Source organism: Paenibacillus sp. O199, from assembly GCF_001636635.1.
Lineage (GTDB): Bacteria > Bacillota > Bacilli > Paenibacillales > Paenibacillaceae > Paenibacillus > Paenibacillus marchantiae.
Window position 1 is genome coordinate 149,556 of the sequence record NZ_LGRP01000001.1, and the last position, 196,359, is coordinate 345,914.

Annotated in this window: 191 protein-coding genes, 3 pseudogenes and 2 riboswitches; of the genes and pseudogenes, 37 read left to right on the forward strand and 157 right to left on the reverse strand. The window is 43.8% G+C overall.

Annotated features, from left to right (window positions below):
- Nucleotides 1-57: 57 nt before the first annotated feature.
- The 4 genes from A6049_RS00610 to A6049_RS00625 form a co-directional block, all read right to left on the reverse strand.
- A complete protein-coding gene (locus A6049_RS00610) occupies nucleotides 58-1,968 on the reverse strand; it encodes a DUF4832 domain-containing protein (RefSeq protein ID WP_063562738.1) in 1,911 nt (636 codons plus the stop codon).
- Nucleotides 1,969-2,170: 202 nt separating this feature from the next.
- The gene (locus tag A6049_RS00615; protein WP_063562739.1) at nucleotides 2,171-3,007 is read right to left on the reverse strand and encodes a carbohydrate ABC transporter permease; all 837 of its coding nucleotides are present in this window, start codon (nucleotides 3,005-3,007) and stop codon (nucleotides 2,171-2,173) included.
- A 12-nt stretch (nucleotides 3,008-3,019) separates the two neighbouring features.
- A complete protein-coding gene (locus A6049_RS00620; RefSeq protein WP_063562740.1) occupies nucleotides 3,020-3,889 on the reverse strand; it encodes a carbohydrate ABC transporter permease in 870 nt (289 codons plus the stop codon).
- Nucleotides 3,890-3,964: 75 nt separating this feature from the next.
- Nucleotides 3,965-5,257 carry an ABC transporter substrate-binding protein gene (locus tag A6049_RS00625; RefSeq protein WP_240321267.1) on the reverse strand — a complete coding sequence of 431 codons (1,293 nt, stop codon included), beginning with the start codon at nucleotides 5,255-5,257 and terminating at the stop codon, nucleotides 3,965-3,967.
- 309 nt (nucleotides 5,258-5,566) lie between these two features.
- Here A6049_RS00625 and A6049_RS00630 point away from each other — a divergent pair, with 309 nt between their 5' ends.
- The 4 genes from A6049_RS00630 to A6049_RS00645 all read left to right on the forward strand — a co-directional run bounded on the left by A6049_RS00630 (nucleotide 5,567) and on the right by A6049_RS00645 (nucleotide 12,540).
- A complete protein-coding gene (locus tag A6049_RS00630) occupies nucleotides 5,567-7,105 on the forward strand; it encodes a glycoside hydrolase family 31 protein (protein WP_063562742.1) in 1,539 nt (512 codons plus the stop codon).
- 336 nt (nucleotides 7,106-7,441) lie between these two features.
- Entirely contained in the window at nucleotides 7,442-9,079 is a 1,638-nt protein-coding gene (locus A6049_RS00635) for a response regulator (RefSeq protein WP_063562743.1), read from the forward strand.
- Between the two features lie 18 nt (nucleotides 9,080-9,097).
- Nucleotides 9,098-10,831, forward strand: coding sequence for a sensor histidine kinase (locus tag A6049_RS00640; protein WP_063562744.1), 1,734 nt, complete (start codon nucleotides 9,098-9,100; stop codon nucleotides 10,829-10,831).
- Complete coding sequence (locus A6049_RS00645; RefSeq protein WP_095205907.1) at nucleotides 10,825-12,540, forward strand: extracellular solute-binding protein; 1,716 nt, start codon at nucleotides 10,825-10,827, stop codon at nucleotides 12,538-12,540. Before A6049_RS00640 ends, A6049_RS00645 begins: the two co-directional genes overlap by 7 nt.
- 96 nt (nucleotides 12,541-12,636) lie before the next feature.
- Here A6049_RS00645 and A6049_RS00650 read toward each other — a convergent pair whose 3' ends face one another.
- The 9 genes from A6049_RS00650 to A6049_RS00690 all read right to left on the reverse strand — a co-directional run bounded on the left by A6049_RS00650 (nucleotide 12,637) and on the right by A6049_RS00690 (nucleotide 20,604).
- Nucleotides 12,637-13,392 carry an SDR family NAD(P)-dependent oxidoreductase gene (locus tag A6049_RS00650; RefSeq protein ID WP_063562745.1) on the reverse strand — a complete coding sequence of 252 codons (756 nt, stop codon included), beginning with the start codon at nucleotides 13,390-13,392 and terminating at the stop codon, nucleotides 12,637-12,639.
- A gap of 310 nt (nucleotides 13,393-13,702) precedes the next feature.
- A complete protein-coding gene (locus A6049_RS00655; protein WP_063562746.1) occupies nucleotides 13,703-14,275 on the reverse strand; it encodes a TetR/AcrR family transcriptional regulator in 573 nt (190 codons plus the stop codon).
- A 101-nt stretch (nucleotides 14,276-14,376) separates the two neighbouring features.
- Nucleotides 14,377-14,742, reverse strand: a complete 366-nt coding sequence (locus tag A6049_RS00660) for a hypothetical protein (RefSeq protein WP_063562747.1) — start codon at nucleotides 14,740-14,742, stop codon at nucleotides 14,377-14,379.
- Nucleotides 14,743-14,928: 186 nt separating this feature from the next.
- Nucleotides 14,929-15,858 carry a ribose ABC transporter substrate-binding protein RbsB gene (gene rbsB / locus A6049_RS00665; RefSeq protein ID WP_063562748.1) on the reverse strand — a complete coding sequence of 310 codons (930 nt, stop codon included), beginning with the start codon at nucleotides 15,856-15,858 and terminating at the stop codon, nucleotides 14,929-14,931.
- Nucleotides 15,859-15,872: 14 nt separating this feature from the next.
- Entirely contained in the window at nucleotides 15,873-16,844 is a 972-nt protein-coding gene (locus A6049_RS00670; RefSeq protein ID WP_063562749.1) for an ABC transporter permease subunit, read from the reverse strand.
- A 1-nt stretch (nucleotide 16,845) separates the two neighbouring features.
- The gene (locus tag A6049_RS00675) at nucleotides 16,846-18,327 is read right to left on the reverse strand and encodes a sugar ABC transporter ATP-binding protein (protein WP_063562750.1); all 1,482 of its coding nucleotides are present in this window, start codon (nucleotides 18,325-18,327) and stop codon (nucleotides 16,846-16,848) included.
- Between the two features lie 15 nt (nucleotides 18,328-18,342).
- Entirely contained in the window at nucleotides 18,343-18,744 is a 402-nt protein-coding gene (rbsD, locus tag A6049_RS00680; protein ID WP_063562751.1) for a D-ribose pyranase, read from the reverse strand.
- Nucleotides 18,741-19,622, reverse strand: a complete 882-nt coding sequence (gene rbsK, locus A6049_RS00685) for a ribokinase (RefSeq protein ID WP_063562752.1) — start codon at nucleotides 19,620-19,622, stop codon at nucleotides 18,741-18,743. The genes rbsD and rbsK overlap by 4 nt, the downstream gene beginning before the upstream one ends.
- Nucleotides 19,615-20,604 (reverse strand): LacI family DNA-binding transcriptional regulator, encoded by a 990-nt coding sequence (locus A6049_RS00690; RefSeq protein WP_063562753.1) that lies wholly within the window; start codon nucleotides 20,602-20,604, stop codon nucleotides 19,615-19,617. Before A6049_RS00690 ends, rbsK begins: the two co-directional genes overlap by 8 nt.
- Before the next feature lie 211 nt (nucleotides 20,605-20,815).
- On the opposite strand from A6049_RS00690, the gene A6049_RS00695 reads away from it, so the two are divergent.
- Complete coding sequence (locus tag A6049_RS00695) at nucleotides 20,816-21,241, forward strand: MaoC family dehydratase (protein ID WP_063562754.1); 426 nt, start codon at nucleotides 20,816-20,818, stop codon at nucleotides 21,239-21,241.
- A gap of 101 nt (nucleotides 21,242-21,342) precedes the next feature.
- On the opposite strand, the gene ppsA is transcribed toward A6049_RS00695, so the two are convergent.
- The 3 genes from ppsA to A6049_RS00710 form a co-directional block, all read right to left on the reverse strand.
- Nucleotides 21,343-23,958, reverse strand: a complete 2,616-nt coding sequence (gene ppsA / locus A6049_RS00700) for a phosphoenolpyruvate synthase (protein ID WP_063562755.1) — start codon at nucleotides 23,956-23,958, stop codon at nucleotides 21,343-21,345.
- A 357-nt stretch (nucleotides 23,959-24,315) separates the two neighbouring features.
- On the reverse strand, nucleotides 24,316-26,055 hold the full coding sequence (locus tag A6049_RS00705; protein ID WP_063562756.1) for a HAMP domain-containing sensor histidine kinase: 1,740 nt from the start codon (nucleotides 26,053-26,055) through the stop codon (nucleotides 24,316-24,318).
- A complete protein-coding gene (locus A6049_RS00710; RefSeq protein ID WP_240321268.1) occupies nucleotides 26,052-26,804 on the reverse strand; it encodes a response regulator transcription factor in 753 nt (250 codons plus the stop codon). The genes A6049_RS00705 and A6049_RS00710 overlap by 4 nt, the downstream gene beginning before the upstream one ends.
- 154 nt (nucleotides 26,805-26,958) lie before the next feature.
- On the opposite strand from A6049_RS00710, the gene A6049_RS00715 reads away from it, so the two are divergent.
- Nucleotides 26,959-27,270: a YbjQ family protein gene (locus A6049_RS00715; protein ID WP_063562757.1), complete on the forward strand. Its 312-nt coding sequence runs from the start codon at nucleotides 26,959-26,961 to the stop codon at nucleotides 27,268-27,270.
- A gap of 336 nt (nucleotides 27,271-27,606) precedes the next feature.
- Nucleotides 27,607-28,572, forward strand: coding sequence for a DMT family transporter (locus A6049_RS00720; protein ID WP_197521381.1), 966 nt, complete (start codon nucleotides 27,607-27,609; stop codon nucleotides 28,570-28,572).
- Between the two features lie 131 nt (nucleotides 28,573-28,703).
- Here the strand turns inward: A6049_RS00720 and A6049_RS00725 are convergent, their stop codons facing one another.
- Both A6049_RS00725 and paiA read right to left on the reverse strand, forming a co-directional pair.
- Nucleotides 28,704-29,837, reverse strand: a complete 1,134-nt coding sequence (locus tag A6049_RS00725) for a serine hydrolase domain-containing protein (protein ID WP_063562758.1) — start codon at nucleotides 29,835-29,837, stop codon at nucleotides 28,704-28,706.
- A gap of 166 nt (nucleotides 29,838-30,003) precedes the next feature.
- Nucleotides 30,004-30,519 (reverse strand): spermidine/spermine N(1)-acetyltransferase, encoded by a 516-nt coding sequence (gene paiA / locus A6049_RS00730; RefSeq protein WP_063562759.1) that lies wholly within the window; start codon nucleotides 30,517-30,519, stop codon nucleotides 30,004-30,006.
- Between the two features lie 398 nt (nucleotides 30,520-30,917).
- On the opposite strand from paiA, the gene A6049_RS00735 reads away from it, so the two are divergent.
- From A6049_RS00735 to A6049_RS00750, 4 genes are read left to right on the forward strand one after another with little or no spacing between them, the layout of a single operon-like run.
- Nucleotides 30,918-31,649: a dihydrofolate reductase family protein gene (locus A6049_RS00735; protein ID WP_063562760.1), complete on the forward strand. Its 732-nt coding sequence runs from the start codon at nucleotides 30,918-30,920 to the stop codon at nucleotides 31,647-31,649.
- Between the two features lie 36 nt (nucleotides 31,650-31,685).
- The gene (locus A6049_RS00740; RefSeq protein ID WP_063562761.1) at nucleotides 31,686-32,003 is read left to right on the forward strand and encodes a carboxymuconolactone decarboxylase family protein; all 318 of its coding nucleotides are present in this window, start codon (nucleotides 31,686-31,688) and stop codon (nucleotides 32,001-32,003) included.
- A 21-nt stretch (nucleotides 32,004-32,024) separates the two neighbouring features.
- Nucleotides 32,025-32,420, forward strand: a complete 396-nt coding sequence (locus A6049_RS00745; protein ID WP_063562762.1) for a cupin domain-containing protein — start codon at nucleotides 32,025-32,027, stop codon at nucleotides 32,418-32,420.
- 38 nt (nucleotides 32,421-32,458) lie between these two features.
- The gene (locus A6049_RS00750; protein WP_063562763.1) at nucleotides 32,459-33,205 is read left to right on the forward strand and encodes an SDR family oxidoreductase; all 747 of its coding nucleotides are present in this window, start codon (nucleotides 32,459-32,461) and stop codon (nucleotides 33,203-33,205) included.
- 79 nt (nucleotides 33,206-33,284) lie between these two features.
- Here A6049_RS00750 and A6049_RS00755 read toward each other — a convergent pair whose 3' ends face one another.
- Nucleotides 33,285-33,935 carry a class I SAM-dependent methyltransferase gene (locus A6049_RS00755; protein WP_256863550.1) on the reverse strand — a complete coding sequence of 217 codons (651 nt, stop codon included), beginning with the start codon at nucleotides 33,933-33,935 and terminating at the stop codon, nucleotides 33,285-33,287.
- A 219-nt stretch (nucleotides 33,936-34,154) separates the two neighbouring features.
- On the opposite strand from A6049_RS00755, the gene A6049_RS00760 reads away from it, so the two are divergent.
- The gene (locus A6049_RS00760; protein WP_063562764.1) at nucleotides 34,155-34,577 is read left to right on the forward strand and encodes a hypothetical protein; all 423 of its coding nucleotides are present in this window, start codon (nucleotides 34,155-34,157) and stop codon (nucleotides 34,575-34,577) included.
- A gap of 148 nt (nucleotides 34,578-34,725) precedes the next feature.
- Here A6049_RS00760 and A6049_RS00765 read toward each other — a convergent pair whose 3' ends face one another.
- Nucleotides 34,726-35,766 carry an NAD(P)-dependent alcohol dehydrogenase gene (locus A6049_RS00765; RefSeq protein ID WP_063562765.1) on the reverse strand — a complete coding sequence of 347 codons (1,041 nt, stop codon included), beginning with the start codon at nucleotides 35,764-35,766 and terminating at the stop codon, nucleotides 34,726-34,728.
- Nucleotides 35,767-35,948: 182 nt separating this feature from the next.
- Here A6049_RS00765 and A6049_RS00770 point away from each other — a divergent pair, with 182 nt between their 5' ends.
- Complete coding sequence (locus A6049_RS00770) at nucleotides 35,949-36,362, forward strand: MerR family transcriptional regulator (RefSeq protein WP_063562766.1); 414 nt, start codon at nucleotides 35,949-35,951, stop codon at nucleotides 36,360-36,362.
- 94 nt (nucleotides 36,363-36,456) lie between these two features.
- Here the strand turns inward: A6049_RS00770 and A6049_RS00775 are convergent, their stop codons facing one another.
- The 4 genes from A6049_RS00775 to A6049_RS00790 all read right to left on the reverse strand — a co-directional run bounded on the left by A6049_RS00775 (nucleotide 36,457) and on the right by A6049_RS00790 (nucleotide 40,291).
- Nucleotides 36,457-36,936: a DUF6530 family protein gene (locus tag A6049_RS00775; RefSeq protein ID WP_063562767.1), complete on the reverse strand. Its 480-nt coding sequence runs from the start codon at nucleotides 36,934-36,936 to the stop codon at nucleotides 36,457-36,459.
- 104 nt (nucleotides 36,937-37,040) lie between these two features.
- Complete coding sequence (locus A6049_RS00780; protein ID WP_063562768.1) at nucleotides 37,041-37,400, reverse strand: GIY-YIG nuclease family protein; 360 nt, start codon at nucleotides 37,398-37,400, stop codon at nucleotides 37,041-37,043.
- A gap of 35 nt (nucleotides 37,401-37,435) precedes the next feature.
- Entirely contained in the window at nucleotides 37,436-38,644 is a 1,209-nt protein-coding gene (locus A6049_RS00785; protein ID WP_063562769.1) for an MFS transporter, read from the reverse strand.
- Nucleotides 38,645-39,070: 426 nt separating this feature from the next.
- Nucleotides 39,071-40,291 (reverse strand): MFS transporter, encoded by a 1,221-nt coding sequence (locus A6049_RS00790; protein ID WP_063562770.1) that lies wholly within the window; start codon nucleotides 40,289-40,291, stop codon nucleotides 39,071-39,073.
- A 233-nt stretch (nucleotides 40,292-40,524) separates the two neighbouring features.
- Here A6049_RS00790 and A6049_RS00795 point away from each other — a divergent pair, with 233 nt between their 5' ends.
- The gene (locus A6049_RS00795) at nucleotides 40,525-41,388 is read left to right on the forward strand and encodes a helix-turn-helix domain-containing protein (RefSeq protein ID WP_063562771.1); all 864 of its coding nucleotides are present in this window, start codon (nucleotides 40,525-40,527) and stop codon (nucleotides 41,386-41,388) included.
- Between the two features lie 96 nt (nucleotides 41,389-41,484).
- Here A6049_RS00795 and A6049_RS00800 read toward each other — a convergent pair whose 3' ends face one another.
- Nucleotides 41,485-42,381, reverse strand: coding sequence for a cation diffusion facilitator family transporter (locus A6049_RS00800; protein WP_063562772.1), 897 nt, complete (start codon nucleotides 42,379-42,381; stop codon nucleotides 41,485-41,487).
- Nucleotides 42,382-42,700: 319 nt separating this feature from the next.
- Between A6049_RS00800 and A6049_RS00805 the strand changes: the two genes are divergently transcribed.
- Nucleotides 42,701-43,237 carry a GNAT family N-acetyltransferase gene (locus A6049_RS00805; protein ID WP_205411986.1) on the forward strand — a complete coding sequence of 179 codons (537 nt, stop codon included), beginning with the start codon at nucleotides 42,701-42,703 and terminating at the stop codon, nucleotides 43,235-43,237.
- A gap of 22 nt (nucleotides 43,238-43,259) precedes the next feature.
- Nucleotides 43,260-44,078, forward strand: a complete 819-nt coding sequence (locus A6049_RS00810) for a MerR family transcriptional regulator (RefSeq protein ID WP_063562774.1) — start codon at nucleotides 43,260-43,262, stop codon at nucleotides 44,076-44,078.
- Nucleotides 44,079-44,228: 150 nt separating this feature from the next.
- Here the strand turns inward: A6049_RS00810 and A6049_RS00815 are convergent, their stop codons facing one another.
- Together A6049_RS00815 and A6049_RS00820 are read right to left on the reverse strand one after the other, a co-directional pair.
- Nucleotides 44,229-45,101 carry a YitT family protein gene (locus A6049_RS00815; protein ID WP_063562775.1) on the reverse strand — a complete coding sequence of 291 codons (873 nt, stop codon included), beginning with the start codon at nucleotides 45,099-45,101 and terminating at the stop codon, nucleotides 44,229-44,231.
- A 123-nt stretch (nucleotides 45,102-45,224) separates the two neighbouring features.
- Complete coding sequence (locus A6049_RS00820) at nucleotides 45,225-45,581, reverse strand: MerR family transcriptional regulator (RefSeq protein ID WP_063562776.1); 357 nt, start codon at nucleotides 45,579-45,581, stop codon at nucleotides 45,225-45,227.
- A 111-nt stretch (nucleotides 45,582-45,692) separates the two neighbouring features.
- Here A6049_RS00820 and A6049_RS00825 point away from each other — a divergent pair, with 111 nt between their 5' ends.
- On the forward strand, nucleotides 45,693-46,466 hold the full coding sequence (locus tag A6049_RS00825; protein WP_063562777.1) for an SDR family NAD(P)-dependent oxidoreductase: 774 nt from the start codon (nucleotides 45,693-45,695) through the stop codon (nucleotides 46,464-46,466).
- A 93-nt stretch (nucleotides 46,467-46,559) separates the two neighbouring features.
- Here A6049_RS00825 and nspC read toward each other — a convergent pair whose 3' ends face one another.
- Nucleotides 46,560-47,687: a carboxynorspermidine decarboxylase gene (gene nspC, locus A6049_RS00830; protein WP_063562778.1), complete on the reverse strand. Its 1,128-nt coding sequence runs from the start codon at nucleotides 47,685-47,687 to the stop codon at nucleotides 46,560-46,562.
- A 1-nt stretch (nucleotide 47,688) separates the two neighbouring features.
- Entirely contained in the window at nucleotides 47,689-48,927 is a 1,239-nt protein-coding gene (locus A6049_RS00835; protein WP_063562779.1) for a saccharopine dehydrogenase family protein, read from the reverse strand.
- 896 nt (nucleotides 48,928-49,823) lie between these two features.
- Here A6049_RS00835 and A6049_RS00840 point away from each other — a divergent pair.
- The gene (locus tag A6049_RS00840) at nucleotides 49,824-50,303 is read left to right on the forward strand and encodes an immunoglobulin domain-containing protein (protein ID WP_063562780.1); all 480 of its coding nucleotides are present in this window, start codon (nucleotides 49,824-49,826) and stop codon (nucleotides 50,301-50,303) included.
- A gap of 190 nt (nucleotides 50,304-50,493) precedes the next feature.
- On the opposite strand, the gene cydC is transcribed toward A6049_RS00840, so the two are convergent.
- The 15 genes and pseudogenes from cydC to A6049_RS34525 form a co-directional block, all read right to left on the reverse strand.
- Nucleotides 50,494-52,227: a thiol reductant ABC exporter subunit CydC gene (cydC, locus tag A6049_RS00845; RefSeq protein WP_063562781.1), complete on the reverse strand. Its 1,734-nt coding sequence runs from the start codon at nucleotides 52,225-52,227 to the stop codon at nucleotides 50,494-50,496.
- On the reverse strand, nucleotides 52,224-54,062 hold the full coding sequence (gene cydD, locus A6049_RS00850; protein ID WP_063562782.1) for a thiol reductant ABC exporter subunit CydD: 1,839 nt from the start codon (nucleotides 54,060-54,062) through the stop codon (nucleotides 52,224-52,226). Before cydD ends, cydC begins: the two co-directional genes overlap by 4 nt.
- Before the next feature lie 64 nt (nucleotides 54,063-54,126).
- Nucleotides 54,127-55,140 carry a cytochrome d ubiquinol oxidase subunit II gene (locus A6049_RS00855; protein WP_063562783.1) on the reverse strand — a complete coding sequence of 338 codons (1,014 nt, stop codon included), beginning with the start codon at nucleotides 55,138-55,140 and terminating at the stop codon, nucleotides 54,127-54,129.
- Nucleotides 55,137-56,501 (reverse strand): cytochrome ubiquinol oxidase subunit I, encoded by a 1,365-nt coding sequence (locus A6049_RS00860; protein WP_063562784.1) that lies wholly within the window; start codon nucleotides 56,499-56,501, stop codon nucleotides 55,137-55,139. Before A6049_RS00860 ends, A6049_RS00855 begins: the two co-directional genes overlap by 4 nt.
- A gap of 583 nt (nucleotides 56,502-57,084) precedes the next feature.
- Nucleotides 57,085-57,651 (reverse strand): TlpA family protein disulfide reductase, encoded by a 567-nt coding sequence (locus A6049_RS00865; protein WP_240321269.1) that lies wholly within the window; start codon nucleotides 57,649-57,651, stop codon nucleotides 57,085-57,087.
- Between the two features lie 17 nt (nucleotides 57,652-57,668).
- Nucleotides 57,669-58,376: a heme ABC exporter ATP-binding protein CcmA gene (ccmA, locus tag A6049_RS00870; protein WP_063562785.1), complete on the reverse strand. Its 708-nt coding sequence runs from the start codon at nucleotides 58,374-58,376 to the stop codon at nucleotides 57,669-57,671.
- Complete coding sequence (locus A6049_RS00875) at nucleotides 58,369-59,190, reverse strand: ABC transporter permease (RefSeq protein WP_063563190.1); 822 nt, start codon at nucleotides 59,188-59,190, stop codon at nucleotides 58,369-58,371. Before A6049_RS00875 ends, ccmA begins: the two co-directional genes overlap by 8 nt.
- 25 nt (nucleotides 59,191-59,215) lie before the next feature.
- A complete protein-coding gene (locus tag A6049_RS00880; protein WP_063563191.1) occupies nucleotides 59,216-59,785 on the reverse strand; it encodes a nitrous oxide reductase accessory protein NosL in 570 nt (189 codons plus the stop codon).
- 2 nt (nucleotides 59,786-59,787) lie between these two features.
- Nucleotides 59,788-61,146: a right-handed parallel beta-helix repeat-containing protein gene (locus A6049_RS00885; protein ID WP_063562786.1), complete on the reverse strand. Its 1,359-nt coding sequence runs from the start codon at nucleotides 61,144-61,146 to the stop codon at nucleotides 59,788-59,790.
- Nucleotides 61,147-61,332: 186 nt separating this feature from the next.
- A complete protein-coding gene (locus tag A6049_RS00890) occupies nucleotides 61,333-61,986 on the reverse strand; it encodes a response regulator (protein ID WP_063562787.1) in 654 nt (217 codons plus the stop codon).
- A complete protein-coding gene (locus tag A6049_RS00895; protein ID WP_063562788.1) occupies nucleotides 61,983-62,828 on the reverse strand; it encodes a sensor histidine kinase in 846 nt (281 codons plus the stop codon). The genes A6049_RS00890 and A6049_RS00895 overlap by 4 nt, the downstream gene beginning before the upstream one ends.
- A gap of 28 nt (nucleotides 62,829-62,856) precedes the next feature.
- Nucleotides 62,857-63,585 carry a response regulator transcription factor gene (locus A6049_RS00900; RefSeq protein WP_063562789.1) on the reverse strand — a complete coding sequence of 243 codons (729 nt, stop codon included), beginning with the start codon at nucleotides 63,583-63,585 and terminating at the stop codon, nucleotides 62,857-62,859.
- A gap of 190 nt (nucleotides 63,586-63,775) precedes the next feature.
- Nucleotides 63,776-64,858 (reverse strand): ABC transporter substrate-binding protein, encoded by a 1,083-nt coding sequence (locus tag A6049_RS00905; protein ID WP_063562790.1) that lies wholly within the window; start codon nucleotides 64,856-64,858, stop codon nucleotides 63,776-63,778.
- Between the two features lie 101 nt (nucleotides 64,859-64,959).
- Nucleotides 64,960-65,727: pseudogene (locus A6049_RS34520) on the reverse strand (ABC transporter substrate-binding protein); the annotation flags it as partial.
- 84 nt (nucleotides 65,728-65,811) lie between these two features.
- Nucleotides 65,812-66,573: pseudogene (locus A6049_RS34525) on the reverse strand (helix-turn-helix transcriptional regulator); the annotation flags it as partial.
- A gap of 281 nt (nucleotides 66,574-66,854) precedes the next feature.
- On the opposite strand from A6049_RS34525, the gene nrdI reads away from it, so the two are divergent.
- The 3 genes from nrdI to nrdF are packed head-to-tail and all read left to right on the forward strand — an operon-like array spanning nucleotide 66,855 to nucleotide 70,290.
- Nucleotides 66,855-67,214 carry a class Ib ribonucleoside-diphosphate reductase assembly flavoprotein NrdI gene (gene nrdI / locus A6049_RS00915; RefSeq protein ID WP_063562791.1) on the forward strand — a complete coding sequence of 120 codons (360 nt, stop codon included), beginning with the start codon at nucleotides 66,855-66,857 and terminating at the stop codon, nucleotides 67,212-67,214.
- Nucleotides 67,201-69,285, forward strand: coding sequence for a class 1b ribonucleoside-diphosphate reductase subunit alpha (gene nrdE, locus A6049_RS00920; protein WP_063562792.1), 2,085 nt, complete (start codon nucleotides 67,201-67,203; stop codon nucleotides 69,283-69,285). The genes nrdI and nrdE overlap by 14 nt, the downstream gene beginning before the upstream one ends.
- A gap of 42 nt (nucleotides 69,286-69,327) precedes the next feature.
- Nucleotides 69,328-70,290, forward strand: a complete 963-nt coding sequence (gene nrdF, locus A6049_RS00925) for a class 1b ribonucleoside-diphosphate reductase subunit beta (protein ID WP_063562793.1) — start codon at nucleotides 69,328-69,330, stop codon at nucleotides 70,288-70,290.
- An 87-nt stretch (nucleotides 70,291-70,377) separates the two neighbouring features.
- Here the strand turns inward: nrdF and A6049_RS00930 are convergent, their stop codons facing one another.
- Genes A6049_RS00930 through A6049_RS00965 form a run of 8 tightly spaced genes read right to left on the reverse strand, consistent with a single transcriptional unit; the run spans nucleotide 70,378 to nucleotide 78,028 of the window.
- On the reverse strand, nucleotides 70,378-71,421 hold the full coding sequence (locus tag A6049_RS00930) for a hypothetical protein (protein WP_063562794.1): 1,044 nt from the start codon (nucleotides 71,419-71,421) through the stop codon (nucleotides 70,378-70,380).
- A 12-nt stretch (nucleotides 71,422-71,433) separates the two neighbouring features.
- Nucleotides 71,434-72,237 (reverse strand): ABC transporter permease, encoded by an 804-nt coding sequence (locus tag A6049_RS00935; protein ID WP_063562795.1) that lies wholly within the window; start codon nucleotides 72,235-72,237, stop codon nucleotides 71,434-71,436.
- A gap of 12 nt (nucleotides 72,238-72,249) precedes the next feature.
- Nucleotides 72,250-73,059: an ABC transporter permease gene (locus tag A6049_RS00940; RefSeq protein WP_063562796.1), complete on the reverse strand. Its 810-nt coding sequence runs from the start codon at nucleotides 73,057-73,059 to the stop codon at nucleotides 72,250-72,252.
- The gene (locus A6049_RS00945; RefSeq protein ID WP_063562797.1) at nucleotides 73,056-74,039 is read right to left on the reverse strand and encodes an ABC transporter ATP-binding protein; all 984 of its coding nucleotides are present in this window, start codon (nucleotides 74,037-74,039) and stop codon (nucleotides 73,056-73,058) included. The genes A6049_RS00940 and A6049_RS00945 overlap by 4 nt, the downstream gene beginning before the upstream one ends.
- Before the next feature lie 58 nt (nucleotides 74,040-74,097).
- Entirely contained in the window at nucleotides 74,098-75,273 is a 1,176-nt protein-coding gene (locus A6049_RS00950; protein WP_063562798.1) for a radical SAM protein, read from the reverse strand.
- Entirely contained in the window at nucleotides 75,245-76,351 is a 1,107-nt protein-coding gene (locus A6049_RS00955) for a glycosyltransferase family protein (protein ID WP_063562799.1), read from the reverse strand. Before A6049_RS00955 ends, A6049_RS00950 begins: the two co-directional genes overlap by 29 nt.
- Before the next feature lie 23 nt (nucleotides 76,352-76,374).
- The gene (locus A6049_RS00960; RefSeq protein WP_063562800.1) at nucleotides 76,375-77,766 is read right to left on the reverse strand and encodes a hypothetical protein; all 1,392 of its coding nucleotides are present in this window, start codon (nucleotides 77,764-77,766) and stop codon (nucleotides 76,375-76,377) included.
- Nucleotides 77,753-78,028, reverse strand: a complete 276-nt coding sequence (locus tag A6049_RS00965) for a phosphopantetheine-binding protein (RefSeq protein WP_063562801.1) — start codon at nucleotides 78,026-78,028, stop codon at nucleotides 77,753-77,755. Before A6049_RS00965 ends, A6049_RS00960 begins: the two co-directional genes overlap by 14 nt.
- 349 nt (nucleotides 78,029-78,377) lie before the next feature.
- On the opposite strand from A6049_RS00965, the gene A6049_RS00970 reads away from it, so the two are divergent.
- Nucleotides 78,378-79,256, forward strand: a complete 879-nt coding sequence (locus tag A6049_RS00970) for an aminoglycoside phosphotransferase family protein (protein ID WP_063562802.1) — start codon at nucleotides 78,378-78,380, stop codon at nucleotides 79,254-79,256.
- Between the two features lie 508 nt (nucleotides 79,257-79,764).
- Here the strand turns inward: A6049_RS00970 and A6049_RS00975 are convergent.
- On the reverse strand, nucleotides 79,765-80,658 hold the full coding sequence (locus A6049_RS00975; protein WP_063562803.1) for an aldo/keto reductase: 894 nt from the start codon (nucleotides 80,656-80,658) through the stop codon (nucleotides 79,765-79,767).
- 153 nt (nucleotides 80,659-80,811) lie between these two features.
- Nucleotides 80,812-81,300 (reverse strand): GNAT family N-acetyltransferase, encoded by a 489-nt coding sequence (locus A6049_RS00980; protein ID WP_063562804.1) that lies wholly within the window; start codon nucleotides 81,298-81,300, stop codon nucleotides 80,812-80,814.
- A gap of 159 nt (nucleotides 81,301-81,459) precedes the next feature.
- Here A6049_RS00980 and xerS point away from each other — a divergent pair, with 159 nt between their 5' ends.
- Nucleotides 81,460-82,566, forward strand: a complete 1,107-nt coding sequence (xerS, locus tag A6049_RS00985; RefSeq protein WP_063562805.1) for a tyrosine recombinase XerS — start codon at nucleotides 81,460-81,462, stop codon at nucleotides 82,564-82,566.
- A 194-nt stretch (nucleotides 82,567-82,760) separates the two neighbouring features.
- Here xerS and mobB read toward each other — a convergent pair whose 3' ends face one another.
- Together mobB and A6049_RS00995 are read right to left on the reverse strand one after the other, a co-directional pair.
- Entirely contained in the window at nucleotides 82,761-83,312 is a 552-nt protein-coding gene (gene mobB, locus A6049_RS00990; RefSeq protein ID WP_063562806.1) for a molybdopterin-guanine dinucleotide biosynthesis protein B, read from the reverse strand.
- Between the two features lie 7 nt (nucleotides 83,313-83,319).
- Complete coding sequence (locus tag A6049_RS00995) at nucleotides 83,320-84,588, reverse strand: molybdopterin molybdotransferase MoeA (protein WP_063563193.1); 1,269 nt, start codon at nucleotides 84,586-84,588, stop codon at nucleotides 83,320-83,322.
- Nucleotides 84,589-84,760: 172 nt separating this feature from the next.
- Between A6049_RS00995 and A6049_RS32415 the strand changes: the two genes are divergently transcribed.
- Nucleotides 84,761-85,051, forward strand: a complete 291-nt coding sequence (locus tag A6049_RS32415) for a restriction endonuclease (RefSeq protein WP_076289148.1) — start codon at nucleotides 84,761-84,763, stop codon at nucleotides 85,049-85,051.
- Nucleotides 85,052-85,164: 113 nt separating this feature from the next.
- Here the strand turns inward: A6049_RS32415 and A6049_RS01000 are convergent, their stop codons facing one another.
- From A6049_RS01000 to lpdD, 5 genes are all read right to left on the reverse strand, one after another.
- The gene (locus tag A6049_RS01000) at nucleotides 85,165-85,911 is read right to left on the reverse strand and encodes a DUF4247 domain-containing protein (RefSeq protein ID WP_063562807.1); all 747 of its coding nucleotides are present in this window, start codon (nucleotides 85,909-85,911) and stop codon (nucleotides 85,165-85,167) included.
- Between the two features lie 11 nt (nucleotides 85,912-85,922).
- The gene (locus A6049_RS01005; protein WP_063562808.1) at nucleotides 85,923-86,429 is read right to left on the reverse strand and encodes a DUF4178 domain-containing protein; all 507 of its coding nucleotides are present in this window, start codon (nucleotides 86,427-86,429) and stop codon (nucleotides 85,923-85,925) included.
- A gap of 23 nt (nucleotides 86,430-86,452) precedes the next feature.
- Entirely contained in the window at nucleotides 86,453-86,854 is a 402-nt protein-coding gene (locus A6049_RS01010; protein WP_063562809.1) for a DUF350 domain-containing protein, read from the reverse strand.
- Between the two features lie 95 nt (nucleotides 86,855-86,949).
- Nucleotides 86,950-87,621: a PspA/IM30 family protein gene (locus A6049_RS01015; protein ID WP_024634017.1), complete on the reverse strand. Its 672-nt coding sequence runs from the start codon at nucleotides 87,619-87,621 to the stop codon at nucleotides 86,950-86,952.
- Nucleotides 87,622-87,750: 129 nt separating this feature from the next.
- Nucleotides 87,751-88,095, reverse strand: coding sequence for a prenylated flavin chaperone LpdD (gene lpdD, locus A6049_RS01020; protein ID WP_063562810.1), 345 nt, complete (start codon nucleotides 88,093-88,095; stop codon nucleotides 87,751-87,753).
- A gap of 149 nt (nucleotides 88,096-88,244) precedes the next feature.
- On the opposite strand from lpdD, the gene A6049_RS01025 reads away from it, so the two are divergent.
- Nucleotides 88,245-89,033 (forward strand): polysaccharide deacetylase family protein, encoded by a 789-nt coding sequence (locus A6049_RS01025; RefSeq protein ID WP_063562811.1) that lies wholly within the window; start codon nucleotides 88,245-88,247, stop codon nucleotides 89,031-89,033.
- Nucleotides 89,034-89,165: 132 nt separating this feature from the next.
- On the opposite strand, the gene A6049_RS01030 is transcribed toward A6049_RS01025, so the two are convergent.
- The 3 genes from A6049_RS01030 to A6049_RS01040 all read right to left on the reverse strand — a co-directional run bounded on the left by A6049_RS01030 (nucleotide 89,166) and on the right by A6049_RS01040 (nucleotide 92,491).
- On the reverse strand, nucleotides 89,166-89,834 hold the full coding sequence (locus A6049_RS01030; RefSeq protein ID WP_063562812.1) for a 3D domain-containing protein: 669 nt from the start codon (nucleotides 89,832-89,834) through the stop codon (nucleotides 89,166-89,168).
- Between the two features lie 2 nt (nucleotides 89,835-89,836).
- A riboswitch (cyclic di-AMP (ydaO/yuaA leader) is annotated at nucleotides 89,837-90,033 on the reverse strand.
- A 285-nt stretch (nucleotides 90,034-90,318) separates the two neighbouring features.
- Nucleotides 90,319-91,041: an amino acid ABC transporter ATP-binding protein gene (locus tag A6049_RS01035; protein WP_063562813.1), complete on the reverse strand. Its 723-nt coding sequence runs from the start codon at nucleotides 91,039-91,041 to the stop codon at nucleotides 90,319-90,321.
- Nucleotides 91,028-92,491: an ABC transporter substrate-binding protein/permease gene (locus A6049_RS01040; protein ID WP_083584624.1), complete on the reverse strand. Its 1,464-nt coding sequence runs from the start codon at nucleotides 92,489-92,491 to the stop codon at nucleotides 91,028-91,030. Before A6049_RS01040 ends, A6049_RS01035 begins: the two co-directional genes overlap by 14 nt.
- A 181-nt stretch (nucleotides 92,492-92,672) precedes the next feature.
- Between A6049_RS01040 and A6049_RS01045 the strand changes: the two genes are divergently transcribed.
- Together A6049_RS01045 and A6049_RS01050 are read left to right on the forward strand one after the other, a co-directional pair.
- Entirely contained in the window at nucleotides 92,673-93,848 is a 1,176-nt protein-coding gene (locus A6049_RS01045) for a M20 family metallopeptidase (protein ID WP_063562814.1), read from the forward strand.
- A gap of 244 nt (nucleotides 93,849-94,092) precedes the next feature.
- A complete protein-coding gene (locus A6049_RS01050; protein WP_063562815.1) occupies nucleotides 94,093-95,844 on the forward strand; it encodes an alpha-glycosidase in 1,752 nt (583 codons plus the stop codon).
- Nucleotides 95,845-95,934: 90 nt separating this feature from the next.
- On the opposite strand, the gene A6049_RS01055 is transcribed toward A6049_RS01050, so the two are convergent.
- From A6049_RS01055 to glgB, 4 genes are all read right to left on the reverse strand, one after another.
- On the reverse strand, nucleotides 95,935-97,437 hold the full coding sequence (locus A6049_RS01055; protein ID WP_095205910.1) for a right-handed parallel beta-helix repeat-containing protein: 1,503 nt from the start codon (nucleotides 97,435-97,437) through the stop codon (nucleotides 95,935-95,937).
- Complete coding sequence (locus tag A6049_RS01060; RefSeq protein ID WP_063562817.1) at nucleotides 97,421-97,615, reverse strand: hypothetical protein; 195 nt, start codon at nucleotides 97,613-97,615, stop codon at nucleotides 97,421-97,423. Before A6049_RS01060 ends, A6049_RS01055 begins: the two co-directional genes overlap by 17 nt.
- Before the next feature lie 74 nt (nucleotides 97,616-97,689).
- Complete coding sequence (gene glgA, locus A6049_RS01065; RefSeq protein WP_063562818.1) at nucleotides 97,690-99,132, reverse strand: glycogen synthase GlgA; 1,443 nt, start codon at nucleotides 99,130-99,132, stop codon at nucleotides 97,690-97,692.
- On the reverse strand, nucleotides 99,129-101,150 hold the full coding sequence (glgB, locus tag A6049_RS01070) for a 1,4-alpha-glucan branching protein GlgB (RefSeq protein ID WP_063563195.1): 2,022 nt from the start codon (nucleotides 101,148-101,150) through the stop codon (nucleotides 99,129-99,131). The genes glgA and glgB overlap by 4 nt, the downstream gene beginning before the upstream one ends.
- A gap of 195 nt (nucleotides 101,151-101,345) precedes the next feature.
- Here glgB and A6049_RS01075 point away from each other — a divergent pair, with 195 nt between their 5' ends.
- A complete protein-coding gene (locus tag A6049_RS01075; protein WP_063562819.1) occupies nucleotides 101,346-102,572 on the forward strand; it encodes a glucose-1-phosphate adenylyltransferase in 1,227 nt (408 codons plus the stop codon).
- Nucleotides 102,573-102,638: 66 nt separating this feature from the next.
- On the opposite strand, the gene A6049_RS01080 is transcribed toward A6049_RS01075, so the two are convergent.
- The 5 genes from A6049_RS01080 to A6049_RS01100 all read right to left on the reverse strand — a co-directional run bounded on the left by A6049_RS01080 (nucleotide 102,639) and on the right by A6049_RS01100 (nucleotide 108,176).
- Nucleotides 102,639-104,138 carry a sensor histidine kinase gene (locus A6049_RS01080; RefSeq protein ID WP_063562820.1) on the reverse strand — a complete coding sequence of 500 codons (1,500 nt, stop codon included), beginning with the start codon at nucleotides 104,136-104,138 and terminating at the stop codon, nucleotides 102,639-102,641.
- Entirely contained in the window at nucleotides 104,135-104,833 is a 699-nt protein-coding gene (locus tag A6049_RS01085; protein WP_063562821.1) for a response regulator transcription factor, read from the reverse strand. Before A6049_RS01085 ends, A6049_RS01080 begins: the two co-directional genes overlap by 4 nt.
- Nucleotides 104,826-106,028 carry a hypothetical protein gene (locus A6049_RS01090; RefSeq protein ID WP_145921880.1) on the reverse strand — a complete coding sequence of 401 codons (1,203 nt, stop codon included), beginning with the start codon at nucleotides 106,026-106,028 and terminating at the stop codon, nucleotides 104,826-104,828. Before A6049_RS01090 ends, A6049_RS01085 begins: the two co-directional genes overlap by 8 nt.
- Before the next feature lie 139 nt (nucleotides 106,029-106,167).
- Nucleotides 106,168-106,893 carry a phosphonate ABC transporter ATP-binding protein gene (locus tag A6049_RS01095; protein ID WP_024634002.1) on the reverse strand — a complete coding sequence of 242 codons (726 nt, stop codon included), beginning with the start codon at nucleotides 106,891-106,893 and terminating at the stop codon, nucleotides 106,168-106,170.
- 83 nt (nucleotides 106,894-106,976) lie between these two features.
- On the reverse strand, nucleotides 106,977-108,176 hold the full coding sequence (locus A6049_RS01100; RefSeq protein WP_063562823.1) for an MFS transporter: 1,200 nt from the start codon (nucleotides 108,174-108,176) through the stop codon (nucleotides 106,977-106,979).
- A gap of 201 nt (nucleotides 108,177-108,377) precedes the next feature.
- Between A6049_RS01100 and A6049_RS01105 the strand changes: the two genes are divergently transcribed.
- Nucleotides 108,378-109,298: an ArsR/SmtB family transcription factor gene (locus A6049_RS01105; RefSeq protein ID WP_063562824.1), complete on the forward strand. Its 921-nt coding sequence runs from the start codon at nucleotides 108,378-108,380 to the stop codon at nucleotides 109,296-109,298.
- Between the two features lie 42 nt (nucleotides 109,299-109,340).
- Nucleotides 109,341-110,105: an HAD family hydrolase gene (locus tag A6049_RS01110; RefSeq protein ID WP_063562825.1), complete on the forward strand. Its 765-nt coding sequence runs from the start codon at nucleotides 109,341-109,343 to the stop codon at nucleotides 110,103-110,105.
- Nucleotides 110,106-110,192: 87 nt separating this feature from the next.
- Here A6049_RS01110 and A6049_RS01115 read toward each other — a convergent pair whose 3' ends face one another.
- The 9 genes from A6049_RS01115 to pdhA form a co-directional block, all read right to left on the reverse strand.
- Nucleotides 110,193-112,541 (reverse strand): type IA DNA topoisomerase, encoded by a 2,349-nt coding sequence (locus A6049_RS01115; protein ID WP_063562826.1) that lies wholly within the window; start codon nucleotides 112,539-112,541, stop codon nucleotides 110,193-110,195.
- Between the two features lie 125 nt (nucleotides 112,542-112,666).
- Nucleotides 112,667-113,134, reverse strand: coding sequence for a ferric iron uptake transcriptional regulator (gene fur, locus A6049_RS01120; protein WP_024633997.1), 468 nt, complete (start codon nucleotides 113,132-113,134; stop codon nucleotides 112,667-112,669).
- 303 nt (nucleotides 113,135-113,437) lie between these two features.
- Nucleotides 113,438-114,925, reverse strand: a complete 1,488-nt coding sequence (locus A6049_RS01125; protein WP_024633996.1) for a glutamate synthase subunit beta — start codon at nucleotides 114,923-114,925, stop codon at nucleotides 113,438-113,440.
- Between the two features lie 624 nt (nucleotides 114,926-115,549).
- The gene (locus A6049_RS01130; protein ID WP_072733281.1) at nucleotides 115,550-116,038 is read right to left on the reverse strand and encodes a dihydrofolate reductase; all 489 of its coding nucleotides are present in this window, start codon (nucleotides 116,036-116,038) and stop codon (nucleotides 115,550-115,552) included.
- Between the two features lie 29 nt (nucleotides 116,039-116,067).
- Complete coding sequence (gene thyA, locus A6049_RS01135) at nucleotides 116,068-116,862, reverse strand: thymidylate synthase (protein WP_063562828.1); 795 nt, start codon at nucleotides 116,860-116,862, stop codon at nucleotides 116,068-116,070.
- A 333-nt stretch (nucleotides 116,863-117,195) separates the two neighbouring features.
- Entirely contained in the window at nucleotides 117,196-118,611 is a 1,416-nt protein-coding gene (gene lpdA, locus A6049_RS01140; protein WP_063562829.1) for a dihydrolipoyl dehydrogenase, read from the reverse strand.
- A 3-nt stretch (nucleotides 118,612-118,614) separates the two neighbouring features.
- Nucleotides 118,615-119,928, reverse strand: coding sequence for a dihydrolipoamide acetyltransferase family protein (locus A6049_RS01145; protein ID WP_063562830.1), 1,314 nt, complete (start codon nucleotides 119,926-119,928; stop codon nucleotides 118,615-118,617).
- Nucleotides 119,929-120,103: 175 nt separating this feature from the next.
- Nucleotides 120,104-121,081 (reverse strand): alpha-ketoacid dehydrogenase subunit beta, encoded by a 978-nt coding sequence (locus A6049_RS01150; protein ID WP_062325380.1) that lies wholly within the window; start codon nucleotides 121,079-121,081, stop codon nucleotides 120,104-120,106.
- Between the two features lie 105 nt (nucleotides 121,082-121,186).
- Nucleotides 121,187-122,254 carry a pyruvate dehydrogenase (acetyl-transferring) E1 component subunit alpha gene (pdhA, locus tag A6049_RS01155; RefSeq protein WP_053780908.1) on the reverse strand — a complete coding sequence of 356 codons (1,068 nt, stop codon included), beginning with the start codon at nucleotides 122,252-122,254 and terminating at the stop codon, nucleotides 121,187-121,189.
- Nucleotides 122,255-122,509: 255 nt separating this feature from the next.
- Between pdhA and A6049_RS01160 the strand changes: the two genes are divergently transcribed.
- On the forward strand, nucleotides 122,510-123,244 hold the full coding sequence (locus A6049_RS01160) for an alpha/beta hydrolase (protein ID WP_063562831.1): 735 nt from the start codon (nucleotides 122,510-122,512) through the stop codon (nucleotides 123,242-123,244).
- Between the two features lie 158 nt (nucleotides 123,245-123,402).
- Here A6049_RS01160 and A6049_RS01165 read toward each other — a convergent pair whose 3' ends face one another.
- Both A6049_RS01165 and A6049_RS01170 read right to left on the reverse strand, forming a co-directional pair.
- Nucleotides 123,403-123,873, reverse strand: a complete 471-nt coding sequence (locus tag A6049_RS01165; protein ID WP_063562832.1) for a low molecular weight protein-tyrosine-phosphatase — start codon at nucleotides 123,871-123,873, stop codon at nucleotides 123,403-123,405.
- A gap of 1 nt (nucleotide 123,874) precedes the next feature.
- Nucleotides 123,875-124,543: a trimeric intracellular cation channel family protein gene (locus tag A6049_RS01170; RefSeq protein ID WP_063563197.1), complete on the reverse strand. Its 669-nt coding sequence runs from the start codon at nucleotides 124,541-124,543 to the stop codon at nucleotides 123,875-123,877.
- Between the two features lie 187 nt (nucleotides 124,544-124,730).
- On the opposite strand from A6049_RS01170, the gene A6049_RS01175 reads away from it, so the two are divergent.
- Nucleotides 124,731-125,372, forward strand: a complete 642-nt coding sequence (locus A6049_RS01175) for a thiamine diphosphokinase (RefSeq protein WP_063562833.1) — start codon at nucleotides 124,731-124,733, stop codon at nucleotides 125,370-125,372.
- A 281-nt stretch (nucleotides 125,373-125,653) separates the two neighbouring features.
- Nucleotides 125,654-126,154 (forward strand): C40 family peptidase, encoded by a 501-nt coding sequence (locus tag A6049_RS01180; RefSeq protein WP_053780904.1) that lies wholly within the window; start codon nucleotides 125,654-125,656, stop codon nucleotides 126,152-126,154.
- 135 nt (nucleotides 126,155-126,289) lie between these two features.
- Here A6049_RS01180 and A6049_RS01185 read toward each other — a convergent pair whose 3' ends face one another.
- From A6049_RS01185 to metH, 26 genes are all read right to left on the reverse strand, one after another.
- Entirely contained in the window at nucleotides 126,290-126,979 is a 690-nt protein-coding gene (locus tag A6049_RS01185; protein WP_063562834.1) for a winged helix-turn-helix domain-containing protein, read from the reverse strand.
- Between the two features lie 173 nt (nucleotides 126,980-127,152).
- The gene (locus tag A6049_RS01190) at nucleotides 127,153-128,202 is read right to left on the reverse strand and encodes a MoeB/ThiF family adenylyltransferase (protein WP_063562835.1); all 1,050 of its coding nucleotides are present in this window, start codon (nucleotides 128,200-128,202) and stop codon (nucleotides 127,153-127,155) included.
- Complete coding sequence (locus tag A6049_RS01195) at nucleotides 128,199-128,966, reverse strand: thiazole synthase (RefSeq protein ID WP_063562836.1); 768 nt, start codon at nucleotides 128,964-128,966, stop codon at nucleotides 128,199-128,201. The genes A6049_RS01190 and A6049_RS01195 overlap by 4 nt, the downstream gene beginning before the upstream one ends.
- A 3-nt stretch (nucleotides 128,967-128,969) precedes the next feature.
- Nucleotides 128,970-129,173 (reverse strand): sulfur carrier protein ThiS, encoded by a 204-nt coding sequence (gene thiS / locus A6049_RS01200; protein WP_063562837.1) that lies wholly within the window; start codon nucleotides 129,171-129,173, stop codon nucleotides 128,970-128,972.
- Entirely contained in the window at nucleotides 129,170-130,402 is a 1,233-nt protein-coding gene (gene thiO, locus A6049_RS01205; protein ID WP_161490515.1) for a glycine oxidase ThiO, read from the reverse strand. The genes thiS and thiO overlap by 4 nt, the downstream gene beginning before the upstream one ends.
- A gap of 5 nt (nucleotides 130,403-130,407) precedes the next feature.
- Complete coding sequence (locus A6049_RS01210) at nucleotides 130,408-131,001, reverse strand: thiamine phosphate synthase (RefSeq protein WP_205411978.1); 594 nt, start codon at nucleotides 130,999-131,001, stop codon at nucleotides 130,408-130,410.
- Between the two features lie 315 nt (nucleotides 131,002-131,316).
- A riboswitch (TPP riboswitch) is annotated at nucleotides 131,317-131,426 on the reverse strand.
- A 133-nt stretch (nucleotides 131,427-131,559) separates the two neighbouring features.
- A complete protein-coding gene (locus A6049_RS01215) occupies nucleotides 131,560-133,110 on the reverse strand; it encodes an ABC-F family ATP-binding cassette domain-containing protein (RefSeq protein ID WP_063562839.1) in 1,551 nt (516 codons plus the stop codon).
- Between the two features lie 132 nt (nucleotides 133,111-133,242).
- Nucleotides 133,243-134,226: a hypothetical protein gene (locus tag A6049_RS01220; RefSeq protein ID WP_063562840.1), complete on the reverse strand. Its 984-nt coding sequence runs from the start codon at nucleotides 134,224-134,226 to the stop codon at nucleotides 133,243-133,245.
- Entirely contained in the window at nucleotides 134,213-134,764 is a 552-nt protein-coding gene (locus tag A6049_RS01225) for a hypothetical protein (RefSeq protein ID WP_063562841.1), read from the reverse strand. The genes A6049_RS01220 and A6049_RS01225 overlap by 14 nt, the downstream gene beginning before the upstream one ends.
- Nucleotides 134,761-135,159 (reverse strand): hypothetical protein, encoded by a 399-nt coding sequence (locus A6049_RS01230; RefSeq protein ID WP_063562842.1) that lies wholly within the window; start codon nucleotides 135,157-135,159, stop codon nucleotides 134,761-134,763. The genes A6049_RS01225 and A6049_RS01230 overlap by 4 nt, the downstream gene beginning before the upstream one ends.
- Nucleotides 135,160-135,175: 16 nt before the next feature.
- Entirely contained in the window at nucleotides 135,176-135,661 is a 486-nt protein-coding gene (locus tag A6049_RS01235; RefSeq protein ID WP_063562843.1) for a hypothetical protein, read from the reverse strand.
- A gap of 55 nt (nucleotides 135,662-135,716) precedes the next feature.
- Nucleotides 135,717-137,783, reverse strand: coding sequence for a hypothetical protein (locus tag A6049_RS01240; RefSeq protein ID WP_063562844.1), 2,067 nt, complete (start codon nucleotides 137,781-137,783; stop codon nucleotides 135,717-135,719).
- A complete protein-coding gene (locus A6049_RS01245) occupies nucleotides 137,773-139,599 on the reverse strand; it encodes a P-loop NTPase family protein (protein WP_063562845.1) in 1,827 nt (608 codons plus the stop codon). The genes A6049_RS01240 and A6049_RS01245 overlap by 11 nt, the downstream gene beginning before the upstream one ends.
- A 7-nt stretch (nucleotides 139,600-139,606) precedes the next feature.
- Nucleotides 139,607-140,437, reverse strand: coding sequence for a CpaE/TadZ family protein (locus tag A6049_RS01250; protein ID WP_063562846.1), 831 nt, complete (start codon nucleotides 140,435-140,437; stop codon nucleotides 139,607-139,609).
- Nucleotides 140,434-141,147: a hypothetical protein gene (locus A6049_RS01255; RefSeq protein ID WP_063562847.1), complete on the reverse strand. Its 714-nt coding sequence runs from the start codon at nucleotides 141,145-141,147 to the stop codon at nucleotides 140,434-140,436. The genes A6049_RS01250 and A6049_RS01255 overlap by 4 nt, the downstream gene beginning before the upstream one ends.
- Before the next feature lie 69 nt (nucleotides 141,148-141,216).
- Entirely contained in the window at nucleotides 141,217-142,239 is a 1,023-nt protein-coding gene (locus tag A6049_RS01260) for an SAF domain-containing protein (RefSeq protein ID WP_063562848.1), read from the reverse strand.
- 26 nt (nucleotides 142,240-142,265) lie between these two features.
- Complete coding sequence (locus tag A6049_RS01265) at nucleotides 142,266-143,744, reverse strand: serine/threonine protein kinase (RefSeq protein ID WP_063562849.1); 1,479 nt, start codon at nucleotides 143,742-143,744, stop codon at nucleotides 142,266-142,268.
- 179 nt (nucleotides 143,745-143,923) lie between these two features.
- Nucleotides 143,924-144,973, reverse strand: a complete 1,050-nt coding sequence (locus tag A6049_RS01270; RefSeq protein WP_063562850.1) for an SAM-dependent methyltransferase — start codon at nucleotides 144,971-144,973, stop codon at nucleotides 143,924-143,926.
- Between the two features lie 6 nt (nucleotides 144,974-144,979).
- Nucleotides 144,980-145,759 (reverse strand): ABC transporter ATP-binding protein, encoded by a 780-nt coding sequence (locus A6049_RS01275; protein WP_063562851.1) that lies wholly within the window; start codon nucleotides 145,757-145,759, stop codon nucleotides 144,980-144,982.
- Complete coding sequence (locus A6049_RS01280) at nucleotides 145,756-146,073, reverse strand: thioredoxin family protein (protein WP_053780884.1); 318 nt, start codon at nucleotides 146,071-146,073, stop codon at nucleotides 145,756-145,758. Before A6049_RS01280 ends, A6049_RS01275 begins: the two co-directional genes overlap by 4 nt.
- Nucleotides 146,073-146,411 (reverse strand): cyclic-phosphate processing receiver domain-containing protein, encoded by a 339-nt coding sequence (locus A6049_RS01285; RefSeq protein ID WP_063562852.1) that lies wholly within the window; start codon nucleotides 146,409-146,411, stop codon nucleotides 146,073-146,075. The genes A6049_RS01280 and A6049_RS01285 overlap by 1 nt, the downstream gene beginning before the upstream one ends.
- Nucleotides 146,412-146,431: 20 nt before the next feature.
- Nucleotides 146,432-147,280 (reverse strand): deoxyribonuclease IV, encoded by an 849-nt coding sequence (locus A6049_RS01290; RefSeq protein ID WP_063562853.1) that lies wholly within the window; start codon nucleotides 147,278-147,280, stop codon nucleotides 146,432-146,434.
- Entirely contained in the window at nucleotides 147,270-148,091 is an 822-nt protein-coding gene (locus tag A6049_RS01295; RefSeq protein ID WP_063562854.1) for an Fpg/Nei family DNA glycosylase, read from the reverse strand. Before A6049_RS01295 ends, A6049_RS01290 begins: the two co-directional genes overlap by 11 nt.
- A gap of 7 nt (nucleotides 148,092-148,098) precedes the next feature.
- Nucleotides 148,099-148,908, reverse strand: coding sequence for a TIGR01457 family HAD-type hydrolase (locus A6049_RS01300; RefSeq protein WP_063562855.1), 810 nt, complete (start codon nucleotides 148,906-148,908; stop codon nucleotides 148,099-148,101).
- 354 nt (nucleotides 148,909-149,262) lie between these two features.
- On the reverse strand, nucleotides 149,263-150,201 hold the full coding sequence (gene rnz / locus A6049_RS01305; RefSeq protein WP_063563199.1) for a ribonuclease Z: 939 nt from the start codon (nucleotides 150,199-150,201) through the stop codon (nucleotides 149,263-149,265).
- 73 nt (nucleotides 150,202-150,274) lie between these two features.
- Nucleotides 150,275-153,715 carry a methionine synthase gene (gene metH / locus A6049_RS01310; protein ID WP_063562856.1) on the reverse strand — a complete coding sequence of 1,147 codons (3,441 nt, stop codon included), beginning with the start codon at nucleotides 153,713-153,715 and terminating at the stop codon, nucleotides 150,275-150,277.
- A gap of 178 nt (nucleotides 153,716-153,893) precedes the next feature.
- On the opposite strand from metH, the gene A6049_RS01315 reads away from it, so the two are divergent.
- Nucleotides 153,894-154,439, forward strand: coding sequence for a cupin domain-containing protein (locus A6049_RS01315; protein ID WP_063562857.1), 546 nt, complete (start codon nucleotides 153,894-153,896; stop codon nucleotides 154,437-154,439).
- An 89-nt stretch (nucleotides 154,440-154,528) separates the two neighbouring features.
- Here the strand turns inward: A6049_RS01315 and A6049_RS01320 are convergent, their stop codons facing one another.
- From A6049_RS01320 to A6049_RS01355, 8 genes are all read right to left on the reverse strand, one after another.
- Complete coding sequence (locus A6049_RS01320; RefSeq protein WP_063562858.1) at nucleotides 154,529-155,203, reverse strand: GntR family transcriptional regulator; 675 nt, start codon at nucleotides 155,201-155,203, stop codon at nucleotides 154,529-154,531.
- 104 nt (nucleotides 155,204-155,307) lie between these two features.
- Nucleotides 155,308-156,939, reverse strand: a complete 1,632-nt coding sequence (locus A6049_RS01325; protein ID WP_063562859.1) for an ABC transporter substrate-binding protein — start codon at nucleotides 156,937-156,939, stop codon at nucleotides 155,308-155,310.
- A gap of 69 nt (nucleotides 156,940-157,008) precedes the next feature.
- Nucleotides 157,009-157,878: a carbohydrate ABC transporter permease gene (locus A6049_RS01330; RefSeq protein WP_024630394.1), complete on the reverse strand. Its 870-nt coding sequence runs from the start codon at nucleotides 157,876-157,878 to the stop codon at nucleotides 157,009-157,011.
- 12 nt (nucleotides 157,879-157,890) lie between these two features.
- The gene (locus A6049_RS01335; RefSeq protein WP_371121626.1) at nucleotides 157,891-158,820 is read right to left on the reverse strand and encodes an ABC transporter permease; all 930 of its coding nucleotides are present in this window, start codon (nucleotides 158,818-158,820) and stop codon (nucleotides 157,891-157,893) included.
- 582 nt (nucleotides 158,821-159,402) lie between these two features.
- A complete protein-coding gene (locus A6049_RS01340; RefSeq protein WP_063562861.1) occupies nucleotides 159,403-160,209 on the reverse strand; it encodes an HAD family hydrolase in 807 nt (268 codons plus the stop codon).
- A gap of 27 nt (nucleotides 160,210-160,236) precedes the next feature.
- On the reverse strand, nucleotides 160,237-160,749 hold the full coding sequence (locus tag A6049_RS01345; RefSeq protein ID WP_063562862.1) for a hypothetical protein: 513 nt from the start codon (nucleotides 160,747-160,749) through the stop codon (nucleotides 160,237-160,239).
- 126 nt (nucleotides 160,750-160,875) lie between these two features.
- The gene (locus A6049_RS01350) at nucleotides 160,876-161,085 is read right to left on the reverse strand and encodes a DUF896 domain-containing protein (RefSeq protein WP_024630398.1); all 210 of its coding nucleotides are present in this window, start codon (nucleotides 161,083-161,085) and stop codon (nucleotides 160,876-160,878) included.
- Nucleotides 161,086-161,181: 96 nt separating this feature from the next.
- Nucleotides 161,182-161,559 carry a LysM peptidoglycan-binding domain-containing protein gene (locus A6049_RS01355; RefSeq protein ID WP_063562863.1) on the reverse strand — a complete coding sequence of 126 codons (378 nt, stop codon included), beginning with the start codon at nucleotides 161,557-161,559 and terminating at the stop codon, nucleotides 161,182-161,184.
- A 305-nt stretch (nucleotides 161,560-161,864) separates the two neighbouring features.
- Here A6049_RS01355 and lexA point away from each other — a divergent pair, with 305 nt between their 5' ends.
- Nucleotides 161,865-162,491, forward strand: a complete 627-nt coding sequence (gene lexA / locus A6049_RS01360; protein ID WP_024630400.1) for a transcriptional repressor LexA — start codon at nucleotides 161,865-161,867, stop codon at nucleotides 162,489-162,491.
- A 113-nt stretch (nucleotides 162,492-162,604) separates the two neighbouring features.
- Here lexA and A6049_RS01365 read toward each other — a convergent pair whose 3' ends face one another.
- Nucleotides 162,605-163,906: an aldehyde dehydrogenase gene (locus tag A6049_RS01365; RefSeq protein ID WP_063562864.1), complete on the reverse strand. Its 1,302-nt coding sequence runs from the start codon at nucleotides 163,904-163,906 to the stop codon at nucleotides 162,605-162,607.
- A gap of 549 nt (nucleotides 163,907-164,455) precedes the next feature.
- On the opposite strand from A6049_RS01365, the gene A6049_RS01370 reads away from it, so the two are divergent.
- Entirely contained in the window at nucleotides 164,456-165,115 is a 660-nt protein-coding gene (locus tag A6049_RS01370) for a CatB-related O-acetyltransferase (RefSeq protein WP_063562865.1), read from the forward strand.
- Between the two features lie 626 nt (nucleotides 165,116-165,741).
- On the opposite strand, the gene A6049_RS01375 is transcribed toward A6049_RS01370, so the two are convergent.
- The 4 genes from A6049_RS01375 to A6049_RS33855 all read right to left on the reverse strand — a co-directional run bounded on the left by A6049_RS01375 (nucleotide 165,742) and on the right by A6049_RS33855 (nucleotide 168,432).
- A complete protein-coding gene (locus A6049_RS01375) occupies nucleotides 165,742-166,023 on the reverse strand; it encodes a peptidase G2 autoproteolytic cleavage domain-containing protein (protein WP_063562866.1) in 282 nt (93 codons plus the stop codon).
- 168 nt (nucleotides 166,024-166,191) lie between these two features.
- Nucleotides 166,192-166,548 (reverse strand): hypothetical protein, encoded by a 357-nt coding sequence (locus A6049_RS01380; protein ID WP_145921881.1) that lies wholly within the window; start codon nucleotides 166,546-166,548, stop codon nucleotides 166,192-166,194.
- Between the two features lie 468 nt (nucleotides 166,549-167,016).
- Nucleotides 167,017-168,036, reverse strand: coding sequence for a phosphotransferase enzyme family protein (locus A6049_RS01385; RefSeq protein ID WP_063562868.1), 1,020 nt, complete (start codon nucleotides 168,034-168,036; stop codon nucleotides 167,017-167,019).
- Between the two features lie 162 nt (nucleotides 168,037-168,198).
- Nucleotides 168,199-168,432 (reverse strand): CD3324 family protein, encoded by a 234-nt coding sequence (locus A6049_RS33855; protein ID WP_090900093.1) that lies wholly within the window; start codon nucleotides 168,430-168,432, stop codon nucleotides 168,199-168,201.
- Between the two features lie 17 nt (nucleotides 168,433-168,449).
- Here A6049_RS33855 and A6049_RS01390 point away from each other — a divergent pair, with 17 nt between their 5' ends.
- On the forward strand, nucleotides 168,450-168,971 hold the full coding sequence (locus A6049_RS01390) for a tyrosine-type recombinase/integrase (protein ID WP_240321272.1): 522 nt from the start codon (nucleotides 168,450-168,452) through the stop codon (nucleotides 168,969-168,971).
- A gap of 75 nt (nucleotides 168,972-169,046) precedes the next feature.
- Here the strand turns inward: A6049_RS01390 and glnA are convergent, their stop codons facing one another.
- The 34 genes and pseudogenes from glnA to A6049_RS33860 form a co-directional block, all read right to left on the reverse strand.
- Complete coding sequence (gene glnA / locus A6049_RS01395; protein WP_063562869.1) at nucleotides 169,047-170,375, reverse strand: type I glutamate--ammonia ligase; 1,329 nt, start codon at nucleotides 170,373-170,375, stop codon at nucleotides 169,047-169,049.
- Nucleotides 170,376-170,504: 129 nt separating this feature from the next.
- The gene (locus tag A6049_RS01400; RefSeq protein ID WP_063563200.1) at nucleotides 170,505-170,918 is read right to left on the reverse strand and encodes a MerR family transcriptional regulator; all 414 of its coding nucleotides are present in this window, start codon (nucleotides 170,916-170,918) and stop codon (nucleotides 170,505-170,507) included.
- Between the two features lie 83 nt (nucleotides 170,919-171,001).
- Nucleotides 171,002-172,255 carry a methionine gamma-lyase family protein gene (locus tag A6049_RS01405; RefSeq protein WP_063562870.1) on the reverse strand — a complete coding sequence of 418 codons (1,254 nt, stop codon included), beginning with the start codon at nucleotides 172,253-172,255 and terminating at the stop codon, nucleotides 171,002-171,004.
- Nucleotides 172,256-172,339: 84 nt separating this feature from the next.
- On the reverse strand, nucleotides 172,340-173,626 hold the full coding sequence (gene hflX, locus A6049_RS01410) for a GTPase HflX (RefSeq protein WP_024630468.1): 1,287 nt from the start codon (nucleotides 173,624-173,626) through the stop codon (nucleotides 172,340-172,342).
- Nucleotides 173,627-173,745: 119 nt separating this feature from the next.
- Nucleotides 173,746-174,162: pseudogene (locus A6049_RS01415) on the reverse strand (AAA family ATPase); the annotation flags it as partial.
- A complete protein-coding gene (locus A6049_RS01420; protein ID WP_240321292.1) occupies nucleotides 174,137-175,774 on the reverse strand; it encodes a recombinase family protein in 1,638 nt (545 codons plus the stop codon). The pseudogene A6049_RS01415 and the gene A6049_RS01420, both read right to left, overlap by 26 nt.
- A 64-nt stretch (nucleotides 175,775-175,838) precedes the next feature.
- Complete coding sequence (locus tag A6049_RS33690) at nucleotides 175,839-176,000, reverse strand: hypothetical protein (RefSeq protein ID WP_205411979.1); 162 nt, start codon at nucleotides 175,998-176,000, stop codon at nucleotides 175,839-175,841.
- Nucleotides 175,997-176,566 (reverse strand): Holliday junction resolvase RecU, encoded by a 570-nt coding sequence (locus tag A6049_RS01425; RefSeq protein WP_063562872.1) that lies wholly within the window; start codon nucleotides 176,564-176,566, stop codon nucleotides 175,997-175,999. The genes A6049_RS33690 and A6049_RS01425 overlap by 4 nt, the downstream gene beginning before the upstream one ends.
- Before the next feature lie 15 nt (nucleotides 176,567-176,581).
- Nucleotides 176,582-176,710, reverse strand: a complete 129-nt coding sequence (locus tag A6049_RS34315; RefSeq protein WP_275078601.1) for a hypothetical protein — start codon at nucleotides 176,708-176,710, stop codon at nucleotides 176,582-176,584.
- A 15-nt stretch (nucleotides 176,711-176,725) separates the two neighbouring features.
- Entirely contained in the window at nucleotides 176,726-180,694 is a 3,969-nt protein-coding gene (locus A6049_RS01430) for a PHP domain-containing protein (protein ID WP_275078602.1), read from the reverse strand.
- 81 nt (nucleotides 180,695-180,775) lie between these two features.
- Nucleotides 180,776-181,756 (reverse strand): AAA family ATPase, encoded by a 981-nt coding sequence (locus A6049_RS01435; protein ID WP_063562874.1) that lies wholly within the window; start codon nucleotides 181,754-181,756, stop codon nucleotides 180,776-180,778.
- 93 nt (nucleotides 181,757-181,849) lie between these two features.
- Nucleotides 181,850-182,125: a hypothetical protein gene (locus tag A6049_RS32895; protein ID WP_145921882.1), complete on the reverse strand. Its 276-nt coding sequence runs from the start codon at nucleotides 182,123-182,125 to the stop codon at nucleotides 181,850-181,852.
- Nucleotides 182,116-183,060: a ParM/StbA family protein gene (locus tag A6049_RS01440; RefSeq protein ID WP_063562875.1), complete on the reverse strand. Its 945-nt coding sequence runs from the start codon at nucleotides 183,058-183,060 to the stop codon at nucleotides 182,116-182,118. The genes A6049_RS32895 and A6049_RS01440 overlap by 10 nt, the downstream gene beginning before the upstream one ends.
- 174 nt (nucleotides 183,061-183,234) lie before the next feature.
- Entirely contained in the window at nucleotides 183,235-183,726 is a 492-nt protein-coding gene (locus A6049_RS01445; protein ID WP_063562876.1) for a hypothetical protein, read from the reverse strand.
- A 631-nt stretch (nucleotides 183,727-184,357) separates the two neighbouring features.
- On the reverse strand, nucleotides 184,358-184,846 hold the full coding sequence (locus A6049_RS01450; protein WP_063562877.1) for a hypothetical protein: 489 nt from the start codon (nucleotides 184,844-184,846) through the stop codon (nucleotides 184,358-184,360).
- Nucleotides 184,839-185,087, reverse strand: a complete 249-nt coding sequence (locus A6049_RS01455; protein WP_063562878.1) for a hypothetical protein — start codon at nucleotides 185,085-185,087, stop codon at nucleotides 184,839-184,841. The genes A6049_RS01450 and A6049_RS01455 overlap by 8 nt, the downstream gene beginning before the upstream one ends.
- Nucleotides 185,088-185,135: 48 nt before the next feature.
- Nucleotides 185,136-185,777, reverse strand: a complete 642-nt coding sequence (locus A6049_RS01460; RefSeq protein ID WP_063562879.1) for a sigma-70 family RNA polymerase sigma factor — start codon at nucleotides 185,775-185,777, stop codon at nucleotides 185,136-185,138.
- Between the two features lie 186 nt (nucleotides 185,778-185,963).
- Nucleotides 185,964-186,710 carry a hypothetical protein gene (locus tag A6049_RS01465; RefSeq protein ID WP_063562880.1) on the reverse strand — a complete coding sequence of 249 codons (747 nt, stop codon included), beginning with the start codon at nucleotides 186,708-186,710 and terminating at the stop codon, nucleotides 185,964-185,966.
- A 40-nt stretch (nucleotides 186,711-186,750) separates the two neighbouring features.
- Nucleotides 186,751-188,580: a hypothetical protein gene (locus A6049_RS01470; RefSeq protein WP_063562881.1), complete on the reverse strand. Its 1,830-nt coding sequence runs from the start codon at nucleotides 188,578-188,580 to the stop codon at nucleotides 186,751-186,753.
- 398 nt (nucleotides 188,581-188,978) lie between these two features.
- Nucleotides 188,979-189,386: a hypothetical protein gene (locus A6049_RS01475; protein WP_063562882.1), complete on the reverse strand. Its 408-nt coding sequence runs from the start codon at nucleotides 189,384-189,386 to the stop codon at nucleotides 188,979-188,981.
- A gap of 27 nt (nucleotides 189,387-189,413) precedes the next feature.
- Complete coding sequence (locus tag A6049_RS01480; RefSeq protein WP_063562883.1) at nucleotides 189,414-189,695, reverse strand: hypothetical protein; 282 nt, start codon at nucleotides 189,693-189,695, stop codon at nucleotides 189,414-189,416.
- Nucleotides 189,696-189,707: 12 nt separating this feature from the next.
- The gene (locus A6049_RS01485) at nucleotides 189,708-190,442 is read right to left on the reverse strand and encodes a hypothetical protein (RefSeq protein ID WP_063562884.1); all 735 of its coding nucleotides are present in this window, start codon (nucleotides 190,440-190,442) and stop codon (nucleotides 189,708-189,710) included.
- Nucleotides 190,439-190,864: a hypothetical protein gene (locus tag A6049_RS01490; protein ID WP_063562885.1), complete on the reverse strand. Its 426-nt coding sequence runs from the start codon at nucleotides 190,862-190,864 to the stop codon at nucleotides 190,439-190,441. Before A6049_RS01490 ends, A6049_RS01485 begins: the two co-directional genes overlap by 4 nt.
- Before the next feature lie 28 nt (nucleotides 190,865-190,892).
- Nucleotides 190,893-191,249 (reverse strand): beta barrel domain-containing protein, encoded by a 357-nt coding sequence (locus A6049_RS01495; RefSeq protein ID WP_063562886.1) that lies wholly within the window; start codon nucleotides 191,247-191,249, stop codon nucleotides 190,893-190,895.
- A gap of 2 nt (nucleotides 191,250-191,251) precedes the next feature.
- Nucleotides 191,252-191,662, reverse strand: a complete 411-nt coding sequence (locus tag A6049_RS01500; RefSeq protein ID WP_063562887.1) for a YopX family protein — start codon at nucleotides 191,660-191,662, stop codon at nucleotides 191,252-191,254.
- Nucleotides 191,663-191,675: 13 nt separating this feature from the next.
- Nucleotides 191,676-192,062: a BC1872 family protein gene (locus A6049_RS01505; RefSeq protein ID WP_095205916.1), complete on the reverse strand. Its 387-nt coding sequence runs from the start codon at nucleotides 192,060-192,062 to the stop codon at nucleotides 191,676-191,678.
- A 13-nt stretch (nucleotides 192,063-192,075) separates the two neighbouring features.
- The gene (locus A6049_RS01510) at nucleotides 192,076-192,522 is read right to left on the reverse strand and encodes a hypothetical protein (protein ID WP_063562888.1); all 447 of its coding nucleotides are present in this window, start codon (nucleotides 192,520-192,522) and stop codon (nucleotides 192,076-192,078) included.
- Nucleotides 192,523-192,755: 233 nt separating this feature from the next.
- Nucleotides 192,756-192,950: a hypothetical protein gene (locus A6049_RS01515; protein WP_063562889.1), complete on the reverse strand. Its 195-nt coding sequence runs from the start codon at nucleotides 192,948-192,950 to the stop codon at nucleotides 192,756-192,758.
- A gap of 80 nt (nucleotides 192,951-193,030) precedes the next feature.
- Nucleotides 193,031-193,318 (reverse strand): hypothetical protein, encoded by a 288-nt coding sequence (locus A6049_RS01520; RefSeq protein ID WP_063562890.1) that lies wholly within the window; start codon nucleotides 193,316-193,318, stop codon nucleotides 193,031-193,033.
- Nucleotides 193,319-193,498: 180 nt separating this feature from the next.
- Nucleotides 193,499-194,005, reverse strand: coding sequence for a CPBP family intramembrane glutamic endopeptidase (locus A6049_RS01525; RefSeq protein ID WP_063562891.1), 507 nt, complete (start codon nucleotides 194,003-194,005; stop codon nucleotides 193,499-193,501).
- Between the two features lie 92 nt (nucleotides 194,006-194,097).
- A complete protein-coding gene (locus tag A6049_RS01530; RefSeq protein ID WP_063562892.1) occupies nucleotides 194,098-194,613 on the reverse strand; it encodes a dihydrofolate reductase in 516 nt (171 codons plus the stop codon).
- Nucleotides 194,610-195,404 carry a thymidylate synthase gene (gene thyA, locus A6049_RS01535; RefSeq protein ID WP_063562893.1) on the reverse strand — a complete coding sequence of 265 codons (795 nt, stop codon included), beginning with the start codon at nucleotides 195,402-195,404 and terminating at the stop codon, nucleotides 194,610-194,612. Before thyA (A6049_RS01535) ends, A6049_RS01530 begins: the two co-directional genes overlap by 4 nt.
- Before the next feature lie 59 nt (nucleotides 195,405-195,463).
- Nucleotides 195,464-195,994, reverse strand: a complete 531-nt coding sequence (locus A6049_RS01540) for a pyrophosphohydrolase domain-containing protein (RefSeq protein WP_063562894.1) — start codon at nucleotides 195,992-195,994, stop codon at nucleotides 195,464-195,466.
- A gap of 32 nt (nucleotides 195,995-196,026) precedes the next feature.
- On the reverse strand, nucleotides 196,027-196,359 hold a 333-nt coding region (locus tag A6049_RS33860), incomplete at its 5' end, for a ribonucleotide-diphosphate reductase subunit beta (protein WP_240321275.1).

The window sequence follows — 196,359 nt, forward strand, 5'->3', positions numbered from 1 at the left end:
CTCAACAGTAAGAGTCATTCTCTTAACTGTCTAACTGGAAGGGATGGCTGACCTTCTTTACCCTCCCGAACCGGTAGGGTTCACACTCACTAAGATGCGGTCGATATCTGGGGCATAACCCGTGGGCTGTGAGAACAGCAACGTATTGGACCCCGCCTGCAGATGTACTGTCGTCTCCTGTGAAGCCACTGTTGTCCAAGCGCCGGAACTTGGGAAGCTGAGCGATGTACCAGCCGCTCCATTTACACTTAATATGGCGGAGCGGCTCGCTTCACCATTCAAGTACTGGATCATCAATTTGTAGTTGCCTGCTGACGGCACGGTTACACTATTAAACTTCAGCGTGCCGCTACCGTTGCCTAAATAACCCACCTTTGCCCCACCTGAGCAAGTCGTGCAGTTCGCAATGACCGCTGAACCTGCTAACGTGTTTCCCGCTGCCTCTGCCTCATAGGTGCTAACACCTGAATTCGGAGGTGTGACTGGCGTCACGGGCGGGTCAGCCAGTAAAGTAGAAGTCGTAGCACTCCCAGAAACGTGGAAACCGGACAGTGTTAGCCAGCCATTTAGGTTCGCGTCCTGACGCGTGTTCGCAAAACGAATGGTCTTGCCGCCGGTGAGTGGATTGACAATCCGCATGACTAACCTGTAATCCCCTGCGGGAAGGTTGTGATTCGCACTATACGAGAAGGAATAGTCCGTGTCTCCAGGCAAGATGCTTTTCAGATTCCACGATTTTGTGCCAAGCGACTTAACCCATGTGTCGGAGGAATTCAGTACGCCGAACTCGACCTCCCAATTGTAGTAAAACGGAGCAACGCCCTTGTTCTGGAGTTTGACGTTGACTTGCAGTGAGGACGCCGATGAATCACTCAGCTGCACCGATGAATTGTACAGCGTATAACCAAGCATTTTATGAGCTCGCAGCGCATTAAGCTTAGCCGTCTCGTCAGGCAAAGAATTTTTGTACACACGATCGTACATTAGCCAAGAGGCGTGTGTCGTTTCGACTGAGGTCTGGAAGTCTTCACCGTTTTGGTTGGGCCAGTGCTGCCAAAAACTCGTATCCTGCTGGAGGGGTGGGTATAATTCGCCACCAATCGGATGAGTCTTCCAGATGTTCTGCAGGCCGTTCTGCGTAATCAAACTCCAGAATCCCCAGTCATTTGCGAACAACGTTTCGTACGAAAAAGAATCATCATGGTAGCCGAAAGCGTTTTTCAAATCTGCTGTACTCGCCGAATAAGGATACCTGGCCAGTACCTGGGTCTTCTGGAATGCGCTCTTGAATGCCGAAAGCAGTCCGTCACGGTTACTCTGGTTCATCTCCCAATTCGTTGGGTCTGTATTGTAGGGCCATGTATGCCACTCTCCCCAAAATCCGTATAATCCTGTTGTCAGGAAGCCAATCCGAGGATCGCCATCATAGCGGGCCCCAAGTGCGGTGACGAACTGTCGCAAAGCCTGATTCAGATTTGCGTCGTTCCAGTCGGGGGCCAGACTGTGAGTGGATGTATCATGATTGCCGTTCTGATCATAATCTCGGGTCATAAGCCCGCCATTAATTAGAAACTGCGGAATACCGCTTGTACGCCCCGGGTAGTCAACGTAGACACGGAAAGCCGCCTGGTTGCCCCGACTAGCGATATCATTTAGATAGGCATCCAGCGGTGCCCAGTTGTATGTGTTCCAATCCGTCATCAGGTCACGAAGTGAAACGTAGAACCATTCCATGCTGTGCGGAAAACTGTTGTTCGGATCAACACTTTCCGAGGGAAGCTTGGAGAAGGGTAAAAATCCCTTCAGTGGATTTAGCTCCAGCCCTGCTTTGTTCGGGTCATAGGTTTGGGCTTGCCACTCCCCTGACGCATAGGCATGGTTGGGCTTGAAGTTCATAAACATTATCGAGCCAAGTAGACAAAAGACGACCATCATCAATCCTAGCCTTGCGATTCTTGCATTCGACATTGCATCTTTCACTCCTGTTCGCATGAGATTAACTATTAAATATGGCAACGAACTTGCTCGCCAGTCTCACTCACCCCCTCTCCAGCTCGGAACTCCAAGCATGAACGAGAACACACCTCGTCTCTACTTGATGCAAAAAGCTTAGTAAACGTGGTGGTACGCTCAATCCATTTTCCAGATTACATCGGCGTAATTCAAAAAATCATCCCTTACTGGCACTGAAGGCGACACCCTCAATAAACCGCCGTTGGAAAATAAAAAACAGTATGAGCATCGGAATAACGGCCATGAACGCCCCAGCCATCAATACAGGATAATCCGTACCGAACATGGAGACAAGTGTGGCAAGGCCTGCCGACAGCGTTAATTTTTCCGGTGAGCTGTTGATGATAAGTGGCCACTGTAGTTCATTCCATGACCAGAGTAGTTGGATGATGACGACTGCAACCAGTGCTGACTTGACAAGCGGCAGCATGATGTAGCGAAAGATTTGGAACGGATTGCATCCGTCGAGCACTGCCGCCTCCTCCAATTCTTTGGAGATGCCGAGGAAAAACTGGCGCAGCAAAAAGGTAGCAAATGGGCTGACGAGCGAAGTGATCCAAAGTGCGGTCGTCGTATTCACCAATCCTAGTTTGCTCATCATCAAATATTGCGGGGTATAGAACACCGGGTTGGGAATCATCATGACCGAAATGATCAGAAAAAAACACAGACCTCTACCCGGAAAGCGAATGCGTGCAAATGCAAAGGCCGCCATCGCGCTGAAGACGACAGGGAATAATGTCTTCATGAACGCAGCCATCAGCGTATTCGCATAATAATGCAAGAAGGCCGACTGCCTAAGGGCGTCTACATAGCCTCGCAAGCTCGGCTCGGCAGGTAATATCGTAATCGGAATCTGGGTCGCCTCCGTCGTCGTCTTGAGCGACGTAAGAATCATCCAGAGAAATGGAAGCACCATGACGGCTGCGCCAGCGATCAGAACCAAATGAATAATAAGGTTGCTTCTATGCTTCGAAGAGACAACTCTGCTCACTTTCGTACCTCCTCAATCGTAAATCACCCATTTTTTTTGCAGCATGAACTGGATACCCGTCAAAACCAGGTTGATCACCAGCAAAATGTTGACAATCGCTGCTCCATAGTTCTGATCGTAATAGATAAATGAATTTTGGTAATAAGCGTATACAAGAGAACGCACGGCCGGTAGCGCAACGTTCGTTTTACCGATAATCAGATAGATACTGTCAAAAATTTGTGTGGCACCGATCACAAGCACGATCGACGTAAAAAATAATGTTGGTGTTAATAGCGGGAGCGTAATGGAACGAAACTTGCGAAAACCGACAGCGCCATCAATCTCAGCCGCCTCATACAGAGTACGTGGAATGCCTTGAAGCCCAGCTAGGATCAGCAACATGTTAAAGCCAATCGCTCCCCAAACACCGACCATGACAAGAGCATACATGGCGAACCGCTTGTCAGAGATCCACGCGATGTGTGTGCCGAGTACAGAGTTTAGTAGTCCGTAATCCTGAGCGAAAATAATGACCCACACCATAGCAGCCGCGGCTGCCATCGTAACCTGCGGTAGAAAATAAATGACCCGGTAGACCGCCTGGCCCTTGATCTTAGCGTTCAGCAGTACGGCGAAGAACGTCGAAAGTATAATCGTCGTAGGTACAAACAGCACAACATAAAGTATCGTATTACGTAGATTTTGCCAGAACTCTTCGTCCATAAATAATCTTTCGTAGTTGGCCCAACCGACCCAGTGGTTGATAAGGCCGAAGTTTTCGGACTTCAGGAAGCTCAGATAGATGGAATAGACTGCTGGCCAGCTCCAGAAAACGAGCGTTCCGATCAATGTCGGAGCGATCATCATATAAGCCCATATATATCTGCTTTTCGAATGCATTGCCTTCACCTCATTTGTGCCATAGGTATTCCGTTAACCGGAATACCATCGACAATTTTGCCTGACGTAGGGCGCTTACTTTGCGTCCTCAATCGTCTGATTCATCATTTCCGCCACTTTCTTGGCACCTTCTTCGATTGAAATGGCGCCGCCCCATGCCTGTGACATGATTTCTGCTTCTTTCGAGAACCAGACTGGGTACGATTTTGAACCGCTCGGGTACGGAGTCGCGTCCCCCGCCTGATCAATGAATACCTGCAGGTTCAAATCGGGATTGTTCTTCACCCATGCGTCTTGCGTATTATTGAACGCCGGAATCGCGGCACCCATCTCTGCCGTGATCTCAGCGGCCTCCTTGGAGCCGAGGAATTTCAGGAACTGCCATGCTTCATCCTTGTGCTTACCCTTAGTGGACATGACGTTGCCGATGCCATTAATGATATTGCCACGCTTGACCTTCCCCTTCGGCAGGGGTGCCCAATCGTACTTTCCTTTGATAATTTCACTACTCGCCAGATTCCCGTTATCCCAAGATCCATCGAAAATCATCGCGAGCTTGCCGGACTTGAACATTTCGACCGAATCCGTGTCGGTCATCTGCTGGTGCGTCGGCGAAGCCTTGTCAAGAATCATCTGGTAACGGGCCTTTAGTGCCTCAATCGAAGCCAACTCGTCGTAGCCGGATTTGGTCATGTCGTCATTTAAAATAAAACCACCGTTCGCTAACATGTCGTTCCAGTAGCCCGCTTGGGTGTCCAGCTTTGCGCCAAAACCGTAAATGCCCTTGTCTGGCTGACTTAGCTGTTTGGCGACTTCAGCAAGCTTGGCATAATCCCATGTATCGTCTGGATAAGGAATGTTCGCCTGATCGAACAGCTCCTTGTTGTAGGCCAGACCAATGGTATCGAAGTCCTTTGGAATACCGTAGTTTTGACCGTCCATCGTATAGATGGAGACGAGGTTGGACGCGTAGTTGTTCAGATCGATTTCATTGGCCTGCACTTTGTCCGTGATCGGCTCGAGGAACTGGCCTTCTGCGTACTTCATAAACTGACCGCCATGCATCCAGAATACATCAGGCAGCATTCCCGCTGGCGCTGCGGCGGACATCTTCGTCCAATATTCGCCCCAAGGAATAGCATCAACTTTCACCTTGATATTCGGGTGCTGCTCAGTGAACGCATCGGCGATCGCCTCCATTGCCGGCTGCTGGTTTTTGTCCCAGATCGTATAAGAGATCGTAACGTTCTTCTGGGCACCACCGTCGGTAGCCCCGCCCCCGTCGTTAGAACTATTACAGCCCGCCATCAACGAGACAAGAAGTAAGCTGGCGATCCCTGCTACCATTTTTTTTCTTATATTCATCATCAAACTCCCCTCGACTTTTCTTAAAAATGAAGTTGTACTCTTATGTCCAGCAATCATGCTCCAAAAGCTGGAGGACGGAAAAAATGCGCGTTTTTTCCGTCAGTCGATCGTCGTGAGCTCTTGACGTTCTCATCATAAATCAGGAAAAATCCGGTTTAAATGCCTAGATTTTAAGATTCAAACCACATTTTTAAGATCCCCTTCCCAACTGCGGATGATCTCTGCATAATAAAACGCGTACCTAAATTCAAACGATTGGGGCAAATCATCCACAAGATTTTGTCCGCAATTCCAAAGGAGAATTCTCCCATGAATAATATCTCAATCACCCAGTTGCCCGGTGAGTACTGGTGGGGCGGTGTGATCAACGATGGCAGCTCCATGCCGTTTGGCCAGACAACATATACGAGGGATTTGCGTGTGACGGATGACAATCAGGCCTCGCCTTTGCTGCTCTCCAATAAAGGCAGATATATTTGGAGCGAGGAACCGTTTGCTTTCCATGTGGACGGGAATGGACTCTCGGTCTTTGATAACGCAGGTGAAGTCGTCGTGGAGGAGGAACATAGCTCCCTGCAGGGAGCATACCGTCATGCTGCTGGCACACACTTCCCTCCTTCCAAGCAAATGCCCGACGCTCTCGTCTTCACAGCCCCGCAGTACTGTACCTGGGTCGAGATGTTCTATAACCCCACGCAGGACAGAATTATCCGTTATGCAGAATCAATTCTAGCGAACGGGCTACCGCCCGGCGTCCTCATTATCGACGACAATTGGATGATGGATTATGGCATGTGGGACTTTGACAAGCACAGGTTCCCGAATCCCCGGGAGATGATCGATACGCTTCATGGCATGGGTTTCAAGGTGATGCTCTGGATGTGCCCATACGTAAGTGCGGACTGCACCATGTTTAAGGAATTGCGGGCGGGTGATCTGCTTCTAATAGGCGTGGACAACGCGCCAATCATCCGACATTGGTGGAATGGGTACAGCGCAGTTGTGGATTATACGAAGGAGGAAGGTGCGGCCTGGTTCAAGCGGCAGATGGATCGTCTGATCACTGATTACGGTGTTGATGGTTTTAAGCTTGACGCCGGCGAGCCGTTCTTGCCGGGCGGAGCGGACACGACCCAGCCCGTTGCATGGACTCGTCCCCTGCGTCAGCTTGAAGACTGCGAAGCATATGCTAATCTCGGAGTTGGCTACTCGCTGGTTGAGTTGCGGATGTGTTGGAAACTCGGTGGCCAGGGACTCATCCAGCGCCAGCGGGACAAGACACATACCTGGGACGCCACTGGGCTCAGCGGACTCATACCCAACGCGATTGCTCAGGGACTGCTTGGTTACGCATTTAACTGCCCCGATATGATCGGCGGCGGTATGGACGGCGATATCAACTCCCCGGAATTTCACTTTGACAGCGAGTTGTTCGTAAGGTACACCCAGTGTGCCGCACTGTTCCCTGTGATGCAGTTTTCCATGGCACCCTGGCGCGTGCTGAAAGGTGAGGAGCTAACCTGGTGCCTTGACGCTGTACAGCTAAGATCCGAGCTTGGTCCCGAACTTCTGGCGCTTGCTCGCCAAGCCACTGCAGACGGTTTACCGATACTGCGCAGCTTGGAGTTCGAATATCCCGACTGCGGCTATGAGCTCGTAAATGACCAGTTTCTCCTCGGACAGAATCTGCTCGTTGCGCCAGTTGTCGTCAAGGGACTGACATCCAGAAACGTGGTTTTTCCTGAAGGTCAATGGCAGGACGAGGATGGAAATATCATCAACGGGCCTACCGAACTTCAAGTTGATGCGCCCCTCTCACGTTTGCCTTGGTATCGCAAAATCCAATAGGAGGTATGTATATCTCCATGAAAAAATAAAGCTGGCTCTGATTGGCGCAAACGCCCGAGGGCTGCCTAGCTATGCTCCCTATGTACTCGCCCATTCGGACGAGGCCGAATTCGTAGCAGTCGCCTCCGCTCAGGCCTCGCTTGACAGCCATCTGATGGCATTCGCTGCCGAGGTGTCAAGGCTGAGGCAGGGATTAGTCGTCGAGATGAGCGAATTCAAGGCAACGATTCTGGCGTCTTCAGCCTGCAATTGACAAAGGAACAGTTCTGCTCAGATAATAAAAAGGTTGAAGATATGTCAACCGTAACAAGCGAAAACTGACTGGGGGATTTACGCATGTATGAGCTACTAATTGTTGATGATCATGCTCATCTCGTGGACAGTCTCGAACGCACCATGCCGTGGGAAGCGCTCGGCATTGGCAAGGTTCACAAGGCTTTCTCTGGCGAAGAGGCACTCGAACATTGCAAGAGCTATCCCGTCGATATTATCATCACCGATATTCGAATGCCCGGGATCTCCGGCCTGGAGCTGATCGAGCATATAAAAAAATACGACAAACACTTCAAAAGCATCCTGCTATCCGGCTACGGCGAATGGGACTACGCACAGGAGGCGATCAGACAACAGGTGGATGGTTATCTGCTCAAGCCAGTCGACCAAAGAGAGCTGGCCGACATGCTGCGCCAACTTACGGAAGCGCTTCATCTGGAATGGGACGAACGGGGAAAACAGGTGAAGGCAATGAGCATGCTCAGCGAACATATGCCATTGTTTCGAGAAAAGCTGCTTATGGATCTGCTTCAAGGTAGGAAGCTTGCTCCCAAGCTTCTCGAAGAAAAAATGGCTTATTATCGGCTGCCGTTCTGTCCGAGCGACGAAACTGCAATATGCCTCCTACGCATTGAATCGTCTGCTGAGGAGTTGAACTGGAAGGACCAGTCCCTGCTCTCCTCGGCCGTCGCAAATATCGCTGAGGAAACCTTCTCGGAATTGTTTCATGTCTGGCACGGGCGTGATGCGTACGAGCATGAAGTCTTCGTTCTCAAGGTACGGGAAGAGTCATGGCTAGCGCGGGAGAAGGAGCCGGAGCTTAATCGGCAGCGATCCCTCGAACATTTGGCGGCCAGGCTGCAGCAGCACGTCAGACACTTTCTCAAAAGCAGCATTTCAATCGTCGTGAGCCATTGGCAGGTCATGGCTCATGGCCTGCGTGAAACTTACCAGGACGCACTGGCTATACTCACCCGCCATCTTGGCGGTGAGACGGACCTCTTAATCCGCCTGCAGGACGCCTTAGTGCCGGAAAAGCCCTACCGAGTCCATAGTCTTTACGAGTCACCCACGTTGATCCAGTTGTTCGAAATTTACCAGTGGGAGGCGATCTCTGCCAAGTGGGACGCCATTTTCCTTGAGGTGACAAACAAACGAATGGATTCACGGGAAACGCTCCTTGAGCTCTATTATCACGCGATGGGCGCCTTCAGCTTTTTTGCCCACAAAAACGGACTCAGCCTGCTTGAGATCATCCCTCCAGAGCTGGAAAAGGCCTCTGAAGCCAACCGTTTCCGCCATATGTACCAGCTTCAGGATTGGATAGTACTCACGCTCGAGCGATTGCGGGAGATGACCAAAAGCGAATGGAACAATGAGCAAGTAGCGCTCATCCGTAAGGTCCAGCAATTCATCACAGCGCATCTCGCGGACGCCACGCTGCAGACGGCAGCGGATCACGTCGGCCTGCATCCCGCGTATCTGTCCGCTCTGTTCAAAAGCAAGGCAAGCGAAAATATTAGCGAATATTTGTACAAAGTGCGCATGCAGCGCGCGCGGGAAATCCTTATCGAGCAACCAGAACTCAAGGTTAGCGACGTTGCGACGGCAATCGGCTACCATAAGCCGCAGTACTTCATCAAGTTGTTCAAAGAGCATTGTGGACTGACACCGCAAGACTTCCGTCATCAATCCTCCTGACCGAACGGGGACATTATAATGAAACTAACCATTTTCACAAAAATTGTACTTGTCATCTTTCTACTGCTCGTCTCTACCCTGCTTCTGTACTACCTGACCAATCGCTCCAGCGTGCGGCTCATCAAGCAGGAAATTCAAAGAGTGAAATTGAATGAGCTTACTTTCCTGGCCGGAGACATCGACAACAATCTGTCCAAAGTATCGTCCTTTAGCGATTTTCTCGTACTCGACAAAGATGTGCGATTGCTTGCGACTCCTTCCTTTCTGGAAGGAGATTTTGAGCTGAACAAGTTGAAACTGCGGGTATCGGACAAGTTGAACCTGTTGCATGCCCTGAACAACTGGAACGCCGAATTTATGGTGATTTACGATGAGGATAGTTCATCTTTCTCCTCCACGTCCTCTTCGTCAAAGTTAAGCGAACTGTACCTGGAGACGCACTTCCGTCCGTTCTGGCAGTATGAGCAGACGGGCGATGGCACGTATTTGACGTATTATTTGGCGCATCCGTACACCTTCCGCTTTGATCCGGAGGAAGTGTCTTATGTCGTCAGGGCCAAGATCGACACCAAAAATGTACTCGCCTACTTGGACCGCGCCAAGGGAACGAACGACAACAGCACAATCTTGTTGTCTACGGCCGGGGATGTGCTTGCAAGCGACACAGGGAAGCTTCCTTTCATCCGTGAATTGACAAGCCGACTTGAAGTTGGTAAAGAACTGAGTGGTAACCGACTTATTAAACTGAACGGTGAGCAATACCTCGTTAATTTCACTGCTCTGAGTAACTTTAAAGATTGGTACATCGCCGACTATACCCCGATCAGTGAGGTGCTCAATCCGATCTATGCCAACCAGCGTCTCTACTACTTCTCTAGCGTTTTCCTACTTCTGTTCAGTATCCTGCTCGCCCTGCTGTTATACCGGGACGTGCAGATTCCGATACGTAAACTGCTCTGGGGCGTGAGGAAAATCACATCCGGTCAATATTCCATCAAGCTCCACCAAGAGAGCAATGACGAATTCATGTATTTGTTTGAGCGCTTCAACGAAATGTCCAAAGAGATCAAAGAATTAATTGAAAGGGTTTACATGGAACAGATACGCTCCAAAGAAGCAAAGCTTCGGCAGCTCCAATCCCAGATCCAGCCGCACTTCCTGTACAACTCGCTTGCATTTATCAAGAGTATGACCGAGCTTGATGAGAAGCAGGCCGTCATTGACATGTCTATAAGCTTAAGCCGTTATTTCCGGCAAACGATCAAGTTCGAGAACACGTATACAACGGTGCGGGATGAGCTTGAGCTCGTCCGGTTATACCTGACGATCCAGAGCCTTCAGATGGACCGCTTCGTTTTCACCATTGATGTCGAAGAGCAGCTCCTCGATATACAGGTGCCGCGACTGCTTCTACAACCGCTCGCGGAAAATGCCATTCTGCACGGCATTGAGGCGCTGCGCATGGTTGGTGACATCCGAATTCGTGGCTATTCCAACGGTGAATATTGTGAGCTTATTGTGGCGGATAACGGCTGTGGTGTCGAGCCCGGTCGACTCGACACGCTTCGTAATGCAATCTACTACGGCGCGGACGCCAATACTGCCTGGGCGCTTCACAATGTATATGAGCGGATGAGAGCGATGCTCGGCTCAGAGGCCGATATGGAGCTGGCTAATGGAGAACTGGGTGGACTTCAGGTGACGTTGCGCTGGAAAGTGGTCCGTGAACAGGAGGTAACAGAGATATGTTAATCTGGAAATGGTTGAGGCAGACAGGTCTGTTTGGCCTCGCGATCATCTTGTTTCTAGTCGTTATGATTTTCTCGTTTATCTTTTGGGAAGATCCAACGGCACCCTCCCAACTACTGAAGAAAGAAAACACTTCTGTCAGGCCTGCCCCTTCGTTCATCGGTGGAAAATATGAGTCTCCCGTCGTCTTGACGACCGTTGGGCATCTGTACCCGGACATCGAGTTCAAAAACGGTGAGGATCTGCAAAACAACGTACTGAGCCGACTGTTTGAGGACAAGCTTGGCATCAAGGTCAATTACCTCTGGACGACGACTGGTGATGAGGATGTCTACATCAATAAACTGAACACCTTGATCGCGACCGGTCAGTCCCTTCCCGACATCGTCACATTCAAGGGTGGACAAAATATGTATCCGCTGCTGCGCTCCGGTGCCTTCCGCGACGTAGGAGAGTTGTTCGAGCAGTATGCCTCACCCAAGTGGAAGGCAGCCATGGCGCAGGCACCCGAGTCGTGGGAGCGGTACATGATCAACGGCAAAAAAATGGCGATACCAATCCTCGACGGCAAGATGAATTCGAACGAGGTATTGTACATTCGTCAGGATTGGCTTGATAAGCTTGGTCTGAAGGCGCCCACCACCCTCAAAGAGATGGAGTCCGTCATGGATGCGTTCGTTCATCTAGACCCGGACGGCAATGGTAAAGACGACACCTATGGACTTAGCATCAGCTTGAAAAATTCGTTTTTCACCTGGATGTCGGATGCGGGATTTGTATTTGGGGCTTATGGGGAGATGCCGGATATCTGGAGCACAGACCCGGACGGGATGCTGTCTTACGGTACGGTCCAACCAAGTGTTCGGCAAGGTCTAACGACGTTAAAACGCTGGATGGAGCGAGGCTACATACCAAAGGATGCTGAGATTCTCGATGAGGTCCAAGCGACGGAATCATGGAAGCTTGGCAAGACAGGCATGATTGTGGCGCCGCTGTGGGCGGCCGGATGGCCGCTAGGGAACGTAACTGCGAAAGTACCGGACGCCAGGTTCGAGGCATACCCGATCCCCGTCGGGCCGAGCGGCTTATCTGGTACGCGTGGCACACCACCAGAGTATGGGGCAATTGCTATCAACGCAGATATGGCGAATCCCGAGATTTTTTTCAACTATATGAACTTTGTTTATGACAACTTCATTGATCCTCCTGCTGGCTCACCGTATCGCTGGGGTATCGCTGAAGGCTACGACTACGGCTATGAGGATGGCAAGGTGACATTTCTGGAAAGCCAGGTTCCGGGCGGTTTTGCAGACCCCCAGAAGTATCTCTTAAGCCTGTCTCTCCCCTCTGTCCCTAACCTGCTCAGTGAATCGATTGCTCGCATCAACAGCGGTGTATCCGATCAGACCTCATATGACATCAAAAACAAGCTGCTCCGTACACCTCAAGAGCTGAAGGGCTGGCAAATCGTTGAAAGCAATCCCTCCGTCTACAAGACAGATGCCTTCACAGGTGCACCTACGCCTACGATGGAAAAGATCGGTGACGCCCTTGACGAGTTACTGCATGACGCGATGCTCAAAATCGTATATGGGCAGGAGCCGTTGTCAAGCTTCGATCTCGTCGTCGCTAGATGGCACAAGCTAGGTGGCGATAAGATCACTGAAGAGGTGAACAACTGGTACACATCGCTGGAAAAAATCAATCAATAATCGTTGTTTTCTGTGGGTTATCTAAAAATTGAAAGGATCAGATAAAAACATGGCGCACAATGTTTAGTTGTACGCCATGTTTGATGAAATATTAAATTAATGCAGCTCTGAAATGATGGGATAGATTGGACTTCTCAGATTGAAATTGTAGTTCAGGTCTACAATCCCTACGACTTCGTTGTTATCATATAGATCTAACATGAAGCCTGCCATTTCTTTGGCAGTGTGGTATTTAGACATGTTTGCTTTGTAATCAAATTCTTCTGTGTCTAATGATTTCTTCACGAATTCCGTTTCCGTAATTGCTGGAGCCAGTACTTTTGCTTTTAATTTTGCCCCTTTTATTTCAAGTTCTTTGGCAAGCCCTTCTGTGAAGGCACTCACGTAATATTTCGATGCCGAATACGCAACACTCCCAACAGCGATGGCATATCCAAGTGCGGATGCAACGTTAATTAACTGAGTTCCCTCTACGTCTGCGTAATCTCGCACATACAGTGTGGAAAGGATCGTCAGGGACTCAATGTTCACACGCAGCATCGTTTCAACTTTCTCCAAATTCTGTTCTGCTACAAAAGAACCTTCACCGAGCCCCGCATTGTTAATCCAAGTCTCAATTTGGTATTCCTTAAGCGTGTTATAAAGTGTGTATGCCTGTCTTGTATCCGATAGATCACTTGTATGAACAATAACATCTACTGTAGCATCAATATTCTGAATTGCTGATTTGAGTTCTTCTAATTTGTCCACTCTTCTAGCGACCAAAATTAAGTTTTTGCCACGTGCAGCAAATGCCAAAGCTGTCTCATATCCAATCCCTGAACTTGCACCCGTAATAACTGTATATTTCATCCTATTTTCTCCTTATCAACATGTATTTTAGTATAGATAAGCTTTCAAAATAATTTTAGAACGATCGTTCTTGATATTGCAAAAAAAAGTTAGATCTAACTTGCTATTTAGAATATCATTTCTAGAACGAACAGTAAAGAATTATTTTCTGACTACTATATAATGATGTTTGAACATGGAACTAATGAGTTTTGCCAGACATGCGATACAAGTTCTTTATAACGTTAACAGAAAAGAACCTGTATCACTAAAACAAATCAGCCTTTGTGGAGACATCTCCCTCTTTGCCATCCAAGGTGTAACTCCACTTTCAATCTAAAACGGATAATGTCATATCCATAATATTTGTTAATTTTTGCTGATCCGTAGTGGTCTTAACCAACGTACGTATGCCCACCCATGCATTCATCAAATAATGAGAAATAACTACAGGATCAATGTCAGCCTTAATTTCACCCTTTTGCTGGCCTTCCAGAACAAGGTTTCTCAAGAATTCCTCTGTTCGCAAGTAACTCTCATTAACCAAGGATGCAACTTCAGGATCCAGTACGCCCAGTTCCACGCCTGAGTTTACAAGAAAACAGCCTAACGGTTGTCCTTCATTTCTTATTGTTGACTCAAACAAAGCCCGTATTATCTCTTTGATTGGTTTTTGTGTATCAATCAGAAAGCTCATTTTGTTGGTCTGCTTCGTTTCATATCGTTCAAGAGCTTTCATAAAGAGAGCATGCTTATCCCCAAATGTATCATAGATACTTCTGCGGTGAATGCCCATAAACCCAACCAAATCCTGCATTGAAGTTTTCTCATATCCTTGGGCCCAGAACAATTGTATGGCTTTATCTAATACTTCATTAACTTCAAATTCTTTGGATCTTGCCATCCTCATCACCTCGAATAATCATTATACATTGAAGTGAACCATCGGCAAACTGAAAATGAACAAGTGCATAGATTACAGGGATGACATGCGCAAAAGAAGATTTATTTATTTGCATAATCATCCATGGCTTGAACAGCTAATTCGAATGCCTTGATTCTTCTTCTTAAAAGCGTCTTTTGAGGGCTGCCCGCTTTGGACTTATTATAACTGTTCTCAAGTGATGGGAATAATCCAATCAGAACATTTCGAGCTCCTGCTAACTCTTCGTTGGTGAACTGATGAGCTTTTTGATTCCAGGCCATTTCCAGCATAGCCAAACCGACGTATAAGGCGTTAAGTCGTTTCTTTAATAAAGTAGTGTTATTCCCTTTCTGAGTCAAATTAGTCAAGGCGTTTTCGGATTTGCGTATGGTCGATTGGAAAGCTTGGATGGATTGCACTTGTTCTTCCTCTGATAAATTTTCCATGTAGTGCTAACCTCTCCTTTTCTCATGCATACAACTAATTTACATTCCTGACGAGATGTAATCAATATTATACTGGGCAAAAACTACCGCAGGTTTCAATGTTAACTGTCTTTTTCACCGTAGCAGATGGATAAATTAAAAATCCCGCCCTAGACATTTTGTCCAGAACGGGACGTACTTGTTGAATTAATCGTTTGCGTTTTCCTTGGTCAACAGCTTCAATTCAGCAGGAATTGATTTTTCTACCTGCTTGCCGCCCAGTACATCCAGAGCAGCTTGCACCGCCAGCTGGCCAATCAGTACTGGTTGCTGAGCGACTGTTGCTGTCAACTTTCCGTCCTTAATGGATTTGATCGCATCATCATTGCCGTCAAATCCAATCACGGGAATGTCTTTACCAGAACTTTGGATCGCTTCGATCGCCCCCAATGCCATCTCGTCGTTATGGGCAAATACAGCCTGCACGTCAGGATTACCCTGCAGCAGATTCTCCATTACATTCAAACCTTTGGAGCGATCAAAATCGGCAGACTGCTTCGCAACCACATTAAGTTTTTGGTCAGCAATCTCGTGGAAACCTTTCCCCCGCTCTCTTGTTGCGGAAGCTCCGGGTACACCCTCAAGTTCAATCACTTTTGCTCCCTCGCCAAGCTGTTTTACGAAATATTCCGCCGCCATTTGTCCACCTTTGACGTTATCGGATGCGACCAATGCTGCCACGTCGCCTTTGTCTGCGGAACGGTCCAATGTAATTACTGGAATACCCACGCTATTGGCCGATTGAACAGCCGTTGAGATTGCCGCGGAATCCGCAGGGTTAATCAGCAGAGCATCCACGCCCTGTTGAATCAGGTCGTCCACATCATTGGTTTGTTTGGCTGAATCATTTTGAGCATCAACCACGATGACCTGAATTCCTTGTTTTTTGGCTTCCGCAACGACTCCGTCCTTGAGGGAAACAAAGAAGGGATTATTCAACGTGGAAACTGACAGGCCGATTTTTTTCTGTCCATTGCTTCCGGCAGAGTCGGGCTTAGCCCAACCCGGAGGCTCCAGAGAGCATCCTGCCAGAACGATCATCATTACGCTTACAAGCAATATGGTTAGTTTTTTCATGTTCGCTTCTCTCCTTAAGCCGTTTTCTTGCGGTCCAGCAGGACAGCGATGGCAATAACGACACCTTTTACAACCATTTGATAAAACGAGTTCACTCCGAGCAGGTTCAAACCATTGTTCAACACGCCGATAATCAGGACCCCAATCAATGTACCGACGATCCGTCCTCTACCACCTGATAGGCTTGTTCCACCCAGAACAACAGCTGCAATGGCGTCCAATTCATATGAAGTTCCTGCCGTTGGCTGCGCAGAATTCAGACGAGAAGTCAGGATCGCGCCTGCCAGCGCTGACAGCATACCTACCAGGGAGTAAATCATGATTTTCACACGATGCACTTTAATACCTGAGATAATAGACGCTTTCTCATTGCCACCAAGCGCGTACGTTTTACGGCCGAAAGAAGTTTTGTGCAAAATCGTCCACAGAATTACGAAAGTAATGAGCATTGTGATTGCTGGAACCGGTATGCCTAGCATATAACCACGACCGAACAGTTGGAACAGCAGGCTATCGCCCAATCCGGTAATCGGATTACCGTTCGTATATACCAGCGTCAATCCACGGAACACCGTCATCGTCGCCAATGTAGCAATAAATGGAGCCATCTTGCCTTTTGTTATCATGAGTCCGTTCACCATACCCATGACACCGCCGAGCGCAACCCCGATAATGATCGACAGAATCGGATCCAGGCCAGATAGCATCATATTGGCTACAAAGGCGCTAGATAAAGCCAGAATGGAGCCCACCGACAAGTCGATGCCGCCTGTCAGAATGACAAATGTCATGCCAAAGGCAATCAGCGCGTTAATCGAAACCTGACGCAATAGATTTAATATGTTAAGCGGTTCCAAAAAGCTTGGATTTAATACCGATACGATGATAATCAGAATGATCAGTCCAAGCAACGGACCTAATTTCTGTGTTAGATTCGTCAAGCGGAAACCGCTTTTGGCGGGTTGGTTTTCCTGCAAAGTTGTCATATCATTGTCCCCCTGTAGCCAATGTCATAATGTTTTCCTGTGTTGCCTCTTCTTTTGCCAGTTCACCACTAATGCGTCCCTCATGCACAACCGCGATTCGATCGCTCATGCCAAGCACTTCAGGCAGTTCGGAAGATACCATAATGATGGCAACTCCGCGGTCAGTCAGCTCGTTCATCAACTGATAAATCTCTCGCTTGGCTCCAACATCCACACCGCGTGTCGGCTCATCCAGGATGAGCACACTTGGGCCAATGCCGACCCATTTGGCGATAACCACCTTCTGTTGGTTGCCCCCTGACAGGTTTCGTACCGCTGTTTCGGATGATTGTGTCTTAATTTGCAAACGTTTGATGAGCGTATCGACGAATTCCTGTTCTTTCTGGGTCGAGATGAACCCCTTACTTGAGAAGCTGAACAGATTAGGTAAGGCCATATTCTCACGAATGGAGAAATCTAATACCAAACCTTCATCCTTCCGGTCTTCGGTAATAAATCCAATTCCATGTTTAACCGCGTCGGCAGGCTTCCGAATATGAGCCTTTTTGCCTCGAATCATAATTTCGCCACCGTCCAGAGGCTCCAAACCGAAAATCGACCGCATGATCTCTGTCCGTCCCGAACCCATCAGCCCGGAGAACCCGAGGATCTCGCCTGCTCTCACCGTAAAGTTGATATTTTGGAACAATCCTTTGCTGCTTGCGTTCCTTACTTCCAGGACCACTTCACCATACGAAGGATTGCGTGCCGGATATCGTTCCGTAAGTTCCCGTCCGACCATCTTCCGCACAACTTCGTCAAAACTGGTCTCCGGGATCGCCTTGGTATCTACCGTTTTACCGTCACGCATGATCGTAATCCGGTCGCAAATGGTGAAAATCTCCTCCATCCGGTGCGAGATATATACGATGGAAACGCCATTTTCCTTAAGCGAAGTGATTACGCCGAACAACTTCTGAATCTCCCGCTCCGTAAGCGCCGCCGTGGGCTCATCCATGATGATTACTTTGGCGTCGGTCATCAGTGCTTTGGCAATTTCAATCATTTGCTGCTGACCGACAGAACATTCCCCGGCAGGACGATCCAGCGGAATCTGTACGGAAAGCTTGGCAAACTGCTTAGTGGCAAGCGCTTTCATTTGTCTTGAATTCAGCAATCCAAAAGACGAAGTTATTTCCTTACCTATGAAGAGATTATCAAGCACCGTCATTTCCGGCCAAACGTTTAACTCTTGGTGGATAAAAGCAAGCCCCATCTTCTCAGCTTCCTTCGGATTGGCAAAATAGGTTTCTTTGCCGTCAATGGAGATGGTTCCCTGATCCCGCCCATGAAGACCGATCAAAATGTTCATTAGCGTGGATTTTCCAGCCCCGTTCTCTCCCATCAGGGCATGAACCTCGCCTTCCTTTAGTTCAAAATCCACCCCGCTTAGCACTTGGTTGGTGCCAAAAGCTTTATATATGTCTTGCATCTGAATATGCATGATACCGTCCCCCTTTTAACCGAAAATGACGCCCGATTGTAAAATGCAATTGGCATACGGCGTAGCTTCGCCCGTACGAATGACCACTTTGGCATTCCGGGTCAACACCTTGAATTGTTCATGATTAATGGAAACGTCAATGGCTTCATCGCCAAATTTCTCGGTAATAAACTGCATAGCTTCTGGATTCCCTGCCTTGATTTCTGTTGCCAAAATCACTTTCTCAACGACCATATCGTCCGCAATAAGCTCCACGATCTCTTGAAAACTCGGTGTTCCCAGTTTCAAGGACAAATCGATTTTGGGGACCCCTTCTGGAACCGGAAGGCCAGCATCCGCGATGACAATCATGTCCGTGTGACCCAAATCAGACAACACCTTCGAAATGTGACTGTTCAATATTCCCAGCTTCTTCATTTCAGGCTTTCCTCCACTTCATCCCGTGTCGGCATGCCTCCTTGTGCCCCAAACTTGGTCACGGATAGCGATGCAGCCCGGTTGGCGAATCTAATGCTGTCTTGTAGCGGTTTGCCTTCAGCCAAAGCCACCGCAAATGCGGCGTTAAACGTATCACCCGCTCCGGTTGTATCCACTGGTTCCACCTTATAAGTAGGTACAACGATTTCCTGTTCGCCGTCAAAATATCGAACTCCGTTGCTGCCCTCCGTAATAAACAACTTGTTTGGATATTTGCGCAGCGCTTCTGCCGGAGTCATGCCCTGAAACAATATCTCGGCCTCATGCTCGTTCGGCGTGATATAAGCAGCTTTGTCGACGACCTCATCCGGTACTTTTCTCGCTGGAGCTGGATTCAATAACAGCGGAGTTCCGCTTTGGGCGCAAATCTCGCTGACACGAACAACGGTTTCCTTCGGGATTTCCTGCTGAATCAGTACAATATCTGCATGTTGGATCACTTCTGCCGCTTCATCGACATAGGCTGGTGTAACTTCGCGATTTGCCGCTTCAACCACCACGATACTATTATCACCTTCAGCCAGCACGATATGAGCCGTACCACTCTCCATATGTGTAACCGGTTTCACATTCTGCGTATTTACACCATTTGCTTTGAAATTATTTAAAATGGCTGTACCAAAAGCATCATCACCCACCCGGCCGATCATGGAAACATCGGCCCCCAGCCTTGCGGCAGCAACTGCCTGATTTGCTCCTTTGCCGCCAGGAACTGTTTTGAAGCTGTCGCCAAGGACGGTTTCACCCGCCCCCGGCCGCCTTGCAGAAGTAACAACTAAATCCATGGAGCTGCTGCCAATTACGCATATTTTAGCCATCTGAATTCACCTTTCTTGTTGTGCCCCGTTCAATGAAACTGACCGGGAGCTGTATGTGTTTGTTTTCGATTGGAGCTTGTTCCACCAGTTTGATAAGCAAACCGGCTGCTTCCCTTCCCATCTCATAGGCCGGTTGGCGAATGGTCGACAATGCTGGTGATAGCAGGCTGCTCATCGGGATATCGTCGAAGCCGATAATTTGCATATCCTCCGGAACTTTTTTACCGATGCGCAATGCCTCGTGCAGTACCGCCATAGCTGCGATGTCATTACTTGCAATGACTCCGTCTGTATCGCCGTACTTGCTAAAAAGCTCATCCGCCCATAACCCAACATCGTTAAAGGAAAAGGATGTCGTTTGAATTACGCGGTAATCCAGACCAGCTTGACGTATGCTCTCGATTGCGCCTTCAAAACGATCCTGCGCAGGCTTGATATGTGCCGGTCCCTGCATAACCGTAATTCGTCGACTTCCACGCTTGATGATCTCCCGTGCAGCCAGACGTCCGCCCTCTCTGCCATCCGCAAATACGGAGGGACTGTCCAGAGGTGTTCTGTCAAGAAACACCACGGGAATTTTCAAGTTCTCATATATTGAAGAATGAGGGTAATTCGTTGAAGAGATTACGCCGACTACATTATTCTGGATAAAAGTCTGGATGTAATCCTTTTCCTTCTGTTCATCCTCATCACTATTTCCGAAAATCAATCTGAAATCCTGCTCCTGCATCCGGTCCTCTACGCCGCGTGCAAGCTGCGGAAAGTAAGGGTTTGCAATATCGGGTAACAGCAGGCCAATCAATTTGGACTTACGCTTGTATAAAGAGCGGGCTACCTCATTGGGAGAGAAGTTAAGCTGCTTGACCGCCTCCTCCACTTTCTTACGAGTGTCCGCATGAACATAACCTCTTTCATTAATGACCCTTGATACAGTGGCAACTGAAACGCCAGCCAATTTAGCTACATCCTTTATTGTTGTCATGAACGTTCACTCCTATGTGTGTAACCGGTTACAGATATGAAAATATCATATTTTATTAAGTTTGACAATCCTTTTGTTACTGGAAATTTATCCAAGTCACCAGAAAGAGACCTGATTACACTTGCTTTATTATGCCCTAGCATCTTCATAAAATGACTACTTGCCTTGAATTCAACTTATCCATTAGAGTAGATATTGGAGGTGTACATCATTGAAATTTAACGAGTATGTTATAGGCGAGACCTATAGAACAGAGTCTATTCAATTGTCAAAGAAAGATATTATTGATTTTGCAAAAATATATGACCCTCAATATATGCATATAGATGAGGCAAAAGCCAAAGAAGGACGCTTCGGCAGCCTCATTGCTTCGGGTATGCAGACGATGAGCACGTCCTTCAAACTTTGGGTGGAACTCGGGATATATGGAGAAGATGTTATCGCAGGAACCGGCATGAATAACATAAAGTTTATCAAACCTGTGTTTCCAGATGATGAAATCAATGTTCTATCCGAAGTGATTGAATTGGCTCCAAGAAGAAGCAGGGGTGGAATTGTTACCGTGCTGCTCACTACTTTTAATCAAAATAATGAGAAGGTTTTTCAGGCAGAATTAAGTGCTCTGATTAGCAACTGAATTTGTTCAATTCGTTTCCGTTGTTGACTTTGAAAACAAAAACGATCGCACATCAGGTCTGATGCGCGATCACTGCTGTACAATCTCAATTCGTGTATCATTTACAATATTTCGATATATCCTTCTGTTCCATGTACCCGAATTCGCTGCCCATCTTTTATTCGATGAGTTGCCTTCTCCACTCCGACAATGGCTGGCAAGCCATATTCACGCGCAATCACAGCTCCATGGGTCATCAGTCCACCCACTTCGGTAACTAGGCCTTTTATAGAAACAAATAATGGTGTCCAGCTCGGATCAGTATAGGGAGTCACTAGTATATCTCCATCTTCCAGATCCGCATCTTCAATATTGAAGATGACACGTGCACGGCCCTCTATCACTCCGGAAGAAACAGGCAGGCCGACAATGGCTTCGGCTGGCATATTTTCACGTTTATACTGACCTGTAATGATTTCACCATCAGACGTGAGCACGCGAGGTGGAGTTAGCTTTTCATAGATTTTATAATCGTCTTTCCGTTGGGTAATGATCTTCTCATCCAGTTTATTGGTGCGTACAACTTCACGAAGTTCTTCAAAAGTGAGAAGGTATATATCCTCTTTTTCGGCAATAACACCGGCTTGTGCAAGTCGTTCGGCTTCTTTCAATAAAGCCTGTTTATATACGAAGTAACGATTGATCATGCCGTATTTGGGATATTCCCGATAACCGATGAAGTTGCGAACTAGGTCAATCATTCGTTTCGTTTCCTTGGCTTTTTGTTCACCATCAGGCAATAGCTTCAATCGATCCAATATTTCCTTTTCTTTCTTCAATGCTTCCTGTCGTCCCTGCTCAAATTTTCGTTTGCTTGCATTAGGCTTAAAGTTTCTGATGTTACCCAGAATCAACGGTACAAGTGTAATGGGTTTTTCAATCCAACGGGTTCTGGTCAGATCGATTTCTCCGGCACATCGCATTCCGTATTTGTCCAGATAATCCTGGATCGCTTCCCTTGTTTCCTGTCCACCCTCAACCTTAACCAGTTCATCCATAAAGTCATCCTCTTTCACTTGCTGTAAATAAGCAATGACTTCAGGATACGGACGAATCACATCTGCAACATCCAGTAATGCCAGACCCATTTCCGAAGTGATATTGTTAGGTACAGATTGAGACAGCGTATCTGCTGCATTTTTCTCACCCAACCACTCTTTCATGTTTTCATTGATCCATGCTGAAGCATTCATGGCAGTCATAAATACATTTGAACTTCGTGGGTCAGATAGAAATCTCTTCAATTCTTGCAGATCTTCAAGGATAAAATCAAACAAATCCAATCCAGACTTATTTTGGATGTTACGTTTTAGCTCTTCTACTGAGGCTTGATTGCTTGTAATCAATTCAAAGACGATAGTCGATTCATTTTCAATATGTGCTTGAAAACCCTCAGACGCGCTCGGTTTATGGTGATTACGCGGAGTTGGTGCTGGCTGATCAACAGGTAACGATTTTATGAAATTCCCGCGCTCGATTACAGTTGTAAGTGCGTCCTTAAGGAGCGGATCGGATTGTCCCATGGTATTTATGAAGTTTTCTCTCATGACAGGCGAAGCTAGCCTAGGCGTAATATCAACAAACAATCTTCCACCAGCTATACGCATGGGTGCCGGAGTCGTTAATAGAAAGAAAGATAAGCCCAGCGGTTTCATGGGATCAGTCATCATTTGTTGATGACCCACAGATAGGTACACATGATTTTCTTGGTCACTCGCTTCAGGGATCGGGTATAACGTTGTGATTGGCCGACTTTGGACAATATAAAACATATCATCCGCCAAACACCATTCAATATCTTGCGGGAAACCAAAATGAGCTTCGATCTGTCTTCCTATCCGTGCCAGTTCTAAAATTTGTTGATCGTTAAGTGTTTGCGTCTTTTGCAGCACGGGATCGATCTGATGTGTATACGTTCCACCTTCTTTCCGTCCATAGATACCCAACGTTTTGACGGCTATCCTCTTATCGACAATTTCACCTTCCCGTACTTTATAACAATCAGCAGATACCAAGCCGGACACCAGCGCCTCACCAAGTCCAAAACTGGCGTCGATAGAAAGCAGTTTCCGGTTGGATGTGATCGGATCAGCCGTAAATAAAATCCCTGAAGCCGTTGGGAAGATCATCTTTTGAATGATAACGGACAAATAAACCTGACCATGGTCAAATCCATTTTGCATACGGTAAATTACCGCGCGATCGGTAAACAGGGAAGCCCAACATTTGCTGATATGATGCATAATTGATTCTTTCCCAATGATATTTAAGTAGGTGTCTTGTTGACCCGCAAAAGAGGCATGTGGTAAATCTTCAGCGGTCGCACTGGAACGCACTGCATACGCACGGCCCTCTCCAAATGTGGAGAGATAATGAGCAACTTCTTTTTCAACATCGACTGGAATGTCTGCGCCCAGAATAAGTTCCCTGATCTTCCTGCTGATTTCACCAATTTGCTCTCGTTCTTCTACTTTCAACAAGGTTAATTGATCCAGTAAAGCATGATACATTTCATTTTGTTCAATGGCTTTCTGATATCCAACGGTTGTAACACAAAATCCTTCAGGGACGTAAATTCCTTCAATCTTTGATAACTTCGCTAGATTTAATCCTTTTCCACCAACGAGTGCAAGCTGCAATTTTTCCATTTCATGAAACCCGATAACCAAAGAACTCATTCCGAATCTCCCCTAACTAATAAATTGAGAAAAAAACATTTGACAAAGAGTTTACCGCCATGATAAGATTTAAATATAAGATAAGATATTTATGTCTTCGATGTCAAAAGAAATGTAATCTGATTATATCATTGTGTTTGTTTATATACAATATCGAAGAACTTGGGATAATTACCCAGGTTCTTTTTTGATTCAAATAATATTAATCCCTATAGAAACATGGCTCTCCTCAACCAGATCACTGTCGTGAACATGTTATGTACCACAGATGTTGAAGCCAACAGAAAAAGCAACCTGCCCTCAAATGAGGTTGGGCTGCTTTTTTTCAGTAATCGCCTTTTTAAGACAGTAAACATTTCAACAGGGTAACAAGATCTCAATTTTCGTACCTTGCCGCACTTTGGATTGTACATGAATTTCTCCGCCGTGTGCTTCCACGATCGTTTTGGCGATACTCATCCCTAGTCCAGAACCTGCCGTCGATTCCTCTGTATTTGTTCCCCGATAATAACGATTGAACAAATGCTGCAGCGTTTCCTCATCCATCCCTTTCCCATTATCAAATACGCGTATACATGCCTTATTGTTCATTCTGCCGATGGAGACGGTGACGTTAACGCCTGGCGGGTTATGCTTCACGGCGTTGGACAGCAAGTTATCCATTAACCGCAGCAGCCAGGTTTCATCAGCCTGTACCCACAAGGGACGCTCCTCCCCAACATAGTGAAACTGGTATTCAGACAGCGTAGCGTCATTGACATACTTCAGCACGGAGCAGCGCACCAGTTCAACCAAATCGATTTTTCGAATCTCCATAATCGAATCGCCCTGCTTAAGCTGATGAATCATGGAAAAGTCAGAGATCAGCTCAAGCATATAATCCCCTTTTTCCCGGATCGTCGCCCCCATGGTACGCATCTCTTCTCGGCTCCATTGTTCCGGTAAACTCTCCAGCATATATCCATACCCTTGAATGGTGGACAGAGGTGTGCGCAGATCATGTGAAATTCCTGACATCCATTCTCTTTGATCTTTCTCCAGCCGCTCGCGCTCCTTCTCGGTTTGGGCCAATTGATCAGCCATTTGGTAGAAGGATTCAATGACTTCCTTATAGAGCCTGTATCGGTTTCGCATCGTGCCATTGGAGCGGAATATCTTGCGTTTGTCCTTGGCGGTAAGTACCTGATCGTACTGCCCCCGCCCCATACGTTCGAACCAGCCTGCGAACAAAATCAGCGGCTGACCGTAACGGTAGCCATGCCAAATCGATAAGGGTACTGCCAAGAGAAGAGCTAGACCTGCAAACCACATAAGTCTGCGCGTTGCCGTATCCATCGCTGGATGTTTCAAAGGGCCACCCGCTGGATTGGGCGTATAAAGAATCCAGGTCATTCCACTACGCTGGTCCCGATGGGCGACTATATTGGTATCATAGTTGCTGGGCGATTGCTGGATTGCCAGAATGTCCAGTGGACGGTATCCCTTCTGCAAATACGTTCCATCACCGATGGCTTGTTCGGTATGACCCGTGGAATTAATTACCTGGAGATAACTGCCGGTTTCACGCAGTCGCTGATCCAGAAAGGAAAGCTTTTCGCTAGATACCATGCCTTGCTGCCCGTATTCGTCGAACCAGGCCTTGAGCTGATTAAGGTCAGAACTTTGGTAGCCAAGGATATACAGAACCGGCACATTAAAGGCAAAGTTCAGATGAGTTTGAACAGCATACGTCCCAAGTGTCCGTGTCTCCTGAATATCGAGCAGTTGGGCGATTGAGTATGATGGCGACAGCCCATCATGCGTATCTGTATTTACTTCGTAAATGACCCCTCCTTCGGCATTTACAACCTGCATCCACATTCCTTTTTCCTCAATGAGCTTATCCCACTTGGGGGAGATTTGAATGGTCCCGTCTTTTGAAGAAGCTTCTTGAGCAATCAGTTGTAAGGCACCCACCGGAAAGTTCCTGCGCAACTCACTATTGGTCGTGTTTTGAAAGAATATAATGCAAGCAATGAGAGTAATCGCCAGAATGATCAGGGCATAAAAGATCAATTGATACGTGAAGTGAAATGTCATGCGCTGTTGTATCTTCATTGCTCCTGAAACTCCTTTGACAGCTTGTAGCCGAGCCCGCGTACGGTCAGCAGCAGCTTTGGATTTCCTGGATCGATCTCGATCTTCTCTCGTATGCGCCGAATATGTACCATTACCGTCGAGTCATCTCCCTGTCCGTTGATCCCCCACACCTGATCATAGAGCTGTGTTTTGGAAAATACGACTCCCGGAAACTTGCAGAAATGCAGTAGCAGATGGAAAACCTGTGCAGGACAAGGGACAGGTTGTCCCTCCACGATTAACTCGCCCTCCGCCTCATTCACGGTGAAGCGTCCGAATCGGTAAACCCCTGGTTCAGGGCGTTTCAACTGACTCACAGTTGGAGCTTCAGGCTCTAAACGGCGTATGCGCGCCTGAATTCTTGCAGCTACCTCCAAAGGATTGAAGGGCTTGGTAATATAATCGTCCCCGCCCATGGCGAATCCTCTCAGCACATCGAGATCGGATGCCTTAGCCGTCAGAAACAAAATATGCGGATTTCCGTATTCACGGAGCTTGGAACAAAGCTCCAGACCACTCCCGTCCGGGAGCGTGATGTCGAGCAGGACAATATCCGGGGCAACGCGCTGTACCAGATCGAGAGCTTCCGCACAGGTGGAAGCATCGTACAGCTGATGAAACCCTGCCCTGCGAAGCACCATTTGCAGCATGGTGACAATCGAGGGTTCGTCGTCGACAATTGCAATTTTAATATCCGTTTGATTGGTCATCGTTTTCACCCATTTCATAGTAGCATACTCACATTAACAGAACCTAAACGGCTTGGGCAAACTTAAACGATTGTTCAGCAACTCGTTTAGGCTCTGTTTCAGTAACGCTGTTAGCATAGGAAATGAGAAATCTGATTCGCGACAAATCTATTTTATTTTAGGAGGAAAACATTTGATTATTACAACAACAGCAGTAATTGAAGGTTCCCCGGTTAGACAGTATATCGGCGTTGTAACCGGTGAGGTCATCATCGCTGCCAATGTCGGGAGAGACTTTCTCGCTTCATTTAGAGATCTTGTAGGCGGCCGTTCTCGTACCTATGAGAACAAGCTAAGAGAAGCAAGAGACGCTGCCTTTGAAGAGATGACCGAGCAAGCCGCAAAGATGGGAGCCAATGGCGTAATCGGTGTGGATCTGAACTACGAAGTTGTTCGTCAAGGTATGCTCATGGTCGCTGTCAGCGGAACGGCAGTTATTATCTAAACTTCAACGGCATTATCGCGCTGTCCTAAAATAATCCTCACGCTTTATCAATTCACAATAAGGAGCTTACATGCAAGTGAAAAAAATCACGGCTTCAATTCTGTCCTTATGTTTACTTACCTCAGGGCTTTCCTCCGTTCATGCAGCAGAAAAAGTGATATCCGTATCATTAAATGGCGAGTCAATCCAGTTTCACAGCGTTAATTATAACCTCTTAGTCTTGTTATGAAACGGAATTTCATTTTTTTTGTTACAGCTACTCGCAGTTTGTGATATGGTCAGTGAGGTGCGATCAGCCCGTACACATTTACATATCATGCGAGGAGAAGATTGAAAGTGAATGAAATAAAAGCATTGGAGAACCCGAACAAGTTTAGTGATCCTTTATTTGTGACACTAGTTGCAAGTTTATGTTGCTTGTTATGGGGGAGTGCCTACCCGTTTATTAAGCTTGGATATAGTGCTTTTGATATCTTGGCAGAAGATATTCCATCCAAATTTGTATTTGCGGGTTATCGATTTATTTTAGCAGGATTACTGCTTCTATTCCTGTTTCGTGTCATTAGTAAACGGAAATTTGAACTGTCTGGACGACAATTTTCAAGCTTAATATTGCTTGGCATGTTCCAAACGGGTCTGCAGTATATGTTTTTTTATGTGGGTGTAGCCAATACGACAGGTGTCAAAGGTTCGATTATGAATGCGACAACGACCTTTTTCAGTGTTGTTCTAGCTCATTTTTTATATAAAAATGATAAACTGAGCAAAAATAAAATAGTCGGCTGTTTGCTAGGATTTATTGGCGTAATTATTGTGAATTTCCACTCCAATCTGCTGGAATTCTCCTTCTCTCTCACAGGTGAAGGTTTCGTTATTATGGCGGCTCTTATTTTTTCCATTACGGCCATCTACGCAAAGCACTTGACAGGCTCCATCGACGTCCTCGTTATTACTGGAGTTAGCCTGTTTGTAGGCGGACTGGCACTCACCATACTGGGACTCCTGCTTGGCGGCCGGGTTACACATTTTACACTCGAATCAACGGGTATCTTGATTTATTTAGTTTTACTTTCATCAGCTGCATTCTGCTTATGGAATCTACTTCTGAAATACAACAAAGTGGGGAAAGTATCTGTGTATAACTTCCTTATCCCTGTCTTTGGTGCATTGCTATCGGCGTTATTTTTGGGAGAAACGATTTTGGAATTCAAAAACCTAATTGCATTGCTCTTTGTATCCATCGGTATTTATATGGTTAATCGCGTAACCTCTCGAAAGTTCTCAAATACCCTGGAACCTTAGTTCAAAAAGAAAAGGAAAAAATAATAACAGGGGCGCGACATTGCTCGCGTCCCTGTTTGTTTCCAATTGTACGAATACTCAACATCAAGTCGTTGAATTAAGCAAATGCCTCGTCAGAATCCACTCCCGCATTACAAACAGGAGTAAACGACATTACGCAAGCGGCGATGAACATAAGGCTCCTGATTGTTCAGCAGATGCTGCGCATACATGACCGTGAGTTCAGAATCTGGATCAATGATGGCCATGCAGCCGGCAGCACCACTCCATCCAAATTCACCAAGTGGGCTTAACGAACCGCTGCCCGCTTTGGAGATATGCGTGCGCACACCCAGTCCATAACTATACCCTCCCATATGATCCCAGGAGTAATCATCACGGGTCAGATCGTTCAGATGGTCTGTGCGCATCAGCTCAATTGATGCCTGTGACAGAATGCGCACGCCTTGCGGACTGGTCCCGCGTCCAGTCAGAGCGTTCAGGAACAGTGCATAATCGCTAACGGTGGACAACAACCCGGCACCGCCGCTCTCCAAATCCGTTCCTACCCGGAATCCGTTTCCGTCCATTCGTACGGCTTTTTCAAGCTCATCATTGTAAGCATACTGGGGAATCAGACGGGTCTGCTGTTCATCGTTCAGGTCGAATCCCGTATCGTTCATACCTAGCGGTCCGATAATTTCTTCTTGCAGATATTTACCAAAACGTCTACCACTCACAACCTCCACCAAAGCTCCGAGCACATCGTGACACATGCTATAGTTCCAATGCGTACCTGGCTCAAACAGAAGTGGTTCCTTGGCGAGCGCTTTCGCAAATTCTCTTGTCGGTAATGTTCCGTTGGTGCTCTTCACAGCTTCCTGAATGCTTGGCGAGCCAACATCATAGGAGAACCCGGCAGTCATCGTAAACAAGTCACGTACTGTAATCGCCATTGTCGCTTTTTCCAATCTGACCTCGCCGCTCGATAATGTTTTCTTCACCGCCATCTCGGCATATTCCGGCAGATAGTCAGATAACGGATCGCTCAGCAGCATTTGCCCTCTCTCTACAAGTTGAAGCGCTGCCACACAGGTCATAATTTTCGTCATGGAGTAGAGATTGAAGATCGCCCCATCGCCGATGGGCGTTTGCTCCTCCAGATTAGCGTAACCATTCCGGTAACGGAAAACGGTATCATTTTGATGCATCACAAGGACCTCTGCCCACGGAATTCTCCATGATGTGATGCGATCAATAAATGAAGCAAGCGGTTTAAAGTCCATATTTCCCCGTCCTTCTATGTAGAATCGTTATCAATACACATAGTGGATCTGTGTTCATGCACATGGCCCACATAGTATTAATATACGACCATTCACATGCATTGACCATATCTAATAGTAAGCAACGTTTAAACAATCTGTACATTTTTTAGGATCGGTACGATTACTAGAGTGTCTTGACCATGATAAAATCGATTTGTTCCTCATCCCCCATGTAAAAAGAGTGTGAGCCAGTCTGAACAAACCCCATCTTCTTGTAAAAAGCAATGGCATTGTCATTCTTTTCCCATACGCCAAGCCAGACTTCCTTCTTTTTGTGCTCCAATGCGGTCTCCATCGCTTTATTTAGCAGATATTTACCCAGTCCATGCATTTGGAATTTTTTCCTGATATAAATTCTCTCAATTTCTAGTGAAGCATCACTCATTTGTTCGGATTGGGCGCCCTCTCTGTTCACCTTTAGATATCCGGCAAGTTCCTTATTGTAATAGACGAAAAAGATGTCTGAGCAGCTATTAGACAGTTCATCTTCCAACTGTTTAGCGTTAAATGCTCTTTCCAGATAGGCTCTCATATTGTCAGGGGAATTCTGATCTTTGAATGTATCGTTGAATGTTTCTATACTTATTTCTTGTAGTTTTTGTAAATCCTCGCGACTGCATGCTCTTATTTCCACGGTCATTGTGATGTATCTCTCCTTATATGAATCAATTACTTATTTGAAAACACTTCAGTTTTTTTGTTGCAAATACAACATTTATTATGTTCTTAATCTACTCTAATTTTGTAGAGTTTGCAACATAAATTAAGTGAGACGAAACAGGTTGAAATACAAGGCAACTCAAAAACGTTTTGTACATACTATCTTGACGTTTATTTACAATCCACACCTCTATGTTTATTAATGAACAAATTTAATGAATCTAACAATTGATTCTACGATTCTCTCTTATATAATAATAGATAGATGTTCATTATTGTATTAATGTAAATTTAATTACACATCAAAGTAATACTACAGTAATGAATAATATTCACTTTTCCCCCTGCAATCCATTCATGTCGAAAGGAGATGCTACGATGGACAGACCCTATACGATTTGTCATATGCTTAGTTCAATAGATGGCAAAATTATCGGCGATTTTCTGGAAGATGATCGGTCAACCTACTTCATTAAAGAGTATGAACGTATCCATGACCGCTACGAGTGTAATGCTTGGATGTGCGGACGAGTCACGATGCAAGAACATTTTGCACATGAATATATTCCTCCACCCAATCAAGAGAAACAGTCCCCGATTCCTCGAACGGATTATGTTGCGCAGCAAGACATTGGAACTTATGCCATCGCCGTAGATCCACACGGCAAATTGGCTTGGACCCATAACTATATATCCGAAGAGAATGGCAACAGAACAAAGGATCACATTATTGAGGTGCTGACTGAACAAGTGCCCGATGCTTATCTCGCATATCTACAGGAATTGGGCATCTCTTATATCTTTGGTGGAACGAAAGAGCTTAATGTTGTGACGGTTGTAAAAAAACTGAAAGCATTGTTCTCCATCGATCGATTATTGCTTGAAGGCGGCGGTGTCTTAAATGGTTCTTTCCTGAATGAAGGTTTGATCGATGAGTTAAGTCTCGTATTCGTTCCTTTTGCAGAGGCAAGCTCTCCGGCTTTGACCATCTTTGAGAAGGGTTCAAGTTCCAAAGAAACCTTTCCCGTTCATTTTGAATTGATAAGAGTCGAACAAATGGAACATAACGGATTGTGGATGACTTATCGAGTAGAAGGAAATTCTAAATAACTCTCAACCGAATTACGAATGGAGGATCACATAGCTATGGAAAAAAAACAAACTGCTGGAAGAGATATATTAGGTGAGTTTGCCCCGAAATTTGCAGAGTTGAATGATGATATTCTGTTTGGCCAGGTATGGTCAAGAGTAGAAGAATTATCTAGTCGTGATCGCAGTATGATTACCGTCTCTGCACTTATTGCCGGTGGAAATTTCGAACAATTAACCCCACACCTTCACAAAGCAAAGGAAAATGGAGTAACTCGTAATGAAGTGTCTGAAATGATTACTCATCTTTCCTTCTATGTGGGCTGGCCGAAGGCATGGTCTGCGTTCAATATTGCAAAAGATATTTATAAATAAAAAAGAAAGTAGGGAACCATTATGACAAACGAACATTTGAGTAACAGCACCATCTTCCCACTCGGAAAGAAAGTAGAAGCCAATTTTATTGGAGATGCGTATCTGGAGATGGTCTTTACAGATGAAACTCCACTTAACACTAGCATTGGAAATGTCACTTTCGCGCCAGGAGCACGCAATAATTGGCATTCGCATGCTGTAGGTCAAGTGTTACTTGTTACAGGTGGTGAAGGCTGGTACCAGGAAGAAGGTAAACCCGCACGATTGCTTAAAACCGGAGATGTTGTAAATATTCCTCCTAACGTGAAGCACTGGCATGGGGCAACAGCCGATAGTTGGTTTGTGCATTTGGCTATGACACCTGGACAAACCGAATGGTTAGAACCTGTGAATGATGAGTGGTACGACGCGCTCTAAGGAAAGAATCTGATCCAAATGAAAGGAATGAACTGAATATGTCTAATATTGAGGGTAAAGTTATAATTCTTACGGGAGCATCCAGTGGAATTGGAGAAGCTACCGCGAAAGTTCTTGCTTCAAAAGGTGCCAAACTGGTATTAGCAGCTCGTCGGGAAGAGCGTTTAGTACAATTACAAAAAGAAATTCAGAACAATGGCGGTCACGCTATTATCAAACCAACAGATGTGACTTCGCAAACTCAAATGGAAGACTTGGCTAAGTATGCACTAAGCGAATTTGGTAAAATCGATGTTCTAATCAACAATGCAGGAATCATGCCTCAAGCCTTTCTTTTCAAGAAAAAAATTGATGAATGGGACAACATGATCGATGTAAACATTAAAGGTGTCCTCTATGCTATTGCAGCGGTTCTTCCGTCCATGAGAGAACAGAAATCGGGTCATATTTTGAACCTTTCCTCTGTTGCTGGACATAACATATATCCGGGTGGAACTGTATACTGTGGAACAAAGCATGCCGTTACAGCAATCTCCGAAGGCTTGCGTCAGGAAGAAGCCATGAGCGGCACCAATATCAGAGTTACTAATATTTCTCCAGGCGCTGTCACCAGCGAGTTAGTGGAAACGACAAGTGATCCTGAGTCCAAAGCAGGTTTAGATGAGTTCTACAAATCCGCTATTGATGCCGATAACATCGCACGTGCAATCGCATTTGCAATTGAGCAACCATCGGATGTAGCAATTAACGAAATGATCATACGCCCAACGGTTCAAGTCGGTTAATGGTATTGATTTACTCAAAAAAAGGAACGAATGCAAGCTTCTTATCGAGGCTGCTTCGTTCCTTTTTTATAGTATACACTTACAATTTTCGAGCTGTCACTATAGGCTGGTAATAACCTGTGTCCGCAGGGAAATGCCACTCTACATCCATAAAACCAGTCGCCCTTAATACGTTGTTCATCTCTTCTCGCAACAATGCTCTGTACGGTGTGCTATTATGTTTTGTTTTCCATTCACCATTCATTTCTTGCACAATAAATTGGTTTGTCGTATACGTTTTCCCATCGTCGGCCCAGTCCCATACCTGAAAAACAACCCTCTTCCCCTTATCTAAAACACGCGGCTGCGTGGTTGATGGTCTCTCTTTTACCAATGCATCATAGTCTCTTATAGTAGCAATGAACAAGCCATTCCGATTAAGCTTTGTATATATATTTTGAAAGGCCTTATGTAAATCTCCGTCTGTAAGTAGATGTGGAATAGCATTGTCTGCGGATAGAACGATATCAAAAACTCCCGTTAGATCTGTATCCAACGAGCGAAAGTCGGCTACCCCAAAGTTTATGTTAACTCCGCGAGATGCGGCTTCTTTCTCAGCTCTTTTTACGGAATCAGGACTTACGTCAGTCGCACTTACGTTATACCCGTATTTCGCCAGTCCGATTGCTTGTGTACCTATACCACATGAACAATCCAAAAGTGAAAGGGTCTGGGTAGTAGAATGAGTCAACTTGGATTGGATGACTTGATCGAGAATTTGCGCTTGCTGTAAAATGGATTGATTCCAATCCCCCTCAAATGGTCATATTTCATGCTCATTACATTACCATACTTGGAACGATTCTGCCCGTTAGTTAAGATGCCTTTTTTTTGATTATATTCAGAAGTCCAAGCATACTAGTAACCTTTGAATATATTATCCTATCCCACTCATTAGGAGGTAGATTCAATGACAACTTTTCTTGATGCAAGAACATCGCAAAACGCAAGTTTGGCTAACTCGATTGCTATTCCGATTCTGGTAATCAACGCGCCGCAATTGTTTGGACAAATTGGTCTTCAAACAGCAGGTGCAGGTACTAACCCTAGAGTTCAATTTAAAGGAACGGTTTCTGTACAATTACCATTAGCTCTTGTCGGAATAACGATCACCATTGTAAGAGGTACCTTGTCGACTGACCCTGTAATTTACTCAGCAACTTCAACATTTGATTTGAGTCTTTTGGCTCCTCAAATCATTACGTTCTCTGCGGATGATTTCAATCCGCCAATTACCCCTCAATTGACATACACTGCATTCGTAAGCTCCAACTTGCTGGGTACGATCCGTGTAGGTCCTGAGAACTTTGATGGATTCGTCGTTTCAGACTAATACGACAGCTCCTCTTTCTAATCCTTTCACTCAGTCTCCTTCATCATAAACGAAGAAAATCCAATCGCAATGTTATGAGCGATTGGATTTTCTAATTTCTAGGTATAGATCAAATGGTAAATGTCTTTACCGACAACTTTAAAACAATTTAAATTGTGCTAGTGTCAATTACGAATCTGTACTTCACATCAGAAGCTAATACACGTTTGTATGCTTCGTCAATTTGGTCAGCTGAAATGACTTCGATCATAGGAACAATACTATGTTCTGCACAGAAATCAAGCATTTCCTGAGTCTCACGGATGCCACCGATCATTGAACCTGCAAATGAACGACGGTGACCGATGAGGGACATCACATTTACTGCCAACGGCTCCCCAGGAGCACCCACATTAACCAACGTGCCATCCAGAGTGAGCAGTGAGAAGTATGCATTGATGTCGATATTTGCACTTACCGTGTTAATAATCAGATCAAAAGACCCGGCGAGTTTTTTGAACGTATCTGGTTCACTTGTGGCATAGTAATGATCTGCCCCGAATTGCAAACCATCCTCTTTTTTCTTCAATGATTGTGACAGAACAGTTACTTCTGCCCCCATGGCATGTGCAATTTTGACAGCCATATGACCCAGACCGCCCAGACCTACAACCGCTACTTTTTTACCTGGTCCCGCTCCCCAATGATTCAGCGGCGAGTATGTTGTAATACCTGCACATAGAAGAGGTGCAGCGACATCCAGCTCGATGTTATCCGGAATACGAACGATGAACTCCTCAGTTACGACGATGTGAGTGGAGTATCCACCTTGTGTAGGTTCGCCGTACTTATCAACACCCGCGTAGGTGGGAACATTTCCTTTGAGACAATACTGCTCTTCTCCTTGGCGGCAGTTCTCACATTCGCCACAGGAGTCAACCATGCATCCAACTCCTACTCGGTCACCAACTTTGTACTTTGAAACTTCGGCTCCCACATCTGTAACAATTCCTGCGATCTCATGTCCAGGTACGAGCGGATAGTTTACGGGGCCCCATTCGCCGTGAGCAGTATGGATGTCAGAATGGCAAATGCCGGCATATTTAATCTCGATCAGGACATCGTGCAAATCCAAATCGCGTCGTTTAATCTCAGCCGCCCGGAATGATTGGTGCGGACCGTCAACAGCTCGTGCTTTAGCAGTTATCATCATAAAACCTCCTAAGATTGTCATTCTTCCTTTTCTCTTGCAAAACTATCTTAATCCCTCTAGTTAACTCTAGGTCAAATGTCTTTTGAAATTTTGACATCCTGCAGCCTGCGTGGTAGAATCCCAAAAGATAATCCTAGAGTTAGCTCGAAGTCTATATTAGTACGAAAAGGGGAAAATAAATGACGTATTCAATTAGCGAGGTTGCTAAAGAATTGAATCTAACCGTATATACATTGCGCTACTATGACAAGGAAGGACTCATGCCCTTTGTAGAGCGTACCCCTGGCGGAGCACGAAACTTCAAAGAATCAGACATCGATTTTTTAAAGATCATTCAATGTCTGAAAGCTACCGGGATGCCGATCAAGGATATCAAAGATTTTATTGCATGGTGTTCCGAGGGGGACTCCACCTTGCAGGAGCGATATGACATGTTCACCGAACGCAAGGCCAGTGTAGAAGCGCAAATGGAAGAACTTAGAAAGACCATGGAAGTTATTGAACATAAACGTGCATATTACAGGACTGCTCTCGATGCTGGAACGGAAGAGATTCATCAAAGCAAGAGAATGGGAAATTTCATTGCTAACTAATTACGTTATATTTAACTCACAAAAAAAGAGCCTAAACGTCTATAGACGTTTAGGCTCTTTTTGCTCAATCCACTTCAGCAATGACGTTTTCCTGTTAATAACCCATATCCTTTAATATTTTGGATAATGTGCGCAAACGCTCGCCAATCATTTCATCGTCATCACTCAGAGCTTGGCTGAACAGCTTAATATCTTCATTTATTCTCTCATTGTCCGTACAGATCTCCACGGACATTGCATCCCCTTGCAGGCCAACACGATCGATGACAGGCTGCTCTGGGTCATATAAATTCTCATATCTATAGGCCTCGCGAAAATGTTCCAAAGACCGACAGATCAGAATGGACAAATCCAGCACGCGATGGAGAGGCAGTTCCTCAGATTGTCTGGACCACTTTTCTCCAGTGTATCTCCATACTTTCGCTGAAATATCAACCTTTCCTCTATCGTTCCACTGGGCCAATCCCAGGGAAAGACCTTTTGCGTCCGTGTTTCCGGCCATTCGGCCATCAACCTTTTCATAATTATCCGAGACGATAACAGGTTTATGTTTTAACGTTGTAGGTATTTTCAATTACATTCCCTCATTCCGTTTACCTTTTTACTAATTTACTAAACGACGGTTTCATCTTATCTTGATTTTCACTGTTAGTCAAATTCGTTTCCTGTTACATTATTTTAATTCTGTGGAGGTCTATTATAGCCCTTGTCTCCGTAAGGTTGTAACTTCTGAAGCCACGGCTTCAGGATTTGTTTTTGTTCCCAACGTATATCCGTCACCTTATCGATGTCCTTCTGTTCCAGTACCTCATAAGTGAATGCGTCTTCTCCGAATTCTCTCCACTCTTTTTGTAACTCGGCATTTGCAAATCTTCCTTGATCCAGTTGCATCTGCAGCGTAAACCATTTGTTTTTCAAGTTGGGATAGCTGTCGATATAGATTTTACCGTTTTCTTTGTTTTTAATTTGGGCTACACCCATGTATGTCTTGATCTGCTTGTATTCCTCCAGTAGCTCCCTGCGCTTATTCATATCCATATCTCTCTCTCCTTATCGTTTCGATTCCCTTTCCGTCATGATGATGGAGTTTCCTCGGCTTTACTTCTCCTTTCAATGACAATAGGGAGCAATAGTAGCGCACCAATAATCACAAAAACACCACTCGCTATAAATACACTTAGCAGGGAAAACGTATCCTTGAGATATCCTGAAGTAAGCATGCCAATCACCATCATTCCCATAAAAATCGGCATGATCGCTCCAGATACCCGGCCAATAAATGCCCCTTCCGTATTCCGCACAAGAAGCGTCTGAATTCCCCCCTGAATACACGGGAAGAACAAACCGCTGATGACGAGCAGAATAATGGTTAACCAAATTTGTGTTGATGCGCCCATTCCAACCGTACAGATCGCACTAACAAGTAAGCCGACTAAAAGCAATAACTGTGGCTTTACTTTTTTAGCGATCGCCATGATCACAGCACCTCCGACCAACATGGCCGCCCCATTCGCCATCACCAGCCATTGTAAGAACTCTTTGTCCTGACCCAAATTTTCAATGACAAGAAAGAGCTGAAGCGGTTGAGTTAGTCCTGATGCCAAACCAACTGCCGAGAAGGTTAATCCAAGTGTTCTTAAGGATTTATTCGCCCCGATATAACGCAGGCCATCCGTGAGCTCTTTAAGGAAGCCGCCACTATTACCTGATTTCTCCTCCTCTACATCTCGGGGAAGCGATAATAATACGAGCGAAGAGCCCAGAAACATAACTGCTGTCAGGATGAGGGATACGCTAATGCCAAACTTAATGAAAATAAACGTGCCGATGACCGGCCCCAAAACCATAAAAACAGCAACAAGCGTTTGCGACATGGCCATGACACCCTGCAATTGTTCGGCTGGTACATGCCGTTTGTACAGTTTCATCGCCGAAGGCTGAGAAAACTGTGACAAGCTGGCAGAAACGAATGATCCAATCAGAAGTGCAATCCAGCCACCATTCATGACCGCAAGCAATACAACACCAACGGACAAACCTGAGAATAAATCGCTCCATACCATTGTTTTTTTCGGCCGCCATCGGTCGGCAAAGGTACCGCCAATCAGGCCAAATATAAAGATCGGTGAGAATTCCGCTACGGAAATCAGTGAAATATCAACGGGATTATTATGCGTCAATTCTGAAACATAAAGAAGAACGGCATAATTCCGGATCCAGATTCCGAGCTGCAATAGAACTCGGGAAAGGATAATTGTTCGAACATATGGATTGGCAAACATTTTAATACCCCATATCCTTTAAGATTTTTGCTAACGTGCGCAGCCGTTCCCTATTCATTCCATCATAAAGCAACGGCTTCTTTCATTTTCCCCCTCCTATCCATCAACTTTTCATTTAGTAATTTACTAAATTACTAATTTACTAAATCACGGCTTCATTCTATACAGGATATCTCCCTTCGTCAACCGTTTTTTGAATACTTTCTTTTCACTTCTGTTTTTGAACAATAAAATGATCGATGGGAAAAGGGTGCTGTTCATCTCATTTCTACTGTAATTTTTGGGCAAGAAATGTATCCAAAAAAACAAAAAAGCCGCTAAAATTAGCGGCTTTCCGTGCTCGAACATGTATGATTATGTCGTTTCAATTTGCTACCTCAATGAAAATTCACACTTATGGAGCGAAGAAGCAGCCTTCAGGATTTACTAATTAGTACTTGGAATCGAGTAGTCTACTATAGGAGCGGTGGCTGCTTCCGGTTTCAATTGAATGGATCGCTGGCAGATCGCTGTGATCCCAAAAGCCATCAGAGCTAGGATCACAGCTACTGGTGGTACCCACTTCACACCCCCTAAACTGACAGCAAGTCCGCCAACTCCGGAACCGATGGCTATCCCCACGTTTGCCGCCACGGGCAGCAGCGTGGACGCGAACGGTCTGGAATTCGGCGCGATCGCTCCGGAGACGTCGAACAGATAGAGCTGGGACGCTGCGCTCATGGATGATGACAGGCAACCGATCAGGAACAGGAACGCCAAGCCCAGCCATAGATGAGACACAGTGAAGCTGAGTCCCAAAAAGATTGCAGCTTGAATGACGAAAAGCCACTTGAGCTTGGGCAAGAAATCTCCTTTGGCTATTTTGGCACCAATCCAATTGCTTAGTATGCTGCAGGCACCGTATATGAGGAGTACAGCGCTAATCCAACGTGTAGGTATACCCATGGACTGTCCCAGTAACGGAGTGATATACGTAAAGATTACAAAAATACAACTGTTTCCAAGAACCGGAATCAAGCAGGCCAGCAATATACGCGGCTTCATAAATAGCGCCATCTGATCACTGAATGAACCGGCAATGGTCGTTGTTTGTCGCGGAAGAATCCGGAACATGAATATGAATGGCACGACCCCGATGCATGCCGTAACAACAAACGTCATGGACCAGTTCAGATGCTGTCCAATGAAGGTTCCGAGCGGGACGCCAAGCACATTGGCGATGGAAAATCCGCCCAGTATCCAGGCGATCGCTTCCCCTCTTCGTTCCCGGTTAACTGCGTCGCTTGCAATCGAGATCGAAAGCGATATCGTAAGTCCGCATGCAACAGCTGAAACGATCCGAATAACCATCAAGGAATAGAACGTCGTTGAGAACATGGTAAGTACGTTTAAGGCAAGCACGACTGCAAACCCAATTAAAATGGAGTTTCTTCGAGGAATTTTGGCCAAGAAAGCAACAGCAAACGGTGTTCCGATCGCATAGGCAATGGCGAAGCCCGATACGAGCGCACCTGCGGCAGCCAGCGATACTTTCAGATAGGTTTCGATTTCCTTCAATACGCCTACAATCACATATTCGGTTGTTCCCAATACAAAGCTAACTAAGGTAAGTGTTAAAATAAGTAAATTTTCTCTTTTTCTAGTCAAAAATAAGCCCTCACAATTCTCTCTAATGTTGCAAGCGTTTCATTTTCTTAAATAGATTCCATTCTTAACAAATTTTGCTTTCACATCCCTTCAATTCGATATATAGTACATATTATTGAATAGTGAAATTGTACTGTTAGACATGCTAGGCGACAATCAAGGTTGTTGTGATCTTCATCCAAAACATTATGTATGTTGTCATTTCACCACAGAATCTTGAAGGGAAGACATTAATGAATACACGCCATGAGCCCCACCGACTACATGAAGATCAAGATTGCATTATTATTTATGTAGGGAAGTTGGCAGACAATCCGCATTGGAGTTTTCCGACCCACAAACATGACGATTTACATGAGATTATTTACGTTAATGAGGGTCAGGGTTCGTTCACGATTGATGGGACAAAGCACTCAGCCAGAAAAGGAGATCTTCTTGTATATAACAAAGGAACACTTCACGAGGAAAAATCCGACCCGGAATTCCCTTTATCCACCTTTTATTGCGGCTTTCGTTTCAAAGAGGGTACCCGTGCCAACAACGATTGGATTATTCCTCCCGGTAGCGAGCCAGTTGTTCGTGCCAATCGTTATTCGGAAGAGATCCGTTCGTTAATGCAGACCATGTTCAATGAATTTTCAATCCGGGAAGAAGGATATGACTCTATTTCCCATCATCTGCTGAATGCCGTTCTGCTCATTATCGATCGCATGTCTCACCATCAGCGCACAGCAAGTGAGATCGTTCGGAATAATACCCTCGCTGAAAGCATCAAAGACTATTTGGATACGAACTATCGTCAAAATATTAAGCTGAAGGACTTGGCGGACCAATTCCATATCGACTTCTACTACTTGATCCATATGTATAAAAATTGCTACGGTACCTCCCCCTATCATTACCTCATTCAGCGAAGAATGGGAGAAGCGACCCGATTGTTGGTTTCGACCAAGAAAAAAGTATGGGAAATCTCCAAGTTGGTCGGGTACGAGAACCCAAACTACTTTACAATTTTATTTACCAAAACGGTAGGTGAATCTCCGAGAAGTTTCCGCAAAAGATATCAAAAGGACATGTTTGGGGACCCTTCCAACTAAAAAAACAGGTAGCCCGAGGGCTACCTGTCCTGTCATACGTCAAGAAGAGACTATGTCCATGTTTACCGGCAAGTTCTTTTATATGCCGCTTATGTTTTATACTTGACCCACTTCGCTAGGGGCTTCGTCTGGTTCAACGTGAACATGAACAGTGTACACATCATGTTCTCTTAACAATTCGTCTTCTACATTTGTTGAAATATCATGAGCTTTCTGAAGATCCAAATCCGATCGTACAAGAATTACCACATCGACAACGGCATTATTACCGTAATTCCGGGCTCTTAAGTCTTTAACCGCCTCAACGCCATCTACATTGGCAATTGTACTCCTGTATTCCTTGATGAGCTCTTCATCAAATCCATCTGTAAGATGGTGTGTTGCTTCACGAAAAATGTCCCAAGCGGTTTTACATATTAGAAAGCCCACTGCTACAGCTGTTAATGGGTCGAGCCATGGCAGGCCGAATTGGGAACCAATAATCCCTATTACTGTCCCTATACTAACCCAGGCATCCGAGATATTGTCTTTTGCAGCTGCCATAACCGCCTGGCTCTTGATCTTCAAAGCAAGTCTTTTGTTATATCTGTAAACCAGATACATCACAGCGGCACAGAAAATGCCTGTCCATGCTGCGATGATGTCTGGAGATTCGCTTTTCCCCTGGAATACGGATGTAATAGCTTCGTATAACACTTGAATCCCTACTGCCATCATTATAAAAGAAGCAACCAGTGAGGCAACGGTCTCTGCTTTCCAGTGTCCGTATGTATGATCTTTATCAGCTGGACGCTGAGCAAGTCTCAGACCGATAAGAACCGCGATCGAAGCTATAATATCGGTAGCATTGTTTAACCCATCGGCTTTCAAAGCCTCAGAATTAGACATATAACCGATCATCATTTTAATTGCAGTCAAACAAATATAAGCAATAATACTGATGATTGCTCCCTTTTCACCCAATTTTAAGTTGTCGTACTTTATTTGCTCCACGAAAAGTAATCCCCCTGATTCCAACTGTTTTCTAGCACTTTACGATGGTATCATCACGGTGTTGTGTGGGTCTAGAGAAACGTTTTGAACCAAGTAAAACAATGTCTGTACAACGAAAGAGTTTGACCTCGGCCAAAAAAAGTTGCGATAAGTAAACTTTTAGATATTGTGAATCGCCCCCCTTATCCACTCACAATTCTCCTCTTCACTTCGGTCTGCCCTACCTTTTCCGCCATATTGCTTGACTCTGGTATCGTACCAGGGTTTATTGTTGGTTTATAACAAATATGGCTTTACAAATCAGGAGTGGATTAAGTTGATGTTACAAAAACGGTTTGACCAAGTGTTTGAAATTATGAAGCAGTCGTTTCCCGAAGCTGAATATCGGGAATATTCAGAACAGAAGAAGTTGCTTTCCCATTCATGCTACCGCCTTCTTACAGAGGAAAATGAACAGAATGAAGTGACTGGCTTTCTCGCAGGCTGGGAGTTCGAGTCGTTCAAATATATAGAGCATTTGGCTGTTTCCCCGAACATTCGTGGAGGCGGCATAGGCAAGCGGTTAATGGAACGTTACATGAAGCAGACCGCCAAGCCGGTTATATTGGAAGTTGAATTGCCAGAAGATGAGATGAAGCGGAGAAGGATCGGATTTTACGAGCGTCTGGGATTCTGCTTGGGAGATCATTCTTATGTTCAGCCGCCTCTTCGTGCTGTCGGGCAGGAAACCCTCTCATTACAGATCATGAGTTATCCAGCAAAGTTGAACCCAACACAATTTGAAATGGTGAAAAAAATGCTGTATAAGGAAGTGTATGGCGCGCCTTCAGCATACGCGCACGCATCTAATAATTAAGTGTAAACGAGGAAGAAAACCGATGAAAAACGATTATAAAATCAATGAAATTTCGAAGCTTTACGGAATAGGTGTTGACGCGCTGCGTTATTACGAAAAATTAGGGTTGCTGGTGCCTCGGCGAGACGGAAACGGGTATCGTCTGTATAGCCTTCAAGATATGTATAAACTGAATATCATCCGGGACCTGCGCCAGTTGGATTTTACCATGCAACAGATCAAAGCTTATTTGGATCAGCAAAGTGTCGAAAATACGCTTGAATTGTTATTGACTGAACAGGAACTGATTAAGGAACAAATTGCAAAGCTTAAAACTACGCAGCGTATTATTCAGGGCAGAATCAAGGTATTGACTGACGCAAGCAAAATTCAGACAGGAGTTTTCTCTATCAAAACGTATCCCGACCGGCCGTGTCTGCAACTCAATACACGCATAACTAGGGATGAGGAGATGGATTATGCCATTAAGAAGCTGCATCAAAAACATAAAAGTCACATTCCGGACTTTGGAAACCAATTATATGGTGCATCCGTGTCCCTTGAGGAACTAAAGCATGGTGTGAGGGATGTTTTTAACTCCGTCTTCTTTATCTTTAATCCTGACGAAGCCGGAAAGATCGATTACGATTACAACCTGCCAGCTGGTGAGTATCTATCCCTTTTTTATCGGGGTAACTACCGTCAAAGTTATAAAAAAATGCTTGAGGTCGTTGCACATGCCAACGAAAAAGGGCTCCGTGTAATGGGTGATCCTTTTGAGATTTATGAAATTGATAATCGTGATACGATCATTACCGAGCAATTTCTGACTGAAATACAGTTGAGGATTTGCAAAGAATGATAAATTTCAAAGGGTAGAAATTATTGAAGTTATTGGATCGAACTTGACACAATAACTTCTACCTTAAAACAAAAAAAAGCCGCTATATTAGCGACTTTTTGTATGTTATATGCTTTTCTATGCGACAGTAACTCATACTCATTTTAGTGATTAGTGAATATCTTTCTTTTTGAAATTTCCGCCCTTAACTTCGGCTACATCGTAAACTACAATAAAAGCATTGGGATCAATTTCGTGAATGATATCCTTGATTTTGCTTTCCTCCATACGGTTGATTACACAGGTAATTTCTTTAAATTGTTCATTGGTATACCCGCCGTAAGCATCGGTATAAGTTGCTCCACGACCTAACCGGTCACGAATGGTTTCGACCATGATCTCCGGTTGATTGGTGATAATTTTAAAGGTTTTGGAGCCGCTCAAACCTTCTTCAACAATATGTATCACTTTGGAAGCGATGTAATAAGCAAGTGCGGACAGGATCGCCCCTTGAAGACCAAATACAGTTGACACGACAATAAAGACAAACATGTTCAAGAATAAGATTAGATCACTGGTTCCAAAAGGTAATTTTCGTGAAAGCAGGACAGCCAACATATCGATTCCATCCAATGCCCCACCATTACGCAACGCCAAACCCATACCAAAACCGATGATAATCCCGCCCACAACGGTAATTAACAATGTATCCCCTTGAATAATCGTGGGTACATGGTGCATAAGGCTTGTACCCACAGCTAGCGAGGCAATACCGATAATGGAATAAATAGCAAAGCTCTTACCTATTTGTTTGTAGCCTAACCATACAAATGGAATGTTGATGATACCAATCAGCATCCCTAACGGTAAACCAAACAGTTGTGAGCCAACGATACTAAGACCTGTCACACCACCGTCTGATACATTATTTGGAATTAATACAGCTTCCAGGCCATATGAGGTGATAAAAGCCCCAATCATAATCAATAAAACTTTGGAGATGATTTTCAGTTTGTTCGATTTTTGCACGTTCCTTTGATTCATTCCTTTTCCCCCTTGATGAACAACCATAAAAAATAGTCTATAACAAAATTCACTATTTTGGCAATAGATCGTCATATATGTAACCACTGAATTCTCTCTGCTCGTTTCTTCGATCAGATTACATTATTTCCCGATTAATGCTCGATATGCCGTAATTTTATTCTCCAGCATCTGATCTGCTGAGTGAAGTGTGTGCATCTGCTGTTGAATCGCCTCTTTGTGCTCTTCCAGCAATTTCAAACGCTCTGCAGCCGTATGCTCACCTTCCTGAAATAACGATGCGTACTTTTTGATGATAGCGATCGGCATTTGAGTCTCTTTTAGTTTGATTACAAATTGCAGCCATTTCAGGTGCGATTCGTTGTAGCGTCTGTCTCCACTAGCATCACGGAGCGGTACGATAATTTGCTCCTTCTCATAATAACGCAATGTGTGGGTACTGATACCGAGTAGTTCAGCCACTTCACCGATCGTGTGCATGGTGATCCTCCCTTCTATATTCCGCTTGACTTAGAGTAAGCTCTAATCAGTATAATCAACTCGTACTCATATCACAATAAATAATGAACCGAAAATCCAGGAGGAATATCCATGAAGTATACAGTGATTACCGGTGCCAGTTCGGGCATTGGCTATGAAGCAGCTTTGGCTTTTGCGGCTCGCGGCAAACATTTGATCCTGGCTGCACGCAGAACCGACGAATTGGAGAAGTTAAAATCAAAAGTAAGTGAAATTGATCCTGATCTGGACATTGTCATTCGCACGGTGGATCTGTCCATCGCTGCCAATGTCCATGCATTCTATGAAAGTCTCCATCATTACTCTATCGAGACATGGATTAACAACGCAGGGTTCGGAAATTTTGCTTCGGTTGGTGAACAACATCTACCTAAAATCGAACAAATGCTTCATCTGAATATAGAAGCATTAACCATTCTTTCTTCCCTGTATGTGCGTGATTATGCAGAGGTTGAGGGCACTCAGATCATTAACATCTCCTCTGGAGGTGGATATACGATCGTGCCGGATGCAGTAACCTACTGTGCAACAAAGTTCTATGTAAGTGCCTTTACGGAAGGGCTCGCACATGAATTAAAAGGCAAGCATGCTGCAATGCAAGCGAAAGTGCTCGCGCCCGCTGCAACGGAAACGGAATTTGCGGAACGTGCTTTTGATCTGGACCAGTTCAAATATGAGGGCCGTGTTCCCCAATTTCATACAGCAGAACAAATGGCTGGATTCTTGCTTGAATTATATGACAGCGAAAGCGTCGTCGGTATTGTAAATGGATTAACCTATGAGTTTGAATTGAAAGAACCGATCTTTCCGTATGCCGCCAGAGCAGCCTCGAAACCCAACGATTAATCATAAAAACAGCCGTTAACCCATCCTATGTGAAACGTCAAAAGGGAACCTGTGATCAGGTTCCCTTTTGCTCTTGCTATATCTATAAAAGTATTAAGCCAATCTCATTTTGAAGTCCTGATAGCCGAACTCGCGAACCACTTCGCAATCGCCATCTTTTCTTTTCACTGCGATGGCTGGCAGCGGCATGCCGTTAAATGTATTGGTTTTGACCATGGAGTAGATCGCCATGTCCTCAAATACCAATCTGTCACCCGTTTTGAGCGGTTGATCAAATGAATAATCTCCGATCACATCACCTGACAGGCAAGTTTGTCCCCCCAGACGATACAGATGGGCTTTCTCCCCTGCTTCTCCCGAACCGATAAGCGGCGGGCGATACGGCATTTCCAGCACGTCCGGCATGTGGCATGTTGCCGAGGTATCCAGAATGGCAATGTCCATACCGTTCTTGTGGAAATCGAGCACAGACGTCACCAGGAAGCCCGCGTTCAGCGCAACCGCTTCGCCCGGCTCCAGATATACCTCCAGGCCATATTTTTCCTGCATGCGTTTGATGCAAGCTTCCAGTCTTGGAATGTCATAATCCTCGCGTGTGATGTGGTGTCCACCGCCGAAATTGATCCATTCCATTTGTGGCAGCCATTGTCCAAACTTCTCTTCTACCGCATTCAGTGTCGTTTCCAGATCATCTGAATTTTGCTGGCACAACGTATGGAAATGCAGTCCGGAGACTCCTTCCAACAGCTCTACACGGAAATCCTCTTGTTTGGCACCAAAACGGGAACCAGGAGCACATGGATCGTAAATCTCATGCCCCTCCTGAGTAGAGCATTCAGGGTTAATACGCAGGCCTACTTTTCGACCAGCCTGAAGCGCTTTGCCCTTAAATTTCTCCAGTTGGGAGAAAGAATTGAAGATAATATGATCTGAAATCGAAAGGATTTCATCGATCTCATCTTCACGATAGGCCGGGGCAAAGACATGGTTCTCTTTGCCCATCTCCTCATGACCCAGGCGGGCTTCATACAGCCCGCTTGCCGTTGCACCGCTCAGATATTCTCCAATGAGCGGATACATCGTGGTCATGGAAAATGCTTTCTGAGCCAGCACGATTTTGGCTCCTGTACGTTGCATGACACCGTTCAGGATTTTGAGATTTCTTTCGATAAGTCCTTCGTCAACAACAAAACATGGTGTCGGTAATTGCTCAAACCGCATCTTAACGAACAAGCTCCGATTCTTTGGCTTCTTCTGGCAGTTCGTCAACGAGTACTGGGTTGAAGTCTTCAACCCATGGGAGACCCCATTTGTTCAACTCTTCCATGAATGGATCTGGGTTGAACTCTTCAACATTGTATACGCCTGGTTTGTTCCATTTACCAGTCATCACCATTGCTGCACCAATCATGGCTGGAACACCTGTTGTGTAAGAGATGGCTTGGGAACCCACTTCTTTGTAGCACTCTTGGTGATCACAAATGTTGTAAACGTAGTACGTTTTATCTTTGCCGTCTTTTTTACCTTTGAAAATGCAGCCGATGTTCGTTTTGCCCACAGTACGTGGTCCAAGGGACGCCGGATCTGGCAGTACCGCCTTCAGGAATTGCAGCGGAATGATTTGTTTGCCTTCGTATTCGATAGGTTCGATCGAAGTCATGCCCACATTTTCAAGTGCTTTCAAGTGCGTAAGGTAGCTTTGACCAAATGTCATGAAGAAACGGATGCGTTTCAGTCCAGGCATGTTTTTAGCCAGGGACTCCAGCTCTTCATGATAAAGCAGGTACATGTCTTTCTCGCCAACTTCTTTGAAGTCATAGACACGTTTAATTTCCATTGGTTTCGTTTCGATCCATTCACCTTTTTCCCAGTATCTTCCGTTAGCCGAAACTTCGCGGATGTTGATTTCAGGGTTGAAGTTGGTTGCGAACGGATAGCCGTGATCTCCACCATTGCAGTCGAGAATGTCAATATATTCAATCTCGTCAAAGTAATGTTTCAGAGCATAAGCAGAGAATACACCAGTAACACCTGGGTCAAATCCACTGCCAAGCAGAGCTGTAATTCCCGCTTTTTCAAAGCGCTCTTTGTAATCCCATTGCCATTTGTATTCGAATTTTGCCGTATCTTCCGGCTCATAGTTCGCTGTATCCATGTAGTTCGTTTTCGTTGCAAGGCAAGCATCCATGATTGTCAGGTCTTGGTAAGGCAATGCCAGGTTCATGACGAGATCCGGTTTAACTTCGTTGATGAGGGCGATCAGTTCGTCAACGTTGTCGGCATCCACTTGAGCTGTCGTAATTTTTGTTTTGCCGCCGTCCAGCTTGGCTTTAAGATCGTCACATTTGGATTTCGTACGACTTGCGATGCAGATTTCCTCGAATACTTCGCTGTTTTGAACGCATTTATGAACTGCTACTGAAGCTACGCCGCCGGCGCCGATGATTAGTGCTTTTCCCATTTTCCATTCTCCTAACCCAATATGAATTTTTTTAAAATTAACTTCATTATTTTTCTCATTTTTCAACTTTTCGCCCGTTCTGAACCAACAAAAAAAGCAAGGTGAAAAATGCCCCAAACGCGCATCATCACACTTGCTTGTCGATATACATCATTAAAAAGACGCAAAGTTCCCATAACTAAAAAAGTTCAAAAGAACTCCTCTAGCGGAAAGCTTCTTCATGTATATCAATATCAGATCAGAGTCTATATAGCAAATAATTCGCCTTTACCACTCTTATTGACCGTTTCACAAGTTGATGTGCAGATGCACTGGTTGTAAAGTAACCAACTTATAAAATTTGAGCTTTTAACTCAATCAATAAGGCAACATAAGTTGCCAATCGGCGTTTGACCCGGCTGTCCGTATGGCCTTAACTTCCTTAAGAGAAGTGGTCAAAAATTATCTGCTGGAAAGACCTGATTTATGTTGATATATCTGCTTTCCAAAATCACAGGTCTTACAATATCAGATACATTGAAAAAAATCAAGCGATCTCTAAAAATTTATTTATTCATCATTTTGGAACACACATTTCGCTCTTAGGCATATCTGATTATAATGGCAAATCTTTAAATAGTTACTGCCTAATGTATCCAGCTCTTTCTCAATTTTCAAACTGACATGTCAGCGATAACGATGTGTAACATGGAAGTTGGATTATCCTAAAATAGATTGATTTAGGTAGAATAATCCTTTAGTTTTGTATGTCGAATATAAGTTATTACGAGAAGTTAAGCAAAAATATAAAGCTCCCAAAAATATTTTCTTTCGACTTGAAATTTTATACATTTTTGATATAGAGATATGATATATTTGGTATGTAATTTAAAATATATCCCAGAAAAGAGGATCTTATGAAAAAAGCCGTTTTGCTATTTGCTGCAATTTTCATGTTTTTGCTTTCCAGCGCTCCATCAGCATCTGCAGCTGGAGACCGCCTCATTTATGACATCATGTATAACAATTCGATTCCTCTCGTATCCAACAACGTCAGGTTTTCACTGCAATACAGCGTCTACGGCGACCTACAGCTCTGGGATAACCGCACACACACGATGTTATGGAACACCAAGACCAATGACACGAGAATAAATCATTTCAAGATTGATTATTGGAGTGGAAAACTCGTGCTCCAGGATCCCCAAAACACACCTTACTGGACGTCAGACAACAAGGCATGGTCTACATCGTACTATGGAGCGGACAATCTGCCACCCAACCTCAGGGGTAACGTGCTCATCGTTCAAAACGACGGCAATTTGGTGCTGTACAATACAGAAACACCGAGTGCAGGCTGGTATCCTGTCTGGGCTTCCAATACAGGAGGCCATTAAGGTCTATTGTACTGGAGTACAAGCTGTTAATCGAAGCTTCAATTGACTGATGCTTACCCTCATTTCTTTACGGTAATATAAATACACTCCACACAGTATAAACGTGTGCGAGTGTATTTTTTTGTAATGTGAATGTTTAAACTGCAATGACGCATACTCTTTCATTCGTATCTGTGTGTATCTTACTCTCTTACACTCCAACTTCTCCGATCATTTGCCGCTCAATCTTCTTCATCTCATAAAAATAACCTTCTTGCTCCATTAACTCCGTATAGGAGCCCGCTTCCACTACCCTTCCCTGTTCCATCACCACAATCCGATCCATCTCTTCAAGGCCAGTAAGCCGATGACAGATCAGTAGAAGCGTATCCTCGGCTGCTTGTGCATAGAGATGTTTCATCACACGTTCTTCTGTAACGTAATCCATTGAGGAAGTAGGTTCATCGAGAAGCCATAACCGTCCCTTGCGAAGCATGGCCCGTGCCAGAGCCAGCCTCTGCTTCTCACCGTCCGACAGGTTTTCCCCTTTTTCATAGACTACATCAGTCAATGATGTATTGGGCAGTTGCACTTTTGCTAGCACATCCAATAGTTGCTCGTCCGAATGTTCATCATCATTCAACAGCAGGTTATCCCGGATCGTTCCCCGGAAGAAATGACTTTGCTGCAAGACAACATTGGCCGTTTGCCAAATGCTCGCCTCATCCAGTTCCTTCACCGAAATGTCATTTAAACGGATCTCCCCTGTTGTAGGCGTTCGCAGTTTAAGCAGTAGTTCAATAATCGTTGATTTGCCTGATCCGCTCGGTCCGACAATCGCCGTTTTGGAGCCGGGTAAAATATGCAGCGAAATGTCCTTTAACGCCGGTCTCCACTCCCCTTCATATTGAAACGTAACATTGGAGAGATCAAGCGAAACAGCCTGATTGCCAGATAACGCGCCTTTTGGCTGCGTAGACACAGACTGCCTATCAGAGGTCTGTATGGTTTCCGTCAGTCGCTTGGCTGCGTGTTCGCTATCCTGCTTATACAAAGGTAATGTCGCCATTGCCGCAGCCTCTTCGAAAACGGTTAGTGAGGCCATAACCAGCATTGCAAGAAACACGCCAGCAAGCGCTCCATCCATAATCAGATAAGCACCAAGTGTCAGCACGCCCCAGGAAATAAGGAACGTAACCAAAGCATGCATGGATTGCCCACGCAGTAGGTGTCCGGCAGCCCGTTGCTGCTGGACCGTCAACGCAGCAGAAGCCTGCTGCAGCTGTTGCTCCCGTTGAGCCAGTTGTCCGTACACTTTCAAATCCCGGAACCCATACAATACTTCGGTGACTTCTGTGGAAAGCAGCGCCCGTTGCTCGCGAACGTGTCCATGTATTTTTCGCTGCCCAAGCAAGACTATTCCCGGTACAACCAATGTCGTTGTGAGCATGCCTACTACAAACAAAACCGCAATCCAGAATGAAAAAGCAGAAGTAAACAACACTGTCGCCAAAAAGACCATAACAACAATAATCGGTGGATAAGCGACGCGCAAAAAATAATGTTGCAGGCTCTCCACATCCCCAACAATGCGGGCTAGCAGGTCCCCGCTTCGCTTTTTGTTCAATATACCCGGCGTCAAAGGAATGAGTCGGGCAAAAAAGGATGTACGCAAACGGCTAAGCATGGAGAATGTCGCCCGGTGGGAATACAAACGCTCGCCGTAACGACTCGCCGCCCGAAGCAGTCCAAGCAGCTTGACCAGCGAGGTGAGTACAATTAAGGTGTACAGCGGGGGCGCAAAGACTGTTTGCGAAATCAGATATCCGCTCGCCGAGAAGAGGGCCACTCCTGCTATCCCCGCAATAAACCCACCTAGAATAGAAAGGATAATATCCTTGCGCTCCTGAATCATGGCTTTGGACAAAATCGCTAGCTCATTCATGCCAAGCCCCCCTTTCGTTGAACATCAATCATCTCGGCATACTGGGGTAGACGCGCCATAAGCTCTTCATGGCGTCCCGTATCCACTAACACACCATCGTCCATAAACAATATGCGATCGACATGTTGAATCGTATATAATCGGTGAGCCACTGTAATCATCGTCGCGGTATCTGCCAATGTGGCAATGGAACGTTGCAGTATCTGCTCCGTGCGCAAATCCAGTCCCACCGTAGGTTCATCAAACAATATGATGGAAGGCCGCTTCAAAAAAGCTCTTGCCAAAGCAAGTCGTTGCTTTTCCCCACCAGACAGTCCTCGACCTCCTTCACCAACCAAGGTATCGAAGCCATGCTCCAATTGGGCAGCAACTTCAGCAAGCCCGGCATCCTCAGCCGCCTGCTCAATTTCAGTCCTGGACACGTTCCGGCCCGCACCAATCGCAATGTTCTCAGCAAATGTACCTGCAAAAATATACGGATGCTGTGTAATGTAGCTCACATGTTCGAACCATCCAGCCTCATCATATTCGGATAGGGGTTGTCCATTTACCAGTACCTCTCCTGATTCTGGCTTCAGCAAACCCGCAATGAGATGTAGCAACGTCGTTTTTCCTGAGCCGCTTTTGCCGACAATGGCAATGTGTTCTCCCGGATCAAGCTGTGCTCGACCAGTCTCAAGGTCGAATGATTCGGGCGCATAATGAAATCGGAGATGGTTCAATATAATGGACGGCGGCATCGAACCGTCATTGGAACGGTGCATTTGTAATATCCCTATCCCGTTTTCCCTTTCAATCCGCTCCATGTTAACGACCTCGTCAATTCCATCGGATGTACCTAATCCTTCTTTGCTATCTGCCGATTTGTTCTCCCCAGCTGTTTCCTCAAGCATCTGCTCTACCTTACGAACCGCTCCCATACTTGTTCGCCCGCTGTGAAAAGCTGTTCCCGTATTTTTCAACAGACTGTAGAACTCGGGAACGAGCAGCAGCACGAGAAACGCAGTGTGGAACGACATCGATTTGAATACAAGCAGCTGGATTGCTAGTTCAAGAGCGACGATACCGATGCTTAGCATTACAATCGATTCCAGCATGAACGTATTGGTAAACGCAATCCGCAAAATGCCCATCGTGGCATCGCGGTACCCCAGGCTGGTGCGTTCAATCTCCTGCTGCTGACGGTGAGCCCGTCCAAATATTTTCAACGAAACCAGCCCTTGAAGAGAGTCCAGGAACGTACCGGAAAACTCGGCCAGCTGCGCATATTTCTCCTCTGATTTGTTCTTCGTCTTCAGTCCCACCAAAATCATGAACAAGGGGATAAACGGGGCCGTAAACAGCATAATGAAGCCTGAATTGGCATGCTGCATAAACGTTACCACCAAAATCAGAATCGGAATGATGGCAGCCTCCATCATACGCGGCATATACAGACTGAAATAACTGTCAGCCTCATCCACAGCATCCAGAGCAACACTGACCTTTCCGCCTGTTTGTCCACGAAGGGTTGATGGCATCGACGCATGGGTCAAATTTTTCAGCACGGCTGCCCGCATATTCGTCTTGGCACTGGAAGCCATATGCAAACCAACTTTTCCGTTCCCATAAGACAGCCCTGTACGTACGACCATGACAGCCATGAGTATCCCGAGCAGCATGACGACCGACGAAAGGGAAGCCTTCTCCACGAAAATCCGTTGTACTGCTTCAGCAAGCAGCGCAGCCTGACTTACAATCGCTGCACCCAGCGCAAGTGAAATCACTGCAAGGAGCACGAGTCGTTTTCGTTGCCCAGACATTTGTTGAGAGATCAGGCTTGTTTTCCTCTTCATGTAAGCTCTCCTCCTTTCTATGAACCTGTGAGATTACTCCCTTACATCGCATAATGAATTCAATTTATTTTTTTCCCTTTACATAATCCGCATCAAACAGAAACAGTTTGAAAACCAGAATCAAGGAAGGAATCAACATACACATGCCACCGATAAACACAACCACCAGTGCGAAGCCCATCGCTGGTGAGGTTACACTGTTTTGAATTGTAATGAACGGATCAAGGATATAAGGATATTGACCAATTCCGTAAGCGAAAAAGGCACAGAAAAATTGCAGCATGATACATATAAACGCTAATCCGTAGCGGCGTCCGTTATAGATCAGCCACATCGCAATCATGAAGAATGCAACGGAAAGTGCAAGCAACCACCATAAATCCATCATATTTTGAAAATGTCGCTCATTGTGCTGTCCCAAATAAATAAATGCAGTCAGTGCGATGATGATCGTCGGTGTGCTCCAGAACAGGGCATAGGTCCGTACCAGCTTCAATGCAGAGTGATCCTCTGCCCGCGATGCATAAAAGGCTAGAAATGAGCTGCTAATGAACAATACGGACACAATCGCCAGTCCAACAATGCTCCATGATAACGGATTGGTAAACAGCGTCCAGTAATCCAGAGAAACCGTCGAACCTTGCTTCACGATAAAACCACCTTCAGACAGCGTTAGCGCCACTGATAGCGAAGCTGGAATCAGCAATCCCGAAGCTCCATATAGAAACAGATACACGATGTTATTTTTGGAACCATAGTTCTCAAAGGCATAAAACGACCCACGAATGGCGAGCAAAATGACCGCAATGCTTCCCGGTACGAGCAGCGCTGATCCGTAATAATAAGCCGTGTCGGGAAAGAATCCAACAATGCCAATGTAGAAAAAGACAAAAAATACATTCGTAATCTCCCATACCGGTGATAAATAACGGGAGATCAGACGATTAATCAGGTGATCCTGTTTCGTCAAGCGTGCATAAAAGGCAAAGAAACCCGCCCCGAAATCAATGGAGGCAACAATTAAATAGCCATACAAGAACAGCCAGAGTACCGAAATGCCAATCAGTTCGTAACTCATGTACGCTCACCCTTTTCTGTAGACGGATTGCGCTTCTCCTTCATCCATTTCTCCATCTCGACTTCTGCCGGATTATTGTTGAACAAACGTCTTAGTACGAGAACACACATGACTCCCAGAACGATGTAGAGAAGCAGGAAGAAGAAAAAGATCATTCTGATGCTGGGTGATGAAGTGGCTGCTTCCTCCACACGCATATATCCTCGGATAATCCACGGCTGTCGTCCCAGTTCAGCATAGAACCAGCCCAGCTCAACTCCGAGAAAAGCCATCGGTGCGCCTAGCGCTATGATCCCAAGCAGCCACTTATTCAGCTCATTGCGCTTTTTCCAGAATACAAACAGGAAATACAGAACTGAAATAGCCAGCAGCGTAAATCCGATTCCGGCCATTAAATCAAACAGGTAGTGAACGAGCAGCGGCGGCCATTCGTCCTTCGGAAACTCCTCCAGTCCGGTTACCTCTGCATTAAAGTCACTAAAGGCCAGGAAGCTGAGCAGTTTCGGCAGGTGAAGAGCTCCTATAATTTCATGCTCTGCATTCAGCCATCCCAATAAAATCAAATCCGCGCCACTTTCTGTCTCAAAATGCCATTCTGCCGCTGCAAGTTTCTCCGGCTGATGCTCGGCCAAAAACTTGGCGGACACATCTCCCGCTAACGTGTTCAGTAAGCCGAACAGCAGAACCACCGCCATCATGAGATTCAAGGCTTTTTTGTGGTATGCAGATGCCCCTTTTCTCAGCAGCGAGAAGGCTGCAATTCCGGCTAACAGGGCAGCTCCTGTCAAATATGCTGAGCTTAATACATGAAACACCTTGGAGAACGTCGCCGTATTCAGCATCGCCTCCACTGGGTTAACCGCTGTGAATTGGCCTGCTTCCATGACAAAGCCTCCAGGCTGGTTCATGAAGCCGTTCACCGTCGTAATAAACACAGCCGACATACCTGCACCGGTGACGATTGGAATCGTCAGCAGCCAGTGAATGTACGGATTTTTGAATCGATCCCAGGTATACAAATAAATGCCCAGGAAAATGGCTTCAAAAAAGAACGCAAACACTTCCATGAATAGTGGGAGTGCAATGACATTGCCTGCCAGTTTCATAAAATTCGGCCACACCAGGGCCAGTTGCAGTGAAATCGCTGTACCGGTCACCACACCAACCGCCACAGAAATGACAAACCCTCTTGACCACCTCTTCGCCATCAGTGTGTAATGGGGGTCCTTCTTGCGAATCCCCATGAATTCTGCAATTGCGATCATTAGAGGTATACCGACGCCAAGTGTCGCAAAAATAGCGTGGAAGCCCAGCGTCATACCTGTCACCAGCTTGCTCCACATCACCGTATCGATTGCCATTGTTTACTGCCTCCTTTCAAACTCTGTTCGATTTTCGTACTGATTTGAATCTTTTAATTATTAGGTCAGTCAGCCCTTGGACTGCGTTCTTTATCAGGTTGATAGAAGCCCCACTAGACTGGTTCAGAGTTTATCTACAAACCGTTCCTCCATCGTTGTATGTACAAAGAGAATTTTTTCACAAAGTAAGTGACGAAGGAGCTTTACCACACCATCATTGTGCATTGCTACACATAGTTATTGGACTGAGCATGGGTTGGCGAGCTGTGTTTTACCTGATACTGAAGGGCCAAAGTACTTAACAGGACCTAATAGTTAAAATTATTATATCTTTGTGAATTAGCAATTCAATCACTGACACGTCTTCGTCCCTAAATGTTCAAGAAAGGATCAACTCTTTCTGACAACTCGGTGAAAAGCATAAAAAGCACCCAAAGGGGCTATTGATTCATTAGGCACAACCGTGGTATTGCGATTTTCAATTCTACTATGCTTGCAAGATGTTCGGGAAAAATAAAACAAAAGAAGCCGCTCGTATAGTGAGCGACTTCTCGACTTTTTTTGTTCATAAGTCTGCAAAGCTTCAATTCCGTTGCTGTACGGTCTCCTCCAGCCATTGCTGCAAAGGAATATCCTTAGTCAACTCACCGAGCAAAATGTGACTGAATATACCTTCCTGATCTATGATCATGGTCGCTGGCAACCCGGTGATACGATACAGACCGGAGACCTTTCCGGTCACATCAATGATAACAGGGAAATCGAATTGCTGTTTCTCCATAAATTCACGAATGGTGCCCTTCGCTTCCCCCACGTTGACAAACAGAGCCTCTACATCGTTTTGATACGTCTGAGCAATCTGCTTAATCATTGGCATTTCCCTCACACAGGGCGTACACCATGAAGCCCAGAAGTTAATCATGACGACTTTGCCCCGATAATCGGAGAGCTTCACCTGTTCTCCGTCTGAATTAACCGCAGTGAATTCAGGAGCAGTTGCACCGGCTTCAATGGCACCGGTTATTTTGGGCTCAGATGATGAAGTCCCCTGATAAATTGCCCACGCAGCGACCAGCACAGCAGCCATTCCAATCAGGATGGTAAACAAACGTATCATTTTCAAACTCATTTTCGCACTATTTTTTTTCAATAAGTTCACCTTCATTTTTAGCCAAGACTATGATGAAATGCAGCATGAAGCGACCCGAACTGTTGACGAAAGTCCTCAGTAGAGCCATCTCCCACATTACGTCCTTGGTTCATAAAAACAATGTGATCGGCAACATCATCTGCGATCTCAAGCTGGTGGGTGGAGAACACAACCATATGCCCTTCCTCCTTGATCTGTTTTATCAGATTTGCAAACTCCTGCATCCAGAAGGGGTCCAGTCCATTCGTCGGCTCATCCATGATCAGCAGCGGAGGCTTGGACAGCAGAGCCTGGGCAAATAACACACGCTGCCGCATACCTTTGGAAAAGGTCGTGACCCGTTTCTTTTTTTGATCGGCCAAGCCTACCATGGTTAGCACTTCCGTTACTCGCGCTTTAGGCACTTTCCTTAACGCCGCCCAGAACTGGAGCGCCTCCTCTGCCGTCAAACCCTGGTTGAAATGATAATCATCCGGCATATATCCGATCTGTTCCGAATATCGCTTTCGTTCTTTGGACCAGCGCATATTGTTTACAATGATTTCACCCGAGGTAGGTTGAAGAATACCTGCAAGCATACGCAGAACGGTGCTTTTTCCGGCCCCATTTCCGCCGCATAAGGCAAGCACATGACCGGAAGAAACGCGAAAGGATATATCTTCAACAATCTGTTGTTTTTTTATGGATTTACACAGTCCAACAATCTCTGTTTCCACATTATCCATGGGAACGTCCCCTTTCCCATATCCCGTATACTGCCACGATAGAACATGTAATCCACAGCAGACATATCCCCATAAAGATCCAGCTCCCGCTCGATGGATGTACCCAATCTACCCACTGATAATATTCAGGTCCCAGTATCGAGCCCCCGCCAAGTTTGATCACCACAAACAAACGTACCAACTCAGCCGGATTGATGAAGGTTAGAACGGTGAGTAAGGGTTTTACCCACTGATACGGCATGAGTCCCAGCACGGAAATTAGAAGCGTGGGCCACCCGATCACAGCAAAAAACCAAACGGATACCGATATCGTTAACGCTTGCCAGCGATTTTTGGATAACGAACCGATGAACAGTGCAATAGTCAGAAATAGCAACACCAGTCCGCAGGAGAATACCAGAAACAAAAGATATGTCTTAACATCTAAAGGGCTACCCACCCATCCGCTAAGAAGTCCCATCAGGCCATATCCGAATGTAACTATCGTCATTAATACAACCGACAGCCCCAGATATTTGCCAACAATAAAAGACATCGTGCCGATGGGGTAAGTGGACAACAGCTGCCAGCTGCCCTCTTCCTTTTCAGAAGTCAACGAGAACGAGCCCAGAAAGAGGGTCATCAGCGGCAACAGATAAAGAATAAGATTTAACATGGAACCTGTAGTGCCAGAGTATCCTGCTACAAAATTCTGAGAATTGATGATTAACAAACTCAGACTAAACACGCAGAAAAGAATCAAAAATGAATATGACCATGGGTTGCGAAATCCCATTTTCATTTCTCGTCGGACGACTTGTACCATATCTCCCATCATGCATCACCATCTTCATTGGTCATTACTTGTGGCCTGATTCTTCCGTTGATTCGCTTTCTCCCTGTGTTTCTTCATGCACGCCTTCACCCATTCCCTCCTCGGAATGCCCATGCTCCCCCATCATATCCATCGTCTCTGTGTTTTGTTTCCAGTCGTGGGAGGCGAGGTCTTCAGCGGTCATAATCGTTCCTACACCCTGCTCGGCAACAAATGCTTCGGCAGATGGTTTATCCTTGAAATTGAGGATGCCGTAAGCCATCGGTGTACGCAGTGAAGCATCATATACATAAGTGGCTTTGCTGTACTCAATCCATTCCTTGTCATTATAATCACGAACAAAATCCCTTCCGATGTTATCTGTTCCGTTCTCTTCTTTCCACTGATGCATACAACCAATGTCATCAAATTTATAATTTTTACCGTCTTTCGTGGTAAGCTGCGTGGCATAGGCATCATCTTTCACCTGCATTTTGCAAATGGCACAGATATCCACGTCTTCATTGATAGGCAATGCCTCGTATTTTTTTCCGCAAGCTGTTAATAACAGCACCCCAAAGAGAAGCACCATAACTGTTTTCCAATGTGTTTTCATTCTCATTTTCGTAATACCCCCATATTGATCATAATAAAAGTGGCCAGGCCCAGCAGAATGCATCCGATGATCCAAACCCCGGTTATCTCTTTGACCCCTTGTGTACCTACCTTCGTCGTCTGTGATACCGCTTCCATGCTCATTAATGGTGATCTGTCGCTTGTCCACTCTGCCTTGCCTTCCGTAAACAAGTTGCTCATAAAGATCATGCCTGGAGATTGAAAGAAAAGCTGATAGGCCGAATTCCGGTTGACCACTTGCTCATAAAAAGGATTAATTCCATAGGACAGTTCACTAATTCCATCATCGTTCAGGTCAAGACCTTGAAAGGAATCCCAGTAGTTTTCCTTCATCTCATTGTTCCGGCTGTCCATCGCTGAAGCTTCAATCACATTCGAAACAAATTGGTTTCTGGTAAACTGATTATCCTCCGCAAGAACGAGCTGAATTCCGATGAAATTCCGGAGCACCGCATTGCCGCGAATTTCATTTCCTGAGGATTCAGCAATGTTCATGCCAACACGGTTACCTTCCACGACATTGTTATGAACCGAGGATTGCTGTACGTCATACAACAAAATCCCTTGTGAATGCACATTTTCGTTCTGTTTGCGAAAAGAGTTTCCCGATACGACCGTATTCTTGACGCCCATGACCATGGCTCCGGTACTGTTGTTCTCTCCCACATTGTCCACAACAGAAGAGCCATCGATATACATACAATGAATGCCATACCTGGTATGTAACAGCGTGTTAGCCTTAACCGTAAGATTGCGACTGTTCTCCAGATATATACCATCCCGCATGCCCGTAATTTTGTTGTCTTCGATGTGGGTACGATGGGAATTGTACAGATCAATGCCATTCCCCTTTTGACCACTGGAAGCAGACTCCGGTCCAGCCCATGAAATAGTATTGCTATGTATGAGCCCATCGACAGAACCCCGCAGCACGATTCCAAAACTTTGACTCTGAATATCCAGGCCCGTGATCTCTACTCGATCTCCTTCAACCTGAATCGCTGCAGTGGGTTCATTTGTTAAGTGTCGTACCGTGAAACCCTGCAATGTCACTCCATCTGAACGAATGGTAATGGTGGATTCAGCATCCGTATTCAATACCAATACGGATGAGTCCCCTCGAATGGATATATTCTTGTCTATACTTACGGGACCAGAATAAATACCCGTCTCAAGTACAAGCACTTCTCCAGGTCTAGAACCATCAATGATTGGCTGGAGTGGAATAGCATCTTTGGTTTCAGGAGCAGCATTTGCAGTGTCCAGCGGGTAAGATAGCGGGATCAACAGTATCCCTATAAGCAGCAATATGCTCAGGACAATCCGTTCGCGAAACATCATAACCTCCTTCATGAAACACACTGCTCATAGTGTACATAAAAACAAATTTTTACCATATAGCTCAAGCTAGCTATAGAGCTGGACGTTTTGTGTCCAAATTGTGAGGTCATTGTGGTAAAAGTAGAAAAATCACATCCACTTAACATGAAAATAGAAAGAACACACGGATATAGTAAAAAAAGCTTATTACAGACGATTATGGTCTGTAATAAGCCCTTGCTCCAATGCGTAACGTGTCAGTTGAACACGATTTTGAACCTGCAGTTTTTGCAAAATGTTTTTTAAATGATTCTTGACGGTATACTCTGAAATTGTATAATTCACAGCGATTTCTTTGTTCGTCCATCCTGCAGCCACGCCATACAGAATATCCTTTTCCCTTGTCGTTAGTGGAACGTCAGGTTCTTTTTTCTCCGTGAGTGAGACATCCTTCAGGATTTGGTAAGCCACCTCGCGGCTCAATGGAGCTTCTTCTGTAACGATGGAATGAAGATATTCCAGCCACATGGAGGGTTCAAGGTTTTTGAGCAGATAACCCTGAGCTCCCCGTTTCAACGCTTCCAGAAGGTGTAGTACATCATCCGAGACGGTAATCATGACAATTTTCACATAAGGAAACGCCAATTTGATCCGCTGTGTTGCTTCAAGACCGTTCATAATTGGCATCTGAATGTCCATGAGGATTAGATCGGGAAGCCACTGTTCTGTATAATCAATCGCTTGTTGACCGTCCGACACGACGCCAATCACTTCGAAGCTGGGGTCCATGGATAAAATTTCACATATTGCTTCTCTCGCATGAGCGTGATCGTCTACAACAAGTACGCGAGTATGGCTCATAACATCTCACCATCCTTTGAAAATTCGACAACAGTAAGCTGCTGCTCCCTTCGGAATTGCATGTTATAGTTCAGCTCATTCATCCGCTCTCTCATGATTTTCAGTCCATATCGATCCTTTCGTTCAAAGGGATTCATCTCAAATCCTTTTCCATTATCTCGAATCGTGATATTCCAGCACTTCTTGTGCCCATTTCCCTGAATCCATCCTTGGGAAGCAGATGCATGCTTTTGAATATTAAAGAGAGCTTCCCGAATACAAGCGAGCAGTTCTACTTTCTCTTTGTCAGTAAATGCATCATCCGGGATGCTCCAATCCAGTTCGATTCGGACGGGGATATCTTTGGCAATTCTTCGAATTTGACCAAGTAGTGTGACCGATTCGTTCGTAGTGAAGGTATTGTCAACGTTAGGATCATAACGTAAATCGGCAATGGCCTGACGCACATAACGATTGACTTCATGAACCGTTTTCTTGATCGAATACACATCGTCCAACTGTTGATCCAACTTGGCTTGTTCCTCTAAACGCCCCACTTTTACCGATAATAAAAAAAGGGATTGGGCGATTCCATCATGGAGTTCCTTGGCCATCTTTTCACGAGATTCCAATGCGGCTTTGGCTTCACGCTCATGCTCCAGCTCTTTTTGAATACGTTCCAAAATCAGAAACAGCCGAGTTAACAACGTTATACTCACGACATATACAATGACAGGCGTAAGCCAGTTGCCCAAATTCATTGATATGTAGGGGAGCAGAAACTGATGTCGTACATACTCCCACAGTCCAACGGTCAAGGTGGGAATGAGCAAGATCATCCACTTGATTTGTTTGTAAGACATATTCTCCTCCTGAACTGCAAGATAAGAATCAGTGAGGCAAACGAAGAATATAACCGAACCCCCACAGGGTTTGAATCAGATCTTCCCGATTCGGCACATACTCGGATAGTTTGTCACGCAACCGTTTCACATGGGTATCTACAGTCCGATAATCCAGATCTTCCTCATGCTCCACTTTCCAAACAATTCTCAGCAAATCCTGCCTAGAGAATGCTATTTCCGAGTGTGTCGCCAGATGATAAAGCAAATCAAATTCTTTGGGAGTCATATGAATCTCCACTTGTCCTACTGTGACTCTACGGGAAGTTGGATTGATTAGAATGGAGGAAATCAACACCTCGCTCGCTGAATGATCTTTTGGCGCAGGTTCGATTAATCCGTTATAACGAGCCATCATAGTTTTAATACGTAGCACAACCTCCCTCGGACTGAATGGTTTCATGACAAAGTCATCCGCCCCTGCTTTGAAAGCTTCAAGCCGATCAGTTTCTTCTGACTTGGCTGTCAGAAACATGACGGGTATGCTTAAGTTGGTCCTAAGATAATGGCATATTTCAATTCCCTTAATATCGGGAAGAATCCAATCGAGAATGATCAAGGCATAAGAACCGTGATGAAGCTGCCCAAGGGCTTGCCAGCCTAGCGAAGCCTCCTCAACGATAAATTGTTCTTTCTCCAAATACATGCGAAGAAGTCTTCGGACCCGTTCATCATCATCTACAATCAATATTCTATTTTGCTGCAGGGTCCCGTTCATGTCTTACCTCCAAATCTTTGCGATATTCTGGTTATTTTCTTAGTTTCTCATTGTAAAGCCTCAAGCCAGTGAGTGAACTTGATGTAATCAGCATACCTTCAACGTACTCAAAAGGCATGACTCCATAGAGCCATGCCTTTAATAATCTATCTCTGAATTGTAGACAATGTATGAACGATTATGTCCAGGCTTATTTCTTGCCAGTGACGGCTGCTACCACATCGTCTGCCACCTTGCCGTCTGCAATTGGGCCGGACATCATCCAATGTCTGGCTGACACTTTGAACACATGGTTGTCCTTCACAGCAGGCATCGTTTTCCATACATGAAGTTTCTCAACTTCCGTTGCAACGGCACTGTTTTCATTGAACTCTTCTTCCGTGCTAATCGATCCTCCGTAGATGGCAAACACATAATCAGCTCCAATAGAAGGCAGCTTCTCTAGAGATGTCGTGACTCCCCAATCGTCCTTAGTATCCTTCTGGAATGCTGCAACGCTTTCGTCTGGATTTAACCCCAATTCAGTGTAGATAAGTGGAGCGAAGCTCGGAAAGAACACCTGCAGATCCTTGTCCGATGGACGCATGAAGACAACTGTTTTGTCCGGGCCCACAGCCGAAATGATATCTTCCTTGGCCTGTTTCAGTTTGTCGGTGTTCGCCTGAAGCACCTCCTGTGCTTTATCTTCCAAGCCCGTTGCCTTTCCTATTTCCACAATGGTTTTCTCCCAATCATCCGGTGAATAGGCAATGGTTGGCGCAATCTTGCTCAGTTCCTCATACGCTTTGTCATCAATGGCGTTTCGCTGAACCACGATAAGATCGGGCTGGGTTGCCAGAATGGCTTCCAGATTCGGATTGAAATCCGCATTTCCAGCGAGCGGAATGTTCAGTGCTTTGAGCTGGTCATCCAAGTAGTAGCCATCAAAGTCGTATGCATAGACCATCGGTACACCCAGGGACAATGTAAGATCCTCCAGACCAAATACGGCAACACGTTTTGGATGCAGCGGAACTTCCGTTTTGCCCATGGCATGTTCGATGACCTGAGTCTGAGGCTCTTCGGCAGTTTGAGTCGCTGCGCTTGCGTTTGTCTTGGTCGTTTCTGTTGTGGCTTGCTCTCCTGCTGTATTTGTTTTATTTCCGCAGGCAACAACCATAAGTGAAAGAACCAATAGCAGGAGCATCAATCCTGCAAATCCGCGTTTCCTTCCATGTGTAGCCTTTTTTGAACGATCTCTTCTAAAGAGATCATTATTTTCTGTGTGAGACATGAGTTCCCCTCCGCATTTCTGTATTGAGAATGATTATCACATGATGATTATACAGATGTTCCTCAGCGAAGAAAATAGAAGAAGATGTCTACTTTCGCCCATTACCGGGCACTAAATAGCAAGTTTACTTCCTGAAGCAGAAGTTCATGCCGATTGGCTGTATGTTCCAGGATCGGTTCGCTTAACCAATGTCCTCCCTGTGTCAGATAGACTTGTCGGTTTCGTACGGCATGCAGCTGTTTCCAGCTTTCCGCATGTTGAAGCCTCTCCCACACCATCAGGGAATGATGGTCCTTCATAACACTAACGATGATGACGTCCGCATCGAATGCAGCAAGCTGTTCGGCTTCCACGTATCTGGTAAATTCGATCTGATCCACACCCGAAGCCGCGGCAATCTTCAAATCGTCATAAAATACGGTTCCTGCTCTTCTACCCCAGATCTGAATGCCCCGGGGAGACACACTTAATGCGATTAGCTTACCTTGTTGAAACGAATGAGGAATATAATGAAGAACCGTTTCCACCTTTTCCTCATATCGAAGAAGCCATCTTTCACTTTCATTCTCCCGATCCAAAAAACGGGCCGTTCGCCGCAGATGTTGCCGCCAATCCTCTCCGTGCCAACTTAGAAACAACACCGGTGCGATGTGCCGCAGCTTCTCTTTCTCCTCTTCGGGGATCATCTCGTCCAATGCAACAATCCGGTCTGGCCTGGCCCGCATCAATGCTTTGAGGTTGAAATCATAGTCGTGGCTGAGTGCTACCTTGACATCATAACGATATTTCCGACGGTAATCATCTGTCCAAAACTGATCAATGGGCGCTGCGAAGGGGATGATTTGCAGGGTCAGCAAATGCCCGATATTGGGCCAGCTGTACGCGGCTGTTTTGCATTTCCTGTTCGCAATATATGTACGAGGCGGTAATCCCACCTGCTTTTTGAATTGGCTGCTGAAATAGTGTTGGTCCTTGAAACCTGCCAACAGAGCAATGTCCTTCAGTGGTTGTCCTGCTTCCATCAGACGCTTGGCCTCGTTGGTGCGAATCTCTGCCAGATAGTCCATCGAACTCTGACCGAACTTCTCTTTGAATGATCTCATGAAATAATAGCGGCTCATGCCCGCTTCATCGGCCAGGTTCTCGACTGTGATTGTATCCTGATAGTGATGCAGCATGTATTTCCGTGCTCTCTCGAGTGCGTTCTCGTGTTGGTTCTGCTTCTTGAACAGAAGATGCAGCAGGTCCTGGAAACCTGCTTGGCTTGCGAAACGATCTGTTGAATCACCGGTATGCCAGTAACAGACGATTTTTTCGCAAAGTTGCTGCACCTGTGCATCTGGAAACGTGATTGGCCTACCAAGCTCCGTCAACAAATGCTCAGAGGACACCTTCTGTCCTTCATATGGAATGATGCCGATATGAATCCGGTATATGATCTGCTCTCCATCCGCTAAATAAACGGTCTCGACCCGTTGGCCTGGTAATACTAAATGGGCACTATTTGGAACGAACGGATGCGGTATGCCATCAATGACGATTTTGCCGTGACGATTTGCAGCAACAAGAATGACATGATCTGGTGTTTCTTCGTATACCAAACGATAGGCCTTGTCGACCGAATCCTTGAATACGTTCTTTAATCCATACCATGCGAGATCTGCTGCTGTCTGTCCTTCACCCTCTGGGTGATTTTGTTGTAAATGTGTCATCATAGCGCATCCCTCTTTTCGAATCTTCTTCAAAATTCTAAATGATAACAATTCTCAATGTCAATCATAATTCTCTCATGCACCAAATATCGTGTCTTCGAATATGGATATCTACTAAGCCACAAATTTTTTAAACCTAGTAATAGAGCCCATTCATCCGGTTTTTCACAAAATTGATACCGATAAGCATTTGACAAAGCTATATATTGATATAAAATTAAGAAATAGATCTATATATAGTGTTTGTTTTTGATCACCTTTCATTTGTCAAGGAGGATATGATAGTGCTAATTGTGTATGATTCTATAACCGGGAATGTTAAGAGGTTTATTTCCAAGCTTCAACTGCCGGCTGTTCAGATTCAGAATCAAATGACGATTGATGAACCGTACGTACTTGTGACATATACAACAGGTTTTGGACAGATACCTGATAAGGTGTCTTCTTTTTTGCAAAAAAACTCTGCATACCTGATTGGCGTGGCCGCCAGCGGTAACCGTAACTGGGGTGAGCGTTTTGCCAAAAGTGCAGATTTGATATCTGCATCTTATAACGTCCCGGTTATTAGTAAATTTGAATTATCGGGCTCCAAGAGAGATGTGGAGTATTTTGAACAGGAGGTGAGCCGCATTGCGTCATATTGAATTAAATAACATGCTGCTAAAGCGCGACTCTGATGGCTTCTTCCAGTTACATAAGGATAAAGAGGCTGTAGAGGAGTTTATGAGAGAAATCAAAGATAAAAGTATGGCATTTGCCAACATTGATGATCAAGTCAAATTCATGATTGATCATGATTATTACGAGGATTTCTATGCTTCCTATACAGCTGACCAAGTTAGAACCGTATTTGAAATTACGCGTGGCTATCAATATAACTTTCCTTCCTATATGGCAGCTTCTAAATTCTATACTGATTATGCATTGAGAACATATGACCGCAAAACATACCTTGAGCAATATGCGGATCGAGTAGCAGCCGTAGCACTTCATCTGGGTCAAGGACACTTTGATACGGCTTGTTTGCTGTCTCGTTCTATGATGGAACAGCGTCTTCAACCGGCAACCCCTACTTTTCTAAATGCGGGAAAAAGTCGGCGCGGTGAACTGGTTTCTTGCTTCCTGCTTGAAATGGATGATTCACTGAACTCCATAAACTATGTACTAAACACTTGTATGCAGTTATCCAAAATCGGTGGTGGAGTGGCTGTCAACCTGTCGAAGTTGCGTGCTCGTGGTGAAGTCATTAAAGGGGTTGAAGGTGCTGCTAAAGGCATCACGCCTGTTCTCAAGCTGATGGAAGACGGCTTCTCCTACGCTGATCAGATGGGTCAACGTAAGGGGTCTGGTGCAGCATACTATAATATTTTCGGTTGGGACGTTATGGAACTGCTGGATAGCAAAAAGATTAATGCGGATGAGAAAATCCGGCTGAAAACTCTCTCTATCGGACTTATTGTCCCTAATCGTTTCTATAAGCTGGCTCAAGATAATGAGCCCCTGTACCTCTTCGCACCTTACAGTGTCTACAAGGCGTATGGAACACATTTGGATGATATGGATCTGGACGTGATGTATGATACCTTGCTGGCTGACGACCGCGTGAAGAAGAAAAAATCGCTCAGCGCACGGGATATGCTGACCAAAATAGCGATGACTCAACTTGAATCCGGTTATCCTTACATCATTAATAAAACCAATGCCAATCAAGCACATGCCTTGAAAAACGTAGGACAAGTCAAAATGTCGAACCTTTGCACAGAGATCTTCCAGCTCCAAGAAACTTCTGAAATTACAGACTATGGTCAACCGGATATTATTCGCAAAGATATCAGCTGCAACCTGGCCTCCCTCAATATTGTTAATGTTATGGAGAGTGGCAAGATCAAGGAATCCGTTCATGAGGGAATGATCGCACTAACCTCCGTCAGCGACATGACACATGTAGCCAATGCTCCCGGTGTGGCAAAAGCCAATTCCGAAATGCATTCCGTTGGCTTGGGTGCCATGAATCTGCACGGTTACTTAGCCAAAAACAGGATTGCTTATGAGAGCTCGGAGGCCAAGGATTTTGTACGTACCTTCTTTATGACCATGAATTATCATTCTCTTGAGAAAAGTATGGAGTTTGCAGAGCAAACGGGTCAACGGTTCTATGGATTCGAGCAATCGGACTATGCGACTGGGGTATATTTTGATCGTTATGTGACTACGGATTACCGTCCCACCACATCGAAAGTACAAGAATTGTTTAACGGCATTGCTGTTCCGTCTCTCGAGGATTGGAACCAGCTTAAGTCTAAAGTGATGAAAAATGGTCTCTATCATGCCTATCGCATGGCTATTGCTCCAACGGCCAGCATCTCTTATATCCAAAACGCAACATCCAGTGTAATGCCCATCGTGGAACAAATTGAGACACGGACCTATGCCAATTCAACCACGTATTATCCGATGCCCTATTTGCAAAAGGATAATGTCTTCTATTACAAGTCAGCGTATCAAATGGATCAATTCAAGGTAATTGATTTGATTGCGGAGATTCAGCCGCATGTGGACCAAGGCATCTCAACCATTCTTCATGTAAACAGTGATGTATCCACGCGGGAGTTGGCTCGCTGCTACCTGTATGCTGCTCATAAAGGGTTGAAATCTCTGTATTATACAAGAACCAACAAGCTGACGATGGAAGAATGCATTGCTTGTTCAATATAAATAATTTCCCTTTAGGGTATTACGATTGGAGTATGATATACCATGCCGGCAATTCAAGCTGTGAACTGGAATCGGGCGGATGATGATTTCACACTGATGTTCTGGAATCAGAATATTATGCAATTTTGGACCGATGACGAGATTCCTTTATCCGATGATAAAATGACCTGGGGCATGCTCAGTGATATAGAAAAAGACGCTTATATGAAAGTTTTGGGAGGCTTAACCCTTCTGGATACGATCCAGGGCGGTGTAGGTATGCCGCAGATTATGGAGCATGTCGATGGACTGCAACGCAAAGCCGTACTTAGTTTTATGGCGATGATGGAACAAATTCATGCGAAATCATACAGTAGTATTTTTACCACATTGGCATCAACCGAAGAAATTGACAGTGTATTTAAATGGGTGGAAGAAAATCCATATCTGCAAACCAAAGCGACGGTTATACGTCAGTATTACATGAACATTGAAACTTCAAAAGATCTGTATATGGCGATGGCGGCCTCCGTTCTTTTGGAAAGTTATTTGTTTTACAGCGGATTTTTCTATCCACTCTATTTAGCTGGACAAGGCAAACTCACATGCAGTGGTGAGATCATTGATCTGATTCTGCGGGATGAAAGTATTCACGGTGTATATGTGGGGGTATTGGCCCAGGAAATATACGCGAGCTTTGATGAAACGCAGCGGAACGATGTGTATCAAGGTTTGGTTGATCTAGTACAGCTTCTTCATCAAAATGAGCTGCAATATACGGAGGAATTATATACACCTATTCATTTGAGCGAAGAAGTGGAAACCTTCCTTCGTTATAATGCTAACAAAGCCATGATGAACCTCGGTTTTGAGCCATTATTTGAAGACGAGGAAGTTAACCCGATTGTGTTAAATGGAATCAGTACACATACCAAACAGCATGACTTTTTCTCTAAAAAAGGAAACGGTTATATTCGTACTCTGAATGTAGAACCTCTGACGGATGATGATTTCAAGTTTGAATAATTGATAAAGAATTATAATAGGGCTAACGTATAACCTATGAATATAAATAAAGAAGGCTGTTCCTCCCAGAGGAACGGCCTTCTTTATTCACTTTTCGAGCAATGAAATCAGTCTTTGCAGCAGAACAGGCTCTTCCTTGCGGAATTGCTCCAACCGGAGTCTTACCTTCGCAAACACAGCCTTGTCTTCACGAATTTCATGACGGATGTATTGATCCCTTAGCTTCATTGCCCTGGTGGTTATATCCTGATAACCATTCACAAGTTCTTCGTCGTAGGGGATCATCCCCTCATCGATCAAGTAGGCAATCCGTTCACTCATCATTTTTTTGTGCTCCCAGAGCAAATGAAGATGCCTTACATCGTTACGGTCACCGAGACGAGGATCGTTGCTCTCTACCGCATCATAGTACATTTGCAAATAGTCGTAGACGTCAATTCCGAAAGCCTGTTCGTCATCAGGAATGTAATTAATGCGATTCAGATGAGTCTCTCCGTTCAGGTAATCATGCAGTTGGTCGAGTGCTACGATTCTATCGAAAGGATAAGGAGAATGCGGCTCGTATTTGTAAAAATAAGTGTGATGATCCGCGGTGAGCCCCTCTCTGAGCAGATGTCTCATGGAATGGACAGCATCCAGGAATTCCGTGAATGGAATCTGTACATTGCGGTAAACTCCCGTATGGTCGAACATGGAAGCATCAAAAAAACGATTATCCCAATCGAAACCGTACAGAAAAAGATGATGAGGAAACGGTTCCTGCTGATAGGCCGCCGCTGGCGGTAGCTTCGCTTCGTCCAAAAACACGACACAATAATAGCCGCTGCGAATCTGATCCGCGAAAAATTGGGGCCAGGCGTCCAGCGCCAAATGCTCCAGAATCGTATAATTCACAGAGCATGTGAGTAGAAATGGATTATTGAAATTCAGTTCGTTGGGTTTGCCCCGAAAAAAATCGATATAAAACTGTCTGCCATCCTCCAGAAAGGTTTTCTTGCAGGACAACTGAATGAAGTTGCTGTAATACCAAGGAATCGTTTCCTCATGTGCACTGGTAATCGAAAGCGTGTAAGCCCACCTCAGAAATCCTTTAAGCGGCGGATTTGACACGGGCAGCTGAACAGCATTCATTCTTTCTCCCCCTTAACTGCTTGCACTACTATATCCCTTTACAGCCTGTTTCCAGAGCAATCGTATAACTGTGAAGAGTATAAGCGAAGCGACCAACGCCAGTCCTGTATAGAGCCAGCTGAGCTGTCCTAGCAGGAACATCGGCCCGAAATTGGTAATCAGGAACAGCGGAATGACAAAGGTACCGATCCGCCGGACCCAAGTTGGATATATTGCCATTGGAAAATTGTTGGCGTCCCAGGCGGAATGAGCAATCTCCGATGCAGAGCCCGTCTGAACGAACCGAAATGAAAGCAATGCAGGGATAATCATTAGACAGTATGTGATGATAACGGACACGAATAACAGCAGCATAAACCCGGCTAGCTGGAGAAACGTCAGGGGTATGTCCATGGCATGCCAGCCAATGCCAATCATGACGAAACCAACTAAAATATCAGGGATTGGCAGCGCCAGATCGACATAACGCAAAGAAGCCATGAATTGAAGAGAAACCGGCTTCGTTAACATTAGATCAAGTGAGCCGTCCTTAATATATTCCGGAATTTTCGTGAAATTGGTGAAAAACAGACCCACATACATTCCTGTCACCACGGTGTGCATGCCTATAAATAGAAGCAGCCCTTCTGGCGGTATGCCGTCGACGTGAAGATCGGTTCGGAACACAACCAGTACATATAACAGTTTGGCGAGCAGGTAGACGGATTCCACCAGCAGGCTCATCATGAAATTACCCCGAAACTCCATCTGGGCAATGAGACAATTTTTGATGAACATGCCATACAAATGTGCGTATTTTCTCATGACTCTAAACATATGGAATCTCCGCTACCCCCCAACCGCTGAATATTTCTTCATGGATATGCGCCACGTTAGACGGGATAGCCATAAGAACAGGAGTATCCACCCCAACTGGATGAGCAATCCTTGATACATCGCCGCCACTTCCGTTTTGCCGCTGAGCACATTGACCGGAAAATAAATGGTATACGGAAACGGCGTGTACTGAAGTGCCTCCACTATCGAATCCCCGAAAATCTCCAACGGAAACATACCTCCGCTCAGAATATTCACGAGCAGACTCGTAATGACGAAAAAATAAGAGATTTCATTTAGATAAAAAGCACTTGCACAGATGCAATAAGAGATCAAGAAATTGAGCAATAGCGCCCCCGACAACGTAACGACGAACAAGATTAGCCGTATGATCTGGAACTCAAGCACACCACCGGCAGATGATATCCAGATAATCCCGACAAGCAGCACAGCTGTAACGCCGTAATAGATCGCCTTCTGTCCGAAAAAGGATACTAGCCGATATCCGAAGTAACTAACCGGTTTGATCAAATACTTGTTGAGACCGCCGTTCTTGATGTCATCGACAATCTGGTGCTCGAACTGGGTAGCGATCAGCTTGGAAACCAAGCCCGCCAAGATCGTATACAAAATAATTTGATTATATGAATACGAGAATAGCGCCGTTTCGCCGGAATGTTGGTACACCGCAGTCCATATAAAATACTGGACAAGAATCGGAAACGCGGCTCCGAGAAGACCGAGAAAGAAGTGAAATCGGTATTCCATCGATTGCTGCACACCCATCGAAAATACAGCCGTATACAATTTGCGTCCATTCATCCGACGGATTCCTTTTGGTAGAGCATCGATATACTCTCCTCGATCGGCACATCCTCAATCGTCCAGTCAACGATTGGAAACGAATCGAGCATAGCACGCGACACTTCTTTTAGACGGTGTTTGGGCAGTTCCAGAACAACGCTGTAGTCGTCTGCGCTGATCATTTTTCCGAATTTGGCCAGCCGCTGCTCGGCAACCGGTTCCGAGAACTGCAACTTTACAATTTTGTGATCGCCAAACAGATCATTAATCTTATGAAGATCTCCGTCATACAGAAGACTTCCTTCGTTAATAATGATTGTCCGCTTGCACAGGTCCTCCACGTCCTTCATGTAGTGGCTCGTCAGCAGGATCGTGGCGCCAAACTGCTCATTATAGTATTTCAGAAATTCCCGCACCCTCTTCTGAGAGGGGAAATCCAGGCCGATCGTTGGCTCGTCAAGATACAGCAGCTTTGGTCGGTGGATCAGAGCGGCGATTAGCTCCATTTTCATACGTTCACCCAAGGACAGCCTGCGAACCTGTACATCCAGCAAGTCTTGCACATCAAGCATCTCTGATAGTTCGGCAAGACTTCGACGATAGAGATCATCCTCGACGTCATATATACATTTGTTCAAATAAATCGAATCGCTCGCAGGAAGGTCCCACCAAAGTTGATTTTTCTGACCCATTACAATGGAGAACAGTCGTTTGAATTCGTTCTTTCGCTCCCAAGGTACAAAGCCAAGTACGTCGGCTTCTCCGCTTGTGGGATATAGAATGCCCGACAACATTTTGAGCGTTGTGGTTTTACCTGCTCCGTTCGGACCCAGAAATCCAACGCACTCTCCGGGGCCGATATCGAAGGAAACGGATTTAACCGCTTCCTTCACAAGTGATTTACGAGCAAATAAGTTTTTCAGTGAATGTTTGAGTCCTGCTTCTTTCCGATAATATATGAACGATTTGTGCAGTTCCCGTACACGTATAAAGTCCATCCCCGCTCCTCCTGAATGATTGCATGTTTTCCCTTATTGGCGGCTAAAGTTAAAGCGATTAAACTCCGTTGTTATACAGAAGCACGCATTTGGAGCAAATCGGTGTCAGACCGCAGGCCAGAATCTCGCGTTGTTTTCGCAGATCCTCACCGTGGAAAATATCGGCCACACTTTCTTCGTATAAATTACCGACACTGAATTCCGGAAAAAATTTGCATGGATTGACCTTACCGTCTGGCATCACGTCCATCCGGTTCGAGATCGAGAAACACTTGGTCCGATTCATGGCTGGCTTTTCGCTACCTCGAATAAAACCTTCTACCTCTTCGGGCTCCAGCGCAGGCTGATAGCGGATACGTACATTCCACACTCGTGAATTGACTCGTTTAAATTCCTCGATTAATGTGTCGAAACGGTCCGGTGAGATGTGAAACGTGAAAGAGTGCCAGCTATTCTTGTGGTCACTCGCAAAGCGGGAAGCAAGGTGTGGAAAGTGTGCATCAAAGTAGGTGTCCATTTTTTCCGCCGTATCGGAAGGGATGTACCATGGGAAGCAGAAGTACACGGAATCAACGCCCAGCTCTTCAAAGAATTCCATCAAGCTATACAGCTGATCGACCATCTGGTCATTTACTGTCAGGGCTACGGACACTTTGCCTTTGTACAAGCCCTGCTTTTGCAGATCCAACAGCAGCTGTATGGCGTGAATCACTTTTTTGAAAGTGCCTTTACCCCGAATCGCGTCATTCTCCTTCTCGAATCCTTCCAGGCTGACCAGCATGACTAAATTTTTAGACATTTTCAAAATGGAATCCAGCTTTTGTTCAATGAGAATCGCGTTTGTGCAAATGGTCGTATGCCGGTCTTCCTTAGCCAGCAGTTCTGCCAGTTCATCGAACTTAGAGTAAAATAGCGGTTCTCCGCCCCACAGGAACACACGTGATTTGCGTTCTCTCGTTTCGGCCAACAGTTTCTCCACGACGGGAATCTCGATTTCGTCTCTCTTCACTTCACTGGCAAAGCCGTGATGGAAGCCATCTGGATTCCATTCAAAGCAATGCTTGCAGCGCAGGTTACAGCCGTTATTAAGCTTGATTCCGATCTCATAAGGCACGGGTGCGGCATACGTCGGGTCCTCCCGGCGTTTCCTTCCCGTTTCCGCGAGTGGAACAAGGGTTCTTTTCATATTTTGGAATGTCAGCTTATCAAACGTAACTGCTGTTTTCGGCTGCATGCGTTTTCCTCCCCAAATGATTGATTTTTGATCGCTGCTCCAGTAAACGTTCGTACATTTCTTCGAGATGTTGTTCCGAGTAATCTAGGGCTTTCCATTCCGCAAATCGGATACCGAAACCACAGGATTCCCAATACTTTGAATTCTGAAGCTCATGGTCACCAAACGGCTCTAACATGACAAAAGGTATTCCGTAGGACAACGAATCGTTCAGTGTCGCTCCTCCGGGCTTGCTGATAATGGCAGCGCAATTGCGCATCAGATCCGTGTAAGCAGAGTAATCACGGAGCGGAATTGCCCGAAGAATGCCCTCTTCACGCACATATCGGTTCATTGGTGGAAACGAATGCCGCCCCTGGGCATCCCAACTCCACGGATTCCATGAAACCTCTGTTCCGAAGTAGCGTGTGCTCTCATCGTCCTCCTCCACCTCGGAAGGATTGTAGACGATCACATCCAGCAAATAACCAAATTGACGAAGCTCTGCAATCGTTGACGCGTATGTTCCTATCCCCCAGCCGCCGCCATGGATCAGAATGCGCCCGTCACGCTGTGCATAAGCCAGAAGCTCCTTTTCATCTGAGGCAATATAGAAGTCTGGAGACAACCTTGAAGGCTCGTAAAGCCAAACGTTCTCGTAGTCCGGATACAAGGACTTGTGTACCTTAAACGATGGCGTATCGCACACGTCCAAGCGGATCAGTTGAATATCCAAAGGCGTGTGCGCAATGGCTTTGTACCTCTCCAGGATCGGAAGCCAAAAACCGGTAAACACAGCAAAATGAGATACCCCATCACGTATCCATGAGTCCAACAGGAACTGGACTTCCGCTTCATTCAGGGAAGAGTCTACAGGCTTGGCCAGTTTATGCCCCATAAGGGCAACGGAGAAATCGGCATGAAATGCTTTTTTGGTGGAATTAATCTTGCACCTGATTTCTTCATGATACAGGTTCTCCAGAACGTGAACGTCCGTTCTAACACCTCTATCTTGCAGGTACGTGTTTAGATGCATAGCCGGAATGTATGCACCAAGCGAATTGCCCGACGCAAGCAGGGTAACCGAAGATGAATTCATGCGCAGCCTCCGCATTCCAGAATTTAGTTGTACACTTTAATCGACAAGTCAGCGAGTACCTGCCTCAGACTTATGATCAGTTCATTACGATGTTCGTCATCACGGCCCACGACCGAGATATACAATCGTCCCTTCGGCATACCCCGATGGCTCTGGATTCCCTCGGATATACGCCGAGAGGTCAGAATATCATTCACCATTACGGTGTTAGATGAAATAGGCATAATTCCGTACTCACCCTTCCCTTTGAATAGAAGACCGGATACATGCAAAGCGTCCAGCAAACTTCCAAACGTAAAGCCTTCAGGTAGACCGAGAGACAGAAAGGTAAGCAGGCCGCTATGGCCGTACGTTTCCCAGCCTTTATCGAGATATGCATTAATGAGACCCATGGACTTGCGTGCGTTAATCTCGACAATGGGTACGATATCGCCGCCTTCCAAAATCATGGAGTCGAAACACACGAAGCCGTGGTATCCGTCCTCGAATAATATCCGAAGTGCCTTTTCCATCGTATCAAAATAACCTGCGTGCTCCAGCAGAAGGAGCAAAGCCTCATCTGCTCTAATAGACCCGCCGTAATTCTGCTGCTGATTCAGCATACGCTGAACCGAAAGGAAATCCCTCTCACCGCTCTTATGAATGAACCAATGTGAGCTGAAATCGATCTCTTTTCTCAGCAGTGGTTCCAACAGGAATTGCGAGCGCAATCCTCTTCTCTCCTGCTTATCTAGATGCTCTGCTATCCTTCGCTGCATGGCTTCATTTTCAATGAGCATATTGCCCTTGCCGGAAACACCGAATGGATCTTTCAGCAAATACGCCCCTCGCTTCAGTAACGTATTTCCGACAGCCTGCACTTCTACTACATTGTTCACTTCCGTGCCATAACACTTCTCTCCGATCCTGGTCAGGAGTCGGTTGGAGTAAAATTTGGAATTTACATACTTAACCGTCTCAAGGTCGGGCAAAGACCCCAACGACCCTTCGGCACGCAGGTACTCCTCCGTATCAGCCGTAATGGCATAAGGAGAGAGCTGTTTTACGTTTTGGGTCAACATCGCTTCACGCTGTTGATCGTCTGAAGCAAGACTGAACATGCACTGCTTAAAAACGTCCGGTTCGGGTAAGGAACTCTGTTCATCGTTCAAATCAAAGTGGTAACGGCTATGAAAGGAAAAACCTAACCCGTTCAGATACTCGTACAGCTTTGGATCAATTTTGCAGCGGGTGTAGAGGATATCGTCAGGCCCACAAAATGGAAATAACAGCTCGTCCATACACAGGACAATGGATTCCCTGTCCTTATCAGGCATAGCAGGTAGCTTGGATAAGTCCGGATCCCTCCATCGCGTTTCGGGATCAAACGTCCCCATAACGATCGTTGGAATTACCCCGGCCTCACTTCTGGACATCTTCGTACAATGATTGCTCTTGAGACTGGCAGCTTTTCAGAAAGGTTATAAATGTGTCGATCGATTGGAGATGCTCGTAATCGAATTCGTCATAGTCAATGATTACGTTTAACTGATCCTCGACTTTGAGCATAAACTGGATCATTTGCAGAGAATCGAGACCAATATCGTTATTCAGTTCCGTTGCTGGGGATAGGGATTGGCGTAGTTCCGGTTGGTCTTCTTTGATAACGCACAAAATATCTACAATTTTATCGTACATGACTACACTCCTTTAAAGTGATAATTGTGTGAGGTACAACCGAAATTATTACGCTTACATATGCATTCAAATCAAACCTAAATTCGGTTTTGATTTCTCCTCCCTCTTCCAAAGTTACAATTATTATCTTTATAATGACATTTTATGTCAAGGGATAAAAACCTATGATATTCTACTCATAACAGGGCTTCTACCAACTAAAAAATCGCTAAATATAAGGGTTTTTCCGGGTCTGCCCTCCTCATTTCGTTTTAGACGATTTTCTCCCTTTGATAAGATCAAGACAAATTGTTAAAATTTATGTACTAACGTTAGAACCCATCCATTTAATAGAAAATGAGGCGAGAACATGATTGAAATTACGATTGAACTGGTTCGTCAATTAGTCGATAGTCAATTTCCGAAATGGAGAGGCTTAACGATAACACCCGTAGAAAAAAGCGGACACGATAACTGCACCTATCGATTGGGAGACGAAATGACAATTCGTTTACCCAGTCATGAACGTTACGCCTCTGCTGTAGAAAAAGAACTGACGTGGCTTCCAGTTTTCAAGCCTCTTCTGTCCTTGCCCATTCCAGCTCCCATTGCAAAAGGTGAACCTTCGGACGACTATCCCCTTCCCTGGTCGATCAACCAATGGATCGCAGGCGAGACCGTCACGCATACCAACGTAATCGACCTAAGCGTTTTTGCAGAAGACCTCGCTAAATTTCTGAGAGAACTCGAAGCCATTGATGCTAGTTACGGCATACCCGCAGGCATTCAAAATTTTCATCGCGGCGGGAACTTAGCGGTTTACGATACAGATACAAGGACTGTCATTGGAAAGGTATCCGGCGAATACGATCCAAAGCTTATGACTGAAATATGGGAGCTTGCCCTGGCAACAAAATATCAAGCGGCACCGTTATGGCTCCATGGTGATGTTGCGGTAGGTAATCTGCTCGTGCAAGATGGACGACTATGCGGAGTCATTGATTTTGGAACTATGGGCGCGGGCGATCCATCTAGTGATCTTGTGATGGCATGGAACTTTTTTGATGATATAAGTCGTGATATATTCTTAAGCTCCATGAATGTTGACCAAGATACGGTTAATCGTGCCCGTGGCTGGGCTTTGTGGAAAGCACTCATCTCCTACCATTGGAATGAACCAGGCTCGGAAGCCTCGAATTGGGGAAAGCATGTCATAGATGTCATTATTCGTGACTATAAATCGCTCTAAGCATATGAGCCAACCAAAACCCTATGCAGGGCGCACAGCCCCGCGTAGGGATTTCTTTCTGCTTATCGTAGATTTGTTTTGCATTTTATTTTAGCCATGCCATTTATCCTCGAAATCATCTGGCAATATTAATGCAAATCAGTGTTGACATGAAGCCGAGGGTAAGGAAGTTCGTTATAACGAGCTGGTGAGATGGTGTAATGGAGATGCAGGTATGTACAGGGGAGCGTAAATTGATTTTTCTATTGTGAATTTTTCATATGTTGAAATAATAATATACTGTGCGAAGATAAGGTGCCGTGAGTTAACATTTGAAGCTACACGTTTAAATTCCCCCTTAATTCTTGGATGGAAATATGGCGGAAGCACCCCCTCCCTATGGAGATAGCCAGTTCGCTTTTATTGTTGTGAATTTTTCATATAATGAAAATATAAGGTTGTTGCGAATAAAAAAAGCCGCCTTTGAGGCGACTTTAGGATAATCACGCTATTTTTATAGCTGAAAGAATCAAGTTCGTCCAGTCCAGTCAGTTCCCGCTATTTCTTTCCAACGTTCTCTAATCTCGTCATATAACTCCTTACTCAGAGCTCCCTTGGCGACAAGATCGGCATTTTGCTGCCAACGGTTAGGTTTTGCTGTACCCACAATCGCCGTGTCTACCCCTTCTGTACTGAGCGTAAAACGTAATGCGGTTTCAACGGTTGCTTGTGCATCTTCGCCCAGAAAACCATACCCAAGTTCGCTCAAGCGTTTCCAATATACAAAGGCATATGCTTCTTCCGGAAGCGAGTCATACGTCCATGCCGCATTGGCAATGGGGCGTTTGGCAATAACACCCATATTTCTCTTTCTCGCTTCAGGCAACGTCAGATCGATGGCTTCCTGATCGGCTATGTTCAGCGAGGTTTCCAAGCTGTCGAACACGCCTGTCTGAATCGCATAAAGAGCATCCGTCGTATCGCCGCTATATCCAATAAATCTTGTTTTCCCAGCTTCCTTGGCTCGTTGCAGCACTTCTATGACTGCTCCTTGCCGAAGTACTTCTTCAGAGCAACTATGAAGGTGAATTACATCAACGTATTCCGTTTTTAGTCTTCTAAGGCTACGGTCAATCGTTTGCTCTAATACTTTGGCGTCCCAATCTGGGCCATCTACCCCAGCGGCATGTCCACATTTGGTAAACAAATAATAATCGTCTCTGCGATGTGACAGCACATCTCCAATTAACTCTTCACTATCCCCATAACATTCAGCCGTGTCAATGACGTTTAACCCTGCATCCAACGCACTGTTTAGCAATGTTTCTACATCTGCTTTGGATACGTTCTTGCCGATCTCCGCCCCACCAAACCCAAGTGTACTTACTTTCATGCCAGTGTTTCCGTAATTACGCAGTTCCATGGATCATTTCCTCCAAGCTTCGTGAATTTGGTTACAGATAATGAAAGTACATATAGTACAAATTAGTCTTCGGTATGTATTACCCTTATGTTGGGTATTACACCCACTTGTTCATCTTACTTTATTTCCTCCAACAGGGATACATCCGTTGAATCAGGTTACGAAGAACTGACTCGGGTTCCCCAGTTCAGGATGAAATTTCTCACGAAAGCGGCCTCCCGTGTATTCCCCTATGATTTTCCGCCAGAATGCTTGAGCAATGACATTGTTGCGAACCTGGGTTACTTTCCACCTTCCCGGAAAACGTTCAAACAGCTCATAAGCTGCCCGGGTACCCACTCCACTACGCCGGTATTTCTGCATTACAAAAAACTCGGTCAAATAATAGTCATTATCTTTGCTGCCTGGTTCGCAACGTTCTATTAATGCAAACCCGGCGGGTGCCTCATCACTCGTAATCAAAAAAGGAAACTTACGGTCTTCCTCTGACCAAAAAGCGTCCAATCCGGGATACTCCGGGAAAACACCGTTACCATCCACATCAATATTCAGATATTTTGTAAAATCATATAGATAAAATTGCATTAAGTGCCGAATCACCTGACTGCGTTCCCGGGGAACCAGCTCTATTTTTATATTCATCCGGTTCACCTCCTCTGCTCTACTTATAACTCATACTTTAAAGCTTTACACCGCCAAGGGCAAGGAAGCATGAATCTGCTTATTCCGGTTCGGAGAACAGACTGTGACGATTTAAATATGGTAAAATAGGATATAGCATATTTTAGAAATTATTTTATCATGGGGGTGCCGAACTTGACCAATGTGCAAAAAGAGATTGACCGACGCAAGCTGGATGACAAACTGCCTTCCATGCCTTGGTTCGTTCAGCAATTCATTGACTATAAATTACCCGACTTATCTCCTTCTACTTTGCTTGAATATTTAAGAGATTATGAAGCCTTCTTTGGCTGGTTACGCGCAGAAGGATTATCCGAGGCAAGCTCTAATAAGGAAGTTACATTGCTTGAACTGGAAGTCCTTCGAATGGAATCAGTGACATCATATCGATTATTTTTGGCCACCAAGCGTGAAGGAGCCAACTCCAGAATCACGGTTTCCCGTAAACTTTCTTCTCTGCGTTCGCTCTTTCATTATTTAAGTCAGATTGCAGAAGACGAAGATTTCTACCCCCTGCTGAAACGAAATATTATGGCGAAAATTGAGATCAAACGTACCCATAAACCCAAAGATACAGCAGCCAAACTAAAGGGTAAACTTCTGGAAGAAGAAGAGTTACTGGAGTTTATCGGATACATCCTTGAAGGATATGCCGTGGATATGGAAAAGAACAAACAGGCGATTTACTCACACGAGCTAAACAAAGAACGGGATGCCTGTATCGCCAGCCTCATTCTGAATTCGGGTTTACGTGTATCTGAAGTGGTGAACCTGAACGTGGATGATCTGGATCTCAACAATAAGCTGCTGTATGTATATCGCAAAGGTAATAATGATGAGACGTTTAAGACGCCCGTGTATTTTAGAGAACAAGCCAAGGATGAACTCGCGACCTATATCAATCTGCGTCAGTCACGTTACCGCACACCCAAACGGGAAAAAGGCTTGTTTATTGCTCTTCGCAATGGAGATTCCGAAGGAAGTCGGATGACCAAACGAGCCATACAGGCCATGATAATGAAGTACGCCAAACAATTTGGCAAACCGTATCTGACTGTGCATAAATTGCGGCATTCTTTTGCGACCGACTATTATTTGCAAAATGATATCTATAAAACGAAGGAACAGCTTGGACATGCTTCTACGGAAACAACCGAAATTTACGCGCACCTCACGGATAAAACGATGTCTGAAGCAATTGAACGTCGTACAGACGATGGGATGTAGCCTATTTATACACCTCAGCAAGCCGATTCGTTAGATTCGTTAGATTCTTTACAAGGTAACTAAAAAAAAAGCGATTCTTTCAGGAAATGTCCTGCAAGGATCGCTTCTTCATATTTATGGCTTCGCAAAATTAATGAAAACACACTTTTTTTCCTTACATTTCATATCATTCAGTTTACATAATAATTATTTCGTCATAATTTTCTTTTCTCTTCATGACATTCACGCGAAACCAGCCATCTTGCTATATCCTCTGCCTCATGAACAGAATGCCAAACGAGGCCCTCACTATCCTCCATACATTCTCTCTTGTCATGCTCCAGATCCAGCCATGAAACGATCCCGATTACATCCTGTAACGTCTCTAATAGAGAGAGGTCTTTCTCTTCACGGACCATGACTAATTTGGGATATGGCGCTTGTTTGTATCCCTCAATGAGAATCCAGTCGTACGGTGACAGATATTTTATCATGTCTTCCAACGGAATCGCTTGTCTTTCAATGAGTGCAGTACGTTTATCCGACATGACAACGACTGCATCGGCCCCTGCTTGAGCAAAGCTGTAGGAATCGGTTCCTTCGTGATCCATCTCAAAATGATCATGTCCATCATGTTTTATTACAGCCACTCTTCGTCCAGCAGAGGTAAGGTACCTCGTAAGCGCAGCAATTAAGGTGCTTTTGCCTGTGTTCTTATATCCAACAATCTGCATGATATGGGGTGAAGTGCTGCTTATTACAGACATGTATGACCTACCTGACATGACCCGTGGGAAGTCTGAGAATTCGAACCTGTTCACCAGCAGGAATGCCTTTTTTCTCGGGTGGAACAACGATCAGGCAATCGCTATCTTTAATGGTGATCATAACACTGGATTCATCCACACGTGCGGCAGAAGGCTTAGCATACACCATTCCGTTACGTATCTCTGTCCGTCCGCGTACAAAGCGCGTGAAATTGTTGACCTTTGTATAGTCATCATCCAATATGGCCGTCCATTCCTCCAAATATGGATGAGCATCAGCCTGCATCTTACGAATCGTTGGACGAACAAACAACTCAAAACCGACAAAACAAGCCCCCGGATTGCCCGAAAGTGCAAATAGCAGCTTGTCATTAACCACAGCAGCTGTCGTAACACTGCCGGGACGCATGGTCACTTTGTTAAACAGCATCTCCATATTCCCTTCCCGAACAAGGTCACCCATAATATCATAATCTCCTACGGATACCCCACCTGTTGTGACCACCATATCATTATGTTCAAGCGCTTCTGCAAGCTTCGTACGTGCCGTATCCACATCATCAGCAATCGAACCATACATAACCGGCTCGCCCCCCGCTTCAACGACCAGAGAACGAAGCATATAGCTGTTACTGTTCCGAATACGCCCGGGTTGCAGCGGCTCGTCTACTTCCAACAGTTCTGTACCTGTTGCAAAAATGGCTACTTTGGGGCGTTTGTATACAGGCACTTGACCTACGCCGAATGTCGCTAGCACGGATTGTTCACCTGCCCGAATAATCGTTCCTGCTTCCAGCAGCAATTGGCCCTCATGAACTTCCAATCCAATTGGCGTAATGTTGGCCTCCGGCTGAATATGGCGCTTCAGAGCAATCCATTGTTCCCCATGCTCTTCTTTACTTTCAGTCATCTCCATCATAACAACTGCATCTGCACCTTCCGGCACCTGAGCTCCTGTCATGATTCGAGCAGCTGTACCAGATGTAATTGTAAGATCCGATGTATACCCGCAAGGAATTTCATCAATGATACGGAGCCAAATCTGCTGTTCGCTGGATGCTTCAATCGTATCCGAACTTAGAATCGCGAACCCATCCATTCCAGAACGACGAAAGAATGGGTAAGGATGGGGAGCATGAATCGTCTCAGCAAGCGTTCGACCATGTGCTTGCTCAAGTGTTACTTTTTCTATTGAACCCGAACTGACATGAGCAGCAACTTTCGCCTGCGCATCCGGTACTTGTATAGCTTTACGGATAAATTTCGCAGTCGTCATATCCGTTGAATGTGAATTTATTTTCAATGGTGATAGAACCTCCCTGAGTCATTTGTTCATATTAAAAAGTGTAGCCCGAAAGCCAGGTCATGACAAGTACTCTCCTACACCCCATTCACATGAAAGACGAATACACAGACCATAATATGTAAGAGAAAAGGAGCTGACCTTGATGAACCAACGATGCGAATTATGTGGAAGGGAGCCTGTCGAGACAACAGTCCACCACCTGACACCGAAAGAAATGGGCGGAACGCACATGCCTACTGCCGATCTGTGTATCCCTTGCCACAAACAAATTCATTCTCTGTATACCAATCGCGATATTATTACCTTAGGTTTAACTGAAATACAGGCACTAAGGAAAGATGAGCGCATCGCGCCTTATATCCGCTGGATTCGCAAACAACCTGCCACAACCATTCCTCGTGTTCGAAAGTCCCATCATGTCCGCAAATCGTAAAACAAAAAGAACAGCGTCCAAGGTCACTTTCAGTGGCATAGCTCGCTCCACCTTACCTTTTCACTGTTCTTCTGCGAATGATTTAATATTGCGGGCCCATGTCATGATTAATGCTACCTACGCCTCATGATTCGGCCGCCGCCAACCCTTGTTTTGGGCTTTTTATAGGAGCTCTTCGGTGAATCAAACAATCCTCCAAGGCCACCACTGCTTTTATTACGATCAATTGTGCCTTTGCTTTGTTCCTTATTTCGGCTGAATAATCCTCCACCGGAGCCTACACTTGAATCCTTATCGCTGCCACGGCGGGTAATCGACCCCTTTCGGTCAACGGTAATCGGTGGAGCAACCTTTTTATCTTTACTCGTCGGTGTCCGATAAGAACCTTCACTTGGTTTGTACGTGTCCTTGTTCGTATAACCACGATACGTACCGGACCCTCTACCCCCAAACGAATCAAACAAATTACCAATTAATGTTGCGGTTAAGTAACCTTGCAAAAATGACGAATCATAATTCTTCCGAACATATTCCTTGGAATCCACCTCAACCAAGGTGTCTTCCGCTTTATTCGGGTCTTGCTGCAAATGATAATACTGGTCCTGATACACCAGGAACATCCGCTCTGTATTTTCCGCCGAGATCTGATCCGGCTTCCGTTGTTCAGATATTTCCTGAGCAACCTCTGGAACGGTACGATCGGCAGCTCGGTACACATAGGATGTCGTGTTACCACTGCCGCTGACCGATTCAAGCGGATATGTGTCCTGAACGGAAGGTGCTCCGCACGCGGACAGCAGCGACATCACAAGGCTGAGGACCAGCATTAATTTTAATCCATGTGCCAAGCGCTTTTTCATTGGAACCTCTCCTAGCTCGAACGAATCACTTTGATATCCGCAGGAAGAATGGACTCACCCTCATACAACGTAAATCTTCTGTCTTGCCACTCCACACGCAAAAGCATGTTATCATCAGACTGATATTGCCATACTAATTGTTCCCCAGCCTGACCATAGGGTGTCCTGCCTGCAGTGGTTACCATTCCTCCGTATTCTTCCTCCAGATGATACGCACGTCCATCCAGATCCAGCAACGTAGGCACCTCGTCTGGTGCATCAAGACGGCCATCAATGGGTGTATAGAGGGCATACCGGGTCATTTCCCGTTCTTCAATATGCAAATGTCGGATTGCCGTACCATCCTGCAACGTGAGGACAGCCGCATTCCGCGCTCGATGATGTACCCGTCCAACCACTTCATAGGTGACCAGCGAAACCTCACAGATATCACCAGGTGCCAGCTGAAGCATTGTTTTCTCTGCCTTAGGCGGTTCAGGTTTGGCTATTATTCCTTTAATCCGTTTCCACACACTCATACCCATTACTCCTGTTCTTTATCTTATAAACAAGCTGCAATAATTAATGCGCCCACGATATGTAGTGCACCTGAGAACAAACCATAACCTGTCTTGCCCTGCTGTATTCCCGTATCCAGATCCAGGTTGGCCCATCTCCGAATCATAAAGTGAACCACACTCTCCAGAATTAGCAAAATGATAAATGAAACAACGGATACCAGCAACGCTTCTCCAAGATGACCCGCTGTCGAAATGGAGGTGGCGAGTACATATCCCTGAGCAAACAGCTTCATAACCATACGTGTTGTAACGGCCATATTGCCTGCCTTCACTTCGGCAAAATCCTTATACTTCGTGAACAAAGAATCCACATACATTAAGACAAACAGCAAAACCGAACCCGATAACGTCCAGACCAGCATTGCCAAAATGTTCAAATCCATTTACATAGCCCCCACATCTCAACATGAACCGCAATTAAAAGCGAAGGAGAAACGCTGGTCTCTCCTCCGCTGGTGCCCCTGCTTGCTTACAAGGTTTAGTTCTTATTTTCGTATTGCTTCATCAATGCTGCCAGTTCATCCTCAACAGCCTGATCCTTGCCCAGCTTCTCAAACTCATCATCCAGCGATTTTCCTTTGGACGACATCTCATTGCTGGCTTCAGCCTGAGCTTCCATCTGCATCATTTTTTCTTCCATACGCTTCATGCCGGCACTTGCAGTATCGGAGCCAAATCCGTTCAGCGCCTTGTTGATTTCGGTTTGAGCTTTTGCAGCGTTGTAGCGCGCAACCAATGTTTCACGTTTATTTTTCATTTGGGTCAACTGTTTGCGCATTTCGTCCAGCTTGCCACGAAGGTTATCGGCAGAAGCCTTGTTTTGATCATAGCTTGTTTTGTATTCAGCCATCTTCTCTTCAGCCACTTTTTTCTCTTCCAGTGCCCGACGAGCCAAATCCATATTCTGTGCACGCGCTGCTGTATGTGCTTGCTCCTCACGTTTCTTCACGAGAGCTTCCTGTTCTTCGAACAGCTGCTTGAATTTCTTCTCAATGGCAATCTGTGCAGCAACAGCTTTCTCCGCGTCCTCCAGATCTTCTTGCATATCTCGGATATATTGATCCGTCATCTTGATCGGATCTTCTGCCTTGTCAATAATAGAGTTAATGTTAGACATCGTTAAATCGCGCAATCGTTTGAAAATGGACATTATGGTATTCCTCCTAGTCGATAGTTCATCCTTGTATATAAACATACATACGTGGCAATGTTCTACTCGTTTCAATTTTAACAAAAAAAATCATAAAAAACGATTTTAGCCTACTTAGCGTACATCGAACTATTGAATCAGTTGACTAGTTTGGCACAGCTCTTCATCAAGCAGCTTCTCTGCAGTCTGCACAATCTCATCAATCTGCATGCGCGTAATTGCATCAAAGTGAATCCCCATAATCACGGTCACGGTTACTTTTAAATGTAGGGCAGCCTTAAATGCGAGCCTTTCACACAGCTCTTGCTCTTTATGCCCCGGAATATGCATCGTAGCCCCGCTTACCTTCTCACGGTCCGGATAAAATGTCGCTACTGCTCCAATATGTGATCTGCCTCCAGTTACCATAAACACCTTGTCTTCCCCTGCCTCAATCACCTGTAAACGAACGGAATTTAAGTCGTATGTACTCATCCTGCTCCACCTGTCCTTTTCTATTTATATATGGTGGAATTATGGCTCCAATTTAATAAATCAGCAATGAAACATCTCACATTATGCATAAATACGGATGGCCCCGGGCATACCAAAGAGAACGCAATTTGGGAAAAGGAGGCACTAACATGCGTATACGCCTCATAATGTTATCCATCATGGTCATTCTTCTGGGAGGAAGTTACGCTCCTGCTCAGTTATGGGCTTCTTCAAGCCCGCAAACCGAACCTGCTTCGAAGTCTGATTCTTCCCAAGAAGAACAGTTGACTCTGGGACAGCTCAGACAGAAATATGCGGATACGTTCAAAACCAATGGCCCCTCGACAAAAAAGGTCGCACTGACTTTTGATGACGTACCTGATCCACGGTTCACCCCGCAGGTGTTGGATATTCTAAAAAAATACAAGGTGCGGGCTACGTTTTTCATTGTGGGACATCGCGCTGAGAAACATCCGGATCTAGTGAAACGCATGGTAAAGGAAGGGCATATTGTTGGCAATCACAGCTACAATCACCCGGAGTTCAGTAAGCTGTCCATGAATGCATTTCGCAAACAAATCTTACATACCGGGGATATTATTCGGAATCTGGCGGGGTACACGCCCAAAATGATTCGTCCACCTTATGGCGACATTAATGAGCAACAGCTGCAATGGGCAGCCAAACAACATTACAGCATTGTGAACTGGAATGTCGATTCCCTGGACTGGAAGGGCCTCTCCAAAGAGGAAGTCAAACAAAACATCCTGTCGGCCGTTAAACCAGGTTCCATTGTTCTGCAACATGCAGGAGGCGGTGTCGGATCGAAGCTGAGTGGTACCATCGAGGCGTTGCCTGAAGTTATCGAGGAATTGCGAAACCGCGGGTACGAGCTGGTGACTTTGGACGAAATGCTGGAACTGCCAAAGGGTAAATAGGTCAAGATCCCTGAAGTTGGATATTCAAAAGGGTGTTCTTCCATCACATTATTGTGATGGAAGAACACCCTTTATTGTTTAATTTAGATTTAGTTGGAGTCACATATGATGATGTGCAGCTACGCTTTGATTTTATTTCAAAATGTAAAGTTCAACATCCTGAATACCAAATGTGCTCACGGATTGCTTGCTGCCAGGAATAAAGATATCGATCTTGTGACCTTTAATGGCACTACCCACATCACGAGCCGTTGCTACAAATGCCTGTTTTGGCAGTCCTGGATGTGTATGACCTGTCACCAGTACCTTTGTACCCAATGGAATGATACTTGGGTCTACTGCAATGGTACCCAATTCAAGCGGATTACCGAAGTAATCCACGGCACCCCATCCTCCATTTTCGGAAGCGTCTGCGGAGTATGCTGTTGCTTTGACGTCGACAGCTTTGCTGTAATCAAACGTTTTACCCCAGGCTTGTACAACTTTACTATCTGCATTAACGTCAAGGCTTGCGGCAGTTACCGTTTTGGCCTCCGTTTTAGCTGCTGCAGCAGAAGCTGTGTTCGTTGTTTTACCAGGGATCGTAATTTTCAAACCACCATAAATGTTGTAAGCTGAAATGTCATTGTTAGCTTTAATAAGAGCGTTAAGTCCAACTCCATATTGTTTGGATAAGGTGTAGAAGGTATCCCCCTCTTTGGCCACATGAACTGAATCAGCATGAGCCGGAACGGCCTGAATGAGCATTGCTGCTGTCAGCAAAGCTGTTGCTGTTTTGGCTATACGTTTCTTGTTAATCATGGTCTTCCTCCCTCATTATGCCTGCGAAGTTAGTTGTCGGATTCGGATGGAGGAAACCACCCTATAGGTTCAATTACATTAATAATTTATGTAGCCCTAATTCACCCCAAGCCGTGTGCAAATGATTCTTCCCCAAGCACACTCTGCATCGTTACATCCCCCACACTCCCAACTCCGGAAGTTTCGGCAGGAACAAATATATCACAACTTTGTAACCAAGAGTCGTAGTAAATGTTACCATCTGGCTAATTCACTTCAATATTTTTGCTGAATTCAAGCGACTTTTTCAAAAAAATGTCTATTTGAGCTTATATCGTTGATGACAGAAACGTTACTTTTTATGTAAATCCGTGCGTATTCACACGCAACAAAACAATCCCTGCCGACAGGTCGCCGACAGGGATCTATGAGGGAATAAGAATTCTCATCCACAGTATATATTTTGCATTTTCATCCAATTCATCCTAATGATGACTTGGATGTATTAGAGCACTTTAGCAAGGAAGTCACGTGTACGTGCATGCTTAGGCTCACCAAACACTTCAGCAGGTGTTCCTTCTTCTACAATAACCCCACCATCCATAAACAGGATGCGGTCCCCTACTTCGCGTGCGAAGCCCATCTCATGCGTTACAATAACCATGGTCATGCCGCCCTCTGCAAGCCGCTTCATGACATCCAGTACTTCACCGACCATTTCAGGGTCCAGTGCTGAAGTAGGCTCGTCAAACAGCATGACATGCGGCTGCATCGCAAGCGCTCTTGCAATAGCTATCCGTTGTTTCTGTCCTCCGGACAGCTGATTAGGATAAGTGTCTTTTTTGTCAGACAGGCCAACCGTCTTCAGCAAATCTGCGCAGATTTGTTCCGCTTCCTGTGCAGATTGTTTTTTCACTTTAATGGGAGCAATCGTAATGTTCTGCTGCACCGTTTTGTGCGGGAACAGATTGAAATGCTGGAATACCATCCCCATTTTTTCACGAGTTGCATTAATGTTGTGTTTAGGGTCAGTGATCGAAACTCCTTCAAAATTAATTTCGCCGGAAGTTGGCTGCTCCAGCAGGTTTAGGCAGCGCAAAAAGGTACTTTTTCCCGATCCGGACGGACCGATGACCACGACAACCTCGCCTTTGCCAATTGTTACGTTAATGCCCTTGAGCACATCGTTATTTCCATATGATTTGTGTAATTGTCTAACGTCTATCACTTGCACTCAACTTCCTTTCCAGTCGACCCAGCAGCTTGGACAAAATGAACGTCAGCACAAAGTAAATGGCCGCTGCAATCAGGAATGGATTCATTCCTTGGTACGTAATGTTTTTGACTACACTTGCCTGGTACATAATGTCCACCATACCAATAACCGAGATGATGGAGGATTCCTTGATAATGGTCACGAATTCATTACCGATCGCCGGCAACACCGCTTTGAACGCTTGTGGAAGCACAATGAAGCGCATTGCCGCACCTCTACCCATTCCCAGGGAACGAGCTGCTTCCAACTGGCCTCGATCCACACCCTGTATACCAGCGCGGAAAATCTCGGCAAGATAGGCACCACTATTAATGGATAGTGTGATAATCCCCGCCTGAAGCGGCGTGAAATTAATCCCCAACGTTAGAGCAAGACCGTAATAGATAATCATCAACTGAACCAGCATTGGTGTACCACGAATAACTTCAACGTAAGCTGTTCCGATCCAACGCAGAATTGAAACGTCATGCAGACGTAACAGACAGATGATCAAACCGATAATTACCCCGAATATTACACCGAGTGCAGACAGTAAAAGGGTGTAACCTACGCCTGTTGCATAAAAGCTTTTGTATTCCCAGAACACTTGAAAAATGTTTTGATCTTTTTTCACCTTGTCTGCCATCAACTGGCTTGCCTCGGTAACCAACTGATCGATTTTATTTTCGCTTTTCAGACGTTCGAGCGTTCCGTTCACTGCATTCAGCAATTCCGTATTGCCCTTACGAATCCCGATTGCCGCTTCGGCCTGCTCCTCATCCGGAATAGCCGGTGCTAATCCAATCACATCATCCAGATAACCGGCAGCCACCGTATCTTCAACGATCGCAGCATTTACACGATTGGTCTGCAATTGCAGCACGATATCAGATATTTTATCAAGTGCTGTCAGTTTTGCGCCTGGGATTCCCTGGCCAATCGTTTCCTGAATGGAGCCTTTTTGAACTCCAATCTTTTCATTTTCCAACTCCGCCATGGTTGGATATTTATCTTTATCCGCATTGCGAATCATAATGACTTGCTTTGATTTATAATAGGTATCGGAGAAGTCAATGCTTTGTCTACGATCATCTGTTGGCGTCATTCCCGAGATGACCATATCCACACGACCACTCTGCAACGCAGGAAGAAGTCCGTCAAAACCCATATCCTCTATTACAAGTTCTGCGCCAAGATCGGCAGCAATTTCTTTAGCAATCGAAATATCAAATCCGACAATTTGGTCTTTACCATCAATCACTTTATGGAATTCATATGGTGCAAAATCGGCACTTGTACCGAGCACCAGCTTTTTACTGCCTGAATTGCTTGTAGTTCCCGTTGCCAACGCAACAGGTGCAACCGTAGTAAGCAAGACCACAAGAGCTAGCAGCATCATGGTGTAACGACTAATCAATTTCAACCCTGTTCTCCCCTTATAATACTTTGTATGCTTTCTGTTGTTGATGCCTGAGTCATTATAAAGTAGAATGCATGATTATGCAATGAATTTCGACATTACAAATCCTGACTAGTTTCTGAAAAATAACCGCAACTATGATATAATTATTGAATTATTTTCATTTTTGCTTAAGGAGTCCACCATGACACATACCAAAACACAAATTTTAACTGTAATTGATCAATATGCTTCCCGTTTTAAAGAGATTTCATCATACATTGGTGCCAATCCGGAACTTGGTAACGAAGAATACCTCGCCTCTGCTCGGTTAAAAGAAGAACTTGCCTACCACGGTTTTTCCGTAGAAGCTCCTGTTCTTGGCTTAGATACCGCATTCATCGGTACGTATGCTGCATCCAAACCAGGTCCGACTATTGCCCTGTTATGTGAATACGACGCACTTCCGGAAATCGGTCATGCTTGTGGACACCATCTAATCTGCATGATGAGCCTCGGAGCTGCGGTAGGTCTGAAGTCCATACTGGATGAAGTGGGCGGAACATTAAAAGTATTCGGTACACCAGCGGAAGAAACGCGTGGCGCTAAAGTTCCTATGGCTGAAGCAGGTTTATTTGATGACTGTGATGTCGCGCTAATGGCTCACCCTTACTACGCCTATGAGAAATCTGGAAGCTCCTTGGCTATTGATGCCGTACAATTTGAATTCCATGGGAAATCTTCACATGCTGCTGCAAGTCCACATGAAGGCATTAATGCCCTAGATGCGGTGATCCAGACATTTAATGGCATTAATGCGTTCCGACAACAAGTGAAAAGCACGGTTCGTATTCACGGTGTTATCAATAGCGGAGGACAGGCAGCCAATATTATTCCTGACTATGCTTCAGCCCAATTCTATGTACGTGCCTCGACGAGAAAAGAGTTGAATATTCTCACTCAACGCGTAATTCAGATCGCGGAAGGTTCTGCTCTGCAAACCGGATGCCGGCTTGTTACATCTAATTATGAGACTTCCTATGATGAGATGGTCACGAATGAATCATTATCTGCTGCTTTTAGTACTAATCTGCTTGAACTCGGCATTTCTCAAGAGGAGATCGTGAGTGGGAACGACCATGGTTCTATGGATATTGGTAACGTATCCTTGCGTTGTCCTGCGATCCATCCTTATATCCGTGTTGTGGACGAAGTTCATACGCTTCATTCCATTGAATTCCGTGATCTGGCGCTTCAGGAACGGGCCCTGGATGGTATGATCCTTGGAGCCAAGGCACTTGCTGCAACTGCTTATGATGTTCTTACACAGCCTGAATTGCTGCAAACCATTCAAACAGAGTTTAAGCAAGCAAGTCGCTAAGTTTTTCGCAAAATGCTGCGTCTTAACAGTAGGGTGTTCTGCAGGACCTGCATTTGGGGTCTTAAGGAGCGCCCTTTTTGTTATCATAAATACGTATATACGGACACAAGCTGGAAATGCTGTGAAAAGAAAACGTTGAAAAATGTTGAAATTTTTACATTTAGCGGCTGTACTTATGGTTCACATGCTGTCTAACTTGGTTATTTATAGCTATAACTTTATCTTAAGTTCAGGAGGTGTTGTCATGCTGCTCGAAGCGATGTACCACGTTCCCCGCGATAAATGGGCTTATGCTTATAATCCCTCGACGATTCACCTGCGTGTACGAACGAAGAGAGACGATGTACAATATGTGACTGCACTGACTGGTGATAAATACGATTGGAATGGAACCTATAAGGAAATTCAATTGGAGAAAGCGGCTTCTGACAGTATGTTTGATTATTGGGAAACGGCAGTTAAGCCCAAATTCAAGCGTCTGACTTACATCTTCCGTATCACCGCCGGTACCGAAAATATATATCTGGCTGATAACGGAATCCATTATGCTCCCCCTTACCCTACAGGAGGATATTATGAATTTTCCTACATTCATGAAATCGATGTATTTAAGGTTCCCGAATGGGCCAAAGAAGCCGTGTTCTACCAAATCATGACCGAAAGGTTTGCTAATGGGAATCCCGACCTGAACCCTGAAGGAACCCAGGAATGGGGTGGCCGACCTGAACTGGATAACTACTTTGGCGGAGACCTGCAAGGTGTGCTCAATCACCTGGACGATCTGACTAAACTCGGTGTTAATGCCATTTACTTTACCCCGCTGTTCCAAGCAAACTCCTACCATAAATACGATACCGTTGATTATAAAAAAGTAGATCCTCATTTCGGGGACAATGAAATGCTTAAAAAAGTAGCAGAACAATGTCATCGCCGTGGAATCCGTGTCATGCTTGACGCGGTTTTTAACCATTGCAGCGAAGACTTCCCTCCTTTTCAGGATGTCCTGAAGAATGGAAAAAACTCCAAATATGCAGACTGGTTTCATATCAATGAATATCCGGTGCAGATTAAGGATGGTATCCCAACCTACGATACCTTTGGGTTTTATGGCAATATGCCGAAGTTCAACACGGCCAATCCCGAAGTAAAAGACTATTTGCTTGATGTGGCTGAATATTGGATCAAGGAGATCAAACTCGACGGTTGGCGACTCGATGTTGCGAATGAAGTGGATAACCATTTTTGGCGCGATTTCCGCAAAGTGGTCAAAACCGCCAATCCGGAAGCCTATATTGTAGGCGAAGTATGGAGTGATTCCCTGACCTGGCTCATGGGAGATCAATTTGATTCCGTGATGAACTACCCTTTTGCTGACAAGGTGCTTGAGTTCTTCTGTGGTTCTATGGATGGTTATAACTTCGCTAACGAGATGGGATCACTCATTATGCGTTACCCGCAACAGACGAATGAAGTCATCTTCAACATGCTGTGCAGTCATGATACCCCACGTCTGCTTACTCGGGCTGGAGAAGACAAACGCAGATTAAAATTGTCGGTTGTGTTTCTTTTCACTTATATTGGTACACCCTGTATATTCTATGGGGATGAGGTTGGTATACGGGGAGAGAGTGACCCGGATTGCCGTAAATGCATGCAATGGGATCCTGCCAAGCAAGATCAGGAGCTTTATGACTTCTACCGCCTGATGATTGATTTGCGGAAAAGTAATGAAGCTCTGCGTAAAGGTCGCTTCCGTTTTTTGAAGGCGGATCACAATGATCCATGCATCATTTATGAACGTATGGATGACACTCTTCACTTCACAGTGTGGATGAACAATACTCCGCAAGAACGTACCCTGTCACATCCGATGGAAACCAAGGACTGGAAGGATGCACTAACCGAAGATGCTGTTGTTCCCACCAATGGAATGATGAATATTAAACTTGATCCTTACGGATACCGTATTTTGTATAGACAATTGGAACCGAGTTAACTAATTTCCAGAAAACTCCTGAAATATTGAATGACCCTTTAATGATCATTGGATACTTCAGGAGTTTTCTAACGAAAAACTGAACTAAAGCTATAATTTCGTCGTTTTTAAATCCCCTTTTGCATCTATAGTTATTCTCCATCGTGTAGAATTCGGACCAAGCATGACAATTTCATTTACTAATTGATATAACGTTCCATTATTATCTTTAACCAGATCAACCACTACGTTTTTCCCATTTGTAAAGGGACTTGCGCCAAAGAGATAACGTCCCGTCGCACTTGCCGCAACCATCAGCATGTTATCTCTTATGATGTTTCCCTCCACCGTATTATTAACAATATCCAGATGCACTGCCCACCATGTCCCCTCATATTTCAAACGATTTCCAGTTATGATATTGTTCGAGCCACGTAATTGTATACATGTACCTTTTCCTGCAACTGAGTTATGAGAAAAGGTACAATCATTATGCAAACTGACCAATCGGTCAGGATTGGTCGTCTCAAAGCCGGGCTCAATGATGTTGCTCGATGCAATCACTCCATTGGCAATATCCATGGCTATGCCCGCTTGGGCAATGTAATTACCTTTTACGATAATATGACCATCCGCGACAATTCCCCAGTGTTTTCCTCTTGGAATGATGATGTTGTCAGATATAATTCCGATGTCCATGCCTTCTGCACCTGTACTGGTTTTAGCTTCAATGGCAGCAGTAGCACTTGGTCTTAAAATGGTGTCGATCAGGTTGCCCTGGATTACAAACAAATGGTTGCTCAGACCGTTGGGATTGTATCGGGAGGGAAAGAAAGATACCGAAATGACAGAAGTGATTTTGATATCCTTAAATACATTGGAGGTTACAAAGGCACCTTCGAAACCGATAAGCCCCACGCCAAATGCTGTTCCATTCAGGCTGTTTCCATGTATATGCAGATTTTTGGCTCCAGTCTCGCCTCCCTCATTGTTACAGGTAATCCCGCCGCCTACTGAAGGTATATTACTCACTTGTGGTCCGCCTGAAAAAGCAGCATAATCTGGATCACTGGATAATACAGGAGTGTGCAGAAAGTTATCGGTGATCGAAACATGCCATGTTCCCTTGACCAGAATGCCATCCCCAAGATATCGGTAACAGTCATTCTCACGAATCACCACAAAAACCAAATGACTCCGAACTGCAATCGGTTCTTCTCCCAAGTGATGAAGTTTATTGTTTCTTATCACGACATTTCGGGCGGGATTGTCTTGACTGCTGGAACCATTGACTCCAATGCCATCGGTAAATTTACTAATATCGTTATTTTGCAACAATACATTGCTTGAATTCTCGATGTATAAACCTGTCTTGTTTTTACTCCAAGCTGCTTGAGTCGTACGAACCAAAGTCACGCCACTAATCTCAACATGATTGCTTCCTTCAATTCGGATTCCCTGATCGGAAACCTCCAATATTGCTCCTGGCAACGCCTTGATGATGACAGATCTTCCACTAAACGTATAGAACCAGCCCGCCTTGACAACTTTATAGTGCCCTGGCGTAAATAATAAAACATCACCATCCTGTGCCGAGTCAAAATAAGCTTTGATCTGGGCTGTCTGATCGCTTCCATCTCCCGGAGCCCGTCAGCGTGGATTGCACAGCGGCGATATTCCCCAAGATTTGGCCAAACATTTCATTCATTTTAACGGCATTATACCCGTCGGTACTGCTTAATGCCTGCAAATTAGGATTGTAAGTAGAGGTAAAATTAATGTAGTTGTTCATTTTAAATTCGCCTCCTCCTTATGATCGTACAAAAAAGCCGCAGTACGAATATACTGCGGCTCATTTGTGCAAATCTATTTCACAGATTCAAGCATTATGCGTCGATAAATATCCATATACTCTTCAGCTGAGACGTTCCAGCTGTAGTCTCCGCTCATTGCATTTTTCACGATCTTTTTCCAGTGCTCTGGCTGACGGTAAAATTCTTCAGCACGGCGAATGGTGTTCATCATATCATGGGCGTTAAAGCTGGTGAAAGAGAATCCATTCCCCTCACCGCTGAATTCATTGTATGCCTGCACCGTATCGTTCAGACCCCCTGTTTCCCGGACAAGTGGTACACTGCCATAACGGAGTGCAAGCAACTGGCTAATGCCACATGGCTCGAACCTTGATGGCATCAAGAACAGATCACTTCCGGCATAAAAACGGCGGGATAACCCATCATTGAAGGTGATCTGAGCAGACATTTTCAGCGGATAACGATTCGCTGCCTCACGGAACCAGTGCTCATAAGCCGGATCCCCGGTACCCAATACTGCGAATTGAATGTCGTCATAGTACAACAATTCATCCAATACACGACATACCAGATCCAAACCTTTGGAATCCACAAGCCTTGTAACCATCACCATAAGTGGAGCATCCGGACGTACAGGCAATCCTAATTCCTTTTGCAGCTCGATCTTGTTCTCGATTTTCTTGGACAGGCTGGTTCTGTATTTAACCGCAATTTTATTGTCCGCTGCCGGGTTGTAACTCTTGGTATCAATACCGTTGACAATCCCACTGAAACGATCGCCCAATGAACTGAGCAATCCATCCAGACCATAGCCATAATAGGAGGTTTGTACTTCCTTGGCGTAAGTAGGGCTGACGGTCGTTACATGATCCGCAAAAACGATTCCAGCCTTAAGGAAATTGACATTGCCATAATATTCTGCCCCGTCCACCGTAAAATACCGATCATTTAGCTCAAGCAAATCACTGAATAAATCATGTGGAAACACACCTTGATATAACAAGTTATGTATCGTAAAAACGGTTTTCATCTCACTATAAAAGGGATCATGAGCAAAGTGAGCCTCCAGCAGTAAAGGAATCATACCCGCGTGCCAATCGTGACTGTGCAGCACATCCGGCTTGAATTCAATTTGTGGCAACACCTCGAGAACAGCACGATTGAAGAAGGCAAAACGCTCCCCGTCATCCATATACCCATACACGCCATCCCGTCCAAAATAGTATTCATTGTCTACAAAGTAGACAGGAATCCCGTCATGAACCAGCATCTCTATTCCACAATAAGGTCTGCGCCAACCAAGAGGAACATCTGTCGTGATCACAGGCTCCATCGCCTCTTTATACTCATCCGGGATGCCCTTGTATTTGGGTAAAATGACACGAACATCTGCCCCACTCTTCTTTAGTGCTTGTGGTAATGCGCCGATGACGTCAGCAAGGCCTCCTGTTTTGATAAATGGATGTACTTCAGCAGCAGCAAATAGAATATTCATGCCTTCGTCCTCCTTTTGGGTTTAACTGTAGTGCTTTCTTTTGTTTTACTGGTTTTAGTGGTACTGGCTTTTGCTCTGACGGATTGAACTTCAAGGGGCAGTGCATCCGTTTTCCGACGTGTGTTCTTTTTTAAAATAACTACACTTAACGGTGGCAAAACAACTTCCAGACTATGTGGTTGCCCATGAAAAGGAATCTTTTCTGTAGTAAGCTGCATATCATTGATAATGCCTGATCCGCCGTAATCGGAATGATCACTGTTCAGTACTTCGGTATACATACCGGGACGCATGACACCAATCCGGTAACGCTCCCGCTTGACTGGCTGAAAGTTAATGAGCACAAGGAGTGTATCCGCAGATTTTTTTCCTTTGCGCACATATGAAATGACACTTTGGTCCTGATCATCCGGAGTGATCCATTCATAACCGTCAAAGGAATGATCAAGCTCCCACAAAGCTTTTTCGCCCAAGTATAGCTCGGACAGATCCCGTTCAAACTTGTGGAGTTTACGGTGACTGTCATAGTTCAGCAAAAACCAGTCCAGTTGATCTTCATCTTTCCATTCGATAAACTGGCCGAATTCTCCACCCATAAACAGCAGTTTCTTGCCTGGGAATGTCATAAAGTACCCCATGAAGGCACGCATGCCGGCAAACTTCTGCTCGTATGTTCCTGGCATCTTGTCTAGGAGCGACTTTTTGCCATGAACGACCTCGTCATGAGACAGAGGAAGCACGTAATTTTCAGCAAAGGAGTATACGACTGGGAATGTCAGCAAATGATGTTTGGAAGGACGTTCGTGAAAATCCGATTCCATGTAATCAAGCGTATCGTTCATCCAACCCATGTTCCATTTGTAGTTGAACCCTAATCCACCCTGATCTACTGGCGAAGTAACCATCGGCCATGCACTGGATTCTTCTGCCATCATCAGCGCATAGGGAAAGTACTTGAAGACCGTTTCATTCAACTGCTGCAAAAAAGCAACAGCTTCCTTGTTTTCCAGGCCACCTTCGTTATTCGTTCGGTATTGTCCTGGCTGCTTTTCGAAATCCAACTTAAGCATACTGGTTACCGCATCGACCCGAAGTCCGTCGAAATGGAACATCTCCATCCAATACAACGCATTAGAGATCAAAAACGAACGAATTTCAGGTTTAGAGTAGTCAAAGCTGAGTGTGCCCCAGCCTGGTCTCTCTGCTAACAGTGGATCTGCATATTCATACAAGGGCGTTCCATCAAACAAACGCAAGCCATGAGCATCCTTCGCAAAATGTGCGGGGACCCAATCGAGCAAAACGCCTATTCCTGCCTGATGTAGAGTATCAATTAGATACATCAGATCTTTAGGCTGCCCGTAACGGCTGGTTGGCGCAAAAAATCCTGTGTTTTGATACCCCCACGATAGGTCGTAAGGATGTTCACTTAGTGGCATCATCTCAACATGGGTATATTTCATTTCCAATAAATAAGGAACAAGCAAGTCCGCAAGTTCACGATAACTGTAGAGTGTGCCGTCCTCTTTCCGTTTCCAGGTTCCAGCATGCATTTCATAAATATGTAGAGGTTTGTTATAAACGCCTCGTTGTTTGCGTCTCCACGCGCCATCATTCCATTTGTAACCTTCGATGGAGCTGGTGACCGATGCCGTACGCGGACGAACTTCAGCCTGGAAAGCATAAGGGTCAGCTTTAAGCAATTCGGTACCCTCTTCCGTTAATATACGGAATTTGTATAATGTTCCTTCACTGATTTCCGGAATAAAACGACTCCAAAATCCAGAATCGGGTATCTTATATAAAGGTTCCTGTTCACCTTTCCATCCATTACGGTCTAAAGCCAGGCCTACTTCTGTGGCATTCGGAGCCCACACGGTAAAACGATACCCCTGACGATGATCTTCGATCGCAGGCTGTGCGCCCATTATTCGATAACTGTGATGAAGGTTTCCTTCATGAAACAAATAAATGTGCTCCGGCGAAATTTCCGGGTTTGTTAACGGTTGAATGGCCAAGAGATCACCTTCTTCTCCAGAAAATAGATATAACAATAACCATTACCCCATTCTAGCCAAGTTGAAAAGAAAAATGCGGTGTGTAAAAAAATGTTGTAATTTTTCAGGAATTTTACAGTATACATCGTTTCAATAGCTCCGCATTGCGTTTATGTATGTACTACACTGGACAAATATCTTGGGAGGGAAACGATTATGTTTAATAAAGATTGCATCGCTATGCTGTTGGCGGGAGGAGAAGGGAAGCGATTAGCCCCTTTAACCTCAAGTATCGCAAAACCCGCTGTACCGTTTGGCGGGCACTACCGGATTATCGATTTTCCTCTCAGCAACTGCGTAAACTCAGGCATCGACACTGTAGGTGTTCTGACGCAGTATCAAGCTGATTCATTACATGATCACATTGGTGGAGGAGAACCTTGGGGACATGGTACTTCAAGTGAGGCAGGAATTTCCTTACTTCCATCTTATCATACAGGAAATGACGAATACTTGGGAACCGCGGATGCTATTTATAAAAATATTGACTATATTGACCAACAAAACCCCGAAAATGTTCTAATTTTGTCGGGTGACCATATCTATCATATGAATTATCGTGAAATGCTGGAAGCTCATACAGCGAATGAAGCGGTAGCGACGATCTCCGTTATGGAGGTTCCGTGGGAGGAAGCCCATCGCTTCGGCATCATGGCAGCGGATGAGAATCTGAGAGTTACCGAGTTTGCCGAGAAACCGGCCGAACCGAAAAGTAATTTGGCTTCCATGGGCATTTACATGTTCAAATGGGAATACCTGAAGCGCCACTTGCTCGAAGATGCCGCTAATCCGGAATCCAGCCATGACTTCGGTAAAGATGTGATTCCTCAAATGTTGAATGAGAATACCCCTCTCTTCGTATATAACTTCAATGGTTATTGGAAAGACGTGGGTACCGTGAAGAGTTTATGGGATGCGCACATGGATCTGCTTCATAACGATGAAGACTGGAGCCTGCAAAAAGAAGACTGGCCGATGTTTACTCGTGACTGGAGAACTAAACCAAGTGCATACAAAGCACGTAATACACGTGCTGAGCTCCTGCACTCCATGATCCATGAATCCTGCTCCATTGATGGCCGGGCTGAACGTTCTGTTATTTTCTGCGGAGCCGAAGTTGGTAAAGGTTCTGAAGTTAAAGACAGCGTGATTATGCCAAATGCACGGGTAGGTCGCGGTGTTCACATCGAACGCGCCATCATTGGCGAAGGTGCCATTATTAAAGACGGTGCCATTGTCAAAGGTACGGCGGATGAAATCGTGGTTGTCGGACCAAATGAGATTGTCTCCGCCAAACCGGCTGTACGCACACAACCTGTACGCATGCTGAAAGATGTTTATGAAAAAAGTGGGCGTCTGCGCGCTGGTGAACTTTCTTCATAATCTTAAAGAAAAGGCGAGCCATATATGGCTCGCCTTTTTGGTGCGAAAACAATCTTTATGCAAAAATCAATTTTTTTTCGGATCAGACTCACCTTGAGTTAATTTCGTATCGAGAGTCACTTCGGCTTCATCATTCTGCATTATGGATTCCTCCACCTTCTCTTCCTCCGGTAAAGCTGGTAATGTCACCGTAACTGTTGTTCCCGTTCCGAGTTCACTTTGCATGATAATTGTTCCCTCATGCAGTTCTACCAGTTCCTGCGTAATAGCAAGCCCGAGCCCTGTTCCACCATTCTGGTGATTGACCTGGAAGAAGCGATCACGCACCTTGATTAAATGCTCTTCACTGATACCAATACCCGTATCCTGCACAGCAGCTATAATCTGCCCGTCTTCTTCTTTGACCGATAAAAAGATCCATGAATTCTCATGGGAGAATTTGATCGCATTGTCTACAATGTTCAGGAAGACTTGTTTTAGTCTGTTACCATCCCCAAAAACATTGAAAGCACGATTTTCATCGCTTTCCAACTTGAGATGTATCTGTTTTTGCTCAGCTTTTGCCCAAACATTCAACATAGTTTCCTGAACAATCTCACGAATGCTGACGGTCCCTTTCACCAACTTCATCTGATTTTGCTGCAATTTGGAGAAATCGAGCATCTCTTCTACGAGTCCGATCAGACGCTCCGTTTCTTTAGAGATAATACTCATTCCAATCCTCGTTTCATCCGGATCGTATCCACCGGAGTCCAGCGTCTCACTCCACCCTTTAATACTGGTCAGGGGCGTTCGCAATTCATGAGAAATGGAAGAAATAAAATCGTCTTTGATCTGATTGCTGCGCACAATTTCATGTGCCATAAAATTCAGAGTGGATGCCAGTTCGCCTAATTCATGTTTGTAGTTGCCCTTAACTCTCACATCCAGACGTCCTCGGGCCATCTGAGCGGACACTGCCGTAATATTGTTAATCGGTCGTACAATGGAATTGGCCATACCTATACTAATAATCAAGACAATTGCCAGTACGCCAACACCTACTGCAATCGCAAGCATCCCCATGAACAATAACTTGGAATTCACATTTTCAAGCGATGTTAGGTATCGAATAACATACGTATTTTCGCCGCCTAGATCAAACTTGTGGGAAACGGCCATGACCTGCTCTCCCGTGGCGGGTTGTCTGCCTACCCAACGTCCCATACCGCCATTTAACGCCTGTTGAATATCACTCGTTTGCAGAACGGCACGGTCAGATTCAAATGCAGTCGAACTCGCTAACACATGACCGTTCAGATCCAGAATCTCAAGTTCTGTATTAGATAATTCCAAATTAACAAGTAGTCTGGACAGGTTATTTCCATCTTCCGAATTACTCTCACGAGCTAGAGGCTCAAAAAAATCCTTCGAATTGGAGATATGGGTACTGATTGTATTGTAGATGCTCTCATAATAATATCGTTGCACCGCCAGCATAAATACGAATTCCACCAACAGCAGAGCCAGAAAAACTACAATGAAGTAATGTAGTACAATCTGCCGTGTGATGCCTTTTTTGATCATTGATCCCGGCCCTTCCATTTGTAACCGTGACCCCATACAGTCTGCAGGTATTCAGGTTCGGAAGGATTGTTCTCAATTTTCTGGCGCAAGCGGCGAATATTTACGTCTACGATTTTGGGATCACCCATATACTCTTTGCCCCATACGTGATCCAGCAGCACATCTCGACTAAGCGGTGTGTTTTCCTTTTCCAAGAAAAATTGAATCAAGGAAAATTCGGTTGGTGTTAACTCAATTAATTCATTTTGTTTCTTAAATTGCTTGGAGATTAGATCCAGCGAGAACGGCCCTGATTGAAACGTTACCTTTGCAGCCGTCTCCCGGTGAACATTGACCCGGCGCAACAAAGATTGTATACGTGCAATCAGCTCGGTTGGACTAAACGGCTTACTTACGTGATCGTCCGCGCCAACGGAAAGCGCATATACCTTGTCCTGCTCCTGTACTTTGGCTGTCAGGAAAATAATACCCAGACGTTCATTCGTTTCACGAATTCGTCGACACACTTCAAATCCGTCAATTCCAGGAACCATAACATCCAGCAAAGCCAAGTCGATATCTGGTACGGATTGCAAAATGCGAAGCGCCTCGTGTCCATCTCCAGCTTCAAGCACTTCAAACCCGTTTCTCTTCAAATTAATAACAATAAAACTGCGGATGGATTCTTCATCCTCTAGAATAAGTACTTTACTCATTAAGTTCTTCCTTTCTATTCAGTTGCGGTATATTGTCAAGCAATCCATCATCGGCATCCAGTTGTGCACCGCGGGAAGCAATGACCCGATCATTCGTTCGGGTAATCTCTTTCCAACTTTTGCCTTTTTCCTGCTCCCACTGAGAAAGGGTGAAATATTTTATTTCACCTACGGTTTCATCCGTATCAATCATTTTAAAACGAATGTATTTTTCTTTTTCCGATTTAGTATCAATGGTAATCTTCCCATACCACTCTGCCTTCAGATTCAAGTGGAATAAGTCAGCATCATCCCGATATTGGAATGAGACAAATTTCTTATCACCCTTGCCATCCCATTGATAAAAGGTATAGAACCACATCCGGGAATCAAATACGTAATGTTCCCAGCCTTTAGGTGTTTCCTTCAAGCCAAACTCAATAATACCATCATTGTCGACATCACCGCTTAAAATTTTGTCATCTCTGTAGGTTTGATCAGGCGATTTAAAAGCATTCACTAACTTGTTATCTTTTACGTATATGATCTGTGAGAATGTACTACGGTCATCCAGCTCTGAATCCAGTACAATACCCACTTTATCTTTGGCAATCTGACCACCGAGAGCATTATATATCTCTTTCACAGTATAGTCCGTCTGCATTCTGTCAACTTCCTTGAAACTTCCTTCGTCGTACTGATACAACGCAATAGATGCAAATCCGCTATTGTTCAGGGATACGATTGCGAAATCATTTTTCTTGTCCCCGTTTAGATCGAGGGTGTTCCCTTGAACATCATCTATAATATATTGATTATACGGAACACCACCCAACACTTGTTCAAGTGCTCCAGCTTTATAAGAATAAGCAGTTAATGCTTTCTGTTCTTGTAAACTTACACCCAAGATAATATCCGGATTCCCATCATTGGTAATGTCCAAAACTTTGAACGATTGCAGTTCATTCCCCGGAACATCAAATGTCAACTTCTTAACCCATGAATCCCCCTGCTCTTCCAACAACATTCCATGAATTCGCACGTTCTCATTCGGGGTCTCATAGAAAACGATGGCTTCCCGAGTACCATCTCCGTTTAGGTCTTCAACACGAATCATACTGGTATTATTCATGTCTTTGGGGCGAATCAATTTGCTTTCGGGTGGCTGTTCCCGCTGAACCACATTTAATAATTTTTCCTTGTCTGTAGACATCATTGGTTTTCTCATCAAACCCTTAGGATCGCTTATGACAGTACATCCGCTAAGGACTGAACCGAGCAAGATACTTACTGCTCCCCCCGCTAACAGGCGTCCCCACCGTGAATTAAGCAAATTCATCACTCTTTTCAATAGTTTAAATCATATTTTTTTCTTGCTGTGTCAACCGACGTCCACGTATATCAAAAGCAATCTTGCCTTCCGCAAGACCCCAGATGCGGGTCGCATGTTTCTCTGCCATCTCAATCGGCAATACTGCAATTACGGTAGCCCGTTCCTCTTCGCACAATTTGCGCAGTGTTTCCAGCACCGTATCTGCGGTATGAGGATCAAGTCCGATGACAGGTTCATCCGCCAAAACAACTTTGGCGCCATGCGCCAGCGCTCGGGCAATCGCAACACGCTGCTTCTCGCCACCACTGAGCTTTTCTGCCGTCTGGTGTGCTTTATCCAGCAATCCGAGCCCTTCCAGATAATCCATCGCACCCATATAATCATCGGAACGAACCATACCTGTTACCATTCTCCATAGAGGAGTTTGACCAGAACGACCGATCAATACATTTTTCAAAGCTGTACGTCTCGGATACAATTGCGGATTCTGTTCCAAGTATGCCCATTCCCGTTTAATTTTCCGTTTTCCGGACCAACCTTCTTTTATAATCTCGGCACCGTCCACCGTAAATCGACCACTGTCCCATTTTTCCATCATAGCAAGGCATTTAAGCAGCATGCTTTTTCCGCTGCCACTTGAGCCCACTACACCAATCATTTCTCCCTGTTGCATATCGAATCGTATATCCCGCAGAACCGGAACCCGGTCCGCTCCAACGGATTTGCTTAAACCCTCAACTCTGATCATCGCGATGTCTCCTCTTGTCCATGTTTTTCCCTACTACTAGTGTACTCGGAAATGGACATCAATTTCCATGCGAACACCAGCTTCTATTTTACCACAGATTCGAGCATAGGTTTACGACGAAATAATACACCTGCTGCACCAAAAAGAAGATACATGAATCCAAGCAAAATAAACATGCTTCCTGGTGAAATCCAGTTAATCACTTGCCCTCCCAGATTCGGTCCAATGATGCTTCCAATTGTAAAATGAAATGAGGCCACTACGTTCGCTGCAGGCAGCAGCACTTTTGGCAAAATATCTGCGGCATAGGCCAGGCCAAGCGAGAAAAATGAACCTACCAGACCTCCTGCTATGGTCAACAGCACAAGTGTCCACCAGAAATGTGTGCCGGCCACAGGTACCAGCATGAAGATGATACCTCCTGTAATACCAGCAAACATTAACGTTTGCTTTCGACCATAACGGTCACTCAACATACCTAGAGGTAATTGCAGAAACAGACCACCTATTCCGACAAAAGGCAGCAAGGACGATATCTGATTGGCATCCAGACCAATACGCAGCCCGTATACCGGAAAATTGCTGTTCATCCCGGCTTCCATGTACCCGTACAATAACGCAGGCAACAGCGCATACCATGCCCAGGCCAAGCTGCGTCGGAAACGGCGTTCAGGCAGTTGTCCATGTTCGGCCTTTTCCGGCTTCGTATCGGGAAGCTTCATTAATACAAGCATAAGTACCGCAGCCATACATACGAATAATACCCAGAATGGAACGGCATCCCCAAACCCGAGCAGCTTGATTCCCAATGGGCCAATACTGAATCCTAAACCATAAGACATACCATATAAAGAGATGTAACGTCCGCGTTTTTCGGGTGCGGTCACCAGTAGTACCCATAGCTGGGCAGAATAATGGAGTGCACTATCACCGATTCCGACGACGAGACGCAAAATAAACCAAATTTTGATATCCGGAAAATAAGGAAATAGAATCAGGGGAATCATGACAAATAACAGTCCGCCGATAATCAGCTTTTTGAAACCAATAGCTCCCAGCAGTCGTTCCGCCACCAAGGTCATGGCAAAAGATCCAACGTACAATGCGGCTGCATTCAATCCGTTCAAACCCGGCGAGACTCCTTTTTGCTCCAAGAAAATGGAGAGCACCGGCAATAAAAGTCCCTGGCTGATCCCCGCCACAACAATAACGGTAATCAGAATGAGATAGTTTGATGTAGAATGTGATAATTTGGGGGTGGTTATAGATGACACAAAAATCATTCCTCCTGCAAGCATACAAAGAAAAATCGCCATCACTGACGACCTTTCGCATGTTATAACTATTCTATTGATCATGTATGGTTACGCCAGGCGTTTTGCCCTGGACTTGAACATTATAGTGGACAACGCCCTGCAAAACAAGCCATAATAGTACTTAAGTCGCTGCGTACATTTAGATGTGACGGGAGGATTCTGCATCATATGGCTTATCATGTTAAAATCGATGTTTCACCGATATATGAAATGCTCAACAGCTTTTTGGTATATGTAACGAAGAAGTGGATTCAACATCTGGATGTTGGCCCTGAATGGATCATTGAGGTGGAAGGCAAACTAAGTTCCAATGTTCGAGCAGCGCTCGCACCTGCTGCCACCTGGCCTTTTGATGACTTTGATGTATTATTTGCATGGGCGGCCTATCGGAACACTTCTAATGAGAATATTGATTTTCTGGATATGCTTGCTGGACTAACAGCCGAAGAGCTGTTCGCACGCGTATCTGTTCTGCTACCCCATCTTACAATAGAAGAATCTACACGTATTCGGGATAGCTATGTGCCACTTTTGCGACTCTGGGATCAGCATTACTGCCAGAATATGAGTGAGGATTATCGTACCTGGCTGGAGGAAGACGCTGAAGAGAAACGCGTACTGCTTGAAAAAATGGGGCCTGAACTCCTTATTGAATACGCTACTGCGGGTGTTCTGGTTGAACCGATGCCTGGACTGGATGAAGTTATCCTGTTTCCAACCGTCCACAACCGCCCCATTAATATGTACTGCTTCTATGAGGGCATGATGATCATGCAGTATCCTGTAGACGCACCCGAAGAGGATGAAGACCAACCACCAACCTGTCTGCTTCGTTTCACACATGCCCTGGCTGATCCGGAAAGACTCCGTCTTCTACGCTACGTGTCAGGTGAACCGAAGTCACTCGCTGAGATGTGTGAGGAGCTGGGTAAAGACGAGGATATGGTTAAAGATCAGGTTATGGCACTGCGCATCGCCGGACTGCTGCGAACCCATCTGCTCGGCAGTAATCGCAAGGAGAAATACAGTATTCGACCAGATGGCGTATCTGAATTGAATATGTTCCTGGAATCTTATATTCGCATATAAAATATGAACAACTGTGCTGCTGCTGCAAGGAGTGAATTGGATATGAAAATAATAAAACAACATATTTTGTTTGATCTAGATGATACACTCGTGTATTGCAATAAATATTTCAACCTAGTGCTTGGTGAATTCTTCGAGAACATGCAGGAGTGGTTTGATGGACATGCCCTAACGGTTCAACAAATTAGGGAGAAACAGCTAGAGATTGATGTAACCGGGGTCAATAAATTGGGATTTGCAAGTCACCATTTCCCGCAATCCCTTATTGATACCTACCGTTACTTCTCCCAGAAGTTCTCAAAGCCAACCTCTCATCAAGAAGAGTCTTACCTCACCAAATTGGGAATGAGTGTATATGACCAAGAGGTTGAACCTTATCCTCATATGGTCGAAACGCTGGAGAATCTTAAATCAGCTGGACATGCCCTCTACCTGTATACAGGTGGAGAAACCGTAATTCAGCAGCGGAAGATTGACCAGATGAAGCTCTCGGCTTATTTCGATGACCGGATCTACATTCGGCAACATAAGAACATTGAAGCGCTCGAAGGCATTCTTTCAACTGGACCGTTTGAACGTCGTGCAACTTGGATGATTGGAAACTCACTGCGCACAGACATCATGCCAGCAGTGACGGCCGGCATCCATAGCATATATATCAAACAGCCGAACGAATGGCAATACAACATGGTTGAGCTTCAACCTAATCCAGAGACATCGATGTATACCATTACTGCCCTGGAAGAGGTACCGAAGGTCATCCTTGAAAATATACAACAGCAGCAACAAAAAAGGACCCTTGGATAAGGGTCCTTTTCTTATTTAATTATAATAGGATTTGGCGCTGGTATATCAGCCTTCACGTTCTTCTTTCTGCTTTTACATCCAATACACCTATGCATCCTGCTTTTCCGCAGATAGCTTACCTGTTACCTTATCTTGCAAAATAATACGTGCCTTCACCGTACTTCCGTCTTTTCGTTTAAAAGCCAGTACTTGAGTACTTCCCTTTTCAATTAACGCTTTTAACATCGTACTGGTTATTTTCTTGCCGACGTACTCTTTCCATATGACAAAGCCGCAACCTTCCTTGAACCTTGTACAGCCATAACCTTTCTTGCCTTCAATAATCTGACCGGTGCAACCCGGTGAAGGACAGGATGCCAGCGTTTCACGAACGCCCGGTTGACTGGAAGTCGAAGTTCGCGTTTGTGCCGTTGAGTTCGCAACACTGCCATTTCTGGATGACGCTCCCGACGTTTGACGTGAAGGCTTCGAACCTGCAATGGTACTTGAGCCAGTACCTGATGTCTTGGTAGAAGTAGTTCTAGTGCTGGTTCTCTGGGTTTTGGCTCCTTTGCCTTTACCCCGTCCCCCACGTGTGTCTTCCCCAAAAGCATCCGCTGGTGCGGGTGCCTGCACACGTACTTTATCAATAATGGACATCGTAAATTTTTTGACGTTCTCCATAAACTTATCCTGGCCCGCTTCACCTTTGGAAATTTGGTACAATCTTCTTTCCCATTGGCCCGTCATTTCAGGCGAGGTTAACAGATCTACGCCTGCCTTACGGATCAATTCGATGGCTGTCCGACCCTTCAACGTCAATTGCATCTTTTTACCCTGCATCGTAATGTAACCCACGTTTTTGAGTCGTTCGATCGTTGCCGCACGAGTCGCAGGTGTACCTAGTCCACTGTCCTTCATAGCATCACGGAGCTCTTCATTCTCGATCTGTTTCCCTGCACTCTCCATTGCTTTTAGCAACGTTCCCTCAGTATAACTCTTGGGAGGCTGTGTCGCCTTCTCCTTGAATTCACTCTTGGTACATTGAACAGGCAATTCAGGTTGAACGGCAAAGGCCTTGTCCGTCCATTCCTCTGCTTCCTCTTCTTCGTTGCTGTTTTTCTTTGTCTTTTTCTTGCCTGTCTGCTCCTGATCCGAAGTTCCCAGTACCACCTTCCACCCCAGTGACAGCAGTTCTTTCACAGATGTCTTGAACTGGTGCTTCTCAACATCAGTGAGCACGGTATGCTGCTTATACTCTGCTGGCGGATAGAAATGAGATAAGAAACGTCTTACGATCAGATCATAGATATTCTGTTCATCCTTGGATAACGTACCCGGTCGTTTTAATGTAGGCAGAATTGCATGGTGATCCTCAACTCTGGATGGGTTACATACACCCTTGTTACCTTTATGAACAAGTTCAGGTTTCGCTCCTTGCGCCAGTTCACTATAAGGTCCATTTTTAAGCAGATTCAGCGTTTTGTGCATACCTTCAATATTCTGTTCCGTAACATAGTTTGAATTGGTCCGTGGATAAGAGATCACTTTATGTTTCTCGTAAAGCGCCTGTGCAATATCCAACGTTTTCTTCGCTCCATATCCATACTTGGCATTTGCTTCACGCTGCAAAAGGGTCAGGTCATACAACCGGTATGGATACTCCTTGGTCTGTTTTGCTTCGTACTTGGTAATTTGTCCCGTCTTCCCCTTCACACTGGTCGCAATCGATTCAGCAACGGCGGGGTCGGTCAGCTTGTCTCCTTGACGTAATCCCCTGTACTCCACTCCTTCCTGACGAAACCAAGCGGCTACTTCATAAAAGGTCTGGGACTGGAACGCTTCAATCTCGATTTCCCGATCATAGATCAAGGCCAGTACCGGAGTCTGCACCCGGCCTACAGAGAGCAAGGCATTATGTCGAGTAGTGAAAGCCCGGGATGCATTCATGCCAATCAGCCAATCCGCTTCACTACGAGCCCTGGCAGCATGGGTCAAATTCTCAAATTCGGAGGCATCTTTCAAACCGTCAAAACCACGTTTAATACTCTCAGCGGTCAGGTCCGATATCCACAGACGTTTGACAGGCTGACGCAGCTTCAACTGTTGTTGAATTAAGGCAAAAATATACTGTCCCTCTCGCCCTGCATCACAAGCATTAACGATGGCCGATGCCCTTTTTGCAAGTTCTCCGATCATTTTCAGTTGATCTTTCGTTCTGGGGTTGGGTACAATCTTGAACTGATCCGGAATGATCGGCAGGTCGCCGATATTCCAGCGCTTGTACTTTGAATCATAGGCATCCGGTTCAGCAAGTCCCAATAGATGACCAATCGCCCAGGTGATAATGTAATGCTCACCTTCCAAATAATTGCGATTGTTCTTGGCTCTTGGTTCTATGACGGCGGCAATGGTTCGGCCCATGTCGGGCTTTTCCGCAATAACCAGTGTCTTCATCCGTCCATCTCTCCTCCTTCACCGTCCAGATGACGGCAAAAAGGGGCCTTCCGCCCACGGAAGCCCCTTGCTTCTGAAACTTATTATATCAGATTTTGGTTGCGGGAGCATCCTCCCCATTGGATTTACCCTGCTGCCTGTTCATTCAAAGCCTGCTTCGCTCTGCACTCTTTGCATACGCCCTGAAAATCAAGTCGATGGTCTGTAACGGCAAAGCCGTACTGACGCTCGATTTGTTGTTCCAAACGAAGCAAGCCATCCTCCATGATCTCTTCTACAGTGCCACACTCTGTGCAAATCAAATGATGATGGTGATGTGAGCCATCCGTACTTCGCAGGTCGAAGCGCGCAGCACCGTCCCCAAAGTTAATCTTTTCTACGACCTGTAGGTCACTAAGCAGTTCAAGCGTACGATATACCGTAGCCAAGCCAATCTCGGGGAATTGTTCCTTGACTAGCAGAAACACTTCCTCTGCGCTAAAATGATCCTTCTCATGCTCAAGTAACACACGTACCGTAACTTCTCGTTGCTGTGTCAGCTTATACCCTTTTGCAACCAACTGTTTTTTAATGTCATCAATCTGTTCTGAAATGGATTTGTCCCGGTTACTTGCCATAAAGATTGCACCTCCGGATATTATAATTTCACAATTCGTGTAGTTTTTAATTAAGTGTCAATACGTTTCTTATTTATAATCATTATAATGTAATAATAAATCTTTATGAGATAAAAAGCAATGCTATACCTCACAGTTGTCTAAAATAATTGTAGCTGAACGTCTCATGTTATCTTAAAAACAACAAAAAACCCCCGCTAATTGCGAGAGTTTTATTGAATCAGTTATATATTTTATTAAAAAATTGCAAATCCATATCCATATACGGCTCATTATTCTTTATACGAGAACTGTAGCACCCATCAAGTATTTGTCCACTTCACGGGCAGCTTCACGGCCTTCATTAATTGCCCATACAACCAGACTTTGACCACGACGCATGTCACCTGCTGCAAATACTTTATCCACATTGGTATTGTATTTGCCGTAACGCGCCTTAACATTGGTACGACGGTCTGTTGCAAGTCCGAGTTGCTCCACAAGAGTCTGTTCCGGTCCGTCAAAACCGATAGCAATCATGGCCATTTGAGCTGGGAAGACGCGCTCTGTACCCGGAATCGGCTGATAGATCTTACGTCCCGTCTCATCTACAATACGCTCGATTTGAACGGTGTGAAGTTCTTTGAGATTACCCTCGTCGTCACCCACAAATTTGGTCGTCATGATGGAGAACTCACGCGGATCGTCACCGAACAATGCTTTCGCTTCTTCCTGTGCATAATCAAGAGTATATACGTTCGGGAATTGCGGCCAAGGGTTGTTAATGCGATCACGTTCCATAGGAGCCTGAGTATGTGTACCAAATTGTGTAATGCTTCGACAACCATGACGAAGTGATGTAGCTACACAGTCGGAACCTGTATCCCCGCCACCGATGACGATAACATCCTTGTCCTGTGCTGACAGGTAGTTACCATCCTCAAGGTTGGAGTCCAGGTAACTTTTGATGCTGCCATTCAGGAAATCCATGGCGTAATGTACGCCTTTCAAGTCACTGCCTTCAATGTTAAACTCACGTGGTTTGGTTGCACCGCCGCACAGGACAACCGCATCATAATCATCCACCAGTTGCTGCGCAGCAATATCTTTACCGATCTCCGTGTTTGTTACAAATTGAATGCCTTCTGCTTCCAACAAATCAACACGACGCTGAACGACGTTTTTGTCCAATTTCATCGTAGGGATACCATACATCAGCAAACCGCCGACACGGTCGGAGCGCTCGTATACCGTTACCGAGTGACCTGCTTTATTTAACTGAGCTGCTGTAGCCAGTCCTGCTGGACCTGAACCTACAACTGCTACACGTTTACCCGTACGTTTCTCCGGTGGCTGGGGAACTACCCATCCTTCTTCAAAACCCTTTTCAATAATGGCTTCTTCAATCGTTTTGATGGTTACAGGTTCACCGATCAGTCCCACTGTGCATGAACCTTCACAAGGAGCAGGACAGACACGACCTGTAAACTCAGGGAAATTATTCGTTTTGTGCAGACGATCAAGCGCCTCTCTCCACAAACCACGATACACCAGATTATTCCATTCTGGAATCAGGTTATGCACAGGGCAGCCCGACGTTCCGCCAGTCATATCTATACCTGTATGGCAATACGGGGTACCACAATCCATGCATCGTGCACCTTGTGTTCTGAGCTCTTCTTCAGCCATATGTTTATGAAACTCTTCCCAATCCTTAACCCGCTCCGCTGGTTGGCGGTCCGCAGGCAGCTGCCGTTTGTATTCCATAAATCCAGTAGGTGTAGACATCTTACGTTTTCCCCCATCCGTTCTTGTCTTAATCCCTTCATCTGCATGGTTCTATATGAAATGGATTACTCATGTTTGAGTTTTTGTATATTGTATCACAAAATCTTCTCGAAGATATTTCAATTATAGTAGCACTTTGCATGCTGAATATTAAATGGATTATCCGAATAATTATTTGTATTTTATACATCATATCGTCCAAGTCTACCCATGGTCAATACCCTTAAAATGGTTATTTCTAAGGTTTTGCTGTACAAAACCAGGCGTTTAATTGATGAAAAAACGGACGAAACGTCATTTAAATGTGAGATAATTTGTCATTAAAAACAACAATTTATGCTGTTTTAGGCTACAAATCCGAACAATAACTGATTTTAGGGCTTTACAACGGTGAATTCCCACAATTTTTATACTTTTTTACCACAGAGTGAATAAGGGGATATGTATTGCATTCATTTTTTCGTTATTTTTACGTCATATTTATGTCATTTATATGTTAATTCGTATTTATTTCATTCTATTTCTAAAAGAAAAGACGCTGTTCACGAATATTTCGCAAATCAGCGCCCCTATACTTCGTAAATAGCATATGTTTGGGCTCTTCTACTTCATCTTATGACCCTTTTACCGTTTTCGTTCGTAGAACTCAAACGTATATGCATAAACATTTTTTTCATCTTGCTCGCCTTCGATCTGTTCTGTTAGCTCCCACTCCGACCAATCTACATCCGGGAAAAAAGTATCCCCCTCAAAATTCTCATGGATTTTGGTCACCACCAGACGATCTGCGAGCGGCAAAAACTCACGATAGACCTGGGAACCGCCAATGACGCAGAGCTCTTCGCCTTTTGTAACTTCCAGACCCTCTTCAATCGTATGCACCACTTCAGCCTGATTCGCTTGGTAGTTCAGATCTCTTGTTACAACAATATTCCGACGTTGCGGAAGCGGCTTGCCTCCAAAGGACTCCCATGTGTTACGTCCCATAATAATGGTTTTGTTCAACGTACGTTGCTTGAAAAAGGCCATATCTTTAGGCAAACGCCACGGAATGGAATTATTCAATCCAATGACACCATTCTCGCCCATCGCCCATACAAGTTCAATGCTCAAGATTTCACACTCCTTCAATCCGTGTCTGTTTATACGGCAATCGGGGCTTTAATACCCGGATGATGCTGATAGTTCTCAAACTCAAAATCATCAAACGTATAATCGAAAATGGAATCCGGCTTGCGCTTGATTACCAATTTAGGCAACGCGAACGGTTCACGCTCCAACTGCGTTTTCACTTGTTCCACATGGTTCGAGTAGATATGAACGTCCCCACCGGACCAGATGAACTCTCCCACTTCAAGATCACACTGCTGCGCAATCATATGTGTCAGCAGCGCATAGCTGGCAATGTTAAATGGCAACCCGAGGAACGTATCTACAGAACGCATGGTAAGCATACACGATAGTTTACCCTCAGCCACATAGAACTGAAACGCGAAATGACAAGGAGGCAATTTCATGTTGTTAATCTCCGCCACATTCCAGGCACTAACGAGGTGACGCCGTGAATCTGGATTATTCTTGATCGAATCAATAACGGCAGCAATCTGATCGATCTTCTCCCCGTTTGGTGCTTCCCAAGTACGCCATTGTGATCCATATACCGGACCTAGGTCGCCATTCTCGTCAGCCCAATCGTCCCAGATCTTCACGCCGTTTTCCTTGAGATAGGATATATTCGTATCCCCGCTCAAAAACCACAACAACTCATGAATGACTGATTTCAGATGGATTCGCTTAGTTGTTACCAGCGGGAACCCTTCGGATAGGTCGTATCTGAGCTGTCTGCCAAATACCGACTGTGTTCCAGTTCCGGTGCGATCTCCCTTATGCACGCCAGTATCCAAGATATCCTGTAATAAATCGAGATAGTTTTTCAAATTATATTCCCCTCGCACTTCTAATTTCATAGCAATAAAAACAAACAAGAACATTCACACAACTGGTGTTTGCTCCAATTTGCCTTATTTTAAAAAAACAGCATCGACCTAAGCCCTCCGCTGTCATATTGGTTGTTACAGTGTACCACATTAAGCTTCTGATTGCATGGTGCTTAATTGATTTAAGTGCTACTGAACCTCATTAATTCATGTCATTAACAGGCTCTCTCTTTAGGTGTTCACATAAAAAAAGGGACAGACAACGCTGTAACACGTTATCCATCCCTTCTTGATTTACGTATAATGCCGGACGAATCCGAAGCTTAGACGATATTAGCGGGAAATGATGTGGATCGGGTGACCCATAACCAGTTCCGCAGCTTCCATCACGATTTCGCCCAAAGTAGGGTGAGCGTGAATAGTCAGCGCCAAATCTTCCAAAGTCGCACCCATTTCAATTGCGAGTCCAAGCTCAGCAATCAGGTTGGAAGCTTCCAGACCTACGATTTGAGTACCCAGTACAAGACCTGTTTCTTCGTCAGCTACGATTTTCACGAAGCCTTCAGCGTGGTTCAAAGATACAGCACGGCCATTACCCGCATAAGGGAATTTGCCAGCTTTTACTTTGTAGCCTTTTTCTTTAGCTTCTTTCTCAGTGTAACCTACGCTGGAGCACTCAGGATCTGTGAACACAACTGCAGGCATACATTTGTAGTCAACTACAGATGGTTGTCCTGCGATCGCTTCAGCAGCCACTTTACCTTCATAAGAAGCTTTGTGGGCAAGTGCCAGACCGGATACGATATCACCGATTGCAAAGATGTGAGGAATGCTAGTACGGCCTTGGTGATCAACTTTAACGAAGCCACGCTCGTCAACGTCTACGCCAATCAGGTCCAGACCAAGCTCTCCGTCTGTATTTGGACGACGTCCAACAGTAACCAGCAGGTAATCTGCAGTTACTTCTTTGGATTCACCATTTACGGAATATTTAACAGTTACATCTTTATCCGTTTGCTCAGCACTTTCAGCTTTTGCACCCGTTACGATTTCGATGCCTGTTTTCTTCATGTTTTTAGCTACGAGGCTAGTCATGTCTTTATCGAAACCTGGCAGTACAGTATCCAAACCTTCGATAATTGTTACTTTAGCACCGAATTTGGAGTACATTTGACCAAGCTCAGCACCGATATAACCGCCACCGATAACGATCATGCTTTTTGGAACTTCAGGCAAGTTCAGAGCTTCTGTTGAAGACAGAATGCGTCCGCCAAACGGGAAAGGTTTCAGTTCGATTGGACGGGAACCTGTTGCAATGATTGCATTTTTGAATTTGTAACGTGGAGACTCGTGATCGTTAAATACACGAGCTTCGTTTTCGTTAATGAACATGCACTCACCGTTGAAAACTTCAACTTTGTTGCCTTTGAGCAAACCAGCTACGCCGCCAGTCATTTTCTTAACAACGCCGTTTTTGAATTCTTGAGTTTTGCTGAAGTCCACTTTTACGTTCTCAGCAGAGATACCAAAAGCTTCGCCGTGCAATGCAGACTCATATTGGTGTGCAGCCGAGATCAGGGCTTTGGATGGAATACATCCGCGGTTCAAACAAACGCCACCCAGTTCGGATTTGTCTACGATCAATACGCTTTGGCCCAGTTGAGCAGCACGGATGGCAGCTACATAGCCACCAGGACCCGCACCAATTACTAATGTGTCGATATTGAGAGAAGCGTCGCCTACTACCATATCTTACACCTCCATAACAAGCAGCTCAGGGTTAGCGAGCAGCTGTTTAATGTAGTTCATAAAGTTTTGTGCTGTTGCGCCATCGATGATACGGTGGTCAAAGCTCAGGGAAAGAGCCATTACAGGTGCTGCAACAACTTCGCCATTTTTAATAACGGCTTTTTCGCTGATGCGTCCAGTTCCGAGAATTGCAACTTCAGGGAAGTTGATGATCGGAGTGAAGAACATACCGCCAGCAGAACCGATGTTACTGATGGAGATTGTGCTTCCTCTCATTTCGTTCGCGCTCAATTTGCCATCGCGGCCACGAGCTGCCAGATCACGAATGGAATCAGCGATCATCCAGATGGATTTACGATCAGCATCTTTGATAACAGGAACGATCAAGCCGTTGTCTGTATCTGTAGCGATACCGATGTTGTAGTATTTTTTGTATACAATTTCATTAGCTTCTTCATCAATCATAGCGTTCAATGCTGGGAACTCACGGGAAGCAGCAACCAGAGCTTTAACAATGAATGGCAGATAAGTTACTTTTGTACCTTTTTTCTCAGCGATAGGTTTCATGCGAGTACGGAAAGCAACCAGTTCAGTTACGTCCACTTCGTCCATGATTGTAACGTGAGGAGCTGTGTAAGCCGATTTAACCATCGCATTGGAGATCGCTTTACGGATACCTTTGAATGGTACGCGCTCTTCTTCCACACGTTGATCAGCTGCAGCAGCTGCTGGTGCTGCGGATTTTTTCTCTTCTTGAGCCGGAGCTTCGGAAGATGCCGCTGCGGAAGAACCGCCACCGTTTTTGAAGGATTCAACATCTTCTTTGGTAACTTTACCGTTGTTGCCAGTACCGTTAACTTGAGCGATGTCTACGCCTTGTTCGCGAGCAAATTTACGCACGCTTGGTGTTGCCAGAACGTCTTTGGCAGGTACTGCCGGAACGCTGTTGTTTCCGCCTTCTTTAGCTGCATCCGAGCTGGAAGCTGCTGCGGAAGAACCGCTTGTGTCAGCTCCACCTTGAGCTGCATCTTTTTCTTGTTCGCCTGCAGGAGCGTCGTCTTGCTCTGGAAGCTCACCTTCAGCATCGATGATTGCAACAACTTCGCCAACGTGGCAAACTTGGCCATCTTTTGCGAATACTTCTGTTACTGTGCCGTTAACCGGACAAGGTACTTCAACGACCGCTTTGTCATTCTGTACTTCCATGATGATGTCGTCGTCAGTTACTTTGTCACCGACTTTGATGTGCATCTTGATGATTTCGCCTTCGTGAAGGCCTTCGCCCAGTTCAGGGAATTTGTATTCAAATTTAGCCAACTGAAAAACCTCCTTGATTATGTCTCAATCCTGAAAACAACCCTTAACTCCAAGAAACAACCGTTACTGCTAATGCAATAAACTGTTACTCAAGGGGCTAATGGCTGTTTACAGTGCAGCTTGCGCTGCGGTGTGGATCACCATACTGCGCCTTGCGGCATGTCAGATGATTAAATTAGAAATTTACGACTTTGTTAACCGCAGCAACGATACGTGCTGGGTTAGGAAGCCATGTATCTTCGATTTGTGCAAATGGATATACAGTATCCGGACCAGCTACACGCAGAACCGGAGCTTCCAAGTGCAGGATTGCTTTTTCATTGATTTGTGCAATGACTTCAGCTGCAACACCTGCGCTCTTTTGAGCTTCCTGTACAACAATTGCACGGTTTGTTTTCTTAATGGAAGCAACGATAGTGTCGATGTCGATCGGGCTAACCGTACGAAGGTCGATAACTTCAACTTTGATTCCTTGTTTTTCGAGCTCTTCTGCTGCTTTCACAGAAGTGTGAACCATCATACCGTAAGTAATGATAGTTACATCAGAACCTTCACGAACAACGTTCGCTTTGCCCAGCTCAACTGTGTAATCTTCTTCAGGTACTTCTGCACGGAATGCATGGTACAAGTTCAAGTGCTCCATGAAGAATACGGGGTCGTTGTCGCGAATAGAAGCGATCATAAGACCTTTTGCATCGTAAGGGTTAGAAGGCACTACCACTTTAATACCCGGAGTTTGCGTAAGCAAACCTTCAAGGGAATCTGTGTGCAATTCTGCCGCTTTTACACCGCCACCGAATGGTGTACGGAATACGATTGGAGAATTATATTTACCGCCGGAGCGGAAACGCATACGAGCTGCTTGAACTACCATTTGGTCAAGGGCTTCGAAGATAAAACCAACGAATTGGATCTCGGCAACCGGACGGAAACCTTGAACACCCAAACCAACAGCCAGACCGCCAATAGCGGACTCAGCGAGTGGAGTATCAAATACACGCTCTTCGCCAAACTCTTTTTGCAGACCTTCCGTTACACGGAAAACGCCGCCTACATTACCTACGTCTTCACCGAAAAGCAGAACGTTAGGATCACGTTTCAACTCAACGCGAAGCGCATCACGGATTGCTTCTTTCATGTTCATTTGTGCCATTTGCTTCATTTCCTCCTTAAACATTGACAGTTCACATTTGAATTCATACATGTATACCGGGACACCGGAACCCGTCCCGGATGTTTATGCTTTATCGGAAAAAACTTATTGGAAATCAGCTTTTTGCTCTTCCAAGTGCTTAGGCGTTTGTTCGAACATGCTGTCGATCAAGCCTGAAATCGTCATTTTCTCGGTTTTTTCCGCTTTTTTGATCTCTTCGTTCACTTTTGCTTTTGCTTCTTCTTTCACACGTGCTGTATCTTCTTCAGTCCACAGACCTTTTTTCTCCAGATATTTAGCAAAACGTGCGATTGGATCTTTAGCATTCCATTCAGCCTCTTCTTCTTTTGTACGATACTTGGAAGCATCGTCAGAAAGGGAGTGAGGACGGAAACGGTAAGTTACTGCTTCGATCAGAGTTGCGCCTTCGCCGTTACGACCACGTTCAGCAGCTTCCTGAACCGCTTTGATAACTGCGAAGATGTCCATACCATCAATTTTAACACCTTTGATACCTGCTGCTACCGCTTTGTGAGCGATGGACAGAGCTGCCGTTTGTTTAGCAAAAGGAGTTGTGATGGCATAACCATTGTTTTGTACGAAGAAAATAACAGGCAATTTGTAAACACCAGCGTAGTTCAGACCTTCATAGAAGTCACCTTCTGAAGAACCACCATCACCTGTGTACGTAATTACAACTTGTTTTTGTTTCTTCAATTTGTAACCCATAGCAATACCCATTGCGTGCAGGATTTGTGCACCAATGATGATTTGCGGCATCAATACATTAACGCCATCCGGAATTTGTCCACCATGTTGGTGTCCACGGGAGTACAGGAACGCTTGATAAAGAGGAAGTCCATGCCACACGAGTTGCGGAATGTCACGATAGCCAGGACATACAAAGTCTTCTTTTTCAATTGCAAATTCACTACCAACCATTGTAGCTTCTTGACCAGATACTGGAGCATAGAAACCAAGACGACCTTGACGGCCCAGGTTTACTGCACGGTCATCCCAAGTACGGGTAAATACCATGCGATACATAATTTCTTTTAATTGATCGTCGGAAAGCTTAGGCATCATGTCTTTGTTAACGATTTCGCCGTCAGGAGACAGCACGGACAGAGCTTCTACATCCTCCGTATATACTTCATAAGGAACCTTGCTCATTTTTTTCTTCACCTCAACAAAAAATTTGAATATCAAGTTCCGCTGTTATAATATAATTATACACCTGTTTCACTGCATACGTCAAAGATATCCGTAATTTTTTTATGTTTCCTTCCGGATTGTATGTATAACAGGGGCTTAATATTGGTATAACAGCATAATACATGTTTGCGTATTTGACCTATCCCCGCACAAGGTTAATCTTACCGTATTGCGCGGTCGAATGCAAAAATTAACCGAGAAAGGTGACGTTTTATGACGGATTCCCGCTATTTGAAACGCACGATTGTAAAGGAAGAGATTGAGAGCCGCTATCTCGGAGAGAAGCGCACATTACGAATTTATCTTCCCCCAGGCTATAACGAATTGTTATCTTACCCTGTCGTATATTGTCAGGACGGTGAAGAATTTTTCAACTTTGGACGTATCGCCACCACTGCCAACCGCATCATTCTCGACGAGGGAGCCGAACCTTTCATTATAGTAGGAGTTCAGGTTGACGTGTCTGTAAGAACTCAGGAATACGCCCCTTTCGGCGATCGGTTCAAGGCGTATACCTCATGCTTCGCTGAAGAGATTATTCCCTATGTAGAAGAGAAATATCCTGTGCGCCGCTCTCCGCAGGAACGTGTTCTTGCCGGAGACTCACTGGGTGGCAGCGTTTCGCTTCATCTTGCTCTACTCTATCCAGACCTGTTTACACGTGTCATCAGCATGTCTGGAGCTTACTACTCCGCTTCCCAGGAAATCTACGCTGCAGCTGAAGACTTGTCCTGGTTATCGATCTGGATGATTGTTGGTTTGCAGGAGACTGCCTTTGAAGCCGATACCGGCACATATGATTTTGTTCAATTAAACCGGGATACCCGTGATTTGCTGGAAAAACGAGGTGCGCTTGTCTCCTATCAGGAGAAAGACGGGCATCACCAATGGGGATTCTGGCAGAACGAGCTGCCGGAAGCATTGCTTTACTTTCTTCAAGAAAATTAATTCGATTATTGAACAGGCGGCTGAAATGCCGCTTATGTTTTACATTCACATGGTACCGCTTACATGAACGTTCAAAAAAGAAGCAGGCTCACCTGCTTGTCCGTTCCAGCTTCTTCTCTTGTATCACACAAGTCATTCCTAGAGAACATCACCAATTGTTATATCAAAGAATGTTCCTTTTCAATCCGATCCATCAACACGTCGCAGCCTGCATCAACCAGCCTGTATACTTCTTCAAAATTCCCCGTATAATACGGGTCGGGTACTTCACGGAGCGTCTCGTTCGGCAGCAGATCCATCATCTTGATAATTTCCGCATCCTCACCACCTGTTACACTTCTTACGTTAGCTGCGTTGGAATCATCCATGCATATAATGTAATCAAAATGTGTGAAGTCCGCACTCGCAAATTGTCTTGCCGCCATGTTGGCATAAGAAATTTGATATGAATCCAGCAATGATCGTGTCCCCTCATGCGGAGGTTTGCCAACATGCCAGTCTCCTGTACCTGCTGAGTCCACTGAAATCTGCTGATCAAGTCCTCTTTCACTCACTTTATGACGGAGGACAGCCTCAGCCATTGGTGAGCGGCATATGTTGCCTAAACATACAAACAAAACGTTAATCATGTTATTCCCCCTTACTCAAGGTGCGGTTAAGTGGCGCTGGTGCTGTCTGAGGTTTCACACTCTCCGTTTGTACCAGAGAACGACGAGGCAGCTTCCATTTATAATGAACAGAACACATTCGGAAGAACACAACTGCGGCGAAACATATTAACAGCCCAACGTTGGTTGTGAACCATCCCATACCTATGGCAAAACCAGCTGTTATTGCCCACACGGCATAAATTTCATCACGCAGTACCAATGGCTTCCTGCCAGCCAGCAGATCACGAATGATTCCTCCGCCTATACCGGTCATCACTGCGGCTACAATAACCGCACTAATGGGATGTCCCATATTGGCTGCGTATAACGCCCCTTGAATCGCAAATGCTGCAAGTCCAATCGCATCGAACAGCGCTTCTGTCCGCTTCCAGTGACCAATCCACTTAAGAGGTAGTACGAAAGCAATCGCTACAGATATAAGGGCGAGCATAATCAGCATTCCCTGGCTCCACAGCATCGTTACGGGTACACCAATGAGAACATTACGAATGACTCCGCCTCCAAATGCGGTCACGAGTCCCAGTACCAGCACACCTAAAATATCATATTCCTCTTCCATTGCCACGAAAGCTCCGGACATTGCAAATGCAATGGTACCTATAATGCTGAATACTTCAAAAATGTGCAAGTCCAACCTGTTCAAACCTCACTTTTCAAGTCATCTCCATGTTGCTCTACCCATTGTATCCGCGCATGCCGAAATTGTGCAACCACATTTTGTGGATTATACTGGTTTTGTGAATGATTTTTGCATCATTCTAACACCTTAATTAGAAGTGAATTGTTTCTTTATTGATTAGGAAGGATGAAATAGAATGACTAAGAAACGAATTGTTATTTTTACGGGGGGAAACCTCTCTCCTCAATTTCTAAAAGAAATCGGTAAGGATGACATCATTATCGCAGCTGATCGTGGGGCGTTGTTCTTAATAGAACATGGGATTCAACCACATATCGCAGTAGGTGATTTTGATTCCATTACCGAACAGGAACGGGAGAAGGTACGAGATAACAGCGAACGGATAATCACCTGTGATCCTGTGCATAAGGATTTGACCGATACCGAGATGGCATTTGAAACAGCATTGGATCTTGAGCCTACTGACATTCTTATGTTGGGCGCAACGGGCACACGCATGGATCATACACTGGCTAACGTACATATTATGGTCCGCGCTATGCAGCATCATATTTCCTGTACTCTGCAGGATGAACACAATTATATGATGCTAACGACCTCCGAAGCTTTTGTGGAAGACCGCGGATATGAGTACATCTCCCTGCTCCCACTTACTAATGAAGTAACAGGTATCACACTGGAAGGTTTCATGTACCCGCTAGATCAAGCTACTATACGCATGGGACAATCTTTGGGGATTAGCAACAAACTGCTCGGAAAGTCTGGCACCGTCTCTATTGATAGTGGGTTATTACTCATTATTCAGAGCAAAGATTAACCTTCCGCCTATACTTATTACGTTTTTGTAACCTATGATTTAGATTAAAAATAAGAGCATAAAACAACAAAGACCCTTGAATATCAAGGGTCTTTTCTATTTTTGTAACATTCGAGCTTCGTCAATGATTAATTTTTTGACATTTTTAATGGTATTTTAATAAACAAACCCAAACCGTTGCGGCCCTAGGGAGAATCAGGTTCCATCCAATTTCTAGGCTGTTACAAAGCTGTTATACTCGCTCTAGCAACTAAACGAAAACGAATTTTGGAGGTACTCACATGAAAACAAACATCTTTGTCCAAAAGGCCGTAACCGTCGGGTTGTGCGCTACACTAGGTTTTGGAGCTGTATTAATGACTAATGCACCTGTCGCACAGGCAGCAAGCGCTTCTGTATCCACAGGACAACAAATCGTGAACTATGGTAAAACCTTTACAGGAACTCCATATAAATTTGGTGCGTCAACTTCTACAACCAAAAATTTTGACTGCTCTTCTTTTATGAAATACATCTTCAAAAAGTATGGTGTAGACCTGCCACGTACATCCGTTAAGCAATCCCAAGAAGGTGTAGCTGTTTCCAAAGCTAATCTGCAAGTGGGAGATCTCGTCTTCTTCTCCAGCGGTAGTCGCTCTACAGGCTCCAATATTACTCACGTAGGCGTATATGCAGGCGACGGAAAAGTTCTGCACACGTACGGATCACCAGGTGTAACTCTCTCCGACTTGAACTCGGGGAACTGGAAAAAAACATATATTAAAGCTCGCCGCGTACTGTAGCTCATATTCCGAAAATAACGAAGCGAGTAGGGCCGGATCTGATGATCCGGTCCTTTTATATTTACCCAATGAAGTTCTCTCTCCAAACAGGAGTTATGTGGAAAACAGGAACTATGTTCGGTGATACGACCTCTTTTATTGAGTATGAAGCATATAACCGATGCCACGAACGGTATGAATTAATTTGACACTCCTCCCCTTATCCACCTTCACTCGTAAATGTTTGATATATACATCCACCACATTAGTATCCATTGCAAAATCATACCCCCATACTTCCCTTAAAATAACGCTCCGGGGACACGCCTCATTCACATGACGAGCCAAAAATTCCAGCAATTCGTATTCTTTCGGAGTTAATACCAGATATTCGCCTGCACGACTTACACGACGTGAACGCAGATTGACCTTGAGGTCATGTACTACAATGACTTCTTCATCTTCCTGTGAAGCATGCGAGAACACACGTAAAAGATTCCGTATTCTGGCCATCATCACATTACCGTGAATAGGTGCTTCTATCACATCATTAGCGCCGTAATCGAGTAATTCCACAATCAATTCAGGCGATATCTTGGGAGTTATCACAAGTAATGGGGAGGTGACACCTACGTGCACAAAAGACTCTAGTCCATTTTTCAGGGTATCTTCATGACACCCTTCATTCATTAATATGATCATATTGAGATTCGTGAGTGTTAGTTCAGAAATACGGTTCAGATCTGTCCATTCCATTTGCTCGACTTGGTACCCTTCTGCACACAGTATGCCTTGAATAAAAGAAACCAGATCGCCCCTGCCAACCAGTAATATGGATGTTTTCATTTTTTCACCCGGCCTGTCTTGTACGCTGCTACATTTGTTGGTTTAAACTACACTTGGTCTCCACATCCTTGTGACCACTGTGCATCGCAGCATTGTTGTATGTTTATCATGCCGTAAAATGAAAAAGTCCATTCCCGGAAGGAACGGACGCGGAACATTCATTTAATTTTTCTCTAACCAAAGTACCGGTGAACCAGCGTACGCGCCTCTGCCGTGTCTTTTGTTCCATGAACAAGGACACGACCATCCTGAAAAATGACCATCCTGTGCGCTCCCGTTGTAAAAGAAACCAAAAATGGATTAACCTCCACTTTGCCTTCATCCAACTTACCGAGACGATCAGCCGTATGTTGTAAATCCAGATTCATTCGCCGTGAAGGGCGAATCTGTACCGTATCCCTACCACATAATACGTCTGTTTTTTCCAGGTTTGAGGCAGAGAGGTACGGATAGTTAGCCTTTACTCCGCAGGAAGGACAATCTTCTTTTCGGGCACCGTCGACGTTAATGGATATGTATTCATTTCTCCACACATCGAATGATAACAACTTGCGTCTCAGTGCACCTGAATTACCACTGAGAAGCTTCATTGCTTCGGCAGTCTGATTAGCCGTAACCATCTGCACCGCCTGAGGGATAATGCCTGATGTGTCACAGGTATCCCCACCTAACGGAACCTCACCCAACAAGCAGTTTAAACAAGGCGTTTCTCCAGGCAGAAACGTGTAGGTAATTCCATAACTGCCCACACATCCTCCATAAATCCACGGAATACGATACTTCTGAGACATATCATTTATTAATAGCCGGGTATCAAAATTATCTGTTGCATCCATGATCAAGTCTGCGTTCTGAACCAGTTCTTCCAGTTCATCTACTCTGACGTCCATCACTTTGCCTACAACCTCAACGTTAGAATTAATGTCAGATAGGCGCTTTTTCGCTGCCATCGCTTTGGGCATTCGCTGAATGGCGTCTTGCTCAATATATAATTGCTGTCGTTGTAGGTTGCTCCACTCCACATAGTCACGATCTGCAATAGTAATATGGCCAATTCCTGAACGTACCAATGTTTCCGCAATACCCGTACCAAGCGCGCCCGCTCCAACAATTAATACTTTGCTGTTATTCAATCTATGCTGACCTTCCTTACCGATAGGTGCATACCGTTCCTGTCTGGAATAGCGGTCTCCCTGTTCAGAAGATCGTGTCTGATTAGTCATGTATGAATCATTCCTTCCGCCGGACTACTAGCTGCTGCATAGCGCTTAACGGGAATCATGCCTGCCTCATAAGCCAGTCTGCCTGCTTCAACCCCCATTCGCATGGCCTTCGCCATCTTTACCGGATCTCCTGATCCGGAGACAGCCGTATTCAACAATACACCGTCAGCTCCCAGCTCCATCGCATGAGCAGCATCTTTAGGTGCTCGAAGTCCTGCATCCACAATAACAGGAACGACGGCTTGTTCAATAATAATCTCCAGATTATAGGGATTAATAATTCCTCTCCCCGCCCCTATGGGTGAAGCCCCAGGCATAACAGCATGTACGCCGAGTAGTTGCAATCGCTTGGCCAGAATAACATCGTCCGAGATATAAGGCAGTACCGTAAAGCCCTTTTCAAGCAAGATCTCGCAAGCTTTATAGGTTTCAATTGGGTCAGGAAGTAATGTGATTCCATCGCCGATAACTTCTACTTTTATCATATCACAAAGTCCTGAAGCCCGAGCTAGTTCAGCGATTCGCACAGCTTCCTCTGCTGTTGCAGCACCCGCTGTATTGGGAAGCAGGGTATATCTTTTCAAATCCAGTGTGTCCAGAAAGTGCTGTTTGTTCCGATCTTCCAAGTTCAAACGCCGAACCGCGAACGTTAATACTTCCGTACCGGAGGCTTCAACCGCCTGGCTCTGCACTTCCAAGTCCGAAAATTTGCCTGTACCCAGCAGCAATCTAGACTCAAACGTATAATTTCCAATCCTCAACATAATTCAACCGCCTCCCACAAAATGTACAATTTCAATTCGGTCTCCGTCTCTTAACGCCGTCGTTTCATGATATTCCCGCGTTAAAATTTGCCGATTCAATTCAACCACGACGGTTTTTACTTGCAAATTAAATGAATGGAGCAATTTATCTACACGATTTAAGCTATCTTCAATTTGCATGGTTTGTCCGTTGACAATGATGTTCACTGCAACATCTCCTTTATGTTCAAACGTTCTGGACAAAGGTCCTGAATCCCCAGTTCTTCCGAGGTTTTGCCACAAATCAAGTCAGCCATAAGGCTGGCTGTAATTGCACTAAGCAATATGCCGTTACGATAATGTCCAAAAGCAGCGAATAAACCCGGTACACTATCACAAGCCCCCACATAGGGCAATCCATCCGGAGTCGAAGGACGGACACCAGCCCACGCTCGGATAAAATGTGCTTCCTTCATGCCAGGTACCCAGTTTGTTGCAGCTGTAAGCAGCTTCTGAATGCCTTGTACCGAAACTTTCATGTCTGTTCTTCCAGGAAGGCTTGTTGCACCGATCCATACTTCTCCATTGGCTTTGGGAACAATATATATATCCTCTGCATACACCGTTTTGTCTGGCCTGTACCCGGCATGGTGGGGAGAAAACTGCACGGCTGCAATCTCCCCCTTTACTGGTAAAACAGGCGATTTCAGACCTACATGTCTCATCAATTCTTTACCATGTAACCCTGTAGCAATAATTACATTTCTCGATGTCATCGTTCCTATTGAAGTCTCGATTCCTTGCACACCGTTTACATTCGTATGCAAACGGACATCCTGTACCCCTTCCATCACCCTTGCACCCATGGCTTGAGCCGATCTGACATAAGCCTGCGTTAAGTTGACAGGAAGAACCTCGCTCTCGGAAGGTCTGTAAAATGCTCCATACGTATCCCTGTTTAACCATGAAGCTTCCTGTTGGACAGCAATACGATCCCACCAAATATGTTCTGTAGATAAGGTAGACGATCTACGATCATTCTTGTAACTGCTGACCTCACTGTATGAACGAAAAGGAGTAATAAATCCATGCTGTTGCAGCCCCATTTCCACTCCGCTAAGCGAACTGATCCGTTCCTTCTGCTCATGAAGCAAAGCTCTGCTCTGCCTTGCAAGCTTTGCCATTACAGCATGAGTGAATTCCTCACTATCAGCAGCAAGCATGCCTGCGGCTGCACAGGAAGTTCCCCCAGCGATCCGCGCCCGCTCAACCAGAAGAACGTCATGGCCTCGAGTAGCGAGTTCACATGCGATGGCACATCCGATAACTCCTCCACCTACAATAATGGTTTCTGCATGAAGCTTGCCTCCAACTTCCGCTCCAACTTTACTTCCCGAAACTATTCCTGGATGATAGCCTGAACGATTCCTGCTTCGACTTCTTGCTTCCTCTCTCAAGATCTTCATCTCCTTGGTCCGGCGTACTTGTCTGAATCCGTGATCGCCTGTCGCAATGAAGCGGCAGCTACTTCCGGCTTATCGGTCGTCCAAATCGTTGAAATTACAGCGGCTCCTCTAGCACCAGCAGTTCGAATGGCAGCAATATTCTCAGGACTAATCCCGCCAATCGCGATCACGGGAATCGAAACATTAGAGCATACCTCAGCTAACGCACTTAGCCCTCTGGGTTCGCAATTCGGTTTACTATTTGAAGCATAGACATGCCCATAAAAGAGATAATCCGCTCCCTGTTCTTCTGCAACTTTTGCTTCTTCCAGAGAATGAACCGATATGCCTACGCGCAGCCGATCGACTCTCCTCAACTCATCCTTATCATAGCTGCGAGTAACTGCTTGACCCCAATGCACACCACCAATTGAAGCATATTGATCCAGCTGATCTGAGCCATTCATAATGATTCGGTCAGATGGAACACCTTGTGTTTTTAGACCTTGCGCCCAATACATCTGTTCTTCAAGGGTCAGCTTTTTTTCCCGAATGTGGATATAATCGACCCACCGCCATATACCCTTAGCAATATTCAGAAAAGAGCCCAAGTCTCCTGTACCTGGTGAAACCACATGCAGTTCGAATGATCTTGTTATTACATGTTCGTGGAAGATTACCGTCCTATTCGCCCTCCTCTTGCATGATTTAAGCTGATATACAACAACAAAAAAGCCACTCCCGTAGGGGAGTGGCCACGAATTTAAAATTCATGGATCAACTGAATGACTGTCGCATGCAATTACTCTATACATAACGCACAACAACTATAGAAACCATCCATAGTCGCAACGCTGTATACATAGAACTGCATGATTCATCTTGCAGGCCATATCGCAAAGTCAACGATAAAGCTCTTTGTCATTAGCTGAAACGCGCCACTTCCCTACGCTGGTATGATCCAGATCAGGTACAAAGGGTCCGGAATCGCATTCTTCCATCTCAGCCGCATCGTGCGGCCCCCCTAGTGTTCATATGAAGCTGTAGCCTATGTTACCATAGACACCTTTTTTTGTCACCGTACATTTCCATGAATTACGTTGTTCACCATTGCTGAAGTCATGTAGTTAACGAAGTTGCTGTTTCTGGTGCGAAGAATTTCGTAGAAACTATTGTTTGTCGGACCAAGCTTCAACATCCCACGTTTTGGTTACCCAACCTTCATAAAATTCAGGTTCATGGGATACGAGCAGCACGGTACCCTTGAATTCCTGCAGGGCACGTTTCAGCTCTGCTTTTGCGGTTACATCCAAATGGTTTGTGGGCTCATCGAACAAAATCCAGTTACTTTCACGCATCAGAAGCTTACATAAACGAACCTTGGCTTGTTCACCACCACTAAGCGCGTTAAGCGGGCGGGTGATATGCTCATTTTTTAATCCACAACGTGCGAGATGGCCCCGGACTTCATTCTGTGTCAGATGAGAAAACTCATTCCACACATCTTCGATCGGGGTAATATTACCTGCACGTACTTCCTGTTCGAAATAGGCTGTTTCCAGATAGTCCCCCAAGAAAGTCTTACCGCTAATTGGTGGGATTTTCCCCAAGATCGTCTTGAGCAGTGTGGATTTACCTACACCGTTACATCCAACAATGGCAATTTTCTCGCCACGCTCAATCGTCATCGTCATTTTAGGCAATAATGCATATGAATATCCGATTTCAAAATCAATACCCTCAAAGACGGTTTTACTACTCGCCCGGGCATCCTTGAATTTGAATGTGGGTTTGGCTGCTTCGTCTGGACGATCAATCCGTTCAATCTTGCCGAGCTGCTTCTCACGGCTCTTGGCACGACCTGAAGTGGAAGCGCGGGCTTTGTTCCGCTGAATGAAATCTTCCTGCTTCTTGATAAACTCCTGCTGTTTCTCATAAGCATCAATATGTTGCGCCTTATTCATGTCGGCCATTTCAAGGAATTTGTTATAGTTCGCTGCATAACGCGTCAACTTGGCAAATTCCAGATGATAAATAACGTTAACGACCTCATTCATAAACTCTGTATCATGCGAAATCAGAATAAACGCATACGGGTAATCCTTCAGGTAACGCGTCAGCCATTCGATGTGTTCCACATCGAGATAGTTCGTCGGCTCATCCAACAGAAGTGCAGTTGGTTTCTCCAGTAAGAGCTTGGCAAGCAATACCTTCGTACGTTGACCACCACTAAGCGCGGCCACGTCACGATCTAGGCCGATGGCGGACAAGCCCAGTCCATTTGCCATCTCTTCCACTTTCACATCAATCAGATAAAAATCACCTTGCTCCAGTTGCTCCTGAATGTCACCCATTTCTTCCAGCAACAATTCGAGCTTGTCCGGATCGGCGTCTGCCATCTGATCCGTAATAGACATCATTTCTTTTTCCAACTCAAGCAAGGGCAGGAACGCATCCTTAAGCACATCACGAATCGTTTTTCCAGGCGTGAGCTTGGTATGCTGATCCAGATATCCATAACGAACTTTGGGGGTCCATTCGACCTTCCCTTCGTCCTTTAACAATTTCCCGGTAAGAATGTTCATCAGTGTGGACTTACCCACACCATTTGCACCAACAAGACCTACACGCTCTCCGGCAAGTAAACGAAAAGATACATTTTTAAATAACGTGCGGTCTCCAAAATTGTGACTCACGTTCTCTACTGACAATAAACTCATAAGATGAGGTTGCTCCTATCTATTGGACATTACTATCGTTCCGAAACCCTATTTTAGCACAGGTGTCGCCTTTTCTGAAAGTAATGTAAACATCTCATGCAACCTCGCTTTTATATTACAAACAAACTGCCTTTAATTTATGGAACAGTTATACTCAAAATAACCTTGTGCTGCCGCTTGTTTGGCATTTGTAAACACTTCTTCGGCTCTGTAACCATTGCTACATGTGGAAGGGTAATAGTATTTAATTCCACTTACAGGATCAACTCCGCCAACGATCGCTGTTTTCTTCACCAGTCTGCCACCACCAATGGCATAATTGTTAATCTTTTGGTTACCTACAGGTATTCCCTGAATAAACGCCATCAGCCCCGTATCATTAATCGAATTGTACCAGTCTTCCTGAGAAATCAAAGGCATGGTAAAGGTGTAGGAAACACCATTCCTTCTTGCAAACTCATTATGCCGGTTAATAACATCTGCCAAATCTTCCTGCACACTTGTCACGATCCGGCCTCGTCTGACCTGCTCAAACGTCTCGGCATTCTGAAGCAGAGGGATTTGTGTGCTGGAGGCCAGTTCTTTCTGGAAACCCTCAACCCACATGCCCAAGCCTGCATCATAGGCATACACATACCCATCGAGTGTGAAGTTAATACTGCTACCATTTGAATCAGAATATGTATAGGGCTTTTTAGGACTCCAAACTTGCCGGAATGAATCTTCAAGATCACCAGTCATCTCAGTTTCGTTCGCCAAAATATAATAACCATCATAATCCAGCACGACCATTGCAGGAATGTAATTAAACATGGCCCGTATAGCAGCAGGATCATCCTGAATCCCCATATTTAGCGCCAGTGTTTGGGTAAAGGTAGTCAAGGCAAGCTCTTTGTCCGCTTTTACAAATTTGGTCGAATCATACCCTGCTTCATCGTTTTGCTTCTCATTTTGATGCATCACAGCCCCTGCATCCAGTACGGCAGTCTGAAGTGCCATCTTATATCGATTGCTTAAATATTGTGCCTCTTGGGCATTGTCTGTATTGTGAGAAATAACCCAGAATATAGGTAAAAAGATAAGCACAAACACAATAGAAAGATCAGTAATCTTCATTGAGCACCATACCCCCATATGTGGTAAACACGGCTGCAGCATGTGCAGACCCGTTCAACCACTCACGAATCAACATGGCAGGTGTGCGATTGGTATTTTTGACGGTTACAGTGAAGAAATCCCCCATTGCCAGTGTATATCTGCGCCCAGGATCGTCTAAAGCTAGCACACCGGACGAAGGAAACAGCTTTGCTTTAATTTGGGCTGAATAATAGCCATCTTGTACGGTTTCATAGGTGCCAGAAAATGTGCTCTGATCCATCGGATCTGAGTAATGAGGAACATATTTTTTGTGCAAATGCTCCATGGAAATCTCATAGGCATTCCCCGTTTGGGCCATCTGTTCTTCGAATTCTGTATACATGACAGGGGAAATGTATCCCTTTGTTCTGACTGCATCAACAAAACGGGTAACCGTCTGAACAACGGTCATGCGTGCCACGTCATCCTGTCGATCTGCAGTCTCTGCTGCCGGATATACATAAAGCAAAATCACTGCCAGCAAAACAGCAAGCAGCTTGGATGCAGCGTTAATCAAGGTGTACTGGCCTCCTTCCAAAATGCAATCTTCAGCAGTTCGCCAGCCTCACTTCTTATGAACTCGGGTCTATACGAAGCAGCAAGCTGGACAGGAATGGTTCCTCTTCTGTTTACAAGGGGATCAATGACATATGCAATCCCGTCCACCTCCACGCTGACCGTTGTCCCTGTCATTTGCCTCACAGTGTGTAACACTTCCGCACCACTATAACGGATTGGCTCACTTATACGCAGAGTGGTATTCAGCCGTCCTTCCATGTCTGCTGTCGTCTGCACCAAGTGATTCAAAGCGTCTGAAAGAACCCGAACATTCTGCTGCCCGTACAGGCAGGCTGTCACAAATAGGACAACCGCCGTACAGAACAACATGAGCTGCTGTGTATTCTGGGACATGTTAAACCAACTCCTGTCAGGATTGCTGGAAAATAAGCCCTCTTACCACATTGGATCTGTCTTTTACGATAATTGCTTTGAATTTACCACTTGGATTGACATATTGGTTGTCTTTTTCACTCATAGTTTGATTAATAATACCTACTTTATCATCTGGAGAAATCACTGAACCGTAATCTGCGTTATTGAGATCCTGGGATATGTTCAACTGATTGCCATACCATTGACCCCCCTTGTTTTTACCTGTAATAACTTGAATACCGAACTGATCCTTGTCCGCATATTTACGCAACGCATTTGTGACTTGTGATCCGCTAATGGTTGTTCCGTCATACACGGTAAATGCAGCTTGGGACAACTCGGTCTGGATATCGGCAAAATTGTTCTGTGCCGTTTTGGTTGCCTCCTGAGCCGAAATAAACAATAGAACCACAATCGTAATAAGGGCGATGGTCAGAAAGATGCCTGCTGCCACCTTTAAAGCACTTGATGCATTGTTCATGATAAATCCTCCTATATCGTTTTTAATTTATTTCAGACTGTGACGTACATGGTCGTTACAGTTTCTGAATCTGTTCATAATAAATGTTCATTTGCAGGAAACTCATGCCTACCAGCGGAATGACCAGATAGAGGAAGATCAGGGCATACATCGGTGTAAACCCGATCATTCTTCCCCATGATGCTTTAACATCAATCATCTTGGTGTATTCCTGCTTCCGTTGTTCAAAATAAAAGGCCATCATACTATCCAGATCATCAAATGCCTCTCGAATCGAAATTTTCCCAAGTGCAAGTTGCAGTTTTTCAACCAAACGCTGAAATTCAGGCAGACCTGCATCTTCTTTCAATTGTTCAAGTGCATGCTCCGGCCCATGTTCAAAGTGCAACAGACATTTTTGCAGTGGTCTTTTGAAAATAACAGCAAAGCGATTGAGCCATTCCAGTATTTCCTCTACAGACATACGGTCCATCTCTCGCAAGATTGAGATAACCGTCTGAAACTGATAGATTTCATGCCTCATGTCCATGCTTCTCATCTTGCGCTGGAACATCATGAGCCAGATCGGCATGTGATAACCCGCTAAACCTATCATCATTGCAATAATTAACTCCCACCAGTGGAGATATTGCTTGTTGTAACCTTCCAGCTTCTGCAGGATGCGTGCGATAGTTTCAGTCTGTGCATCATGCTCCAGTGGAACGGGATTTACGGACTGCAATGCATTGGATATCTCATCAAAAGTTGCTCCTCGCTTCATTTCGATGCGCTCGAGTACAGCTTGATCCAAGCTTGTCTTCTCGGTAGCCTGCTTCAACTCCGCCTCTCCCATCGCGCCAAACATCCGGTCATCTCTCACAGGATCATGTAAAATATGATTTCGTTCAACCTGATGCAGCAGAAAGACACATCCAATGGTCAGCACAAAACAACTTACAAATAACATCAGCCTTCGTATCGCCAGCCATTCATATTTCAGTTCCGAGCTACTTTCCCGCATCAGTCTTACGGTTTGACTGTAATTGGTACTGCCAGGTTTGGCCACGAACAACATCGCGACTTTACGAATGAACGTCTGCCTGTATAGGAACTGATCGATTCTGGAGTGTTTGCGCCCTGTCCGATAGCGGGTTTCATCATATTGCTGAAGTCTTTGCAAAAGCAGGTAGGCAAGTATGATAATGACATAGATCGATATTTTGGTTACAAACCCGATTTTGCTGCGATAAAATTCATCCATAGTCGGAAAACTTCCTCTGGCCCAACGTTCGATTGGAGCTGTGAATAGAACGGGGGCCAGGGCGATGATATTCAACCCTTTTAACAGATAGTCCAATTTGTCCCGCCGCAAAATCTCCAGATGAATTTCCTGTGTCAGATTCCCCAAGCCTTTCAAGTAAATCGAACCCTGTGCTCTATCTTTATCCCCGAACTCCATCACCATATATGAAATACCGGCAAAACCTTTAAGAAAGCGATTTGGCGCAATCTCATAGTACCGTTCCAAAGCTTCGTTCGGATCCGGAGAAGTCAATGCTTCATAGATCAACAGCACTTGCTCGGCAGCCTCTCCTTTACCTGTTTCCGCTGCTTCATAAAGTGCCTCCTCTACCATTCCATGCTGATGATACCGATGTCTCACGTCGGCAAACAGGTCCAGCATCTGTACCAAAAGTCGCTTCTCCATACGATTCAGACACATATCCAGTACAAGGCTGTTTAGAACTACAGCGCAGAGTACCGACAATATAACAAAGGCGATACCCGGCTGCATAAGGAAAAGGATTACACTGATACTCCCGTATCCTCCGAAGATAATTAGAACCACGTTCATAGTCATTCGTCTTAATGCTGGTTCGTCGCCTACATGCCGGAATGAGATTCGTTTCTGTACTTGTAAAATATAAGCAGAGAATAGCGGCACTTTCATGCCCCACCGATAAGACTGTAACAGGACCGATCCCCACCGCAGCGTACGAGTGCCGTTTAGCGTAGCGATCCCGATAGATTTACTTGCATTGTCTCCTCCTCTGTGACGTAACAGGTTCAGTACAAGTAGCGTGATTATCAGGCCACCTGCACATATCCCCAACACCAACAGAAGAGCTATCTTAACGGTCATAGGTATCACCCCAATGTTGCTTGATGAACTGTTCGAACAGCGCAGCGTCCTGCAGTGTCATCTGATCCCGCATATCCGTAATGCTTCCTATGGAGATCGGAGCTGTGATGACGTAATTGCCATCCTTGTACTCGATCACATTGCGAAACGTAAATCCCGCCCGTTCCTCCACGCTATCCCCTTTATTCGCACGTGGCAGACACTCCGTAATTCGTTCGATATATCTTCGTCCCTCTGCGTCCTTTTTCATATGTACATCGAAATTAATGACACTTACTACTTGCTCCTCGGCAATATGTTCATGTTGGAACATACCTGTTTTGAGCAGTGAATTACGGAGGGAGAAAACCAAATCACGAAACGTTTTGGCATGATGGGTAAACAGGGTGAACAGACTGGCAACCTGGGACATCTGAATCATCCATGCGGCTACTTCGTCACTTGCGACCTCACCGAGAATATTTACAGTACCATCCGTCTTTTTCTGTAAGTCCAGTCCCTGTTGACCTGAGATGTGCTCCGTCTCCCGGAAGCTTAGTATGTTACGCCGACTGTATATACGCCGAAGCTGTAACTCGAAAGCCATCTCCTGTACACGCAGGGTATACGAAGCGTAAATATGCTTCACCATTGCCATAAGTAGTGTCGTTTTACCCGATCCCTGTGCTCCTGTTACAGCTGTGATTCGACTGCCTTTCATCAAATATTGCAGCAAAGTGATTGGCAGATCTGCGTTGTTACCAGTAATCAACTGTTCCAGTGAAGCATTGGGAATATCAAATTTCCGGACAAAGAATGCCCATGATTCGGCAAAGGGAGGACGCACAACAACGACACGTGATCCATCCTTCATCTCGTTCACCTTGTATCCATTTGCTTCCGAAAGCTGTCCCGGATAGTTGTATTTATAAATATTTTGACATACCCTCTTCAGTTCACGGATATTGCCAAACGACAGGAAAGACAGATGAATGGACTTACCTTTATAGAAAATCCAGACACTTTCCATTCCAGTAAGTGGTTCTTCAAGGGGAGCATCTTCAAGTCCATCTGTGAGCAGATCATTCCACGAAGCTGGCTGCCGTAGCCCCATATCCTGAAGGGCATCCAGCATGCCACTCACACCACCACTAACGCCATCTATTCGTTGATCTCTTATTTCATCAACCACCGAGAAACCTTTGTAATGCTGGTAGATACGTTGAACGATGATATCTGTTTTTTCTCTGAATCCAAGCTCTCTATACTCACACTCAAACACATATCGGATGTCCTCCTCGGAGATATAGTAACTTCCTCCGTCGTCTGCACCTTCACTCAGCCTCAATCTGCCAAGATCATAAGTGTCAATCATGCGTGACAAGGCATCGACACCAAATTGCTGCCGGTATAGATAAAACACGATTTCGAATTGATCCTGAACCGTCAGCAACTCAGCTTCTCCAAAATATATGACCTCATCGATATTTGACTTATTCAGTCCTATACTGCGGGTAAGCAGATCACCTATCAGGTTTTTGACATACGTTTTATCACTGATGCTTCCTGATACACAACCTTTAAGCGCCTTGCGCATCTCGGCACGCTGATTGATTCTTCGGCGATATTCTTCTTCGTGCAATCCTGCATCCGCAAGTTGACTATGACTAAGCTCATGAAGCGAGTTCTTTACTTTCTCTGTCAGCACTTCAATCGTGAAGGATTCGCGCTCAGGAGCACGGTTATTTTTTTCACGATGGGAAGCTCTGTATTTGAACCAAACATACGCAAGACATAACAGCAAAATTAAAATTAACCATAGGGTATTCCAGAGCATCAGATGTTCAGGCTCCCCTTTCCAGCCTTTTTAGTACGGTACGCATCCCTGCCCCATCCATAATAAGACGAGCGAGTTCAGCCATACTTGCGGCAAAGCTCCCTTTACGAATATCTTTATTGTTGCTCAGACCTTCCAATTGCAAGTACGCAGCCGCATCACGACGATTGAAGGCATCCAGAAATCCGGTGGTATAAGGCAACACTGATATCGAGCCTTTGTATCGAAAACGCCGACGAATATTGGTGATGGTTGCGCGTGAATGAGGATCATACTTATTCAGCACGATGTGCAGTTTCTGATCACTCATGCTCTCGGGTCTGATTTTTTCAAAAAAATACTCCAGATCCCTCATATTTTGATTCAGGTTCACCACAACATAGTCCGCTTGATCCAGCAGAACCTGGTCACAAGTGCCTGCGCGATCTGCATCGAGAAGAACCAGATCATAATATTCATTGGCTACGTGCAGCAGCCTTTTTAATGTCTCCATATGCTCTTCTGTTGAACGTTCCAATCGATTAATTCTGCCAGTCAACAAATCCAGACGGTCATTGAGGAGCGGCTTAGTATAATCCCTCAAATTATGCTTGTTCAGACTCCCGCTGATATGCAGCCGTTCCACAGCATCCCATCCCCCCTCCTCGAATGTAAATACGGATCCCGTGTCCTCTATTTCTTTAGGTGGAAGGGCAGCTTCTGTGCTGCTCCCGACTGGACCTGTATTTACAAGCAAAATTCTTGTCCTATATTGAAGGGCCATCGCATAGGCGCCGATCAACGCACTTGAGGTGCTGCCTGTTCCTGCAAAAGGACTCCAAAACGTAATGGTGCTCATGCCCTCATCCTTTCTGCTTCTTTAATGGCCCGGCGACTCTGGACATTTTCCCATCCGGTCAACTGCTCCACTAACCTGCATAACGATTTTTTATAGTTCCGTGATAACGGCCCCAGACGTATCCGACGATGATGCTCGTTTTCCAGTTTGACTGCTGCAGTCAGTTCATCCCAAGGCAACATCAGCGATTCTCCTATCCATACAAATGGACTACCTTCCAGATACGCCCACAAATATCGAGCTTCCAGTTTGCAATCAACGGCATTAATCAAAATGCGCTGAAATGGTAGTTCTGCTGGTAGGGACTGTTCTTCAAGCAACCGCTTGAGCCAGCCTTTGCCCCTTTCCAGATTGTAACGTTCATAATCACTGACCCAGACACGGATATCTGCCGTGAGCCATAGATCACGTGACGCAAAGTGTGATGTTTCCATGTCGTAAAGGACGTAATCATAACTCTCCAATTTCTCGCCACTCGCTTCAAGATGACTCTCAACCGCTGTTGAAGTTACGAACTGACATGCGATATCAAAACCTTCAAATTCTGTAATACGCAGAGATTGCTGACTTTCCCCAACGCCGTATCCATATTTCTGCTGTAATGTTCCATCAACAAGCAAGACACGTTTACCGGAGGACGCCAGTATTTTGCAAAGGTACAGCATCAGGTCATTCTTCTCGCATAACCCAGCAAAGATCCATGTTTGCATAGCTATCGAATCTCCTTTTAATTTCTTTTAAACGTTGTTACATGAATAATAAATGGTTTTTCCTGCTTTTTACTCCCCGCCCGTCAGCAAGCTTTTCTGCTCATCCGCACTTGAAGCAGATGCTGAAGAATCATTGCTCCCTGTACCCGTCGTTCCGCCGCTACCAGAACCATCATTCCAGATGACCCCATCAGTAGATGAAGAGTTATTCGCTCCAGGGCGACTATTGTATGAAACGGAGGACTGTGCAACGTCCTGCTCCACACCTTGGGAGGGCGCTGAGATGGATGCGGCGAGTGAGCTTTCTAACGAACTCCGTACTTGCCGCGCTAACTCCACTTCAGCCCGACGTACAAGATTAGGATCACTCTCCAGCAGTTTTAACACTTCATTGTTAGCAGGGTATGTCGGGATCGCTGGTGTCTGGAACTGTGGTTCTACATAGGTTAAGGCATAGATTGAAGCTTTATGTAAATAGGCATCTACAATTGCACTTGAAAGGGATAGGATCTCCTCCTCCGTCATCGTAATCCATAGTGTAGCTGCATTTAATCTTTGGACTTTCTTTTTGGACAGGAGAATGTAGTCTTGACCCGTTGGAAACTGAATACGAATATCAATGATGTCTCCCTTAGCAAGTGAAGAAGGTAATAACACAACCTGTAGTTCACGATTCCTTAGATCCGGCGGTGCCGGGGTATCTTCATACACCATTTCAGTTGTAATGGCTGTTCCCTTTTTTAATTCTATTTTCGCCACTTGACCATCCATCTGCTTGGAGCTGGACCAAAGATTCCTTGGTGCCTGTGCATCCGGAACGGCTATGAGTTTGATATCCTCGGGCAATATCGACTCTCCTGCTTCAACATCCCGTATTGTCACCCATCCCTGTGCCCCCGAGTTCCATTGTTGCATCAATTCAGCTTCTTTTTGTTCGTAGGCTGATGAGTATCGGGCCTCCACTTCAGACCTCGTATCACTCATGGTTTTGACATTGTAAATGACATATGCCCCAAACAACAAACCGATCGCTCCTGCTCCCGTCAATCCAGCGTAAATCAGTTGGCGGCTTTGTTTTCTTAATTTAGACAAAAGAGGCTCTCCTTTCGCAATCTCTTCTAATCATGTACTCTTTTTCTTGCAAAGAATGAACGTTTCTTGGGAAGCTGCCCCATCATATGAGTCAAAATATGAGCAAAAACCTTATCCATCTGCGGTTCCCGATCAAAGGGATCGATATGTAAAGGCAGACCGTAGACACTGGAAGTGTCCAACGTTTTGCGCATGCGCTGAACGGCGTCAGCTGCTGCGAGTGGCAAGCAGTAGATCCATTTGTCTCTTGGGTACCGGTTGTGTGAACGGACAAAAGATCCAATCTCAGCTTGTCTCCATTCGGCACCGGAACCTATAACAATGGGTAAGTCAGCTCTGAGAAACTCTTCAAGCCGGTTCTGATCCTGACCACTGCCCAGATCCATCACAATGAACTGATAGCTGCCTCCCAATAAAGACAGGATGTCTGCACGTCCCGATTGTTTCCAGTAATGTACACCATCCACAGCAAACTGTCTGCTTGCTGGCACGGGTTTACCTGCATGCGCCACTTGTTGAATCCGTGCAAACGATTGGGAACGTGGCGACATCTCGATTATGGCCACTTTGAAGTTCTGCCGCTCCAGATAGTGACTGATGGCTATGGCCGTATGCGTAACCCCAACTCCGGATGATGCCCCCGTCAAAGCGATCACTCTTGTCCCTCCGCTTATCGTCACCGTCGTTTCTGAACCACCAGCCGCTATTCCCGGTCTGCGCAGCAGCTCCTTACGAACTTCATCAGCCGATTGAAAGCGCTCATTCGGATTCAGTCGCAACAACCTTCTCGCAACAGGAATATAGGTACGTGGAACATCACTGCGAATGGAGCTCTCAACTCCCTGAATCCATTCCGTATAAGTTCCACAAGTCATGAGATAGAGCAACAATGCTCCAAGCCCGTACAGGTCAGAACGCGCATCAGTCTGTCCTGAACCATATTGTTCTGGTGCAGCGAAGCCGGCCGTTCCCAATTTAACCGTATCATCGACTCTTTGTGCTTTATAGCTCCGCGCTATCCCAAAATCAATCAGTCTCACTTCATGTTCCGGTGTAATCATAATGTTGGATGGTTTCAAATCCCGATAGATGACAGGTGGGTCCAGACTGTGCAAATAACTTAATACATCCAGCAGCTGAAGCACAAACTCGGTCATATGTTCAAGCGGAATCTTCCCCCGACATTGCTTGAAATAGTCACTAAGTGTCAATCCCTCAATGTACTCCATAACAAGATAGGTATACCCCAGCTCATCCGGTACAAAAAAATCTACGATTTGCGGTAATCTGGGATGCCTCAGAGATGTAAGAAGAGCAGCTTCTGACTCCATACTGCCTTCGTATGGCATCGCCGTCACGCTTTCTTTGATCGCCCAGGTTTTGCCTGGCAACTTCAAATCCTCTGCTTCATATACATGACTCATTCCACCCGAACCGAGAATGGACACAATACGGTACCTTCCCCCCAGCAGGCTTCCACGCTCGAGCCTAGCCGGATGTCTCATATAGACTCCTCCTTGTGTGCATAACAAAAAAGGGAAAGCTTCACCGAAGCGGAACAGACCGGATATCCGGACTCTTCACTTCGGGATGCTTTCCCTCAACTTGTTATGGTTAATATTGGTATCATTATAGTATAGGCAATAAGGTATTGTAAAGCATAAAGTTTAATGCCTTTAATAACTTAATACTTAATCATATATAGCGTGATTTCTTCACGGTTGTGAAACAACTGTTTGGAACGCTGAATCTGCATCCGGGAGCGCTCAAATGTATCGATGACTTCTTTAATCAAAGCGAGCGGCTTCTTATGCAATAACTTCACCGTTACAACTGCTGTTCCCCCTGATTGAAGACTGTATAACAGATCCGATATAAGACGGCTCATCAGCTTGGGGCTCCAGCTCATATCACATACGAGCAGATCAAATTCCCCTTCGCGGAAACGTACATCACCGGCATTTTTTTTCAAAAAGGTCAGTTTGGGCGATTCCAGCAGGGTCGCATCCATCTTGGCCGGATCAACAGCTGTAACTTCAAGCCCGCGCTCAAGCAGGAAAGAGGTCCATCCACCTGGTGCAGCACCGATGTCCAATGCTTTGTGAAAAGAAGTAAAGTCGATGCCAAATGTCTGCTCCGCTTCAAGCAATTTGAATTTGGCGCGGGAGATTTGCCCCTCTTCCTTCTGAAAACGAACTGCTCCGCCACTCCAGTCCGACAGATTTTGATCAGGTCTGGATACACCGGCATATAACATGTCATCTGTTACGAAGACAGATATAACATGATCCGCATCACGAACAACCCACTCACACCCAAGATCATCCAGCTTCTCAGTCAATAGCTGTTTCAAAGAAGCAGCGTTCTCCTGCCAGAAGGCACCTTCGGTTTTACGAACTTGTAATGTAACTTTAGTGCCTGTTAACTCCGTATGGTTCAACACATATGAAATCAATTTTTCCATTGCTTGCGCTGAATCTTCCGTATTTTCCTGAAATTGAACAGGTTGAATATGACGTAAAAACGTCGGGCTTTCTTCCAAAAGCTTGATCGCTACCTCTTCTTCCGCAATCGGAAGACCGGCAAGCAGAATCTCACCTGGTACGAGTACCGTGCTCTTTACTGCCCCGAACGTACGGCGCAATTCCTCCTGAGCATAGGGCGCAAAACCATGATTGGCTGTGCAAATAAAACGGGAGAAGTCTCCTTCACCCCAAGATGACTGTGTACTCAAAATGTGTTACCCTCCAGAACGTACGCGAATCCAGGGACGTCCATCATCCCACTGGATATCAACCGGAACATCGTACGTATGCTTAATTGTATCTTGTGTTAAAACTTCATGTTTGGGCCCTGCCGCAGCAATACGTCCATCGCGGATCAAGGCCACGTGTGTGAACAAAGGTACGATCTCTTCGACGTGATGAGTCACATAAACGACAGTGATATTTCGCTTACGCAGTCGATCAATTTCGGCCAACATTTTCTCGCGTTCATACAGATCGAGTCCGGCACAAGGCTCGTCCATAATCAGCAATTTGGGATCTGCCATCAATGAACGAGCCAGCATCACTTTTTTGCGTTCTCCTTGAGAAAGGGTGCCGAGCGAATGATTAGCCAGTTTTGCAAAGCCCATTTCATCAAGCAGGTTCAATGCTTTGGCCTTCACATCATCCGGGATCGTTTGATAGAAACGCAAAAAAGCATAAGCTCCTGTTGCGACAACTTCCCACACCGGATCTCGAGGTGTCAGTTTCTCAATCAATGTCTGACTGATATAACCAATTTCTTTCCGAACCTCCCGCACATCACATTGACCATACAGATTGCCCAATACTTCAATGCGCCCCTGACTTGGAAACATATATCCATTCATCATTTCCAGCAGCGTTGTTTTACCTGAACCATTACGCCCAAGAATCACCCAATGCTCGCCTTCTTTAACATGCAGATCAACGTCATCCAGAATCTGATTGTCTTCCCTTCTAAGAGAGACATGCTCCATCGAGATTACACTCATTTTAGCACCGCCTTTCGGATTTCCCCTAACAGATGCTCGACAGAGTTCATCCGATAAACCATTCTGGGCACATCATGTTCTCCATCAAACAGCATAACCGCAGGCACGCTCGAAATCTGAAACTGCTGTACAAGTTCCGGGATATCGTGAATATTCATCTCGGTCAAAATCCCTTCGGGCAGCAAATGTTCGGCGATCTCAAGCATTCGACGCGCTGCTGCACAAGTTCCGCATAGCGGGGTATAGATAAATACAGCCTGAGGCATGCCTTCCCATACACCACGCATTAACATTTTGGTCGTAATCGGCTTCATCAGCTTTCTTCTCCCGCAGCAACTCGCAGCATAACCTCGCCCGACATCGGACCATTATGGACGGTAACAGAGTCTGGTTTATTGCTGTACAACAATTCGTACATCTGACGTTTGCCATACATGCTGGACGTGTGCAAATAGATCTGGCGTGGAAACAAACCTTCCCGGACGATCGAAGCAGCAACTTCTCCGCCATTCGGTGAATCTGGACCCAGTTCAAAATCCAGGGATAGAATGTCCACGTCACCTTCTCTAAGCAGCATCAGGCATTCTTCTGCATTGGTAGCCAGAACAAACCCTTTCGGACATGCCCGGTAATCATCCAAAAAAACATGCATTACAATCGCTCCTCTCCCATTTAAAGCCAGGAACGCATGAGTTCAATGTCACCACGGTGTGTTCCATCTTCGCCTGATTCTGTTTCCAGGACAACTACCGCTTGCTGAAATTCAGGCGCACATAACAGTTCCTGCATGGCTTTTTTCCCTATATAACCCTGTCCAATCCGTGCATGTCTGTCCTTGCATGAACCGGAAGGATATTTCGAATCATTAAAGTGAACAGCCGCAAGAGCATCCCAGAATCCCAGCAGTCTGCCTTTCTCCAGCATGGATGCCTCATTGCCTGACGTCCACATGCCTGAAGCAAAAGCATGACACGTGTCAAAACAAAAAGCAATATGTTCAGGATACCGGCTTAGCTTACGAATCTGTATCAACTCTTCCATCGTCGTACCCATGGGACCATGATCCCCAGCCTGATTTTCAAGCAGAACCTTAGCCTGTCCATCCCAATCTGCTAAAGCGGCATCCAGACAGGATATGAGATTCTGATATCCTTCAAGTGGTTCATTGCTCTTGAGATGTCCAAAATGGACTACAGTCCCTACTGAACCGCAGGCATCTGCAATATGCAGATCATTTTGTATCGATGCGATGGTTGCATGAAAACCCGCCTCTCCTCGGGTTTTGCCCAAAGCTGGATTCGTGGGATAGGGTGAGTGGGCAATGGAAGATATCCCCTGCTTCTCACACCAATCCCGACACTGTTCAGCATCTTTGAGGTCCAGTTCTTTCAAGCCAAGGCTCCGCGGGTTCTTCGGAAAATATTGAAATGCCGTAGCCCCCATCTCATATGCTCGCTTGGCTGCCTGAAGAAATCCACCTCTGGTGCTGACATGTGCCCCGATTCCACTTTTAAGCCTCATGCTGGCAATCCGGACAGAAGAAAGCCTTCTTGCCCGTAATTTCCACGCGAGCTATCGTTCCCCCACAACGAGGACAAGTTTCCCCTTCACGATCATACACTCGGCACTGCTCGTCAAAACTTCCCGTCTTGGTATCTCCCTGCATCAACGGCATTTCCATATAACCGCCTTCCGAGGCAGCTTCCCGCAACACGGATTGCACAGAATGGTACAAACGTGCTGTGAGTTCAGACGAAGCAGCAATATTTTGCGTCTTGGAGCTTGGTCTCAGGCCTGCTGCAAATGCAATCTCATCCGAATAACAATTTCCGATTCCAGCAATAATGTGTTGATTAACCAGTGTAGTTTTGAGTGTACCCCGGCGTCCTTTCAACAGGGCAGCAAAACGTTCTGCATTCATGCGCCGATCAAGAGGTTCAGGTCCAAGGTCAGACATGGCCTCTTCCGTCTCTTTGGAAGTAAGCAGATGCAGATATCCTAAACGGAGCCCGATAAAGAATAAAGTATATTCTCCAAACTGAATTTCCACTTGAGTGGAACGATCAGGGCGTTCAGCTTCTGTACCCCAGAAAATCATTCCGCCCAGCATAAGGTGCAGCACAAGCCGCTTACCATTAGCCAGATGAAAAATCAAATGTTTGGCCCGGCGCTCTACAAATATGATACGATTGCCTGTCAGTTCACGGGTGAACACATCAGGATCAGTATTAATCGACTTTTCACGGTTAACCACCACACCTGTAATCGGCAAATCGAGTATTTTCTCGGACAGCAAGGTCCGGTAGTTTTCCATTTCCGGCAATTCCGGCATCGTACATCTACCCCTTCTTGGATGCTTGGCTTGTCGTCTGCGACAGCCACTCAATCAGTTTATGCAAATCTTCAAACACATGATCAGGACGAACCTTGGTCGCCTGGATGTGGCTATCCATATTGTCCCGTGTCGTTATTCCAGTAAGAACCAGCAGGGTCTCGCAACCCGCAGCTGCTCCTGCCGCAATATCTGTACGCATATTGTCTCCGATTACAGCAACTTCATCAGACTTTAAGTTCAATCGGCTAATAGCCGACTTCATAATAATACTTGACGGTTTGCCAATGACGGTAGGATGAACTCCGGTTGCTGCTTCTATCGCTGCCCCAATCGTCCCCGCTCCCGGCGTAAGCCCATCATCAGAAGGTAGCTGCAAATCAGGATTGGTCATGACAGATTTAGAACCGCCATTGATCCAGCGAAGCGCTTTGGTCAATTTATGATAGGAAAATTCACGATCAATTCCTTGTATAACGTAATCAGGTTCATCATCTGTTAGTGTAAGCCCTGCAGCTTCTATCGCTTGCAAAAGCCCTTCTTCTCCGATACAAGCCACTTTCGCACCCGGAGACTCTTGTGCCACGTATTCCGCAGCCGCCACCGCAGAAGTACATACCTGAGATGCATCAGCGGGGATACCCATCCCGTTCAGATGATCTGCCACACCTTGTGGTGTACGAGAAGAATTATTAGTCACAAATAAATAAGGCATGCCTTGTTCATTCAATGTCTGAATAAGCTTATCGGCTCCTTCGATACGATGTCTGCCATGATAGAGCGTACCATCCAGGTCGATCAGATAGGCCTTAATCATATACAGCACTTCCTTTCTTTATTCCATTAACATTTCATGTCCTTAACCATTTGCATCGAACTTCAATGCTAACCTATGTATACAGTACATAAAAATGGCTTGCTCGCATCTGCACGCAACACGTCGAACCGAATCGAACACGGACGTCTAGCCCCGCGCGTCTTCTGTACAAGCTTGTCATTTCCTGCGCTTTCCCGGAAAATAATTGAATGATTTCCCTGCTCATATTGCCCATCCTACACGCTTTCCGGCCAGATTGCAAAAGGGACCTCGGGAGTAACTTCCCCTCAGTCCCGTGCAATTAACGGCTTGTTCTCCCGTCTTGTTTGGCTGTACTGTTTCGCACATCCAACATTAGGATTCGCTCTTACGGTGAACAACTGGAATCAGCTCGTGTTCAATCGCAAGTTTCGTATTTGGGAATATCGACTGTGCTTCTTCCAGAAGTGGCTGCAACTGATCCTCATCTTTGTAGCGAGAGCTAAAATGGGTCATGATCAGCTGTCCTGCATCTGCCGCTCTCGCCGCCTCAGCCGCTTGCTTCGAAGTACTATGATAGTACTCATGAGCCGTATCAGCCAAATCATGCAGAAACGTGGCTTCGTGTACAAGAACATCCGCATTTATTGCAAGTGGCTGTACATTGTTACATGGGCGCGTATCTCCCAAGATGGTAATGACCATCCCTCGCTTGGGTGCACCCAACACATCTTCTGGGCGAAGGAAGTCCCCGTTGTCGAGGGTAATCGTTTCTCCCCGCTTCAAGCGACCAAATAGCGGCCCCGGCTTCAAGCCATACTCAGCCAGTTTTGCAGGGTCCAAGCTGCCTGGACGATCCTTTTCGGTAATCCGATACCCGTAACTGTCGATACGATGTTCCAGCAACGCAGATTCCACAATGAAGCTCTCATCTTCGAAAAGCACTCCGCCTGTATGTTCTACAATGCTTAGATCATAGTTTAGACGTGACTGGCTCAGCTCCATAGTTGTCATGATCATTCGTTCAGTTCCTGGCGGACCATACACCGTTAACGGTGTAGTGCCACCCTGATATGCTCTGCTGGAGAGCAGACCTGGAAGTCCAAATACATGATCTCCATGTAAATGGGTGATAAATATTTTCTCCAATTTGCTCAATTTAAGCGGAGAACTTAAAATCTGATGCTGGGTTCCTTCCCCGCAGTCAAACAACCACAATGCTCTGCGCTCATCCAACATGCGCAGCCCTATGGAAGTTACATTCCGCTGAAGCGTAGGTACACCAGCGTTAGTTCCCAGGAAATATAGTTCCATCTGGATCGCACCTCTTTCTGCTGCCAGCAAAAAGCCTCCGACAATGCGGAGGGCTTTGCCTGACCTTTTACTTTTAAGCCTTCTCCACGTTAAAATACTTCGCTTGCGGATGGCTGAATACCATCGCCGATACGGATGCTTCAGGTTCCATCATGAAACCTTCAGTCAGTTCCACACCAATATCCTCAGGCTGTAACAACTTAAACAGTGGCCCTTGGTCTTCCAAATCGGGACAGGCCGGATATCCAAACGATACCCTGATTCCCTGATAGCGTGCCCCATGACGTTGCTTCATGGTCATCTGTGCTGAATCCGGAAATCCCCAGATATCTCTCATCATATGATGAACCCGCTCAGCTAATCCCTCTGCTACTTCAAGCGCTACGGATTGCAGAGCATGTGAGCGAAGATAATCACCTTGCTCCTTCCAAGCTGTCGATAACTCCCTTACACCGTGCCCAGCCGTTACGACCATGAAACCAACGTAATCCATTTGTCCAGATTCCACTGGCTTCAAGAAATCGGACAGACACAGGTATGGTTCAACTTTTTGACGAGGGAACGTAAATGTATGCAAGATATTACTTGTATTCTCCGGGTCATAGATGATGACGCTGTTACCGCTGGACTGAGCCGGGAAGAAACGATACATCGCATGCGCCTGAATAATCCCGTCACGAACAGCTTCCTGCATAATATCATCCACTACCGCTTTCAGGTCAGTGGCTTTCCGATCACCCGAAGCAAGCAGCTGCTCTACTGAGCCACGCAAACCAAGATGGTGACCTAGCAACATCTGCATGTTCACATACGGTAATATGTGTGATAGTGGATAGTTCCGCATAACATGTCGCTCCAGATCCGGTGGAACGAGAACCGGGTTGTCTATTGCGATATCCGAACGCTCTACCCGAGTTAGCTCAGGAAGGGATTTAACAGTATCTGCGCCAGCTGCGTCAGCCTCTTTTTCAGCGTCCATCTCCAACTGCATCACTTCTCGAGTGCTTGGGTTCATCAGCTTGTTGGCCAAATCCAGACCGTCCATCGCATCTTTTGCATATACAACCATGCCGTTATATTCCGGGCGTATACGGTTCTTGGTGAATTTGCGCGTCAATGCCGCTCCGCCAACCATAATAGGCACATCAATACCTGCTGTGCGTAAGTCCTGAGCTGTAAGAATCATCTGTTGCGCCGATTTTACCAACAGACCGGATAGACCGATCGCATCGACTTTCTCTTCTCTGTATGCCTCAATAATTCGCTCTGGTGGTACTTTTATACCCAAATTAATGATCCGGTAACCGTTATTGGAAAGGATGATCTCCACCAGGTTTTTGCCGATGTCGTGTACGTCGCCCTTAACCGTCGCTAGAATAATCTTTCCTTTAACTGACGTCTCATTCTTCTCCATGAACTGTTCCAAATAAGCTACCGAAGCCTTCATAACTTCTGCGCTCTGAAGCACTTCTGCTACGATCAGCTCATTATTGTTAAACAGTCGCCCTACTTCTTCCATGCCCCGCATCAACGGGCCATTGATTACTTCAAGGGCTTTATATTTGGTGAGTGCCTGCTCCAGATCGGGCAGCAAACCTTCTTTGCTTCCTTCAACAACATACGATGCGAGACGTTCTTCCAACGACAGGTTCGAAATCTTTTCTTTTTTCTCAACCTTTTTGTTACGGAACGCCGCTACGAAGGCAGCTAGTGTTTCGTCATTCGTATTATATAACAGCTCTTCCGAGAGTCTGCGCTCTTCTGCCGGAATGGATGCATAACGCTCTAGCTTCTCTGTGTTAACGATGGCATAATCGAGACCTGCTTTGGTACACTCATATAAAAATACAGAGTTTAGCACTTCACGCCCTGCTTCAGGCAATCCAAATGAAATGTTACTGATTCCCAGTATCGTATGACATTCAGGCATCGCTTCTTTAATGACACGAATACCTTCGATTGTTTCTTTGGCCGAACCGATATACTGTTCATCGCCCGTCCCTACTGGAAACACCAGGGTATCAAAAATCAGGTCTTCTGCTTTTAATCCATATTTGTTCACCAGCAAATCGTAAGACCGCTTGGCTACCTCCAGCTTGTCCTCACGACTAATGGCTTGACCGCGTTCATCAATCGTTCCGACAACGACAGCACCGCCGTATTTATGCAACAACGGAGTGACCAGCTCGAACTTTTCCTCGCCGTCCTCAAGGTTAATGGAGTTAATTATCGCTTTACCTTGAGAGTATTGCAGTGCAAGGTCGATGACGGCTGCATCTGTCGTATCAATCATCAGTGGCACCTTTACTTTTTTGACAACAAGTTCAAGGAACTTCTCCATGTCTTCGGCTTCTTCACGGTCCGGGTCTTGAACACAAACGTCGACAACATGTGCCCCATTTTTCACCTGAGCCCGAGCAATTTCCGAAGCTTCTTCATATTTCCCTTCAACAATAAGACGCTTGAATTTCCGTGATCCAAGTACGTTCGTACGTTCCCCAACCATGTAAGGGCGATTGTCCTGTTCAACGTAGACTGGATCAATTCCCGACAATGCTGGTGGATGTGTTCCGTTCATTTCTCTTGGAGGGTACTTGGCAAGTGTATCCCGCATTGCCCGAATATGTGCAGGTGTTGTTCCACAACAGCCACCCGCGATGTTCAACCAGCCCTGTTCGGCAAAAGCACCGATCTTCTGAGCAAGCGATTCAGGCGATTCATGGTAATTACCATTTTCATCCGGAAGCCCTGCATTTGGATAACAACTTACTGCAACTGAAGCCATTCCGGAAAGCGAGCGAATATGGTCACGCATGAATTCCGGACCTGTAGCACAGTTTAGTCCCACTGAAATTGGGTTAAGGTGTTCTAGGGATATATAAAAAGACTCAATGTTCTGACCAGCGAGGGTTGTACCCATCGGTTCGATCGTTCCTGAGATCATCAAAGGAAGCTTGATACCACTTTGTTCGAATGCCTGTTGAATTCCAATGCTACCTGCTTTTACATTAAGCGTATCTTGTGAGGTTTCGAGCAGCAGCGCATCAACGCCTCCCTCAATTAAAGCAAGCGCTTGCTCAAAATAACTGTCGATGAGCTCTTGAAAAGTTACTCCACCTGTTACTGACAGTGTTTTGGTTGTAGGTCCCATGGCACCTACCACATAACGTGGAGACTCCGGTGTCGAAAATCGATCCACGGCCGCTTTTGCAATTCTGGCTGCTTCGAGATTAATTTCACGTGCACGGTCCTGAATGTCATATTCAGCAAGTACAACAGAAGTTGCACCAAACGTATTTGTTTCAATTAAGTCAGCACCGGCTTCCAGATATTCCTCATGAATACGCTGGATTAGCTCTGGACGTGTAAGTACAAGCATTTCATTACAACCATCCAGGTCTTCTCCGCCAAAATCTGCGCCTGTGAGATCTACTTGTTGAATCATGGTCCCCATTGCACCGTCGAGGATCAATATTCGTTGTTTTAATGCATCATGTAGGCTAAGCTTATCCAATATCGTCACCTCCGCAAAACGTTAAATCTTAGTTTAACAGAAACTAACTTAATGTGAAAGATCGGGTTTGATCAGTCCCCTGGCGGTTTTTATGAAGGTAGAATGAATTTGTGAATCGACAAAAATAGCGGAATCCGATATAATAGCGATTAAACCAAGTGGAAAAGAGGGAAAGAACATGGCTGAAATTGTAATCCGAAATACGAACGAACGTATCACTGGAGACGAAAATGTTCGAAATTTCTTAAACAAATATGAAGTACTATTTGAAAAATGGGACGCGTCCAAATTAAAAACTGATCTGCAAAACAACTTTGGACTCACCGATGAACAAAAAGAAGAAGTACTAAACACATTTGACTATGAAATCAGAGACTTGGCTGCACGTCGCGGGTACCAAATCTGGGATGTAATCACGCTGTCTGAACAAACACCAGATATTGAAGAGAAGCTTGCTAAATTTGAAGAGATTCATACTCATGCTGAAGATGAAATCCGCGCAATTGTAGCCGGCAAAGGAATCTTTGTCATCAAAGCTACAGATGATGTAGGTTACTTTAATGTAGAATTGTCTCCTGGAGACGTTATCTCGGTACCTGAGAACACCCCACACTTCTTCACTTTGATGGAGAACAAACAAATCATTGCCGTGCGTCTGTTTATTGAAAAAGATGGCTGGATCGCAGATCCTTACCCAGATCCAACGTTTATCAAACAAGCCTAATAAGCAAATTCTATTATTTGCTCAACAAACCCCTGTTCAATTCGAACAGGGGTTTCTGCATATTCAGATAGTATACAACATTAGATGTTCTATATAAAATAATGTGGATATTTTGCCTTCATCTTCTCTTGTTCAACAACAACTAGTCTGAGATGAGCTTCCATAACCTCAACAGCTCGCTCGGTTTCACGTTCCGTGATAAGTCGGTATATTTCTTTATGTTGTGAAATAATAACCTCTGCATCGGAATCTTCAGACAAGCGTAATAAACGAAGGCGATTAAAGGGAATATTGAGCTGCTGTAGCATTTTCCAACTTCTCATTTTTCCTGTGCCTTGAAACAATATCTGATGAAATTCTTCATCCAGTTCAAAAAGCCGATAGAAATTATTTTTCCCTATACATACTTCCTGCATGGCAATATTGGTTTCAAGTCTGAATCTGAATTCTTCCGGAAAAGAAGCACAAGCCAGAGTGACAATTTCCTTCTCCATCTTCTCTCTCATAAACCGGCCTTCTTCAACATGCTCCAGATTAATATGGGAGACAATAGTTCCACTCTGTGGAATGATATCCAGTAATTCTTCCTCGGCAAGCTTCATGAAAGCTTCACGTACTGGCGTTCTGCTTACTTGCAACTCATCCGCAATTTCCTTCTCGGAAATCTTGGTACCAGGCTCAAGTTCAAGGTGCAGAATTCGTTCCTTTATCAGATTGTATGAATAAGCCCGGGTCGAACCTCTAATCTTTTGATTAAGTGACATTCCTTAACCTCTTCCTCTCAGCCATATTCATCCATCTTAGCACAATTTGCCGTTCCACTTAAATTCCCTAAATGAAACGGCAATGGGCAAATTTCAGTTTACATCTATTGTTGCTTGTTTTCTTTGTACTTCTTATATGTGTCATTGGAAAGCTGCATATACTGAGGCAAGCCTTGGCTCTCCAGCTCTTTTACAAATGCATCAAACTCAGAAAGTTTGCGTTCTCCCAAAATGAATTTAAGCGTATTTTGATCCGAGAAATCCTTAAGCGGTGTGCTAAGCAGTGTCACCTGTTCACGATCGATATCCGAGTAAGGAATTGGAGGCTCCGCAGGAACCACTTCTTTGATATCTTTCATGTCTTGCTGGAATTTCAGTTCTTCCTCACTAAACATGGAGTGCAACAAATCTGTGGTTCCTCCATAGGCAAACACACCACCGGAGAATCCATAGTCGATGCGCAAGTCCTTTGTGCCTTTTGGATTCAATCCGTTATAGTTCACATCTTCGGCCAACTTACGAACGCCGTCTTTTTTGGTGAAGGTTTCGCCTTCAACACCCCATTTAGCAAATTCCTGACCTTCATCACTATAATATAACCAGTCAATAAATTGCATGGTTGCTTTAAAGTTTTCGCTGTCTTTAATTTTCCCGGAAATCATGACACCGTTTTCAAGTCTGGAGCCAGACATCAGTTGGCCTTTTGGACCACCAGGGACCGTAATTTTGGCGATGGAGAAATTCCCTTCTCCCAATGTTTTATTCATGTCATTACGGTGCAGTACTAACGTTTGCGAGTTACCATTAATCATGAATGATTTTCCAGAAACAAACTTTTGAATAGCCTGGTCATCGTCCTGGGTGAAGCTTTCTTTATCCAGCAGCCCCTCCGATACAAGCTTGTTAAAGTAAGTTAACATTTCCTTGTATTCCGGCGTAGTCGAAGTGTATACAAATTCATCCTGATCTTCTTTATACGTTAAACCATTGCCAAATCCCCACCCAGCTTTCGTTCCAAAACTGGTAGCAGCAATATTCAAGGTACTGTTAAATTGGAAACGATCTGAGAACGGAACGGAATCTGGATAGATTTCTTTTAGCTTTTTGGCGGCATCATACAATTCGTCCCATGTCTTTGGAATGGCAATGTTATTTTTCTCAAAAATATCAGTTCTCACAATAAGGGTATAGTCCGGCCAAACCTCTTCATGTAAACCTGGGAGTACATAATATTTCCCATCTTCTTGTCGAAGACCCTCAAGTTCATCCTGAAGTCCCCATTTCTCAACCTTATCTTTGAAATTGGGCATCAAATCAACATAGTCACTCACTGGCAAAATCGCACCAGAGGATACAAAAGCAGATTCTTCACCCGGATAAGTTTTCGGAATAACCAGAGGGGCATCTCCAGAGCTGATCAGAAGGGATCTTTTCTGGGGATAGTCACTCATCGGAACGATGGTAGGCTCCAGCGTGACTCCTGTTCTTTCCGTGATTTTTTGGAACAGGAGCCAATCCTTTTTGTACGGGTATGCTGGCTGGTCGCTGTACAGAATAGATAGATTAAATGGTTCAGCGGCTTTGAAGGTCTCTCCTACACCATAGGATTCCATGGCCCCCTTGGATTCTGGTTCAACTTTCTCTCCACCAGCACCGTTGCTACATGCTGCCAGAACGACACTCATCATTGTTGCCAATACCATCTTGCCTACAAGCTTACGTGGTCTATGTTTCATTCAATTCTCCCCCTGCATGTGGTTTAGATTGGCCTTACAATCAAGATGTTGAACTATATCGGGTTAGGATTACTGTTTAACAGATCCCAACATGATACCGGTTACAAAGTATCTTTGAACAAATGGATAAATCGTTAAAATAGGCAAAATGGTGAGTACCATCGTGACCGATTTGATATTTGCAGAAATTTGAGTCAAATTATCCGCTGAAGCACCAGCCGAAGCACCTCCCGTTGCACCTGCAATCATGTTGCGCAAGTAGATCGTAACGGGAAACAGTTCCTTTTTGTCGAGATACAGGAAGGCAGGAAACCAGGAGTTCCAGTGTCCCACAGCGTAAAACAGAACCATCGTTGCCATGACAGCTTTACTCAACGGTAGAATGATCCGTAACAAAATGCCATACGTATTCAAACCGTCAATGGCTGCCGCTTCCTCAAGCTCCTCAGGCATGTTTTCGAAAAATGATTTCATAATTAACATGTTATAAATGCTGATTGCACCAGGCACAACTAGTGCCCACATCGTGTTATTGAAGCCCAGAGAGTTAATCAGGACATAGTTAGGAATCAAGCCGCCACTGAAAAACATCGTGAACACGGCGAACATCGTCAAAAATTTTCGTCCCATCAATCTTTTCTTGGATAGGGCATAAGCGAAGATGGTCGTCATGAACATGGAAATCAAAGTACCTACAACGGTATATATAATTGTGTTTTTATAGTTGGTCCAGAACATGCTGTCGCGAGAGATGGTCTTGTAGGTTTCTACATTAAATCCTCTTGGGATAATGCTTACCTTGCCTGAATTGATATAAGCCTCGCTACTGAAAGATTGGGCCACGACATTCAGAAACGGATAGAGCGTGATGAATACCACAAGCAGCAAAAAGATAGCATTGAAAACTTTAAATACTTTGTATGATTTTGATTCCAGCATATTGCTCCTCCTTTACCACAAGCTTCGTTGTGTCAGTCTGCGTGAAATGGCATTAACCGAGAATACCAGGATCAGTCCAATAATGGATTCGAACAAACCAATGGCGGTAGCATAGCTGAAATTGCTCGACTGCAAACCTACCCGGTACAGATAAGTAGAAATCACGTCAGATGTCTCGTAGATCAGCGGATTGTAAAGGAGCAAGATTTTCTCAAATCCAACCGCGAGGAAATTACCCATATTCAAAATCAGCAATGTAACGATCGTTGGCAAAATGCCCGGTATGGTTATATGGAGGGTTTGCTTCCAACGGTTCGCACCATCGATCCGCGCAGCCTCATACAAAGAATCATCAATTGTTGTCAATGCAGCTAAATATAGAATGGCTCCCCACCCCATACCTTGCCAAACCTCAGAGGTGATATAGATTGTTCTGAACCATTCCGCACGCTGCATGAAAGGAATGCTGTCACCAGTAAAGAATGAAACCATTCCATTAATGGAGCCATTAACTGCCGTTAATTGCAGAATCATTCCGGCAACGATGACGATGGACAAGAAGTGCGGAAGATAAGATGCGGTCTGCACAAACTTTTTGAAACGTTTGCTTTTCACCTCATTCAGCAGCAATGCAAAAATAATCGGAACTGGGAAGGTGAAAAGTAACGCAAGTCCACCAAGCATAAGTGTGTTCCCAAATACTTTCCAAAAGGTTGGGTCTTGAATGAACATCTGAAAATACCTGAATCCAACCCACGTCTCTCCAAAAATACTGCCTCCCGGTACAAATCGTCTAAATGCGATTACATTACCGAGCATGGGCCCATATTTGAAAATAATAAGATAGATAATTGGAAGAATTAACAGTGAGTACAGCTGCCAATCTTTGCGAAGCAGAGCTGTAACAGTTCTTAACCTGCTTTCTTTACGTAAAGATGTCATCGTTAGCGTGGTTTTAGCGGTTTCCGACTCCATATGTTATTTCACTCCGATCCTAAGCTTGATAAAATAAAAGCGTTTTCGATCAATTCTTATCATCTCTTCTTTTTGTAGAAGACAAGTAATCAGATGAACTTCACCCCCACCAGTAGAATAAAACCAAACAAATAATGTAAGCGATATCAATTATGGAGATCACTAGAGACACATATTGGTTAAAATGCTTACCCTCATTTTCTTACTAACCACTTCATGTTGTATTTCCAGAACTAAATGGTTTACATCGATTATGTAAAGCGCTTACAAATAATGTGAGAATTATAGCGAATAACTCCCGCTTCCACTTCATTCAAGTAAGTCAACAGATATTCGCTACATTCATTCGCATACTAGTCATACTAGTATGTTAGTTATATTCTAAATCAGCAGTTCTATAATTTCAATAACTTTTAATAAAAAAATTCATCTTTTGTTATTACGATATAGTTCAAGCTGTCCCAACACAAAAAAACATTGTTAGGTTTTATGGATAAAATACATCTCATAAAACCTAACAATGTTTGTGTAGTACACTAAAAATACGATTTATGATGCACTCATTGAGAATTCAGCAATGATTCGTTCCAATTCGGATAAATGCTTGATTTGATGGTCAGGCACATACGATTCGGTATTCTCTTTATTCTCACGGTTAATCCAAACAGACTGAATACCTGCAGACAATGCTCCACGAATATCAGTCGTAAGCTTATCTCCAACCATCATACTCTCCTCAGGTTGCACTCCCAGCTTACTCAATGCGTGCTCGAAGATCGAAGGATCAGGTTTGCCTTTACCGAACGAACCCGAGATAATAATTTCGTCAAAAAAAGGAGCCAATTCAGGAACGCCATCAAGTTTCTCTTGTTGTAAAGCAGGACAGCCGTTGGTTAAAAGCAAAAGCTTGAACTTCCCTTGTAGATGACTCAACGTTTCCATCGTTTCTTCATAGACATGGGGTCTTGATCTCCGCTCCGCCCCAAATTGTATGGCGAGTTGTTCCGCCAGATCTTCACGATCAACACCCAACTTTAACAAGCCACGACGCCATGACTCTTTACGATATGCGGGTGCAAGCTGCTCCAACTGGCGAAACTCAGGCTGATCCCCACCCGTGAAGTTAGCCCAAAGACCTTCAAACGGGTTAATCCCAATCATTTTGGTAAACGAAAAAGTTTCATAAGACTCATACAGATTACGTGCCTCATTACGAACAGCTTCTTCAAGGTCTTCGGGTTTAACGCCCGTCTCTTGAGCTGCGATCAAGCAAGTCTCATGAAAGGCCTCTCGAACACTGCGCTCATCCCACAGTAAAGTATCATCTAGGTCGAACAAAATCGCTTTTAACGCCATTTCGGTCATCTTCCCCTTTATGCAAAATTACTTTTTCTCGTATGTTTCCACGGTGATCTGATGTGCTTTGGCGAATTTCAGAAGACGTTCAGTAATTGCATCAGTATCATAACGATTCAGTAGTTTGGTAAATACCCATCTCTTACCTCGTGCATTATGCTCAATCACAACCGTACCTGGCTCAATTCTGAATTTCACGATATCGTCGACTCCAATTGAACGCTCACGGTTCCCTTTTGTCGTCAAAATCCGGTTACTTCCTATTTTGACATAAGGACGACGGAGCATGAAGATGATTGCCAAAAATACATACAGCAACAAGGTCACCCAGTCCCAAGTGGTCATCGGAGCTTTGACAAGAAATGTACTCATAAAGAGGTACAGGAATGCTAGTCCGATCAGAAAAATAGGAAACAGAAGACTGCGTCCTTTAAATACGTCCTCACCTGGTGTGCCAGAAACCGGTTTACCGCTTTTTTTACGTTGCTGATTCAACTGCTTAGAATTTTTTCGAACCGTTCTCTCGAACGAACGCGACATGAGAATCCCCCTTAGATGTTCTTTGTATCGGCTTACATAATTGCAAACCAACATTTCCCCCTATAATTTGCAACCTCTAGATAACAGGAAAAAACCTAAATATCATAATGATATCATTAGGTTTCCTTAATGTTTGAGTTTGCCTTGGTGGCCTTGATCGTTCTCATCATCTACAATTTCAATCGTATCCAGTTGTTGTCTGAAATTGCTTCGAATGTTATTCAAATAGATTTCTCTAAGTTTGGCACGTTCAGCGAGCTCTTCCTCTGTCAATCCAGTGGATTTTTGCTTACGGGCCAATTCATTAATACGTGCTACCAGACTATCTATATCCAAGCTTGTCCCCTCCAAAAATACAAAGTCATATTAACTTTGACATGTTAAGGGCAGCTTGTCAAGCTGACACGCATTAGCGCGTGTGGATATGCAGCTTTAATCTGTGAATTGAGGCAGTATTAAGACTTGCCCCACCTGTATTGAAGTTGAATGAAGTTGATTCACTTTCTTGATTGCTTCTATATATACACGTGTATCCATTGTTTCAGGTTTGTGATCCAATGATATACTCCATAGCGTATCTCCTTGTGAAACTGCCATCTTCCCCCCAGGCAACAGATCGTTCTCATTGCCAGCGAACACAGTCAATACTGTACTGCATCCAACCAGTATAATTAAGCTTACGATTATTAATTTCAAGACCCAAGTTGGGACATTACCTTTTGCAAAAACCTTTTTAAAATTCCTTATGTTAGTTTCAACCACTTCTGAATGCACCGGTTCGTAAATACTTTGATAAGTAGAATATCTCATTAAATATCGACCTCCAAACGTTTGTTCCTATCCTGTTGAAATTAATATAACACGAACACATGTTTTGTACAATAACTTTTTAGAACAATTGTTCGCTTTTTTTTGTTGATACTACATTCTATTATCTTTCTTCTATTGTATTGGAATTGTCATTTGCAGTATTTGATTAGACCAAAAGAAAATTTTCATCTTAATTTGCAAAAAAACATTGATTTTATGGCATTTTATTTAGAACTTATGTTTGTACGAACGGAGGTTCTATGTTATAATTTTCCCAAACGTTACTAAAATGGGGTTGATACGGTATGTCGAAGATATCCAGCAGGCAACAGGCTATTCTGGAGTTTATACGCAATGAAGTCCGGTTGAAGGGGTATCCTCCTTCCGTACGCGAAATTGGTGAAGCCGTTGGGTTGGCTTCCAGCTCTACAGTACATGGACATCTGGATCGTTTGGAGAAGAAAGGTCTGATTAGACGTGACCCAACCAAACCAAGAGCCATTGAACTTCTCAGCCAGGAAGAGTCAGAGCATTCACATCAGTTTGCTCACAGCGTTGCTCGCATTCCTGTCGTGGGTAAAGTTACTGCAGGGGTTCCGATCACAGCAACAGAAAATATCGAAGATTACTTCCCTCTTCCTACGCATTATGTAGGCGAACAGAAAGTATTTATGCTTTCGGTCGTGGGAGACAGTATGGTTGAAGCAGGCATTGTTAACGGAGACTATGTTATCGTACGTCAGCAGCAAACTGCAGATAACGGCGATATCGTAGTAGCCATGACTGAAGACGATGAAGCAACGGTAAAAACGTTCTACAAAGAGAAAGATCATATTCGTCTTCAACCGGAAAATTCGACTTTTGAACCGTTGCGTTTGAAACACGTTAGCATCCTGGGCAAAGTCATTGGCCTTTTCCGTGATATTCATTAATATGTATTGAATTTGTACAGAAGTCTCACAATAAGATACATAAAGAGGTTGTCCCGTTCAACGGGACAACCTCTTTTTTTTTTATACAACTTATATTGTTCTACGTTAGTAGATTATTCGCTGCGTTTAAGAATGCTTTTATGATGAGAGAACACATCAAAACTCTGTTGACCATGGTAGGAACCCATTCCACTTTCTCCTACGCCGCCAAACGGAAGATAATGTGATGTCATATGAGACAATGTATCATTAATGCAACCACCACCAAAAGATACTTGATTCAGAACCTGATTCTGCAGATCCTCATCCTGAGTGAAGAGATATAATGCCAGTGGTTTTGGACGGCGGACAATCTCATCTAGCAAGGGATTGAGGTCGGTATACTTAAATACAGGAAGAACTGGACCAAAGATCTCTTCTTGCATCACTGGGGATTTCCAATCCACTTCGCCCAGTACTGTTGGTTCAATGAGCAGCTGATCACGTTCAGAATGTCCACCGATCATTGTTTTGCCATCTTGGAGTAACACCGATAAACGATCAAAGTTACGTGCGTTGACAATGTGCGGGAAATCAGCATTTCTCATCACATCGTCTCCAAATTTATCCTGAATTTCTGCACCGATCAATTCCAATAATTTGTCATGTACTTCCTCGTGCACAAGCAAATAGTCTGGAGCGACACAGGTTTGCCCAGCATTCAGGAATTTACCGCGCACAATGCGCTGAGCTGCCAGCTTCAAATCTGCATCCTGGTGGACAATGACCGGACTCTTACCACCTAGTTCTAACGTAACTGGAGTCAAATGCTCAGCAGCTGCCTTCATAACAATGCGGCCAACACCTGTACTGCCTGTAAAGAAAATATAATCAAACTTTTCTTTCAACAATGCCGTACTCGTCTCGACTTCCCCTTCCATAACTGCCAGGTACTCACTAGGAAATATCTCATGAATCAAATCATAAGTCAGACGTGACACGGCTGGGGTTAATTCAGACGGCTTAATAATGGCACAGTTACCCGCAGCAATGGCTCCAATTAGAGGGCCGAAAGCCAGTTGGAACGGATAGTTCCATGGTGCAATAATAAGAGCAACTCCATAAGGTTCAGGATAAATTAAGCTTGTTCCATCAGGTATAGCAGAATTTGTAGGCACAGGTTTTGGTGTAGCCCATTGCTCCAAATGTTCCAATGCAAAATCTAGTTCACCCAACACGATCCGAATCTCAGAGCCATAAGCCTCTGCTTCAGATTTATTTAGATCCGCACGAAGTGCGTCAAGAATACGTTGCTGATATTTCTCAATTCCCTGTCTTAATTGCTGAAGAGCACGAATACGGTACTCAATAGACTTAGTCTGACCTGTATAAAAAAATGTCCGTTGTGCGGCAACCAATCGCTTCTCTTGTTCCATATTAACATCTCCAATTAATTGTTCAAAATTTAATTTCTAAAAACATAAATAAATTATAACGCAATTATATGAAACTATCAACATATAGATACTGTAAAAACAGAGCAAACAATTAAAACGCACTCTCGCTTCGACGATATGATCATAATTTAATTAACCATTCTATTTCTTATTGACTACATAAAAAGCCTTAACACTAATATGCTAAGACTTATTCTACGTATACTAGCTTCCTCTTTACATTCTTATTTCCGTTCCTGTTTTAATCCAACGTGATGTATCCATCCTTCCAAATGGTGGACACGTGTTCTGTTTATATTTTCTCTTCCTGAATTTTTTCTTCATTATATACACTTTGAGGGAGGATACACACTGACATCTCTTTATTAGAATAGGATTGACAAAAAAAGAGGTCATTGTTATAATCGCCCTCATATCTTAAGGAAGGATGATTCAGATGATTCGTCGTCTAAAAAAACTAAAGAATGTGGCTACCGCATCACGCTTCTAAGTTACTCAGAAATAAAACTTAGAAGCGAGGAAACTAAAATGAATATAAACCAATTTAATCACTGGTCTGAAATTAAGTATTTAAAGGATATTGTAACCAATCCATTAATCGAAGTCGGCGATTACTCTTATTACTCCGGTTATTATGATAACAATTCATCTTTTGAAGACGGATGCGTGAGATATTTATGGGGAGATGACAAATCGAGGAGCTTATTCAACCCCACTGAGGAATTTGGTTGGCAAATAGATCGATTGATTATTGGTAATTATGTATGTATCGCAGCCGGTGTTGTTATTCTTATGGGAGGAAATAACAATCATCATGCGGAGTGGATCACTGTTTATCCGTTCGCTGATCAAATTAGCCATTCCTTCTCACCCAAGGGAGATACCATTATAGAAAGCGATGCATGGATCGGCATGAATGCAATGATTATGCCGGGTGTTACCATTGGTGAAGGTGCAATTGTTGCAGCAGGCTCAGTTGTAACAAAAGATGTCGCCCCTTATACAATCGTTGGTGGAAATCCTGCAAAAGAAGTTAGAAAGCGTTTCTCAGAAGAAGAAATCATGAAGTTAAAAGAAATGCGCTGGTTTGATTGGAAGAGAGAATCGATTGAAGCAGTCACTCACTTGCTTTCGAACTCTTCAATTAACAAGTTATATGAGCATTATTTATTAGAAATTAAGGACTGAGCTCCTATAGACATAAAGCTAGGTAGAATAATATTCTACCTAGCTTTTTTTATATCTCCTTGCCCACAGAAAAGAAAAACCCCTCAGCGCTAGATCGCCAAGGGATTCAGCTATTAGTACAACGTGATATATTGATCGCGTTCCCATTGGTGGACTTGTGTACGTTTTATGTACGTTGGTTTCATATGTTGGCATATCTCAATAAAAACGGGCATTACTAGGGATAAATGCAACATCGCACATTCAAATCTGATCATAAGTTTTCATAAGTTGGGGGACGTCCCCCAAAGCTATACGAATCAAATATCAATGCTTTATTCAAAATAAAAATTGCTTATAAGTTACTTATATATAGAAGAAAGCAATCGAGCCATGAAAAAATCCCGAGGCTCGACTTAATTATAAAGCGGCTGCAATTATCTCTTCAATCTTAATCCAACTGTAATCTTCTTCGCTTCTGACAAGTTTGACTGTCCTGTTTGGCCTGTAAATTATGTAAATATGCCCTTTATCTTTTCGTAGTCAAAAGATTAAACACCATCTGTGTGACGATCCCAGAATACAAAAAAGCCCATCGTCTGGAAGATTGGACTTATAACTTAGTTGTCATCCCTTTTGTTAATTTACTATTTCACAACTATTCTAATTTGATTTGGTTCAGTTCTTTCCAATACCCGATATCTCTCAATTGCTTCAGTTGCAACACCTTCAGCATTAGGAATACAGTACCCGTTCTCTCGACATGTGCCATCATCTCTTACCAGAAGTTTTCCCATCATTCCTACAGCTACCCATTCTGGACGCTCCAACCGAGAAACGTAAGTCTGTGAAGGATCATACTGAGGATTGATTAATGCTGTTTTCAACTTGTGTGATGGGACTGTAACCTCCCGTTTCCATCTTTTCATGGACGCTCTCCTCATTTCATTTAGTGTATCTGAGGTGGCTTCGAGTGTCCAATTGAATTAGGAGGCTTTAAAGACATAATGGGGTTCTTAATAAATACATTATGCTAATTCTGCAGAATATGAAGTTTAAAGCTTACATTCTAAAATATTCGTATGGCGGCGGTAGCGTCAAGTTTTTTGTGTAGTAAGATTATCCAACGGAACGTTGAATAGAATATAGATTGTTGTTAGGACTGCAGGCATAGTCAAATAAGGGTAGGTAAAGAATGTAACCATGCTGAACAACTCCAAGCTTTCATCTGCACCATCGGAGCCTTCCAACTCCGTCAGCAGGTTAGGCACTCTCCTGAATAGACCGTTAATTTTAAGGTGCTTCACATAATCATTGGTTTGATGCAGCTCTGCCTTCTCCATACTTCCAAAAACATTAAAATCTCTGAGGAACTCATCGAACTTATCCCTCAAATCGATGACCAAGAAGCACTTCGAAGCTCCACCCTCCAGCTTCGTTGTTAACTTTACCACATACGTACTCTCCGTATAGGAAGGATGCTTTCCATATAAAAGCTCGATCTTCCATAATGCCTCAACCGTATTCGGCATCTCACTGACCTGAACATCCGGCGCAAACCATCAAGCCCCTAGAAAAGAAAAAAGACGACCCACCAATCCGAGTCGCCTTCATTCCAACTGAATGCCAGTTTAAAAAATCACGAAACTACCCAAACAGCTCCGTCATAATATACCCCGAAAATGAAGGAGAGCTAGAGAAGCTGAAGAACAACTGGATCGGACAAACTTCATGAATAAGCATAAATCTTCATAATAAACAGAAAAGTTTCAGCGCTAAGTACACAAGTAGATCTTATATATAAACTCGAAGTCATAGCTCACGTTTTTAAGACTTGATGATATGAACAAACACTCTAAACAGCGACTTATTGTAAACCATTACCATATTATATCATTATTTTAGCCCGTTATCGGTTAGTATTAATCCATATTTACAGGCTCGATCACTTCGAATAAAAATGGATTACCATTTAAATATTCTCTTATGTATGCTTGGGCATATTTTTGTTCATCGATTAAACTGGCTGTTTCTCTTGCATCAGAGGCGTGATGGCAGTAGTTCTCGATCATGAACATGACAAAAAAACATTCCAGATCCCGAATATAGTCCGTTTCCAACTTCCTAATACTCTCATAACCTTGGATAAGCATCCATCGATGCTTTGGCCAAAGCTCCAATATGGTGCCTGCCATATCGTAGAGATAATATCCGTACCCACATCTTCCAAAATCAATCGGATAGGGTTCATTATCCTTAAAAACCATATTACCGGTATGTAAATCAGCATGAATGAGCCCATAGTTATGTTCACTTGGATGCATAGTGGTAAGTTGGGATACAACCTTCTCAGCTGCATCTTGATACAGCTTCCATCCCTCTTCGGATAAAAAACGTTCATAGTAAAGTTCCAACTTAGCCATTTCACGTTTAAAACTTTCTACTCCCCAAGTAGGTCTTACAAAATCAGAAGGTGGATTGAAATCCTTTGCTGCTGCATGGAGCCTGCTCATCAATATACCTATATTATATGCTTGACTATCTGTAAATTCACCTGCTGCTTTTTCACCCTCTATCCACCGCATCATCGTTACATAAGGGCGCCTATATCCTATCTCTGTTTCGATGTCCAATACATAAATACCATCACAACTTGCCATCCCTTCTGGTACATTTAGATCTTTCGATTTGTTCAGTGCTTGTAACAGTAGGAGTTCAGAGCGAATTTCCTCTCTGCTTAATCGGTCCGAATGAATGCGAAGTAAATAATTGTTATCTGTACTGGTTTCAATTTTATACGTGATCGTATCGGATAGTTGAATAAACTGGATGCTATCCCATTCTAAGGAATACTTTCGAATTGCAGATAAAGCGACTTTCCTTGCTCTGATTAATAACGCCCGCCGTTCTTCATGAGTATCAAATCTAAAAAAATCATTCATTTGTTATCCCCCTACAGTTTTTATGAAGTAAAATCAACTACTTCTTTTATATGTTATTTTAACGATAGTAAAAGCTTAAAAATATGTAGTAAACAATTTAAACTATACTATACACAAAAAAGTCACATTAGAATTTCTTCCAATGCGACTTTTGTTAAACTATTATTTTGTATAAACGATCTTTTTAATAGTATCGCTTGAAAGGCAAAATCGATCTGAAAGTTGATCGATAGTGTCACCATCGAGAAACTTTTGCCGGATTTCATCATTTCTAAGATTCAAAATTTTTCTGCTGCCTGAATTTTCACCCCATTTTTTACGCAAACCTTTTGATTTAGGGATGTAAACCAATCCACCGTTCATATACTTTTGTATTTCATTTAGTAGGTGAACCATATCATCGCTAGTGATACGTGGATGAAACACTCGATTTTCAAGCTGAAGACGAGGACGAACTTTTCGGAGATACAAAAACCGGAAATTCTACCCGCACAATTAGCGTAAGTAACGGAATCATAAATGATTTGAGGTATCATGCTTCATGGCAGAATCAAAATAAGATCAATTTAGGGGAATCAATGTACAGACACGATTTAAACCTGGTCTTGTGCAGGAATGATGGTAGTCCGATGCCTATATCTAGTCTCTTTAATGCTTCAAAGAGAATTTTGAGAAAGGCTGGTTTAAGTGAGGAATTAACAATTCATTCCTTGAGACATACCTATGCTGTGATCATGCTAGAAGCTGGGGCTGACATAAAATTTGTACAAGAGCAGCTTGGGCATGGCAGTGTGCAAATTACATCCGATGTGTATGCTCATATTTCTAAAAAGCTAGAAAAGCGGAACATTGATAAGTATGAAGATTACACTTCCCGTATTTTTGGATCAGAAAATAAAAAATCGGGGGACGTTTGGGGGACGCAACCTCAATAGAAGTGCAATTCCCTCCAAACGTCCCCCGGCTCATTCCTTCAAAACCAAAACCCCGTAGTTACAAGGTTTTTTTAATTAGTACAACGTGATATATTGATCGCGTTCCCATTGGTGGACTTGTGTACGATACATGTCCCACTCAATTTCTTTCAGCTCGTAGAAGTGAGCCAGGGCGTGGTCGCCAAGAGCATCACAGATAACTTCGCTGCGGATCAATTCATTCAATGCTTCTTTCAGGTCAGCCGGCAAGCTTGGAATGCCTTCTTCCACACGCTCTTCTTCTGACATGATGTAGATGTTACGGTCAATCGGAGCAGGTAAGGAAAGCTCACGTTTGATTCCGTCCAGACCTGCTTTCAATAAAACAGCCAAAGCCAAGTATGGGTTAGCAGCCGGATCCGGATTACGAACCTCAACACGTGTACTCAGACCACGGGAAGCTGGAATACGGATCATTGGACTACGGTTACTAGCGGACCAAGCTACATAACAAGGTGCTTCGTAACCTGGTACAAGACGTTTGTATGAGTTCACAGTTGGGTTCGTAATTGCTGCAAACGCACGCGCATGCTTCAAAGTTCCAGCCATGAAGTGACGTGCAGTTTTGCTCAGACCCAGTTCGTCCGACTCGTCTACGAATGCGTTCACTTTGCCTTGGAACAAGGATTGGTTACAGTGCATACCGGAACCGTTCATACCAAACAGTGGTTTCGGCATAAAGGTAGCATGTAGACCATGCTGACGTGCAATCGTTTTAACAACGAGTTTGAACGTTTGGATCTGGTCTGCTGCTTTTAGAGCATCAGCATATTTAAAGTCGATCTCATGCTGACCTGGAGCTACCTCATGGTGGGAAGCTTCGATCTCAAAGCCCATTTCTTCAAGTGTGATAACAATGTCACGACGACAGTTTTCACCAAGATCCGTAGGCGCTAGGTCGAAATATCCACCTTGGTCATTCAGTTCGTTAGTCGGGTTTCCTTTTTCGTCTGTTTTGAACAAGAAGAACTCTGGTTCAGGACCGACGTTGAAGGAAGTGAATCCCATTTCTTCGGCTTCTTTCAGGTTTCGTTTCAAGATGCCACGCGGATCTCCTGGAAACGGATTACCATCCGGAAGATATACGTCGCAAATCAGTCGAGCAACACGGTTCTCGGCTACCCAAGGGAAAATCAGCCAAGAATCGAGATCCGGATAGAGGTACATGTCGGACTCTTCAATACGCACATAACCTTCAATGGAAGATCCATCAAACATCATTTTATTGTCCAGAGCCTTAGTAAGCTGGCTCACAGGGATCTCAACGTTTTTGATTGCTCCAAGCAAATCGGTAAATTGCAAACGAATGAATCGTACATTTTCTTCTTTTGAGATACGTAGTATGTCTTCTTTAGTAAAACTCACGATACCCTCTCCCTTTCTTCTCTGCGTATTTGGCTTGCCTGTTATATTTGTACATTAGAATATTGCATGGGTCAAGGAGTCCTCCTACCCAAAAGCAGGATTTCCCCTGACTTACGAGGTTATACGAACTTATTTTTTATTAAAGAAACGGGAAAGCTCTCCCTGGATGAGAGATACTTGTCCAGGTCTCTTACCTGACACCAGTTGTTGTTTAAGCAGACGGTGTAGTTGGGAGTCCGATAGTTCTCTACGTTTCACTTCCGTATCGGCTGTAATAACAGTCGCTTCTTCTGACTCTTTAGATACAGGATTCATCACTTGTTTAATGCCTGCAATGTTAACTCCTTTTTCAATCAGAGCCTTGATTTCCAGCAATCGTTCTACGTCATTGAAAGAGAACAAACGCTGATTACCTGACGTTCTCGCAGGAACAATCAAACTGTGCTGCTCATAATAACGAATCTGACGCGCGGACAGATCCGTAAGTTTCATTACAATACCTATCGGGAATAAGGCCATATTTCTGCGAATTTCGTCACCCATCATTCATCAACCTTCCAGTCATCTATTCTTCACTCTATTGTACATTTAGTTATTACTAAGTGTCAATGATGTGTTAGATAAACTCACAATAATTTGCGTTCTTTCATGGTCTGTAATGACATCAAAACGCCATATTTAACATGAGAGTACGTTAAACCGCCCTGCATATAGCCAATAAAAGGCTCACGGATAGGCGCATCTGCCGACAATTCAAGGCTCCCACCCTGTATAAACGTACCTGCCGCCATGATGACAGGGTGCTCGTAACCCGGCATGTCCCAAGGTTCAGGAACTACATGGCTATCTACTGCAGCAGCCCGCTGTATCCCTTGTACAAAGGCAATTAAATGCTCGGCCGAACTGAATTGAACAGCCTGAATCAGATCTGTACGCATCTCGTTCCATGCCGGTTTGGTTACAAATCCGGATGCAGCAAACATCGCCGCAGCGAATGTGCTCCCTTTAACGGCCTGTCCTACAATTGTCGGAGCCATGTAAAGTCCTTGGTAGATGCCACGAGTTGTTCCCAACATCGCGCCAACCTCACCGCCAATTCCAGGAGCAGTCAAACGATAGGCAGCCAATTGCACGTACTTTTCCTTCCCGCATATGTATCCACCGGTTTCCGCTAGACCTCCACCGGGATTTTTAATCAGTGAACCTGCCATCAGGTCTACCCCGATTTCAGTTGGTTCACGTTCCTCCGTGAATTCACCATAACAGTTATCCACAAATATGATGACATCTTCCTTGATCGCCTTTACACGTGTAACCATATCAGCGATTTCTTCAATACAGAAGGAAGATCTCCAATCATATCCTCTGGAGCGTTGAATACCAATGACTTTTGTCGCTGCATTGATACTTTTCTCTACCGCCGCCCAATCTACTCCGCCATCTTCTAACAGACCCGTCTCTTGATAGCCAATTCCGAAATCCCGTAATGATCCTGTTCCATCACCAGGCTTGCCAATGACTTTATGCAATGTGTCATAGGGCTTACCCGTAATGTACAACAACTCGTCACCTGGACGAAGTACACCGAACAAAGCTGTAGCAATAGTATGTGTACCTGATGCAAAATGGGGACGCACCAGTGCCGCCTCTGCACCAAACACATCGGCATACACTTCATCAAGCACCTCACGCCCGCGATCGTTATAAGCGTACCCCGTTGAACCCGCAAAGTGAAAATCACTGACTTTTCTACGCTGAAAAGCATTGATTACTTTCCATTGGTTATGATCGGTGATCCGGTCAATCTGTTGCAATTGCCCCTCAATCTGACGTTCAACCTGTCGTTGAAGTTCAATAATCTCTGAATCAAAGCTTGCCATCTTGCTTCATTCCCCTTCATAGCACGAATCTGACGTCAAACATCAATTATCGTGTCAACTTATCATACAAATATGTCATCGATGTTACAGTTGTATGAAATCTTCAAGTAAATAACCGAATTTCTCATATTCGCCTTTTTGCAGTTCCACTTCATAAATTACATCATTATCTTCAAATGTGGTCTCAACAACATCGCCTATTTTGTAAAGTACAGATGTAAGATCGCCACGCTCAGCCGGAATACGGAACCGTTTGGTAGCGCCAGTCAATTCAGCCTGGATAAGCTCACGAATTTTCAGCAAGTCATCTGCATCTAGAGCGCTCACTTTGATATGTTCTTTATCCAAAGGAAGCATCTCAAGCTGCTCCGGTGTACAAGCATCCTTTTTGTTATACAATACCAATTGAGGCTTGTCCCCTGAACCCAGTTGCTGCAAAATCGTGTGTACAGTTCTCATCTGGTCTTCACGCATTGCAGATGATGCATCGACCACATGTAATATAAGGTCCGCTTCATTCACTTCCTCCAGCGTTGCCCGGAAAGCCGCAATCAGATCATGAGGAAGGTTTTGTATAAACCCAACCGTATCTGTGAGTACGATTTCTTTACCACTTGGCAGTTCCATCGTCCGTGAGGTTGGATCCAGTGTGGCAAACAGCTGGTCTTGAATATACACATCTGCGGCCGTTAATTGTTTAAGCAAGGTGGATTTACCCGCATTCGTATAACCTACAAGGGCTACCTGAACGATCCCCGTCTTCTTGCGACGTTCCCGGTGCAGCTTGCGATGACGTGTCACTTCTTCCAAATGACGCTTCAAGTCATCTATGCGGCCACGAATATGTCGACGATCCGTCTCCAGTTTACTTTCACCTGGACCCCGCGTTCCAATTCCGCCACCAAGTCTGGACAAATTCTTTCCGTGACCCGACAAACGTGGTAACAAATAGCTCAACTGAGCCAACTCAACCTGGATAATACCTTCTCTTGTGTTGGCGCGCTGCGCAAAGATATCCAAAATCAGCTGGGTGCGGTCAATAATTTTGAGATCCAACGCTTCTTCCAGGTTACGAACTTGAGCACCGGACAGCTCCTGGTCAAAAATAGCTGTTGTTGCTCCCATTTCCTCAGCCACTGCACGAAGTTCTTCCACTTTCCCCTTACCAATGAACCATTTGGTGTCCCGGGTTTTCAGGTTCTGTGACAATACACTCAGCACTTCCACGCCTGCCGTCTCGGCCAGTTTTACCAACTCCTCAAGGGAGTACTCCGGGTTAATACCCGAACGTTTGACCTCATCGGTAACCAGACTCACCAACACGGCGCGATCCTTCTTCACCATATCTGTATCATGTGTTCCATTTGTCATCGTGTATATTCACTCCTTCTATTACGTTTCCGCATATATTCTGTGCCACCATGGTTCCATGGCATGCTTTAAGCCGAACCGGTTAACCCGGCCGGCTGCGTTAAAAATTATATTATCGCTTACTTTTGCTCAAACTTCAAATCCTCTGTGCGGATGGTCATCAGCTCTAGTTTTCCCGGATTTCCCTGGGTATACTGTTCCAATAGTCGAACTGCCTGATGGCGAATCGATCGTTCAATGGCATTTCGGACATATCGGGCATTGCTGAACGCATGAAGAGATTCATTTTTTTCCTGAAGCAGATGCTGCTTTAGTTTGAGTATGGTCTGTGGCATGAGAATATAGTCACGTTCCTTAGCCATAATCTCGGAGATTTGAATCAATTGATCAATGCTATAGTCCGGAAATTCAACCTGGATCGGAAAACGGGAAGGTAATCCGGGATTCGTCTGCAGAAAAAAATCAATCTCTTCCGAGTATCCCGCCAAGATGAGGATAAATTGATTCTTATTATCTTCCATTGACTTGGTGATTGATAGAGTTACTAGATGAATTAATAGATTCAATCTCCTTAAAAGTGCTGAATTTATATACTATCTCCAGCCTTTTATTATCATTTAATATCACCTTTTCGATGAATAGCTTCATTATCCTTCTTTTATCTTCTATAGACAGACTATCCTTAACTATTTTCCTGTACTTATTTAGCATTGAAACTGCTACTTGTATATTATCGTCATCACTCTGACTTAATTTAAGGTTATCATTTATTGCGCCAAGTTCTTTGTTTAGTTCATCAATCTCATTCTCTACTGGTTCCAATTTAATAGAGAGTTCATCTTTAGATTTAATTATTCCATCTGCGTACAGATCAATATATCTCGCCTTTGAAGACTCTTTTTCTTTAATCAATTTGATAATCTCATCTCTATTTCTTTCCATGTCTCTAACTTTTGATACATCTGAAATTCTCTCAAGCATCTTATCGATCAGAGTTTTAGGATTATCAATCAGCTTCACTACTTCGTTCCAAATGAGAGAGTCTACCATATCAACTCGCCAATTTTCTCCTAAACAAAGTTTATTGGATTCTCCAGTTTCAACACTATACGATTTTTTTGTCTTTCTTGTGCAACTATAGTATTTAAGCAATCCATTTTGCGTCCTCGTGGTAATGCCAGACGAAGCGGCAGCTCCACATCTTCCACATCTGGCAATCCCTTTTAGTAGGTAATCTTCTGAGGGGCGACCACCATTTTTTATATTTCCATCTAAACACTTCTGCAAGCGACCAAATGTAACCTCGTCAACATAAGCAGGTATAGTAATTTTCTGCCATTGCTCTCTGGGTTTTGGTACTTGTTTTTTCTTACCGTTGATTCGCACTACTTCAGTTTTTCCATAATAGTATGTACCCATATAAGACTCATTTCTGAGTATTCGACTGATGGTTGCTTGATACCATTTGTCTCCCTTTGGTGCAGGATACTTCTTTTTAGCTAAGTATGCGGCAACCTCTGAACCAGTTGAGCCCTCCAATATCATATTGACCATTGTCAGATATCGTTCTTTTTCATATTCATTCTCAACAAGGGTATTTAAATCTTTATCATAGGTATATCCATAAATACGATTCATCCCGGGTATTTTATTGTTAAAAACCATCGTCCTTCTACCACGTTTCGTATTTGCAAGGATTTTAGCTTTATTGTATTGAGCAATGGAACCTTGGATATTGTAATTTAACATTGACTCGGCATTTCCCTTTTGCAAATCGAACTCAACAAAGTGCAAATCACAGCCAAGTTCCCAAATTTGATGTGTAATTTGCTGTTGCAAGTGCAAATGTCTGCTCAGTCTATCTGGGTGTAGAAAGATGACTTTTGTTCCCAATCCTTTCTGTAGTAAGAAAAGTATGTAATTCAGCATTGGACGGTTAGGATTATCTCCAGACTCTGCCTCTTCTCGTAAAACAATAATCTCATCTTCGTTGATATCAAACTTATCTTTTGCATCTTTTACACATATGTCGATCTGAGATTCTAGTGAATAATTATCAATTTGAATGTCAGATGATACACGAGTATAAACAATAGCCCTGATCTTACCGATCAAGGCTGTAATTTGAGATGCATTTAACTTCTGCATATCTTTTAATACAATCACATTAAAATTCCTCTCTTTATATATTTTTATTCTTATTATAACACAATTAATCGGACAAATGTTCTACATCTGAGTATTTATTAAGCATATCTTCAATCCAGTTTGAGAACATGTCTTCAAATTCTTTTTTATCAAAGTCATAAACAGCAGCATATGTATTAGTAATTGTATATTCAGACATTCGTTTCAATCTTAGGTTTTCATTCACTTTAAAACCACTTCCTCATTCGCTCCATATGTATTAATTGCCTCCGTTATAAAGTCTTTTAAGTGATAGTGCCATCTCGTTCTAGGTTTAAATCCATTAATCTCAATTCCTATTTCTTCGCATATCGCTAGTGAAATACTACTTTTATTTACTTTGCTTCTATATGTATGTTCCTTGATTTGATTCTGAGCTATGTTTTGATACTTCAAAAACTCTTCTATATGTATAAAGTACACTTTATTATCTGGCTCACGGAAATTCATTATGAAACCTGATATAACACCATCATATGTATTTGCTTCATTTAGTTTATCGATCTGATGTTGCTTGATTACACTTTCTTGGAAGCTGATCGACTTATCCTTTGTTGATTTAAGTTCTAGTGTAAAAATGTGGCTGTTCGCAAACATCATACAGTCATAATCATTTTTTGTTACTCTAACTCTGTTGCGAAGATCCGGTGGAATAAACGTGTCTTTTAAGCGTGTAAAAAATATTTTTTCCGCCCCTTGTGCAGCAGACTTCTGAAAGTCTTCTTCGAAAACCTTGCCTAGATTTGTAGCCAATCAATCATTCCTCTCTTATTTACCTTCTTGTTTTTCAGCCAGTAGCTGATTTAGTACTGTATCAATTACTTCTTTATATTCTTCATTGGTCAATGTACGCCCAATAATCTGTTCAATCTTTGACTTACTAAACTTGTTCTCCATTTCTCTGGTCTCCTTTTATACTTTAGCTCTTTCTTGAGTTACCTTAATATTTCCATATGAATCTATTTTGTTGATAAGCATTGTAGTGTGGTTAATTGGTGAATCTTTATATCTATAGGGTCTAAACTGCGCCCCTCTTCGGTATCCATATAACACAAGCTTATTACCTCTACTAAACCAAGTCTTCTCTACAACTTCTTTTGTTCCGTCTGGCCTAGGCTTAGAAATTTGTTTATTGTAATGGGCAAAAGCACCATCATAATATTTGACTGTAACTACGCCATCTACTGTAAGCACTGTCACTGTGTTCTTGTTTTTGTCTTTATCAAGAACAGTCCCGGCAATCAGACTCAACTTAAACTTAGGTCTAGATCCATTTCTAAAATGCATCATTTCTGTTATTACTGGCTCTTCAGGAAGGCTGCTATAGTCAACAATTCCATACTTCTCTTTGTCGATATCCTTCAGCTCATGTTCTGTGTAATAAAATGATAGTGAATCCATTTCCCACTTGCTAATGGTTCCTTCAGCATGCGTATTCCATTCTTTTTCATATTGCTTAGTATTGAACAAATTCAAAACTTCTTGAGTAGAGAGCCATTCCTTGATGCCATCCATCTTCTTGTCATATTCTTTTTTGAAGCTCGACTCTCTAATAATTGGGAAGTTATTATGATAGTCAACTATACCCTCTCCAGAAAAGTGCTCATAGTAAAATGGAGTTGAAGTTTTATCAAGTGCGTAAAGTTTATCTTTACCGTCTTTTTTGTGAATGTGTTTCATAACATACTTTCTAAAATTGAAAAGTTTAGTGTACTTGCTCATTTCATTTGGGATGATGTTGCTTTCAATTACAGCATTTAAGTTCTGTAGATTTAACTTTGTTTTAGGTATATACAATTTAGCAATAAATGCAGTCATGATTTTCATCCGATTCCCAAAATCTTCAAAACATCCGGCTTTAATTAACTGTAGTACTTGTGACTTTTTGATAACCGATGAATCATGCATTCTGACCAAGAAATCATCGAAGCTAGTGTATGGGCGGTTCTTGATGATATTTTGAACGACATCATCACCTATACCGTTAATACCTTTTAGACCGAAAATAATCTGATCATTTTCGATATCAGGCTCAAAACCGAATCCAGCTTTATTGATACTTGGGAGGCCGATCATTACACCACGACTTTGCATATTACCAATTGCTGCTGCAATCTTTCCATAGTTGGTTGACTGAGCTTTGTGATTTTCTTCTTCATCACTGTCATCATCAATCGATGCCGAGTTTACCGTCAAACAAGCTGTTCTCCAATAGATAGGATCGTAGTTGATGTTAAGGTTTGCTTCTTGTAGGGCGATTATTGAATATGCGAGGGTATGAAGTACAGAGAAAGAATATCCAAGCTGTCTTACTATCTGCACATTCCACACATAATCAAGAATTTCTTGACGATTCCCAAGTTCCAAACCCTTTTTATAGAAGGTATTTCTAATGTCTTCGATTTCATCGGCTTTCTTTTTTGCGATTACTTTCCTAAGTTTGTTAGCATCCTTGATTGTAAATCCTGCTACTTTCTTATCCATGGATAGCAACATTATTGATTCTTGCGTGTCAGCAACACCGTTTAGTTTAAGTAGATGGCTTTCCATTGTCTCGATTTCGTCTTGATTTAAGCCATTTTCATTAAGTTCTTCGTACCATTCGTCAATATTGTTTTTAAAACGGATAAAACTATCAATTGGTGTTTCCTTCCCATGTCCACCTCCCATAAGTCTCATAAGAGAGTTGGCTGATGCTAATTCAATTAGATTAGTTGGTTTGGTTCTTTTAACTGTTTGAATTCCTATTTCTGTAGAAAACTGAAATAAGTCGGTAATGCTGTCTTGTCCTATTAGCTCATATACTTTGGGACTTTCAATATCAATGTTTGTTGGATGAAGATACTTGTTATAGGTGGATCTTAAGTTCCCTTGCCATTCCATTAGATTTTTCTCAAGTAACTTATCCAGTGAAACCCTGATTTTATCAAGTCCTTCAATAGTCAAAAGATCAAATTTCATATTAGATACTGCTTCACAATCTTCAAGACTTAGCTGTGTAACGTGTGTTCCATTGGGTGCAGTCATCATTGCATTGGTCTTGTAGAACTCTTCATTAAATACAATAACACCACTCGCATGGATACTTCTTTTATTTACCAATCCTTCAATCTTCATCGACACATTAAGCCAATGTTCATGTTTATTTATCTCGTTAATAAACTCTGTAACAGGTTTTCTTTCTTTTTCTTCGTCACCATAAACACAATCATTTAAAGTCCAACTGCTTCCACGTTCGAAAGGAATCAATCCAGAAACATACATTGCTGTATCATTATCAATCCCCAATCCTCTTGCAGCAGTTTGAACCGCTGATTTGGATGCCTCAGTACCAAAAGTGCAGACTTGCAATACTCTGTCTTCACCGAAGTATTTTTTAAGTTGTCTAAAGATTTGATTACGTTTTGCTGCTTCTGTATCTATATCGATATCTGGAAATTCTGGTCGTTCCGAGGTCAAATGTCTCCAATGTGGCATCTCAATATCATATTCAAGAGGGTTAATTTGAGTAATCCCCAAAAGGAAGCAAATTAAGTATCCAGCAGCGGAACCACGAGCAGGGCCAACTAGACTATTTCCACATTCATCATCCCAGATAACGTTAACAATTTCTCGAACTGTTATGTAATAACTTGCTACTGATTGATTAAGACTTTCTGAAATTCTCCAAAGTTCTCCAAGCTCTGTATCGATTCTGTTTGCTACTTCGTGTAACTTAGTTTTACTATATGTATTATATGGTAGGTGCTCATAAAATCCGTCTTCAATAAGTTTAACTATGTATTTATCTTGTGGGTTCGGTGCATGAGCCATTTTATTTATAAATTCGTACTTGTTGTAAATTGATTTAAATAGCCCTCTTAGTTCAAATTCAGGCAAATCAATCTTTGGAATAACTGTTGGTTTAAGTATGGTATATTCTTTGATTTTGTTGCCAATTTCCATTGTGTTATCTAGAGCCTTTTTAACAATATCGTGACTCAAGTAGCTCAAACGTTCATTTATTTCTTCGTGGTTCTGCACAAAGGTGGCCTCGTAAAAGGCATCAACTTCTCGCTCTCCGTCTTTTGAATTAAGGAATGCTTTGTGGACGATTCGATCTTCTGGACGTAAGTAGTGGCTATCAGTTGTAACAATGTATTTAAGATCAAACTTTTCAGCTAATTTTAATAGTTCTTTATTACAATAAATTTGCTCCTCACTATATGCTGGCTGGAGCTCAAGGTAGAAATCATTTTTTCCAAACACTCCAATACACCAGTCAGTAAACTCACATACTCTTTTATATGCTTCTTTTGCTTTACTTTCCTCTCCCTGCTCCAGATAATGCTTCATCTCTAGAAGACCGATACAGTGTGGGGAGCCCAAACATGCGCTTGAGGCAATTAAATGTCCGGGATCTTCATCTACTATTGATTTCAGAAAATCCTTAACTGTTGGAGTTCTTAACATTGGGCCTGTGAAGTATGACTGATTCCATGCAACAGAACTCATATGTCGAATTTGTTCATGACCAGTTTCATCTTTAGCCAACAAAAGAAAATGAGGAAACTTGGTGACTCCACCGGATTTATAGTTGTCTCTTACTTCCTCAAGACTGTCCACTAAATAAATTTCATTGCCCAGAATCAGTTTGAAATCTTTATCAATTTTACCTTCTTCTTTTAACTTTCCTGTGGCTTGGATCGCTTTAACGTGAGCTGAAATCGATTCGTGATCTGTGACAGCAACACCCTTATGTCCCATATCATGGGCTGTTTGTATCAATTCATCTACTCGATTGGTAGTATCTCGAAGCTTTAAATTCGAACCCCTATCGATATGATTGTGGAGTAGCATCGAATTACATTGATTACACAATTGGTTAAGCCACCTCCTCATTCTTGATCAAATATTGATTTTATAATGATTTCAGATGTGTGTTTACATAATCATCACCTCCTTTAAGTCTCATTTGAGACTCTACACAGTATAAATTCCTTCTACTTTTTTAGCTTCATTTAAGTTAGATGTTATATCTCGCATTGTAATTTCCATTAAATTTTGGCGAGTCATCTTTTCTCGTCTCTTCATCAGTCTCACTGCCTGATGACGAATTGCTTTCTCAATTACATTGCGAACATATCTAGCGTTACTGAAGTGTATTCTTAGATCCTTTTCCTCTTGTATTATGTTCTTGAGTTTATCTGCTGCATCACCTGTAAAGTTGTAATCTTTTTCTGATGCCATTTTTAGAGCGATCAACATTAATTCATCTGTAGAGTAGTCGTCAAAGTTGATCTGAATTGGAAAACGAGAAGGTAATCCTGTATTGATCTGAAGAAAATCTTCCATCTCTATGGGATATCCAGCTAATATGATAATCAGGTCATCACTTTTGTCTTCCATAACTTTTACAAGTGTGTCTATAGCCTCTTTACCAAAATCTTTTTCTCCACCTCGGGCAAGACTATATGCCTCATCGATGAAAAGAATCCCCCCCATGGCCTTCTTAACAAGGTCGCGAGTCTTCAAGGCGGTATGACCAATATACTCCCCAACTAAATCGGCACGTTCAACCTCAATTAAGTGACCCTTACTGAGTACACCCATTTTGTTAAGCATTTTAGAGATAATTCTTGCTACTGTAGTTTTTCCAGTTCCGGGGTTCCCTTTGAATATCATATGGTAAACCTGTTTACTGTTCTTGAGACCTTCTTCACTACGATACTTGTTTATTTGGATCAAAGAATAAATTTCGTAAATGAGATCCTTTACCTTATCCAGCCCAATCATTTCGCCCATCTCACTAAAAATGTCTGCTGCGGATTCATTATGATTACTTGTTAATGACTTCTCCTCACTTTGCTCTAATGGTGCTTTTAGTCCATCATCAGCGTTAAAAACAATATTGATCCTTGAATCATTAACAGTAATTCTTCTGACGCTCTCGTCCACAGTCATCACCTCGTTAAGACAGTATATGCGACTGTGTAAGTGCAAAATGCACATCTGTTTTATTGATTATAATCTATGTATAGTAGGCCGAAGCCTACATTAAAATGATTCGAACAGCTCGTCTAACTTTTCTTCATATAGCTCTGCATCCTCTGATTGTTCGACTTTGCTCTGAACAATGAATTCAACAATTTCTTCATTGGCTGGGTAGCTGGAATGAGCGTTGTTTGAATAGGGGCTGCTACCAAAGAACAGCAACCTAAGCGCTCTCCTTACAACATCGCTCTTATCTTCGTGTGGGGGCAGATTTTTCCAAGCTTCGCGTAGATCTTCATCTTTAATCGGTCGTAATCTTGCTCTTGCCGCTATTTCCATGATTTTCTACCTATCTTCCCGTATCCTCTCACTTGAGCCAATTGATCCATCAAGACTTTATTTGGCAGATCTAAGTAATCAAAGATATATCGTGCAGCCCCACCAGCAATTAAATATATGTCAAATTCCGTATTCAGACTTTCAATTTCATTCTTAATCTGTAAAGCCAATGATTTGAATGCTCTTCTAATCAAAGGAACAATGTTGTGTCCCTGATATTTGCCTGAAATCACGTATGGGTCTAATTCATAAATTGCAGGTGTATGTCCAGTTAATTTTTGTATGTAAGTTTGCAACAGTGTGTAGGCTTTCTCGACACCAACCAATACACTTTTCGATTCTTTCATTATTGTAGACTTATCAAATCCCAATAGATTTAAAGTGTAAAACCCTAAGTCTGCCGTAAGTATCTTTTTCTTTGCTTCTTTTAATCTGACGATCTTTCCATCGTCGTCTAGTAAATAATCCATTGTAATACCCAAACCCTGTGGAACCGTCTTGCATCTTTCAACGATGGGTTGCACAGGGTAACTCTTCCCTTTACCCTTACGAATTTTATATTCTCCTTGATCAGCTAGACCAAGTAGTTTTTCTTCGAATGGAGCTTTTTGTGTGAAGTAAAAGTTAATGGGAAGTCCACTAACCAAATTCACTTTATCTTTCTTTGCCAAGTATCCCAAAGTGGTCTTCATAACAACATCGCTAGTTTCAGCTTCAGCTTTTTTGTTGTTCAGTGAGAAATACTTTATATCACTAAATTCTAGCGCAACATTTCCCACAAATAATTCATCATTATAGACGAAATGATCTGATTTAATATTCTGATCAAACATGTCTTTTGCTTCTCCTACGATTGTGGGCTGACGATAAAATTTTCCATCTCTTTCTGCTTTGGTCCACTTAAAACCCAAATCTAAGTTCAGTATATTACTCAAAGTGATACAACCTCCTCTAAAGTCATGTACACAAGTGTTCGCAATTAAGCCACACTGGTATATTTGTGTACGTTTGTAGCCTCTATGAGTATGATTATAACACGAAATATTTAATTTGTACATATTTTCATTCTTAATTTATTCATATTTAGTTCTCATAAAATTGATGTTTCATCAGGAATTTGTCCTTAAAAAACGTTGATATCTCAAGGATAATTCACTAAGCCATTCATGATTATCACAATTTTCAGTTCGAGTATCTAATGCAAGGTCAATCATTGAAGATAATTGGTCACCAGTCAACTCAACATCGTCTGAATCTAAAATGCAATAAAACTTTACATTCTGTTTGTAATTGTCTTCATCATCTATGTCGTTTAATTCATTATCTATGTATAAGTTCAATCTCACTTTTGTTTCTGGATGCTCACGCTCAATCATTCTGACCGCTTCATGATAGCTAAACTTTCTGTAACGGTCACCTTCAAACTGAAAATGAAGGATGTAGTTGTTAAAGTGGAGCTTCCTGTTAACATAATCGTAGCTTGCATAGTTCATATCAAAGTTGTAATCAAATCTTATAGCCTTATCTTTAAATGAAGGGTAGTACATTCTTAATCGTTTTTCAAAAATCAAGAATAATTCCTTTTCGTTTAATTCGATCATATGTATTTACCTTCCTATTAATATGGATCGTTCTCGGTCTGGTAATATTCTATGCCGTAGTTTAGCTGCCACTCTACAAGTTTAACTATGTATTTGTCGTACTTCTCTTTCTCAATCAATCCCTTATCAAATCTACTATTTAAAATCTTTGTGTAACTTTGAATCTGAATAATGCATCACTCCTGTTCTCTATTTTACTTTTAAAGGTGTACAACAATCTGAGCAAATAATCCATGTGCATGTGTCTAGGCAACTTGAAAACTGATACCATTTTGAGGGCACGAAGTATTCTTTCGTTGAAGTAAGTCTCGGCGTAGCTTCACAGTTATTGCAATAGAGAGAGTCTGCATTGCTATATAACCTTGCTGATGGTTTATAGCCGTATATGCCTATGTGTTTATTTACATTTTTCATTTTGTCTCCATTAACTCATATATCATTGCCTGATATGGGATAGCTACGAAAATCATACCGATGATGAACCACAATAAATGGCCCCATGTAAATTTCAATTTACCTCTAACCACACCTATAAATACAACTAGACTAAGGATTGAAAAGAACAATAGCCAAGCATTAATTACTACATTTAAAATATTTATCTCTCCTCATTAGCGCTGAAATGCATCTTTTACAAAGAATCATTCAATTCTTTTAGTTGATTAATTACATCATGCATGTACCAATACAAGTCACTTATTTCCTCAGACTTGTTCCCATCAAGAAAAATCCAATAACACTCATTCTCATACGCCACATTGACAGCTCTAACACTATAGATTTTATGCCATCCGAGATGCTTTTCCTTTAATCCACCATTTTGTTCTATGTATTGTTTAAACGCTTCATTAAACTGTTCATAACATTCAATAGCTTGAGTCATATTCTCAAATCCCATGTATCCCTCGACTCCGACATGATACTGATCTTTGTCTGAGTACCAAACCTTGTCTTTCCAAACACTAAAGTCGTCACCTTGCCAATCAAACACTTCCTCTGCGTGTCCATTGCTTGCTGCTTCATCGAACTTTCCCTGTCTGTAAGCTTCGTTATAGTAACTTTGTCTGATTGGTTTCATTTCTTCTGAGTAGAAAAGTTCTTTTAGTTCCGAATTATCCATTCACATCTTCCTCTCCGAAATATTCTTTAATCGCCTTATCAATATAACTTTTTCCAATATTTAATGCATAATGCCTATTGAATACTGTTTGGTATACTAGAGGACATATTTTCTTTTTGATTTTTACATTGTGACTATGAAATAATCCGATTCCTTCGATCCACTCTGAATTATTTTTATATGTGATTTTATATGTAATTTCATCACGCACATAGTACTTAATGATTTTATTTCTGCTCAAGATGTTCCTCTTTTCTATGTAAAATATAAGTTTCATTAAAACTATGTATTATGCAAATGCTGGAGCTAATTTCTTCACACTACTCTTAAAATATTGATGCGCGGCCTGTCTTGATACATTCATTTCTCTGCCAATATCAGAAATACTCATACCATCGAAAAAATACTTGCGAGACACAATCTTCTCTTTTGGGGTTAATTTATGTTCAATATGTCCACTTAGTACATTGTCAAACATGGAGTCTTCAACAGCAATCAAGTCAAGATGACTATCATCAGCCAATATTTCCGACAATAATTTTTCGCTGTCTCCAGAGTTTGTCTTGTAAAGATTGTTATCTATACTAATGCTGCTATATTTGCTACGACACTTCATACCTTTTGCTCTTGCATTTGCTGAGAACTCTCTTACTACCACCTTTGCTAAATAAGTGGAGAATTTAATATTCTTAGTGTAGTCATATGTATCATAAGCTTTTATTAGTCCAACCATCCCCATACTAACTAACTCATCTGGTTCTTCAAGTGAGCCGCTAGTTAACGTCTTGTTAGCCAATTTGACTACAAAATGCATGTTGTTTTTGATAATTTTGTCTTTTAATTCTTTATCTCCTGTCTCTTTTGCTAGTTTAATCATTTCTTCATTGTTAAAATTTGCGATACGTTTCTCCAGTTTGATGCTTATTTTCATTGTCTCCACCATTGACTACATGTTTAATGTAGAATCTTTCTTTTGTATTGTTGATTTAAATGACACTTCAAAGTACAATTAATCCTGCAAGGGTAAATTAGATGGTGGATCGTATGAAGAGTCGTTCCTTAATTGGAGCGATTTCTTTTTTTCTTCTTAAAACAAGTGTTTCATTGGAATTATGTATTAACTAAATGTTGGCTCTGGTTTTGCCTCAACCTCAACACAATCCGAATCTGACTCGACATCGATATTTAAGGTTGTATAGTTCTGATTCAACTTCATCAGCAAGAGCTCAAAATCATTTAAGTGTCTAAGAGATTTTATATCCTTTACTTCATGACGCTCAATACTCCACCCTTTGTCTTTACTTTCCTTCCAGTGATACAATCTAATTGACTGATTCATCTCTTCATCTTTCTCACATTCAAAAATCAAGTTAGCGTACTCATACGAACCCCACAGTCTTTCTTCGCTATACTCTACATCTAATGTAACTTCGGCATATTCATAACTAACGCCATCATCGTAATCAACCTCTAATTTGTTCGTATCAATGTTCTTAGATACATAACTCATCCATTGCTTATAGAGATCCGATACATTCAATTGCTTTACTTTGTCATCTGCAATCATAAGATTTTTGAAATTATTAAGAAGCTGCTTATTTTCAAGTGCTGAGTTTTGAAGAACATCTACCAAAACTGCATCCAATTTAATTATGTATTGCGAATAGTCATAAGACTCAAGATAGGGAACCATTACCGATTTAACTTTATCCTCAATGATCTTTGTGACATCACCGTATGAGCGAAATAGATTTTCAAGTGCATTTACTACACCTTTTTCAAGTTGTTCTTCAATTAACTTCTCTACAGTTCCATCCTCTAGCTTTTTGGTGATTGTGTCTTTAATACTGTTTTCAAGTGTCATTTATTATATCTCCCTTGTATTGTTTTTTATTTAGTGTTGACTACGCTATTGCCAAACCATCAATCAAACAGTCGTACAGATCTTTAGGTCTTTCTACTTCATCAAAATTCATAAGACTAACTGCTCGAACAATCTCTTTCAAATTACTCAAGAGGAACTTATAGTCACTAATATCTAACTTCTCATCATTACTCTCTCTAAGTTTGCTATCATCTATTACTGATCTGTCTATGTATACTTTATTGTTTATGTAGTCATGTACCGCTACAAATTCGTCTTCAATTTTTTCAATCGTATGGTTTAATACCTCAATTTGAGTTTGTTTTAGCACCATAACGTCTCCAATAGAGAATACATTTCTGCTGAATCCAATCATCCGACTAATCATGTCCAACAACATTAGGGCTCTGCTCTCCTTTTTACTCAGCTCAGTATTTGAGATGGATGCTTTAATCAAAGTTCTTTCGGTTAGTTCTGAAATATGTACAATGTTTTGATCTTTGCCCAATGTTTCTAAAATTCCACTTTCTAACTTATTCCTAGACACAATCACCTTGAGTTTGTAATGCTCTGCAATTTTAAATTTCTTTTCATGTTCAACTATTTGATCGAATGATAACCAGAATACTGGTTCAGAGTCAAAGTCGATCTGTCGCCCTTTTCTTTCTTCGATTTTATCCTCATCGATTTTAGGCTCACTTCGTCCACCAGCCGACCCTTCACTTCCATACCAAGTAGAAATACCATCAGCTTCAGGTGCTTTGCGTTTTACCTCTTGCGTGAATTCTATCTCTTTATGATTCGATTCAGACTGTTTAGCTGCTTCTGATTTAATGAAAACCTCATATTGATTAACGCTTCTGATTTCTGGATTCTTTCTTTTAGCCAAAGCAATCTTATTAAGGTATTCGGAGTCATTTTCATTTTCTGTGTCAAACACTAGGAATGACATTTCATTTTTCAATTTTTCCTTATCTGCATTCCATGAGATAGCATCAATATGATTCTCAATGTGTTTCTGTTGTCCATGTAGAAAACTGTTATTAGCAAGTTCTTTTATGTATTTTGTTGCTTCCTTTAAGAATGCAAAATACTTATCATCTCTAATGATGTCTTTGCGATCTGGAGAGGTTAGATTTAAAGTTTTATCGTTGATGTGCAAATCGCCTTTAACATAATAGTAATTCTCAAGTTTAGTCACCAACCTACCCTTATAGAACACTTTTAGGTCTTGGCTGAATCCTGAGTTTAATGCAATCCAACCCTGAATATTATCCGATTCAATCACACTAGAAAACACGCTGCCATCTGTATCTGTCAAATTCTTTTTTGGTTGAAGTTTATTGTCACAATAGATATCTAACTCATGTATGTATTTCCCTAGCAATTCGACTCGCTCTCGAATCAGAGATATTGATACTTCTGTAAAGTCAAAATTATTCAGTATCAATTTGAAACCTTCATATGTATTGTCTGTCTCAGTTACCTCTATGTCTGTTTCGTTATTCTGAATCATCTCACCAACATTGAAGACAATATGTTTATTTCCCGTTAACACTTCAATATGATCGCTCACAGTAATGTTACTGAAGAATCCCATTCCAAACGGCGATTCCGATCTTTGAATATCTTCATCCCATTCTGACTCAGCGATTGAAAATAGAGCTTGTGGATTAACCAGTGCTTGACCGTTGTTTTCGATTGTTACTTTCTTGTTGTAGTAGTCTATCGTTACATGAACCTCAGTAGCCTTTGCTCGTTGAGCGTTCTGAATGTCTTCATCAAGAAATGATAATTTGTCCTTAAAAGTGCTCTGTCGCAACAGCTTCAATTGGTTAATTACGTTAACTTTAATTTCAACATTGCTCATTTCACATCTCCCTTTATACATATTTTGTTATTTAAATTCAATTTAATGTTAAAAGACACAGATTAGACACAGAATTTTGATTAATCACAACTTTTTTTCAGGATTCGAGCCATTTCATCAGTCTACGAGTGATCGAGATCTATATTAGTTATTCTCTTACGAAGGGTAGCTGATATAGATGAAAAAACTCGTTAGTATGTATGTACAATTTAGTAGGGTTCTTTACATTCGGATTCAAAGTAATAAGGTATCTAGGTTTATCTTTGATTACTTTGAAGACCTGTATAACTTGTTCGATTGCATTTCTACACACCTTTTCTAAACTAAGCTATCCGACCATCCTTAATTGGGTGGTTTTTCTCTGTGAAACAGGTATTTCATATAGAATAATCACATCTTTAATTGGCGACCTTGTTCTTAGCAAACTCAAGCTCTTTAACTTGGTTAACCCAATACTCAACTTTATACTTAGCATATTCCAGCTCATAGTCTTCTCGAATCTTTTCCTCTTCTTCTTCAATACTCTCAAGGTAATCAATCATTTTTTGAATGTCGCCAACACCACTATGTATCCAGTAACCATCGTAGATTTCTTTAATCTCATACGCCACTTCAAGAGGGGTTTGATCTCTATGGTTGATACAGTCTTTTTCAATGTCAACCAAAAATGACTTCCAAAGATCCTTAGTGTCATCTCTTCCAATTACAAAATAATAACGAGCACTTTCTTCTGATGACCCAAGTGTGTATCTGCCTTGTTGACAAGTTACTGTTACGAAATTCTTTTTTGGTTCTTGAATAGTCATTGTTTAATATTCTCCTTTTTCTTTCTATTATTGTTCGTCAATCTCATCTTTCATTGCTTCCCACAAAGCATCCACTAGTTCTTCTCCTTCATAGTGCTTATCGGTAAGAAAAGTACACACATTCCATTTCCCATCTACAATACTTTTGCCAATTGTTACTTCGTCCAAATAGTCAATCATCTTACCAATATCCATCTTCCTATGGTGATAATTAGCCCAATCTTTACGAGATACAATGTCGTTAAAGAAAGAATAAAATTGTTCCTCTGTTACTTCTTTAGCTTGCTTTGGCGTTATGTGATATTTCATATTTGTCTCCACTTAATTATTCCATGGAATCTTAATTGCATATTTGTTCTCACCATAATATGTAGTTGTCCATTTTTGTTTTGAGCACCACTCATCCAGAAACTTTTGAAATTCATCTTTTTCTTCAATATTATCTAATGCATCCTCATGTAAATCTTCGGACTCACGATCTAAGATATCGTCAGCATCAAGTGATAAACTAATTGAACGAGTGCCCCATACATAGGTAGGTTTCTGTTCATCTGGTTCATGATTATCTTCCCATGTCTCAATGAATTCATCAAAACTTGCAAAGTAACCATCGCTATAAGGGTAGTCATCTGATTGATACATACCCATATTCATGGCAATATCATTAGTCGGATCTAATTTAATTGCTTTATCCCACAATTCTTGCTCTCTTGCTGCTCTTTGAATATCTTTTTCATGTAATGCATCTGGGCAATCACAATCATTAAACCGTGATAGTTTTTCATTGCAAAATTCACACAAATTCACTACTCCTGAATGGCAGTGTCTACAGCTAATTATGTATTGATTATCGTAAGGAAAGAGTTTGCTTTTGTCTGGATCATCAGATATTCCGTATATTTGATTTGTAATTTCTAATCCAGTACCTTTACAGTCATCGCATGGTTTCTGGTGTTTCTGAAGATCTTTTTTTAGTCCATTTTTTAATGCTCCAGATAGGTACGATAGTGCATCAATTGTTATTGATGTTGGTTTTTCAAATGTTGATTTAGTCAAATTGCTTCCTCCTCAGTTACTTTACTTAGCAAGCTTTTATATGATTCAATTGTTCTTTTCATTTCCTCTTTTAGTTCACCGATATCATAAATCTCATACTCATCACCATAGTCGTAATCATATTTTGTTTGTATGCCAATCCAGCAGGGAAAAGTATAAGTTTCAATATAGTGTAATTTAAGTTTTATGAATTTTTCATTTGTTAGTACTTTCAAATCATCTAAATTTTTGATGTAGTGATAAACTACATTATCAGGTAATTCATTTGAGAACCCTACCGATTCAATATTGATTAACATTTGATGATGGTTGGCATCATCTTTACTTTTGAACTCTTTTCCGTCTGTAGTTACGTAGTATTCAACGTTAACTGTTTCGGGCTTCGCTACCCAAGTCGACTCTTCTTTAATGATCACTTTCAACTTTTAACAGCTCCTCTTCTTTATAAAACTAGACTTTTACAGACTTCATTTTGTTTATTAATGCGTCAACCTCTTTTAATTGTTCTAAATTCATTCTTCCAACTTTCTCTTTGACACTATCTGCAAGATCTCGACGTTCATTAACTCGATTAATCTTATCCCAATATTCATCAGCATTAACATATGCCTTGTAATGACCCAAAACTCCATTATCGCTAGTCAGTGTTCTCTTGTTCAATCTAATAGGATGCTTACCACTTTCTTGTAAAACGTATACACTTGATGTATTTACTTTTTGTACAGTGTATTCTTTTAAATTCGCCTCTTTATATAGAAAGCCACTGATATTCACATAAAGTGTCTGACCCACTTCAATATTTTTCATCTTTAGTCCTCCAATAGTTCAGGATTATCATGTATGTTACCAATCTTATGTGGCATCCATTCAATGTCGTAACCAGTCCAACCACCATTACCCGCATTAGCTAAATACATACTCAATGGCACTGCCTTATATTTTGATTGGTTTGTGTCATAGCATATGACTTTAGCTTCGCGTTCCTTGATTGCCCAATTGGGAGAGAGGATGTCTCCCTCAAATAAATCTTCTTTACTCACAACATCCGCCTTCCCAATACTTTGGCCTACCGTTACTGGATCAACTAAATACCAGAATTCAGTACAGAAATATTGCTCATCCCATTCCACAATGTCACCTACGATTACATCGTCTCCAATTAAATAACCCTTGATCCACTCTCCTGTTTCAATGTGCTTGCCACGATGCTTATTCCTCATCTTCAATATCCTCCTAAATGTCCAGTACAGCCAATAACGCGGCTTTGCAACGTTGTTCAGGTGTTGCGTGTATATAGTCAAACATTCCTACATATTCTCCTGTGCCAACCACAACCTGTTTTAATGCTGTGCAATATTTAGCCTGTAACCTAAGTTCCTTGATCTTCTTTTCTACTTCCCATGCAGATGATATCTCTAGGGAATAAGCTAGGCATTCTCTCCATATCACGCCTGTATCAATTTCTTTAACAAAAACGCGTCTGTCGGGTATTGTATAAGTTACATGCATATACTTAAATCCTGTTAAATCTTCGCCATTAAACAAATTTGAATGAATATAGCGGTCGATTTCCACTGGCTCCATCGCCAATACTTGCTCCCGGGTCAATGTTTTTGTCATTTATGTATCCTCCCTACATGCCAAATGGCACAAGTTTATCAAGCGATTCTTTCAGGTTGTCGATGCAATCTTTCATGCTATGGCTTAAATACCGTGGCTCTTGCCGATAGTCAGCGTATGCGTAAATGACATCGTTCACTGAGTACGTGTAGCCGCTGAATTCAATGAATTTGCGAACACGTTCCCACGGATCTGTTTCCTCTTCAATCTTACGCTCCTTCGCTCGTCTTTCATATTCGGTGATACATGCCGATTCAACGTGTTCCATATCTCCGTATTCATCCAAGCTAATTACGATATAGTGAGGAACAACCTTATACTCTTTTTCACATTCTATGCACCTTGGGGCTGTGTACTGGTACATTCCATCGACCACTTCTGGTTTATCAAAGTCTGCATTTTCAAATACGATGAATCCCTTGCAATCTGTTACGTTACAACGATGTGCTTCAATTGCCATGTGTTATATCCTCCTTAACCTATTTACGTTTTGACTTACTTTGTAGATGGTCGATTAAGCGAATTAATGGAACCGCAACCCAACATACACAGAAAAGTATGGCAGTTAACGGCATCGCCCAGAAATAGTGATACCACTTGGTATATGATTTAATGTTGAACATTTCTTCGAATGGATTAATCCAAAACAGTAGCATTGTATGTCTTCCTTTATTTTACATTAAAGTTAGTTTTTCAGTTGCTCCTTAAACTAATCACTGCTTCCCATTCACCTTTACGTTCTTCATCTGTCATTCCACAGTTGTTCATGGAAGCATAGTGCAATCCGATCCATTTCACATTTAACATGTCTGAAGAATATCTCTTACCAGAGTTTGAAATCACTGTAAATCCATGAAAACTATATTGAGCAGCTTCGAGTATACTCATATTTGAAGATTCTCCTTAACTTAGATGTTTATTATTCGTTGTTATATGTATTCAATATTTTGATAAAAGACGGCTTTCACTTAAACAATTGCTTTTCCAGCCTTCCAGTCATAGGCATTTTTAACCGATTTTCTTACATCAACACATTTACTCAAGTCCTTGTACATATCTACTACAGTATTGTTCTGAATAACGAAACAGTTATGGTAATATTGAACGTGTCTCTCTTTTTCAGTTCTCTTGATCGTTTGTCCCAAAGCAATACTTCTTTCAATTTTATACTCCACTTCGCTGAATGATTCGCATTTCATAAAGCTCAGAGGACAAAGCTCTGAATATTTATCAATAATAACACTTTTAATTTTCATATGTATTTTACCTCTTATTGTTTATTTTTGATATGATTCATCCACGTACGTATATGAGTGCTCTCTTTCTTGATCGTCCTTACCTAACTCATAGCACATTCTTCTATGTGCTTCTCTAATCCCCTCAAATGCCCTACTCCAAAATAAAAATTGTATCACTTTGTTCATCATATGTATTGACTATCCTCCCATCGACATAATTAAGATAGCAATATAGTTATATATTGCGTGACTAATGATTGTTATTAGAATATTACCGCTCTTTTTATAATGCCAAGACCACACAACTCCCAACCACAAATACCCCAACATAAGAGAAGGATTAAAATGAGGAATAGCGAATGCTAGAGAGCTTAATGCTACCGCGATAATGAATCCAAATCTCCTATCTAACCAGTTAAAAAATAATTTTCTACAGATTAATTCTTCAATTAGTGGACTAATTAAAATACTGTACACATAAACAATTGGGACATTTACAAGTATATCTTGAGTAGCTTCATGATATCCATTTGTCAAAGAACTTAAAATGTTGAATCCGATATATGATAGTGCCGTAGCGTAGAAAACTTGACTCCAGAATCTTGCAGTTAAGGTCTCTTTAATATTCTCTAGCGTTATCCATTTCTTGTGACTCTTAAGAACCAATACAAGCAACACTGTGGGTACTAATAGCAGTACTTTCATTAAATATATTTAACTCTCCTCTCATGCCTCATCCTCCTTAAATAAGAAAAAGTACAGGTTCTTTAACCTGTACTCATCATATCACAATATATTTACATTGTACATATATTTATTCTTATTCTCTTTATATATTTTACCTTTATTTTGTATACTGTGTCATCCTCAGTAGTCTCAACAACTTGCTCTTGTACGGTGTCCCATTCCTCTTTGTCCCATTGAGGAAAGTATGCGTCTCCATTATACACAGATTGAATTTGATTGATGTACATGTCATCAACATAAGGAAGGAATTGCTGATAGATGGATGAGCCACCTATTACAAATGTGTCTGCTGTAGATTTTTCAGTATACCTTAACACTTCATCTATGTTATTGACTACGATACAATTATTAGTTTTGTAGTTCTTATCTGACGTAAGAATAATATTGGTACGATGCGGCAGTGCTTTACCTATTGATTTATATGTCGTTCTTCCCATTACTACATTGGCTCCGAGAGTTTTCTCTCTGAAATACTTGAGATCCCATGGGATATGCCAAGGCAATTTACCTTCGCAGCCAATTAGTCCGTTCTTGTCCATCGCAACAATAATTGATAGCTTGCTCATACCGATACCTTACCTTTAATTGTTGGATGATGCTGATAGTTCTCAAACTCAAAATCCTCAAACTTATAATCAAAAATAGAATCAGGCTTACGTTTTATAATTAACTTAGGAAGCTTGAAGGGCTCACGCTTAAGTTGAGTTTTCACTTGCTCCACATGATCAGTGTAGATATGCACATCGCCACCAGACCAGATGAATTCACCTACCTCAAGATCACACTGTTGGGCAATCATATGAGTCAGCAGCGCATAACTGGTAATGTTAAATGGCAAACCAAGGAACGTATCCACAGAACGCATGTTTAGCATACATGATAATTTACCTTCTGCAACGTAAAACTGAAACGCGAAATGACAAGGTGGCAGCTTCATGTTGCTGATCTCAGCCACATTCCATGCGCTTACCAGATGACGGCGCGAATCCGGATTATTCTTGATCGAATCAATAACGGCAGCAATCTGATCGATCTTCTCCCCGTTTGGTGCTTCCCAAGTACGCCATTGTGATCCATACACTGGCCCTAAGTCACCATTTTCATCTGCCCAAGCATCCCAAATCTTTACATCATTTTCTTTCAAATAGGATATATTCGTATCCCCGCTCAAAAACCATAATAGTTCATGCACTACTGATTTGAGATGGATTCGTTTGGTTGTTACCAAGGGGAATCCTTCGGAGAGATCGAAGCGGAGTTGTCTGCCAAATACAGATACTGTACCAGTTCCAGTACGATCTCCCTTATGTACACCATTGTCCATTATATCTTGTATTAAATCGAGATAGTTTTTCATGTTTATGTCTCCTTTAGTTAAATTAAAAAGGCAGTGGATTAACCACCGCCATATATGTATTAATTAAATCTTGAGGAACCAAGTTCGATTTGTCGATTAATCTCTTTCTCAATCTTTGGTTCTGGTGCAAAGTCTTTTTCCCAATTCGGAGGTTTAATAATTTTACCATACTCGTCATAATGGGGTTTTCCGTCATCCCAAATTTTCGCCATGTTGGCCTGATGAACATAATTAAATATAGCATCAGGAATAACACCCGTTTCCACAAGTCCACCTTCAGCAAAATACTTTTTATCAATTAGAGCGTCAACTTGACCAATCAATTTTGTAGGTGGAAACTCTTTTGTTAATTGCTTTTCATAGCTTTTATTTAGTCGAACCAAAAACTCTGCATACATGTCTTTAAACTTTTCCTTGTCCATTGCAGTCGCAAACAATAGTTCAATTCCTTCTTCTGCTGAAAAAGAAGCTCGATTCATTGCTTGTGTATCACTTAGTGGTGTAGGCACATCTGGCGCTGGACAATTGAATGCCTTTTGAAATTCTCGAACTTTTTCAAAGTCTGTTTTATGCTTATTAGTGTCCGTCATATGTATATTTAGTGCTCCCTTAATTAAATATTTTACAAATCATCAAATCCGTTATCATCGCCAACTTTACCATAGTTGCGTGATTTAGCCTCAAAGAAATCGGTCTTAGTTGAATTCAAAGCTTCATCTGAAAATGGCTTAATCCAAGGCATACAGTTCACATCTACACCTTCATACAACTTCTCCATACCCATCAACTTCAGACGTTTATTTGCAGTGTATTTGATGTAATCACTCAACTCATCCAGATCGATACTCTGAATGTCTTTTAGGGTATAATAACCCCAATTGGTTTCAAGTTTAACTGCTTGATCAATCGTGTTATAGACATACTCCATGTTCTCAGGTGTGTTCAGTTCAGGGAA

What these genes read in the sequence shown, in the direction of transcription:
- A6049_RS00610 (WP_063562738.1), bottom strand. Translation starts at nt 1,968, where the DNA reads ATGTCGAATGCAAGAATCGCAAGGCTAGGATTGATGATGGTCGTCTTT.
- A6049_RS00620 (WP_063562740.1), bottom strand. Translation starts at nt 3,889, where the DNA reads ATGCATTCGAAAAGCAGATATATATGGGCTTATATGATGATCGCTCCG.
- A6049_RS00625 (WP_240321267.1), bottom strand. Translation starts at nt 5,257, where the DNA reads ATGATGAATATAAGAAAAAAAATGGTAGCAGGGATCGCCAGCTTACTT.
- A6049_RS00630 (WP_063562742.1), top strand. Translation starts at nt 5,567, where the DNA reads ATGAATAATATCTCAATCACCCAGTTGCCCGGTGAGTACTGGTGGGGC.
- A6049_RS00635 (WP_063562743.1), top strand. Translation starts at nt 7,442, where the DNA reads ATGTATGAGCTACTAATTGTTGATGATCATGCTCATCTCGTGGACAGT.
- A6049_RS00640 (WP_063562744.1), top strand. Translation starts at nt 9,098, where the DNA reads ATGAAACTAACCATTTTCACAAAAATTGTACTTGTCATCTTTCTACTG.
- A6049_RS00645 (WP_095205907.1), top strand. Translation starts at nt 10,825, where the DNA reads ATGTTAATCTGGAAATGGTTGAGGCAGACAGGTCTGTTTGGCCTCGCG.
- A6049_RS00650 (WP_063562745.1), bottom strand. Translation starts at nt 13,392, where the DNA reads ATGAAATATACAGTTATTACGGGTGCAAGTTCAGGGATTGGATATGAG.
- A6049_RS00655 (WP_063562746.1), bottom strand. Translation starts at nt 14,275, where the DNA reads ATGGCAAGATCCAAAGAATTTGAAGTTAATGAAGTATTAGATAAAGCC.
- A6049_RS00660 (WP_063562747.1), bottom strand. Translation starts at nt 14,742, where the DNA reads ATGGAAAATTTATCAGAGGAAGAACAAGTGCAATCCATCCAAGCTTTC.
- rbsB (WP_063562748.1), bottom strand. Translation starts at nt 15,858, where the DNA reads ATGAAAAAACTAACCATATTGCTTGTAAGCGTAATGATGATCGTTCTG.
- A6049_RS00670 (WP_063562749.1), bottom strand. Translation starts at nt 16,844, where the DNA reads ATGACAACTTTGCAGGAAAACCAACCCGCCAAAAGCGGTTTCCGCTTG.
- A6049_RS00675 (WP_063562750.1), bottom strand. Translation starts at nt 18,327, where the DNA reads ATGCATATTCAGATGCAAGACATATATAAAGCTTTTGGCACCAACCAA.
- rbsD (WP_063562751.1), bottom strand. Translation starts at nt 18,744, where the DNA reads ATGAAGAAGCTGGGAATATTGAACAGTCACATTTCGAAGGTGTTGTCT.
- rbsK (WP_063562752.1), bottom strand. Translation starts at nt 19,622, where the DNA reads ATGGCTAAAATATGCGTAATTGGCAGCAGCTCCATGGATTTAGTTGTT.
- A6049_RS00690 (WP_063562753.1), bottom strand. Translation starts at nt 20,604, where the DNA reads ATGACAACAATAAAGGATGTAGCTAAATTGGCTGGCGTTTCAGTTGCC.
- ppsA (WP_063562755.1), bottom strand. Translation starts at nt 23,958, where the DNA reads ATGAGTTCTTTGGTTATCGGGTTTCATGAAATGGAAAAATTGCAGCTT.
- A6049_RS00705 (WP_063562756.1), bottom strand. Translation starts at nt 26,055, where the DNA reads ATGAAGATACAACAGCGCATGACATTTCACTTCACGTATCAATTGATC.
- A6049_RS00710 (WP_240321268.1), bottom strand. Translation starts at nt 26,804, where the DNA reads ATGAAATGGGTGAAAACGATGACCAATCAAACGGATATTAAAATTGCA.
- A6049_RS00725 (WP_063562758.1), bottom strand. Translation starts at nt 29,837, where the DNA reads ATGGACTTTAAACCGCTTGCTTCATTTATTGATCGCATCACATCATGG.
- paiA (WP_063562759.1), bottom strand. Translation starts at nt 30,519, where the DNA reads ATGACCGTGGAAATAAGAGCATGCAGTCGCGAGGATTTACAAAAACTA.
- A6049_RS00735 (WP_063562760.1), top strand. Translation starts at nt 30,918, where the DNA reads ATGGACAGACCCTATACGATTTGTCATATGCTTAGTTCAATAGATGGC.
- A6049_RS00740 (WP_063562761.1), top strand. Translation starts at nt 31,686, where the DNA reads ATGGAAAAAAAACAAACTGCTGGAAGAGATATATTAGGTGAGTTTGCC.
- A6049_RS00745 (WP_063562762.1), top strand. Translation starts at nt 32,025, where the DNA reads ATGACAAACGAACATTTGAGTAACAGCACCATCTTCCCACTCGGAAAG.
- A6049_RS00750 (WP_063562763.1), top strand. Translation starts at nt 32,459, where the DNA reads ATGTCTAATATTGAGGGTAAAGTTATAATTCTTACGGGAGCATCCAGT.
- A6049_RS00760 (WP_063562764.1), top strand. Translation starts at nt 34,155, where the DNA reads ATGACAACTTTTCTTGATGCAAGAACATCGCAAAACGCAAGTTTGGCT.
- A6049_RS00765 (WP_063562765.1), bottom strand. Translation starts at nt 35,766, where the DNA reads ATGATAACTGCTAAAGCACGAGCTGTTGACGGTCCGCACCAATCATTC.
- A6049_RS00770 (WP_063562766.1), top strand. Translation starts at nt 35,949, where the DNA reads ATGACGTATTCAATTAGCGAGGTTGCTAAAGAATTGAATCTAACCGTA.
- A6049_RS00780 (WP_063562768.1), bottom strand. Translation starts at nt 37,400, where the DNA reads ATGGATATGAATAAGCGCAGGGAGCTACTGGAGGAATACAAGCAGATC.
- A6049_RS00785 (WP_063562769.1), bottom strand. Translation starts at nt 38,644, where the DNA reads ATGTTTGCCAATCCATATGTTCGAACAATTATCCTTTCCCGAGTTCTA.
- A6049_RS00795 (WP_063562771.1), top strand. Translation starts at nt 40,525, where the DNA reads ATGAATACACGCCATGAGCCCCACCGACTACATGAAGATCAAGATTGC.
- A6049_RS00805 (WP_205411986.1), top strand. Translation starts at nt 42,701, where the DNA reads ATGTTACAAAAACGGTTTGACCAAGTGTTTGAAATTATGAAGCAGTCG.
- A6049_RS00810 (WP_063562774.1), top strand. Translation starts at nt 43,260, where the DNA reads ATGAAAAACGATTATAAAATCAATGAAATTTCGAAGCTTTACGGAATA.
- A6049_RS00815 (WP_063562775.1), bottom strand. Translation starts at nt 45,101, where the DNA reads ATGAATCAAAGGAACGTGCAAAAATCGAACAAACTGAAAATCATCTCC.
- A6049_RS00820 (WP_063562776.1), bottom strand. Translation starts at nt 45,581, where the DNA reads ATGCACACGATCGGTGAAGTGGCTGAACTACTCGGTATCAGTACCCAC.
- A6049_RS00825 (WP_063562777.1), top strand. Translation starts at nt 45,693, where the DNA reads ATGAAGTATACAGTGATTACCGGTGCCAGTTCGGGCATTGGCTATGAA.
- nspC (WP_063562778.1), bottom strand. Translation starts at nt 47,687, where the DNA reads ATGCGGTTTGAGCAATTACCGACACCATGTTTTGTTGTTGACGAAGGA.
- A6049_RS00835 (WP_063562779.1), bottom strand. Translation starts at nt 48,927, where the DNA reads ATGGGAAAAGCACTAATCATCGGCGCCGGCGGCGTAGCTTCAGTAGCA.
- A6049_RS00840 (WP_063562780.1), top strand. Translation starts at nt 49,824, where the DNA reads ATGAAAAAAGCCGTTTTGCTATTTGCTGCAATTTTCATGTTTTTGCTT.
- cydC (WP_063562781.1), bottom strand. Translation starts at nt 52,227, where the DNA reads ATGAATGAGCTAGCGATTTTGTCCAAAGCCATGATTCAGGAGCGCAAG.
- cydD (WP_063562782.1), bottom strand. Translation starts at nt 54,062, where the DNA reads ATGAAGAGGAAAACAAGCCTGATCTCTCAACAAATGTCTGGGCAACGA.
- A6049_RS00855 (WP_063562783.1), bottom strand. Translation starts at nt 55,140, where the DNA reads ATGAGTTACGAACTGATTGGCATTTCGGTACTCTGGCTGTTCTTGTAT.
- A6049_RS00860 (WP_063562784.1), bottom strand. Translation starts at nt 56,501, where the DNA reads ATGGCAATCGATACGGTGATGTGGAGCAAGCTGGTGACAGGTATGACG.
- ccmA (WP_063562785.1), bottom strand. Translation starts at nt 58,376, where the DNA reads ATGGATAATGTGGAAACAGAGATTGTTGGACTGTGTAAATCCATAAAA.
- A6049_RS00875 (WP_063563190.1), bottom strand. Translation starts at nt 59,190, where the DNA reads ATGGGAGATATGGTACAAGTCGTCCGACGAGAAATGAAAATGGGATTT.
- A6049_RS00880 (WP_063563191.1), bottom strand. Translation starts at nt 59,785, where the DNA reads ATGAAAACACATTGGAAAACAGTTATGGTGCTTCTCTTTGGGGTGCTG.
- A6049_RS00885 (WP_063562786.1), bottom strand. Translation starts at nt 61,146, where the DNA reads ATGATGTTTCGCGAACGGATTGTCCTGAGCATATTGCTGCTTATAGGG.
- A6049_RS00890 (WP_063562787.1), bottom strand. Translation starts at nt 61,986, where the DNA reads ATGAGCCATACTCGCGTACTTGTTGTAGACGATCACGCTCATGCGAGA.
- A6049_RS00895 (WP_063562788.1), bottom strand. Translation starts at nt 62,828, where the DNA reads ATGTCTTACAAACAAATCAAGTGGATGATCTTGCTCATTCCCACCTTG.
- A6049_RS00900 (WP_063562789.1), bottom strand. Translation starts at nt 63,585, where the DNA reads ATGAACGGGACCCTGCAGCAAAATAGAATATTGATTGTAGATGATGAT.
- A6049_RS00905 (WP_063562790.1), bottom strand. Translation starts at nt 64,858, where the DNA reads ATGTCTCACACAGAAAATAATGATCTCTTTAGAAGAGATCGTTCAAAA.
- nrdF (WP_063562793.1), top strand. Translation starts at nt 69,328, where the DNA reads ATGCCGGCAATTCAAGCTGTGAACTGGAATCGGGCGGATGATGATTTC.
- A6049_RS00930 (WP_063562794.1), bottom strand. Translation starts at nt 71,421, where the DNA reads ATGAATGCTGTTCAGCTGCCCGTGTCAAATCCGCCGCTTAAAGGATTT.
- A6049_RS00935 (WP_063562795.1), bottom strand. Translation starts at nt 72,237, where the DNA reads ATGTTTAGAGTCATGAGAAAATACGCACATTTGTATGGCATGTTCATC.
- A6049_RS00940 (WP_063562796.1), bottom strand. Translation starts at nt 73,059, where the DNA reads ATGAATGGACGCAAATTGTATACGGCTGTATTTTCGATGGGTGTGCAG.
- A6049_RS00945 (WP_063562797.1), bottom strand. Translation starts at nt 74,039, where the DNA reads ATGGACTTTATACGTGTACGGGAACTGCACAAATCGTTCATATATTAT.
- A6049_RS00950 (WP_063562798.1), bottom strand. Translation starts at nt 75,273, where the DNA reads ATGCAGCCGAAAACAGCAGTTACGTTTGATAAGCTGACATTCCAAAAT.
- A6049_RS00955 (WP_063562799.1), bottom strand. Translation starts at nt 76,351, where the DNA reads ATGAATTCATCTTCGGTTACCCTGCTTGCGTCGGGCAATTCGCTTGGT.
- A6049_RS00960 (WP_063562800.1), bottom strand. Translation starts at nt 77,766, where the DNA reads ATGTCCAGAAGTGAGGCCGGGGTAATTCCAACGATCGTTATGGGGACG.
- A6049_RS00965 (WP_063562801.1), bottom strand. Translation starts at nt 78,028, where the DNA reads ATGTACGATAAAATTGTAGATATTTTGTGCGTTATCAAAGAAGACCAA.
- A6049_RS00970 (WP_063562802.1), top strand. Translation starts at nt 78,378, where the DNA reads ATGATTGAAATTACGATTGAACTGGTTCGTCAATTAGTCGATAGTCAA.
- A6049_RS00975 (WP_063562803.1), bottom strand. Translation starts at nt 80,658, where the DNA reads ATGGAACTGCGTAATTACGGAAACACTGGCATGAAAGTAAGTACACTT.
- A6049_RS00980 (WP_063562804.1), bottom strand. Translation starts at nt 81,300, where the DNA reads ATGAATATAAAAATAGAGCTGGTTCCCCGGGAACGCAGTCAGGTGATT.
- xerS (WP_063562805.1), top strand. Translation starts at nt 81,460, where the DNA reads ATGGGGGTGCCGAACTTGACCAATGTGCAAAAAGAGATTGACCGACGC.
- mobB (WP_063562806.1), bottom strand. Translation starts at nt 83,312, where the DNA reads ATGTCTGTAATAAGCAGCACTTCACCCCATATCATGCAGATTGTTGGA.
- A6049_RS00995 (WP_063563193.1), bottom strand. Translation starts at nt 84,588, where the DNA reads ATGACGACTGCGAAATTTATCCGTAAAGCTATACAAGTACCGGATGCG.
- A6049_RS32415 (WP_076289148.1), top strand. Translation starts at nt 84,761, where the DNA reads ATGAACCAACGATGCGAATTATGTGGAAGGGAGCCTGTCGAGACAACA.
- A6049_RS01000 (WP_063562807.1), bottom strand. Translation starts at nt 85,911, where the DNA reads ATGAAAAAGCGCTTGGCACATGGATTAAAATTAATGCTGGTCCTCAGC.
- A6049_RS01005 (WP_063562808.1), bottom strand. Translation starts at nt 86,429, where the DNA reads ATGAGTGTGTGGAAACGGATTAAAGGAATAATAGCCAAACCTGAACCG.
- A6049_RS01010 (WP_063562809.1), bottom strand. Translation starts at nt 86,854, where the DNA reads ATGGATTTGAACATTTTGGCAATGCTGGTCTGGACGTTATCGGGTTCG.
- A6049_RS01015 (WP_024634017.1), bottom strand. Translation starts at nt 87,621, where the DNA reads ATGTCCATTTTCAAACGATTGCGCGATTTAACGATGTCTAACATTAAC.
- lpdD (WP_063562810.1), bottom strand. Translation starts at nt 88,095, where the DNA reads ATGAGTACATACGACTTAAATTCCGTTCGTTTACAGGTGATTGAGGCA.
- A6049_RS01025 (WP_063562811.1), top strand. Translation starts at nt 88,245, where the DNA reads ATGCGTATACGCCTCATAATGTTATCCATCATGGTCATTCTTCTGGGA.
- A6049_RS01030 (WP_063562812.1), bottom strand. Translation starts at nt 89,834, where the DNA reads ATGATTAACAAGAAACGTATAGCCAAAACAGCAACAGCTTTGCTGACA.
- A6049_RS01045 (WP_063562814.1), top strand. Translation starts at nt 92,673, where the DNA reads ATGACACATACCAAAACACAAATTTTAACTGTAATTGATCAATATGCT.
- A6049_RS01050 (WP_063562815.1), top strand. Translation starts at nt 94,093, where the DNA reads ATGCTGCTCGAAGCGATGTACCACGTTCCCCGCGATAAATGGGCTTAT.
- A6049_RS01060 (WP_063562817.1), bottom strand. Translation starts at nt 97,615, where the DNA reads ATGAACAACTACATTAATTTTACCTCTACTTACAATCCTAATTTGCAG.
- glgA (WP_063562818.1), bottom strand. Translation starts at nt 99,132, where the DNA reads ATGAATATTCTATTTGCTGCTGCTGAAGTACATCCATTTATCAAAACA.
- A6049_RS01075 (WP_063562819.1), top strand. Translation starts at nt 101,346, where the DNA reads ATGTTTAATAAAGATTGCATCGCTATGCTGTTGGCGGGAGGAGAAGGG.
- A6049_RS01080 (WP_063562820.1), bottom strand. Translation starts at nt 104,138, where the DNA reads ATGATCAAAAAAGGCATCACACGGCAGATTGTACTACATTACTTCATT.
- A6049_RS01085 (WP_063562821.1), bottom strand. Translation starts at nt 104,833, where the DNA reads ATGAGTAAAGTACTTATTCTAGAGGATGAAGAATCCATCCGCAGTTTT.
- A6049_RS01090 (WP_145921880.1), bottom strand. Translation starts at nt 106,028, where the DNA reads ATGATGTCTACAGACAAGGAAAAATTATTAAATGTGGTTCAGCGGGAA.
- A6049_RS01095 (WP_024634002.1), bottom strand. Translation starts at nt 106,893, where the DNA reads ATGATCAGAGTTGAGGGTTTAAGCAAATCCGTTGGAGCGGACCGGGTT.
- A6049_RS01100 (WP_063562823.1), bottom strand. Translation starts at nt 108,176, where the DNA reads ATGATTTTTGTGTCATCTATAACCACCCCCAAATTATCACATTCTACA.
- A6049_RS01105 (WP_063562824.1), top strand. Translation starts at nt 108,378, where the DNA reads ATGGCTTATCATGTTAAAATCGATGTTTCACCGATATATGAAATGCTC.
- A6049_RS01110 (WP_063562825.1), top strand. Translation starts at nt 109,341, where the DNA reads ATGAAAATAATAAAACAACATATTTTGTTTGATCTAGATGATACACTC.
- A6049_RS01115 (WP_063562826.1), bottom strand. Translation starts at nt 112,541, where the DNA reads ATGAAGACACTGGTTATTGCGGAAAAGCCCGACATGGGCCGAACCATT.
- A6049_RS01125 (WP_024633996.1), bottom strand. Translation starts at nt 114,925, where the DNA reads ATGTCTACACCTACTGGATTTATGGAATACAAACGGCAGCTGCCTGCG.
- lpdA (WP_063562829.1), bottom strand. Translation starts at nt 118,611, where the DNA reads ATGGTAGTAGGCGACGCTTCTCTCAATATCGACACATTAGTAATTGGT.
- A6049_RS01150 (WP_062325380.1), bottom strand. Translation starts at nt 121,081, where the DNA reads ATGGCACAAATGAACATGAAAGAAGCAATCCGTGATGCGCTTCGCGTT.
- pdhA (WP_053780908.1), bottom strand. Translation starts at nt 122,254, where the DNA reads ATGAGCAAGGTTCCTTATGAAGTATATACGGAGGATGTAGAAGCTCTG.
- A6049_RS01160 (WP_063562831.1), top strand. Translation starts at nt 122,510, where the DNA reads ATGACGGATTCCCGCTATTTGAAACGCACGATTGTAAAGGAAGAGATT.
- A6049_RS01165 (WP_063562832.1), bottom strand. Translation starts at nt 123,873, where the DNA reads ATGATTAACGTTTTGTTTGTATGTTTAGGCAACATATGCCGCTCACCA.
- A6049_RS01175 (WP_063562833.1), top strand. Translation starts at nt 124,731, where the DNA reads ATGACTAAGAAACGAATTGTTATTTTTACGGGGGGAAACCTCTCTCCT.
- A6049_RS01180 (WP_053780904.1), top strand. Translation starts at nt 125,654, where the DNA reads ATGAAAACAAACATCTTTGTCCAAAAGGCCGTAACCGTCGGGTTGTGC.
- A6049_RS01185 (WP_063562834.1), bottom strand. Translation starts at nt 126,979, where the DNA reads ATGAAAACATCCATATTACTGGTTGGCAGGGGCGATCTGGTTTCTTTT.
- A6049_RS01190 (WP_063562835.1), bottom strand. Translation starts at nt 128,202, where the DNA reads ATGACTAATCAGACACGATCTTCTGAACAGGGAGACCGCTATTCCAGA.
- A6049_RS01195 (WP_063562836.1), bottom strand. Translation starts at nt 128,966, where the DNA reads ATGTTGAGGATTGGAAATTATACGTTTGAGTCTAGATTGCTGCTGGGT.
- A6049_RS01215 (WP_063562839.1), bottom strand. Translation starts at nt 133,110, where the DNA reads ATGAGTTTATTGTCAGTAGAGAACGTGAGTCACAATTTTGGAGACCGC.
- A6049_RS01220 (WP_063562840.1), bottom strand. Translation starts at nt 134,226, where the DNA reads ATGAAGATTACTGATCTTTCTATTGTGTTTGTGCTTATCTTTTTACCT.
- A6049_RS01230 (WP_063562842.1), bottom strand. Translation starts at nt 135,159, where the DNA reads ATGTCCCAGAATACACAGCAGCTCATGTTGTTCTGTACGGCGGTTGTC.
- A6049_RS01235 (WP_063562843.1), bottom strand. Translation starts at nt 135,661, where the DNA reads ATGAACAATGCATCAAGTGCTTTAAAGGTGGCAGCAGGCATCTTTCTG.
- A6049_RS01240 (WP_063562844.1), bottom strand. Translation starts at nt 137,783, where the DNA reads ATGACCGTTAAGATAGCTCTTCTGTTGGTGTTGGGGATATGTGCAGGT.
- A6049_RS01245 (WP_063562845.1), bottom strand. Translation starts at nt 139,599, where the DNA reads ATGCTCTGGAATACCCTATGGTTAATTTTAATTTTGCTGTTATGTCTT.
- A6049_RS01250 (WP_063562846.1), bottom strand. Translation starts at nt 140,437, where the DNA reads ATGAGCACCATTACGTTTTGGAGTCCTTTTGCAGGAACAGGCAGCACC.
- A6049_RS01255 (WP_063562847.1), bottom strand. Translation starts at nt 141,147, where the DNA reads ATGCAAACATGGATCTTTGCTGGGTTATGCGAGAAGAATGACCTGATG.
- A6049_RS01265 (WP_063562849.1), bottom strand. Translation starts at nt 143,744, where the DNA reads ATGAGACATCCGGCTAGGCTCGAGCGTGGAAGCCTGCTGGGGGGAAGG.
- A6049_RS01275 (WP_063562851.1), bottom strand. Translation starts at nt 145,759, where the DNA reads ATGAGTGTAATCTCGATGGAGCATGTCTCTCTTAGAAGGGAAGACAAT.
- A6049_RS01280 (WP_053780884.1), bottom strand. Translation starts at nt 146,073, where the DNA reads ATGAAGCCGATTACGACCAAAATGTTAATGCGTGGTGTATGGGAAGGC.
- A6049_RS01285 (WP_063562852.1), bottom strand. Translation starts at nt 146,411, where the DNA reads ATGCATGTTTTTTTGGATGATTACCGGGCATGTCCGAAAGGGTTTGTT.
- A6049_RS01290 (WP_063562853.1), bottom strand. Translation starts at nt 147,280, where the DNA reads ATGAGGCTTAAAAGTGGAATCGGGGCACATGTCAGCACCAGAGGTGGA.
- A6049_RS01295 (WP_063562854.1), bottom strand. Translation starts at nt 148,091, where the DNA reads ATGCCGGAATTGCCGGAAATGGAAAACTACCGGACCTTGCTGTCCGAG.
- A6049_RS01300 (WP_063562855.1), bottom strand. Translation starts at nt 148,908, where the DNA reads ATGATTAAGGCCTATCTGATCGACCTGGATGGTACGCTCTATCATGGC.
- rnz (WP_063563199.1), bottom strand. Translation starts at nt 150,201, where the DNA reads ATGGAACTATATTTCCTGGGAACTAACGCTGGTGTACCTACGCTTCAG.
- A6049_RS01315 (WP_063562857.1), top strand. Translation starts at nt 153,894, where the DNA reads ATGGCTGAAATTGTAATCCGAAATACGAACGAACGTATCACTGGAGAC.
- A6049_RS01320 (WP_063562858.1), bottom strand. Translation starts at nt 155,203, where the DNA reads ATGTCACTTAATCAAAAGATTAGAGGTTCGACCCGGGCTTATTCATAC.
- A6049_RS01325 (WP_063562859.1), bottom strand. Translation starts at nt 156,939, where the DNA reads ATGAAACATAGACCACGTAAGCTTGTAGGCAAGATGGTATTGGCAACA.
- A6049_RS01330 (WP_024630394.1), bottom strand. Translation starts at nt 157,878, where the DNA reads ATGCTGGAATCAAAATCATACAAAGTATTTAAAGTTTTCAATGCTATC.
- A6049_RS01335 (WP_371121626.1), bottom strand. Translation starts at nt 158,820, where the DNA reads ATGACATCTTTACGTAAAGAAAGCAGGTTAAGAACTGTTACAGCTCTG.
- A6049_RS01340 (WP_063562861.1), bottom strand. Translation starts at nt 160,209, where the DNA reads ATGGCGTTAAAAGCGATTTTGTTCGACCTAGATGATACTTTACTGTGG.
- A6049_RS01345 (WP_063562862.1), bottom strand. Translation starts at nt 160,749, where the DNA reads ATGTCGCGTTCGTTCGAGAGAACGGTTCGAAAAAATTCTAAGCAGTTG.
- A6049_RS01355 (WP_063562863.1), bottom strand. Translation starts at nt 161,559, where the DNA reads ATGAGATATTCTACTTATCAAAGTATTTACGAACCGGTGCATTCAGAA.
- lexA (WP_024630400.1), top strand. Translation starts at nt 161,865, where the DNA reads ATGTCGAAGATATCCAGCAGGCAACAGGCTATTCTGGAGTTTATACGC.
- A6049_RS01365 (WP_063562864.1), bottom strand. Translation starts at nt 163,906, where the DNA reads ATGGAACAAGAGAAGCGATTGGTTGCCGCACAACGGACATTTTTTTAT.
- A6049_RS01370 (WP_063562865.1), top strand. Translation starts at nt 164,456, where the DNA reads ATGAATATAAACCAATTTAATCACTGGTCTGAAATTAAGTATTTAAAG.
- A6049_RS01375 (WP_063562866.1), bottom strand. Translation starts at nt 166,023, where the DNA reads ATGAAAAGATGGAAACGGGAGGTTACAGTCCCATCACACAAGTTGAAA.
- A6049_RS01385 (WP_063562868.1), bottom strand. Translation starts at nt 168,036, where the DNA reads ATGAATGATTTTTTTAGATTTGATACTCATGAAGAACGGCGGGCGTTA.
- A6049_RS33855 (WP_090900093.1), bottom strand. Translation starts at nt 168,432, where the DNA reads ATGGTTCACCTACTAAATGAAATACAAAAGTATATGAACGGTGGATTG.
- A6049_RS01400 (WP_063563200.1), bottom strand. Translation starts at nt 170,918, where the DNA reads ATGGGTGACGAAATTCGCAGAAATATGGCCTTATTCCCGATAGGTATT.
- A6049_RS01405 (WP_063562870.1), bottom strand. Translation starts at nt 172,255, where the DNA reads ATGGCAAGCTTTGATTCAGAGATTATTGAACTTCAACGACAGGTTGAA.
- hflX (WP_024630468.1), bottom strand. Translation starts at nt 173,626, where the DNA reads ATGACAAATGGAACACATGATACAGATATGGTGAAGAAGGATCGCGCC.
- A6049_RS01420 (WP_240321292.1), bottom strand. Translation starts at nt 175,774, where the DNA reads ATGCAGAAGTTAAATGCATCTCAAATTACAGCCTTGATCGGTAAGATC.
- A6049_RS34315 (WP_275078601.1), bottom strand. Translation starts at nt 176,710, where the DNA reads ATGGAGAACAAGTTTAGTAAGTCAAAGATTGAACAGATTATTGGGCGT.
- A6049_RS01430 (WP_275078602.1), bottom strand. Translation starts at nt 180,694, where the DNA reads ATGAGGAGGTGGCTTAACCAATTGTGTAATCAATGTAATTCGATGCTA.
- A6049_RS01435 (WP_063562874.1), bottom strand. Translation starts at nt 181,756, where the DNA reads ATGACTGTGGACGAGAGCGTCAGAAGAATTACTGTTAATGATTCAAGG.
- A6049_RS32895 (WP_145921882.1), bottom strand. Translation starts at nt 182,125, where the DNA reads ATGGAAATAGCGGCAAGAGCAAGATTACGACCGATTAAAGATGAAGAT.
- A6049_RS01445 (WP_063562876.1), bottom strand. Translation starts at nt 183,726, where the DNA reads ATGATCGAATTAAACGAAAAGGAATTATTCTTGATTTTTGAAAAACGA.
- A6049_RS01450 (WP_063562877.1), bottom strand. Translation starts at nt 184,846, where the DNA reads ATGGATAATTCGGAACTAAAAGAACTTTTCTACTCAGAAGAAATGAAA.
- A6049_RS01460 (WP_063562879.1), bottom strand. Translation starts at nt 185,777, where the DNA reads ATGAAAATAAGCATCAAACTGGAGAAACGTATCGCAAATTTTAACAAT.
- A6049_RS01465 (WP_063562880.1), bottom strand. Translation starts at nt 186,710, where the DNA reads ATGACACTTGAAAACAGTATTAAAGACACAATCACCAAAAAGCTAGAG.
- A6049_RS01470 (WP_063562881.1), bottom strand. Translation starts at nt 188,580, where the DNA reads ATGAGCAATGTTGAAATTAAAGTTAACGTAATTAACCAATTGAAGCTG.
- A6049_RS01475 (WP_063562882.1), bottom strand. Translation starts at nt 189,386, where the DNA reads ATGACTATTCAAGAACCAAAAAAGAATTTCGTAACAGTAACTTGTCAA.
- A6049_RS01480 (WP_063562883.1), bottom strand. Translation starts at nt 189,695, where the DNA reads ATGAAATATCACATAACGCCAAAGCAAGCTAAAGAAGTAACAGAGGAA.
- A6049_RS01495 (WP_063562886.1), bottom strand. Translation starts at nt 191,249, where the DNA reads ATGAAAAATATTGAAGTGGGTCAGACACTTTATGTGAATATCAGTGGC.
- A6049_RS01500 (WP_063562887.1), bottom strand. Translation starts at nt 191,662, where the DNA reads ATGAGGAATAAGCATCGTGGCAAGCACATTGAAACAGGAGAGTGGATC.
- A6049_RS01505 (WP_095205916.1), bottom strand. Translation starts at nt 192,062, where the DNA reads ATGACAAAAACATTGACCCGGGAGCAAGTATTGGCGATGGAGCCAGTG.
- A6049_RS01510 (WP_063562888.1), bottom strand. Translation starts at nt 192,522, where the DNA reads ATGGCAATTGAAGCACATCGTTGTAACGTAACAGATTGCAAGGGATTC.
- A6049_RS01515 (WP_063562889.1), bottom strand. Translation starts at nt 192,950, where the DNA reads ATGAGTATACTCGAAGCTGCTCAATATAGTTTTCATGGATTTACAGTG.
- A6049_RS01520 (WP_063562890.1), bottom strand. Translation starts at nt 193,318, where the DNA reads ATGAAAATTAAAAGTGTTATTATTGATAAATATTCAGAGCTTTGTCCT.
- A6049_RS01525 (WP_063562891.1), bottom strand. Translation starts at nt 194,005, where the DNA reads ATGAAAGTACTGCTATTAGTACCCACAGTGTTGCTTGTATTGGTTCTT.
- A6049_RS01530 (WP_063562892.1), bottom strand. Translation starts at nt 194,613, where the DNA reads ATGAGCAAGCTATCAATTATTGTTGCGATGGACAAGAACGGACTAATT.
- thyA (WP_063562893.1), bottom strand. Translation starts at nt 195,404, where the DNA reads ATGAAAAACTATCTCGATTTAATACAAGATATAATGGACAATGGTGTA.
- A6049_RS01540 (WP_063562894.1), bottom strand. Translation starts at nt 195,994, where the DNA reads ATGACGGACACTAATAAGCATAAAACAGACTTTGAAAAAGTTCGAGAA.